The sequence below is a fragment of the Amycolatopsis dendrobii genome, from assembly GCF_014145675.1.
GTDB classification, from domain to species: Bacteria; Actinomycetota; Actinomycetes; order Mycobacteriales; family Pseudonocardiaceae; genus Amycolatopsis; species Amycolatopsis dendrobii.
The window spans coordinates 1-225,979 of record NZ_JACGZW010000011.1; the positions used below are offsets into that span (position 1 = coordinate 1).

Annotated in this window: 228 protein-coding genes (1 of these 228 cut by a window edge); 107 read left to right on the forward strand and 121 right to left on the reverse strand. The window is 68.8% G+C overall.

What is annotated here, in order from left to right; all coding sequences use genetic code 11:
- Positions 1–223: 223 nt before the first annotated feature.
- From moeZ to H4281_RS30440, 3 genes are all read right to left on the reverse strand, one after another.
- Positions 224–1,405: an adenylyltransferase/sulfurtransferase MoeZ gene (gene moeZ, locus H4281_RS30430; protein WP_182894351.1), complete on the reverse strand. Its 1,182-nt coding sequence runs from the start codon at positions 1,403–1,405 to the stop codon at positions 224–226.
- Between the two features lie 99 nt (positions 1,406–1,504).
- On the reverse strand, positions 1,505–2,668 hold the full coding sequence (locus tag H4281_RS30435; RefSeq protein ID WP_182894352.1) for a DUF3152 domain-containing protein: 1,164 nt from the start codon (positions 2,666–2,668) through the stop codon (positions 1,505–1,507).
- 80 nt (positions 2,669–2,748) lie between these two features.
- On the reverse strand, positions 2,749–3,762 hold the full coding sequence (locus H4281_RS30440) for an alpha/beta hydrolase (RefSeq protein ID WP_220508085.1): 1,014 nt from the start codon (positions 3,760–3,762) through the stop codon (positions 2,749–2,751).
- An 81-nt stretch (positions 3,763–3,843) separates the two neighbouring features.
- Here H4281_RS30440 and H4281_RS30445 point away from each other — a divergent pair, with 81 nt between their 5' ends.
- Complete coding sequence (locus H4281_RS30445) at positions 3,844–4,467, forward strand: TetR/AcrR family transcriptional regulator (RefSeq protein ID WP_009072985.1); 624 nt, start codon at positions 3,844–3,846, stop codon at positions 4,465–4,467.
- A gap of 4 nt (positions 4,468–4,471) precedes the next feature.
- Positions 4,472–5,146: an alpha/beta fold hydrolase gene (locus tag H4281_RS30450; RefSeq protein ID WP_182894354.1), complete on the forward strand. Its 675-nt coding sequence runs from the start codon at positions 4,472–4,474 to the stop codon at positions 5,144–5,146.
- On the opposite strand, the gene H4281_RS30455 is transcribed toward H4281_RS30450, so the two are convergent.
- From H4281_RS30455 to H4281_RS30465, 3 genes are all read right to left on the reverse strand, one after another.
- Positions 5,147–6,733, reverse strand: a complete 1,587-nt coding sequence (locus H4281_RS30455; RefSeq protein WP_220508086.1) for an ATP-binding protein — start codon at positions 6,731–6,733, stop codon at positions 5,147–5,149. It lies immediately after the preceding gene.
- 145 nt (positions 6,734–6,878) lie between these two features.
- Complete coding sequence (locus H4281_RS30460) at positions 6,879–7,787, reverse strand: alpha/beta fold hydrolase (RefSeq protein WP_182894356.1); 909 nt, start codon at positions 7,785–7,787, stop codon at positions 6,879–6,881.
- 34 nt (positions 7,788–7,821) lie between these two features.
- Entirely contained in the window at positions 7,822–8,730 is a 909-nt protein-coding gene (locus H4281_RS30465) for an AurF N-oxygenase family protein (protein ID WP_067586114.1), read from the reverse strand.
- Positions 8,731–8,846: 116 nt separating this feature from the next.
- Between H4281_RS30465 and H4281_RS30470 the strand changes: the two genes are divergently transcribed.
- Both H4281_RS30470 and H4281_RS30475 read left to right on the forward strand, forming a co-directional pair.
- Complete coding sequence (locus H4281_RS30470; protein ID WP_037815860.1) at positions 8,847–9,632, forward strand: TetR/AcrR family transcriptional regulator; 786 nt, start codon at positions 8,847–8,849, stop codon at positions 9,630–9,632.
- Positions 9,633–9,646: 14 nt separating this feature from the next.
- The gene (locus tag H4281_RS30475) at positions 9,647–9,967 is read left to right on the forward strand and encodes a DUF4873 domain-containing protein (RefSeq protein ID WP_182894357.1); all 321 of its coding nucleotides are present in this window, start codon (positions 9,647–9,649) and stop codon (positions 9,965–9,967) included.
- A gap of 86 nt (positions 9,968–10,053) precedes the next feature.
- Here H4281_RS30475 and H4281_RS30480 read toward each other — a convergent pair whose 3' ends face one another.
- The gene (locus H4281_RS30480) at positions 10,054–10,284 is read right to left on the reverse strand and encodes a DUF3107 domain-containing protein (protein ID WP_009072973.1); all 231 of its coding nucleotides are present in this window, start codon (positions 10,282–10,284) and stop codon (positions 10,054–10,056) included.
- Positions 10,285–10,387: 103 nt separating this feature from the next.
- On the reverse strand, positions 10,388–11,071 hold the full coding sequence (locus tag H4281_RS30485; RefSeq protein WP_182894358.1) for a ferritin-like fold-containing protein: 684 nt from the start codon (positions 11,069–11,071) through the stop codon (positions 10,388–10,390).
- 502 nt (positions 11,072–11,573) lie between these two features.
- On the opposite strand from H4281_RS30485, the gene H4281_RS30490 reads away from it, so the two are divergent.
- Positions 11,574–13,172, forward strand: coding sequence for a DEAD/DEAH box helicase (locus H4281_RS30490; RefSeq protein WP_182894658.1), 1,599 nt, complete (start codon positions 11,574–11,576; stop codon positions 13,170–13,172).
- 719 nt (positions 13,173–13,891) lie between these two features.
- The gene (locus H4281_RS30495; protein ID WP_182894659.1) at positions 13,892–15,223 is read left to right on the forward strand and encodes an Rv3212 family protein; all 1,332 of its coding nucleotides are present in this window, start codon (positions 13,892–13,894) and stop codon (positions 15,221–15,223) included.
- 6 nt (positions 15,224–15,229) lie between these two features.
- On the opposite strand, the gene H4281_RS45795 is transcribed toward H4281_RS30495, so the two are convergent.
- The 6 genes from H4281_RS45795 to H4281_RS30525 all read right to left on the reverse strand — a co-directional run bounded on the left by H4281_RS45795 (position 15,230) and on the right by H4281_RS30525 (position 19,307).
- Positions 15,230–15,697, reverse strand: coding sequence for a hypothetical protein (locus H4281_RS45795; protein WP_182894359.1), 468 nt, complete (start codon positions 15,695–15,697; stop codon positions 15,230–15,232).
- Positions 15,698–16,058: 361 nt separating this feature from the next.
- On the reverse strand, positions 16,059–16,907 hold the full coding sequence (locus H4281_RS30505; RefSeq protein ID WP_182894660.1) for a RecB family exonuclease: 849 nt from the start codon (positions 16,905–16,907) through the stop codon (positions 16,059–16,061).
- A gap of 71 nt (positions 16,908–16,978) precedes the next feature.
- A complete protein-coding gene (locus H4281_RS30510; RefSeq protein ID WP_182894360.1) occupies positions 16,979–17,608 on the reverse strand; it encodes a MarC family protein in 630 nt (209 codons plus the stop codon).
- A gap of 1 nt (position 17,609) precedes the next feature.
- Positions 17,610–18,473 (reverse strand): PHP domain-containing protein, encoded by an 864-nt coding sequence (locus H4281_RS30515; RefSeq protein ID WP_182894361.1) that lies wholly within the window; start codon positions 18,471–18,473, stop codon positions 17,610–17,612.
- Between the two features lie 65 nt (positions 18,474–18,538).
- Entirely contained in the window at positions 18,539–19,099 is a 561-nt protein-coding gene (locus tag H4281_RS30520; RefSeq protein WP_009072960.1) for a PH domain-containing protein, read from the reverse strand.
- A gap of 22 nt (positions 19,100–19,121) precedes the next feature.
- Complete coding sequence (locus H4281_RS30525) at positions 19,122–19,307, reverse strand: hypothetical protein (protein WP_037815868.1); 186 nt, start codon at positions 19,305–19,307, stop codon at positions 19,122–19,124.
- Between the two features lie 167 nt (positions 19,308–19,474).
- Here H4281_RS30525 and H4281_RS30530 point away from each other — a divergent pair, with 167 nt between their 5' ends.
- Entirely contained in the window at positions 19,475–19,876 is a 402-nt protein-coding gene (locus tag H4281_RS30530) for an NUDIX hydrolase (RefSeq protein ID WP_182894362.1), read from the forward strand.
- Positions 19,877–20,158: 282 nt separating this feature from the next.
- On the opposite strand, the gene H4281_RS30535 is transcribed toward H4281_RS30530, so the two are convergent.
- Both H4281_RS30535 and H4281_RS30540 read right to left on the reverse strand, forming a co-directional pair.
- Positions 20,159–21,271 (reverse strand): DUF2332 domain-containing protein, encoded by a 1,113-nt coding sequence (locus H4281_RS30535; protein WP_370648238.1) that lies wholly within the window; start codon positions 21,269–21,271, stop codon positions 20,159–20,161.
- 32 nt (positions 21,272–21,303) lie between these two features.
- The gene (locus H4281_RS30540) at positions 21,304–21,807 is read right to left on the reverse strand and encodes a MaoC family dehydratase (RefSeq protein WP_037815874.1); all 504 of its coding nucleotides are present in this window, start codon (positions 21,805–21,807) and stop codon (positions 21,304–21,306) included.
- A 329-nt stretch (positions 21,808–22,136) separates the two neighbouring features.
- Between H4281_RS30540 and corA the strand changes: the two genes are divergently transcribed.
- The 4 genes from corA (at position 22,137) to H4281_RS46355 (ending at position 25,314) form a co-directional block, all read left to right on the forward strand.
- A complete protein-coding gene (gene corA, locus H4281_RS30545) occupies positions 22,137–23,225 on the forward strand; it encodes a magnesium/cobalt transporter CorA (protein ID WP_037815877.1) in 1,089 nt (362 codons plus the stop codon).
- A 196-nt stretch (positions 23,226–23,421) separates the two neighbouring features.
- Positions 23,422–24,075 carry a metallophosphoesterase family protein gene (locus H4281_RS30550; RefSeq protein ID WP_182894364.1) on the forward strand — a complete coding sequence of 218 codons (654 nt, stop codon included), beginning with the start codon at positions 23,422–23,424 and terminating at the stop codon, positions 24,073–24,075.
- Complete coding sequence (locus tag H4281_RS30555; protein ID WP_182894365.1) at positions 24,072–24,911, forward strand: chromosome partitioning protein ParB; 840 nt, start codon at positions 24,072–24,074, stop codon at positions 24,909–24,911. Before H4281_RS30550 ends, H4281_RS30555 begins: the two co-directional genes overlap by 4 nt.
- Positions 24,912–24,966: 55 nt before the next feature.
- Positions 24,967–25,314, forward strand: a complete 348-nt coding sequence (locus H4281_RS46355; RefSeq protein WP_182894366.1) for a ClpX C4-type zinc finger protein — start codon at positions 24,967–24,969, stop codon at positions 25,312–25,314.
- A 61-nt stretch (positions 25,315–25,375) separates the two neighbouring features.
- Here H4281_RS46355 and H4281_RS30565 read toward each other — a convergent pair whose 3' ends face one another.
- A complete protein-coding gene (locus H4281_RS30565) occupies positions 25,376–25,570 on the reverse strand; it encodes a PspC domain-containing protein (protein WP_009072943.1) in 195 nt (64 codons plus the stop codon).
- A gap of 143 nt (positions 25,571–25,713) precedes the next feature.
- Complete coding sequence (locus tag H4281_RS46620; RefSeq protein ID WP_312872210.1) at positions 25,714–26,259, reverse strand: DUF4265 domain-containing protein; 546 nt, start codon at positions 26,257–26,259, stop codon at positions 25,714–25,716.
- A 3-nt stretch (positions 26,260–26,262) separates the two neighbouring features.
- Between H4281_RS46620 and H4281_RS46625 the strand changes: the two genes are divergently transcribed.
- Positions 26,263–27,171 carry a hypothetical protein gene (locus H4281_RS46625; RefSeq protein WP_237598082.1) on the forward strand — a complete coding sequence of 303 codons (909 nt, stop codon included), beginning with the start codon at positions 26,263–26,265 and terminating at the stop codon, positions 27,169–27,171.
- A gap of 63 nt (positions 27,172–27,234) precedes the next feature.
- On the opposite strand, the gene H4281_RS30580 is transcribed toward H4281_RS46625, so the two are convergent.
- The 6 genes from H4281_RS30580 to H4281_RS30605 form a co-directional block, all read right to left on the reverse strand.
- A complete protein-coding gene (locus H4281_RS30580) occupies positions 27,235–28,410 on the reverse strand; it encodes an ABC transporter ATP-binding protein (RefSeq protein ID WP_182894368.1) in 1,176 nt (391 codons plus the stop codon).
- A gap of 3 nt (positions 28,411–28,413) precedes the next feature.
- On the reverse strand, positions 28,414–29,256 hold the full coding sequence (locus tag H4281_RS30585; protein ID WP_182894369.1) for a carbohydrate ABC transporter permease: 843 nt from the start codon (positions 29,254–29,256) through the stop codon (positions 28,414–28,416).
- Positions 29,256–30,203: a carbohydrate ABC transporter permease gene (locus tag H4281_RS30590; protein ID WP_093576741.1), complete on the reverse strand. Its 948-nt coding sequence runs from the start codon at positions 30,201–30,203 to the stop codon at positions 29,256–29,258. The genes H4281_RS30585 and H4281_RS30590 overlap by 1 nt, the downstream gene beginning before the upstream one ends.
- The gene (locus H4281_RS30595) at positions 30,200–31,519 is read right to left on the reverse strand and encodes an ABC transporter substrate-binding protein (protein ID WP_182894370.1); all 1,320 of its coding nucleotides are present in this window, start codon (positions 31,517–31,519) and stop codon (positions 30,200–30,202) included. The genes H4281_RS30590 and H4281_RS30595 overlap by 4 nt, the downstream gene beginning before the upstream one ends.
- Before the next feature lie 320 nt (positions 31,520–31,839).
- Complete coding sequence (locus H4281_RS30600) at positions 31,840–32,367, reverse strand: YflT domain-containing protein (protein ID WP_182894371.1); 528 nt, start codon at positions 32,365–32,367, stop codon at positions 31,840–31,842.
- A 77-nt stretch (positions 32,368–32,444) separates the two neighbouring features.
- Complete coding sequence (locus H4281_RS30605; protein ID WP_182894372.1) at positions 32,445–33,635, reverse strand: acyl-CoA dehydrogenase family protein; 1,191 nt, start codon at positions 33,633–33,635, stop codon at positions 32,445–32,447.
- Positions 33,636–33,792: 157 nt separating this feature from the next.
- On the opposite strand from H4281_RS30605, the gene H4281_RS30610 reads away from it, so the two are divergent.
- On the forward strand, positions 33,793–34,128 hold the full coding sequence (locus H4281_RS30610; protein ID WP_182894373.1) for a DUF4190 domain-containing protein: 336 nt from the start codon (positions 33,793–33,795) through the stop codon (positions 34,126–34,128).
- A 58-nt stretch (positions 34,129–34,186) separates the two neighbouring features.
- Positions 34,187–34,780, forward strand: coding sequence for a DUF4190 domain-containing protein (locus H4281_RS46370; RefSeq protein WP_182894374.1), 594 nt, complete (start codon positions 34,187–34,189; stop codon positions 34,778–34,780).
- Here the strand turns inward: H4281_RS46370 and H4281_RS30620 are convergent.
- Positions 34,765–35,646 carry a slipin family protein gene (locus tag H4281_RS30620; RefSeq protein WP_182894375.1) on the reverse strand — a complete coding sequence of 294 codons (882 nt, stop codon included), beginning with the start codon at positions 35,644–35,646 and terminating at the stop codon, positions 34,765–34,767. The two genes, H4281_RS46370 and H4281_RS30620, sit on opposite strands and share 16 nt — an antisense overlap.
- Positions 35,647–35,740: 94 nt before the next feature.
- On the opposite strand from H4281_RS30620, the gene H4281_RS30625 reads away from it, so the two are divergent.
- From H4281_RS30625 to H4281_RS30640, 4 genes are read left to right on the forward strand one after another with little or no spacing between them, the layout of a single operon-like run.
- Entirely contained in the window at positions 35,741–36,646 is a 906-nt protein-coding gene (locus tag H4281_RS30625) for an aminoglycoside phosphotransferase family protein (RefSeq protein WP_182894376.1), read from the forward strand.
- Between the two features lie 57 nt (positions 36,647–36,703).
- Positions 36,704–38,014 (forward strand): magnesium transporter MgtE N-terminal domain-containing protein, encoded by a 1,311-nt coding sequence (locus H4281_RS30630; RefSeq protein WP_182894377.1) that lies wholly within the window; start codon positions 36,704–36,706, stop codon positions 38,012–38,014.
- A complete protein-coding gene (locus H4281_RS30635) occupies positions 38,007–38,504 on the forward strand; it encodes a DUF1003 domain-containing protein (RefSeq protein WP_182894378.1) in 498 nt (165 codons plus the stop codon). Before H4281_RS30630 ends, H4281_RS30635 begins: the two co-directional genes overlap by 8 nt.
- 25 nt (positions 38,505–38,529) lie before the next feature.
- Positions 38,530–39,675 carry an Mrp/NBP35 family ATP-binding protein gene (locus H4281_RS30640; RefSeq protein ID WP_182894379.1) on the forward strand — a complete coding sequence of 382 codons (1,146 nt, stop codon included), beginning with the start codon at positions 38,530–38,532 and terminating at the stop codon, positions 39,673–39,675.
- Between the two features lie 58 nt (positions 39,676–39,733).
- Here H4281_RS30640 and H4281_RS30645 read toward each other — a convergent pair whose 3' ends face one another.
- From H4281_RS30645 to sigE, 5 genes are all read right to left on the reverse strand, one after another.
- A complete protein-coding gene (locus H4281_RS30645) occupies positions 39,734–40,240 on the reverse strand; it encodes a hypothetical protein (RefSeq protein ID WP_182894380.1) in 507 nt (168 codons plus the stop codon).
- A 94-nt stretch (positions 40,241–40,334) separates the two neighbouring features.
- Positions 40,335–40,760 carry a Sec-independent protein translocase protein TatB gene (gene tatB, locus H4281_RS30650; RefSeq protein ID WP_182894381.1) on the reverse strand — a complete coding sequence of 142 codons (426 nt, stop codon included), beginning with the start codon at positions 40,758–40,760 and terminating at the stop codon, positions 40,335–40,337.
- A gap of 199 nt (positions 40,761–40,959) precedes the next feature.
- Positions 40,960–42,489 carry a S1C family serine protease gene (locus H4281_RS30655; protein WP_182894382.1) on the reverse strand — a complete coding sequence of 510 codons (1,530 nt, stop codon included), beginning with the start codon at positions 42,487–42,489 and terminating at the stop codon, positions 40,960–40,962.
- Positions 42,490–42,925: 436 nt separating this feature from the next.
- Complete coding sequence (locus H4281_RS30660) at positions 42,926–43,600, reverse strand: anti-sigma factor family protein (RefSeq protein ID WP_182894383.1); 675 nt, start codon at positions 43,598–43,600, stop codon at positions 42,926–42,928.
- Positions 43,597–44,211, reverse strand: coding sequence for an RNA polymerase sigma factor SigE (gene sigE, locus H4281_RS30665; protein ID WP_182894384.1), 615 nt, complete (start codon positions 44,209–44,211; stop codon positions 43,597–43,599). The genes H4281_RS30660 and sigE overlap by 4 nt, the downstream gene beginning before the upstream one ends.
- A 235-nt stretch (positions 44,212–44,446) precedes the next feature.
- On the opposite strand from sigE, the gene H4281_RS30670 reads away from it, so the two are divergent.
- Positions 44,447–45,103, forward strand: coding sequence for an O-methyltransferase (locus H4281_RS30670; protein ID WP_182894385.1), 657 nt, complete (start codon positions 44,447–44,449; stop codon positions 45,101–45,103).
- A 32-nt stretch (positions 45,104–45,135) separates the two neighbouring features.
- On the opposite strand, the gene H4281_RS30675 is transcribed toward H4281_RS30670, so the two are convergent.
- On the reverse strand, positions 45,136–46,326 hold the full coding sequence (locus tag H4281_RS30675) for an MFS transporter (RefSeq protein WP_182894386.1): 1,191 nt from the start codon (positions 46,324–46,326) through the stop codon (positions 45,136–45,138).
- A 63-nt stretch (positions 46,327–46,389) separates the two neighbouring features.
- On the opposite strand from H4281_RS30675, the gene H4281_RS30680 reads away from it, so the two are divergent.
- Together H4281_RS30680 and map are read left to right on the forward strand one after the other, a co-directional pair.
- Positions 46,390–47,286, forward strand: coding sequence for a LysR family transcriptional regulator (locus tag H4281_RS30680; RefSeq protein ID WP_182894387.1), 897 nt, complete (start codon positions 46,390–46,392; stop codon positions 47,284–47,286).
- Between the two features lie 82 nt (positions 47,287–47,368).
- A complete protein-coding gene (map, locus tag H4281_RS30685; RefSeq protein ID WP_182894388.1) occupies positions 47,369–48,157 on the forward strand; it encodes a type I methionyl aminopeptidase in 789 nt (262 codons plus the stop codon).
- On the opposite strand, the gene H4281_RS30690 is transcribed toward map, so the two are convergent.
- Positions 48,154–49,593 (reverse strand): leucyl aminopeptidase family protein, encoded by a 1,440-nt coding sequence (locus tag H4281_RS30690; RefSeq protein WP_182894389.1) that lies wholly within the window; start codon positions 49,591–49,593, stop codon positions 48,154–48,156. The two genes, map and H4281_RS30690, sit on opposite strands and share 4 nt — an antisense overlap.
- Before the next feature lie 88 nt (positions 49,594–49,681).
- A complete protein-coding gene (locus H4281_RS30695) occupies positions 49,682–49,849 on the reverse strand; it encodes a DUF3117 domain-containing protein (RefSeq protein ID WP_005155393.1) in 168 nt (55 codons plus the stop codon).
- 202 nt (positions 49,850–50,051) lie between these two features.
- Here H4281_RS30695 and H4281_RS30700 point away from each other — a divergent pair, with 202 nt between their 5' ends.
- On the forward strand, positions 50,052–50,846 hold the full coding sequence (locus H4281_RS30700; protein WP_182894390.1) for an enoyl-CoA hydratase-related protein: 795 nt from the start codon (positions 50,052–50,054) through the stop codon (positions 50,844–50,846).
- Positions 50,847–51,228: 382 nt separating this feature from the next.
- On the opposite strand, the gene H4281_RS30705 is transcribed toward H4281_RS30700, so the two are convergent.
- The 5 genes from H4281_RS30705 to H4281_RS30725 are packed head-to-tail and all read right to left on the reverse strand — an operon-like array spanning position 51,229 to position 53,575.
- A complete protein-coding gene (locus H4281_RS30705) occupies positions 51,229–51,792 on the reverse strand; it encodes a DNA-3-methyladenine glycosylase I (RefSeq protein ID WP_067585755.1) in 564 nt (187 codons plus the stop codon).
- Positions 51,789–52,244, reverse strand: coding sequence for an SRPBCC family protein (locus H4281_RS30710; protein ID WP_043831994.1), 456 nt, complete (start codon positions 52,242–52,244; stop codon positions 51,789–51,791). The genes H4281_RS30705 and H4281_RS30710 overlap by 4 nt, the downstream gene beginning before the upstream one ends.
- On the reverse strand, positions 52,237–52,566 hold the full coding sequence (locus H4281_RS30715) for a DivIVA domain-containing protein (RefSeq protein ID WP_182894391.1): 330 nt from the start codon (positions 52,564–52,566) through the stop codon (positions 52,237–52,239). The genes H4281_RS30710 and H4281_RS30715 overlap by 8 nt, the downstream gene beginning before the upstream one ends.
- Positions 52,563–53,261: a permease prefix domain 1-containing protein gene (locus H4281_RS30720; protein WP_182894392.1), complete on the reverse strand. Its 699-nt coding sequence runs from the start codon at positions 53,259–53,261 to the stop codon at positions 52,563–52,565. Before H4281_RS30720 ends, H4281_RS30715 begins: the two co-directional genes overlap by 4 nt.
- A complete protein-coding gene (locus tag H4281_RS30725; protein WP_037815937.1) occupies positions 53,258–53,575 on the reverse strand; it encodes a helix-turn-helix transcriptional regulator in 318 nt (105 codons plus the stop codon). The genes H4281_RS30720 and H4281_RS30725 overlap by 4 nt, the downstream gene beginning before the upstream one ends.
- A 140-nt stretch (positions 53,576–53,715) precedes the next feature.
- On the opposite strand from H4281_RS30725, the gene H4281_RS30730 reads away from it, so the two are divergent.
- From H4281_RS30730 to cydC, 4 genes are read left to right on the forward strand one after another with little or no spacing between them, the layout of a single operon-like run.
- Positions 53,716–54,879 (forward strand): cytochrome ubiquinol oxidase subunit I, encoded by a 1,164-nt coding sequence (locus H4281_RS30730; protein ID WP_182894393.1) that lies wholly within the window; start codon positions 53,716–53,718, stop codon positions 54,877–54,879.
- A 3-nt stretch (positions 54,880–54,882) separates the two neighbouring features.
- Positions 54,883–55,866: a cytochrome d ubiquinol oxidase subunit II gene (gene cydB, locus H4281_RS30735; RefSeq protein WP_182894394.1), complete on the forward strand. Its 984-nt coding sequence runs from the start codon at positions 54,883–54,885 to the stop codon at positions 55,864–55,866.
- Between the two features lie 12 nt (positions 55,867–55,878).
- Positions 55,879–57,369 (forward strand): thiol reductant ABC exporter subunit CydD, encoded by a 1,491-nt coding sequence (gene cydD, locus H4281_RS30740; RefSeq protein WP_182894395.1) that lies wholly within the window; start codon positions 55,879–55,881, stop codon positions 57,367–57,369.
- Positions 57,366–58,889: a thiol reductant ABC exporter subunit CydC gene (gene cydC, locus H4281_RS30745; RefSeq protein ID WP_182894396.1), complete on the forward strand. Its 1,524-nt coding sequence runs from the start codon at positions 57,366–57,368 to the stop codon at positions 58,887–58,889. The genes cydD and cydC overlap by 4 nt, the downstream gene beginning before the upstream one ends.
- Here the strand turns inward: cydC and H4281_RS30750 are convergent.
- Together H4281_RS30750 and H4281_RS30755 are read right to left on the reverse strand one after the other, a co-directional pair.
- A complete protein-coding gene (locus H4281_RS30750; RefSeq protein WP_182894397.1) occupies positions 58,873–59,466 on the reverse strand; it encodes a hypothetical protein in 594 nt (197 codons plus the stop codon). The genes cydC and H4281_RS30750 overlap by 17 nt on opposite strands.
- 97 nt (positions 59,467–59,563) lie before the next feature.
- Positions 59,564–60,466 carry a glucosyl-3-phosphoglycerate synthase gene (locus H4281_RS30755; protein WP_182894398.1) on the reverse strand — a complete coding sequence of 301 codons (903 nt, stop codon included), beginning with the start codon at positions 60,464–60,466 and terminating at the stop codon, positions 59,564–59,566.
- Positions 60,467–60,520: 54 nt separating this feature from the next.
- Here H4281_RS30755 and H4281_RS30760 point away from each other — a divergent pair, with 54 nt between their 5' ends.
- Complete coding sequence (locus tag H4281_RS30760) at positions 60,521–61,195, forward strand: lysophospholipid acyltransferase family protein (RefSeq protein ID WP_182894662.1); 675 nt, start codon at positions 60,521–60,523, stop codon at positions 61,193–61,195.
- Positions 61,196–61,201: 6 nt separating this feature from the next.
- Here H4281_RS30760 and H4281_RS30765 read toward each other — a convergent pair whose 3' ends face one another.
- Together H4281_RS30765 and H4281_RS30770 are read right to left on the reverse strand one after the other, a co-directional pair.
- Positions 61,202–61,744 carry an LOG family protein gene (locus H4281_RS30765; protein WP_182894399.1) on the reverse strand — a complete coding sequence of 181 codons (543 nt, stop codon included), beginning with the start codon at positions 61,742–61,744 and terminating at the stop codon, positions 61,202–61,204.
- Positions 61,744–62,529, reverse strand: a complete 786-nt coding sequence (locus H4281_RS30770; RefSeq protein WP_182894400.1) for an LOG family protein — start codon at positions 62,527–62,529, stop codon at positions 61,744–61,746. The genes H4281_RS30765 and H4281_RS30770 overlap by 1 nt, the downstream gene beginning before the upstream one ends.
- A 359-nt stretch (positions 62,530–62,888) precedes the next feature.
- Between H4281_RS30770 and H4281_RS30775 the strand changes: the two genes are divergently transcribed.
- Complete coding sequence (locus H4281_RS30775; protein WP_182894401.1) at positions 62,889–64,979, forward strand: M4 family metallopeptidase; 2,091 nt, start codon at positions 62,889–62,891, stop codon at positions 64,977–64,979.
- Between the two features lie 191 nt (positions 64,980–65,170).
- The gene (locus H4281_RS30780; RefSeq protein WP_182894402.1) at positions 65,171–66,229 is read left to right on the forward strand and encodes a chitinase; all 1,059 of its coding nucleotides are present in this window, start codon (positions 65,171–65,173) and stop codon (positions 66,227–66,229) included.
- 375 nt (positions 66,230–66,604) lie between these two features.
- Here H4281_RS30780 and dapE read toward each other — a convergent pair whose 3' ends face one another.
- Positions 66,605–67,678: a succinyl-diaminopimelate desuccinylase gene (dapE, locus tag H4281_RS30785; protein WP_182894403.1), complete on the reverse strand. Its 1,074-nt coding sequence runs from the start codon at positions 67,676–67,678 to the stop codon at positions 66,605–66,607.
- A gap of 42 nt (positions 67,679–67,720) precedes the next feature.
- Here dapE and H4281_RS30790 point away from each other — a divergent pair, with 42 nt between their 5' ends.
- The 3 genes from H4281_RS30790 to H4281_RS30800 all read left to right on the forward strand — a co-directional run bounded on the left by H4281_RS30790 (position 67,721) and on the right by H4281_RS30800 (position 70,229).
- Positions 67,721–68,161, forward strand: coding sequence for a hypothetical protein (locus tag H4281_RS30790; protein WP_182894404.1), 441 nt, complete (start codon positions 67,721–67,723; stop codon positions 68,159–68,161).
- Between the two features lie 29 nt (positions 68,162–68,190).
- The gene (gene dapD / locus H4281_RS30795; protein WP_182894405.1) at positions 68,191–69,171 is read left to right on the forward strand and encodes a 2,3,4,5-tetrahydropyridine-2,6-dicarboxylate N-succinyltransferase; all 981 of its coding nucleotides are present in this window, start codon (positions 68,191–68,193) and stop codon (positions 69,169–69,171) included.
- 98 nt (positions 69,172–69,269) lie between these two features.
- The gene (locus H4281_RS30800; protein WP_182894406.1) at positions 69,270–70,229 is read left to right on the forward strand and encodes a CHAD domain-containing protein; all 960 of its coding nucleotides are present in this window, start codon (positions 69,270–69,272) and stop codon (positions 70,227–70,229) included.
- On the opposite strand, the gene H4281_RS30805 is transcribed toward H4281_RS30800, so the two are convergent.
- Complete coding sequence (locus H4281_RS30805; protein WP_182894407.1) at positions 70,222–71,619, reverse strand: FAD-dependent monooxygenase; 1,398 nt, start codon at positions 71,617–71,619, stop codon at positions 70,222–70,224. The two genes, H4281_RS30800 and H4281_RS30805, sit on opposite strands and share 8 nt — an antisense overlap.
- Before the next feature lie 87 nt (positions 71,620–71,706).
- Here H4281_RS30805 and H4281_RS30810 point away from each other — a divergent pair, with 87 nt between their 5' ends.
- Positions 71,707–72,327: a TetR/AcrR family transcriptional regulator gene (locus tag H4281_RS30810; protein WP_182894408.1), complete on the forward strand. Its 621-nt coding sequence runs from the start codon at positions 71,707–71,709 to the stop codon at positions 72,325–72,327.
- A 102-nt stretch (positions 72,328–72,429) separates the two neighbouring features.
- Here the strand turns inward: H4281_RS30810 and dapC are convergent, their stop codons facing one another.
- From dapC to H4281_RS30825, 3 genes are all read right to left on the reverse strand, one after another.
- Entirely contained in the window at positions 72,430–73,518 is a 1,089-nt protein-coding gene (dapC, locus tag H4281_RS30815) for a succinyldiaminopimelate transaminase (RefSeq protein WP_182894409.1), read from the reverse strand.
- Positions 73,515–73,835 (reverse strand): ferredoxin, encoded by a 321-nt coding sequence (gene fdxA, locus H4281_RS30820; RefSeq protein ID WP_009072848.1) that lies wholly within the window; start codon positions 73,833–73,835, stop codon positions 73,515–73,517. The genes dapC and fdxA overlap by 4 nt, the downstream gene beginning before the upstream one ends.
- Positions 73,836–73,955: 120 nt before the next feature.
- Positions 73,956–74,129, reverse strand: coding sequence for a hypothetical protein (locus tag H4281_RS30825; protein WP_093575832.1), 174 nt, complete (start codon positions 74,127–74,129; stop codon positions 73,956–73,958).
- Positions 74,130–74,176: 47 nt separating this feature from the next.
- On the opposite strand from H4281_RS30825, the gene H4281_RS30830 reads away from it, so the two are divergent.
- The 7 genes from H4281_RS30830 (at position 74,177) to H4281_RS30860 (ending at position 78,880) form a co-directional block, all read left to right on the forward strand.
- Positions 74,177–74,926: a GNAT family N-acetyltransferase gene (locus H4281_RS30830; RefSeq protein WP_182894410.1), complete on the forward strand. Its 750-nt coding sequence runs from the start codon at positions 74,177–74,179 to the stop codon at positions 74,924–74,926.
- Positions 74,923–75,924, forward strand: coding sequence for a 2-phospho-L-lactate transferase (gene cofD, locus H4281_RS30835; RefSeq protein WP_182894411.1), 1,002 nt, complete (start codon positions 74,923–74,925; stop codon positions 75,922–75,924). The genes H4281_RS30830 and cofD overlap by 4 nt, the downstream gene beginning before the upstream one ends.
- The gene (locus H4281_RS30840; protein ID WP_370648149.1) at positions 75,860–77,254 is read left to right on the forward strand and encodes a coenzyme F420-0:L-glutamate ligase; all 1,395 of its coding nucleotides are present in this window, start codon (positions 75,860–75,862) and stop codon (positions 77,252–77,254) included. Before cofD ends, H4281_RS30840 begins: the two co-directional genes overlap by 65 nt.
- Entirely contained in the window at positions 77,251–77,778 is a 528-nt protein-coding gene (locus tag H4281_RS30845) for an NUDIX hydrolase (RefSeq protein WP_182894413.1), read from the forward strand. The genes H4281_RS30840 and H4281_RS30845 overlap by 4 nt, the downstream gene beginning before the upstream one ends.
- Before the next feature lie 44 nt (positions 77,779–77,822).
- Positions 77,823–78,176: a GntR family transcriptional regulator gene (locus H4281_RS30850; RefSeq protein WP_182894414.1), complete on the forward strand. Its 354-nt coding sequence runs from the start codon at positions 77,823–77,825 to the stop codon at positions 78,174–78,176.
- Between the two features lie 54 nt (positions 78,177–78,230).
- Entirely contained in the window at positions 78,231–78,485 is a 255-nt protein-coding gene (locus tag H4281_RS30855; protein ID WP_182894415.1) for a hypothetical protein, read from the forward strand.
- Positions 78,486–78,553: 68 nt separating this feature from the next.
- A complete protein-coding gene (locus tag H4281_RS30860) occupies positions 78,554–78,880 on the forward strand; it encodes a hypothetical protein (protein ID WP_182894416.1) in 327 nt (108 codons plus the stop codon).
- Position 78,881: 1 nt separating this feature from the next.
- Here H4281_RS30860 and H4281_RS30865 read toward each other — a convergent pair whose 3' ends face one another.
- Both H4281_RS30865 and manB read right to left on the reverse strand, forming a co-directional pair.
- Positions 78,882–79,775: a DNA-3-methyladenine glycosylase family protein gene (locus H4281_RS30865; RefSeq protein ID WP_182894417.1), complete on the reverse strand. Its 894-nt coding sequence runs from the start codon at positions 79,773–79,775 to the stop codon at positions 78,882–78,884.
- A complete protein-coding gene (gene manB, locus H4281_RS30870) occupies positions 79,775–80,854 on the reverse strand; it encodes a mannose-1-phosphate guanylyltransferase (protein ID WP_182894418.1) in 1,080 nt (359 codons plus the stop codon). Before manB ends, H4281_RS30865 begins: the two co-directional genes overlap by 1 nt.
- Before the next feature lie 140 nt (positions 80,855–80,994).
- Between manB and H4281_RS30875 the strand changes: the two genes are divergently transcribed.
- Complete coding sequence (locus H4281_RS30875; protein WP_182894419.1) at positions 80,995–81,477, forward strand: hypothetical protein; 483 nt, start codon at positions 80,995–80,997, stop codon at positions 81,475–81,477.
- Positions 81,478–81,734: 257 nt separating this feature from the next.
- Here H4281_RS30875 and H4281_RS30880 read toward each other — a convergent pair whose 3' ends face one another.
- The gene (locus tag H4281_RS30880) at positions 81,735–82,598 is read right to left on the reverse strand and encodes a glycosyltransferase family 2 protein (protein ID WP_182894420.1); all 864 of its coding nucleotides are present in this window, start codon (positions 82,596–82,598) and stop codon (positions 81,735–81,737) included.
- Between the two features lie 70 nt (positions 82,599–82,668).
- Positions 82,669–83,304 (reverse strand): TetR/AcrR family transcriptional regulator, encoded by a 636-nt coding sequence (locus H4281_RS30885; RefSeq protein WP_182894421.1) that lies wholly within the window; start codon positions 83,302–83,304, stop codon positions 82,669–82,671.
- A gap of 134 nt (positions 83,305–83,438) precedes the next feature.
- Between H4281_RS30885 and H4281_RS30890 the strand changes: the two genes are divergently transcribed.
- Genes H4281_RS30890 through H4281_RS30900 form a run of 3 tightly spaced genes read left to right on the forward strand, consistent with a single transcriptional unit; the run spans position 83,439 to position 85,425 of the window.
- Positions 83,439–84,050, forward strand: coding sequence for an SRPBCC family protein (locus H4281_RS30890; RefSeq protein WP_182894422.1), 612 nt, complete (start codon positions 83,439–83,441; stop codon positions 84,048–84,050).
- Between the two features lie 26 nt (positions 84,051–84,076).
- A complete protein-coding gene (locus H4281_RS30895; protein ID WP_182894423.1) occupies positions 84,077–84,418 on the forward strand; it encodes a hypothetical protein in 342 nt (113 codons plus the stop codon).
- A 32-nt stretch (positions 84,419–84,450) separates the two neighbouring features.
- The gene (locus H4281_RS30900) at positions 84,451–85,425 is read left to right on the forward strand and encodes an amidohydrolase family protein (protein ID WP_182894424.1); all 975 of its coding nucleotides are present in this window, start codon (positions 84,451–84,453) and stop codon (positions 85,423–85,425) included.
- Here H4281_RS30900 and H4281_RS30905 read toward each other — a convergent pair.
- On the reverse strand, positions 85,422–86,552 hold the full coding sequence (locus H4281_RS30905) for a glycosyltransferase family 4 protein (RefSeq protein ID WP_182894663.1): 1,131 nt from the start codon (positions 86,550–86,552) through the stop codon (positions 85,422–85,424). The genes H4281_RS30900 and H4281_RS30905 overlap by 4 nt on opposite strands.
- Before the next feature lie 219 nt (positions 86,553–86,771).
- A complete protein-coding gene (locus tag H4281_RS30910) occupies positions 86,772–87,857 on the reverse strand; it encodes a glycosyltransferase family 4 protein (protein WP_182894425.1) in 1,086 nt (361 codons plus the stop codon).
- A gap of 18 nt (positions 87,858–87,875) precedes the next feature.
- Between H4281_RS30910 and H4281_RS30915 the strand changes: the two genes are divergently transcribed.
- From H4281_RS30915 to H4281_RS30925, 3 genes are read left to right on the forward strand one after another with little or no spacing between them, the layout of a single operon-like run.
- Positions 87,876–88,805 (forward strand): glycosyltransferase family 2 protein, encoded by a 930-nt coding sequence (locus tag H4281_RS30915; protein WP_182894426.1) that lies wholly within the window; start codon positions 87,876–87,878, stop codon positions 88,803–88,805.
- Between the two features lie 31 nt (positions 88,806–88,836).
- Positions 88,837–91,350 carry a glycosyltransferase gene (locus H4281_RS30920; protein WP_182894427.1) on the forward strand — a complete coding sequence of 838 codons (2,514 nt, stop codon included), beginning with the start codon at positions 88,837–88,839 and terminating at the stop codon, positions 91,348–91,350.
- Entirely contained in the window at positions 91,343–92,428 is a 1,086-nt protein-coding gene (locus tag H4281_RS30925) for a glycosyltransferase family 4 protein (RefSeq protein ID WP_182894428.1), read from the forward strand. The genes H4281_RS30920 and H4281_RS30925 overlap by 8 nt, the downstream gene beginning before the upstream one ends.
- Positions 92,429–92,469: 41 nt before the next feature.
- On the opposite strand, the gene rfbD is transcribed toward H4281_RS30925, so the two are convergent.
- Positions 92,470–93,357, reverse strand: a complete 888-nt coding sequence (gene rfbD, locus H4281_RS30930) for a dTDP-4-dehydrorhamnose reductase (protein ID WP_182894429.1) — start codon at positions 93,355–93,357, stop codon at positions 92,470–92,472.
- Positions 93,358–93,385: 28 nt separating this feature from the next.
- The gene (gene rfbB / locus H4281_RS30935) at positions 93,386–94,378 is read right to left on the reverse strand and encodes a dTDP-glucose 4,6-dehydratase (RefSeq protein ID WP_182894430.1); all 993 of its coding nucleotides are present in this window, start codon (positions 94,376–94,378) and stop codon (positions 93,386–93,388) included.
- A 116-nt stretch (positions 94,379–94,494) separates the two neighbouring features.
- On the opposite strand from rfbB, the gene H4281_RS30940 reads away from it, so the two are divergent.
- The 3 genes from H4281_RS30940 (at position 94,495) to H4281_RS30950 (ending at position 98,275) form a co-directional block, all read left to right on the forward strand.
- Entirely contained in the window at positions 94,495–96,033 is a 1,539-nt protein-coding gene (locus H4281_RS30940; protein WP_182894431.1) for an LCP family protein, read from the forward strand.
- Between the two features lie 64 nt (positions 96,034–96,097).
- Complete coding sequence (locus tag H4281_RS30945; protein ID WP_376771971.1) at positions 96,098–97,549, forward strand: LCP family protein; 1,452 nt, start codon at positions 96,098–96,100, stop codon at positions 97,547–97,549.
- 21 nt (positions 97,550–97,570) lie between these two features.
- Positions 97,571–98,275 (forward strand): TIGR03089 family protein, encoded by a 705-nt coding sequence (locus tag H4281_RS30950; protein ID WP_182894433.1) that lies wholly within the window; start codon positions 97,571–97,573, stop codon positions 98,273–98,275.
- A gap of 13 nt (positions 98,276–98,288) precedes the next feature.
- Here H4281_RS30950 and H4281_RS30955 read toward each other — a convergent pair whose 3' ends face one another.
- Positions 98,289–98,717 (reverse strand): DoxX family protein, encoded by a 429-nt coding sequence (locus tag H4281_RS30955; protein WP_182894434.1) that lies wholly within the window; start codon positions 98,715–98,717, stop codon positions 98,289–98,291.
- Positions 98,718–98,999: 282 nt separating this feature from the next.
- Between H4281_RS30955 and H4281_RS30960 the strand changes: the two genes are divergently transcribed.
- Positions 99,000–100,904, forward strand: coding sequence for an elongation factor G (locus H4281_RS30960; RefSeq protein WP_182894435.1), 1,905 nt, complete (start codon positions 99,000–99,002; stop codon positions 100,902–100,904).
- Here H4281_RS30960 and H4281_RS30965 read toward each other — a convergent pair.
- From H4281_RS30965 to H4281_RS30995, 7 genes are all read right to left on the reverse strand, one after another.
- Positions 100,840–101,262, reverse strand: coding sequence for a hypothetical protein (locus H4281_RS30965; RefSeq protein WP_182894436.1), 423 nt, complete (start codon positions 101,260–101,262; stop codon positions 100,840–100,842). The genes H4281_RS30960 and H4281_RS30965 overlap by 65 nt on opposite strands.
- A gap of 84 nt (positions 101,263–101,346) precedes the next feature.
- The gene (locus H4281_RS30970) at positions 101,347–102,282 is read right to left on the reverse strand and encodes an esterase/lipase family protein (RefSeq protein WP_182894437.1); all 936 of its coding nucleotides are present in this window, start codon (positions 102,280–102,282) and stop codon (positions 101,347–101,349) included.
- Between the two features lie 75 nt (positions 102,283–102,357).
- Positions 102,358–103,095 (reverse strand): ESX secretion-associated protein EspG, encoded by a 738-nt coding sequence (locus H4281_RS30975; protein ID WP_182894438.1) that lies wholly within the window; start codon positions 103,093–103,095, stop codon positions 102,358–102,360.
- A gap of 8 nt (positions 103,096–103,103) precedes the next feature.
- A complete protein-coding gene (locus tag H4281_RS30980) occupies positions 103,104–104,558 on the reverse strand; it encodes a hypothetical protein (protein WP_182894439.1) in 1,455 nt (484 codons plus the stop codon).
- Positions 104,559–104,561: 3 nt separating this feature from the next.
- The gene (locus H4281_RS30985; protein WP_237598057.1) at positions 104,562–105,203 is read right to left on the reverse strand and encodes a DUF3558 domain-containing protein; all 642 of its coding nucleotides are present in this window, start codon (positions 105,201–105,203) and stop codon (positions 104,562–104,564) included.
- Entirely contained in the window at positions 105,200–105,673 is a 474-nt protein-coding gene (locus H4281_RS30990) for a hypothetical protein (RefSeq protein ID WP_182894440.1), read from the reverse strand. Before H4281_RS30990 ends, H4281_RS30985 begins: the two co-directional genes overlap by 4 nt.
- A gap of 730 nt (positions 105,674–106,403) precedes the next feature.
- Positions 106,404–107,561, reverse strand: coding sequence for an acyl-CoA dehydrogenase family protein (locus H4281_RS30995; protein ID WP_312872211.1), 1,158 nt, complete (start codon positions 107,559–107,561; stop codon positions 106,404–106,406).
- 119 nt (positions 107,562–107,680) lie between these two features.
- Between H4281_RS30995 and H4281_RS31000 the strand changes: the two genes are divergently transcribed.
- The gene (locus H4281_RS31000; protein ID WP_182894441.1) at positions 107,681–109,354 is read left to right on the forward strand and encodes a class I adenylate-forming enzyme family protein; all 1,674 of its coding nucleotides are present in this window, start codon (positions 107,681–107,683) and stop codon (positions 109,352–109,354) included.
- Positions 109,355–109,399: 45 nt separating this feature from the next.
- Here the strand turns inward: H4281_RS31000 and purE are convergent, their stop codons facing one another.
- Both purE and H4281_RS31010 read right to left on the reverse strand, forming a co-directional pair.
- The gene (purE, locus tag H4281_RS31005; RefSeq protein WP_037815998.1) at positions 109,400–109,897 is read right to left on the reverse strand and encodes a 5-(carboxyamino)imidazole ribonucleotide mutase; all 498 of its coding nucleotides are present in this window, start codon (positions 109,895–109,897) and stop codon (positions 109,400–109,402) included.
- An 11-nt stretch (positions 109,898–109,908) separates the two neighbouring features.
- The gene (locus H4281_RS31010) at positions 109,909–111,093 is read right to left on the reverse strand and encodes a 5-(carboxyamino)imidazole ribonucleotide synthase (protein ID WP_182894442.1); all 1,185 of its coding nucleotides are present in this window, start codon (positions 111,091–111,093) and stop codon (positions 109,909–109,911) included.
- Positions 111,094–111,486: 393 nt separating this feature from the next.
- On the opposite strand from H4281_RS31010, the gene H4281_RS31015 reads away from it, so the two are divergent.
- Complete coding sequence (locus H4281_RS31015) at positions 111,487–111,849, forward strand: hypothetical protein (protein ID WP_182894443.1); 363 nt, start codon at positions 111,487–111,489, stop codon at positions 111,847–111,849.
- Between the two features lie 167 nt (positions 111,850–112,016).
- Here H4281_RS31015 and H4281_RS31020 read toward each other — a convergent pair whose 3' ends face one another.
- Both H4281_RS31020 and H4281_RS31025 read right to left on the reverse strand, forming a co-directional pair.
- Positions 112,017–113,360 carry a glycosyltransferase 87 family protein gene (locus H4281_RS31020; RefSeq protein ID WP_182894444.1) on the reverse strand — a complete coding sequence of 448 codons (1,344 nt, stop codon included), beginning with the start codon at positions 113,358–113,360 and terminating at the stop codon, positions 112,017–112,019.
- Positions 113,361–113,412: 52 nt separating this feature from the next.
- Positions 113,413–114,264, reverse strand: coding sequence for a hypothetical protein (locus H4281_RS31025; protein WP_182894445.1), 852 nt, complete (start codon positions 114,262–114,264; stop codon positions 113,413–113,415).
- 256 nt (positions 114,265–114,520) lie between these two features.
- On the opposite strand from H4281_RS31025, the gene H4281_RS31030 reads away from it, so the two are divergent.
- Genes H4281_RS31030 through H4281_RS31045 form a run of 4 tightly spaced genes read left to right on the forward strand, consistent with a single transcriptional unit; the run spans position 114,521 to position 118,556 of the window.
- Positions 114,521–116,782: a sigma-70 family RNA polymerase sigma factor gene (locus tag H4281_RS31030; protein ID WP_182894446.1), complete on the forward strand. Its 2,262-nt coding sequence runs from the start codon at positions 114,521–114,523 to the stop codon at positions 116,780–116,782.
- 10 nt (positions 116,783–116,792) lie between these two features.
- On the forward strand, positions 116,793–117,293 hold the full coding sequence (locus H4281_RS31035; protein ID WP_182894447.1) for a GtrA family protein: 501 nt from the start codon (positions 116,793–116,795) through the stop codon (positions 117,291–117,293).
- A gap of 37 nt (positions 117,294–117,330) precedes the next feature.
- Complete coding sequence (locus tag H4281_RS31040) at positions 117,331–117,855, forward strand: GtrA family protein (RefSeq protein ID WP_182894448.1); 525 nt, start codon at positions 117,331–117,333, stop codon at positions 117,853–117,855.
- On the forward strand, positions 117,852–118,556 hold the full coding sequence (locus H4281_RS31045) for an HAD family hydrolase (RefSeq protein WP_182894449.1): 705 nt from the start codon (positions 117,852–117,854) through the stop codon (positions 118,554–118,556). Before H4281_RS31040 ends, H4281_RS31045 begins: the two co-directional genes overlap by 4 nt.
- Here H4281_RS31045 and H4281_RS31050 read toward each other — a convergent pair.
- Both H4281_RS31050 and H4281_RS31055 read right to left on the reverse strand, forming a co-directional pair.
- Positions 118,480–119,763: a sensor histidine kinase gene (locus H4281_RS31050; protein ID WP_182894666.1), complete on the reverse strand. Its 1,284-nt coding sequence runs from the start codon at positions 119,761–119,763 to the stop codon at positions 118,480–118,482. The two genes, H4281_RS31045 and H4281_RS31050, sit on opposite strands and share 77 nt — an antisense overlap.
- 12 nt (positions 119,764–119,775) lie before the next feature.
- Positions 119,776–120,477 carry a response regulator transcription factor gene (locus H4281_RS31055; protein WP_009072764.1) on the reverse strand — a complete coding sequence of 234 codons (702 nt, stop codon included), beginning with the start codon at positions 120,475–120,477 and terminating at the stop codon, positions 119,776–119,778.
- A gap of 42 nt (positions 120,478–120,519) precedes the next feature.
- Between H4281_RS31055 and hisN the strand changes: the two genes are divergently transcribed.
- Positions 120,520–121,311 (forward strand): histidinol-phosphatase, encoded by a 792-nt coding sequence (hisN, locus tag H4281_RS31060; protein ID WP_182894450.1) that lies wholly within the window; start codon positions 120,520–120,522, stop codon positions 121,309–121,311.
- Here hisN and H4281_RS31065 read toward each other — a convergent pair.
- From H4281_RS31065 to H4281_RS31090, 6 genes are all read right to left on the reverse strand, one after another.
- Positions 121,305–121,568: a hypothetical protein gene (locus H4281_RS31065; protein ID WP_037816012.1), complete on the reverse strand. Its 264-nt coding sequence runs from the start codon at positions 121,566–121,568 to the stop codon at positions 121,305–121,307. The two genes, hisN and H4281_RS31065, sit on opposite strands and share 7 nt — an antisense overlap.
- Positions 121,565–122,365 carry a TNT domain-containing protein gene (locus H4281_RS31070; protein WP_237598052.1) on the reverse strand — a complete coding sequence of 267 codons (801 nt, stop codon included), beginning with the start codon at positions 122,363–122,365 and terminating at the stop codon, positions 121,565–121,567. The genes H4281_RS31065 and H4281_RS31070 overlap by 4 nt, the downstream gene beginning before the upstream one ends.
- 82 nt (positions 122,366–122,447) lie before the next feature.
- Positions 122,448–123,026: a GNAT family N-acetyltransferase gene (locus tag H4281_RS31075; protein WP_182894452.1), complete on the reverse strand. Its 579-nt coding sequence runs from the start codon at positions 123,024–123,026 to the stop codon at positions 122,448–122,450.
- Positions 123,016–123,945 carry a hydroxymethylglutaryl-CoA lyase gene (locus H4281_RS31080; RefSeq protein WP_182894453.1) on the reverse strand — a complete coding sequence of 310 codons (930 nt, stop codon included), beginning with the start codon at positions 123,943–123,945 and terminating at the stop codon, positions 123,016–123,018. The genes H4281_RS31075 and H4281_RS31080 overlap by 11 nt, the downstream gene beginning before the upstream one ends.
- A gap of 1 nt (position 123,946) precedes the next feature.
- Positions 123,947–124,522, reverse strand: a complete 576-nt coding sequence (locus H4281_RS31085; RefSeq protein ID WP_182894454.1) for a PH domain-containing protein — start codon at positions 124,520–124,522, stop codon at positions 123,947–123,949.
- Between the two features lie 83 nt (positions 124,523–124,605).
- A complete protein-coding gene (locus tag H4281_RS31090) occupies positions 124,606–125,415 on the reverse strand; it encodes a biotin--[acetyl-CoA-carboxylase] ligase (RefSeq protein ID WP_182894455.1) in 810 nt (269 codons plus the stop codon).
- Positions 125,416–125,495: 80 nt separating this feature from the next.
- On the opposite strand from H4281_RS31090, the gene H4281_RS31095 reads away from it, so the two are divergent.
- Both H4281_RS31095 and H4281_RS31100 read left to right on the forward strand, forming a co-directional pair.
- On the forward strand, positions 125,496–126,605 hold the full coding sequence (locus H4281_RS31095) for a C40 family peptidase (RefSeq protein WP_312872212.1): 1,110 nt from the start codon (positions 125,496–125,498) through the stop codon (positions 126,603–126,605).
- A gap of 135 nt (positions 126,606–126,740) precedes the next feature.
- Positions 126,741–127,247 carry a hypothetical protein gene (locus H4281_RS31100; protein WP_312872213.1) on the forward strand — a complete coding sequence of 169 codons (507 nt, stop codon included), beginning with the start codon at positions 126,741–126,743 and terminating at the stop codon, positions 127,245–127,247.
- On the opposite strand, the gene H4281_RS31105 is transcribed toward H4281_RS31100, so the two are convergent.
- Positions 127,207–130,134, reverse strand: a complete 2,928-nt coding sequence (locus H4281_RS31105) for an ATP-binding protein (protein WP_182894458.1) — start codon at positions 130,132–130,134, stop codon at positions 127,207–127,209. The two genes, H4281_RS31100 and H4281_RS31105, sit on opposite strands and share 41 nt — an antisense overlap.
- A 70-nt stretch (positions 130,135–130,204) precedes the next feature.
- On the opposite strand from H4281_RS31105, the gene H4281_RS31110 reads away from it, so the two are divergent.
- From H4281_RS31110 to H4281_RS31120, 3 genes are all read left to right on the forward strand, one after another.
- A complete protein-coding gene (locus tag H4281_RS31110) occupies positions 130,205–131,065 on the forward strand; it encodes an alpha/beta fold hydrolase (protein ID WP_182894459.1) in 861 nt (286 codons plus the stop codon).
- Positions 131,066–131,199: 134 nt separating this feature from the next.
- On the forward strand, positions 131,200–132,036 hold the full coding sequence (locus H4281_RS31115) for an alkaline phosphatase family protein (RefSeq protein ID WP_182894460.1): 837 nt from the start codon (positions 131,200–131,202) through the stop codon (positions 132,034–132,036).
- 111 nt (positions 132,037–132,147) lie between these two features.
- Positions 132,148–132,975, forward strand: coding sequence for an NBR1-Ig-like domain-containing protein (locus tag H4281_RS31120; protein WP_182894461.1), 828 nt, complete (start codon positions 132,148–132,150; stop codon positions 132,973–132,975).
- A 125-nt stretch (positions 132,976–133,100) separates the two neighbouring features.
- Here the strand turns inward: H4281_RS31120 and H4281_RS31125 are convergent, their stop codons facing one another.
- Positions 133,101–134,084: a GlxA family transcriptional regulator gene (locus H4281_RS31125; RefSeq protein ID WP_246412435.1), complete on the reverse strand. Its 984-nt coding sequence runs from the start codon at positions 134,082–134,084 to the stop codon at positions 133,101–133,103.
- A 70-nt stretch (positions 134,085–134,154) separates the two neighbouring features.
- Here H4281_RS31125 and H4281_RS31130 point away from each other — a divergent pair, with 70 nt between their 5' ends.
- Both H4281_RS31130 and H4281_RS31135 read left to right on the forward strand, forming a co-directional pair.
- Positions 134,155–134,856: an NAD(P)H-dependent oxidoreductase gene (locus H4281_RS31130; RefSeq protein WP_182894463.1), complete on the forward strand. Its 702-nt coding sequence runs from the start codon at positions 134,155–134,157 to the stop codon at positions 134,854–134,856.
- A gap of 31 nt (positions 134,857–134,887) precedes the next feature.
- The gene (locus tag H4281_RS31135) at positions 134,888–135,766 is read left to right on the forward strand and encodes an SRPBCC family protein (protein WP_182894464.1); all 879 of its coding nucleotides are present in this window, start codon (positions 134,888–134,890) and stop codon (positions 135,764–135,766) included.
- A 44-nt stretch (positions 135,767–135,810) separates the two neighbouring features.
- Here H4281_RS31135 and H4281_RS31140 read toward each other — a convergent pair whose 3' ends face one another.
- Complete coding sequence (locus H4281_RS31140) at positions 135,811–136,629, reverse strand: GNAT family N-acetyltransferase (protein WP_237598045.1); 819 nt, start codon at positions 136,627–136,629, stop codon at positions 135,811–135,813.
- Positions 136,630–136,712: 83 nt separating this feature from the next.
- Here H4281_RS31140 and H4281_RS31145 point away from each other — a divergent pair, with 83 nt between their 5' ends.
- The 3 genes from H4281_RS31145 to H4281_RS31155 are packed head-to-tail and all read left to right on the forward strand — an operon-like array spanning position 136,713 to position 140,129.
- The gene (locus H4281_RS31145) at positions 136,713–138,257 is read left to right on the forward strand and encodes a hypothetical protein (protein WP_182894466.1); all 1,545 of its coding nucleotides are present in this window, start codon (positions 136,713–136,715) and stop codon (positions 138,255–138,257) included.
- Positions 138,258–138,271: 14 nt separating this feature from the next.
- Positions 138,272–139,909, forward strand: a complete 1,638-nt coding sequence (locus tag H4281_RS31150) for an acyl-CoA carboxylase subunit beta (RefSeq protein WP_182894467.1) — start codon at positions 138,272–138,274, stop codon at positions 139,907–139,909.
- 7 nt (positions 139,910–139,916) lie between these two features.
- A complete protein-coding gene (locus H4281_RS31155; protein WP_182894468.1) occupies positions 139,917–140,129 on the forward strand; it encodes an acyl-CoA carboxylase epsilon subunit in 213 nt (70 codons plus the stop codon).
- 63 nt (positions 140,130–140,192) lie between these two features.
- On the opposite strand, the gene H4281_RS31160 is transcribed toward H4281_RS31155, so the two are convergent.
- Positions 140,193–140,597 (reverse strand): hypothetical protein, encoded by a 405-nt coding sequence (locus H4281_RS31160; RefSeq protein WP_067589789.1) that lies wholly within the window; start codon positions 140,595–140,597, stop codon positions 140,193–140,195.
- Positions 140,598–140,609: 12 nt separating this feature from the next.
- Complete coding sequence (locus H4281_RS31165; protein ID WP_182894469.1) at positions 140,610–141,221, reverse strand: TetR/AcrR family transcriptional regulator; 612 nt, start codon at positions 141,219–141,221, stop codon at positions 140,610–140,612.
- A gap of 73 nt (positions 141,222–141,294) precedes the next feature.
- On the opposite strand from H4281_RS31165, the gene H4281_RS31170 reads away from it, so the two are divergent.
- Positions 141,295–142,596: an MFS transporter gene (locus H4281_RS31170; RefSeq protein WP_182894470.1), complete on the forward strand. Its 1,302-nt coding sequence runs from the start codon at positions 141,295–141,297 to the stop codon at positions 142,594–142,596.
- On the opposite strand, the gene H4281_RS31175 is transcribed toward H4281_RS31170, so the two are convergent.
- On the reverse strand, positions 142,586–143,302 hold the full coding sequence (locus H4281_RS31175) for a tyrosine-protein phosphatase (RefSeq protein WP_182894471.1): 717 nt from the start codon (positions 143,300–143,302) through the stop codon (positions 142,586–142,588). The two genes, H4281_RS31170 and H4281_RS31175, sit on opposite strands and share 11 nt — an antisense overlap.
- Positions 143,303–143,559: 257 nt before the next feature.
- On the opposite strand from H4281_RS31175, the gene H4281_RS31180 reads away from it, so the two are divergent.
- The 4 genes from H4281_RS31180 (at position 143,560) to H4281_RS31195 (ending at position 148,201) form a co-directional block, all read left to right on the forward strand.
- Positions 143,560–144,168 carry a PadR family transcriptional regulator gene (locus H4281_RS31180; RefSeq protein ID WP_182894472.1) on the forward strand — a complete coding sequence of 203 codons (609 nt, stop codon included), beginning with the start codon at positions 143,560–143,562 and terminating at the stop codon, positions 144,166–144,168.
- Positions 144,149–145,768: a DHA2 family efflux MFS transporter permease subunit gene (locus H4281_RS31185; RefSeq protein WP_182894473.1), complete on the forward strand. Its 1,620-nt coding sequence runs from the start codon at positions 144,149–144,151 to the stop codon at positions 145,766–145,768. Before H4281_RS31180 ends, H4281_RS31185 begins: the two co-directional genes overlap by 20 nt.
- A 371-nt stretch (positions 145,769–146,139) precedes the next feature.
- A complete protein-coding gene (locus tag H4281_RS31190) occupies positions 146,140–146,751 on the forward strand; it encodes a Maf family protein (RefSeq protein WP_182894474.1) in 612 nt (203 codons plus the stop codon).
- 103 nt (positions 146,752–146,854) lie between these two features.
- Entirely contained in the window at positions 146,855–148,201 is a 1,347-nt protein-coding gene (locus tag H4281_RS31195) for a dicarboxylate/amino acid:cation symporter (RefSeq protein WP_182894475.1), read from the forward strand.
- A gap of 42 nt (positions 148,202–148,243) precedes the next feature.
- On the opposite strand, the gene H4281_RS31200 is transcribed toward H4281_RS31195, so the two are convergent.
- Complete coding sequence (locus H4281_RS31200) at positions 148,244–148,963, reverse strand: hypothetical protein (protein ID WP_182894476.1); 720 nt, start codon at positions 148,961–148,963, stop codon at positions 148,244–148,246.
- Between the two features lie 50 nt (positions 148,964–149,013).
- Here H4281_RS31200 and H4281_RS31205 point away from each other — a divergent pair, with 50 nt between their 5' ends.
- From H4281_RS31205 to H4281_RS31225, 5 genes are all read left to right on the forward strand, one after another.
- Positions 149,014–149,313: an SAV_915 family protein gene (locus H4281_RS31205; RefSeq protein WP_182894477.1), complete on the forward strand. Its 300-nt coding sequence runs from the start codon at positions 149,014–149,016 to the stop codon at positions 149,311–149,313.
- A 101-nt stretch (positions 149,314–149,414) separates the two neighbouring features.
- The gene (locus tag H4281_RS31210; protein ID WP_182894478.1) at positions 149,415–151,208 is read left to right on the forward strand and encodes an acetyl/propionyl/methylcrotonyl-CoA carboxylase subunit alpha; all 1,794 of its coding nucleotides are present in this window, start codon (positions 149,415–149,417) and stop codon (positions 151,206–151,208) included.
- A 54-nt stretch (positions 151,209–151,262) separates the two neighbouring features.
- Positions 151,263–151,823 (forward strand): DUF1707 SHOCT-like domain-containing protein, encoded by a 561-nt coding sequence (locus H4281_RS31215; protein WP_182894479.1) that lies wholly within the window; start codon positions 151,263–151,265, stop codon positions 151,821–151,823.
- Positions 151,824–151,831: 8 nt separating this feature from the next.
- Positions 151,832–152,215 carry a DUF1707 SHOCT-like domain-containing protein gene (locus tag H4281_RS31220; protein WP_182894480.1) on the forward strand — a complete coding sequence of 128 codons (384 nt, stop codon included), beginning with the start codon at positions 151,832–151,834 and terminating at the stop codon, positions 152,213–152,215.
- Complete coding sequence (locus tag H4281_RS31225; RefSeq protein ID WP_182894481.1) at positions 152,200–153,480, forward strand: sensor histidine kinase; 1,281 nt, start codon at positions 152,200–152,202, stop codon at positions 153,478–153,480. Before H4281_RS31220 ends, H4281_RS31225 begins: the two co-directional genes overlap by 16 nt.
- Here H4281_RS31225 and H4281_RS31230 read toward each other — a convergent pair.
- Complete coding sequence (locus tag H4281_RS31230) at positions 153,468–154,928, reverse strand: class I adenylate-forming enzyme family protein (protein WP_182894482.1); 1,461 nt, start codon at positions 154,926–154,928, stop codon at positions 153,468–153,470. The genes H4281_RS31225 and H4281_RS31230 overlap by 13 nt on opposite strands.
- Positions 154,929–155,075: 147 nt before the next feature.
- Between H4281_RS31230 and H4281_RS31235 the strand changes: the two genes are divergently transcribed.
- On the forward strand, positions 155,076–155,609 hold the full coding sequence (locus H4281_RS31235; RefSeq protein WP_237598036.1) for a GNAT family N-acetyltransferase: 534 nt from the start codon (positions 155,076–155,078) through the stop codon (positions 155,607–155,609).
- A 33-nt stretch (positions 155,610–155,642) separates the two neighbouring features.
- On the opposite strand, the gene H4281_RS31240 is transcribed toward H4281_RS31235, so the two are convergent.
- Positions 155,643–157,412, reverse strand: coding sequence for a glycerol-3-phosphate dehydrogenase/oxidase (locus H4281_RS31240; protein WP_237598035.1), 1,770 nt, complete (start codon positions 157,410–157,412; stop codon positions 155,643–155,645).
- 207 nt (positions 157,413–157,619) lie between these two features.
- Between H4281_RS31240 and H4281_RS31245 the strand changes: the two genes are divergently transcribed.
- Entirely contained in the window at positions 157,620–158,369 is a 750-nt protein-coding gene (locus H4281_RS31245; protein WP_182894669.1) for an MIP/aquaporin family protein, read from the forward strand.
- A 22-nt stretch (positions 158,370–158,391) separates the two neighbouring features.
- Complete coding sequence (glpK, locus tag H4281_RS31250) at positions 158,392–159,900, forward strand: glycerol kinase GlpK (RefSeq protein ID WP_182894483.1); 1,509 nt, start codon at positions 158,392–158,394, stop codon at positions 159,898–159,900.
- Positions 159,901–160,651: 751 nt separating this feature from the next.
- Here glpK and H4281_RS31255 read toward each other — a convergent pair.
- The 5 genes from H4281_RS31255 to H4281_RS31275 form a co-directional block, all read right to left on the reverse strand.
- Positions 160,652–161,449 carry a VOC family protein gene (locus tag H4281_RS31255; RefSeq protein ID WP_182894484.1) on the reverse strand — a complete coding sequence of 266 codons (798 nt, stop codon included), beginning with the start codon at positions 161,447–161,449 and terminating at the stop codon, positions 160,652–160,654.
- 84 nt (positions 161,450–161,533) lie between these two features.
- A complete protein-coding gene (locus tag H4281_RS31260) occupies positions 161,534–162,127 on the reverse strand; it encodes a class F sortase (protein WP_182894485.1) in 594 nt (197 codons plus the stop codon).
- A 59-nt stretch (positions 162,128–162,186) separates the two neighbouring features.
- Positions 162,187–162,828 carry a hypothetical protein gene (locus tag H4281_RS31265; protein ID WP_182894486.1) on the reverse strand — a complete coding sequence of 214 codons (642 nt, stop codon included), beginning with the start codon at positions 162,826–162,828 and terminating at the stop codon, positions 162,187–162,189.
- A 195-nt stretch (positions 162,829–163,023) separates the two neighbouring features.
- Positions 163,024–163,476 (reverse strand): hypothetical protein, encoded by a 453-nt coding sequence (locus H4281_RS31270; RefSeq protein WP_182894487.1) that lies wholly within the window; start codon positions 163,474–163,476, stop codon positions 163,024–163,026.
- 78 nt (positions 163,477–163,554) lie between these two features.
- Positions 163,555–164,958, reverse strand: a complete 1,404-nt coding sequence (locus tag H4281_RS31275; RefSeq protein ID WP_182894488.1) for an NAD(P)H-quinone dehydrogenase — start codon at positions 164,956–164,958, stop codon at positions 163,555–163,557.
- A 132-nt stretch (positions 164,959–165,090) separates the two neighbouring features.
- On the opposite strand from H4281_RS31275, the gene H4281_RS31280 reads away from it, so the two are divergent.
- Positions 165,091–165,543 (forward strand): gamma-glutamylcyclotransferase family protein, encoded by a 453-nt coding sequence (locus tag H4281_RS31280; RefSeq protein WP_182894489.1) that lies wholly within the window; start codon positions 165,091–165,093, stop codon positions 165,541–165,543.
- 784 nt (positions 165,544–166,327) lie between these two features.
- Here H4281_RS31280 and H4281_RS31285 read toward each other — a convergent pair.
- The 5 genes from H4281_RS31285 to H4281_RS31305 form a co-directional block, all read right to left on the reverse strand.
- Positions 166,328–167,614 (reverse strand): amidohydrolase, encoded by a 1,287-nt coding sequence (locus tag H4281_RS31285; RefSeq protein WP_182894490.1) that lies wholly within the window; start codon positions 167,612–167,614, stop codon positions 166,328–166,330.
- A 190-nt stretch (positions 167,615–167,804) separates the two neighbouring features.
- Positions 167,805–168,119: a hypothetical protein gene (locus H4281_RS31290; protein ID WP_182894491.1), complete on the reverse strand. Its 315-nt coding sequence runs from the start codon at positions 168,117–168,119 to the stop codon at positions 167,805–167,807.
- A 175-nt stretch (positions 168,120–168,294) separates the two neighbouring features.
- Positions 168,295–169,287 carry a methylmalonyl Co-A mutase-associated GTPase MeaB gene (gene meaB, locus H4281_RS31295; protein ID WP_037816077.1) on the reverse strand — a complete coding sequence of 331 codons (993 nt, stop codon included), beginning with the start codon at positions 169,285–169,287 and terminating at the stop codon, positions 168,295–168,297.
- Between the two features lie 3 nt (positions 169,288–169,290).
- Positions 169,291–171,459: a methylmalonyl-CoA mutase gene (gene scpA, locus H4281_RS31300; RefSeq protein ID WP_182894492.1), complete on the reverse strand. Its 2,169-nt coding sequence runs from the start codon at positions 171,457–171,459 to the stop codon at positions 169,291–169,293.
- Positions 171,456–173,321: a methylmalonyl-CoA mutase family protein gene (locus tag H4281_RS31305; RefSeq protein WP_182894493.1), complete on the reverse strand. Its 1,866-nt coding sequence runs from the start codon at positions 173,319–173,321 to the stop codon at positions 171,456–171,458. Before H4281_RS31305 ends, scpA begins: the two co-directional genes overlap by 4 nt.
- A 124-nt stretch (positions 173,322–173,445) precedes the next feature.
- On the opposite strand from H4281_RS31305, the gene H4281_RS31310 reads away from it, so the two are divergent.
- Entirely contained in the window at positions 173,446–175,284 is a 1,839-nt protein-coding gene (locus H4281_RS31310; RefSeq protein ID WP_312872215.1) for a serine/threonine-protein kinase, read from the forward strand.
- Positions 175,285–175,308: 24 nt separating this feature from the next.
- Here the strand turns inward: H4281_RS31310 and H4281_RS31315 are convergent, their stop codons facing one another.
- On the reverse strand, positions 175,309–175,896 hold the full coding sequence (locus H4281_RS31315; RefSeq protein ID WP_312872216.1) for a MerR family transcriptional regulator: 588 nt from the start codon (positions 175,894–175,896) through the stop codon (positions 175,309–175,311).
- A 149-nt stretch (positions 175,897–176,045) separates the two neighbouring features.
- Between H4281_RS31315 and H4281_RS31320 the strand changes: the two genes are divergently transcribed.
- The 3 genes from H4281_RS31320 to H4281_RS31330 are packed head-to-tail and all read left to right on the forward strand — an operon-like array spanning position 176,046 to position 178,233.
- Entirely contained in the window at positions 176,046–177,026 is a 981-nt protein-coding gene (locus H4281_RS31320) for a hypothetical protein (RefSeq protein WP_182894494.1), read from the forward strand.
- A complete protein-coding gene (locus tag H4281_RS31325; protein WP_182894495.1) occupies positions 177,023–177,451 on the forward strand; it encodes an ABA4-like family protein in 429 nt (142 codons plus the stop codon). Before H4281_RS31320 ends, H4281_RS31325 begins: the two co-directional genes overlap by 4 nt.
- Positions 177,448–178,233: a purine-nucleoside phosphorylase gene (locus H4281_RS31330; RefSeq protein ID WP_182894496.1), complete on the forward strand. Its 786-nt coding sequence runs from the start codon at positions 177,448–177,450 to the stop codon at positions 178,231–178,233. Before H4281_RS31325 ends, H4281_RS31330 begins: the two co-directional genes overlap by 4 nt.
- A 48-nt stretch (positions 178,234–178,281) precedes the next feature.
- On the opposite strand, the gene H4281_RS31335 is transcribed toward H4281_RS31330, so the two are convergent.
- Entirely contained in the window at positions 178,282–179,433 is a 1,152-nt protein-coding gene (locus H4281_RS31335; protein ID WP_182894497.1) for a glycosyltransferase, read from the reverse strand.
- Between the two features lie 57 nt (positions 179,434–179,490).
- Here H4281_RS31335 and H4281_RS31340 point away from each other — a divergent pair, with 57 nt between their 5' ends.
- Positions 179,491–181,119, forward strand: coding sequence for a phospho-sugar mutase (locus tag H4281_RS31340; RefSeq protein ID WP_182894498.1), 1,629 nt, complete (start codon positions 179,491–179,493; stop codon positions 181,117–181,119).
- A 10-nt stretch (positions 181,120–181,129) separates the two neighbouring features.
- Positions 181,130–181,579: a flavodoxin family protein gene (locus tag H4281_RS31345; protein ID WP_009072659.1), complete on the forward strand. Its 450-nt coding sequence runs from the start codon at positions 181,130–181,132 to the stop codon at positions 181,577–181,579.
- A 448-nt stretch (positions 181,580–182,027) separates the two neighbouring features.
- Here H4281_RS31345 and hisS read toward each other — a convergent pair whose 3' ends face one another.
- A complete protein-coding gene (hisS, locus tag H4281_RS31350; RefSeq protein ID WP_182894499.1) occupies positions 182,028–183,323 on the reverse strand; it encodes a histidine--tRNA ligase in 1,296 nt (431 codons plus the stop codon).
- Positions 183,324–183,359: 36 nt separating this feature from the next.
- Positions 183,360–183,743 carry a hypothetical protein gene (locus H4281_RS31355; protein WP_182894500.1) on the reverse strand — a complete coding sequence of 128 codons (384 nt, stop codon included), beginning with the start codon at positions 183,741–183,743 and terminating at the stop codon, positions 183,360–183,362.
- 146 nt (positions 183,744–183,889) lie between these two features.
- Here H4281_RS31355 and H4281_RS31360 point away from each other — a divergent pair, with 146 nt between their 5' ends.
- Both H4281_RS31360 and H4281_RS31365 read left to right on the forward strand, forming a co-directional pair.
- Complete coding sequence (locus H4281_RS31360) at positions 183,890–184,330, forward strand: hypothetical protein (RefSeq protein WP_182894501.1); 441 nt, start codon at positions 183,890–183,892, stop codon at positions 184,328–184,330.
- Between the two features lie 40 nt (positions 184,331–184,370).
- Complete coding sequence (locus H4281_RS31365) at positions 184,371–184,724, forward strand: hypothetical protein (RefSeq protein WP_182894502.1); 354 nt, start codon at positions 184,371–184,373, stop codon at positions 184,722–184,724.
- 168 nt (positions 184,725–184,892) lie between these two features.
- Here H4281_RS31365 and H4281_RS31370 read toward each other — a convergent pair whose 3' ends face one another.
- On the reverse strand, positions 184,893–185,801 hold the full coding sequence (locus H4281_RS31370; RefSeq protein WP_182894503.1) for a LysR family transcriptional regulator: 909 nt from the start codon (positions 185,799–185,801) through the stop codon (positions 184,893–184,895).
- Between the two features lie 51 nt (positions 185,802–185,852).
- Here H4281_RS31370 and H4281_RS31375 point away from each other — a divergent pair, with 51 nt between their 5' ends.
- Together H4281_RS31375 and H4281_RS31380 are read left to right on the forward strand one after the other, a co-directional pair.
- Entirely contained in the window at positions 185,853–187,676 is a 1,824-nt protein-coding gene (locus tag H4281_RS31375; RefSeq protein ID WP_182894504.1) for an adenine deaminase C-terminal domain-containing protein, read from the forward strand.
- 23 nt (positions 187,677–187,699) lie between these two features.
- Positions 187,700–188,392 carry a YczE/YyaS/YitT family protein gene (locus H4281_RS31380; protein WP_182894505.1) on the forward strand — a complete coding sequence of 231 codons (693 nt, stop codon included), beginning with the start codon at positions 187,700–187,702 and terminating at the stop codon, positions 188,390–188,392.
- On the opposite strand, the gene H4281_RS31385 is transcribed toward H4281_RS31380, so the two are convergent.
- The 8 genes from H4281_RS31385 to H4281_RS31420 all read right to left on the reverse strand — a co-directional run bounded on the left by H4281_RS31385 (position 188,367) and on the right by H4281_RS31420 (position 196,955).
- Complete coding sequence (locus H4281_RS31385) at positions 188,367–189,548, reverse strand: sensor histidine kinase (RefSeq protein WP_182894506.1); 1,182 nt, start codon at positions 189,546–189,548, stop codon at positions 188,367–188,369. The two genes, H4281_RS31380 and H4281_RS31385, sit on opposite strands and share 26 nt — an antisense overlap.
- Positions 189,545–190,192, reverse strand: coding sequence for a response regulator transcription factor (locus H4281_RS31390; RefSeq protein ID WP_182894672.1), 648 nt, complete (start codon positions 190,190–190,192; stop codon positions 189,545–189,547). Before H4281_RS31390 ends, H4281_RS31385 begins: the two co-directional genes overlap by 4 nt.
- Before the next feature lie 92 nt (positions 190,193–190,284).
- The gene (locus H4281_RS31395; RefSeq protein WP_182894507.1) at positions 190,285–191,556 is read right to left on the reverse strand and encodes a cation:proton antiporter; all 1,272 of its coding nucleotides are present in this window, start codon (positions 191,554–191,556) and stop codon (positions 190,285–190,287) included.
- Positions 191,553–192,875, reverse strand: coding sequence for a cytochrome P450 (locus H4281_RS31400; protein ID WP_182894508.1), 1,323 nt, complete (start codon positions 192,873–192,875; stop codon positions 191,553–191,555). Before H4281_RS31400 ends, H4281_RS31395 begins: the two co-directional genes overlap by 4 nt.
- Entirely contained in the window at positions 192,872–193,897 is a 1,026-nt protein-coding gene (locus tag H4281_RS31405) for an alpha-hydroxy acid oxidase (protein WP_182894509.1), read from the reverse strand. The genes H4281_RS31400 and H4281_RS31405 overlap by 4 nt, the downstream gene beginning before the upstream one ends.
- 1 nt (position 193,898) lies before the next feature.
- Positions 193,899–195,443 (reverse strand): NAD(P)-binding domain-containing protein, encoded by a 1,545-nt coding sequence (locus H4281_RS31410; RefSeq protein WP_182894510.1) that lies wholly within the window; start codon positions 195,441–195,443, stop codon positions 193,899–193,901.
- Positions 195,444–195,576: 133 nt separating this feature from the next.
- A complete protein-coding gene (locus H4281_RS31415; protein ID WP_182894511.1) occupies positions 195,577–196,557 on the reverse strand; it encodes an aldo/keto reductase in 981 nt (326 codons plus the stop codon).
- Positions 196,554–196,955, reverse strand: a complete 402-nt coding sequence (locus H4281_RS31420; RefSeq protein ID WP_009072633.1) for a MerR family transcriptional regulator — start codon at positions 196,953–196,955, stop codon at positions 196,554–196,556. Before H4281_RS31420 ends, H4281_RS31415 begins: the two co-directional genes overlap by 4 nt.
- A 95-nt stretch (positions 196,956–197,050) precedes the next feature.
- Between H4281_RS31420 and H4281_RS31425 the strand changes: the two genes are divergently transcribed.
- Positions 197,051–197,641 (forward strand): TetR/AcrR family transcriptional regulator, encoded by a 591-nt coding sequence (locus H4281_RS31425; RefSeq protein ID WP_182894512.1) that lies wholly within the window; start codon positions 197,051–197,053, stop codon positions 197,639–197,641.
- Here H4281_RS31425 and upp read toward each other — a convergent pair.
- The 6 genes from upp to H4281_RS45810 form a co-directional block, all read right to left on the reverse strand.
- Positions 197,634–198,257: a uracil phosphoribosyltransferase gene (gene upp, locus H4281_RS31430; RefSeq protein ID WP_116205731.1), complete on the reverse strand. Its 624-nt coding sequence runs from the start codon at positions 198,255–198,257 to the stop codon at positions 197,634–197,636. The genes H4281_RS31425 and upp overlap by 8 nt on opposite strands.
- Positions 198,258–198,658: 401 nt before the next feature.
- Complete coding sequence (locus H4281_RS31435; protein WP_182894513.1) at positions 198,659–200,749, reverse strand: AbfB domain-containing protein; 2,091 nt, start codon at positions 200,747–200,749, stop codon at positions 198,659–198,661.
- Positions 200,750–200,845: 96 nt separating this feature from the next.
- Positions 200,846–201,421, reverse strand: coding sequence for a hypothetical protein (locus H4281_RS31440; RefSeq protein ID WP_182894514.1), 576 nt, complete (start codon positions 201,419–201,421; stop codon positions 200,846–200,848).
- On the reverse strand, positions 201,418–205,212 hold the full coding sequence (locus tag H4281_RS31445; protein ID WP_182894515.1) for a hypothetical protein: 3,795 nt from the start codon (positions 205,210–205,212) through the stop codon (positions 201,418–201,420). The genes H4281_RS31440 and H4281_RS31445 overlap by 4 nt, the downstream gene beginning before the upstream one ends.
- Positions 205,213–205,314: 102 nt before the next feature.
- Positions 205,315–206,376 (reverse strand): hypothetical protein, encoded by a 1,062-nt coding sequence (locus H4281_RS31450; RefSeq protein ID WP_182894516.1) that lies wholly within the window; start codon positions 206,374–206,376, stop codon positions 205,315–205,317.
- A 295-nt stretch (positions 206,377–206,671) separates the two neighbouring features.
- On the reverse strand, positions 206,672–207,133 hold the full coding sequence (locus H4281_RS45810) for a protein-tyrosine phosphatase family protein (protein WP_246412436.1): 462 nt from the start codon (positions 207,131–207,133) through the stop codon (positions 206,672–206,674).
- 105 nt (positions 207,134–207,238) lie between these two features.
- On the opposite strand from H4281_RS45810, the gene H4281_RS31455 reads away from it, so the two are divergent.
- The 10 genes from H4281_RS31455 (at position 207,239) to H4281_RS31500 (ending at position 216,123) form a co-directional block, all read left to right on the forward strand.
- A complete protein-coding gene (locus H4281_RS31455; RefSeq protein ID WP_182894673.1) occupies positions 207,239–207,871 on the forward strand; it encodes a DUF1707 SHOCT-like domain-containing protein in 633 nt (210 codons plus the stop codon).
- 136 nt (positions 207,872–208,007) lie between these two features.
- Positions 208,008–208,982 carry a deoxyribose-phosphate aldolase gene (deoC, locus tag H4281_RS31460; RefSeq protein ID WP_182894517.1) on the forward strand — a complete coding sequence of 325 codons (975 nt, stop codon included), beginning with the start codon at positions 208,008–208,010 and terminating at the stop codon, positions 208,980–208,982.
- A gap of 1 nt (position 208,983) precedes the next feature.
- Complete coding sequence (locus tag H4281_RS31465; RefSeq protein ID WP_182894518.1) at positions 208,984–210,417, forward strand: aldehyde dehydrogenase family protein; 1,434 nt, start codon at positions 208,984–208,986, stop codon at positions 210,415–210,417.
- Positions 210,410–211,276, forward strand: a complete 867-nt coding sequence (locus H4281_RS31470) for an aldehyde dehydrogenase family protein (protein ID WP_182894519.1) — start codon at positions 210,410–210,412, stop codon at positions 211,274–211,276. The genes H4281_RS31465 and H4281_RS31470 overlap by 8 nt, the downstream gene beginning before the upstream one ends.
- A 363-nt stretch (positions 211,277–211,639) precedes the next feature.
- Positions 211,640–212,071 carry a hypothetical protein gene (locus tag H4281_RS31475; RefSeq protein WP_182894520.1) on the forward strand — a complete coding sequence of 144 codons (432 nt, stop codon included), beginning with the start codon at positions 211,640–211,642 and terminating at the stop codon, positions 212,069–212,071.
- On the forward strand, positions 212,071–212,688 hold the full coding sequence (locus tag H4281_RS31480) for a DUF3558 domain-containing protein (RefSeq protein ID WP_246412465.1): 618 nt from the start codon (positions 212,071–212,073) through the stop codon (positions 212,686–212,688). The genes H4281_RS31475 and H4281_RS31480 overlap by 1 nt, the downstream gene beginning before the upstream one ends.
- Positions 212,688–213,992, forward strand: a complete 1,305-nt coding sequence (locus H4281_RS31485; protein ID WP_182894522.1) for a chromosomal replication initiator protein DnaA — start codon at positions 212,688–212,690, stop codon at positions 213,990–213,992. The genes H4281_RS31480 and H4281_RS31485 overlap by 1 nt, the downstream gene beginning before the upstream one ends.
- An 11-nt stretch (positions 213,993–214,003) precedes the next feature.
- A complete protein-coding gene (locus H4281_RS31490) occupies positions 214,004–214,756 on the forward strand; it encodes an ESX secretion-associated protein EspG (protein ID WP_182894523.1) in 753 nt (250 codons plus the stop codon).
- A 138-nt stretch (positions 214,757–214,894) separates the two neighbouring features.
- Positions 214,895–215,134, forward strand: coding sequence for a hypothetical protein (locus H4281_RS31495; RefSeq protein ID WP_182894524.1), 240 nt, complete (start codon positions 214,895–214,897; stop codon positions 215,132–215,134).
- A 140-nt stretch (positions 215,135–215,274) separates the two neighbouring features.
- Positions 215,275–216,123, forward strand: a complete 849-nt coding sequence (locus H4281_RS31500; RefSeq protein ID WP_182894525.1) for a helix-turn-helix domain-containing protein — start codon at positions 215,275–215,277, stop codon at positions 216,121–216,123.
- A 10-nt stretch (positions 216,124–216,133) separates the two neighbouring features.
- Here H4281_RS31500 and H4281_RS31505 read toward each other — a convergent pair whose 3' ends face one another.
- Both H4281_RS31505 and H4281_RS31510 read right to left on the reverse strand, forming a co-directional pair.
- Positions 216,134–216,670 carry a DUF4232 domain-containing protein gene (locus tag H4281_RS31505; protein WP_182894526.1) on the reverse strand — a complete coding sequence of 179 codons (537 nt, stop codon included), beginning with the start codon at positions 216,668–216,670 and terminating at the stop codon, positions 216,134–216,136.
- A gap of 141 nt (positions 216,671–216,811) precedes the next feature.
- Positions 216,812–217,444 (reverse strand): TetR/AcrR family transcriptional regulator, encoded by a 633-nt coding sequence (locus H4281_RS31510; protein WP_182894527.1) that lies wholly within the window; start codon positions 217,442–217,444, stop codon positions 216,812–216,814.
- Positions 217,445–217,649: 205 nt separating this feature from the next.
- On the opposite strand from H4281_RS31510, the gene H4281_RS31515 reads away from it, so the two are divergent.
- From H4281_RS31515 to H4281_RS31525, 3 genes are read left to right on the forward strand one after another with little or no spacing between them, the layout of a single operon-like run.
- A complete protein-coding gene (locus H4281_RS31515; RefSeq protein ID WP_182894528.1) occupies positions 217,650–218,876 on the forward strand; it encodes a cytochrome P450 in 1,227 nt (408 codons plus the stop codon).
- Positions 218,877–218,886: 10 nt separating this feature from the next.
- Positions 218,887–220,092: a cytochrome P450 gene (locus H4281_RS31520; protein WP_182894529.1), complete on the forward strand. Its 1,206-nt coding sequence runs from the start codon at positions 218,887–218,889 to the stop codon at positions 220,090–220,092.
- A gap of 40 nt (positions 220,093–220,132) precedes the next feature.
- Positions 220,133–220,327 (forward strand): ferredoxin, encoded by a 195-nt coding sequence (locus tag H4281_RS31525; RefSeq protein WP_037356317.1) that lies wholly within the window; start codon positions 220,133–220,135, stop codon positions 220,325–220,327.
- A gap of 44 nt (positions 220,328–220,371) precedes the next feature.
- On the opposite strand, the gene H4281_RS31530 is transcribed toward H4281_RS31525, so the two are convergent.
- Complete coding sequence (locus H4281_RS31530; protein ID WP_182894530.1) at positions 220,372–221,175, reverse strand: class I SAM-dependent methyltransferase; 804 nt, start codon at positions 221,173–221,175, stop codon at positions 220,372–220,374.
- Positions 221,176–221,226: 51 nt separating this feature from the next.
- On the opposite strand from H4281_RS31530, the gene H4281_RS31535 reads away from it, so the two are divergent.
- Positions 221,227–221,811 carry a TetR/AcrR family transcriptional regulator gene (locus H4281_RS31535; protein WP_182894531.1) on the forward strand — a complete coding sequence of 195 codons (585 nt, stop codon included), beginning with the start codon at positions 221,227–221,229 and terminating at the stop codon, positions 221,809–221,811.
- Position 221,812: 1 nt separating this feature from the next.
- Here the strand turns inward: H4281_RS31535 and H4281_RS31540 are convergent, their stop codons facing one another.
- The 5 genes from H4281_RS31540 to H4281_RS31560 all read right to left on the reverse strand — a co-directional run.
- Positions 221,813–222,382, reverse strand: coding sequence for a DUF3995 domain-containing protein (locus tag H4281_RS31540; protein ID WP_182894532.1), 570 nt, complete (start codon positions 222,380–222,382; stop codon positions 221,813–221,815).
- A 126-nt stretch (positions 222,383–222,508) separates the two neighbouring features.
- Positions 222,509–223,591 (reverse strand): ABC transporter ATP-binding protein, encoded by a 1,083-nt coding sequence (locus tag H4281_RS31545; protein WP_220508098.1) that lies wholly within the window; start codon positions 223,589–223,591, stop codon positions 222,509–222,511.
- A gap of 12 nt (positions 223,592–223,603) precedes the next feature.
- Positions 223,604–224,374 carry a carbohydrate ABC transporter permease gene (locus H4281_RS31550; protein ID WP_182894675.1) on the reverse strand — a complete coding sequence of 257 codons (771 nt, stop codon included), beginning with the start codon at positions 224,372–224,374 and terminating at the stop codon, positions 223,604–223,606.
- A gap of 107 nt (positions 224,375–224,481) precedes the next feature.
- Positions 224,482–225,414: a carbohydrate ABC transporter permease gene (locus H4281_RS31555; RefSeq protein WP_182894533.1), complete on the reverse strand. Its 933-nt coding sequence runs from the start codon at positions 225,412–225,414 to the stop codon at positions 224,482–224,484.
- Positions 225,411–225,979: the end of an ABC transporter substrate-binding protein gene (locus tag H4281_RS31560; protein WP_182894534.1), read on the reverse strand. 772 nt of this gene lie beyond the right edge of the window; only the last 569 of its 1,341 coding nucleotides appear in the window; its start codon lies off the right edge, out of view; it ends in the stop codon at positions 225,411–225,413. Before H4281_RS31560 ends, H4281_RS31555 begins: the two co-directional genes overlap by 4 nt.

The following is a 225,979-nucleotide window of genomic DNA, read 5'->3' on the forward strand; positions in this document are numbered from 1 at the left end:
GAAGGCGCCCCCCCAATGGGGGGGTGGGGCGCCCCGGCCGCACCAAGGGGCGGGGGGGGGGCCGGGGGGGGGGGGGGGGGGGGGGGGGGGGGGCGGGGCGGGGCGTGAGGGGAACCCTGGGTGAAACAGAGTCAGTGAGGGTGGCGCACGTACCGCGAAAAGCCGTGAAGGGCTCCTTGAGGGAATCTAAGTCCCTCAAGGAGCCCTTCACGGACAGACGTGCTCAGTAAGTCGGCAGGCTTGGGTCGATCTGCCGGGCCCAGGCCAGGACTCCGCCGCCCAGGTGGGTGGCGTCCTTGAAGCCTGCTGCATGCAGTGCTGCCAGTGCCTCAGCCGAGCGGGCGCCGGACTTGCAGTGCAGGACGATCGGCTTGTCCTGCGGCAGCTCCGCCAGTGCCTCGCCGGAAAGGATGCGGTCCTTCGGGATCAGCGTGGCGCCCTTGATGTTCACGATCTCGTACTCGTGCGGCTCGCGGACGTCGATCAGGGCGAAGTCCTCGCCCGCATCGAACTTGGCCTTCAGTTCCGCGGGGGTCAGGGTGCTGCCCGAGGCGGCCGAGGCGGCTTCGTCCGACACGACGCCGCAGAAGGCCTCGTAGTCGATCAGTTCGGTGATCTTCGGGGTCTCCGGGTCCTTGCGGATCTTGACCTCGCGGTACTTCATCTCCAGCGCGTCGTAGGAGATCAACCGCCCGAGGAGCGGCTCTCCGATGCCGGTGATGAGCTTGATCGCCTCGGTCACCATGATCGAGCCGATCGACGCGCACAGCACGCCGAGTACGCCGCCTTCGGCGCAGGACGGGACCATGCCGGGAGGCGGCGGCTCGGGGTACAGATCCCGGTAGTTGAGACCCTTGCCGTTCGGGGCGTCCTCCCAGAAGACGCTCACCTGGCCTTCGAACCGGAAGATCGAACCCCACACGTACGGCTTGCCGAGCAGCACCGCCGCGTCGTTGACCAGGTAGCGGGTCGCGAAATTGTCCGTGCCGTCGAGGATCAGGTCGTACTGCTCGAAGATCTCCAGCGCGTTCGCCGATTCGAGCCGCTCGGTGTGCAGGTGCACCTTGACCAGCGGGTTGATCTCGGCGATGGACTCCTGCGCCGACGCGGCCTTGAGCTTGCCGACGTCGGACTGGCCGTGGATCACCTGGCGCTGCAGGTTGGATTCGTCGACGACGTCGAAGTCGATGATGCCGAGCGTGCCCACGCCGGCGGCCGCCAGGTACAGCAGCGCCGGGCTTCCGAGCCCGCCCGCACCGATGACCAGGACCTTCGCGTTCTTCAACCGCTTCTGCCCGACCACCCCGACGTCCGGGATGATCAGGTGACGGCTGTACCGGGCCACCTCTTCCTTGGTGAGCTCGGCTGCCGGCTCGACGAGCGGCGGCAGTGCCGTGTCTGACATCGGGTCCTCCATACTCGCGCGGGTCGCGTAGTCGATCCCAGTATGTTCAACGCCCGCTCGCAAGGGACACTTCCCTGCTCTCAGATCGTGGGACGTTGTTTACTGGCCCGGCGGGGTCGGGTTCGGCCACGCGTTCGGCTTGCACACGCGGTGGTCCGCGGCGACCTTGCCCTTGTCGCCGCCGGGGATGTTGTTGAGCATCGCGACGTAGTCGTCGGCGACGCCGAACGACTGCTGCATCATCACCGGAGCCGGCTGGTCGTTTCCTGGGCAGCCCACGTGGTTGTTGCCCAGCGCGTGCCCGACCTCGTGGTTGATGGCGTACTGCCGGTACCCGGTCATATCGGACATGTAGACCTTCGCGCCGCGCACCCAGCGCGACAAGTTGATCAGCACCCGGCCCATGCTGCGCCGGTAGCAGGAGGCCTCGAATTTGATCTGGAACCCGCACGCGTCCGGCCGGTGCGTGGTGTCCGGCGTGGTGAGGCTCACCCGGAAACTCGGGTTCGGATAGCTCGAGTCGACCCGCTGCAACCGGATCTCGCCGTTCCAGGTCCAGCTGCGCGGATCGGACAAAATGCCCTGCACCGCGGTTCCGAAGCTGTCGTCGCCGGCGTAGCTCGCCGGATCGATGCCGTCCTCGACCTCGACGGTGTAGGTGTAGAGCTTCCCCGCTTTGCCCACGACGTCGCTGGACCCGGGCACGACGTGCCAGGTGCCCTTGCCCGTCTGCGTGAAATTGCCGCCGGCAGGCAGGTCGGCGGTGGGCACGTTGAGATTCACCGGCTGCGCGGGGTTCTCCGGGATGCCGCCGCCACCGTCGATCGCGCCCGAGGACGTGTCGCCGGACGCGACTTCGCCGCTGCTGCCGGCCGTGCCGGCCTCGGGCGAACTGGTGGCGGTGTTGACCGCGACCAGCACAGTGATCACGGCCAGGATCGGCAGCGCGTACACGCGCCAGCCGTAGGTCTTCACGAACCGGCCGAACGGCGACTGCTTCTTCTTCGGAGCCGGGCGCTTCTCGGAGCCGCCGTCCTTGGGCTTCCAGGCGGCGGCGAGCGGCTCGGCGCTGGTGCGCCTGCTGCCCGGCCGGTACCGGTCCTCGCCCACGCGCTGGGCGGGCTTGCGCGCGGGCCGGTACTGGCCGACGCGCGGAGAGTCGGCCTCCGCATCGCCGGATCCGGAGGACGCTGAACGCCGGGCCGACCCGGCGGTCGGGCCCCGCCGGTCCTTCGCTCGCGCGTCCTGCTTCAGCCGGTCCACCGACCCAGGGTGCCACACGGCGGCGACGTTCCCGGCAGCGACTGGCGGGCTCCCCGGCGATCCGCGGTCCCCCGTCCGGGCTACCAGGAGCCCTTGTCCGCGCCCTCCCAGAGACCCAGTACGGCCTTGGCCACTACCTGCGGGCGTTCCATCTGCGCAACGTGTCCGGTGCGCGGGAGGACCAGCATCCGGGCGCGGGGAATCGTCTGCGCCGTCCGCAGCGCGCGCTTGACCGAGATCACCCGGTCGTGGAGCCCCCAGACCACCAGCGTGGGGGCCTCGACCTGTTTGGCGACCGACCACAGCGACGCGGCGCCGAGCGCGGTCCAGCGCCGGAAGATGCCGAACGTGCTGCGCTCCATCGCGGCCAGCGCCCACGGGAACCCGGCACGCGCGGCGTGCTCCTCGACCAGTTCGTCCAGCCGGGCGTCCGGGAAGCGCGACGGATCGTGGAAGCACAGCTTGATGACCTGCGCGGCGCGTTCGCGGGCGGTCATCCCGGCCATCCGGCGGCGCACCCTCGCCCCGACCACCGGGAGATAGGCCAGCGCCATCAGCGGATCGGACAGCCTGCGCGGGTCCGGGCGGCGGTCCGGCATCGCCGGGGAAATCAGCGTGAGAGTTCTCACCAGCTCCGGCCGCCGTGCCGCGACCAGCAGCGAGATCGCGCCGCCCATCGAGTTGCCGAGCAGATGCACCGGTTTGCCGAGCCGCTCCAGCTTGCTCGCGATGACCTCGGCGTGGTCGTCGAGGCTGTAGGCGAATCCTTCCTCGGGTTCCGAATAGCCGAATCCGGGCAGGTCAACGGCTTGTCCGGAAGCAGTGGGGGCGAGCAGCGCGGCGAGGTCGGTCCAGTTCGTGGACGATCCGCCGAGCCCGTGCACGTAGACCGCGGGCGTGCCGTCCGGACCGGGCGTGTGCCGGATGTGCAGGCCGTCTTCGACCGTTCCCGGCCAGGCAGGCAGCGCCCCGTCGAGCGGCGGAAGGGGCGTAGTCGACAATGGCACCTGGGTCACCGGCGGGCGGACCGCCGCCGCGGTGGCGGGGCGGGAGGTCGTGGTCGTCACCAGTCCAGGATGCCTGACCCTTGGCATTTCGGGCGTACCCACGAGTAATGTCAGGTTCACTTCACGCGGTGGTGAACCCGCCCGGCGAAGGCTGCGGACGGAGGAAGAATGACGGAGATGGCGCGACTGCAACGAGGCGTCCGGTTGCCCCGGACCGAGCGCCGGGCCCAGTTGCTGACGGCCGCGCAGCGCGTCTTCGCCGAGCACGGCTACCACGCGGCGGCGATGGACGAGATCGCCGAGGAGGCCGGGGTCAGCAAACCGGTCCTCTACCAGCACTTCCCCGGCAAGCTCGACCTGTACATCGCGCTGCTGGAAAGCCACGTCGACGACCTTGTCGGCCGCGTGCAGGGCGCGCTGAACTCCACCACGGACAACCGCCAGCGCGTCCCGGCCACGGTCGGCGCGTTCTTCGACTTCGTGAACAACGACGCCGGCGCGTTCCGCATGGTCTTCGAATCCGATCTCCGCGGCGAACCCGCCGTGCAGGAGGCGGTGGACCGCGCGACCTCGGCCAGCGTCGAGGCCATCACCGAGACGATCACCTCCGACGCCGGGCTGGACGAGGAGAAGGCCCGCCTGCTCGCGGTCGGCCTGGTCGGGATGAGCCAGGTCAGCGCGCGTTACTGGCTGCAGCACAACCAGTCGATGAGCCGCGAGGACGCGGTGGCGCTCACCGCGAACCTCGCCTGGCGCGGCATCGGCGGCGGTTTCCCGCTCAAGGACAACTGAGTCCGTGCCCGTCGTGGCGGTGCCGGGCACGTTGTGCAGCCCACGGATATACGCACCGCTGGCGGCCGCGCTGCCCGACCGGCTGGACGCGGTCGACTGGATGACCGCACCGGGTCCGTGGCGGATCGAGGACATCGCGGCGCGAGTCGCCGACCGGATCGACCAGCACGGCGGCCCGGTCACTCTCATCGGACACTCCACTGGCGGCTGTATCGCGGCGATGGTCGCGGCCACCCGGCCGGAACTGGTGTCCGCGCTGCTGCTCGCGAACACCGGCGCGCACATGCGCGGGCACGGCGACGTCGACCGGATCCTCGCCACGATCGCCGCCGAATGGGGCCCCGACCTGCACGCGGCCGTCCTCGACCGGTCCTTCGCCACTCCGTTGCCGCCGGATCTGCGCACTGAACTGCTCGGCTACGCCGCCCGCGTCCCGGCCGAAGCCGCGCTGGAAGCCCTGACGAGCCAACGGGATCTGGACCTCACGCCGCGGCTCGCGTCGATCCGCTGCCGGGTCACGGTGCTGCACGGAATCCACGACCGCGCCCGCACGCTCGCGGACGCCCAGCACCTTGTCGACCACCTTCCGGACAGCGAACTCGTCACCGTCGGGACCGGGCACTCGCCGATCTGGGAAGACGTCCCGGCCACCGTCGCCGCGCTCGAACGGCTCCGCTAGTCATTCGCGCGGTTTTCGCTGGCGGGGCACCGATCTCGCCGTCCCGGGCAGCTCGACCAGCAGTTGCTCGAGGTGGCCGCTGTCTGGTGCCGCGCCGCGGGAATCGGTCAGCCAGGCGTCGGATTTGCTTCGCCGCGACGGTTGTTCGCTGTCGGACAACAAGGCGACGTAGCAGCCGTAGTCGATGGCGAACCCGTCGTAGAGCGTTCCCGGCCGCTTTCGGTTGACGATCCCGCGCCGTACCAAGTGAACGAGCCTGGCGTCGTACAGATCGCGCATGGTCTCGTCGTGCGCGCCGCTGGCGTGGTCGAGCAGGAAAGTACGCGAGCGTCGTCGGCCCACCACCTCGTCCACCAGCCAGCGAAGCGTCGTCAAGGCCGGTTCGTTCCCGGCGATGGCGGCGTATTTGTCGCGCAGATACCAATCCTGCGCGGCCTGCCGGACGTGCCGGATCCCGATCGTCGCCGTATTCGCGTGCTGCGCGGCCAACGCGGCGATGTTGATCGCGTCGCGGGGCACCCCCTCGGCCGCGCGCACGAGTTCGGGAAACGCGGTGCGGCTGAACGCCGTCGCCACGAATTCCGCGGCGTCGTCGGTCACCGGCATCCGCGGTCGTACGTGATTGAGGAAGAGCTCGGCGAAAAACTGTCTCGACTGGGTTCGGCCGTGGTCGAACAGGAGCACGTCGTCGAAGCTGACCGCGGAGGCCGCGTCCGCGCCGGCCTCGATGCCGACGTAATCGCCTGCGCAACCTGGTTCGCGGAACCGGGACCGGCGTTCGATCGCCGCGATCTTGACCGTCGTCCCGTGCGTCGGCAGCACGCTGCGGCGCAGCAGATCCGCCAGCAACGGTTGCAGCTCAAGGGGAATCGCACTCCACTCGTCCAGCAGCAACCACAGCCGGGCTGGCGCGAGTGCGGCCGTGATCCGCGCCAGTGCCCGGCTGAGCGGCCCGAAGATGACCTGATGATGCTCGGTTCCGGTGCGCCGCAAGCGATCCGAAGCTGTCACCGAATGCCGGCTGCTTCCCGACATCGTCACCTGACCACGCGGACCGCCCGGTCCCCAAGACGCCGAGGCCCCGGCGCTGGTCGACTGCTCCGCGGAACCCCCGACGGTCGTCTCCCGCTCGACGTTGCCGACGACCTCGACCGTCGTCGCCGCCTCGGTCAGCTCGTCCAGGCCCTGCAACAAGCCTTCCTGATCGGAAACCCTCGTCTCGATCGCCGTGGTCAGCAGCTGTTCGTGCACCGCTTCCAGCGTGTCGACCAGCAGCTGAGTCCCCCGGAGCGGCACCGGCAGCTGCTGATTCGCGTACAGGCCGCTGGTGGAGCCGATGGTGCGCAAATCCAGGTACACCGCGACGTCGTGGGTCTCCTCGACCAGATCGGCCAAGTACAGCAAGGCGTGCGTTTTCCCGGTGCCGCGGCGGCCGTAAAGGATCTGGTGGTCGGCGGAATGCAGCATCGCCGAAAACGACCCGGCCACCACGAAGGTTTTGGCCAGCGTGTGCCGGTCCACGCTTTCCGCCCGCCGGGAAATCGCCATCAGGCTCCGGTTGACGTGCGCGCTCAGCGGCTGCCCCATGCCCGTCCTGTCTGTCGGCGACATCCCAGCCACCCAGCGTGACAGCGCCGGGCGGCCGGGAACAGCCGACAGTCAGGTACGAGCGCGAAAGGGCTGAACGCGCACGGTTACGAGCAGGTGGCTCTCGTGAGTGTTCATGCCGGTTCTAACCGGCATGAACACTCACGAGCCCCCCGATCCGTTTCGCGACCTCAGCCGCCCGTTCCTGCGGCAACATATGCCCAGCACCGGGAAACCGGACAAACTCCGCGTCCGGCAGCTCGTCCGCGATCACTTTCGCGTGCGGCAGCGGGCAAAGCCGGTCCTTCTCCCCCGCCAGCACCACGGACGGGGTACCGCGCAAAGTCGCCAGCGCGACGCGCCGGTCATGCGTCGAGATCGCGTCCTGGAACGCGCCGAGGCTCGCCGGATGCGCGCACAGCAGCTGATCCGCCACCAGCCGGAGGTCCGCGCGGCGCGGGTGCTCCCCGAACACGAGGAACCGCGCCCCCGAACGCACCATCGCCGGGCTCAACGGCAGCCGCTCGCCCTTGCGGTGCGACAACGCTTTCGCCAGCCTGCGCTCGAACCGCGCGGAGAACTGGCCAGCCATTCCGGGCAGCCCCAGCGTGATCCGGTCCATCTGCCCCGAGGACGTCGCCACGAACGCCGCGCCGACCACCCGGTCCCGGACCAGGTCCGGATGCCGTTCGGCCAGCGCCATCATGGTCATGCCGCCCATCGAATGCCCGGCGAGCACCAGCGGACCCGACGGCACGCGCGCGGCGATCAGCTCGGCCAGATCGTCGGCCAGCCGCGGAATCGTCCCGGTTTCCTTGGTCGCGGGCGCGGAACCGCCGTGCCCGCGCAGGTCGTAGCGCAGGGTACGGACACCGGGACCGAGGTGGTCCATGACGCCGTCCCACGTGCGGTGGTCCTGCGTCCAGCCGTGCACCAGCACCAGCGTCACCGCGGCGTCGGCCGGGCCGCTCAGTTCGACGTGCAGCGCACAGCCGTCACTGGTCACGAACCGGTGCTCACGGGCGGGATTCCGCAACCGCTCTACGGTGGTCATTTCGCCTCCGCGGGAAAAAGTACGTCGGCGGTGGTCATTTGCCCTCCGGCAACAGGAAAGACTTGCGCCAGAACGGTTTCCCTGGCAACCCGACCAGACCGGACTCCTGCAGGAACGGCATGATCTTCTCCCCGGCCCACGCGATCGTCGCGCGCCAGTGCGGGTTGTTCAGCGCCGTCTCGACGCCCTCGCGCGGCCGGATCCCGACCGCCTTGTAGACGTTCGGGTTGATGAACGCCCGCGTCACGAAGTACGAGATCAGCGCGATGCTGAACTGCTGGTAGGCGACCTCCGCGCGACCGAGCTTCGCCATGCCGCGGGTGACTTCCTCGCGGGCGAAGGTGACGTGCCGCGCCTCCTCCAGCACGTGGATCCGGTTCACCATCCGGACCAGCGGCTGGATCTCCTCGTCGTTCATCTGCTCGCGCTGCAGCCGGTCGAGCACCTCCTCGGCGACCAGGATCGCCCCGTAGCGCGCCGGGCCGTAGGAAATGGTCGGCATCAGCTTCGCGAACTGCCGCAGCACCGGCACCGGACCGTAGGTCGGGCAGCCGATTCGCGCGGACATCCGCGCGAACATCGTGGAGTGCCTGCACTCGTCGGCGATCTCGGTGAGCGCGAACTGCGCGTGCGCCGTCGTCGGGTCCTGTTCGTAGACCTCCTTGAGCAGCATCTGCATGAGGAGGATTTCGAACCACAGCCCGGTGGTCGCGATGCTGGCCATCTCGTGTTTGCCCAGCTCGATCCGCTGCTCCGGGCTCAGCCGGTCCCACAGCGGGGTGCCGTAGAGCGACGAGCGCTCCGGCAGGATGTACCGCTTGCCCTCGACCAGCGGCGCGTCCCAGTCGATGTCGACGTCCGGGTCGTAGAACTTGTTCGCCGCCGACTTCAGCAACCGCTGTGCCGTCGCCTCCCGGTCGGTCACCTTGAGCGTCCGCGTCATCATCAGCCCCTTCCAGCGCCTGACTCGCCGTTGAATCGAGAAGCCGCGTCCCGCCTGTCGCCACGGGAACTGTGCTCCAGAACATGTAACCCGTGGTAACAGTTACCTCTGGTAGCATGACCGCCGTGATCGAACGTGTCAAGCGCTCCAGCAAGCAGTCCGGCAAGCAGGCAGCCGACACCGAAACGAGCACCGGGGACGCCCGCCGCGATCGCTGGCGCAAGCACCGCATCGCCCGTCGCGCGGAGTTCGTCGAAGCGGCCCTGCGCGCGCTCGACGCACACGGTCCGGATCTCGGCATGGAGGACGTCGCCGCGGAAGCGGGCGTCACGAAACCCGTGCTGTACCGGCATTTCGAGGACAAGGCCGACCTGTACGTCGCACTCGGCCAGCGCGGCACGGAGATCCTTTTCGAACGGCTGATCCCGGCGATCAACGCGGAACTCGCGCCGGTGCCGCGGATCCGGATGGCGCTCGACGCGTTCTTCGGCGTCATCGAAGAACATCCGAACCTGTACCGCTTGCTGGCACACGGCGGACTGCCGGGCAAAACCACCGATTCGGACGTCGTCGCGGAGGACAAGGAGGTCATCGCGACCGCGCTGACCGCCCTGCTCGGCGACTACATGCGGATGTTCAACATGGACTCCGGCGCGGCCGAACCGTGGGCGCACGGCATCGTCGGCATGGTCCAGAGCACCGGCGAATGGTGGCTGGACCGGCGCTCGATGGGCCGCGATTCGGTGGTCGAGTACCTCACCCAGATCATCTGGGCGGCGATCGACGGGCTCACCCGTCAGCAGGGCGTGGTGATCGACCCGAACCTGCCGCTCGAGGAGAACAAGGTCGTCCAGCTCGGACGGACCGAGAACGACACCGCCGCCGGCGACGAGGCCGGCTGACGAGAGGACCCCGGATGAGCGACGAAGACGGCTACACCGGCTCGGCGACGCTGGTCGTCGACGGCACGGAAATCGCCGCGGACGTCGATCTGCGCGGCTATTTCCAGCCGATCGACGGTTATTACCACTGGTACGGCCGCGTCGCCGCGAACCCGAAGCTGGCCGATGCGGTCGGCGGGCGCAAGAAGGCGTGCGAGGTGCGTATCGGCGAGCACACCGCCGAGGGCGAACTGTCCGATCCGGACCCGTGGGGCCGCTACCGGCTCACCGGCACGTCCACGCCGCCGTTCTCGGTCCCGAAAACACTGGCCGAGGTCGAAGAGGCCACCGCCTGACCGGTCCCCGGAAAGCCGTGAAGGGCCCCTTGAGGGAATCTGATTCCCTCAAGGGGCCCTTCGCGGACCTTTAAAGCTCGGCTCGATCAGTCGCCGACGCCGAACCCGACCTTGCGGACGTCGGACGGGGCGATCTCGACGTACGCGATGCGGTCGGACGGGACCAGGTACTTGCGGCCCTTCTCGTCGTTGAGGCGGAAGAGCCCGTCACCGGCCGTCAGCGCCTCGGCGACCAGCTTCTCCACCTCTTCGGGAGTCTGGCCACTGGACACCACCAGCTCGCGCGGCGTGTCCTTGATGCCGATCTTGACCTCCACGTGGGACCTCCGCTGGAAACTCGTTGTGACTACGCCCGGCAAGGCTAACCGAAGCGGGCCGACGCGGTGGCGTGCGACCAGAAGGTGACTCGCGACCACTCGCTCAGCCCAGCCCCAGCGCCTGCATGCGCTTGGTGTGCCCTTGCTGCAACCGGCGGAACAGCGCGCCGATTCCCGCGAGGTCACCGGACCCGGCGACGATCAGTTCGGCCAGGCCATCGCGCTCGGCCACCACGTATTGCGCCTGGGTGAGCGCCTCGCCGAGCAGCCGGCGGCCCCACAGCGCGAGCTTGTCGCGGGCCTTCGGATCGGCCTTGATCCCGGCCGCGACTTCGCGTTCGGCGAACGCCGAATGCCCGGTGTCGGCGAGCACGGTCAGCACCAGGTCCTTGGTCTCCGGGTCGAGCCAGCTGGCGATCTCGCGGTAGAGATCGGCCGCGAGCCCGTCCCCGACATACGCCTTGACCAGCGACTCCAGCCACGACTTCGGCCGGGTGGAGCCGTGCCAGGCGTCCACTTGCGACACGAACGGGGCCATCGCGTCCTCGACCGCGACGCCGTTCGCGGCCAGATGCTTCGTCAGCAGATCGAGGTGCCCGATCTCGGCGGCCGCCATCGAGGCGAGCGCGGCGCGGCCAGCGAGCGTCGGCGCGCTGCGGGCGTCCTCGGCCATCCGGTCGAACGCGGACAGCTCCAGGTAGGCGATCACGCCGAGCAGGTCGACGACGCCTTCGCTGATCGCAGGCGGGGAGGTGGGGGGCGCGGCAGCTTCGGCGGGGTCGGTCACGGCGACGAGGGTATCGCCGAACCGCAGGCCCGCGCCGTGAAGAGACCGATCCCACGCCGCGCCGCCGCTCCCGGTATTCCCCGGAAAACACCTGACCAGCTACACTGCGGACGGATAAACAGAAGCTTCGCCGCGCCGGACCGCCTTTTTCTTAAGGGTTCCAGGAGCGGCGGGAACCAGGCGAACGGCCGGTGCCACCAGGGCGACCGGGGTTCGCCGAAAGTGTGCGTGCACGCCTCCCAGCGGCATTCCCGGGAGGGCGGCTCCGGCGCCACTGGCCTCCGCAGAAGAGGCCGCGGTGCGAGTCAGGCCCCCGGTCGAGTGTCGAGTGACAACCGGCCTGTGCGCGCTGGTCACGAGAGAGGCGATCACCCTGACCGCAGAACAGTCCACAACCGAACAGACCGAAACCGTGCAGGCCACCGCCGCTGTCGCTCTCGAGCACAGCGAAAACGGACCGGCCGCGCTGGACACGTCGCACCCGCTGCAGGCCGGTGCCCCGGTGACCGAGGAGTCGCCGACGTTCGCGTCGTTCGGAGTGAAACCGGAAATCGTCAAGGCGCTCGGCGAAGCCGGAATCGAGCGCACCTTCGCCATCCAGGCGCTGACCCTGCCGCTCGCCATGGCCGGCGACGACCTCATCGGCCAGGCCCGCACCGGCATGGGCAAGACGCTCGGCTTCGGCGTCCCGCTGCTGCACCGCGTGCAGGTGCCCGGCGACGGCACCCCGCAGGTGCTGGTCGTGGTGCCCACGCGCGAGCTGTGCATCCAGGTCGCGAACGACCTGAAGGGCGCAGGCAAACACCTCGGCATCCGCACGCTGGCGATCTACGGCGGCCGGCCGTACGAGCCGCAGATCGAGGCGCTGCGCAAGGGCGTCGACGTCGTCATCGGCACCCCGGGCCGTCTCCTCGACCTGGCCGAACAGCAGCACCTGGTGCTCGGCAAGATCCGCGGGCTCGTCCTCGACGAGGCCGACGAGATGCTCGACCTCGGCTTCCTGCCGGACATCGAGCGGATCCTCCGGATGGTGCCGGACGAGCGGCAGACGATGCTGTTCTCCGCCACGATGCCGGGCCCGATCATCACGCTCGCGCGGACGTTCCTGAACCAGCCCACGCACATCCGCGCCGAGGAGAACGACGCGGGCGCGATCCACGAGCGCACGGCGCAGTTCGTCTACCGGGCGCACTCGATGGACAAGACGGAGCTGATCGCGCGGGCGCTGCAGGCCGAGGGCCGCGGGCTCACGATGATCTTCAGCCGGACCAAGCGCACCGCCCAGAAGGTGGCCGACGACCTGGTGGAACGCGGTTTCGCCGCGGCCGCGGTGCACGGCGACCTCGGGCAGGGCGCGCGTGAGCAGGCGCTGCGCGCGTTCCGCTCGGGCAAGGTCGACGTGCTGGTGGCGACCGACGTCGCGGCGCGCGGCATCGACATCGACGACGTCACGCACGTGATCAACTACCAGTGCCCGGAAGACGAGAAGACCTACGTGCACCGCATCGGCCGCACCGGCCGCGCGGGTCGCACCGGGGTCGCGATCACCCTGGTCGACTGGGACGAGGAACCGCGCTGGAAGCTGATCTCGGACACGCTGAGCCTCGACCTGGCGGAGCCGGTGGAGACGTACTCGTCGTCGCCGCACCTGTTCAGCGACCTGGGCATCCCGGAGGGCACGAAGGGCCGCCTGCCGCTGTCGAAGCGCACGCGGGCCGGCCTGTCGGCCGAGAAGGAAGAAGACCTGGGCGGCAAGCGCCGAGGCCGCCGCGGCTCTGCTTCGACGGGTTCGTCGTCAGCGGAGGAGGAAGCCCCGCGCAAACGCAACCGCGCCCCGCGCAAACGAACCCGCGGCGGTGCCCGCTCCGCCGCCGCGATCGAGGCCGCCGACGCCGCCTCGGCTGCCTCTGACCAGCAGGAAGACCGCCCCAGGGCCCGCCGCCGCACCCGCTCGGGAGCAGACGCGACCGGCCCGGCGACCTCCACCGGCAACGCCACCCCCGCGACGACGTCCGACTCCGGGGAGACCGGAGACCGTCCGGCACGCCGCCGCCGTCGCCGCCGCCCGTCCGCATCTGATACACCTGCGTCGGCAGACTGAGCGACACACCGGGAGTCAGTTACGTGAACGACCACGGGAACGGCACCGACGAAACGCCCCCCGAACCCGGATCGAACGTAGCGGGCACTCCCGCGAATCCCGACGAACGCCCCCGGCCGGACCTTCCGGCCGGGGAGCGGGCGTCGGATGAGAGTGCAGCTGAGATTGGTCCGGGCGAGTCGCTTTCCGGTGACCGGGGCGCGGTTTCGCCGTCTGCCGGCTCCGCTGTGGCTGGCTCTGCCGGGAACGCTTCGGGCTCGCAGGCTGGAGACTCGGCGATACCAGGTGCCGAAGAATCTTTCGCCGAAGCAAATGAGCCCTCCGCGGGCTCCGCTGCGCCCGCTCCCGGAAACGCTTCCGCGGGATCGGCCGCTTCCGGCTCGCAGGCCGGAGACTCCGCCGCGCACGCTGACGAAGACTCTTCCGTCGAACTCCACCGGCCCACCGCAGCTCCCAGCTCGGCCGGAAGCACTCCCGCCGCATCGACCGCGCCCGGCCCGCGAGCCGGAGACTCCGCCGCACACACTGGCGAAGAAGCCTCCGCTGAGCCCCACCGGCCCGCCGCGGCGGTCCCCGGTGCTGCCGGAAGCACTCCCGCCGCGCCGGCCGCTTCCGGCCCGCAAGCCGGAGACCCGGCCGGGCCAGCCACCGAAAAAACTTCCACCGCAGGCACCCACGCCGCGATCCCCCCGGTCACTCCCGAGGAACGCACCGGCCCGATCGCGCGCGTCACCGACGAACCCGCCGGGGTCAGCAGCTCCGCCGAGCCCTACGGTTCCGAGAATCTCCTCCCCCGCCAGCCCGCCGCCCCGGATTCCGTTGCGCAGCCGGGGAAAGCCCGCCGCTCACCGTGGAACCGGGGGCGGGATCGGCTGATCGCGGGGGCGATCGTCGTCGTGGTCGCGGTGGTCGCCGCGATCGTCGCCGCCACCAGCGACAATCTGCACACCAGCCGCGCGCTGGCCGAGCCGCCGCACGCTCTCCCCACACCGCCGACCTCCGTGCCCGGGTCGATGACGCAGCTGTGGCAGGCCCCGAGTTCCGCGACGCCGATCCCGATCGGCCAGTCCGACACCGTCACCACCGCGGACGGCAGCGAGGTCGCCGGTCGCGATCCGCTCACCGGGCAGATCCGCTGGCACTACACCCGCGAAAACCTGCAACTGTGCACTGTGGACGCCGCATGGGGCCGGGTGAACGCCGTGTACCACAAGACAATGGGCTGCAGCGAGGTCACGCAGCTCGACCCCGCCACCGGCCGCATCACCGCTCAGCGCAACGGCGACGCCGAACTGGGCACCCGTCTGGTCAACGACGGCAGCCACGTCACGACGACCGGCAAACATCTCCTCGACACGTGGCGCGACGATCTCGTGAAGAGCATGGAGTACGGCAAAGTCCCGTTCCTGCAAAACGCGAACAAGCAACCCCGCCCCAACTGCACCTACGGAACGGTAGCAGCGGCCGCCGACAAAATCGGCGTGATCGAACGCTGCCCCGGCGACCGCACGGACCGCCTGACCGTCTACAAGGCAACCGCCGAGCACGAGGACGAACCGAAGGTCACCTACACCGCCCTGCTGGCCGGCAAGCGGGCCAGGGTCATCGCGATGTCAGGCGATCTCACCGGCGTGCTGCTGCCCGACCAGAACCTGTACGTCGTCTACGGCGCGGACGGTTCGCAAAAAGCCGCCTACCCCATGGATCTCCCCGACGCGGACACCGCGAACGACCCAGTCGGCGGCACCGAGGCCACGACCCGCACCGCCGCGGGGATCTACTGGTACACCGGCTCCAAAACCGTTGCCCTGTCCCGAGACGACCTGTCCCCGCGGTGGACCCTGGACGGCACGCTCGGCCCAGGAATCACCTTCGCGACCCAGTTGGTAGTGCCCATCCGCGGCGGCCTGGCAGTGCTGAACGAAATGAACGGCGCGACGCTACGCACAGTCGGCATCGACCGCGGCGCCTACTCGGGCCCAGTCCGCCTCACCGCGCTGGGCCCAGTACTGCTGGAACAACGCGGCCCGACGCTCGCCGCCCTGCGCTGACCGTCCTCAGAACCACCACAACAAACTGAACGCCACACCCGCGACGACGAGCACCCCAACCCCCGCACCGACCGCCGCTTTCCCCGCGCGACGGTCGGCGACCCGTTGCAGCACAAGCGCGATCACCGCCGCGACGGGATGTCCGGCCAGTTTGAGCGGACCCGGCCCGGGTGCGCCGTTGACGAGGCACAGCACACCCACGACGAGCACCCCGATCGCCAGGACGGCCAGCCCCGCGGCGACCGATCCGGTGAACCCGCGCCACCAGCGCCCACGGGGCTTACGCCTGACAGACGATTCGTGGCGCTCGGGTGCCGCCTTGGCTTCTGCCGCATCGTCGTCGACCGCGCTTTCCAGCAGCGCCGAATCATGGACAACCGCATCCTCGCCGGGCACAAGGCCATCGGCGGCAGCGGAGTCATGGACAACCTCAACCGCGGCGCTGTCGTCCGTCGCAGAACTCCGCGATGCCATGGCAGTGCGCTTCGCCTCAGCACCAGTCAGAGCACGATCCTCCGCCGCGACACCACTGCCCACTGCCCCGCTATCGCGTCCACCGCCACCAGGCGACCCCGCGGCCCCGCGCATGTTCTGCCTCGCCGCACCGACAGCATGCGAGCCGGCGTCCTTGACACCACGGCCGTCACGGACCCCGCCATGCCCCGCAGCAAGTTCCGTCGCCACAGCGCCAGAATCCTTCCTCGCTACGCCGCGAACCCCCGACCCGTCACGGGCGACACCGCGATCCCGCGCAGCACCAGCCCCACCGCGGGCGGTTTTCTCGATGTCCGGTGACGCCACGATTCTCGGATCCAATCCACGTCTCGGGAAACCCCTACGGCGCAAGCAAATCCCACGGTTGCGCGGCAGGAGCGGTCTGCTGTCCCGCCACGCAGCTCGGGCGGAAGTCGCACCATGCGCAGCGGCGGTCGGGGCGGGCGGGAAACAACGTGTCTCCGTCGCCGCCTGCGTCAAGGGTATCTGCTGCCAACCGCAGATCTCCCGCGGTCTCCTCGGCGCGTTCCAGGTGGCGCTTCAAGGTTTCCGGCGTGTGTTCCGCCGCGGCGATCGTGCCGGACGGGAGATGGTGCAGTTCGACCTTCGTGCACGGCATGCGCAAAGTGCGCGTGGCGGCCACGGCGTACATCGCCAACGCTTGCGACGCGCGGGCCTCGTGTTCGTCCGGGGCTCGGCGGCCGGTTTTGTAGTCCACGATCACCAGTTCGCCGCCGCGTTGGTCGATGCGGTCGGCTCGGCCTTCGATGATCATCGTCGGGCGGCCGCCGGTCGTGCTGACCGGCGCGGAGACCCAGCGTTCCAAGCCGACCGGGTCGTCGCTGACGTCGTTGTCCTCGACGTACTCCGCGACCCAGCCCTTCGCGCGCGCACGGTAGCGCGCGGCCTGGTCGTCGTCGGCGAAACCGGCGTCCTTCCAGTGCTCGGACACCAGCGCGATCCCGCGCTGCGGCGTCCGTTTCGCTACCGGCAGGTCGAAAAGCGCCCGCAACGCGTTGTGCACCACCGCACCCAGCGTGCTGTGCGCCCACGGCCCGGTGCGCTGCGGTGTCGGCCGGTCGAGATAAGCCAGCCGGTACCGGCGCGGGCAATCGTCAAAGGTGCTCAGCCGCGCAGGCGACACCTTGGTGAGCCGTTGCGGTTGCTCGACGCCGAAGTCGAACCCCATCTGTTCTTTCACGCCGCCCCCTTCCGTCGACGCCCACGCTACGCACCCCCACCGACACTTTCCGGCGTGGGCTAGCCGCCCGCGATGAAGCCCTGCACGGAATTCGCGACCAGCTCGACGGCGATCGCGGCGAGCAGCAGGCCGGCGATCTTCGCCAGGAGCGTGATGCCGCTTTCCTTGATCAGCCGGATGACCACGCCGGAGAAGCGCATGCAGGTGTACAGCACGAAATGCACGGTCACGATCGCCAGCGCCAGCGCGATGTACGCGCCCAGATGACCGTCGGCCTGCCGGACGAACACGATGGTCGCCGCGATCGCGCCGGGACCGGCCAGCAGGGGTGTGCCGAGCGGGACGAGGGCGACGTTGACGTCCTCGGCCGCCTCGGGCTCGTTGCTGCCCGCGTTGCCGGTGAGCAGTTGCAGCGCGATCAGCAACAGCAGCAGGCCGCCCGCGCCCTGCAGCGCCGGGATGCCGATGCCGAGATACGCCAGGATCGCCTGCCCCGCCACCGCGAACAGCGAGATGACCAGCAGCGACACCAGCACCGCCTGCCGGGCCGCTTTCACCCGCGTCGCCATCGGTTTGCGGCCGACCAGGCTCAGGAACACCGGCACGGTGCCCGGCGGGTCCATGATGACGACGAGGGTGATCGTCGCGCTCATGAAGAGCTTCGCGTCGAAGAAATCCGAGACGGCCATCTCAGCCCTTCACCACTTGGAAGCCGGTCGCCCGCCCCACCAATTCCTCCAGCTGGTCCGGTTCGGTCGTTTCCTGGCCGAGCCCGATGGTCTTGTTCGTGCCGTGGTAGTCGCTGGACCCGGTGCGGACCAGGCCCAGCTCGTCGGCCAGTTCGCGGGTGCGCACCCGGGTGGCCGGATCGTGGTTGGGATGGTTGACCTCGACGCCGGTCAGCCCGCGCGCCGCCAGCTCACGCAGGGTGTCCTCGCTGATCGTCGCGCCGCGGCTGAACGCGAAGGGGTGCGCGATCACGGTAACCCCGCCGGCCGCGGTCACCATGTCGATCGCTTCCTCGACCGGAGTGTCGCGGCGCGCGACGTAGTAGCCGCGGCGGCTGTGCAGATAGTCGCCGAAAGCCTCGTCGACGGAGCTGACCAGACCGGCGCGGACGAGCGCCTGCGCGAGGTGCGGCCGTCCCGCGGGCGAGTCCTCGGGCAGCAAGCTCAGGATTTCGTCGGCGTCGACCGGGAGGCCGTCGGCCGCCATCCGCTCGGCCATCCGCCGCAACCGGGTGCGCCGTTCGATCCGCAGCCTCGTCTGTTCGGCGACGATCGCGGGCGCGGCCGGATCGAAGAGGTACGCGAGCAGGTGCACGCTGATTTCGTAGCCGGTGTCCGGGTCGATCGAGACCGTCGACAGTTCCGCGCCCGGCACCAGCGTGAGGCCGGCGGGAAGGGCCGCTGCGGCCGGTTCCCAGCCCGCGGTGGTGTCGTGGTCGGTGATCGCGACGACGTCGAGACCGGCACGCGCGGCAGCGCCGACGAGCTGGGCAGGGCTGTCGGTACCGTCGGAGGCCGTGGAGTGGGCGTGCAGGTCGATGCGCATCGGACCTATTCTCGACGATGCGCTGCGTCACCTCGGCGCCGGGACCAGTGCCGACGCGCCCGGGGTCAGCCGACCGGCTTCTTGCCCCGCGCCGCGCGCTGTGCCTTGATCATCGAGAACCGTTCGGCCTGCTTCTGCTTGTCGCCGAACACGAGCTCGGAGATCGTGTCGTAGAACTCCTCGGGCCGCGGCAGGTAGTCGATCCGGTTCAGCGCCTGGATCTGGCCCGCCGATTCGACGACCATCGTGCCGTAGCCCAGCATCCGGCCCCAGGCCGAACGCTGGTAGGTGAGGTCGGTGACCTTGCTGATCGGCATCATCAGCACCTTGGTGGTGAAGACGCCGGTGGTCATCACGAACCGTTTGTCGGTGACGACCAGCCGTTCGACCCACCATTCGATGATCACGTAGGCGAACCGCAGCACCACCGCCAGCGCGACGTACCAGAGGATGTTCTGCACCACCCACATCGAGGGCGGCAGCAGATACGACACCAGCACGCACACGATCAGCAGCGCGGCTGCCTCGAACGTGTCCCAGAGGAGCACCGCCCAGTGGCGGCGGATCCGGATGACCCGCCGCTCGGTGTCGAGGAGGTACTCGTCAGGGTCGCGTGGCGCGAACATGGTTCGAGGGTATCCCCTGTCGTCAGTGGAAGATGTTGCTGACGAACGTGATCACCGATTCGGCCGAGCTGCGGAGGAAGTCCACAATGTTGCTGACAAGACCAGCAGCATGGCCCGGCTGAGCGATCACGAAGAACAGCACCAACGCGATACCCACGAGTCCCGCAAGCTTCTTCGCGTTCACAGCGATCAATCCCGTCTCTTCCATGACACCCGGAAAACTGACTTTCTACGTTGTACCGCACTGACCACTCACGCGGGAGGAAAGTCCCGCGCATGGGTCAGCCAGGCGCTCGAAGTGTACCGTACGGCTACTCTCCGTGTACAGGTTCCCGAACGCTAGGGGGTGCGGCCGGGGTCGGCTACCGTCGCGGCATGGACGGCCTCGAGCGCTGCGTCGGCGGCATTGTGTTCGACGACCAGGGCAGACTCCTGCTCATCCGGCGCGCGAACGAGCCGGGGAAAGGCCAGTGGTCACTGCCCGGCGGGCGCGTGGAACCGGGCGAAACGGACTACGAAGCGGTGGTCCGGGAGCTTCGCGAGGAGACCGGACTCAACGTGAGACCGCACACACTGGCCGGCTCGGTCCGCCGCGGCCGCTACGACATCCACGACTACGAATGCACGTGGACCGGCGGAATCCTCACCGCGGGCGACGACGCCACCGACGCGCGGTGGGTGAACTCGGCCGAACTGGTCAATCTGGACGAAGCGGGCCACCTGGTGGACCAGCTGCTCGTAACCCTGCGTGACTGGAATGAGTTGCCCGCCGCGTAATCCGGAGCGGTTATTTCCCCATTGCCGACCGCGGCTCCCGCGATTCGGAACCGATTGCGGAGTTGTCGGAAAGTTTCCCCATCGTTCATGCATCCGCGATGAGCACCGAAAATGCGCGGAACGCGTATTCGATATCGCCGGACGCGCATCGGTCCGGCGGCCCCGGCGCGGGCAGAGCAGTGTGACTGATGGGGTGAATGTGACACAGGTTACTCACGGCGCCGAGGGGTGTCGTGAACGGCGATCACGGTTCTCACCGGGATCGCCGCTCACGAGACACCCTCACGCCAGCCAGGTCATCCGCTGCCCGTGCGGCGCCGTCCTGGCCAGCGCGCGGGCCTCGGGTTTCCCGTCTATCCAGGTCGTCAGCCCCAGCACCGCCATCGCGGGCTCACCCGCGTCCGAACCGTCCGGCGACAGGTCGTCCCGGCCAGGCAGCACGTTCTCCAGCCCAGCCCGGTAGAACTCCTGGCTCACCCACCACACCGGCCGGGCCGAGGACAGTCGCGCCAGCTCGGCCACGAAATCCGCCCGCCGATCCCAGACGTAGGCCAGCGCGTGGCTCGTCAGCACCACCAACGGCAGTTCCGAAGGCAACCGCGACGCCGCTGACGCCAGGTCGTCCACCGCGTCCCCGGCGATCAGCTCCGGCGCGTGCTTCCGCTGTTCCGCGGCAGCCGTGCGCAGCAGCCGGATCCGGTCGACCTGATCAGCCCAGACGCACGCCTCCAGCCACGCCAGCTCGTCCTCGTCCGAGAGGTCCACCGGTGCCCGGTCCAGGCCCGCTCGGGCCGCCACGGCGACCTTCTTGGGCAGTTTGGGCAGCTTCGCACCGGACGCGACGTCGATCGCGCAGTGCAGCCCGACCGCCGCCTTCGCCGGTCCGGCCGTGAGCTGCTCCCCGCCGTCGCATTGGTAGCGGTAGCCGAACCGGTCGAGCCCCAGCAGCAACCCCGCGCTGCAGCCGACCTCAAGCAGCGCGATCTTGCCGCCCGCTTCCTTCGCCGCCGCCGCGACCGCCGGGTACAGCAGCGCGGCGCGGCGCACCTCGTTCGTCTGCGTGTAGCGGGTCGAGATGATCTCGCGGGCCTGGTCCGCGCGCTCCAGCAGGAACGAGCGGAACAGCGGCCACGTCTCGCTGTCGACGCCGTCGAAACCGCCGACCGACGGGTAATACCGCGACAGCGGGTGGATCGGATCCGCCTGCACCAGCCGGTGCGCGGCGGCGAACAGCAAGGTCCCGCGCGCTTCGCCGCCGCGGGCGTCGGTCAGCAGCGCGGCGACGTCGTCGTCCTCGGCCGCGTGTGTGGCGAGGTGGTCATACAGCGGCGAAACCCCGCGCGCCTCCGTCTCGGCGAACCTGCGCAGCGTCTGCTTGATCTTCTCCAGGGCGATGGCCACCCGTGCTCCTCTTCGCGGCGGATCGATCACTCGTGCGGCGTCGGACGGCCGGGCTGTTCCCCGCCGCGGGTGTCGCCGTAGGACCGCTTCGGCACCATCACTTTGCGCCGGAAAATGCACACGATGGTGCCGTCCTGTTTGTACCCTCGAGTCTCGACGTACACCACTCCCCGGTCGTCCTTGGACTTCGACGGGGTCTTGTCGAGCACCTCGGTCTCGCCGTAGATCGTGTCGCCGTGGAACGTCGGCTTCACGTGCTTGAGCGATTCGACCTCGAGGTTCGCGATGGCCTTTCCGGACACGTCGGGCACCGACATGCCGAGCAGCAGCGAGTAGATGTAGTTGCCGACCACGACGTTCTTGCCGAAATCGGTCGTCTCGCCCGCGTAGTGCGCGTCGAGGTGCAGCGGGTGGTGGTTCATCGTGATCAGGCAGAACAGATGGTCGTCGTATTCGGTGACGGTCTTGCCGGGCCAGTGCTTGTAGACCGCGCCGACCTCGAACTCCTCGTAATACCGGCCGAATTGCACGCTTTCGCCTCCTGTCCGGGTAACACCTGCCGAACCAGGTGCGACACGTATCCGTGGTGAGGAGTACCCTCGACCATCGGTGATCGCGCGTCAACGCGACCCCTGCCACGTCGCACGCCCTGGCGTGCCCCGGCCGAAAGGAGGTGAGGAACCGCTCATGAGCAGTGGTGATAGTCCGCTCCCTAGTAGTACGTGCGTTCCCGCCTCGCCGGCCGGCCTTCTCCCTTCCTGGTAGGCCTGCGTCCGGGAACTCACGGTGCCGCCGGACGGACTCCGCAGTCCGCCTGGCCGTCGTCTTCGTGCTTCACGACGTCTGCCCAGGAGAACCCATGCCTGCCATTCCCTCGCTTGGCGGCCTTCGCGGCCGCGGCAACAACCGGGCCAAGGCCAATCTCGACCGGCCGATCCCGGTGCCGCTGTCGGCGTATGTCGTCGATTGCGCGGTGTATGTCGACGGCAAGCGGCTGCCAGGGCGCTGGACGCACGCCGAGGCGATTCGCGAGGTGCGCAAGCGGCACGCCGGTTTCGTCTGGATCGGCTTGCACGAGCCGGATTCCGACCAGATCCAGGGCATCGCGGACACCTTCGGCCTGCACGAACTGGCCGTCGAGGACGCGCTGGAGGCGCATCAGCGGCCGAAGCTGGAGCGCTACGACGACACGCTGTTCCTGGTGCTGAAGACAGTCCGTTACGTCGAGCACCAGTCGCCGACCACGGCGAACGAGATCGTGGAAACCGGCGAGCTGATGGTGTTCCTCGGCCGCGATTTCGTGATCACCGTGCGGCACGGCAACCACTCCGGGCTCGCCCGGCTGCGCCGTGATCTCGACGACGACCCGGAACGGCTCGCCCTCGGCGCGGCTGCGGTCGTGCACGCGATCGCCGACCACGTGGTCGACCACTACCTGGAGGTCACCAGCCGGATCGAGGCGGACATCGACGAGATCGAGGCGCAGGTGTTCGCGCCGCGTTCGTCGGTGAGCGCCGAGCAGATCTACCTGATGAAGCGGGAAGTGCTCGAACTGCGGCGCGCGGTGGTCCCGCTCGCCACGCCGGTGTCGCGGCTCGCCGAGGGCTACACGCGGCTGGTGCCCGACGAGGTCCGCTCATACTTCCGCGACGTCGCCGACCACCTCGCCACCGTGTCCGAACGCGTAGCGGCGTTCGACGAACTGCTCAGCACCCTGGTCGACGCGACCGTCGCGAAGATCTCGCTGCAGCAGAACACCGACATGCGCAAGATCACCGCGTGGGCGGCGATCATCACGGTGCCCACGATGGTCGCGGGCATCTACGGCATGAACTTCGACTACATGCCCGAACTGCACTGGCAGTTCGGCTATCCGATCGTGGTCACGATCATTCTCGCGATCTGTCTGCTGCTGTACCGAATATTCCGGAAGAACGGCTGGCTGTAGCCGCCCCTCGCAGTCCCCCTTTCTTCCCCCGGTTGCAGGAGGTTTGTCTCGTCATGTCCCGGTTGCTGTCCAACCTCAAGTTCTGGGCTCTGGCCCTCTGCCTCATGTGGATCGTCGGCATCGTCGCGATGATCGCGCTCAACCCCGGGTTCGCGCACGGCATGAAGTGACGCCGCGTGCGCCGTAACCTTGGCGCATGCCGAAAGCGCTGGTGGTGGCCGACGAGGCCGACGAGCGGCTGTGGACCTCGGCGGTCGGATCGCTGCGGGTCGACCTCGTCGTCGCCGCCGGCGATCTGCCGTTCGCGTATCTCGAGTTCCTCGCCGGCATGCTCGACGTGCCGTGCGTGTTCGTCCCCGGCAACCACGACCCGGACCTGAGCGGCTACACCCGCTACGGCGGACTGTCCATGAAGGACGGTTTCCCGACCGAATGGCCAGGCCCCGCGGGCGGAATCAACGCCGACGGCCGGATCGTCGACGTCGCCGGTCTCCGGATCGCCGGACTCGGCGGTTCGATCCGCTACCGCGACGGCCCGAATCAGTGGACGCAGCGGCAGCAGGCGCGCCGGGCCCGGCGGCTGGAGCGCCGGTTCCGCTGGCGGAAATGGCGCGACGGCAACGGAATCGACATCCTGCTGACGCATTCGCCGCCGCGGCATCTCGGCGACCGCGAAGACCCGCCGCACCAGGGTTTCACCTGTCTGCACCGCACCATCGACACCTTGCGGCCGCAGTGGCTGCTGCACGGACACATCCACCCGCACGGCGAACCGGTGCCCGACCGCATGGCAGGGCACACCCGGATCCGCAATGTGGTGGGCTATCAGGTGATGGAGTTCCCGCGATGACCCGACCGACCGGTTTCCCGCGTGCTGACGCCGAAAACGACTTCCTGCGAGCCCGCCGCCGGCAGGTGCTGTCGCGGCTTTCCACGTGGCTGCGCCGCGAGCCTGACGACGTCAACATCATGCTGCCGTTCCACGAAGTGGTGCAGGCGCTCGGTTACGTCAGCGAGGCTCGGATCGGGACCCGCGTGATCACTTTGGACTCGATCGTCGGCACCGTCGACCGTAGCCGCGATTTCGACCGCCGCTTCCGTCCGACGTCCGCGCGGGTCCGGCAACGCTGGGAAAGGCTCGCGCTCGCCGCCCGCCGCGGTGAGGCGATCCCGCCGATCGAGGTGTACCGGATCGGCGAACTGCACTTCATCATCGACGGCCACCACCGGGTTTCGGTCGCCTTGGCGCAGGGACTGTCCACAATAGAAGCTTCAGTGACGGTCGTGCGCACCAAGCTGAATCCGAGCGGCATCCGGTATCGCGGCGACTTGATCGTGAAGGACTACCGGCGGCTGTTCCTGGAACGAGTCCCCTTGTCCGGGCACGCCCGCGCTTCGGTGCTGGTGACGGATCCGTGGAATTACGCGCAACTGGGCGAGCACGTCGAAGCGTGGGGTTTCCGGCTCATGCAAGACGAAGGCCGCTTCACCGACCGCGCGACCGTCGCGCAACGCTGGTTCGACGAGGAATTCACGCCGGTCGTAGCGATGCTGAAGCAAGCGGATCTGATCGGCGACCGCACCGAGGCCGAGGCGTACCTGTGGGTCGCGTGCGAGCGGTACCGGCTGATCCGGACGCACCGCTGGGACGAGGAGGTCATCGAGACGCTGCGCTCGCGGCAGTGACTTGTCAGGCGACTCCTGACGTGTCAGGCTAGCCCTGACACCAGGGAGGTTGTTGATGACTTCGTACTGCTCGTTCTGCCTCAAACCGGCCGACGAGGTGGCCAAGCTGATCGCCGGCTCCGGCGTCTACATCTGCGACGGCTGCGTCGGATTGTGCGAACAGATCCTGGCCGGGGAACACGAACCGGGAACGCCCGAAGTGACGCTGTGGGAGCGGAAATCGGACGAGGAGATCCTGGAGAGCATCCCGCGGATGGCGAAGGTCAGCGCGCAGACGGACGCGCGGATCCAGGAACAGGTGGACCTGCTGCGGACGCGCGGCGTGGCGTGGGCGCGCATCGGCGAGGCGCTCGGGGTGACCCGGCAATCGGCCTGGGAGCGATTTTCCGCCGAGCGGAAATGAGAAGGGCCCCCTCCCGTGCGGTGGCGGGAGAGGGCCGATCGATCACAGTGGTCTGTTTGGCTCAGTCGCTGGGGATGATGGCCCACAGGATCAGGTACGCGACGAACTGCGGCCCCGGAAGCAGGCACGACAGCAGCGCGAGCACGCGGACCTTGCCCGGCGTGGTCCCGAAGCGACGGGCGAGCCCGGCGCAGACGCCGCCGATCATGCGCCCCTCCCGCGGCCGGCTCAGCCGGTGAGTGACAGGTGCGGTCATCGTGTTCCCCTCCCGTTTGGGTTCGTACCTCCATGTCACCACGTCCGGCGTCCGGGCACATCGCTCCGGGGGACGATCCGCACCCCTAAGGGGATGGGGTGCGACCCGGGGGCGGAATCGGGGTTGCCGCGGGAACTCGCAGGTCAGAGCCCGGCCGCTAGCCATTCCTCGCTGACGCAGCCCTCCTCGTAAGCCCACGAACCGTCTGCCCGGCCCGCGTCGAGCGCACGCTTCGCCTCGGCGAGGTCCGCTCCCGGCGGGACCGTGAACCCCACCATGCCGAACTGGCCGAACTGTTCGCCTTCGAGGCCGAACGGGGCGAAATGGTCGAGCACCCGGCCAAGGTCTCCGCCGAACGGTCCAGCCGCCCAGACGATCATCCGGATGGTGCAGTTCCCGGACCATTCCACCCGTTCGACCGGCCGGAGCACCCCCTCCTCGTCCCGTTCGACGCGGAAGACGTCGCCTTCGGCCGCGTTCCGGGCGAACCACGGGACGTTGTCCAGCCGCACGTGGTCAGGCCGGTCGAGCGGGACCGCCCACAGCCCTCGCCTTCGTGCGCGAACCGCGGCCCGGCTTTCGGACTCACCGCTTCCCACCGAAGCCGCCCGACCAGCGGTGATGACACAGCGAAGTGTGGGATTTCCCGGCGGGGGCTGGATTTTTCGCCACTCACGGTGATACTGCACCCCGTGCGTAACCCACTCGGAGTCCTCGCAGTCGGCTGTTCGGTGCTTCTCGTCGCGGCAGCCGGATGTTCCGCGGAGTCTGCCCCGACGACGCCGCAGGCGCAGTCCACGCCGGTGCCCTTGACCGCGATCGCGGCGCTCGGGGACTTCTCCACGCTCGACTACTGCAGCCTCCTCGACCCGAAGCGGCTCAAGAACACCACCGCCGATACGCCGGATTCGTCGTTCACCGCTTGCCAGGCGGACTTCGTGCAGTCCGGGCGGCCCCGGACGGTCACCATCGGGCCGCTTGCCGCCGATCGCGATCCCAATGTGCAGGCCTACGCGTACCCGGGCCAGGTGCCGGACGGGGTTTCCGTGCAGCAGGCCGGGTTCGTGCCCGAGCGGACGTGCGGGCGGGCCGTCACGTTCGCTGACGGGGTTCGGCTGGCCGTCTCGATCACCGACAAGGACGACCGCGGCAATGCGGAGGATCGGTGCACCGCGGCGGACGATGTGGTCGGCGGAGTGCTCGACGCGGTGACCGGCAAGCGGGTACGGCATCCGCAGTTGCCGGACCGCTCTTGGGGCCGCGTCGACTCCTGCGCGATTCTCAGCGCTGCCGGGGCGCAGGGCGCCGACGCGACCGCCGGGCTCGCCGGGCATTCCTGCATCCTCGACAAGGTGAGCCTGGAGTTCGCGGTGGTGCGGCAGGCTCCGGCCGGGCCGTCGGAAACGCTCGGCAACCGGACGGCGCGGGTGGCGGCCGACGGGGCGTTCTGCCGGGTCCGGACGGTGCAGCCTTCCCCGGCGACCGCAGGACGCGCGGAGCAGGCGACGGTGAGCGTGGTCGACACCAGCGGCGCGGGCGGGGAAGCGGCTTGCCCCGCCGCCCGCACCGCTGCTGCGACGATCTTTTCGCGGATCCCCTGACGTCCGTGAAGGGCTCCTTGAGGGAATCTGATTCCCTCAAGGAGCCCTTCACGGACCGGCAGTTCAGTCGGAGTAGGTGAGGTTTCGGCCGTCGGACGGGTCGAAGAGCTTCACCTTGTCCGCGTCGAACCAGATTTGCAGGTCCTGGTTCTCCGCGGCCGCCGATTCGGCCGACAGCCGGGCCACGATCAGCGATTCCGCACCGGGGACGTCGGCCGAACCGCTGTCCGCGGCCAGTTCCGCCAGTTCGGCCGAGGTCGCGGCCTCGCCGTCCACGGTGAAGTGCGCGAACTTCTCCGAGCCCATCGACTCCAGCACGTCCACGTGCGCGGTGAATGTCGCGCCCTCGCGGCCCGGTTCGACCAGGGCGGCGTCCTCGAAGTGCTCCGGGCGGATGCCCATGATCACCTCGCGCGGGGCGTTCGCCGATTCGGCCATCCGGCGGATCCGGTCGGTCAGCGGGGTCGTGCCCAGCGAACTGCGCAGCTGGCCGTCTTCGAGCGTCGCGGGGACGAAGTTCATCGACGGCGAGCCGATGAACCCGGCCACGAACAGGTTCGCCGGGTTGTCGTAGAGGAACTGCGGCGAACCGATCTGCTGCACGTACCCGGCCCGCAGCACCACGACGCGGTCGCCGAGGGTCATCGCCTCGGTCTGGTCGTGCGTGACGTACAGCGTGGTCGTGCCGAGCTGTTTCTGGATCTTCGACACCGACGTCCGCATCTGGCCGCGCAGTTTGGCGTCCAAATTGGACAGTGGTTCGTCCATCAGGAACGCCTTGGGGTTGCGGACGATCGCCCGGCCCATCGCGACCCGCTGCCGCTGCCCGCCGGACAGGTTGGCCGGTTTGCGGTCGAGATGCTGGGTCAGGTCGAGGATCTGTGCCGCTTCCTCCACTTTGGACCGGACGATCTTGTCGTCCACTTTAGCCAGCCGCAGCGGGAACGCCATGTTCTCCCGCACGCTCATGTGCGGGTACAGCGCATACGACTGGAACACCATCGCGATGTCCCGGTCCTTCGGCGCTTTCTCGTTGACCCGCTTGCCGTCGATGCGCAGTTCGCCCGAGGAGATGTCCTCCAGCCCGGCGACCATGTTGAGCGTGGTCGACTTCCCGCAGCCGGACGGGCCGACCAGGATGATGAACTCGCCGTCGGCGATCGTGATGTCCACCTCGGACACCGCGAGCGCGCCGTCGGGATAGCGCTTGGAAACCTTGTCGAGAACGATTTCAGCCATGGGTCAGCCCTTCACCGCACCGGACGTCAGCCCCGCCACGATGCGACGCTGGAAGAACAACACGAACAGGATGATCGGCACCGTGATGACGACCGCGGCCGCACACACCTGGCCGGTCGGGTCCTCGAACTGCGAGGACCCGGTGAAGAACGACAACGCCGCGGGCACCGTGCGCGACGACTCGGTGGACGTCAGCGAGATGGCGAACAGGAAGTCGTTCCAGCAGAGGATGAACACCAGGATCGCCGTGGTGAACACGCCCGGCGCGGCCAGCGGCGCGATCACCTTCCGGAACGCCTGGGCAGGAGTCGCGCCGTCCATTTTCGCCGCCTTTTCCAGTTCCCACGGGATTTCCCGGAAGAACGCGGACAGCGTGTAGATCGACAGCGGCAGCGCGAAGGTGATGTAGGGCAGGATCAGCCCCGGCCAGGTGTCGAAAAGGCCGAGCCCGCGTTCGATGTTGAACAGCGGGGTGACGAGCGAGACCTGCGGGAACATCGCGATCAGCAGGGAAAGCCCCACCAGCAGCTGTTTCCCGGGGAAATCCAGCCGGGCGATCGCGTACGCGGCCATCGTGCCCAGCACCACCGCGATGACCGTGGAGATCACCGCGATGCCGATCGAGTTCACCAGCGCGTGCAGGAACTCGGTGGTCTGGAAGATGTCCGCGTAGTTCTTGAGCGTCCATTCCACCGGGATGAAATTGCCGTCGGTGAGCGTCGCTTTCGTCTTGAACGACAGCGAAAGCACCCACAGCACCGGGACGATCGCGAACACCAGCACCAGGATGTCCAGCAGGCCCCAGCCGACCTTGCGGCCGGTGGTGGCCGCACCTCCGATAGCCATCAGCGCTTCCCCCCGTCGTCCGTGCCGGGCGCGGCGGTGCCGAACACCTTGATGAAGAGGAACGCGATGATCGCCACCGTGATGAAGATCAGCACCGCCATCGTGGAGCCGATCCCGAGGTTGAGCCCCTTGACCAGGTTGTCGTAGGTCTGCATGGACACCGATCCGGTGTCCTGCGCGCCGCCGGTCAGCACGTAAATGTTGTCGAAAATGCGGAACGCGTCGAGCGTGCGGAACAGCAGCGCGACGAGAATCGCCGGTTTCATCACCGGCAGCATCACCTTGGTGAACCGCTGCCACGCGGTCGCGCCGTCCATCGCCGCGGCCTTCAGCAGGTCGTCCGGCACCAGCGCCAGCCCGGCCATCAGCAGCAGCGCCATGAACGGCGTCGTCTTCCACACCTCGGCGAGAATGATGATGAACAGCGACGGCCACTGGTCGGTGAGCGGCGCGACCCCCTCGCCCAGCGCGTTCGCCAGGTACCCGGTTTTAGGCGTCCACGCGAAATACCACGAGAACGCGGCCACCACCGTGACGATGCCGTACGGGATCAGCGCGACGGTGCGCACCAGCCCGCGGCCGACGAGCGTGCGGTGCATGATCAGCGCGAGTCCCATGCCGAGCACGAACTCGATCGCCACCGACACGACGGTGAGGAACATCGTGGTGCCGAACGCGGTCCACCAGTAGGAATTCGTGAGCACCGCGGCGTAATTGTCGAAGCCGATGAACTCGTGTTTCGCCGGGAACCGCAGGTCGTAACGCTGCAGCGAAAGCCAGACCGAATAGATGATCGGGTATCCGGTCACCGCGATCATCACGAGGAACGCGGGCGCGCACAGCCACAGCCCGAGCCGCCGTTCCGCCTTCTTGCCCTCGGAAAGCGCGGGCTTTCCCTTGCGGTGCGCCGCTTCCTTCGTGGCGGCGGCGGGATCCTGGACGGTCACGGGATCACTCCCTTCGACTGGAGCGCGTCATCGAGCTGTTCCCGCATTTTCTGCGCGGTCGTCCGCGGATCGATCGCCGACGGCGGGGAGATGATTTTCGACATCACCGTGGACAGGTTCTGGTACACCGGAGTGAGCGGCCGTACCGCGGCGGTTTTCAGCGCCGACAGAATGGCGTCGCGCATCGGGTACTTCTCGGCCATGTTCGGGTTGTCCGCCGACGCGGGCTTCGCCGGATCCAGCGGCGTGTCGTCGTGGTACACCGACTCGATCGTCGGCGGCACCCCGTCGTTGATCGCGGACACCTTCTGGTTTTCCTTGCTGCGCAAGCACAACGCCGCTTCATACGCCTCCGGCTTGTGCTGCGAGTAGGCGCTCACCGCCAGGTCGAACCCGCCGATCGTGCTCTTCGACGGAATGCCCGCCTTCGCCTGCGGGTACACCGCCCACTTGAAGTGCGACAGGTCCTGCGGCTTTTCCTCGGCGTAGGAGGCGTACACGAACGGCCAGTTCAGCTCGAACGCGGCGCCGCCGCCCTGGAACGTCCGCCGGACGTCGTCCTCTTTCTGGTTCGTCAGCGAAGGGTCGGTGATCCCCGACGACGTGACCTTCTTCAGCAGCTCCAGCGCCTGCACCGCGCCCTCGTCCATCACGACGGATTTCCCATCGTCGGACAGGATGTGCCCGCCGAGCGATTCGACCAGCGTGTTGTAGATGACGACCAGGCCCTCGTACTGCGCGCCGGTGAACACGATCGAATACGGTTTTTTCTCGCCCTTGAGCTTCTGCGACATCTGCATCATCTCGTCCCACGTCTTCGGCGGGGTCGGGGTGATGCGGTCGTCGTACCAGAGCAGCTGCACGTTGGTGTTCTTCGGCGCGGCGTAGAGCTTTCCTTGATACGTCGCGGTTTCCAGCGGGCCTTTGAGCACGCCCTCGGACGCGGCTGTCTTGTTCTGCCCGGTCCACTCGTCGATCCAGCGGGCCTCGGCGAACTCCGAAACCCAGGTGACGTCGAGCCCGAGCACGTCCATCGACGTGTCGCCCGCGGCGAGCCTGCGCGCCATCTGGATCCGCTGGTCGTCCGAACCGCGCTGCAGCTTGTTGTAGACGATCCGGTACCGCCCGGCGGCGGTCTTGTTGCAGTTGTCGACGACGGTCTGGAAATGGTCCTCCGGGGAGTAGTAGACGTTGATCGTCGTCCCGGAAGCCGTTCCGCAGCCCGCCACCAGACCGCTGCTCACCAGGCCCGCGGCGAGCAGCGCCGCCGCGCGGGTAGGTCCTCGTTTCTTGCCGCTGGGCCGTTTCTTCCCCATTCAAGCCTCCTCGCGTGTGCACACGGCACCGTCCGGCACCGCCCCCAGACAGCACGCCGCGACGAGGCGGACCCGAGCCAGCACCCCGACGTGCCAGTTGCCGGCAGGCCGCGCTGGAGGACACGACCGGCCAACCGGTGTCGGTCAACCTATGCCCGGCGATCACCCGCCGCAAGCAGGGTCGGTAACGATTCAGCCAGGTGCGCGCGAACCATCGGAAGGACGGGTGAAAAAGTCCCGTGGGTACTTATGCGGTGGCAGGCGCGTCGCGCGCGGCAATCCCGGTTGGAACCGGCATAAACACTCACGAGGAGGTGGGTTCAGGCTGTGGCGGGCGGCGGGCGCAGTGCCAGCTTCGCGAGCAGCTCGCGTCCCTGCTCCGCGCTGCGCGGCTGGCACAGCACGTCGTACCGGCCGGCGACGAGCTGGCTCGCCGACGAGAAATCTCGGCGGCCGCGCGAGGTGCGGTAGCCGATCGCGGAAAACGCCAGCCCGGACAGCACGCCCAGCACCAGTCCGGTCAGCAGCTGCAGCGTGAATCCGCCCTGGTTGACGAACATCCCCAGCAGCAGCCCGGCGAACAGGCCGAACCACGCGCCCGACATCGCGCCCGCAGCGAGCACGCGGCCCCACGACAGCCGTCCGATGACCCGTTCGACCAGCATCAGGTCGACGCCGACGATCGTCACGTCGGTGACCGCGAACTCGCTTTCGGCCAGGAAATCGACCGCCTGCTGCGCCTCGCCGTAGGTCGAGTACGACCCGATCGGCCAGCCGGTGGGCGGCGTCGGGAGCCGCGGCAGCCCGGCCGGGCCTTGACCGCCACCAAAGGGACTGCTCACCATCATCACCTGCGCTCGTCCGGTCCGAGGGGTTCCATCTTGTCAAGAACCGGCGGAGCGCGCGAACTCCGGCGAAGCGCGGGTCAGGCTTTGTAATCCCGCAGAAGGCCGCGGCTGATGATGGTTTTCTGGATTTCGCTGGTGCCCTCGCCGATCAGCAGGAACGGGGCCTCCCGCATCAGGCGCTCGATCTCGTATTCCTTCGAGTAGCCGTAACCGCCGTGGATCCGGAACGCCTCCTGGGTCACCTCGGCGCAGTACTCGCTGGCGATCAGCTTCGCCATCCCGGCCTCGACGTCGTTGCGCGCACCGGAATCCTTCAACCGGGCGGCGTTGACCATCATCAGGTGCGCGGCCTCGACCTTCGTCGCCATCTCCGCGAGCTTGAACGCGATCGCCTGGTGCTGCGCGATCGGCTTGCCGAATGTCGAACGCTGCTGCGCATACGCGATCGCCAGCTCGAACGACCGGATCGCGATCCCGCACGCCCGCGCCGCGACATTGACGCGGCCGACCTCGACGCCGTCCATCATGTACGAGAAGCCCTTGCCCGGAGCCTCCCCCAGCACCTTGTCCGCACCGATCTTGAAGCCGTCGAACACCGCTTCCGTGGTGTCCACGCCCTTGTAACCCATTTTGTCGATCTTGCCCGGAATCGTCAGCCCGGGAAGAACCTCGCCGAACCCCGACGGCTTCTCCACCAGGAACGTCGTCAGGTTCTGGTGTGCCTTCTCCGCGCCCTCGTCCGTCTTCACCAGCAGCGCGATCAAGTTGGAGGAACCGCCGTTGGTCAGCCACATCTTCGCGCCGTCGATCACGTAGTCGTCGCCGTCACGGCGGGCGCGGGTCTTGATCGCCGCCACGTCGGAGCCAAGGTCCGGCTCGGACATCGAGAAGCTGCCGCGCACCTCGCCGGTCGCCATCCGAGGCAGGAAGTGCTGCTTCTGCTCAGGCGTCCCGTGACGGGTGATCATGTGCGCGACAATGAAGTGCGTGTTGATCACACCGGACACGCTCATCCAGCCCCGCGCGATCTCCTCCACCACCAACGCGTAGGTCAGCAGCGATTCGCCCAGGCCGCCGTACTCCTCCGGGATGGTGAGCCCGAACAGGCCCATCTCCTTCATGCCCTCGACGATCTCGGCCGGGTACTCGTCGGCGTGCTCCAGCGCCTGCGCGTGCGGGATGATCTCCTTGTCCACGAACGACCGCACCGTGGACAGAATCTCCTGCTGCACATCGGTCAGACCGGCGGTCCTGGCGAGACGGGCCATCGGTGGGCTCCCTTCGGCGGCGGCACCGGGGCTCCCGGCACTGGGTTACCGGGGAGTATGACTGCTCCCGGCCCAGGCTGCTATGAGGGTGCTCACGCCAGGGCGCGGTTTCCCCCGTTAGGCTGCTGATCCACCCGAAACCGCGAGAAGGATCCCGATGAGCGAGGGCAGCGAGGAGCCCGCTGACCGCGACGGCTACGTGCACCCGTCGTACGAGCACCAGCCCTATCCGCCGCAGGGTCCGCCGCCAGGAGCGGGGCTCGCGATCGGGTCGCTGGTCTGCTCGATCAGCGGGTTCATGCTGTGCGCGCCGATGGCCGTCGCGGGGATCGTGACGGGGCACATCGCGTTCCACCGGGCCCGCCGCGGCCGCGGCACCGGCGGTGCGCTGGCGCTCGCCGGGTTCGTGGTCGGGTACGCGGCGCTGATCTTCCAGGGCATCCTGCTCGCGCTGATCGTGCCCGCGCTGGTCCGGTCGGGAGTTTTCGGCTGATGCCGCCCCGGAACCCGGTAGCGTCTTCGGGTGAACCCGGCACCTCGAGGGAGCCCCGATGACCACTCCGTCCGACCGCGATCCGGCGCCGTACGAACCGCCGCCGACCGCGGACCCCGCTCCGTACGAGCCGCCGGCCACCTCCGACCCCACGCCGTACGAGGCTCCCGCGGACGCCGTCTCGTCCGCTGCGGAGACTGACTCGCCGGTTCCGCCGCCGGGCTGGACCGCGCCCGACCCCGGCCCGGTCGCCGTGCTGCCCGGCGAACCGCCGACCCCCGCCGCGCAACCGCCCGCGCCGCCGTATCCCGTTGCGGCGCAACCGGATCCGTTCGCGCCGCCGCCCGCGTACCAGAGCTTCCCGGCTCCGCCGCCGTACGGCGCGGCCTACCAGCCGTACCCGAACACCAGCGACAGCGGGCTCGCGACCGGCGCGCTGGTGTGCTCCGTGCTCGGCCTGGTGACCTGCGTTCTCGCGATCCCCGGCGTCGTGATGGGGCACGTCGCGCTGGCCAAGGCCAACCGCAACGAGGCGGGCGGGCGCTCCATGGCGCTGTCGGCCGTCGTGCTCGGCTACGTCACAGCCGCACTGTGGGGCAGTTTCTTCGTGACACTGCTGGTCCTCGGCCTGAACGGCTACCTCGACCGCTGATCCGGCACGTCGCTCGCCTCGCCCTCGCGCGGGGCGACCTGTCCGTTGCTGGTCTTTTCCGGCGACGACTCCGCGGCCGCCCGCGGCTCCGGCGGTTTCGCGGCCGGCGCCGCGGGGTCGGTCCGCGCGTCCAGGAACCGCAGCAACTCCACCGGGAACGGCAGCACCAGCGTCGAGTTCTTCTCCGCCGACACCTGCACCACCGTCTCCAGCAGCCGCAGTTGCAGTGCCGCCGGGGTGTCCGCCATCGTCGCGGCGGCCTGGGCGAGCTTGTGCGACGCCTGCAGTTCGCCGTCCGCCGAGATCACGCGTGCGCGGCGTTCGCGTTCGGCCTCCGCTTGCCGCGACATCGAGCGTTTCATCGACTCCGGCAGCGCGACGTCTTTGATCTCCACGCGGTCGATGTGGATGCCCCAGTCCAGCGCCGGGCTGTCGATCATCAGCTCAAGGCCCTCGTTGAGCCGTTCGCGGTTCGACAGCAGGTCGTCCAGGTCGCTCTTGCCGATGATGGACCGCAGCGACGTCTGCGCGACCTGGCCGATCGCCGACCGGTAGTCCTGCACGTGGACCGCGGCCAGCACCGGGTCGACCACCTTGAAGTACACGACCGCGTCGACCCGGACAGTGACGTTGTCGCGGGTGATCCCGTCCTGTGCGGGCACCGGCAGCGTCACGACCTGCATGTTCACCTTCTGCATGCGGTCGGCTATCGGCAGCAGCAGCGCGAGCCCGGGGTCGCGGACCTGCGAGCGCACCCGGCCGAAACGGAACACCAGCCCGCGTTCGTACTGTTTGACCACGCGCACCGCGGAGGCGAGCCAGACCCCGCCCACGACGGCCACTGCGCTGACAATCTCGACGATCATGGCAGCTCCCGGGTTCGCCAAACCCTTATCCGTTCACTGTACGCGCGCGGAACAACGCCGGAAACGGCTTGCGCGGCCGACCACGATGGGGGTTGTGACCGTTTTGGTAATCCCGCCTTTCTTCGCCGAACGCGCCCCGAAGGTGCTGGGCCCGGAAGCCGTCCCGTGGCTCGCGTCGCTGCCCGCTCTCGCGCAGCGGTACGCCCGGAAGTGGGAGCTGGAGTTCGAGGACACCGCCCGGCACGGCTACGTCGGCGTCGTCCAGCCCGCCCGGCGCGCGGACGGTTCCCGCGTCGTGCTGAAACTCGGCTGGGTGGAGGAGGAATCGCGCGACGAACCGCTCGCACTGTCCACATGGGCCGGTCGAGGTTCGGTGCTGCTGCACGAATCCGTGCCCGAGGACGGCGCGATGCTGCTGGAGCGCCTCGACGACAGCCGAACACTCGACGGAGAACCGCTGCTGCCCGCCGTCGAGATCATGAGCGAACTCGCCCGCCGGCTCGCCGTGCCCGCGCCGGCGGAGCTCACCCGCACGCTTCCCGGCATCGCGGAGGAACTGCTCGAAGAGCTGCCGAAATCGTGGCGGGAGCTGGGCGAACCGCTCCCCCGCCGGGAGCTGGACGCGGCGCTGGAAGTGTGCCGCGATCTCGGTCCGGAGGCCGGAAACGCGCTGGTGAACGAGGACCTGCACTACGAGAACGTGCTGTCGGGCACCCGCGAACCGTGGCTGGTGATCGACCCGAAGCCGCTCGCGGGCGACCTTGAATACGGCGCGCTTTCGTTGCTGTGGAACCGGTTCAGTGAATCCACACTGGACTCGAAGCTCGCCGCGAGCGGTCTGGACCGCGACCGCGCCAAGGCGTGGACGCTCGTCCGGGCGGTGCAGAACCGGCTATGGCACGCCCAGGATCTGGCCGACTTCGGCGGATTGCCCGAGGACGACGACGGCCCGTCCGCCGACGCGCTGCCCGTGCTCACCCGATGGGCCATGGCCGGCTGAGAATTCGCCGAGTCGCGGCCCGAGCGCGCTCGGGCGCCAGCCGATAGTGTCGGCGCCATGGCAGGCACAAACCGGGTTTACGCAGCACAGCTCGCGGGTCTGCCGGTGTTCGGGCCCGACGGGGAGTCGATCGGCAAGGTCCGCGACGTGGTCGCCGGGCTGCGGCTGGACCAGCAGCCGCCGCGGATCCTCGGCATGGTCGTGGAGCTGGCGACCCGGCGGCGGGTGTTCGTGCCGATGCTGCGGGTCACCTCGATCGAACCGAACGCCGTGACGCTGGCCACGGGTTCGGTCAACATGCGGCATTTCCACCAGCGGCCCAACGAGGTGCTGGTGTGCGGCCAGCTCCTCGACGCGCACGCGACGCTCACCGGCGCGGACACCCGGGTGACCGTGGTCGACGCGGGGATGGAGCCGACCCGCACGCGGGACTGGGTGCTGGCGAAACTCGCCGTCCGTGAGCGCTCGGCCCGGCTGGCGCTGGGCAGGCGGCGCACCGCGATGCAGGTGCTGCCGTGGAACGAGGTCGCCGGGCTCGGGCTCACCGACCTCGCGGGACAGCCGCAAGGCGCGGGCCAGCTGCTGATGCTGTTCGACACGATGCGCGCGGTCGACGTCGCCGCGACCCTGCGCGACCTGCCGATGAAGCGCAGGCACGAGGTCGCCGACGCGATGGACGACGAACGGCTCGCGGACGTCATCGAGGAGCTTCCCGAGGACGACCAGAAGGAACTGCTGTCCTATCTCGCCGAGGAACGCGCCGCGGACATCCTCGAGGCGATGAACCCGGACGACGCCGCGGACCTGCTCGCCGAACTCGCCCCCGCCGAGCAGAGCAGGCTGCTGGAACTGATGGAGCCGGAGGAATCCGCGCCGGTCAAACGGCTGCTGGCGTATTCGTCGGACACCGCGGGCGGCCTGATGACGCCGGAACCGGTGGTGCTGACGCCGGACGCGACGATCGCCGAGGCGCTGGCGCACATCCGCAACGCCGAACTCCCCGCCGCGCTCGCCAGCATGGTGTTCGTGTGCCGCCCGCCGACCGAAACGCCGACCGGCCGGTTCGTCGGCGTCGTGCACTTCCAGCGGCTGCTGCGCGAACCGCCCGCCGAACTGGTGGCCAGCGCGGTGGACACCGACCTCACCGCGTTGCGCCCGGAAGCGACGCTGTCCGAGGTCACCCGGTATTTCGCGGCGTACAACCTGGCCTGCGGCCCAGTCGTCGACGCCGAGGACCATCTGCTCGGCGCCGTCACCGTCGACGACGTGCTCGACCATCTGCTGCCCGACGACTGGCGCGAAACCGGACTGCACGACGTCACTGACGGCGCCGACGGCGCTGTTCTAGAGGAGGCCGACCGTGGCTGAGCTCAGGACCGGCCGCAGGCTCGACCAGCCGCGCAGCCAGGCCCGCCTGCGGCTGAACATCGACCCGGACACCTTCGGCCGGTTCACCGAACGGGTCGCGCGGTTCCTCGGCACCGGGAAGTACCTGTTCTGGCAGACGCTCATCGTGGTCGTCTGGATCACTCTGAACCTGGTCGCGGTGTCGCTGCGCTGGGACCCGTACCCGTTCATCCTGCTCAACCTGGCGTTCTCGACGCAGGCCGCGTACGCCGCGCCGCTGATCCTGCTCGCGCAGAACCGCCAGGACGACCGGGACCGGGTGTCGCTGGAAGAGGACCGCACGCGTGCCGCGCAGACCAAGGCGGACACCGAGTACCTCGCCCGCGAACTGGCGGCGCTGCGACTGGCCATCGGCGAGGTCGCGACCCGCGACTACCTGCGCAGCGAACTCGACCGGCTGCGCGACGATCTCGACGTGGACTCCAAGCCGCGCAAGGCCAAGCAAAGCTGAACTGGGCAGTACGTACGATGGAAGCGTGACTGGTACACAGCAGCTCCCCAGCGTCGACGACGTCCGCACCGCGCTGAAGGACGTGTACGACCCGGAAATCAAAAAACCGATCACCGACCTCGGCATGGTCAAGGACGTGGCGGTCGGCGACGACGGGGTGGTCGACGTCGGGATTTACCTGACGGTCGCGGGCTGTCCGCTGAAGGCGACACTGACCGCGGACACGAAGAAGGCCGTCTCGAAGCTCCCCGGCGTCGCCGACGTGCGGGTCGAGCTGGACGTGATGAGCGACGAGCAGCGCACCGAGCTGCGCAAATCGCTGCGCGGCGACGCGGCGGAGCCGGTGATCCCGTTCGCGCAGCCGGGTTCGATGACGCGGGTGTACTGCGTGGCGTCCGGCAAGGGCGGCGTCGGCAAATCGTCGGTGACGGTGAACCTGGCCGTGGCGATGGCCGAGCGCGGGCTGTCGGTCGGTGTGGTGGACGCGGACATCTACGGCCACTCGGTGCCGCGCATGCTTGGCGCGCGCGAGAAGCCGACCAAGGTCGACACGATGATCATGCCGCCGCAGGCGCACGGCGTGAAGGTGATCTCGATCGGCATGTTCACGCCGGGCAACACCCCGGTGGTGTGGCGCGGCCCGATGCTGCACCGCGCGCTGCAGCAGTTCCTCGCCGACGTGTTCTGGGGCGACCTGGACATCCTGCTGCTGGACCTGCCGCCGGGCACCGGCGACATCGCGATTTCGGTGGCGCAGCTGATCCCGAACGCGGAAATCCTGGTCGTGACGACGCCGCAGCAGGCCGCCGCCGAGGTGGCCGAGCGCGCGGGCGCGATCGCGATGCAGACGCGGCAGCGAGTCGCGGGCGTGATCGAGAACATGTCGTGGCTGGAAACCCCGGCCGGCGAGCGCATCGAGGTCTTCGGCGCGGGCGGCGGCCAGACGGTGGCGGATTCGCTGTCGAAGTCGGTGGGATCCACGGTGCCGCTGCTGGGTCAGGTCCCGCTGGACCCGCGCCTGCGCGAACAGGGCGACGAAGGCACGCCGATCGTGCTGTCCGATCCGGAGGCCCCGGCGGCGCTGGTGCTGAAGGACGCGGCGAAGCAGCTGTCGGTCCGGGCGCGCGGCTTGGCCGGGATGATGCTGAACGTCAGCCCCGCCGGGCGCTGATCCCCGCTCAGCGAAAGAGGCGTGCACCTGGTCCAGGTGCACGCCTCTTTTCGTGCGCTCAGGCCGCGTGGATCGTCACCAGGACGGCGCCGGACTCGCGGAGCGTCACCTTGGTGTCGCCCGGCTTGGTCACCGTCCAGTCGATGTCCTCGGGCTTCTTCGCGGACACGTCGCCCGACTTGTCGGGCAGATCCTGGACGTCGATGTTCTGCGGCTGGTCGGACGACACGAGGATCTTCACCTTGTTGCCGACCTTGACGTCGACGACCCCGGCCGGCGGCGTGACCTTCCCGCCCTGGTAGGCGACGGTGACCAGCACGTCGACGCCCGCCTCGCCGGTTTGCGCGCCGCGCTTGACGTTCGGCTGCTCACCGGTGGCACTGCCGTTCCCGGGAGCGCTCGACGGAGCGTTCGACGGCGCCGAAGAGGACGGCATCGCCGGGGCGGGCACCGAAGTGTAGGTGGCGGGCGCCTTGGTGCTGGGCTCGTCGTCGGCACTGCACCCGGCGACGGCGAAGGCGGCCGCAGCGATCGTTCCGGCCAGCGCAGCCGCACGGCGTGACATATCGGGAACCTCCAGGGTCGGTTGAGCTGATGCCCTGAGGCTACCCAGCCTGATCAGCGCGTCGCGCGTCGGCTTGGCTGGTCGTGAGCGGGAGTCAGGTGGCGTCCGGATCCACCGGCGGACGCTCCCCCGGCTTCAACGGCTCCGGCTGCGGCACCGCGGTCTGCGGCTTGATCGTCGGGGTGCCGTTCGACCCGTTCGACCCGTTCCCGTTGAGGTCGTTCTTGAACCCGTTCAGCCCCAGCGGGTCCGAATCCCCGTCGAACAGGTGCTGCGTGACGACCCGCTTCGGGTCGAGGTTGCGCAATCCGCGCAGGTCTTCGAGGGGTTTGCGCAGCTGGTCGAACTCGGGGCCCATTTCCTCGCGCAGTTGCTCGCGCGCGCCGGTCGCGAAGTCGCGGGCCTTGCGGACGCTCCTCGCCATCCAGGCCGCCGCTTCCGGCAGCCGTTCGGGTCCGAGGATGAAAAGCCCCGCGATGATGATCACGAGGATCTCGCCCCAGCCGACACTGTCGAACACCCGTGAAACCTCCGCTCGGTGCTGCCCCGCCCAAGACTACCCGGGCCGTTTCTCGTCCCGGCAGGCCCGAACGTCGCACTGCACCTGCTGTGCCGATCGTTACCAACCCGACCACAGCCACGGCCGAATGGCTTCGCAGCGACGGTTGCCTGCCGCGCGGGGGCCGGCCTGCTTTTGGCCGGGTTAGCAAGAGCGGGTGTCAGTCCGACCCGAGCGTGACGTCCACCACGAGCAGCGCGCCGTCGCGGGCCAGTTGCACCGGGACGACCTGGCCGGGGTCGTGGCTGCGCACCGCGACGGTCAGCTCGGCGGAGTCGCGCACGACGTGGTCGCCGACCTTGGTGATCACGTCGCCTTCCTTGATCCCCGCGCCCGCCGCCGGTCCGCCCGGAGCGACGTTGCGCACCTGCGCGCCCATCGTGGACGAGCCGGCGACCGTCGAGGCCGCGTTGATCCCGATGTCGGCGTGCTTGACCTTGCCGTCCTTGATCAGCGCCTTGGCGATCTTGATGGCGTAGTCGCTGGGAATGGCGAACCCGATGCCGATGCTGCCGCCGTCGGAGCTCGACGAGCGGATCGCGGAGTTGATCCCGACCAGCGCCCCGGTCGAGTCGACGAGCGCACCGCCCGAGTTGCCGTGGTTGATCGCCGCGTCGGTCTGGATGGCCGAATAGGTGACCGGAGCCGCCCCGTTGTCGCCGCCCGCGGTGACCGGCCGATCGAGCGCGCTGACGATGCCCGCGGTGATCGAGTTCTGCAGCGCGAGCGGCGAACCGACCGCGATCACCGCGTCCCCGACCTGCAGATTGGACGACTTCCCGACCTGCATCACGACCGGATTGGTCACGTTGACCTTCACCACGGCGAGGTCGGTCTTCTGATCCGCGCCGACGATCTTGGCCTCGGTGCGCGTCCCGTCGTTGAACACCGCGGTGATTTTGGTGGCCGCGTCGCCGACCGCGGTCGCGACCACGTGCTCGTTGGTCAGCACGTACCCCTGCGGATCGATGACCACGCCGGAACCCTGCTCGCCGCTGTCCGCACCGGGCTTGACGACTTCCAGCGAAACCACCGCGGGCGCCACCCGCCGCGCGATGTCCGCCAGCGACCCCGGCGGCCGCTCCTTGGCCGCCTCCGCCTCGGAAATCGTGGCACTGCCGGTCAACGCGGACCCCGTGTCCGCGACCCACCAGCCGACCAGCCCGCCCACCGCGCCGATCACCAACGCGACAACCCCGAGCAGAGCCAACGCCTTCGGCTGCACCCGCCGCCCGAACAACACCTCAGGCAAGCTCAACTGCGCACCGCTGGGCAGCTTCGGCTTCTCGGCCTCGTCCTCCTCCGGAACGACCGCGGGCCCGGCCAGCACCGCCCCAGCCGCCGGATCACGCCACGGATCGCTGGTGTCCGTCCACAACGGATCCTCGGAACTGCCGCTCTCCCCGGAAGCCTCGAGCGGCCGCTGCAACCGCACGCCCTCAGCCCCCGCGGGGCGGCTGAACGCCTCCGCCAGCGACTCCGGCGTAGGCGGCGCGAGATTGAGCTTCTGCCCGTTCCCGTTGGGCGCCGGGGTGTAAAGCTTGTCGAACGCCCCCTCGACCCCGTGCGGACGCCCGAAGACAGCAGCCTGCTGCTGGTCGACCGCGGGCCGCTCAAGCGGCCGAGGCCCCAACCGGTCCGTTCCGACGGCACCGGACTGATCAGAATTAGCGTTCGGCTGGTCGGTCATCATTCCCCGGGATGCGGTTCAGTTCGGCTGGGAGTCGACGATACCCAAGCCTAGGAAGAAGTGTGCCCAGACCGCAGTGAAATGCCTGTTGCCTGCACTCCCGCTCCCCGCCCCTCCCGCCACCCGGATGCCGCCCCAATGTGGCATTGGGTGCGTCCCGCGCACCGAACGCCACATTGGGTGCATCCAACGCACCCAATGCCACATTGGGGCGCAAGCCCTCACTACCAACCAACCCGCAGCCGATGCACCGACTGTCGGTGCACCCACACCGCCCCCGCACCCCGATACGAAGCCCAAATGCGGACGGCGGGTGCTTGTCAAGGCATCTTTCCCGCCTTGACAAGCACCCGCCGTCCGTCATGACAATCAGCTTCGGGTGCCCCACCGCACGACCGGGCGCAATGTCGCCGCCAGGCAACGAGCCGCCCGAGACCTACCGAGCCGCGACAGCAGCCCCAGCCCGCACCACGTCGGGCACCTCGGACTCAGGCTCCCCAGCCGAAGCCCCGTCCTCCGCAGTCTTGGGCACAGTCATATGCGCCGGCAGCAAATTCGCATTAGGCACCCGCACCGGACCAGTCCCGCCGGACCCTTCCCCGCTATCCGCCGCGGTCCCGACGAGCGCGAGCGCGCTCAGCACGAGCCCCGACACCACGACTCCGGCCCCTTGCGCCGCCCGCTTCCGGCTGAAAGCGAACCTTCCGCCGCCGAGCACGTTCGCCGACTGCCCGAGCGGCGCGGTTGTTCCCAACGGCGCGGCACCCCCGAGCACGCCCGCGTCACGCAGCCCGGCCACCCGGTCCGGCCGCTGGATCGCCACCAGCTGACCGTCCGCGGTGACCGCGAGATTGTCCGGCGAACCAGGCAGATCAGTATGTTCCGGAATGGACCGCAGACTGGCCAGGAATCCCGCGGACATCGACGGCGCACCGGCGTCCTTCACCGCCGCGACCGCCTGCCGCTGCGAGGTCACTTCCGCCGCGCAGTCCGGGCAGCGCGCGAGGTGCGCGAGAGCCCGGTCGTGCGCGACCGGCGTCAGCTCGCCGTCGACCAGTGCGACTACCGCGTCGGGCATGAGGTGGGATTCGGCGAAACGCCAGCCGGTCATACAGCCACCTTCGCAGATTCCTCCCGGGTCGCGCGACGGCGCTCAAGCGACGCGCGCAGCGCCGAGCGGCCGCGGTGGATGCGGCTGCGCACGGTGCCGAGCTTGACGCCCAGCGTCGCGCCGATCTCCTCGTACGACAGTCCTTCCACGTCGCACAGCACGACCGCGGCCCGGAACTCCGGGGGCAGCTCGTCGAGCGCCTCCTGCAAGTCGGGGTCGAGGTGGGTGTCGCTGTAGTGCTGCTCGGGGCTCGGGTCGTCGCCGACGATCCGGTCGGTGTCCTCGGGCAGACCCTCCATGCGCACGCGCGAGCGGCGGCGCGCCATGTCGAGGAACAGGTTCGTGGTGATCCGGTGCAGCCAGCCCTCGAAGGTGCCGGGCTTGTAGGACGCGAGCGACCGGAAGACGCGGATGAACGTCTCCTGGGTCAGGTCCTCGGCGTCGTGCGTGTTGCCGGTGAGGCGGTAGGCGAGCCGGTACACGCGGTCGGCGTGTTCGCGCACGACCTCGTCCCACGAGGGCGGCGTCCAAGCCGCCTCGGCTGCGTCCACGGTCACCGGAGCGGCTTCCGGCAGTTCGGCGTTCTGCATCAGGGGAGCAGGCACCTCCATCTGGGTCAACTCCTCTTCACCTCTGCCAACGCGGGCCGGGCACACGGTGTTCCCGTGTGGTTGAGACTCAGTCTGTCGGCCTTCCTTATGGAACTCATGAGACCGATCTGAGAGCAGCCTGAGAAGTTGGCCGGCGAGGGCCTTTCCAGGGTTTTCGCGGGCTTTGCCCCGGGCCGGAGCGCGCTTACCAGGGAGCCTTCGCTGATTTATCGACAACCAGCGCTAACCTTCGCGCGTGAGTTCGGGGACAGAGGCGGCGGCCGAGACCGGGGCGGTCGGCGCCGAGCAGGTCGACGGGTACCTGCCCGACGACGACGTGCTGGCCGCCGCGCGGCTGCGCGCGGTCGACCTCGGTTGCGCTCCGCTGGCCCCCGGAGCAGGCACGACGCTGCGGTTTCTCGCCGCGACGGTCGCCGCGCGGGCGGTCGTGGAGGTGGGCACCGGATCCGGCGTGAGCGGGCTGTACCTGCTGCGCGGGATGGCTGCCGACGGCGTGCTGACCTCGATCGACGTCGAGCCGGAGTACCAGCGGGCGGCGCGCAAGACCTTCCTCGAAGCGGGCTATCCGCCGGGCCGGATGCGGCTCATCGTCGGCCGCGCGCTGGACGTCCTGCCGCGGCTCACGCCGGGCGGCTACGACCTGGTGTTCGTCGACGCCGCGCGGATCGAGTACCCGGGCTACTACGAGCAGGGCGTCGCGCTGCTGCGCCGCGGCGGGGTGATCGTGTTCCACCAGGTCCTGGCGGGCGGCAGGCTCACCGACCCGGCCCGGCGCGACCCGGAGACGATGGCGTTGCGCGAGGTCGCGCGGGCCGTGCGGGAGGACGAGCGGCTGATCCCGGCGCTGCTGCCGGTCGGCGGAGGACTGCTGGTGGCCACGGCCTGCTCGTGAGTGGCAATCACGGTTAGAACCGCGATTAGCACTCACGACCCCACCAGCACCCGCGCCTCCCGCCGCGCCCGCGTCCCCACCGCCACCACCGTCACGGCCAGCCCCAGCCACACCACGACGGCCACGATCAGCCAGCTCCACCCGGCCCGCCCGTAGACCACGCTGCCGACCCCGCCGCCGACACTGCTGCCCAGGTAGTACATGAGCATGTACAGCCCGCCGACCTGGCCGCGCGCGTTCTCCGGGGCGTCGGCCGCGGCCCAGCTGTTCGCGATCGAATGCGCCGCGAAGAACGCCGTCGTCAGCACAAGGAAGCCGACGACGATCAGCGGCAGCGAGTCCGGAATCGTCAGCAACGCGCCAACGGCGGTCAGCACCAGCACGCCGACCAGCGCCTGTCGACGGCCGATCCGCGCGGACAACCGGTTGGCTGTGGCTGAGGAAACCGAGCCCAGCGCGTACGACACGAACACCAGCGACGCGATCGCTGGCGACAGGTTCAGCGGCTCGCCGGTCAGCCGGAACCCCGCCGCGTTGTACAGCGCGACGAACGCGCCCATGGCCAGCAGCGCGACGGCGTACTGCGCGAGCAACACCGGCCGGCGCACCGCGGAAAGCAGGCCAATGCCGATGTCGCGAAGGCCCTGCCGCTCCCCTGTCCGGGCCGGCGAAGGCGGCAGCGTCACCACCGTCACGACCGCGCAGACCAGCGAAATCCCGGCCACCACGTACAGCGCGCCGCGCCAGCCGAACGGGCCGGCGGTGAACCCGGTGGCCAGCCGTCCGGTCATGCCGCCGACGGTGTTGCCCGCGATCATCGCGCCGACCGCGGCCGCGACGCCGGTCTTCCCGAGCCGTTCCACGAGATAAGCCGTGGCCACGCCAGGGAATCCGGCGATCGCGACGCCTTGCACCGCGCGCAGCACCAGCAGCAGCGAGTAGTTCGGCATCAGCGGCAGCAGAAGCCCGAGCACCGAGGAGAGCACGACGGACGCGATGATCACCGGCCGCCGTCCGATCGCCTCCGACAGCGCGGCGATGGGCAGCACGGAGATCGCCAGCGCACCGGTCGCCACGCTGACCGCGAGCGCCGCGCCGCCGGGATCGAGGCGGTACTGCCCGGCGAGCTGTGGCAGGACCGCCTGCGGGGCGTAGAGCAGGGCGAACGACGTGAAGCCCGCGGCGGCGACCGCGACCTTGGCCCGACGGGCGGAGGAGAGCATGACCTTGAAAGTAAGCTTGGCTAATCAATACGTCTAATACGTTCATCTGCCAAGATTCATACTGTGCCGAATGAGAGCCTTACCGCGCAGCTCGTCCCGCACCTGTGTTTGCTGGCCACGCTGCGAAGCACCGGAAACGTCACTCGCACGGCCGAGATCCTCGGCGTGCCGCAACCCACAGTCAGCAGGCGGCTGGCCGCGCTCGGACAGGCCCTCGGCGCGCCGCTGACCGTGCCCGACGGCCGGGGTGTCCGGCTCACCCGCGCCGCCGAACTTCTGGCCGACGCGGCGGAGCGCGCACTGCCCGCGGTCGACGCGGGAGTCCGCCTCGCGCGCGAGGAAATCGAACCGGCGAGCGGCCGCGTCGTGCTCGGATTTCTGCACCTGCTCGGCCGGTCTCTAGTGCCGGAACTGCTGCGCACTTATCGCGAACAAGCCCCGACCGCGCGGTTTTCCCTCGTGCAGGGTTCATTGCAGGACATGGTCGACCGGCTCGTGTCCGGGGACCTCGATCTCGCCCTGCTCGCCCCGGTCGTCGAGGACGAACGGCTGGAGACCGTCGTCCTCGACCGGCAGCCGATCCACCTGTCGGTCCCGGCCGGGCACCGGCTGGCCGGACGGCGCGGCGTGCGCGTCGCGGAGCTGGCCGACGAGCCGTTCGTCCTCCTCGAACCCGGCTACGGCCTGCGCCGGATCACCGACGACCTCTGCGCCGCCGCCGGTTTCACCCCGAAGGTCGCCTTCGAGGGACAGGAATCCGACACCGTCCGCGGACTCGTCGGGGCCGGCCTTGGCGTCGCGCTCCTGCCGCGCTTCGAACCCGGCTCCCCTGCTGGGGTCGCGGAGGTGCCGCTGCACCCGCCGGTCCACCGGACGATCGGGCTCGCCTGGCGTGCCGGGGAACCGCTTTCGCCCGCGGTCCAAGCGTTCCGGGACCACGTGCTCGGCAGGACGGACTAGCGACCGGAGTGGTATTTGTATCCCGGTACCGTGCTACCGTTTCCGGTATAGAAATACCGGAACTTGAGGACGCGAGGTAGTCGTGATCGAGCTGAAGACGCCTGCGGAGATCGACCGCATGCACGTGACCGGGCGGTTCATCGCCGAGGTGCTGACCGAGGTCGGCAAGCTCGCCGACGTCGGCGTCAACCTGATGGACCTGGAGCACCACGTGCGCGGCATGATCAAGCGGCGCGGGGCCGTCTCGTGCTACTGGGATTACGCGCCGTCGTTCGGCGAGGGCCCGTTCCGCAACGTCATCTGTCTGTCGGTCAACGACGCCGTCCTGCACGGCCTGCCGCACGACTACACCCTGCGCGACGGCGACGTGCTCACCGCGGACATCGCGGTCACCATCGACGGCTGGGCAGCAGATTCCGCGCGCACGGTCATCGTCGGCACGCCCGCTGAGGAGGACCAGCGGATCATCCGGGCCACCGAAGAGGCGCTGGAAGCCGCCATCGAGGCGGCGCGGGCGGGCAACCGGCTCGGCGACATCTCGGCCGCGATCGAGGCGGTCGCGACCGGCTACGGCTACCCGGTCAACACCGAATTCGGCGGGCACGGCATCGGCCGCACCATGCACGGCGAACCGCACGTGTCCAACCGCGGCAAGGCAGGCCGCGGCATGAAACTCCGGCCCGGCCTGACCCTCGCGCTGGAGCCGTGGCTCGCGCGCACGACCGACAAGATCGTCTACGACCCGGACGGCTGGACCATCCGTTCCGCCGACGGCTCCCGCACCGCGCACTCGGAGCACACGGTGGCGATCACCGACGGCGACCCCATCGTGCTGACCCGCCGCGAAGAAGAACTCGCGGCGAAGAACTAGCCCTCGTAAGACGCCGCGAACTCCACCAACGTCCGAGCCGCGAACCCGGACGCGCCGGGCACCACGTCGTCGTACGTCTTGTCCGCGCGCGCCGGGCCCGCGATGTCCAGATGCGCCCACGGCAGCCCCGCAGTGAACTCGCGCAGGAACAGCGCCGCCATGATCCCGCCCGGGCCGCCGGGGGCCTGCCGGACGTCGCCGAGTTCGCCCTCGATGCCGGTCGCGTAGTCCTCGACCAGCGGCATCCGCCACCACGCCTCTCCGGCGCGAGCGCCCGCCTCGATCACGCGGGCGGCGAGGTCGTCCTCCGTCGCGAAGACACCGCCGGTGCGCAGGCCAAGCGACACCTTCATCGCGCCGGTCAGCGTGGCCGCGTCGACGATCAGGTCCGGCTTGAACTGGGCGATTCCGTAGGCGAGCGCGTCGGCCATCACCATCCGGCCTTCGGCGTCGGTGTTGCCGATCTCGGTGGTCCGGCCGCCGTAGTGGCGCACGATGTCGCCTGGCCGGTACGAGCCGCCGGAGACGTGGTTTTCCGCCGCGGGCACCAGCGCGGTGACGCGCACCGGCAGCTTCAGTTCCCCGATCGCGCGCATCGCGGCGATCACGGCCGCGCCGCCCGCCATGTCGGTGCGCATCAGGTGCATGCCGTCGGCGGGCTTCAGCGAAAGACCGCCGGTGTCGAAGGTGATCCCCTTGCCCACGAACAGCAGGTGCTTCGTCGCGCCGCGCGGACGGTGCGTCATTTCGATCAGACGCGGCGGCGAAGCCGACCCGCCGCCGACCGCCAGGACTCCGCCGAACCCCTTGTCAGCGAGCCACTTCTCGTCCCGCACCGTCACGTCGACCGTGCCGCCCAGCACCTTCGCCGCGGTGTTCGCCAGCCACGCCGGGTTCTTGATGTTCGACGGCGTGTTCGCGAGGTCGCGCGTAAAGGCAGCAGCCGCCGCAAGAACGCGTACGCGGGCGACAGCGTTTGCGTACGCGGGCACAGCGCGCTCGTGCGCGACAACGAGGCGTACAGCGGGTACAGGCGGCTTCGGCTCTGTGGCGGTGACCACAAACCGATACCCGCCCAGCGACAGTCCAATCGCTAACTCGGCCGCGTGCTCGGCAGTCGCGTCTTCGGGCAGTACGACCTGGACTGTCCGGATCGGACGGTTCCCGGCCGCTTCGCGGAACGCGCGCGCCAACGCGGCACCGGTCTGTCGAAAGTCCTTCGGCGCGCCTTCGCCGATACCGGCGGCCCAGCGCGGAGCGTCGCCGTCTTCGGGCACTTCGCGTACTTCGGCGGTACGTCCGCTCGTCCCGTACGCCGCGCCTTCCTCCGCCTCGGCCGGCGCGACCAGCACTGCTCGCGGGATTCCGCGGCGCGTCGCGGCGACGACCTCGATTTCGGGCAGCTTCGTGGGAACGGGTGGTAGCGAGTTACGCACAGCGAGCAACCTTAGGGCGCAGACGAACCGACCCCGGCCTCCATCAGGAGACCGGGGTGCACAGTGGACAGAGCGGGGAGAGCGCAGGTCAGCCAGTGACCTCCTGCAATGCGGCTCCGAGGTCCTTCGCTTCCTCCGCGGAGAGCTCGACGACCAGCCGGCCGCCACCCTCCAGTGGCACCCGCATGACGAGGCCCCGCCCCTCCTTGGTCACTTCGAGGGGACCATCTCCGGTCCGGGGCTTCATGGCCGCCATAGCGTGCTCCCTCCGTCTCAACCGGCGCGCCCGGGTCGCGCACTCCCATGCCAGCCGGGTCTCGTCCCCCATTGTCCCTCATCAGCGCCCGGGCGCGAACGCGGACCGATCATTTGCCGCCGCATCGGTGCTGGTATGCCGCCCGCCGAGGGTGCGAGACTCAGTCCCGAGAACCCGAGCCGCCGCTTCAGAGGAGCAATTCGTGACCACATCCGACGTCCTGTTGACCGCCGACGCCGACGGCGTGCGCACCCTGCGGCTGAACCGGCCGGAGGCGTACAACTCGCTGACCGTCGAGCTCAAGGAGCGCCTGATCGCCGAGCTGCGCGCGGCCGCCGAGGACCCGGACGTCCGCGCGGTGGTGCTCACCGGCACCGGCAAGGCGTTCTGCGCCGGACAGGACCTCAAGGAGCACGTCGGCCTGCTGCAGGCGAACGACCCGGCCCCGCTGCACACGGTGAGCGACCACTACAACCCGATCGTCAAGGCGATCACCGGGATGCCGAAGCCGGTCATCGCGGCGGTGAACGGCACCGCGGCGGGGGCAGGGGCGGCCTTCGCGTACGCGAGTGACCTGCGGATCGCGGCTGAGTCGTCTTCGTTCTTGATGGCGTTCGCGAATGTGGGCCTCGGGCCGGACTCGGGCGCGTCGTGGACGCTGCAGCGGCTGATCGGATACGGGCGGGCTGCCGAGCTGATGCTGATGGCGCGGACGGTGGACTCGGCGGAGGCGTTGCGGATCGGGCTCGTCGGGGAGGTCGTGCCGGACGAGGAGCTGGCGGCCCGGGCGCAGAAGGTGGCGGCGAAGCTCGCGGCTGGGCCGACGGTGGCTTACGCGAAGATCAAGGGGGTTCTGGCGGTGGCGGCGGAGTCTTCGCTGGAGGAGGCGTTGGCTGCTGAGGACGCTGCGCAGACTGCTCTGGGGGCTACTGCGGATCACACTGAGGCGGTGGAGGCCTTCGTGGGGAAGCGGAAGCCGAACTTTCAGGGGAAGTAGGCGGCTGCGCCGCTGAAAAAGGGGGTTGCGTGGGGCACCCCGAAGCTTGATTGTGCTGACGGTCTGGGGTGGCTTGTCTAGGCGGGAAAGATGCCTTGACAAGCACCCCCGAACCGCGGGGCGGCTTCGTATCGGGGTTGGGGAAGGGCTGGGCGCCTCGATGGTTGAGTGCACCGGCTGCGGTGTCGTAGGTGGTGGGGGCTAACGCCCCAATGTGGCATTGGGTGCATGCGACGCACCCAATGTGGCGTTCGGTGCGCCTGACGCACCCAATGCCACATTGGGGCGCATTCCGGCGGGTGGGCGGGGCGGAGCGGGGCGGGGCGGGGCGTGAGGGGAACCCTGGGTGAAACAGAGTCAGTGAGGGTGGGCCTTACGGACTTCACGCGGCGCGGAAGCAGCCTTTTACGTGGTCGTCGACCATGCCGGTGGCTTGCATCAGGGCATAGCAGGTGGTGGGGCCGAGGAAGGCGAAGCCGCGCTTCTTCAGGTCTTTCGCCATGGCCTTTGACTCGTCGGTGATGGCTGGGACGTCGGCCATGGTGCGGGGGCGGCGGTGCTTCGCGGGGGCGAAGGACCACAGCAGTTTGTCCAGCGGGATGTCCAGGTCTGCGACTGCGCGGGCGTTCTTCACAGCCGCCTCGATCTTCGCGCGGTTGCGGACGATTCCGGCGTCTTGCATCAGGCGCTCGACGTCCTTCTCGCCGAAGCGGGCGACCTTCTCCGGCGCGAAGCCTCGGAATGCTTTTCGGAAGTTCTCGCGTTTGCGCAGGATGGTGATCCAGGACAGTCCGGACTGGAACGATTCGAGGCACAAGCGTTCGTACAACTCAGCTTCGCCGTGGAGCGGGACACCCCACTCTTCGTCGTGGTACGTCGCGTAGTCCGGGGCTGAGTTGCCCCAGCTGCAGCGGGCGATGCCGTCTTCGCCCAGCAGTTCCGTCATTGTTCCCCCATTGAATAGTTCTCCGCGAACCTCGCGAACTGGCGCAGCGAGTGGCGCACTCCGAGGGCGAACGCGGGGCGCGCCAAGGGCCAGCCTGCGCGGCCTAGCAGGCCGAAGGGCAGTTTGAGGTGTTCGGCCCACACGAAGGTGCAGTGGCCGGCTCCCTTGGACAGGACCTGGAACACACCGGTTCCCTGCACGAGGCTGCCCAGGTGACGCACTGTGCAGCGCAAGGGGGGTTCCCAGGTCGTGATCTCCATGGTGTCGGTGAAACCGATGCCGCCGAAGCCGGTGAAGGCCGCGAGTTTCGAGCCGACGCTGCGGCCGTTGCCTTCGATGACCCGCACCTGCGTGCCGAGCATCCACTCGCCTTGGCGGGCCCAGTCGGTGAGCGCGAGCCAGGTCGTGCCAGCCGGTGCCGCGACGTCTACCGACAGCACCAGGTCACTCACCTGCCGGCCTCCGGTGCGCTGCTTCGCGCGGCTGCTGCGCCGCCTCGAGGCGGGCGACCCGTTCGCGCAGTTCGTCCAGTTCCACGCCGGTCCTGCGCAGCACCCAGTCCACTTCGGACATCTTGTAGCCGCGGAACACGAGCTGGAAGCGCACCTGGCGGACGTCCTCGCCGGTGATGTCCTCGGCGGGCAGACGGGTGGGCGAACTGCCCGGCGGCAGCGGCGCCAGTTCCTCGCCCCGGCCGAACACCACAGCGGCCAGGAGGAACACCACGGCGGCCACCAGCAGCATGACTACGAGGTAGATCAGCGCGGTCGTCACGCGACGATCGTGGCACACCCCCGCCAGGAACGTCGCGCTAGCACGGCAAGCCGGAACGACAGGACCACCCACGCGACCATCAGCAGCCCGCACGGACCGCTCAGGAACAGCCGCGCCGCGTCGACTACACCGGTCGCTCCGATCAGCAGCAGCACGGAGAACAGGTTGAGGCCCACCGCGATCGCGCCGAGCGTCCGGCAGGCCCGGGCCGTGCGCACGCCGTCGAACCGGCGGCTGAGGAACCGCGTGCCCAGCAGCGCGAGAAGGCCGAGGAAGGGCACGGCGTAGATCGCGGCGTGGGTGAACTGCGTGACGTACGGGTACCAGCCGGGGTTCGGCGTGGTCAGTCGCGACCAAGAGCCGTAGGTGAAGATGCGCGCCACCTCCCACGACGTCTGCATCGCGGGCACGCCGAGCACGAGCAGCCACAGCGTCCGTACGCCGTTGTGCATGCTCAGTTCCGCTTGGTAGTCACCGGCGATCTCGCGGATCTGGCCGAAATCCGCTACCGCGCGGCGTTGTGCTTCGGTCTCGCTCCAGCCGCCTTCGCGGTACGCCTCAGCGGCGTCGCGCAGGCCGTCGCGTGCTTCGGCGAGCAGGTCCGCCTTCGTGCCGCGGCGGCCGATCAGCGCGCGGTCCAGCTCGGCCAGGTAGGCCTCGATGGGACTCAACGCGGTCTGGCTTGTCGTGGTCATGGTTCCAGCACTCCACCGATCACCGTGGTGAACTCCCGCCACTGCACCCGTTCCGCGGCCAGCGCCTGCTGCCCGGCGCGAGTGAGCCGGTAGGTGCGCCGTTTGCGGCCGGACACCACGTCCCACTCACTGGCAAGCCAGCCTGCGCGCTCGAGCCGGCGCAACGCCGGGTACACCGTGCCGGTGGGCAGGTCGAGCGCTCCGTCGCTGCGCAGCGCCAATGCCTCGATGATCGCGTAGCCGTGCAGCTTGCGGCCGTCGAGGACGGCGAGCAGCAACGCGTCGAGGTGTCCGCGCAACGTGTCCGCTTTCATAGGTCGGCAGTCTACTCATCTTGACCTTGGCAGGCTAATCTCCGCGCCCGCCGGAACCGTCCGGGAAAAACCCTGAGATCACCCCGATCTCATGGGTTTTACCGCTACATGTAGCCGCGCTACGTATAGGCTCCGTCGGCATGGACCCACTGCCGATAGCGCGACTCCAGTTCGCGACCACGACCTCGTTCCATTTCCTGTTTGTGCTGCTCACCCTGGGCTTGGTGACCATGGTGGCGATCATGCAGACCCGCGCGACGCGGCGCGGAGGCGAGCAGCTGCACCGGATGACCGCGTTCTGGGGCCGCCTGTACGTGGTCAACTACGCGCTCGGAATCGTCACCGGAATCGTGATGGAATTCCAGTTCGGGATGACCTGGACCGGGCTGTCCGCGTTCGCCGGGGACGTTTTCGGCGCACCGCTCGCGATCGAGACGCTGGTGGCGTTCTTCCTGGAATCGACGTTCCTCGGCGTGTGGATCTTCGGCCGCGGCCGGATGAACAAGTGGCTGCACCTCGTGGTGCTGTGGCTGGTCACGCTGACCGCGTACGCGTCGGCGCTGTTCATCATGGTCGCCAACTCGTTCCTGCAGAACCCGGTCGGCTCGCGGATGGAGAACGGCGTGCTGCGACTGGACGACTTCGGTGCGTTGTTCGCCAACCCGGCGCTCGTCGCGTCGCTGCCGCACGTCATCGGGGCCGCGCTGCTGACCGGCGGTTTCTTCGTGACCGGTGTCAGCGCGTACCACTTTCTCAAGCGCACCAGCGAGATCGACTTCTTCCGCCGGTCGCTGCGGATCGGTGTCGTGACGTCGCTGATCGGCAGTGTGCTGGTGGTCCAGGCCGGGTTCGCGCAGTTCGCCGAGGTCGCCGGGTATCAGCCGGACAAGTTCAAGGGTTCGGTGGCCGTCGGGCTGCCGCTCGGGATGATGATCAATGTCGGTTTCTTCGCGTTCTTCGCGGCGCTGATCGGCACGCTGCTGTTGTTCCGCGACCGGCTGCTGCGGGCTCGGCTGGTGCTCTTCCTGATGGTTCCGGGGATCGCCGTGCCGTTCATCGCGGCGATCCTGGGCTGGCTGGTCCGCGAGATCGGCCGTCAGCCGTGGCTGGTGTGGGGCAAGCTGCGCACCGCGGACGCCGTCGCCGACGTCAGCGGCGGGCAGATCCTGTTCTCCTTCATTGCTTTCACGCTGTTGTTCGCCGCACTGGCCATCGCCGACTGGGTGCTGCTCGCCCGGATCGCCAAACGCGGTCCGGCCGTCGCCGCGGCGGAGACCGAACTTCCCGTCCTGAGTGGAGTGTGACCCGTGGTGACGATCTGGTGGGGTGTGCTCGGTTTGCTGCTGGGCGGTTACTTCGCGCTGGCAGGCTACGACTACGGCGTCGGGATGCTGCTGCCCGCGCTCTCTCGCGACGAAGCCGGACAGCGGCGGGTACTCGGCGCGGTCGGCCCGTTCTTCCTGGCCAACGAGGTGTGGCTGATTGCTGCGGTCGGCGTGTTGTTCGGCGCGTTCCCGCATCTGGAGGGACGCGTGTTCGCCGGGGCTTACGTGCTGGTTGTGCTGTTGCTGCTGGGCTTGGTCACGTTCACCGCGGCGGTGCAGCTGCGAAGTCGGCATCCGGAGGGCAACCGGCGCGCGTGGACGTTCGCCATTACCGCGGGTGCGCTGGTCACGGCGGTTTCGTGGGGATTGTTCCTCGGCAACCTCGTGCGCGGGCTCCCGCTCGACGCGGGGGGACGTCCGGTCGACGACATTCTGGCGTTGTTCAATCCGTACGCGGTGTTATGGGGGCTCGGGTTTGTCGCGCTGTTCTGCTTGCAGGGGCTGATCTTCCTCGCAGTGCGCGGTCCGGCGGAGATCGCCGGGCGGGTTCGGCGCCTGGCGCGGTCGTTCCTGCTGCCGGCCGGAGTTTTCCTGGTTGGAGCGACGATTTGGGGCGCGTTCTCGGTTTCCGGCGGTTCCTGGGCTGCGTTAGCGGTTGTCGCCGTGGCCTTCGCAGCCTACTTTGTGGTCCTCTTTGGACTCAATCGACCGCAGTCGGCCCTGCCCGCCGTCATGCTGCTGAGCGCGTGCCCGGCACTGCTGGTCGGTGTGCTGCGATTCCCGGTCGTCCTGTCCTCCGGCACCGGTTACCAGCTGACTGTCGACCAGGCTGCCACCACGCCGGACATGGCCGCGGTGATCGGCTGGTTCGCCGCGCCCACGCTGCTCGTGCTGGTCATCGTGCAATGGCTGACCTGGCGGGCACATCGACGTCCGATCGACGAGAAGTCATTGCTGCACTTCTAAAGGAGTCTTGCCATGCCTGGTCTTCGCGGTTACCTCGCGGCGCTCGCCGTGCTGGGCGTCGGCGCCGCGGTCACCGTGCTCGTCCAGGCGGACGGGCTGGCGACCCTGCTCACCGGCGGCGGCGTTTCGATCGCCCTGTTCGTCGCCGTCGGGGCGCGGCTTCTGCTCACCGTCGCGCAGGGCTCGCTCACCAGTCGATTCGCGGCATCGGCGCAAGCAGCCATGCGTCGCCGGTTGCTGGACGCGACTGGCGACCCCGGCGTGACCGCCACACGAATCACCAAAGGCGTCGACGCGACCGCCACCTACCTTACGGGCTACCTGCCCGCAATGGTGTTTTCGGTACTGGTGCCGATCGCAGTACTGGCAAGGCTTTTCACCGCCGACCTGACCTCCGCATTGATCGTCACCGCGACTGTCCCGTTGATCCCGCTCTTCGGCGCGTTAATCGGCGCACATACGAGGGCACGTACACAGTGGACACTGCTGACTCGACTGGGCGGGCACTTCCTCGACGTCGTTCGAGGTTTGCCGACGCTCAAGCTGTTCGGCCGCGCGCAAGCCCAGACCCGAATCGTCCGCGAGATGGCCGACGCACACGCCGACGCCACCATCCGGACGTTGAAGGTCGCCTTCCTGTCCGCGCTGGTACTGGAACTCGTCGCCACCCTGTCGATCGCGCTCGTCGCAGTACCAATCGGGTTCCGCCTGCTGTCCGGCTCGATGACCGCGCACACCGCGATGCTGGTCCTGGTCCTCGCTCCCGAGGCGTACCTGCCGCTGCGCGCCGCCGGAGCGAAGTTCCACGCCGCAGCCGAAGGACTCACCGCGTTGAAGGAGATCCTCAGCGCGCCAACGGCAACGCGCCGATCTGGCACGCAAACACGCCGCCTCGGCCCGCCGAAAGTGGTGTTCGACCGCGTTTCCGTGCACTACGGCGAGACCCGCGCACTGTCCGAAGTAGACTTAACGATTCATCCCGGCGAGCACCTCGCCTTGGCAGGGCCGAGCGGTTCCGGCAAATCCACTCTGCTCGCCGTACTGCTGGGCTTCGTCGAGCCGACCTCCGGGCGGGTGCTCGTGGACGGCGTCGACCTGCGCGACCTCGACCACTCGTCCTGGCTGCGCGACACCGCGTGGCTGCCCCAACGTCCGACCCTGTTTCGCGGCAGCCTCAAGGAAAACACCGGCGGACGGCGCGTCGACGACATCGTTGCCGACCTCCCCGACGGCTACGCGACCCAGATCGGCGAACTAGGCGCCGGATTGTCCGCCGGGCAACGCCAACGCGTCGGACTGGCCCGAGCCTTGTCCCGTACCGAAGCCGGACTCGTCCTGCTGGACGAACCCACCGCCCGCCTCGACGCCCGTACGGAAGCGACCGTGCTGGCCGGCGCCAAGGAACTGCTGCCCGGCCGTACCGCCGTCCTGGTCGCGCATCGACCGGCGCTGGCGGCACTCGCGTCGCGGACGGTCGAACTGAAACATGGGGTGACCGCATGAAACTCGTCCGCGCGACCCTGCTCGCCGTCGGCGCCGAACTCGCCGGACTCGGCCTGACCGGCACCGCGGCCTGGCTGCTCATGCGCGCCGCCGAGCAACCTCCGCTCGCCGCGCTCACCCTCGCGATCGTCGCCGTGCGCGTCTTCGCCTTGGCACGCGGCGGGCTCCGTTACGCCGAACGCCTTGCCGGACACGACGTTGTCCTCCGCTACCTCGGCTCCCTCCGGGCCCGGATGTACCAGGCCCTTCTCCCCCGTCGCGTCGCCGAACACTCCGGCGCGGACCTGGTCACCCGCCTGGTGTCCGATGTGGACGCCGTACAGGACGCCATTCTCCGGCTCGCGCTGCCGGCCGTGGTCGCGGGCGCCGTCGGTCTCGCGGTGGTGATCTTCGCCGGACTGGTAAGCCTTCCGCTCGCCGGAGTCGTCCTCATTGGACTGCTCACGACAGGACTGCTGTTGATCCCGAGAAGCAAAGCACCCGAGCCACGGCAGGAACTCGCCGAACACACCGTAGAACTCGTCCTCGGCCGCGACGAACTCATCGCCTACGGCTGGGAACAACGAGAAAAAGCCCGCGCCACCGCGATCATTCACAACCTGGCCGCGGAATCCCGTCGCACCGGCCGCCGCCTTGCCCTGACCACTGCCGCCGGAGTGGCCGGGCAATTCGCGACCACCGCCGCGGTCGCACTGCTCAGCCCAGCGAGCATTCCGGTCACCGCCGCCCTCACCCTGACCACGATGGCACTGTTCGAGCTGATCCTGCCGCTGCTCCCCGCCGTCGAACGAATCCCCGAAATCCGCGCCTCGCTGAGCCGGGTGCGCGCCGTCCTCTCCGCACCGGAATCAGCCCCCGAACCCATCCCCGGGCCAGGGCATTTCCGGCTGGCCAACGTCGGCGTTCAGCATCCCGGCCGCCGAGCCGCACTCGAAGGCGTCGACCTCGATCTGCCTCCCGGCACCCGGCTAGGCATCCTCGGCCCGTCCGGAGCCGGGAAGACAACCCTGCTGCACGTCCTGCTCGGCTTCGTCTCCCCCACGTCCGGCTCGATCACCGTCGACGGCCGTCCCGTGGCCGGACCGCACCCCGCCGTCGTCTCCGGCGCCCTCGCCGACGCGCACGTCTTCGCCACGACCGTCCGCGAAAACCTGCTGCTCGCCAACCCGGAGGCCACCGACGACGACCTGCGCGCTGCCTGCGAAACCGCCGGCTTCGACCTCCCGCTGGACCGAGACACCGGCCAGGACGGCGACGCCCTCTCCGGCGGTCAACGGCAACGGCTGATCCTTGCCCGCGCGGTACTGGCCGCACCGCCGGTCCTGGTCCTCGACGAGCCGGTGGAAGGCCTCGATCCCGCGCACGGCGACGAGGTCCTGGCGCGGGTTCTCGCCCAGGCGAAGGGGACCGTCGTGCTGGTGACGCACCGGCCGGAGCACGTCGCCGGGTTCGACCAGGTACTCACCCTGGAAGACGGGCGGCCAGCGCTTCGGCGCGAGGCGCTCACCGTTCGCGGATGAGCTGGATCGGCGAATCCATCGGGTCGAGGTGGAACAGGTCGTTGACGTCGACGTGCGGCTGCGACTCCGGCGAACCCCGGAAGAGCGCGACGACGACATTCGTGAGCCGGACCCGCCCGCCGCCGAGGTGGGTGATCCCCTTCGGCTCGTCGAGACCGGCCAGCCACTCGGCCTGCACCGGGTCCATCGTGGCGGTGTAGGTCCCGGTCCGGCCGGCCCGGGTTTCGCGGTCGGCCAGGACGTCGCCCCAGCGGGCGAGCGTGAGGATCTCGTCGATCGCCAAGCGGATCTCGTCGCTTCCCCCGTAATCCATTGCCGTGTAATGAGCCCGGCGGGCAGTTCCGCCGCGCCAGTAGCTGTAGTCGTCGCCCGGAACGCTTCGGTAGACCGTCTGCCACGCGGGACGCCCGTGAAAAGGATGCGGAGCCAGCTCGGCCCAGCCGACCAGGAACCCGTCCCGGCTGCCGTCGTCGGCGAAGACCCGCACGGTCTTCCGGTCCGGCTGCCGCACGACCAGATCGCGCAGTTTCAGCCGCTGCGCACTGCCGGGATCCAGCTGGTGTTCGGCCACGTCCATCGCCCCCGCTGCTCGAATCGGATCGGCTGCGGAACGTAGCGTGCGGCGATGACATCTCGATGAAAGACCGCGCTCTAGTCCGATGTGGACAGACCGGTCACTGCCGGGCGGCCAGCACCTCCCGCATCGGCGGCCGGTCCGCCACCGGCACCTCCGTCACGTCCGGCACCCACTCCCCGGACACCTGCACGAACTGCGTGAACCGCGCCGCCTCCGCGCTCGGCATCCCGCAGCGGGCCAGCGCGGTGCCGAGGATCTGCCGGGCCATCACGCCGAGTTGCAGGAGCGACCGGTTGCGGTGTTTGCGCACGCCGAGGTTGACCTGCGCCAGCCCGTCGAGGCCGTAGCGCTCCTCGGCGTCCAGCAGCAGGCCGATCTCCACGCCGTATCCCCCGGCGAACGGCACCGACTCCAGGAACTCGCGCGTGCCCGCGTACTCGCCGCCCAGCGGCTGCACCAGCTCGCCAAGAGCCGGGCGCAGCGCGGACAGCACCGGGCGCGCCAGCAGCTCGGTGACGCGGCCGCCGCCGGTGCTCTCCAGCCGCAGCGGGCGGCGGTAGAAGCCCTTGACCAGGTGCACCCCGTCCTCGGTGAGCAGCGGGCCGAGCAGCGACGGCACGAACGCCGGGTCCGGGTCGACCAGGTCGGAGTCGAGGAAGACCACGACGTCGCCGGTCGTCGCGGCGAGCGAGCGCCACAGCACCTCGCCCTTGCCGGGACGCGGCGGCAGCTCCGGCACGACGTCCTCGCGGCGCACCACGCGAGCCCCGGCGGCCGCGGCGACCTCGACCGTCGCGTCGGTGGAGCCGGAGTCGACGACCACCAGCTCGTCGACCACCCCGCCGAGCAGCGGGCGCACCGACGCGACCACCGCGGCGACCGTTTCCTCCTCGTCCAGCGCCGGCAGCACGACCGACACGGTCCGGCCGCGTTTGGCGGCGAGGATGTCCGCGGCGCTCCACCCGGGCTCCTGCCAGGTGCGACGGTGAAACCAGCTCATGGAGGCGATCGTGCCATGCTGGAGCCGGTGCCCGATCCTCCGGAGGGAGAACCCTTGCTGCCGCTGCTCGTCCGTTTCGTGCTCGGACCGCTGGTCCGCGCGCTCTACCGGCCTCAGGTCGAGGGCGTCGAGAACATCCCCGAGGACGGTCCGGTGCTGCTCGCCTCCAACCACCGGGCGGCGCTGGACACCGGTGTGATCACGTTCACCACCCCGCGGCAGGTCCGGTTCCTCGGCAAGGCCGAGTACTTCACCGGCAAGGGCATCAAGGGCCGGTTCATCGCGAAATCGCTCGACGCGCTCGGCTACGTCCCGGTCGAACGCGGCAACGCACAAGCCGGGCTCGCCGCGCTCGAAGCGGGCCGCAAGGTGCTCACCGACGGCGGCGTCTTCGCGATCTACCCCGAAGGCACCCGCTCGCTCGACGGACGGCTGCACCGCGGGCACACCGGCGTCGCCGCGCTCGCGCTGTCCACCGGGGCGAAGGTGGTTCCGGTCGCGTTGTACGGCACCGAGGGCATCCAGCCGAACGGCGCGCGGATCCCGCGGCTCGCCAAGATCCGGGTCCGGTTCGGCGAGCCGCTGGACTTCGCGCGCTACGAGGGCCAGGACTCGTCCTCGGCGATCCGCCGGTCGGTGACCGACGAGATCATGTACGCGATTCTGGAACTGTCCGGGCAGGAATACGTCGACACCTACCACAAACGGCCGGACGAAAAAGCGTCGTAGGCCGCGTTATCCGACCGAGCGGCTCATGATGTCGACGAGCTTCTCCGCATCGGACGCGACACTGATCAACTCCCGCGTCTCCGGCCGCAGGAAGCCCTTCTCCAGCATCTGATCGGCGAACTCGACCAGCGGCGAGTAATACCCGGCCACGTCGAGCAGTCCGATCGGCTTGCGGTGAATGCCGAGCTGCGCCCACGTCCACACCTCGAACAATTCCTCGAGGGTGCCGACACCGCCGGGCAACGCCACGAACGCGTCCGACAGCGCGGCCATTTTCGCTTTGCGCTGGTGCATGTCGGCGACCACGTGCAGTTCGGTGAGCCCGCCGTGCGCGATTTCCACGTTCGACAGCACTTCCGGGATCACGCCGATCACTTCGCCGCCCGCGGCGAGCGCGGCATTGGCCACCACGCCCATCGTGCCGACGCTCGCGCCGCCGTAAACGAGGCCGATTCCCCGCTGTGCCAGCAGTTTCCCGACACCGGCCGCCGCTTCGGCGTACTCCGGCGAAAAGCCCTGCGCCGAACCGCAGAACACACAGATCCGCATCAGTGCGTGTCCTCCCAAGCCTGATAAGACTCCTGCACGACGCGCACCGCGTCGTCGATGTCGTCGGTCAGATGCAGCAGAGCGAGGTCCTTCTCACCAATTTTCCCGCTGCCCAGAACAGATTTCTCGATCCAGTCGTACAGCCCGCCCCAGTATTCGGTGCCGAACAGGACCACCGGGAACTTCGTGACCTTCTTGGTCTGGACCAGGGTGAGCGCCTCGAACAGTTCGTCGAGCGTCCCGAATCCGCCGGGAAGGCAGATGAACGCCTGCGAGTACTTGACGAACATGGTCTTGCGCGCGAAGAAATAGCGGAAGTTCACGCCGAGGTCGACCCACGGGTTCAAGCCCTGTTCGAACGGCAGCTCGATGCCGAGCCCCACAGAGAACCCGCCCGCTTCGTTCGCGCCGCGGTTCACCGCTTCCATCGCGCCCGGACCGCCGCCGGTCATCACCGCGAACCCGGCGTCGGCGAGCGCGGCCCCGATCTTGCGGCCCAGTTCGTACTCCGGGTTGTCGCGTTTGGTGCGGGCCGAACCGAACACGGTCACCGCGCGCGGAACCTCGGCCAGCGCGCCGAATCCCTCGACGAACTCGGCCTGGATCCGCAGCACCCGCCACGGGTCGGTGTGCACCCAGTCGCTCGGCCCCCGCGAGTCGAGCAGCCGCTGGTCGGTGGTGCTGCCCTGGTCGCGCCGATCGCGCCGGAGCACCACCGGGCCCTTGTGCCGCTCCACCGGACGTTCGGGGTACTGGCCGTCGGGAAACTCAGACTGTTCGCTCACCAGCCAAGCCTACGGGCCGTTCGGCCGCGGCGGGCGCCCGCGTCGGCACCAGAGCGTGACGGCTCGGTTGCCCGCGGCTGAACGCGGGAAAGCGGACCACCAGCGGGTTCCGGTCCTCCTACCAACGGCCGGTTGTCAGGAACTACCTACGAAAGTCGCCCGACCCGTCCCAAACCGGCGTTTTCCCTGCTACGAGGCCACCTGCGGGGAATAGTCCTGATCGCCCCCGGGGTCCCGCTGGTCCGTTCAGCGCATTGACCACCCCCGTGAGCGCTTTTTTACTCACGGTGTCCGCGGCCTGATCAGCCCAGCTCAACGCGTTGCGCTTTTCCCCATCGTGTACCCCGAAAGGACTGTCGATGACGTCCAGAAGAGGGCTCGCCACCGGCATCGCAAGTGTCGCCGGTCTCGCCCTTTCCCTGCTCGCGCTGCCGGTGACCCCGGCATCCGCGGCCCCCGCCCAACCCTCCGCAGACCCGCAGGCCACCGCGATCGCGGCCGCCGACCGGGTCGCCGCCGCAGGCGCGGTCGGGCTCCGCAAGAGCTCGGCCGAAAGCCTGCACCGCGTCAGCACCACCCTGGGCGACGCCGGGCTGTATTACAACTCCTACGAGCGCACCTACGACGGCCTCCGGGTCGTCGGCGGGGATGCGGTGATCGTCGCCGACGGAACGGGCCGCGTGCGCGGCACCGACTCCGCCGAGGGCGCGGCCATCACCGTGGGCACCAAGCCCACTGTCGACGCGGCGCGCGCGGCCTCGGTCGCCCGCGGCCAGTTGCCGACCGTGAGCACGGTGAGCAAGCCTGATCTGGTCGTCCTCGGCGGCGCACAGCCGAAACTGGCCTACGAGGTCGTCGTCAAGGGACGCACCGCGAAGGCTCCGAGCAACCTGCACGTCTTCGTCGACGCCGCCACCGGCAAGGTCCTCGACCAGCGCGACGACGTGAAGGCCGAAAGCCCGGCGAAGTCCGCTTCGAACGCCGCGGCCCCCGCCGCGGCGGGCAACGGCAACAGCTACTACGCCGGCCAGGTCAGCATCGACACCAGCGGCTCCGGCAGCTCGTACTCGATGCGCGACTCGACCCGGCCCGGCATCAGCTGCGGCCGCGAGGGCGGCTCGGTGTTCACGAAGTCCAGCAACAACTGGGGCAACGGACAGGGCACCGACCTCGAAACCGGGTGCGTCGACGTGCTCTACACGGTGCAGACCGAGTGGAACATGCTCAAGGATTGGCTGGGCCGCAGCGGCATCGACGGCAACGGCAACGGTTTCCCGGCGTCGGTCGGCCTGAACGACGTCAACGCCTACTGGGACGGCTCGTCCACCCACTTCGGGCACTCGCAGGACAACCAGCGCCAGGCGACGTCGATGGACGTGGCGGGCCACGAGTTCGGGCACGGCATCTTCCAGAACACGCCGGGCGGCGCGGGTTCGGGCAACGAGAACGGCGGACTCAACGAGTCCACCGGCGACGTGTTCGGCGCGCTGACCGAGTTCTACGCGAACAACCCGGTCGACACCCCGGACTTCACCGTTGGCGAGGGCGTGAACCTGGTCGGCAACGGCCCGATCCGCTACATGTACGACCCGAGCCGCGAGGGCGACCCGAACTGCTACTCGTCGTCGATCCCGAACACCGAGGTGCACGCGGCGGCGGGCCCGCAGAACCACTGGTTCTACCTGCTGTCCGAAGGCTCTTCGCCGACCGACGGCCAGCCCTCCAGCCCGACCTGCAACAACAGCAGCGTCACCGGCATCGGCATCCAGAAGGCAGGCAAGATCTTCTACAACGGCCTGCTGCACAAGACCTCGTCCTGGAACCACAAGGCGGCCCGCAAGGCCACCCTTCAGGCGGCGGTCGACCTGTTCCCGGGCAGCTGCACCGAGTTCAACGCCACCAAGGCGGCGTGGGACGCGGTTTCGGTCGGCGCGGTCTCCGGTGAGGCCACCTGCACCGGCAACCCGCCCGCGGGCAACGACTTCTCGGTCAGCCTGTCGCCCTCGACCGCGACTGTCCAGCCTGGACAGTCGGCCACGTCGACGGTGACCACCAAGATCACCAACGGCAACGCGCAGTCGGTGAAGCTGACCGCGAGCGGCCTGCCCTCGGGCGCGACCGCGACGTTCAACCCGGCGACCGTCCAGTCCGGCGCCACCGCGACTGTCACGATCGCCACGACGGCCAGCACGCCGAACGGCACCGGCAAGGTCACGATCACCGCGACCGGCGCCAACGCCACCCACACCGCCGACTTCACGCTCACCGTGGGCAGCGGCAATCCCGGCGGCTGCGGCGGCGTGACGGCATGGGACTCGAACACGTTCTACGGTCCGGGCGACGTCGTCTCGTACAAGAGCCACAAGTGGACCTCGTCGTGGTACTCCGTCGGCGCTGAGCCGGGTGCGCCCGGTTCCTGGGCCGTCTGGACCGACAGCGGGGCCTGCTGACGCGGTAATCGCACCCTGGTTTCCGACCCCTTGGACCAGCCGGGCACGGCGCCTCGTGCCCGGCTGGTCCGCGTTTGTACTTGTCCAGACCACCTGCCGTGAATTTGTCTAGACCATACGATCGGGGGTAGGCATCCCCCAGCGCGCCGCTTACCGTTGCGGCAACACCGTTACCGGGGACGGGAGCCGTGATGAACGGACGGAAGTCACGCTGGTTCGGGACCGCAGTAGCGGCCCTGCTCGCACTGCCGCTCGCGGGAATCGTCCCCGCCTCCGCGGCCGTCGCACCGCAGTCGGACACCTGCGCGGTCAAGCCGAGACCCTCCGGCCCGGTGCTGCAGGGCTACTGGGAAAACTGGGACGGAGCCTCGAACGGCGTCCACCCCGGCATGGGCTGGGTGCCGATCAACGACCCCAGCATGGCCGCACACGGCTACAACGTCATCAACGCCGCCTTCCCGGTGATCCTTTCCGACGGCACCGTGCAGTGGGAAGACGGCATGGACTCGACGGTCAAGGTGTCGACGCCCGCTGAAATGTGCGCGGCGAAAGACGCCGGAGCCACCATCCTGATGTCCATCGGCGGCGCGGCGGCAGGCATTGATTTGTCGTCCAGCTCGGTCGCCGACAAGTTCGTCAGCACCATCGTGCCGATCCTGAAAAAGTACAATTTCGACGGAATCGACATCGACATCGAAACCGGATTGTCGAGCAGCGGCGACATCAATTCGCTGTCCGCCTCGCAAGCCAACCTGGAACGCATCATCGACGGCGTACTGTCGCAGATGCCCTCCGGCTTCGGCCTGACCATGGCCCCGGAAACAGCGTACGTAACCGGCGGCTCGGTCACCTACGGATCGATCTGGGGCGCATACCTGCCGATCATCAAGAAGTACGCCGACAACGGCCAGCTGTGGTGGCTGAACATGCAGTACTACAACGGCTCCATGTACGGCTGCTCCGGCGACAGCTACGAAGCCGGCACCGTGCAAGGCTTCACCGTGCAGACCCAGTGCCTGGACAAGGGCCTCACTGTCCAAGGCACGACAATCCGCGTCCCGGTGGACAAGCAGGTCCCCGGCCTCCCCGCCCAGCCCGGTGCGGGCGGCGGCTACATGGATCCCGGCTCGGTTTCGCAGGCCTACCAAAGCGTCCCAGGCCTCAAGGGATTGATGGACTGGTCGATCAACTGGGACGGCTCACGAGGCTGGACCTTCGGCGACAACGTGAAGTCCCTGCAAGGCAGGTAAAAGCCGCTGTGGGCCGGGGTGCTGCGCACGGCGCCGCCCCGGCCTCAGCTCAACGCACAGGCCCGCCGGAATGCGCCCCAATGTGGCATTGGGTGCGTCAGACGCACCGAACGCCACATTGGGTGCGTCGCACGCACCCAATGCCACATTGGGGCGCTAGCCCCACTCACCAAACCGCAGCCGGTGCACCCAACCATCGAGGCACCCAGCCCCTCCCCCGCACCCCGATACGAAGCGTCCCTGCGGTCTGGGGGTGCTTGTCAAGGCATCTTTCCCGCCTTGACAAGCACCCCCAGACCGTCAGCACAATCAAGCTTCGGGGTGCCCCACGCAACCACCGAGGGCAATGTCGCCGCCAGGCGACAAGCCGCACACTCAGCTAAGAAACTTCCTCAACACAGCAGCAACCCCCCGGATCTCCCCCACCCGAACATTCTCCTGCCGCGTATGCGCCAAAGTCGGATCCCCAGGCCCGAAATTCACCGCAGGCATCCCCAACGCGGCAAACCGGGCCACATCAGTCCACCCCAGCTTAGCCGCAGCAGACCCCCCAGCCGCGGCCACGAGTTCCGCAGCAGCAGGCGCGGACAACCCAGGCAACGCCCCAGGCGACATATCCACCAACGTCACCTCGAACCCGTCAAACACCTCACGCACATGCGCCTCGGCCTGCTCCGCACTGCGATCCGGCGCAAACCGATGATTAACCGTCAACACAGCAGCATCAGGCACCACATTCCCAGCCACCCCGCCAGAAATAGCAGTAGCCTGCAGCCCTTCCCGATAAGTCAGCCCGTCAATATCCACCACCCGAGCCGAATATGCAGCCAATCGCCGCAACGGCTCCGCCAGCGCATGAATCGCATTGGACCCCATCCAAGCCCGCGCCGTATGCGCCCGAGCCCCAGAAGTCCGCACCTCAACCCGCAACGTCCCCTGGCACCCGGCTTCGATCACGCCATTGGACGGCTCCCCGACAATCGCGAGATCCCCGGCCAGCCACTCCGGCAGTTCCCGCTCGATCCGGCCAAGACCGTTCTTGACCGCCTCGACCTCTTCATTGTCGTAAAAGACAAACGTCACATCATGCCGAGGCTCCGGCAAAGTAGCGGCGAGATGCAAAAAGACCGCATCCCCGCCCTTCATGTCCACCGACCCGAGCCCGTGCAACACCTCGTCGTCCCCAGCACCAGTACGCCGGGAAGGCAGGTTGGAATTCTCCGGCACCGTATCCAGGTGCCCAGCGAGAATCACCCGCGAAGGACGGCCGAGATCGGTCCGCGCCAACACCGCGTCCCCATTGCGCACGACCTCCAGATGCGGAGCCTGCTCGCTCAGCGCGGCCTGCACCAAGTCCGCGAGCTTGCCCTCCTCCCCGGAGACGCTGAACACATCCACAAGGGCGGCGGTGAGCTCGGCCGGATCGGCGCGCAGGTCAAGGGAGGTCATACCGGCACCGTACCCAGCCAGCGCGGGGGCTAACGTGAGGACGTGCGCACGCGAAGCTCTCTGGTCGCTCTCGGCGTCCTCGCCCTCGTCCTCACCGGCTGCAGCAACGAGGCCGGGCCCAAGGCCCGTCCCGGAGCCGGCGATCCGGGTCCGGACGCCCTGCCGACCAAGCTCGAAGCGCTCTCGGCCGACGCCTGTTTCACCGGCCCGCAGACCCAGCTGCCCAAGGGCTGTGAGAAATACGTCACCGAGGTCGGCAACACCGCCGGTTCGGTGCACAAGCTGGCGAAAGCGGGCAAGACGGTCAACCAGCCGCTCGACCGCGACGCGACCGCGATCGACCAGGCGGTCGGCGCGTTCCGCCAGGCGGGCTGCACCACCGTGCCGACCGCGGGCGGGGCGTGCACGCAGGCGCTCGTGTCCATCTCGACCGCGCTGACCGAGGTCAAGCAAAAGGTGAACCAGCTGGCCGCCACGGGTTGATCCGGTCCGCTTCGGCTACCGTGACCAGCGTGAGCGAGCAGACCCCTGACCCCGAAACGACCGGCGCCGTCGGCGTCGGGCTGGCCACCGTCACGTCCGACGGAACCGTGCTGGACACCTGGTACCCGCACCCCAAGCTGGTCGACGCAGGCACCAGCGGCACCGAGCGGCTGACCGCGGAGCAGACCGCCGAGTTGCTCGGCGAGTCCGCGGCCGCGCTGCTCGGCCCGGACACCGACCGCGGTGTCGAGGTCGTCGCGGTGCGCGTCACGATCGGCAGCCTTGCCACCGCGCCCGCCGACGCCCATGACGTCTACCTGCGGTTGCACCTGCTGTCGCACCGGCTGGTCCGGCCGCACGGGCAGAGCCTCGACGGTATCTTCGGCCTGCTGGCCAACGTCGTGTGGACGAGCCACGGCCCGTGCCCGGTCGAGGGCTTCGAGCAGACCCGGCTGCGGCTGCGGTCGCGCGGCGCGGTCGCGGTGTACGGCGTGGACAAGTTCCCGCGCATGGTCGACTACGTGCTGCCGACCGGCGTCCGCATCGCCGACGCCGACCGCGTGCGGCTCGGCGCGCACCTCGCGTCCGGCACGACCGTGATGCACGAGGGCTTCGTGAACTTCAACGCGGGCACGCTCGGCGCGTCGATGGTCGAGGGCCGCATCTCGGCGGGTGTGCTGGTCGGCGACGGCAGCGACGTCGGCGGCGGCGCGTCGATCATGGGCACGCTGTCCGGCGGCGGCACCGAGGTCATCTCGGTCGGCGAACGCTGCCTGATCGGCGCGAACGGCGGCGCGGGCATCTCCCTCGGCGACGATTCGGTGATCGAGGCCGGGCTGTACATCACCGCGGGCACCAAGGTCGAGGTCGACGGCAAGACGGTCAAGGCACGCGAGCTGTCCGGCATCTCCGGCGCGGTCTTCCGGCGCAACTCCGCGACCGGCGCGGTCGAGGTCGTGCCGCGCGGCGGCGTCGGCATCCAGCTGAACGAAGCACTGCACGCCAACTGATCCAGCCTTCGAGAGGGTGCGCTTCCCGCCGCGGGAGCGCACCCTCTCGCTGTTTCGGCGGACTCCGATCCGATCGTCGTTCACCTACCATTAACCAGGTGACTTCCGAAGCGACCAGCCGCCGCCGTACTCCGGAACCGACGACGCCGGCCGCTCTCGGGCTCCCCGCCGAACCGGCCAAGGCGGACCCCGAGGCGCCGGCGGCCGCACACGTCCGCGCCAAACTCGACCACGAACTGCGCGAATTGTTGTCTCGCGAACCGGGCACCCGGGCCGGGACCGATCCGGAAGAACTGCACCAGATGCGCGTCGCGCAGCGGCGGATGCGCAGCGTGCTGAAATCCTCGAGCGCGCTGGTCGGCCCCACCGCGGAACCGGTGCGCGCCGACCTCGGCTGGCTGGGCCAGGTCCTCGGCGAGGTCCGCGACTACGACGTCCTGATCGGACACCTGCGCGACGTGATCGCCGATTTCGACGTCCGAGACCAGCCCGCCGGACGACGGCTGGTGTCCCGCTTCGTCTCCGAACGCACCACCGCCCGCCGCCGGTTGAACCGGGCGTTGTCGAGCCCCCGGTACGCGACCCTGCTGCAGGGCATCGCCCAGTTGTCCCGCACCGCCGAGCACGAGATCGACGAGACACCGTCCGAAAAGCCCAGTCTGGCCGCCGACGTGCGCAAGCCGTACCGCAAGCTGGCCCGCGCAGTCGCCGCCCTGCCCCCGAATCCCCCGGACGACGACCTGCACGCGCTGCGCATCCACGGCAAGAAACTCCGCTACACCGCCGAATTGGCCCGGTCAGCGGCGAAGAAGAAGCAGGCCGAGAAGCTGTCCGAACTGATCAAGGCGACTCGCAAATTCCAGACTGTGCTGGGCGATCATCAGGACGCGGTCTTCGCTGCGGAGAAGGTGCGCGGCGTCCTCCCCAACGCGGACGCCGAGATCGGCTTCGTCGCGGGCCGGATCGTCGAACACGAACTCGCCAAACGCGCCCACGCCCGCGCCGTCTGGCGCGACGTATGGCACCGCATCGAAGCCGCCGAGCACGCGGTCAGCTAACCGACCACACGTACCCGTCCGGTCGCACCAGCACTCGTTTCCCCGGCGCTCCCTCATACGCCGCATACGCATGCCCGCCCGCGTCCACGAGTTCCCCCGCAGCCCCTTGCGGCAGGATCCGATACGCCGGATGCTCCGTTCCGAGCGGCCCGTCCCCGAAGACGAGCTCTGTCGCATGTGGACCCTGGAACAACTCGAACAACCGCACGCTCTTGCCATTCGCGTCCACGAGCGGCGCGTCCGGCGCGCGATCCCCCGGCCGCAGCGCCCCCACTCCGACCGGCGACAGCGGACCACCCCGATAAGTCAGATCGAGCTGCTGCGTCTCCGGCCCGCGTTCGTGCGCGTCCTCCGCACCTTCCTTGTACTTCTCCAGCAACGCAGTGCTCACCCCCAGGACCCGCGCCGCGACCGCACGCCGTTCTGCCTCGTAGCTGTCCAGCAGCTCGGGCGATCCGTCGGCGAGCTTCCAGCCGAGGTTGTACGCGTCCTGGATGCCGGTGTTCAGGCCCTGCCCGCCAGTCGGCGGGTGGACGTGCGCGGCGTCCCCGGCGAGGAACACCCGGCCCTTCCGGAATGCCGCTGCCAACCGGATATTCGGCCGCCACACGGTTGACCACGCCAGGTCGAGCAGCCGGATCCCGCCGCCCGACACCGCGTCCAAGTGCTCCTGCAACGCGCTCAGCGAGGTGCCCGCGTCGCCGTCGCCGAGCGGGGAGGCGAACTGGAAATACGGCGTCCCCGGGAGCGGCGTGAACGCCACGCCGGACATCGGCTCGTCCGCCTTCGCGAACCAGTACGCCGAGCCGTGGTCGAGCCCCTCCGCCGAGACGTCACCCAGCAGCATCCGGATCGACTCGTCAGTGGTCCCCTCGAACGCGATCCCCAGCGCCTTGCGCACGAAGCTCTTCCCGCCGTCCGCGCCGACCAGGTACTCCACGCGCACCGTCTCCCCCGTCGACAGCTCCGCGGTGACGCCCTCCTCGTCCTGAGTGAAACCGGTCAACGCGGTGTTCAGCTCCACCCGCACGCCGAGCTCGGCCAGCCGGTCCCGGAGGATCCCCTCGGTCTGCGACTGGCCGAGGAACCAGGCGTTCGGATACGGCACCGCGGGCGTCGGCTCGACCGGTTCGGCCATCCGCCGCACCATCGTGAACTCCCCGTCGAGGTACACGCGCATCTCATGCGGCGGCGCGCCCGCGGCGAGCACCGCGTCCAGCACGCCCAGATCCTCGAACACCTCCATCGTGCGCGGCTGCAGCCCGTCCCCGCGCGAGCCGACGAAGTACTGCTCCGCCTTGTCCACCACCCGCACGCCGACCCCGCGCCGCGCCAGCTCGATCGCCAATGTGAGCCCGGTCGGGCCCGCCCCTGCCACCAGCACCGTCATGACCTTCTCCCATCAAACTGAATCTTGATTCACTGAATCTAGATTCAGAGTGCCCGCTGATAGCGTTCGCGTCAAGGGAGGTGCCGGATGACAGCGACGAGCCGCCGGGACAAAGCCGCCGAAACGGAAGCGGCGCTCAAGGACGCGGCCAAGCGCGTGTTCGCGGCCAAGGGCTACCTGAACACGAAGATCACCGACATCACCAAGGAAGCCGGCCGCGCCGCGGGGTCGTTCTACAACCACTTCGCGAGCAAGGAGGAACTGCTGATCGCGCTGCTGGCCGACCTGGCCGAGGACAGCGACCAGCAGGCCACGTCCGAGGGCCATCTGTCCGATTTCAGCGATCCCGCCGCGGTCCGCTGGCACGTGCGGCAGTACTGGGATTTCTACCGCGCCAACGCGCCCACGATGCTCGCGCTGCGCCAGGCGGCGATGGTGAACGAGGACTTCGCCGCCACGTACGCGAACTTCGGCGCCACCCAGGCCTCAGACGTCGAGAGCCACCTCGAACACGTCACCGCGGCCGGCTTGCGGCTCCCGGCGAACACCCAGCTCACCATCGCGATGATGTACCAGCTGATCGACAACTTCGCGCAGATGTGGCTGGTGACCCCGCCGCCCGCGGGCTGGAGCCAGCCCTCCGACGAGGAAGCGATCGAGGCGCTCACACGGTTCGTCTACCGCGGCTTCACCGGCCGCGACTACTAGCCCGGCCGACGGGCTTGGTACGCGATACGAAGGTCGGTGAAGGGCTCCTTGAAGGAATCTGATTCCCTCAAGGAGCCCTTCACGGACGTCTGCAAAGGGGGGTTAGCCCTGCGCCAGCCGCTCCGCGGCAGCCTCGATGCGCTCGTCCGTCGAGGTCAGCGCGACCCGCACGTGATCGCGACCCGCGGGCCCGTAGAACGTGCCCGGAGCGACCAGGATCCCGCGCTCGGCCAGCCATTCCACCGTGGCCTGCGCGGATTCCCCGCGCGTGGCCCAGAGATACAGTCCAGCCTCGGAATACGTGATCTCGAAGCCGTTGTCCTGCAACGCCTTCCGCAGCACGACCCGGCGCGCACGATAGCGTTCGCGTTGCTCGGCAAGGGCTTCGTCGTCGGTGAGCGCGGCCACCATCGCCTGCTGCACCGGGCGCGGCACGATCATGCCGGCGTGCTTGCGCACCTCCAGCAGGGTCTTCACCAGCTTCGGGTCACCCGCCACGAATCCCGCGCGGTAGCTCGCGAGGTTCGCTGACTTGGACAGCGAATGCACCGCGAGCAGGCCGTCGGTCTGTCCACCGTGGACGGACGGATGCAGCACCGACAGCGGCTCCGCCTCCCAGCCGAGCGAGAGGTAGCACTCGTCGGACACCACGACGGTGCCGCGGTCGCGCGCCCATTCGACCACCTTGCGCAGGTGGTCGACGCCGAGCACGCGGCCGGTCGGGTTCGACGGCGAGTTCAGCCAGATCATCGCCGGGCGGCGCGGGCCGAGCTGGGTCAGCCCGTCCGCGCGCACCACCTCGGCGCCCGCGAGCAGCGCACCGACCTCGTACGTCGGATACGCCAGCTCCGGGATGACCACCACGTCGCCCGGCCCGAAGCCGAGCAGCCGCGGCAGCCAGGCCACGGCCTCTTTCGAACCGATCGTCGGCAGCACCGCGTCCGGTTCGACGCCGGTGATCCCGTACCGCCGCCGCAACGCCGTCACGGCCGCTTCGCGCAGCTCAGGCGTGCCGTGCGTGGTCGGGTAGCCGGGGATCTCCGACACCGACGCGAGCGCGGCGCGGATCGAGTCCGGCACCGGGTCGACGGGCGTGCCGACGGAGAGGTCGACGATGCCCCCGGGATGCGCCTGCGCGCGGGCCTTGACCTCGGCGAGCGAATCCCAGGGGAAGTCGGGCAGCCGGGTCATTCGCCCTGCGGGGGCAGAGCCTTGATGAACCCCGGGTCGTGCGCGGTCTTGCCGACCTTGGAGGCGCCGCCGGGCGAGCCCAGCTCGTTGAAGAAGTCGACGTTCGCCTTGGTGTAGTCGGACCAGTTGTCCGGGACGTCGTCCTCGTAGTAAATGGCCTCGACCGGGCAGACCGGCTCGCAGGCGCCGCAGTCGACGCACTCGTCCGGGTGGATGTACAACATCCGCTCGCCCTCGTAGATGCAGTCCACGGGGCACTCGTCGATACACGCCTTGTCGAGCACGTCGACGCAGGGCTCGGCGATCACGTAGGTCACTGCGTACTCCTGGCTTCTCCTGCTGGGCCGGTCGGTGCGGACATTACGCGCTTCCCTGGCCCCCGGTGGTGGTTAGGCGACCCTTATCCCACCCCTGGAAACGGGGCGGATCCGCGCCGCTCAGCGGTCCCGGCGACGCGGTTTCGGCGCGTTCCGGGCATCGCCGGTAATGGTGAAAGCGGGTCCGGCGGGCTTGCCGTCCTCGCGTTTCTCTTCGAGAGTCCGCTTGAACCCGTCGGCGATCTCGTCGACAAGCTCATCGTTGTGCCGGTCGTCCTTGCGCGCGTAGCTCATGGGGTTCTCCTGCGGAACGGGACAGCTCTCTCCGTCACAATCTAACCGTGAACTCCCGGGAAAAGCTCGAAATCGTGTGCGCGAAAGCATGGCCCGCGGTGGTCGAGGAGCCGCTCGGAGAATGGACTCTGCGCTGGGCGGACGGCTTCACCGGGCGCGCGAACAGCGCACTCGCCGTCGGCGACCCCGGCCGTCCGGTCCCGGACGCGCTCGCGGCGGTATGTGACTTCGCCCACGCTCGCGGCATTCCGCCCGCGGTCCAGGTGCTGGAAGACAGCGAACTGGAGCGAGCGGTGGCCGCGGCGGGCTGGCGCGAGCAGGTCGAGCACGCCGCTGGGCACCGGGTGTCGGTACTGACCGGTCCGCTGCCGTCCGGGCCCTCGCGCGGTGCCGAGGTCCTCGACCAGGCGACGCCGGAATGGTGGGAGTTGGCCGAGAACACCACCGCGCCGAGTTCCGCCCAGTGGCACGTGGTGACCACCGGAAAGGTCGGCTACGGCGTGGTGCTGGCCGACGGAATCACCGCCGGCGCGGTGCGCGGAGCCGTCGTCGACGACTGGCTGCACGTCGCCCGTCTCGCGGTCGCGCCGGAGTTTCGCCGCCGCGGCCTGGCCACCACGGTGCTGCACGCGCTGGCGGACTGGGGCCGCGCGCACGGTGCCGGCCAGTGGGTCCTGCAAGTGGCGGTGGGCAACGCCGGCGCGCTCGCGTTGTATTCCGCGCTGGGCTGTTCGGAGCACCACAGGTACCGGTACTGGGGCCCGGCGCCGCGGACGTGCGAGGATCGCCAGTCGTGAAGATCGTCGTACTGGTTGGCGGGGTGGGCGGCGCCCGCTTCCTGCTCGGGGTCAAAACCGCACTCGGACTGCCCGCGATCGGCTCGGAGGGGTCGGCCGAGTCCCCGCACGAGATCACCGCGCTGGTGAACACCGGCGACGACGTGTGGATGCACGGCCTGCGCATCTGCCCGGATCTCGACACCTGCATGTACACCCTCGGCGGCGGCATCGACACCGAACGCGGCTGGGGCCACGCGGGCGAGACCTGGACGGTCAAGGAGGAACTCGCCGCCTACGGCGCGGAGCCGACCTGGTTCGGGCTCGGCGACAAGGACATCGCGACCCACCTCATCCGGTCGCGGATGCTGCGCGCGGGCTATCCGCTGTCCCAGGTCACCGAGGCGCTGTGCGACCGCTGGCAGCCCGGCGTGCGGTTGCTGCCGATGTCGGACGACCGGGTCGAGACGCACGTCGTGATCGACGATCCGGAGCAGCCGGACCAGCAGAAGGCCGTGCACTTCCAGGAGTGGTGGGTGCGGTACCGGGCAGGCGTGCCCGCGCATTCGATCGTCGCGGTCGGCAACGACGAGGCCAAGCCCGGCCCCGGCGTGCTGGCGGCGCTGGCCGAGGCGGACGTCGTGCTGTTCGCGCCGTCGAACCCGGTCGTGTCGGTCGGCACGACGCTCGGGGTGCCCGGGGTGCGCGACGCGCTGCGGAAATCGCGGGCGAAGGTCGTCGGGGTGTCGCCGATCATCGGCGGGAAAGCGTTGCGCGGCATGGCCGACGCCTGCCTGACCGCGATCGGCGTGGAGACCTCCGCGGAGGCGGTCGGCCGCCACTACGGAGCGCGTTCGGAGGGCGGCGTGCTCGACGGCTGGCTCGTCGCGCCGGAGGATCACGAGGTCAAGGTGCCCGGCGTCGACGTGCGCGCGGTGCCGCTGCTGATGTCCGATGTGGACGCGACGGCGGACATGGTCCGCGCGGCGCTCGACGTGGCTGGAGTCTCTCTTGGCTGACCACGCTTCCCAGAAGATCGAGATCCTGCCGGTCCCCGGCTTGCCGGAGTTCCGTCCCGGCGACGATCTGACCGGCGCGATCGTGTCCGCCGCGCCGTGGCTGCGCTCCGGCGACGTGGTCGTGGTGACCAGCAAGGCGTTCTCGAAAATCGAGGGACGGCTCGTGCGCGTGCCGAGCGACCCCGAGGCGCGCGACGCGGCCCGGCGCAAGCTGGTCGAGGAAGAGTCGGTGCGGGTGGTCGCCCGGATCGCGCGCACGATGATCACCGAGAACCAGCTCGGCATCGTCCAGGCGGCGTCCGGGATCGACGCGTCGAACGTGCGCGGCGACGAGGTGGCGTTGCTGCCCGCGGACCCGGACGCGTCGGCTTTGGCGCTGCGCAACGGTTTGCGGGAACGACTGGGCGTCGAGGTGGCCGTGGTGGTCACCGACACCATGGGCCGCGCCTGGCGAGTCGGCCAGACGGACGCCGCGATCGGCGCGTCCGGCCTGCGCGTGCTGCACGGGTACGCCGGACAGGTCGATTCGCAGGGAAACGAGCTGGCTGTTACGGAAATCGCGGTCGCGGACGAGATCGCCGCCGCGGCTGATCTGGTGAAAGGCAAACTCGGCGGACTGCCGGTGGCGGTCGTGCGCGGCCTGCGAATCCACGACGACGGATCCACCGCGCGGAGCCTGATCCGCCCGAGCGAGACCGATCTCTTTCGCTTGGGCACCAACGAATCCATCGCGCAGGGCCGCCGGGAAGCGGTCCCGCATCGACGTTCCGTCCGGCAGTTCAGCGACGAGCCCGTCGACCCCGAGGCCTTGCGTCGCGCCGTCGCGTCCGCGCTGACCGCGCCCGCGCCGCACCACACGCACCCCGTGCGGTTCATCTGGTTGCGCGACGAAGGCTTGCGCCGCAAGCTCCTCGACGCGATGCGCGCGTCCTGGGAAGCCGATCTGACCAGCGACGGCTTCACCCCCGAGCAGATCGCGAAGCGCCTGTCCCGCGGCGACATTCTTTATCGCGCACCAGAACTGGTCATCCCGTTCCTGCTGCCCGAGGGCGCGCACACCTACCGCGACGACCGGCGAAACCGGCACGAGCGCACCATGTTCACCGTCGCCGCCGGCGCCGCCGTGCAGGGCCTGCTGGTCGCGCTGGCCGCCGAAGACCTCGGCTCGTGCTGGATCGGCTCGACCATCTTCGCCGCCGACCTGGTGCGGTCCGCTTTGGATCTGGACGACCAATGGCACCCGCTCGGCGCGGTCGCCATCGGGCACCCGGCCGAACCCGCTCCCCCGCGCGGACCGCTCACCACCGGCGATTGGCTGATCGAACGATGACCCTGCACGAATCCGCCGTCGCCACGCTGGCCGGCTGGAAGCCGGAGGCAGCGGCACAAGAGTCGCTGCGGCAAGCGTTTCTCGGCTTCCTGGCGTCGCGTTCGGACACTTGCCAGCGCTCCTGCGAGGCCGGGCACCTGACCGCGTCCGCGGTAGTCCTCGACTCCACGGGCACGCGAGTCCTGCTGACCCTGCACCCCCGCGTCGGCCGCTGGCTGCAACTCGGCGGCCACTGCGAACCGTCCGACGCGTCGCTGTCCGAAGCCGCCCTGCGCGAGGCCACCGAGGAATCCGGCATGAGCGGCCTGGTCATCGGGGAAACGCCAGTGCACCTGGACGTCCACCCGATCACCTGCTCGCTCGGCGTCCCCACCCGGCATTTCGACGTCCGGTATGCCGTGCACGCCCCGCCCGGCGCGGAACCCGTGCGCAGCGAGGAATCCGACGACCTGCGCTGGTGGCCGGTCGACGCGCTGCCCGCGGGTTCGGAAGATCTGGCCGAGCTGATCGCCGCGGCCCGTTAACCTGGGCGCATGGACCTGGGCATCGCGGAGAAACGGCGGCGACGATGAGCATCACCTACGACCCGGCGTCGTCCGTTCCGCCGTTCGAACAGGTCCGGACGTCGCTGGCCAACCAGATCAACGACGGCACCCTCGCCGTCGGCACGAAACTCCCGACGGTGCGCGGACTGGCTGCGGAGCTGGGCATCGCTCCAAACACCGTGGCCCGCGCCTACCGCGAACTCGAGGAAGCCGGTCTGCTGGAAACCCGAGGCAGAGCAGGCACTTTCGTCAGCGCGACCGGCGACGAGACGCTGTCGCGCGCGCAAGCCGCCGCGGCCGCCTACGCCGAGGTGATCCGGGGCTTGGGACTGTCGACCGAACAAGGCGTGGCCATCGCGGCGGCTGCCCTGCGCTGACCGCGGCGAGGTTTTAGCATTCGTTGCGTCCGTGCCCGATCCGATGGGAACCCCATGCTGAAACTCGTCCTGCCGGTCGCGCTGATCGTGCTGCTGGTAGTGGTGCTGATCCTGAAATTCACCCTGGGACGGCCGAAGCAGCCGCCGCAGGCCGGGCCGGGACAGTATCCGGGACAGCCACCGTACGGGCAGCAGCCGCAGGGCCAGTACCCGCCGCAGGGGCAATACCCGCCGCAGCCGGGTGCGCAACAGCAGTATCCGCAGCAGCCGGGGCAGCAGTATCCGCAGCAGCAGCCCCCGCCGGGCTGACGCGTTTCACCGCTCCGCCCGGACTGAGCGGACTACGATGAAGCCTCGCTCAAGGGAGGACCTTCATCGTGGCTGTGCAGCCTTGGCACCTCATCATCCTGCTGCTCCTGGTGGTCGCGATCGTGGTCGCGGTGCGCGCTTCGGCCAAGCGGAAACAAGGGCCTCCGCCGGGCTACTTCCCGCCGCAGCAGGGTTACCCGCCACTGCCCGGCCAGGGATACCCGGGCCAGCAGGACTATCCCGCGCAGAACTACCCCGGCTATCCGCCGTCCGGTCCGCAGTACCCGAACGTCCCGCAGCAGCAGTACTCACCGCAGGGCCAGTACCCGCAGCAGCCGGGTGTGCAGCAGCAATACCCGCCGCAGGGTCCGCAGAACCCGTACCCGCCGCGCTGATTCACATCGCCCGGTAATCCCGCAGTTCAATCCGCGGCCCGAACCTCGGCCGCCGAGCCCCGGCCGCACCCAAATACCGGATCGCCCGCTGCCGCTGCGGCGCGTAGGGCGCGAGCACCCGCGCCATCTCCTCGTCGTCGATCTCCCGCCCGAGCAGCGTGTGCCCGACCACCGCCGGAATGTTGTAGTCGCCAAAGCTCACCGCGTCCGGATCGCCCCACGCGCGCTGAGCGATCTCCGCCGCCGTCCACACCCCGATGCCCCGCACCTTGCGCAGCCACGCCCGCCCCTCGGCCCCGCGCAGCCGCACCGCTTCCTCCAGCCGCGGAGCGACACGGGCGGCCTCGATCAACGCCGTGCGGCGCTTCACGTCCACGCCGATCTTGTGCCAGTTCCAGTCCACAATGGACCGAATGGCGACCGGATCCGGCGGCACCCGCAGGAAGTCCGGTCCCGGCCCGGGGGCGCGCGTGCCGAACCACCGGCACAGCTCCGCCCACGACCGGATCGCTTCCTTGCCGCTCACCTTCTGTTCGAGGATCGCCAGCACCAGCGCGTCCCACACCCGGCCGGTCGAGCCGAGCCGCAGGCCGGGCGTGTCGCGACGGGCCGCGGCGATCACGTCGTGGTGCGCGACGAATCCGGTGTCGTCATCGTCCGCGCCGAGCAGCGCGGGCACGCCGTCGAGCAGGAAGTCCGCGCCCTCGCCCCAAGCTTCGGCCTCGACGACGCCGTCCGGCCGGTGCAGCAGCGCCAGCGTTCCCTTGCCGCCGGGCGTGTTCGCGGCCAGCCACCAGACACCGCGGTCGCGCCGGAAGTTCAGCGACCCGCGCCCACGGCTCAGCGGACCCAGCACCTGTGCCAGGTCCACCGGAAACCCCGGACGCCACTCCATCACGCGTCGCTCGAAAACCGGATGCCGCCGTCCGGCACCGCGACGCCGGGCCAGATCCGCACGCCGTCGAGCAGTTCGCAGCCAGCCCCCACGGACGCGCCGTCGCCGAGCACCACGCCGCGCAGCACCGCGCCTTCGCCGACCTGTGCTCCGCGGCCCAGCACCGAATTCTCCACAATCGCGTCCGGGCCGATCACCGCGTCGTCGAACACAACCGAGCCGGAGACCGTCGCACCCTTGCCGACGACGGCCCGCGCACCGATCGTCGTGCCGTCGGTGAGCTTCGCGCCAGTGAAGACGGAAGCCTCGTCCAGCGCCAGAAAATCACCGGTCGGCCCGGCCAGCGCGGAGGTGGGCGCGACGCCGCGGACCAGATCGGCACTGCCGCGGACGAACGCTTCCGGGGTGCCGACGTCGAGCCAGTACGAAGAATCGACAAATCCATGCAGATGCGCGCCATTTTCGAGGAGCCCGGGGAACGTCTCGCGTTCGACCGACACCCGCCGCCCGGCCGGGATGGTCTCGATCACCGGACGGCGGAAGACGTAGCAGCCGGCGTTGATCTGATCCGTCGGCGGGTTCGGCGTCTTCTCCAGGAAGGCGGTGACGCGCCCGTCGCCATCGGTCGGCACCGAACCGAACCGGCTCGGGTCGGGGACGCGCTGAAGGTGCAGCGTCACGTCCGCGCCGGAGTCGAGGTGGGTGCGCAGCTGGGCGTGCAGGTCGGCCCCGGAGAGAATGTCGCCGTTGAAGACGATCGCGTGGTCGGCGCGCAGCCGGTCGTAGACGTTGCGGATGGCGCCGCCGGTGTCGAGCGGCTCCTCCTCCACCACGTACTCGAGCTCAAGGCCGTGCGCGGACCCGTCGCCGAAGTACTCCTCGAACACCTCGGCCCGATACGACGTGCCGAGCACCACATGCCGGATCCCGGCCGCGCGGATGCGGGAGAACAGGTGGCTCAGGTAGGGCGTTCCCGCCGTCGGCAGCATCGGCTTCGGCGCGGACAGCGTGAGCGGGCGCAGCCGCGTGCCCTGGCCGCCGACCAGTACGACGGCGTCGACCTCGACCTCGGACGTCACAGAAATCTCCTTTGTATCACGCACCGCTGAGCGACAAGCCGCGGGAAACGTGGGCGGCGCGGGCCCCGAGGGCCTACCCTAGACAGGAAACAGGCGGGCCTTTCCCTAGAGGCCCCGGGTCAGTCGGGAGGCCGAGGGGAATGGACCCCCGCGATCGCGCGGACGCTTTGCTCGCACGCGCACGATCCCGCGGCGCCTTCGTGGTGACGCCGGACAACATGACGTCTCCGATGGATTCCTCCAGCACCCAGCAGATCTCCGCCTCGGTGGTCTCCGGGCTGGACCCCGACACGACGACGCAACTGCCCGCGTCGCTGATCGAAGAGAACGATCATCCGCTGGCCAGCGGCACGCGAACGCAGCCGTCGCCGCATCCGCTGGCCCAGCCGACGCCGACGCGGCCGCTCGAAATCCCTGGTGCGCAGCAGAACACCGCGCCGCAGCCGACGGTGCCGAGCCCGGCCGGTCCGCAGACGACGACGCCGCTGGTCCCGCGCCCGCAGGCGAAGCCGGTGGCGAGCCCGCTGAAGGAACCGGCCGAAGAGGAAATGACCGGCCTGGTCCCGACGATCAAGCAGAACAGCGGACGGTCCAATCTGTCCCGGCGGCTCGACGGGCTGTGATCCTCGCGGGGTCTGCCTCGGCCCGGGTTGCCCGGATTGCCCAGGGAGACTTCCCGTGCGGGAGGCCGCGTCTCCCGCGAGCGATCTTTACGACCGCAAAGTGTTGCGGCGGCTGAGCATCCGGACGTCCGCGAAGGCACAGCGGGTGCCCTCCCGTCCTTTGCGGACCGCCGCCGCTGTTGCCCGGAGACCGGGTTTCCCGCACGCACCTACGGGCACGGGCGGCACCGGGCACGAGTCCCGGCATCGCGGACTGCTCAGCCCTTGCGCGTCTCCAGCTTCACCCGCAGCGCCAGCCCGAGCTTCACCGCGGCCAGCACCGGCTTCCACAGCAGCCCCTGGTGCCGGTCGGCGAGGTAGCGGTAGGCGCTCGCGTGGTGTGCGCGCAGCATCTTCGCCGAGGCGCGCGCCGTCGAGTGGCCGCCGATGTGCATCACGCTCGACGACGGGGCGTAGACGTTCTGCCAGCCCGCCTTCGCGAGCCGGTCGCCGAGGTCGACATCCTCGAAGTACATGAAGTAGCGGGTGTCGAAGCCGCCGACGGAGTCGAACGCCTCGCGCCGGAAGAGCTGGCAGGAGCCGGACAGCCAGCCGGACGTGCGCTCGGTCGGCGCGGCGTTTTCCTGGCGGTATTCGCGGGTCCACGGGTTGCTCGGCCAGATCTTGCCGAAGACGGCGTGCCCGATCCCGCGCCCGAACGACGGCAGCAGCCGCGCGGACGGGTAGACGGTGCCGTCGAGGTCGTGGATCAGCGGCCCGAACGCGGCCCCTCGCGGCCAGCGCCCGGCGACCTCGATCAGCGCGTCGAGCGAGCCCGGCTCCCATTCGAGGTCCGGGTTGACCACGACAACCCAGCCGTAGCTGTCGTCGAGCGCCGCGACACCGCGGTTGGCGGCCGTTCCGTAGCCGACGTTCTCGCCGATGCTGACCAGCGTCACGTTCTCGCGTTCGGCGGCCTTCTCCGGAGCGCCGTCGGTGGACGCGTTGTCGGCGACGACGACGTGCACGTCGCGGTCAGTCGCCTTGTCGAGCGTGTCGAGGAACTTCTCGAGTGTTTCGCCCGGGAAGTAGGTCACGGTCACGACGCCGACGCGGTCACCATACGTGCGCTGCTCAGTCACCGCGCCATTGTCCACTGCTCACCGACGGCTACGTCAGCCCACCGACCCGGTCACCCGCAGTCACTTCCGCTTACGCTTTCAGCTCTGCCAACTCGTCGTCGATCAGCAGCGCCGGGTCGAACTTCATCCCGGTGAAGTGGCCGGCGAGTTCAAGCGACAGGACCCCGTGCAGGCGGGTCCAGAAGGACAGCGCGCGCCGCACCGCGCCGGTGCCGACGGTGTCGCTGTCCACCCACTCGCGATGGGTTTCCAGGTGCACGTGGAACGTCGTCGCCGGCTCCGGTTCGCCCAGTGCCGCGTTCGCCTCGATCAGGACTTCCATGACCTCGTTGGAGATCGCCGTCGTGTCCGGCAGCGCATGGTAGCCGGGCACCGGCGTGCCGTAGATGAGGAAGTAGCGCTGCGGATCGGCCTTGGCCCAGTCCCGGATGACGTGCGCCAGTGCCAGCAGGTCCGCCCCGGAATCCGCCGCTGCCCGGACGGTGTCGGCGAGACTCCGGAACGCGTCCCGGATCAGCGCGGTGATCAGCTCGTCCCGGCCGCGGTAGTACCGGTACAGCGCGGGCACGGTCATGCTCATCTGCTTGGCGATCGCGGTCAGCGACAGCGCGGGCAGCCCCGCCTCGGCGATCTGCTGCCGAGCGTGCTGCTTGATCTCCTCGCGCACCTGCTCGCGGTAGCGCTCCCGCGGTGCCTGTTCGGTCATCGGCCGTTCCCCTTCGTTCCTCTCCGCCCAGTGTAGTTAAGCCCCTTCACTTCCGCTATTGACGTTCACAGTCGGGAGCTTGTACGGTCTTCGCCAGAGTTAAGCCTATTAACTATCACTAATGGAGTTCACTAATGCCGAACATCAAGCCGCGGCTGCGCGCCGCACTGCTGGCCCTTCCGGTCGCCGCCGGACTGCTCGGCGCCGCGCCCGCCCAAGCCGCCACCACGCACCCGGGTTCCCTGACCTGCCAAGGAAAAGGCATCAACCCGGCCGCGCGGCTCCACCACCGCGCGGAGACCTTCATCAAGGCTCCGCTGAGCACTGTGTGGCGGCTGCACACCAACGTCGAAAGCTGGCCGCGCTGGCAAAAGCCGGTCACAAGCGTGCAGCGCCTCGACCCCGGTCGCCTGCACCCCGGTTCGCAGTTCCGCTGGACCACGCCCGCTCCGGCCACCCCCTCGACGCCGGCCACCACGCTGGTCATCACGTCGACCGTCCACCAGGTCAAACCCGGCCAGTGCGTCCGGTGGTCCGGCCCGGCGATCGGCAACGGCCTGCGGATCGACAAGGGAACGCACGTGTGGAACTTCGTCCCGGTGCGCGGCGGGGTCGTCGTCCGCACCGAAGAAAGCTGGACCGGTCAGCAGATCGAGGCCGACCCGGCCACCGCGATCAAATACCTGGCCCCGGGCCTGGACCTCTGGCTCGCCGATCTGAAGACCGCCGCCGAAGCTCGCTGCTGAACACACCTCGGAGAAGGAGAATCGTCATGACCGCGTCCCGCGCCTCGCTGCCCATCCTGATCACTGCCTGGTCCGTCCCGGCTCTCGTCCTCGGACAGTTCGCATTGCTCTCCGGCATTCCGCTGATCGCGCTTCTCATCTCCAGCCTGCGCGATTCCCAGCCGCGCGCGCTGCGCTGGTGGTCCGCCGGACTGGCCGCCGTCTATCTCGGAGTGCTCGCACTGTGGGCGTTAAGTCCGGAAAGCGCGCCGAGTTTGTCCAAATCCATGAATCCGGCGGTCACCGCATTCTTCGTCGCGAGCGGAGTAGCGGTCGCGGTCGCCCATCACGTCCGCAAACGTCCCAGTCCCGTTAACCGACGCTGGTAATCTCGAAACCACCAGCCGTAAAGAGGGGGCCGATGAAAACCGTCGCCATCGAGGAGCACTGGACCACCCCCGGCATCGACCGGATGCTGCGCACCGAATCCGGCGACCCGAGCATCGCGCACAACGACCGGGGCGATCTTCCCGAGCGGCTGCTCGACATCGGCGACCAGCGCGTCGCGTGGATGGACGAGGCGGGCATCGACGTCCAGATCCTCTCGATCGCGCCGCCGGGAACGCACGGATGCCCGGTCCCGCAAGGCATCGAACTGAGCCGCGAGGCGAACGACCTGGTCAGCGAGGCGGTCGCGAAGCACCCCGACCGCTTCCGCGCCATGACAACCCTGCCGATGTCCGATCCGGACGCGGCGCTCGCCGAACTGCAACGGACCGCGAAGGATCCGGCGCACGTCGGGGTCATGTCCTATGGCCGCAGCGGCGACCGTCCGCTCGACGATCCCGCGTACGACGAACTGCTCGGCGCGGCCGCCGCGCTCGGCCGGCCGGTCTTCGTCCACCCGCAGATCCCGGTGGAATCCGTCCGCCAGGCTTCCTACCGCGGTTTCAGTCCCGAGCTCGATCTCGGGCTGGCCACGTACGGCCTCGGCTGGCACTACGAGGCCGGGCTCGCCGTCATCCGGCTGATCCTGCGCGGAACGTTCGACCGCCACCCCGGACTGCAGGTCGTCCTGGGCCACTGGGGCGAGGTCGTCCTCTTCGCACTGGACCGGATCGACAGCCTGTCGCACACGGCCACGCATCTCGAACGTCGCGTCTCCGAGTATTTCCGCACGAACATTCACCTGGCGACCAGCGGAATGCTCGTCCCGCGAATGCTGCGCAACGCGCTCGAATACACTACCACCGATCGGATCCTGCTGTCCGGTGATTACCCGTTCCATCAGGTCCAGGCCGCGGCCATCACGGAATTCCTGGAGAAATTGCCCAACGAGGAAGACCGGGAAAAGATCGCGCACGCCAACGCGGAAACCCTTTACGGCCTCCGTTAGCGGTTGCGCAAATGCTGATGCCAGGCTTTTCCGTAAGCCTCGCGGTGCCGATCCGCCGTTGTCGTCCACGAGAATTCCTTGGCGCGCCGCTGCGCCGCGGAAGCCAAAACTGAGCGACGCGACGGATCGGCGAGCAATTCCGTCAACGCCGCGGCGACATCGCCCGCGCCGACACCGCAGTACGCGACCGCGTCGCCGCCGACTTCCGGCAGGGAGAGGCGGCGCGTGGTCAGTACCGCGGCACCGCAGGCCATCGCCTCGAGCACTGGCAGCCCGAAGCCTTCGCCGAGGCTCGGGTATGCCACGAGTTCGGCGCCGCCCAAGAACCCGGCGAGCGTCCCGAACGGCAGATACCCCGCGCGAATCACCCGAAGCCGGTGCGGCACCGCGTCCAGCGCGCGCTCCACCTGGGTGTCCCAGCCAGGCTGCCCAGCGAGCACGAGCGCCGGCGCGTCCCGCTGCCCAGCGACCGCGCGGGCATAACCGCGGATCAGCGCGGGCACGTTCTTCCGCGGCTCAAGCGCCCCGAGGAACGCGATATACGGCGTCGAGCCGAGCCCGACCGCATTCCGCGCCGCCGCGATCTCCTCCGGGGACGGCGGATGGAAGCGTTCGCTGTCGACGCCGTGATGGATGATCTCCAACTCCGCGTGCCGCACCGGGCTCACCCGGGCCAACTCTACCGCTGTCGCGTGACTGGGAACTACGCAGAGTGTCGCCCGCCGCAGCGCGGTGGCGGTCCACGCGCGGAAGAACCGGGCCTTGACCGACGAGTGCAGGACCGCGTCGGTGAAGAACGTCGCGTCGTGCAGCGTGACCACCGAAGCGGCCCCGCTGGCGAGCGGCATCGTGTAGTGCGGGGAGTGCACGACGTCGGCGGCGAGCCGGCGCACGAGCCGGGGCAAGGTGGCTTGCTCCCAGGTCAGCCGGGCGGTGCGGGTCGAGGTCGCGGGCGATGCGGCGACGATCCGGGAACTGGGCGCGAGCTGACTGTAAAGCGGCAGGTCACGCGGCTGGCAGACCACCGTCAGCCGGGCCCCGTCCTGGTCGAGCGCGCCGACGAGCGAGTCCACGTATCGGCCGACCCCGCCCCGATCCGCGGGCACCGCGGTCGCGTCGATCAGCACACGGGGATCACCGGTCACGAGTGCAGCGTACGGCGATCACCCACCGCACAGGTCAGGAACCGGCAAACTGCCGCCGACTCCGGGCGCCACCACCCTCGCCCACCTGCGCTCACCCGTCTGGGTTCACCCGACCGTGTCACCCCGATCGCAGCCCGGACCGGCGCTCGACCGCCGACGCCCAGCCCGCCAGACCGGCGCCGCAGCTGCCAGCCGGACCCGTCAGCCAGACCGCCGATGCGCGGCCCAAACCGCCTCAGCCGCCGCCCGCCAGGTAAACGTCCGAGCCCGCTCACGCCCCAGCTTCGACAACTCCGCGGCCTTGTCCGGCGACAGCAGCACCTCTTTGAGCGCCCAAGCCAGCGCGTCCGCATCCCCGCGCGGCACCACCACCCCCGCCCCGCCGGAGACCTCTACCAGGGCCGGGACGTCCGTGTGCACCACCGGCACCCCGATCGCCATCGCTTCCAGCAGCGGCAGTCCGAAGCCTTCGGCGAGGCTCGGCATCGCCAGCACGCTCGCGCCGCGCATCGCGGTCGCCAGCTGGGCATCGGTCACCTTGCCCAGGACCCGCACCGATTTCAGGCCGCGGTCGGCCGCCAGCCGCACCGGGTCGATGCCGCCCCAGCCGGGCTGGCCGGCGAGCACCAGGCCGACGTCGCCGACCTCGTCCGTGCCGTCGAGCTGCGCCACCGCGTCGACCAGCACGTCCATGCCCTTGCGCGGTTCGATCGTCCCGACCGCCAGCACGTACCGCGACGGCAGATCCAGCTTCGCGGACCCCTCGGGCACGGTCACGCCGTGCGGCACGACCCGCACCGGGACGTCCACGTCCAGCAGCACCGCCAGCTCGTCGGCGACCGCTCGGGTCGGCACGATCAGCCCGGACGACCGCCGCGCCGCCCTCGCGATCATCGACCGGTGCCAGCTGACGCCGCGGGCGGTCAGGGTCTCCGGATGCGTCCACGGCACGGTGTCATGCACCGTGACGGTCAGTGTTCGCCCAGCCGGGGCGCGGGGCGGCGCGAACGGGGTCGGCGCGTGCACCGCGTCACCGCCCGGCCACCAGCGCAGGCCCAGTTGCCACAGCGCGACCAGCGCCCTCGGCGGCAACGGCAGCACGCGCGGCCCCTCGACCCCTTCGATCCGCGCCGCGGAGACGTCCGCGTGCCGCGCGACCACGCTGGACACGGTCCAGCCGGGCGGCGCGGTGCGGGCGAGCGCGGGCAGCAGTTCGGCGGTGTACCGGCCGGTGCCACCCGGAACGGGGGCGAGCAGTTGCTCGGCGATCACGACCAGTTCGGGCACGCCGCTATTGTCTCCCAGGTGACCAGCGCGGAATCCGGCACCACCGTCGTCGTGGTGACCTGGCGTGGGGCGGACCACCTCGCCGCGTGCCTCGACGCGCTCGCCGCCCAAGACCGTCCACATCGGACACTCGTGGTGGACAACGCCTCAACCGACGGCACCGCAACGATTCTGGCCGCGCATCCCAGCCGTCCGGAGGTCCTCCGGCTGCGTCGCAACACCGGTTACGCCGGTGCGATGGCCCACGCGCTCGACCGCGTCCGCACCCCGCGTGTCGCCTGGCTCAACGACGACGCCGCCCCCGAACCGGACTGGCTCGCCAACCTCGAAGACGCCCTCGACAGCCAGCCGCTGGCCGCCGCCGTCACCTCGCGGCTCGAACTGCCCGACGGCAGCACCCAGTCGACCGGCGTCCGGCTCACCGCCGACGGCCACGGCGCCGACCTCACCGAACCCAGCGACGAGGTCTTCGGCTTCTGCGGCGGTGCCGCGCTGCTGCGCACGGACGCCGTGCGCGCGGTCGGCGGCGTCCCGGCGAGCTTCTTCTGTTACTACGAGGACACCGACACCGCGTGGCGGCTGCGGCTGGCCGGATGGCACGTCGCCGCCGCGCCCAAAGCGCGGGTCCAGCACCTGCACGGAGCCAGCACGAACCCCGGTTCACCGCAATTTCACCGCTGGAACGAACGCAACCGCCTGCTCATGCTGCTGCGCTGCGCACCTGCGAAAGCAGCGATTCGCGAACTGGCCCGCTTCGCCGCGATCACCGCGTTGCTTCCGCTGCGCCGGCACCGTCCCGACGCGGCGAACTTCGACCCCGCGCTGCGTACGCGGGTGCTGGCGGAGGTCGTCCTCCGGCTCCCCCGCACGCTGCGGGAACGCGGTCGCGTGAGCCGGATCTCGGCGCTGGGCCGAGGCGCGATCTGGGATGCCTGGGCTGGCCTTTAAGCTGGGCGGAAATTCGACGGAGGAGCTCGTCTTGGCAGTGGGGGACCCGCAACCGCTCGTCTCGGTGATCGTGGTGAATTACCGCGGCGCCGACGACACCATCACCTGCCTGCGGGCGCTGCGGACCGACCTGGATTACGCGAATGTCGAGCTGATCTGCGTCGACAACGCTTCCGGCGGCGACGACGCGGCCCGCATCCGCGCCGCGGCGCCCGACGTGCAGCTCATCGAATCGCCGGTCAACACCGGGTTCGCGGGCGGCTGCAACCTCGGCGCGCAGCACGCGAACGGCACCGTCCTCGGCTTTCTCAACAACGACGCCCGCCCCGCTCCGGCGTGGGTCTCCGCGGCTGTCGCCGAACTGCGCGCACAGCCGACCGTCGCCGCGGTGGCGAGCAAGGTCGTCGACTGGGAGGGCACCGGCACCGACTTCGTGGACGCGGGTCTGACTTGGTTCGGCATGGGCTACAAGCGCCACGCCGGCAGCCCGCTCGCGGATGTGCCCGAGGCTGAGCACGACGTCGCCAAGGACGTCCTCTTCGGCACCGGCTCCGCGCTGTTCGTGCGCGCGTCAGTGTTCGCCGAACTCGGCGGTTTCGACGAGCGCTTCTTCATGTTCTACGAGGACGTCGACCTCGGCTGGCGGCTCAACCTGCGCGGCTGGCGCGTGCGCTACGTGCCGGAATCGCTCACCTACCACCGCCACCACGGCACCATGGCCGCCGTCGACGCGCCCGACACCGGCCGCGAGACCTTCCTGCTGGAACGCAACGCACTGGCCGCGCTGTACAAGAACCTCTCCGACGAATCCCTGGCCCGCGCCCTCCCCGCGGCCCTCGCACTGGCCGTCCGCCGGGCGACCGCACGCGGCGGCATCGACCCGGATCAGCTGGACCTGGAGAAGGGCGTCGGCCCCGTCGACACCTCGGAAGTCCCGGTCCCGCGCACCACGCTCGCCGGAGTGCTGGCGGTGGACCGATTCGTCGAGATGATGCCGGCACTGGCTGAATCCCGCGCAGTCGAGCAAGCCGCGCGCGTACGTACCGACGCCGACCTGCTTCCGTTGCTGCGCAAGGCACTTGAGCCCGCGTACCCGCTGCCGGATTACCTCCGCGCACACGAAATCCTCGTCGAAGCGTTCGGCATCAAGGACGTGTTCGGCCAGCGCCGCAAGATCCTCGTCCTGACCGGCGATTCGATCACCGAGCGGATGGCGGGCCCGGCGATCCGGGCGTGGAACATCGCCTCGACGCTGTCCGCCGAGCACGACGTACACCTCATGACCACGAACCCGCTGGTCTCGCCCCCGCCCGCGGCCTTCCAGGTCAGCTCGGGCAAACACCGCGACCTCGACGGCCCGATCGAATGGGCGGACGTCGTGATCCTTCAGGGGCACGTGCTGGAGCTGGCGCCGTCGCTGAAGAAGCAGCACGAGCACAAGATCGTGGTCGCCGATGTGTACGACCCGATGCACCTGGAGCTGCTGGAACAGGGCAAGGACGCCCCCGACGACCAGCGCGCGCTCGACCTGGCCGGCGTCACCCGCGTCCTCGACGCCCAGCTCGAACGCGCCGACTTCTTCCTCTGTGCCTCCGAACGCCAGCGCCATTTCTGGCTGGGCCACCTCGCCGCGCTCGGCCGCCTGTCCCCGCGCCTCTACGACGCCGACCCGACCACCCAGTCGCTGCTCGCCGTCGTCCCGTTCGGCCTCTCCCCGCAGGCCCCGGCGCGCACCGGCCCCGGCCTGCGTTCCGCTCTGGGCATCGGCGAATCCGACCGTGTCGTCCTGTGGGCAGGCGGTGTCTACAGCTGGTTCGACCCGCTGACCCTGATCCGCGCCTTCGACCTCCTGCGCCACCGCCGCGACGACGCCCGTCTGGTGTTCCTCGGCATGAAGCACCCGAACCCCGAGGTCGCCGAAATGGACATCGGCGCCCGGACTGTTCGGTTGGCGGATTCGCTGGGCCTCACGGACAAGAACGTCTTCTTCAACGAACAATGGGTCCCCTATTCGGACCGGCAGAACTGGCTTCTCGACGCCGATTGCGGTGTCACCACGCACTACGAACACGTCGAGACGACTTTCGCTTTCCGCACCCGGGTTCTCGACTACCTGTGGGCCGGCTTGCCGATCGTGACGACCGACGGGGACGCGTTCGCCGACCTCGTCCGGGCGGAAGGCCTGGGCGTCGTCGTCCCCGCCGAAGACGCGGGCGCGCTGGCAGACGCGCTGGAAAAGTCCTTGTACGACCGGGAATTCGCCGACGCCTGCGTCGAACGAATCCGCGTGGTCGCGCAGCGGTACGCCTGGCCGGAGGCGCTGAAGCCGCTAGTGGAGTTCTGCCGCAACCCACGCCCCGCCGCGGACCGGTTGCCCGGTGGCGCCGACCTCACCGTCAGCGACCCCGTACGCGGCACCGCGATGGTACGGCGCGATTTGGCTCTGGTACGGGAATATCTCGCCGCTGGCGGCCCAGGCGAGCTGGCGAAGCGAGCAGCCGGACGGGTCACGAAGGTAGCGCGGGAGCGGTTGCGCCGTGGCTGACCGTCCGCTGCGCGTCCTGCTAGACGGCACCCCTCTGCTCGGTTCCCGGACGGGCATCGGCCGGTACACCGCCGCGTTGAGCGAAGAACTCGCTTCCATGTCCGAAGTGGACCTTCGCGCCGTCGCCTTCACCCTGCGAGGCTGGCGGAAACTGCGGCATGTCTTGCCCCACGGCGTTCAAGCACGGGGAATGCCAGTCTCCGCAAGGCTTCTCCGCGCCACCTGGCTACGCACCCAGTTGCCGCCGGTCGAACTTTTCGCCGGGCCGACCGACGTCGTGCACGGCACGAACTTCGTCCTCCCCGGCCGCCTCCGCGCCGCCGGAGTCCTGACGATTCACGATCTGGCTTTCATCGACGCCCCCCAGGAATTGGCGCACTCCGACCGGACTCTCCCGGAATTGGTCCGACGTGGCGCGCATCGGGCGAATGTCATCTGCACCCCCACCGAGGCGGTCGCGGATTCCGTCGCGGAAAAGCTGGACGTCGACCGAGCCAAAATCATCGCCACCCCGCTCGGAGTGAACCCAGCCTGGTTCACCGCCCGGCCGCCCGATGACGGAGTGCGGGCGAAACTCCGCTTGCCGGAGAAGTACCTGCTGTTCGCCGGTGCCGCCGGTCCGCGCAAGGGCCTGGACTGGCTGGCCGCTGCCCATGCCGCCGCTCCAGACCTGCCGCCGCTCGTTTTCGCCGGCCCCGGCCCGTTTCCGAGGCTGCCACGGTCCGGACAGACCGGTTATCTGTCCGATGTGGACCTTCGCACGGTGGTGGCCGGCGCGGCCGCCCTGGTTCTCCCTTCACGGGACGAGGGCTTCGGCCTCCCCGTCCTGGAAGCAATGGCCTCGGATGTTCCCGTCGTGTGCACCGACATCCCAGCCCTGCGCGAGGTAGCGGGCGACTGCGCGACCCTGGTTCCCTACGACGACGTGGACGGCCTCGCAGAAGCCTTAAGGCAAGCCGTGACAGACCCGCACGGCCTGGCCACCTCCACCGCCCGCAGAACCCACGCAGCAAGCTTCACCTGGCACAACACCGCACTGCGGACTCTCGACGCCTACCGCCAGGCCGTAGCGCGCTGACCCTCGTGAGTGCCGATCCCGGTTAGAACCGGGATCGCCGCTCACGAGGCCGTGACGTAGGCGTGCAGCGCTTCCCGCCAGTTTCGCAGCGGAGTCAGGCCCGCGTCTTGCCAGGAGGCGTTGGACAGCAGGGAGTACGCCGGGCGGGGAGCTGGTCGAGGGAATTCTTCGGTAGTGCAGGGCTTGACCCGTTCAGGATCCGCTCCGATCTCCTCGAAGATCGCCCGCGCGAACCCGTACCAGGAAGTCTCGCCGCCGCCGGTGCAATGCAGGACCTTCCCGGCAGGCCCCCGGCCGGAAGCGACCGCCTCGGCCAGCTCCCACAGGCCGCGAGCCAAATCAGCCGACCAGGTAGGCGCGCCCACCTGATCGTCCACCACAGACAACTGATCCCGCTCCGACTCCAACCGCCGGATCGTCTCTACGAAATTCGCCCCGGTCTTCCCATAGACCCAACTAGTCCGCACCACCCAGGCCGACGCCCCCGACCCGAGTACCGCATCCTCCCCGGCAGCCTTAGTCCGCCCGTAGGCATTCCGCGGCCCCAAAGCATCATCAACCGCATAAGGCCGATCCCCGTCCCCCGGAAAAACATAATCCGTAGAGATGTGAATCAACGGCACCCGCCGCGAAGTGCAAGCCGCGGCCAACACCCGAGGTCCGTCAACATTCACCGCGAACGCCCGGGCCTCATCCGACTCCGCGGCATCGACCGCCGTATAAGCCGCGGCGTTGATCACCACCGGCACCGCACCAGCAGCCGCGGCCCGTTCGGCCAGCTCGCCGACCGCGGCGATCACCTGGCCGGTAGCCGTGACATCCAGCTCCGCCGACGAAGGCGCGATCACCTCCGTTTCCGGGCCCGCGGTATTCACCAGGTCCCGGCCCAGCTGACCAGAACCGCCGGGCACGAGCACTGCCAGCCGCACCGGCGTACCTCCTACTGCGAAAAGGGTTTCAGGACGTGCCGAGCGCGGCGCGGGCCTTCAGCGGCTCCCACCACGCGCGGTTGTCGGCATACCAGCGCACCGTCTCCGCCAAACCGTCCTCGAACGACACCCGCGGAGCGTAACCGAGTTCGGCGCTGATCTTCGCGATGTCGACCGAGTACCGCCGGTCGTGACCCTTGCGGTCGGCCACTGGTTCGACCATTTCCCAGCCGACGCCGACCGCGTCGAGCAGGCGTTCGGTCAGTTCCCGGTTGGTCAGTTCGGTGCCGCCGCCGATGTTGTAGATCTCGCCGGGACGGCCGCCGTCGGCGACCAGCTGGATTCCGTGGCAATGGTCGTCCACGTGCAGCCAGTCCCGGATGTTCAGACCATCGCCGTACAGCGGGACCTTCTTGCCGTCCAGCAGGTTCGTCGCGAAGAGCGGGATGACCTTTTCCGGGAACTGGTACGGGCCGTAGTTGTTCGAGCACCGCGTGACGCACACCGGCAATCCGTGCGTCCGGAAGTACGAGCGGGCGATCAGATCCGACGAGGCCTTCGAGGCGGAGTACGGCGAATTCGGCTCCAGTACGTGCTCTTCCGACCACGAACCGTCCTGGATGGACCCGTACACCTCGTCCGTCGAGACGTGCACGAACTTCCCGACCTGCGCCTCCAGCGCGGCCTGCAGCAACGTCTGCGTGCCGAGCACGTTGGTGAGCACGAAGTCCGCCGAGCCGAGGATCGAGCGGTCCACATGGGACTCCGCGGCGAAGTGCACGACCAGACCGACGCCGCTCATCAGCTCGGTGACCTGCGCGGTGTCGCAGATGTCGCCTTGCACGAAGCGCAGCCGCGGGCTGTCGGCGACCGGGGCGAGATTCGCCTCGTTGCCCGCGTAGGTGAGCTTGTCGAGCACCACGACCTCGGCGTCGGCCAGCGTCGGATACGCCCCCGACAGCACCTGCCGCACGTAGTGCGAACCGATGAACCCGGCACCGCCTGTGACCAGGACCCGCATCCTCATCCACCCTTCCGCCCGACCGGGCATTCTCGCCACCAGCCTACGGGTGGCTCACTCAAGGGTCGGTAGAGTTCGACAAAGCGCGAAAAGCGCGAGCATCCTGGGGAGGAACAGTGGCCGAATGGCCGGGGACACCGCTGCCGGTGCACCGCGGTCGCGGCGTGGTCGTCGTGCTGCGGCGAGGCGGGAAGATCCTGCTGTCCGTCGTGTCCGTGGTCGTGCTCGCGGTGACCTGGTACGGCTGGCAGTTCATCGGCGACCCGCAGTCCGGCTTCTCCACCACGGCGATTTTCGGCGAACAGCAGCCGCACGCGAAACCGCTCGACGGCGCGATCGACATCCTCCTGGTCGGCCAGGACAGCCGCACCGACGCGCAGGGCAATCCGCTGCCCCGCGAGGTGCTCGACATGCTGCACGCGGGCGAGTCCGACGGCGAAAAGCAGACCGACACGATGATCCTCGTGCACATCCCGCAGAACGGGGAGCACGCGATCGCCATCTCCTTCCCGCGCGACTCCTACGTCGAGATCACCGGCGGCTTCGGCAAGCACAAGCTGAACAGCGCGTACGTCTACGCCTACAACGACACCGCCAAGACACTGCAGGCCAAGGGCAACGCCGACCTCAAGGACGTCGACGAGAAAGCCAAGCTCGCCGGACGCAAGAACCTCGTCGCGACGCTCGAGAAGTTCATCGGCAAACCGGGCATGATCGACCGCTACGCCGAGGTGAACCTGGCCAGCTTCTACGAGGTCACGAAGGCCATCGGCGGCGTGCAGGTGTGCCTCAAGAACCCGGTGAAGGAAAAGAAGTCGGGTGTCGACCTGCCCGCGGGCAAGCAGACCATCGAGGGCGTCCAGGCGCTCGCGTTCGTCCGCCAGCGCTACGGCCTGCAGAACGGCGACCTCGACCGGATCGGGCGCCAGCAGGCGTTCCTGTCCGGACTGGCGAGCAAGGTGCTCTCGTCCGAGGTCCTGGCCAACCCGGTGCGGATCGCGCAGCTCATCGACGCGGTCAAGAAGTCCGTGGTGCTGTCCGCGGGATGGGACCTGTCCGAGTTCGTCGACCAGATGCGCGGGCTGACCGGCGGAAACGTCGAATTCCACACCATCCCCACCGAGGGCAACGCGGTCATGGGCGGCGCTGACGTGCTGCGCGTCGACCCGGCGAAGGTCCGCGCCGAGATCGACCGGCTGACCTCCGACGGCAGCGCCCCGACCTCCAGCAACGCGCCGTTGCCCGGAGCCGCGCAGACCACCGTCGAACTGTTCGACGGCTCCGGCTCGGGTGCCGCCGACCAGATGCAGAGCCTGTTGCAGGGCAAGGGTTTCCAGATCGGCGCCAGCACGAAGCTGTCCACCCGGGCGACGACCGTGCTGCGCTACCACCCGTCGGACGAGGCCGCCGCCGATCTGGTCCGCCAAGCCCTCGGCAGCACCGCACAGGCCGAGCCGGACGCCGACGTCGCCGCCGGGCACGTCCGGGTGATCCTCGGCAAGGACGCGCGCGACACCGCCGGCGCGTCGGCCACGACGTCCTCGGCTCCTCCTGCGGCACCGCCCGCGTCCTCGCCGTCCGGGACCCCTCCGTCCAGTTCCTCGAACTCACCCGCGCCGCTCATCACGGCGGGCGATGTTCCCTGCGTCAACTAGAGTCGAGCACCCAGCGTGGCGGCGCGCCGCAGGCCGTACGCTGGTGAGCGGGGAGGTAGCCGGGGTGAGCGAAAATCAGGACAAACCGGACCGGACGGCGGATTCCGCCGACAGTCCGGCGGTTTCCGACGCCTCGGACCGTGAATCCGACGGAACGCCGGAGCCGAAGCACGCTGCCGCTGAGCCTGCCGCCGAAGAAACCGAACCGGTCACCGAGGCGGCGGCCGACGACGACGCCAAGCCAGTCACCGAGGGCGCCGCAGCCGAGACGGCGGCCACTTCCGAGTGGAAACCCTCGCCGCACCCGCGCGTCGAACTCCCCCAGCCGTCGAACCCGGCACCGCCGCCGGAACCGCAGCGCCGCCCGGGCCGGGCCGCCCGGATCACCCGCCGCGTGGCGATCGGCCTGGTCTCCCTGCTCGCGCTGAGCGGCACGGGCTACGCGTACGTCACCAAGGACAAACTGCAGGACAACGTCGCGACCGCCGACGTCCTCACCCCGCGCGCGGGCGAACCCCCGGCCCCGCCCGCCGACGACGGCGGCACCGACATCCTGCTCGTCGGCAGCGACGCGCGCACCGACCAGCAGGGCAACCCGCTGCCGCTGAGCATGCTGAAGTCGTTGCGCACCGAGGACAAAGCCGGCATCAACACCGACACCGTCATCCTGCTGCGGATCCCGAAGAACGGCGGCAAGGCGTCCGCGGTGTCGATCCCGCGCGACAGCTGGGTCGACATTCCGGGCCGAGGCAAGGCGAAGATCAACTCCGCGTACGGCGTCGCCAAGGCGCGCGCCGAGCAGGAGGAACGCGCGCAGGGCGAGCACGACCAGGCGAAGATCGCCCGCGATTCGGACGCCGCCGGGCGGCGGGCGCTGGTCCAGACCGTGCAGGACCTCACCCAGGCGCGCATCGACCACTACGCCGAGGTCAACCTGCTCGGGTTCTACCTGATCACCGAGGCCGTCGGCGGCGTGCCGGTGTGCCTCAACCACGCGACGTCGGACAAGGACTCCGGGGCGAATTTCCGCCGCGGCGTGCAGACGGTGAGCGGCGGCGAGGCGCTGTCCTTCGTGCGCCAGCGCAAGAACCTGCCCAACGGCGACCTCGACCGGATCAAACGGCAGCAGGCGTTCCTGTCCTCGGCGATGCGCAAGGTGCTGTCCGCGGGCACGCTCACCAATCCGAGCACGCTGAACAGCCTGATGGACGCGGTGCACCGGTCGTTCGTCCTCGACGACAGCCTCGACGTGCTCGAATTCGCCCAGCAGGTCAAGGGCGTCGCGTCCGGCGATCTGACCTTCGCGACGATTCCGGTGATCACCACGAACGGCCGCAGCGAGGACGGGCAGAGCATCGTCGAGGTCGACCCGGCCGCGGTGCGGAAGTTCGTCGCGGGACTGGCCGGACGCAGCAGCACCGGTGGCACAGGAGGCACCGCGGGCGGCGGCGCGGCGGCCGGCGCGGTGTCGCAGAGCCTCGACTCCGGAATCCCGGGCGTGCCCTGCGTCGACTGACGCCGCGACTAGCCTGAGAACATGAGCCTCACCGAGCAGCTGCTGCGCCCGCTTCTTGCCTCGCCGGCGAAACCGCTGATCACGCACTACGACGACCGGGTCGGCAGCCGGGTCGAGCTGTCCGTGGCGACGATGCAGAACTGGGCCGCGAAAACGGCGAACTGGCTGGTCGACGAGTTCGACGTGGAACAGGGCGACGCCGTCGCGGTGCGGCTGCCCGCGCACTGGCAGACCGCGGGCGTGCTGCTCGGCGCGTGGTGGTGCGGAGCCCGCGTGGTCGCGGAGCCCGAGGGCGCGCGGGTCGTTTTCACCACCCCGGACGAGGAGATCGACGCACCGGCCGTCGCGGTCGTGTCGCTCGACCCGATGGGCCGCGGCCTGTCGACCCCGCCGTCCGGCGGAGCGCTCGACTACCTCAGCGAGGCCCGGATGTCCGGCGACCAGTTCTTCCCGATGCAGCCGACGCCAGGCGACACTCCCGCACTCGGTTCCTCCACAGTGGACGAAGTGTGGGCGGAAGCCACCGCACGCGCGGCAAAACTCGGCCTGACCGCGTCAGACCGAGTTTTGTCCACGATGGACTGGACGGTGCCGGACGGCGTGCTCGACGGCCTGCTCGTCCCGCTCGCCGCCAGTGCGCACCTGGTCCAGGTGACGAACGCCGACCCGGCGAAGCTGTCCGCCCGCCGCGAGGCCGAACGCACCACCGCCGACCTGACCGCGTGAGCGCTGGCGGAGGTCAGGCCGTCTGCAGCTCGTTCGCGCCCTCGCGGCGACGCCGGAACAGCACGTGGTCCAGGGACAGCCGTCCGCCGTTGAAGCCCAGCGCCAGCGCGGTGAGGCCGAGCACCAGCACGAGTTCGTAGCCGCCCTCGCCGGTGAGACCGTGCGCCGCGTGGACCGAGATCAGCGCGCCTGCCATGTTGATCGCGTAGCCGATGGCGACCACCGGCAGCAGGAAACCGACGACGAACGCGATCGAGCCGAGCAGTTCGAGCACGATCACGAGGAACGCGGAGACGCTCGGCAGCGGGATGCCGATCTGGCTGAACATGTCGGCGGTCGCCCCGACGCCGCTGTCCCATTTCTGCAGGCCGTGGGCGAAGAACACCACCGCGATGCCGATCCGGCCGAGCAGCAGCGCGACGTCCTTGACTCGAGTCAACATGGAGACAGCTCCCCCGATAGGTGAAAGTTCAACTGACCGGGCCCACGGTAGGGCACTGAACACCGTCGCGGGGGTGTCAGCCAGTGATCGACAGGAAACCGACAGGCACCCGAAAACTCGCTGTACACCGCGCCCGGCCCGGCGGTACGGTGCCGCTGACCGCGAGTGTGCGCTGCTCGCGGCCGTGTTTTCGTGTTCCCGACCCGCGAGGAGTCCCGATGCGCCGACAGTCCGATCGACCCCAGTTCGGCCTGTCTCCCGCATCTGAGGACTTCTGCCCGCATGAAAGCACTGACCATCGGCATCCTGGCGCACATCGACGCAGGTAAAACCAGCCTCACCGAACGACTGCTGTTCGAGACCGGCGTGATCGACCACGCCGGCCGGGTCGACGACGGCGACACCCAGACCGATTCGCTCGACCTCGAACGCAGGCGCGGCATCACCATCAAGTCCGCCGTCGTGGCGGTCAGCACGCCCGGCCACCGGCTCAGCCTTGTGGACACCCCCGGCCACCCCGATTTCATCGCGGAGGTCGAACGCGCCGTCGGCGTGCTCGACGGCGCAGTGCTCGTGGTGTCCGCGGTGGAAGGAGTGCAAGCCCAGACCCGCGTGCTGATGCGCACACTCGTCCGGCTCAGCATTCCGGTGCTGGTGTTCGTGAACAAGATCGACCGCACCGGCGCGCGTGCAGCGTCGCTGCTGGATTCCTTGCGTACCAAGCTTTCCCCGCAATGTGTCGCGGTGAGCACCGTAACGGGGATCGGCACCGCCAGCGCACACCCGACGCCGCTCCCCTTCGATGAACGACTCGCTGACGCACTGGCCGGAGACGACGCCTTCGTCGAGTCCTATGTGGCCGGTACAGCGTCCTCAATGGATTACCGCAAAGCGTTGGTCCGCCAGGTCGCCGCCGCCTCGGTGTACCCGGTCTTCTTCGGTTCCGCAGTCACCGGCGCAGGCGTTCGCGACCTCATCGCCGGGGTTTACGAACTGCTGCCATCCCGCGAACGGCGCGGCGACGGTCCGCTCGACGCCACCGTCTTCAAAATCGAACGCGGCCGTTCCGGCGAGAAAATCGCTTACGTGCGAATGTTTTCCGGCTCCCTTGCCGCACGCCGGCCGGTTCCTTTCCGACGCTCAGGCACGGAAGGCATCGGCCGCCCCACCGCAGTACGGGTATTCGAACACGGCGCGACCCCCGTGTCCGGCGAGGCACTGGCCGGAGATGTCGCGCGAGTCTGGGGTTTGCCGGAAATCCGGATCGGCGACCGACTGGGCGAACGCGCCGACCTTTCCCAGGACCGATTCTTCGCCCCGCCGAGCCTGGAAACGCTCGTCTACCCGGTCGATCCAGACCAGACCAGCGCCCTGTACACCGCTCTGACTCGGCTGTCCGAACAGGACCCGTTGATCAGCATCCGCCGGCAGGACCGGGAAATCACCGTCCGCTTGTACGGCGAAGTGCAGAAAGAAGTCATCCGGGCAACCCTCGCCGAAGAGTTCGGCATCGCCGCCGAATTCGAGGAATCGCGACCACTGCTGGTCGAACGTCTACACGGGACTGGACACCGCGTGCGCCGCCCCGCTCCAGACGAACGCGTGTTCTTCTGGGCCACCGTCGGACTCCGCGTCGAACCCGGCCCGCCCGGCTCCGGCACCGACTACCGGCTGGAAGTCGAACTCGGCTCACTGCCGCTTTCCTTCCACACTGCCATCGAGGACACCGTCCACGAGATCCTGCACGAGGGTTTGCACGGCCGGGAAGTGATCGACTGCGTAGTCACCCTCACCGACACCGCGTTCTATCCACCGGCCAGCACCGCCGGTGATTTCCGCGGTATGACCCGGTTGGTACTGCAGGAAGCCCTTGGTGAGGCCGGAACCCGCGTGTACGAACCGGTTCACGCGTTTGAATTGGAAGCCCCGGCGTCCGCGATCAGCGCCGTGCTGCGCAAGCTGATCGAACTGCGCGCAGTCCCCGGCGAACCAGTGATCACCGGCGATCGATGCACTGTGGACGGTCATCTCCCCGCCGCCTCCGCACACGAACTGGAACAAGCACTGCCCGCCCTCACCCAAGGCGAGGGCACGCTCGTCACCAATTTCGCCGAATACCGGCTCAAGCCGGGTGGCGGCGGGCCACGTCGAGTTCCGTCCAGCCGCCGTGGGCGGACAACAGCGTGAGAACGCGCTCCGCGAGGGCCGAAAACCGGCGCAGGTCCTCGTGGAGCGCCTTCGCGCGGGCGGAATCGAGCGGGGCGTGGTCATCCCACCACAGGCAGATGACCGCGCTCGCGCACAACACCAGTGGCTGAACGATGTCCGTGAACTCCGCGGACGGTTCGGCCGTTTCCCGGCACGTGCTCTCGATTTCGTCGCACGCGTCGAGCAGTTCGCGCAACGGACCCACCGCGCCGGACGGGGTGCCGTCCCACGACGCGGTGGGCCACGCGCGGTCGCTCAGCTCGAGCCAGAGCCGCCATCCGGCGACCAGCTCGGCCTCGTCGTGCGGCGTCCAGGTGTCGGGGAGCAGCCAGAACATGTCACCGACTGTGACATCGGCACCGGAGTCCGCACAACCAAGTCGGCGAAAGTGTTCGCGTTTTTACCCCGGGGCGGGGGTATCTCAGCTGATCACCGGGGGCACGAACGTGCAGTTGGGCTTTTTCGCATGCTGCGGGTCGAGCGCGTTGAGCACCTCGCGCTGCGCGATCGGGTCGTAGGTGATGCCGAGGTGGTCGGTGTAGTCAAGCCCGCAGACGTCCTGGAGGACAAGGTTCTTCACGTTGGGCGCGGGCTTGAGGAAGGCATTGGTGTACGGGGTGACAACGTCGTCATACATGGTCTGGATCACGGTGTAGTCGACGCCCGGAACAGTGTCGCCGCCCGCGTTGAGGTCGTTGAGGAACGCCGATCCGGTCGACTGCTCGTTGCAAGCCGCACAAGCCACGCCGACGAGATCGCGCGCGGGCGGGATCGCCTGGATCGCGGTGAGCAGACCGAACAGGTTGGTGCCGTAATTGGACGGAGACAGCCCGATCAGCTTGCCGATCTTGCTCGCGCCGCCGAGGTACTTGATCCAGTAGCGCGGGTTCATCCCGCCCTGCGAATGCCCGACGACATCAAGCTTCGAGGCCCCCGTGGCCTGGAGAATCTTGTCCCCGAATGTCGCGAGCTGGCCAGCGGTCCCCGCCACCGGCCCCACCGTCTGCAGGAACGCGCCCGGCGACCCGCCGAAGTTCCCCGCGAACACGCAGTACCCCTCGTCGGCGAGCCGCTGGGACAGATTCGCCCAGTTCTCGTACGCGTTGGCCGTGGTGCCATTGGACAGCAGCACCGGGTTCGGATGCTCCGCGGAAGGTTTGCAATCCCAGTCGTTGGCCCCCGGCGGCGCGATCGTCGGCTGCCCGACCGAGTAGATCGCCGCGGCGATGATGTTCGGCTGCACCGGACCGGTCGGTTCTTTCCCGGTTGCCCCCGATGCCACCGCAGTGCCGCCGCCGAGCGCGACCACCGCCGCCGCCAGGAGGACCATGCCCCGTCCGAACGCGCGTACGCCCATTCCGTTTCACCTCTCTGTGAACCCGACGCCTTGGTTAACGCGGAACACGAGAAAGGGAAACGCGGTTACTAGTTTTTATCGCAGACTGGTGAGCGTACGGTTCACCGCATCGATCAAGGAGGCCCGGTTTCCCGGGTAGACACTGATCTGGGCCTCGCCGTCCCGGGCGCTCTGGAAGCTCAACACCCGCCCTCGCCCGCTCAGATCGATGACCGACAACGGCGAGCTGTACCTCCGCTCGCCCCGCCCGTCCCGGATCGCGGCATGCAACTGATGCACCGCAGCACGCGGTGCCCGCATCAGATACCGCAACTCGTCGGCGTCGCCACCTTCCTCCGCGAGCGGGTCCGCACTGCCGCCCCCGTCGTAGTACTCCCGGCTGACCCGCATCGCCCGAACCGCCGCCGGAGGACATTCCGGCATCGCCATGACCAGACAAGCCGCGAGCTCATCCGGCGACACCGGATCCAGCTGAACGAACTCCGAGTCCGTAATCAACCGAACGGCGTCCGGCTTGGTCGCCGCGACGAGAATCGCGCCGTTGTCCTCCTGGTGAGTGCCGAAGTCAGTCCACCCGTACACCTCATGCCGCGCAGTAGCGAGCAGCCTCAACGTGCTCCGCAACGCATCCGCCGTGTCGCCAAGCTCGTTGAGCAGCTCCCGCGTTCGCTTCGCCCGCTCAGCCGCGCCTTCCTCGGTGAGATACATCGGTGTGTCCTCGACCACCACCGGTGCTTTCCCGAGATCCTCCCCGTGCCACAGCGCCAAAAACACCGACCGCGGCATCCGCAGCGGTCTGTCGATGATCGTCATCGAGCCCCTCAACCACCAATCGTCGGGGGTGTAGGGGGCAGCCCCGTGCGGGGGTCGAGGGTCCGCTCGCCGTTCTCGTCGACGAGCGAGAACGCCGAGTCGTCGTCGATTCCGTACTTGCGCTGGTGTTCTTTGTCTTCCTCGCCTTTGCCTTTTCCGGCACCGGCCATGCCGCCCATTCCCGGACTCCCCTTGGCTCCGGCTTTCCCCGCCGCCCCGGCTCCCCCGCCGCGGGCCGCGCCTTCCTCCCCCGCGCCGACACCGGCCCCGGCACCTACGCCCGCGCCACCGCCAAGCCGCGCCGCAATTCCTCCACTGCGGCCTGCGGCTTCGCCTCCTCCGCCGCCGAGCGGCCCAAACCCGCCGGGCGAGGGTGTCCAGCCGCTGTTGCTGTTACTGCTCCCGCCGCCCCAGGAGGTCAGCGTCGGCGTCGGCGGAGTCCAGTTCGCCCCGCCAGCCCGATCAACCGACGGCGGTGTCCACCCAGCCGTCGAAGTCCCGTCGTTGTCGCCCGGCCGATACCCTCCGCCGCCCGGTGGGACCGTGACACCTCCCGGCGGGAACGACACCCCACCAGGTCCGCCAGTAACCCCAGACCCGATGCCTCCCGGCCCGCTGGTTCCCAGCCCGCTACCTCCCGGCCCGTTAGTTCCCGGCCCGCCGACTCCTGGACCGTTGGCTCCCGGCCCACTCGCGAACCCGCCACTGGCCCCCGGCCCGCTCCCGGGCCCGCCAGAATCCTGCCCAGGCCCCCGATAAGCCCTCTCGTGCGGTCCGGTCTTGCTCTTGGCGTGATCGCCGCCGGAGTCGATCTTGAGATTCTGCCCGTCGAACCCGGACACCTGACCGTAGTTGCTGTTCAGCCCCTGGCCGTTGGCCTTGGCCTGGTCAGCGTACTTCTGATACCGCTCGACGTTGTGGTTGGCGGCGGCGTTGTACTCGTTGATCTGCTTCTCGGTGTCGGTATCCCAAGGAGTCCCCTGGTCCCAAAGATTCTTGTGCGGAGGCACCGGAGGCATCGCCTGCAACGCGATCTTCATGTCGTTATAGCCGTGCGTGGTGTCGACCAGCTTCTGCCCATTGACGACGTAAGCCTGCGCAGAGGTCGAAGACGCGTCGGATAACGGCCTCAGCCGCGCCCGAGCCGCGTCCGCACCGTCGCCAGTCCAGACAGATTCCAGCATGGTGGTGATCTGCTGCGCGTCGTCGCTATTCTGGTTGTGTTCCTGAATCATCTTCTGAACCGTGGAACTACCGTTGTCCCACGACGAAGTCCCCGGCCCCTGCTGAACCTGCTGCACAATCGCCGGTGCCGGAAGGGCTTGATCACCGAGGTTTCCGTGGTAAAAGTCGGAAAACCAGTTCCCCGCATCCTTGAGCCGGTCGTTGACCCAGTCGTCCGCGTCGCTGATCCGGTCGCCGATCCACTGAGCACCCTCGCCGATGAAGTCGAAGAACCCCATCGGTCACGCACCCGCCTTCTGCTTCAGATTGGTGACCACCATGTCCGCAAGGATCGCGGCCGCATCGCACGGGTCTTTCTTGCCGACCTGCGAATCGCCAAGCGAGACTGATGCGTCGACTGTCTTCTGGTCACTGATCCCAACACTGACCTGACAGAAAGACTTCACCACCGATTCTTGCTTGAAGGTCGAGTGAGCCACGGCCGGAAACCCTTGCACAAGAGGAAGCGGTCGCCACAAAGTTGCCTGCGGTTTACTGTTCGCAAAAACCGCGCTGAGTCCGTCAGAAAGCTTAGTAGCGTACAAGACCGTTGCCAGCGCACCAGTCTCGTCGTTCGACCACTGGCATTCCGTACCGAGCGAAGGGTCATCCCTGTGTGCGCCTTGCCGCTTCTGCCCAAGGAGGCTCGCCACTTGGTCTGGAGTAAGCGCGCTATCGCATGGATGCGTCGACAACACCGATGCGGGCAATGGATGTTCCACCTTCGGCGCACCCCCGTACGGCAACGTCTTCCCCGGCGCGGGCGACTGCGCCGGGGAAGACCCGGAACCAACTGGCTGCACAGGCGTTGATCCTCCAGAACATCCCGCCGCGAGCATGACCACCGCCACGCCAGCAACCGACATCGAGAACCGCGCCTTCATCCGAGAATCCCCTTACCCTGATCGCTGTTAGCCGCAGTCTTCACATCCGCAGCCGCCTGGCTATCCGATTCGCCGACAATGCCCAACGCCTTCTCAAGGCGGTCAATCAGTTCCGCCATGTACTGATGCATTGCCTCCAGCGACTCTTTGCCGCTCCCGAAGGCCTTTACCGCCTGCTGATTGAATCCTGTACTGCCCGGATCCGCCGCCGGCGGAGTAAGTCGCGTCAACACCTCCGCGTCCGGGATCATCATCCGCGTATTGTGCTGAAGTCGCTTCGCCCGTTCGAGCAGCGACTGCGCCTCGTCGCGATTCAAGGTGAACCCGGCCCCCGCCTTCGTGGCGGATGCCACCGCGGCAGCGTCCGACACCCCTTTGGCCACGTTCATCGCCGCACCCACGACAGTGATCGGCAACCCGGTCAGCCAGCCGGTCGTTTCGATTGCTGACTCTGGATCGTTCTCAGCCATGCCCGCCCTCCCCTGCATCGCACGCCTCTCGACCAGGCATCCAGTCCTGAGGCTCCTCCCGCGGTTACTGTAGCCAACCGCTCACAGCGGGGTGACAGAAACGAGCAAACTCACCCCACTGTGCACTACGCCGAACGGAGCAACCGCACCATCAACGACGCGAGGCCGGGTCACACGCCCCCCTTTGTTTCAGTTTCGCGACTACCATGCCCGCAACTCGTACCGCAGCGTCACACGGATCCTTCTGTGCGTCGACCTCTGCCAGACCAAGGTTAACTGAAACGCCGAAAGTATATTTTTCTCCGATACCGAAACTCATTTGACAGAATGACCTCGCCCTTTGGGCACTGTATGTTGAGTGAACAACTGCCGGAATTCCGATGACACTGCGCGCCGAGTTCAGTCTTATCGTCATGCCCCCGCGGGGTTTTGCACCGGAGCCTCGCCCACCTGGTCAGGCGTGAGAGCGCTATAGCATGGATGTGCTGGCAACACCGACTCCGACGGTGGATGCTCTATCGGCGGAGCACGCTGTCGCGAACATGGTTCCTCCAGTGCAACAGCGGTCAGGCTCGCGAACCGCACCTTCATACGACAGTCTCTCCCCTGTGACACAGTCTCCGCGGCGCAACAGTAGCCAAGTCGCGCACCAGGCGGCGGCAGGTTCAGGCACGAAAAGAGCCCCACCACCCGATCCGGGCAGTGGGGCTCTTCAAGTGATGCCGGAAGCTCAGCCCTTCAGCAGGGCCCGCGCCATGACGACCTTTTGGATCTGGTTCGTGCCTTCATAAATCTGCGTAATCTTCGCGTCGCGCATCATGCGCTCTACTGGGAAGTCGCGGGTGTAGCCTGCGCCGCCGAACAGTTGCACGGCGTCTGTGGTCACCGACATTGCCACGTCGGAGGCGTAGGCCTTGGCCGCTGATGCGGTGAAACCGGCGCGTTTGTCGCCGCGTTCGGAGGAGGCTGCGGAGGCGTACACGAGGTGGCGGGCGGCTTCGATTTTTGTTCCCATGTCGGCCAGCATGAACTGGATTCCTTGGAAATCTGCGATTGCTTTGCCGAACTGCTTGCGTTCCTTGACGTACGCGACGGCGGCGTCCAGGGCGCCCTGGGCGATTCCCAGGGCTTGCGCGCCGATCGTCGGGCGGGTGTGGTCGAGGGTGCGCAGGGCGGTTTTCAGGCCGGTGCCCGGTTCGCCGATGATGCGGTCCGCGGGGATGGCGCAGTTTTCGAAGTAGATTTCGCGGGTCGGGGAGCCCTTGATGCCCAGCTTCTTTTCTTTCGGGCCTACCGAGAAACCTGGGTCGTCCTTGTGCACGACGAAGGCGGAAATGCCGTTTGCTTTCTTTTCCGCGTTCGGGTCGGTTACGGCCATCACCGTGTACCACGAGGATTCGCCGGCGTTGGTGATCCAGCACTTGGTTCCGTTGAGGACCCAGTGGTCGCCGTCCAGTCGGGCTCGGGTTCGCATGGACGCGGTGTCCGAACCGGCCTCTCGCTCGGACAGTGCGTACGACGCTGAAGCTTCGCCCGAGGCGATCGACGGCAGGACCAGCTTCTTCAGTTCCTCCGAAGCGGACAGAATGATCGGCTGCGTGCCCAGTTTGTTGACTGCCGGGATCAGGGACGCGGACGCGTCGACGCGCGCGACTTCCTCGATCACGATGCATGCGCCGATGGCGTCGGCACCCTGGCCGTCGTACTCCTCGCCGATGTGGACGGCGTTGAAACCTGCCTTGATGAGCGCTTCGTTGGCCTCGACCGGGTAGCGCTCCTGCTCGTCGACCTCCGCCGCGTAGGGCGCGATCTCCTTTTCGGCTAGAGCCCGGACCGCGGCCCGCAGTTCCTCGTGCTCTTCGGCCAGCTGATACAGGCCCTCGGCCACCTTCAGTCACCTCTTCTGCAGCGAAACGGGAGAAAGTCCCTCGATGTTAGCCCGCGTTCACTCCGAACGCGGCCGCTCGCTTCTTGTGTCCTCGGCCTCACCGTTCGTATGGTCAAGCGATGGCTGCCACTGCGTCGACCCCGCCGCCCGGATTGCCCGCTTCTCTTGACTACCCCGAGGTGCCGATCAGTTCGGTGCTCGCGGGCGCCGCGACACGCTACGGCGACCGGGTCGCGTTCGCCATGGGCGACGACCAGCTCACGTTCGCTCAGACCTGGCAGGCCGCCTGCCGGTTCGCGCAGGCGCTGCTCGCCCGCGGCATCGGGCGGGGCGACGTGGTCGCCGTGCACCTGCCGAACTGTCTCGCGTATCCGATTGCTTACCACGGCATTCTGCTGGCTGGAGCGACGTTCAGCCCGACGAATCCGCTCCTTCCGCCGGACGACCTCGCCTTTCAGCTCGCTGACTGCGGTGCGGCCGCGGTGGTGACGTTTGGACCGGTCTCGGGCACGCTCGCGGCGGTCGCCGACCGGATTCCGGCGCGGCTCACGATCGTCGTCTCGCCTGCTGGCGAGCTCGACGAGGGGAGTGTGGAGTTCCGCGAATTCTTCGCTGGCCAGCCTGCGGACAGGCCAGAGGCAGCGATCGACGTCGATACCGACCTCGCTCATCTCGCCTACACGGGTGGCACGACGGGGCGTTCCAAGGGCGTTGAGCTCACGCATCGCAACGTCGTCACGAACACGCTGCAGCACACCTGCTGGTCGACCGGGTCGGTACCGGCGCTCGACGCGAACGGCGACGTGACGATCGACCAGATCGGCAGCCCGGACGAATGGCCGACCCGGCTTGGCACCGGCACCGCGATCAACCTGACGCCGTGGTTCCACGCGATGGGCGTGATCGCGGGGCTCAACGGTCCGCTGCTCGGCGGCGGGACGACCGTGCTGCACGCCCGCTTCGATCCAGCCGCCTACGTCGCGGATGCGGAACGGCTGCAGGTCACGACCATCGGCGGCGCACCCGCGCTGTTCGCGGCACTGCTGGCCACGCCTGCGTTCCACACTGCCGACCTGTCGTCGGTGCGCAACATCGGCTCCGGTGCGGCGCCGATGAGCCACGAGATGATCCGCGCGCTGCACCAGCGGTTCCCGGACGTCGTGATCGCCGAGGGATACGGGCTCACCGAGGTGACGATGGGCGCGGTGATCTCGCCGAGCTACCGGTCCGGTGTGCGCAAGGTGGGGTCGGTCGGCAGGCCGATCTTCGACACCGAGGTCAAGCTCGTCGCGGACGGCAGCGAGGAGCCACTGCCGCCTGGGCAGGAGGGCGAGGTGTGTTTGCGCGGGCCGCAGGTGATGCGCGGGTACCGGAACCGTCCGGAGGAAACCGCCGCCGCGCTGGTCGACGGATGGCTGCACACCGGCGATATCGGCGTGCTCGACGAGGACGGCTATCTGTCCATTGTGGATCGCAAGAAGGACATGCTGCTGTACAAGGGATACAACGTCTTTCCGCGCGAGCTCGAGGAACTGTTGAGCGCGTCGCCGGGCGTGCTGTCCGCGGCGGTGGTCGGACGGCCGAGTCCGGAGGTCGGCGAGCTGCCGGTGGCGTTCGTGGTGCGGAAGCCGGATTCCTCAGTGGACGCCGAGCAGTTGATGGCGGCGGTGAACGAGAAGGTGCTGCCGTACAAACGCCTGCGAGAACTGCATTTCGTGGCGGAGATCCCGGTGTCGGCGGCGGGCAAGGTGCTGAAGCGGGAACTGCGGAAGCAGCTGCCTGACCCGGCCTGAACCGACAGGGTGCGCGGATGCCGGACCGGCATCCGCGTGCCCGGCTTACTTGCCCGCTTTTTCGCGGAGCTTGGCGTCCTTGTCGAGGACGAGCTGCTCCAGGTCCTCCTGGAACTGCGTCAGCTTCGCCTGCAACTGCAGGTCGGCGGCGGCGAGGATGCGGACCGCGAGGAGACCGGCGTTGCGGGCCCCGCCGACGGACACGGTCGCGACCGGGATGCCGGCGGGCATCTGCACGATCGACAGCAGCGAGTCCATGCCGTCCAGGTACTTCAGCGGAACTGGCACGCCGATCACCGGCAGCACGGTCGCCGACGCGACCATGCCCGGCAGGTGCGCGGCACCGCCCGCACCCGCGATGATCGCCCGGATCCCCCGGTCAGCCGCGGATTTCGCGTAGTCCAGCATCCGCTGCGGGGTGCGGTGCGCCGAGTAGACACCGACCTCGTACTCGACGCCGAACTCGTCCAGCGCTTGTCCCGCGGCCTCCATCACCGGCCAGTCGGAGTCGCTGCCCATGATCACGCCCACCTGCGGCGCCATTGTGTTCCCCTTCAGTGGATCTCGTAGCCGTCGAGCCAGACGGCGTGGGACAGCCAGTGCGCGGACAGCAGCGCGCGATCGCGCAGGTCGTCCATGCGGTCGCCGACGAAGTTGACGTGCCCGAGTTTGCGGCCGGGCCGGTCCTGTTTGCCGTAGAGGTGGATCTTCACCTCGGGGAACCGCGCGAACAGGTGGTGCACGCGCTCGTCCGGGCTCATCTGCGGCGAGACGTCCGCGCCGAGCACGTTCGCCATCACGCACGCGGGCGCGATCAGGTCGGTGCGGCCGAGCGGGTAGTCCAGGACGCCGCGCAGATGCTGCTCGAACTGCGACGTGCGCGACCCGTCCATGGTCCAGTGGCCGGAGTTGTGCGGGCGCATCGCCAGCTCGTTGACCAGCAGACCGGTTTCGGTCTCGAACAGCTCGACCGCGAGCAGCCCGGTGACGTCGAGTGTCGACGCGATGCGCAGGGCCAGCTCCTGCGCTTCGTGCACGCGCGACTCGGACAGCCCCGGCGCCGGGGCGAGAACCTCGGTGTTGATGCCGTTCGTCTGCACGGTCTCGACTACCGGATACGCCGCGCCCTGGCCGAACGGGGAGCGCGCGACCAGCGCGGACAGCTCGCGCTTCATCGCGACCTTCTCCTCGACCAGCAGCTCGGTGCCGGCTTCGAGGAGTTCGGGAACGGTCTCGCGGGCTTGCTGTGCGGTGTCGAGCATCCAGACGCCCCGGCCGTCGTACCCGCCGCGCGACGCCTTCAGCACCACCGGCCAGCCGTGCTCGTCGCCGAACGCCACCACATCGTCCACAGTGGACACTTCGGCGAAGGCGGGGCCGGGCACGCCGAGGCCGGCCATCATCTCGCGCATCACGAGCTTGTTCTGCGCGAACCCGAGCGCGGTCGGCGCGGGACGGACGACGAAGCCCTCGGTGGCGAGAGTGAGCAGGTGCTCGCCGGGCACGTGCTCATGGTCGAAGGTGACCACGTCGACCTGGCGGGCGAAGTCGACCAGCGCGTCGAGGTCGGTGTGGTGGCCGATGACGACGTCGCTCGCCACGAGAGCCGCCGCGTCGCCCTCGTCAGCAGCCAGCACCTTCAGCGACTGGCCGAGGGAAATCGCCGCCTGCTGCGTCATGCGGGCGAGCTGCCCGCCGCCCACCATGCCGACGATGGGAAGACCGGTTCGTTTGTCCATAACGCCGCCCAGGTTACTGGGCGGGAGCTGGCGGACCACCGGCGACCTGCGGCGGAGGTGATGGCTGACGGGGTGCGGGCTGATGCCGGGGACCGGGGGCGGCGTGCACCGGCTGTCGCGGCAAGCGGGGTGCGCTTGGGCCGGGACGGCTGGGGGCGCGGATTAGCGCCGGGAACCCGGCCGCAGCGCGCACCGACCATGGCGGGAACCCAGCCGCAGCGCGCACCGACCGCGGCGGCAACCCGGCCGTGGCGCGCCCACAGACAACCGACCCGACTGGACGCCAGGCGTATCGACCTGACGAAACCAGCCCAGCAGCACCCAGAACCGCCAGCAGGCAACACCCGCGCGCCGAACCCACCCCAGACGGTCCCGCTGCAGCAGGATGGCCGGATGGAATCCGTCACTCTCCCGCGTCCGGTTCTTCACGCCCTCCGGCAAGCCAGCCTCCCCGGCGTGGCCACCGGGATGCTCACCGGCGCGACCCGGCCGCTGACCTTCCCCAAGGGATTCGGCGACGTGCTCGCCTGGCTCTGGAGCACCGACTCCAACTCGGCCGTGATCTACCTCGCCGAACTGATGAAGCAGCTCCGCGAACGGCACCCGCTCGCCAAGACCGTCACGCCACCGTTCCGGTTCGACGAGTTGCTCACCGCGGCGCGCGACTGTCTTCCGGACGACTTCGCGCACGCCGAACTGCTGATCCAGTACACCCGCACCGCGCTGGGCGACTTCTACGGCGGTCAAGCGGAGTAAAAGAGCTCACTATTCGGTTGATCTGCCCGGGCAAACGCCGGATCAGAACGAATGGCCGTGCCCGTCCGCGAGCGAGGCTCCGGACGGCCGCGTAACCACCGCGATCCAGACAGTAACCGCCACCACCGACAAAAACCGCAAACAAGCCTCTGACCAGCGCAAAGAGGCTATGGAGAACCCACGGGTTCCCGCTGAGCCCGGTTGCGGGCACGCCGCTGCAGCCCCCACCGCAAGACCAACGCCACAGCCAGCACTACCGGCATGAGGATGTACGCGTCGCCGAGGATGTTCTGCCACACCTTCCAATGCAGCTCGACATTCCGGCCGTTCGGCAAGATCAGCAGCACGCAGCTGACGAAAACGAACGCCACGAGGAACGTTCCCAGCCACCGTTTCCAGGCGGTCGCGGGAGTGGTTTTCGGCAGTCTGGACACGAGGAGCACGACCAGCGGCGCGACCCAGACCCAGTGGTGCGACCAGGAAATCGGCGAGATCAGCAGGATCCAGAACGCGGTGACGAGCAGCGCGGCCAGCGCTTGGCCGCGGCGGTGGAAGCGGAACATCAGCCACAGGGCCGGGACGGCCAGGACCAGGCCGATCGCGGTCGCGGCGGTCGAGGCCCACGGGGCCAGGTCCGTGGCGCGGTTCATCAGTGCGTTCAGCGACTGGTTGCCCGCCCAGTGCACCGGGCCGATCCGGCCGGTGTCGGGCAGCGTTTTGGTCCAGTATTTCCACGAATCGTGCGGATTGATCAGGAACAGCAGCGCCTGCATGCCGACGAAGGTCGCCAGGCCGCGCAGGGCGTCTTTCCAGCGGCCGGTGACCAGCAGATGGCCGAGGAACACGATGGGGGTCAGCTTGATCGCCGCCGCGAGGCCCACCAGCACGCCGCCCCAGCGGCTGCCGCGGGCGCCGATGACGAGCATGTCCAGCAGGACCATCGCCATCAGGATCAGGTTGATCTGGCCGAGGAAGATCGTTCGCCACACCGGTTCGAAACCGAGGAAGACCAGGAAGAACACGATGGTCGACCGGGCGGGCGAGGCCCACCAGCGGGGGCCGTCGGCGGCCGGGCGGGGCAGCGCGCCGATCGCGATCCGGACCGACAGGGCGAGCGCGGCCAGCGAGACGACGGTCAGGAAACCCCAGGCCACCTGCACCGGCACGAGCGCGAGCGGCGCGAACAGCAGGGCCGCGGTCGGCGGGTAGGTGAACGGGAGCAGCGCCCAGCCCGGTTCGGTGGGCAGCGTGTTCGCGTCGTACAGGTTGTCGCCGCGCAGCAGCTGCAGCGCGCCCGCCCGGTAGACCGCGCTGTCCACGCCGAGGTTCCAGTCGTGCGTCCAGCCCCAGAACCCGATCGCGATCGCGAGCAGCGGGAACACCGCGAGGATGAGCATCGACCGCGGGCGCACGGACAGCCGTGCCAGAGATCGGCGCAGAGCCAGCCGGGGTTGCCCGGATCGATTCACCGGAGCTTCGCCGTCGGCAGCGGAGGGTACGGTCCTGGTCACCACACCAGGAAAGCACGAGTGCGGGAATGCTGGTCAGGAAGGGGGACCGGGGTCAGCTATGCGCCAATTCCGTCAGCAGCTCGCACGCCCGGTCGTGCGTCCCGGGCAACCGCACGGCTGACACGAGCGGACGGGCGACGTCGCGCAGTTGCGGATCCACGGAGAGCCGCTCGTTGAGCGCCCTTCGCAGCGCGACCCCGCGCGTGGCCAGGCGTTCGTTGCGTTCGGCCAGCACCGCGACCGCGGACGGGCCGATCGTCGCGTAGCACTCGCCGGTGTCGAACACGGCTCGGACGGCGTCCGCGGCGAGGATCATCGCGGTCAACCGGGGCCAGCCGGACACCGACGTCAGGTCCAGCGACACGGTCAGCAGCACATTCGCCTCGTTGACCCCGCCGCGGTAGATCTCGCCGAGCCGGGTCCGCAGGTACGCCGCGGACGGCAGGCCAGTGAGCGGATCGGTGACTTCGGTGTGCACGAGCTGGTCGGTGGCGACGTCTGCCCAGGCCAGCGCGGTCACGCGAAGCAGCCGGGCCGGGGTGGCGTCGACATCCGGAGCGACGAATCCGTCGACCGCGTCCGGATCGGCGAGCACCGCGTGCAGAGCGGCCAGGTCGGACAGCGTCTCCGACAACCCCGCGCCTGCCGCGGCCCGCGCCCTGCCCAGTCCGGCCAGCGCGTTCTCCGCGCCTGTCGAACCGTGCCGGACGACAGCCGCGCACACCGCGTCCACTTCGGGCAGTGCCCAGTCGCTCGGGAAACGCCAGCCGGCCGCGAGACTGGCTGTTCGCCAGCGAGCTCGCAATGCCCGCAAATGGCGGTCCCGCTCGAACCGCGCACGCGTCTCGTCCCCCGACGAGTCGCCTGCGGAGCCGAACCGCGCCCCGGTCGCCGGTACGTCCACCGAACCCCCAGCTCCTTCCGGTACCTGTCGATCTTGTTCCCCAATCACGGAGGGGACGCGGCGGTACTCCCCTCGTGACGCGTTTTCCCCGATCTTTTTCGCCTAATCCCCAGACGAGGAGGTGAACTTGCTGCGCCTACTGAGGTACGTGTCGGACCACGGCGTGACGAGTGTCGCCGCATCCGTCACACTTGGTGTGCGTTGTAGGGAGTAAAGCGCGTGGAGTCCGCCGCGCGCGCAGCATTAAAGGAGCCCCGTGTCCACCGTTCCCGCCGATCTCTCCGGTAAGAGTGACGCCGAGCTGATCGCAGAGGTGCGCGCGGGAAAGATCGCGTCCTACGGTCCGCTCTACGAGCGGCACAGCGGTGCCGCGCACAACCTCGCCCGCCAGCTCGCGCGGTCCAGCTCGGAGGCCGACGACCTCGTGTCGGAGGCGTTCTCGAAGGTTCTGGACACGCTGCGTGGCGGGAAGGGCCCGGACAGCGCCTTCCGTGCGTACTTGCTTACCGCGCTGCGTCACACCGCTTACGACAAGACGCGTCGTGACCGCCGGATCGACCTCAACGAGGACATGAGCGACGTCGGCGGTGCCGCCGGCGAGGCGCTCACCGTGCCGTTCTCCGACACCGCCGTCGCGGGCCTTGAGCGCACGATGGCCGCGAAGGCGTTCGCGCGGCTTCCGGAACGCTGGCAGGCAGTCCTGTGGCACACCGAAATCGAGCAGCAGAGCCCGGCTGAGGTCGCGCCGCTGCTCGGGTTGACCGCGAACGGCGTGTCCGCGCTCGCGTACCGCGCCCGGGAAGGGCTGCGCCAGGCGTATCTGCAGGTCCACCTCCAGGAAACCGGTGCGGACCGCTGCCGCGCGACGGCCGAGCGGCTCGGTGCCTGGACGCGCGACGGACTGTCCAAACGCGAGCGCTCGCAGGTGGAGAACCACCTCGACGAATGCGACAAGTGCCGGGTGCTGGCGGCCGAACTGGCCGACGTCAACGGCAGCCTGCGCGCGATCATCGCCCCGATCGTCCTGGGCGGCGCCGCTCTCGGCTACCTGGCGACGATCGGCGCGGCCAAGGCGAGCGCGGCTACCGCCGGTGCCGCCGCGGTCGGTGCCGGAGCCGCCGCGGCAGGCGGGGCCAAGGCGGGTGCGGCGGCAGCCGCGTCCGCGCCGCGGCAGTTCGCCGGGGTCGCCATGTCCGGGGCCGCGATGGTGGCCGCTGTCGCGGTCGCATTGGCCGCTGGCGGCGGGACACAGACCATTCCTGCTGCTCAGCAGGCACCCGCACCGCCGCCGGCTGCTGCGCCGGCACCTGCGCCGAAGCCTGCTCCCCCAGCTCCGCCGGCCGCGCCGCCCGCTCCCCCGGCCCCGCCGCCCGCGCAGCCCGCGCCTCCGGCTGTGCCGCCGCCCGCGGCACCCCCGGCCGCCCCGCCGGCGCAGCCGCCGGCCCAGAACCCGCCTGCCGCGCCGCCGCAGCTGTCCGCGTCCCTGCCGCCGAGCGGGGTCGAACTCCAGCCTGGCGGCGGGCCGGTCGCGCTGCCGATCACCGTGCGCAACAACGGCGGTTCCGTGTCCGATCCGGTCCAGGCGACGCTGAACCTGCCGCCGGGAGTCCGGGCCGTTCAGGCGAACGGCGGCGGCGCGGTCGGCTCGTACTCCAGTGAGGCGGCCGCGCAGTCCGGGCCGATGCAGGTCGCGTGTCCAGGCGGCACGGGCACGGTCACGTGCAAGACCGGCAGCGGATTGCAGCCTGGCCAGTCGGCGGTGCTGATGTTCCGGCTGCAGGCGGACGAGAACGCGAAGGGCGGCGAGGTGACCGGTTCGGTCACTGCGGGTGCTTCGGTCAAGGTCGACGTCAACGTCCAGGTGAAGGTCAATCCTCCGAAGGATGCTCTGTCGCTGTCCGCCAAGGCGATCGGAGCGACATGGCGGCTGAAGCCGCTCATCGACGCTGACGTGCAGAACACCGGAGAGAGCACGAAGCCGGTGACCATCACCTTTGACCATCAGGTCGAGGGGCAAGTCAGCTTCAAGCAGTTCAAGTGCACGTCCAGCGACGCGAGCACGAGCTGCACCAGCGCCAAACCGCTGGCTCCCGGCGAGCGGGCGTCGCTGTGGGTGATGGTGGACCGCCAGCCGTTCGAGGGCCCGCTCACCGTCACGGTCAACGCCTCGCTCGGCAGCGCCTCGGCGAAACCGGTCTCGGTGGATCTCGGCTGCTGGTGGAACATGTGCCACGATCCGACGATCGGACCGCTGTCGTCCACGTCGGTGCCGCTGCCGCCGACGTCGTCGACCTCGAAGAGCCACGCGCCGAATTCGACGAAGCACCCGAAGCCGACGCCGCCCTCCACGCCGTCCACTGACGAAGAGACGCCGGATCCGACGTCGAGCAGCCCGGCCGCCACCACGAGCGCGCCGCCGAACCCCGGTTCGGACAGCAAGCCCGGCAAACCCGATAACCACGACAAACGCCCGCCGTCAGTCGAACCCCGGGGGTTCTTCGGCTGGTTCACGGAGTAGCGTCCGCTAGGTGCGCGAATTGCTGGCGAAGCACCGTGAATTGGTCCGTTTCGCCCTGGTCGGCGGCACGAGCTTCGTCATCACGCTGACGATCACGTACGTCCTGAAGTTCACCGTGCTGCGGACGCATCCGGTCACGGCGCTGATCGTCGGTGTGCTGATCGCCACGATCTTCTCCTACGTCGCGAACCGCGAATGGGCGTTCCGCACTCGCGGCGGGCGGGAACGCGCCCACGAGGCCGCGCTGTTCTTCCTGATCAGCGGGGTCGCGTTGGGGCTGAACGCGTTGCCGCAGTGGATTTCGCGCTACGTGCTGCAACTGCAGGTGCCGCACGTGAGCCTGGTCGGGCAGGAGACGGCCGACTTCGTCAGCGGGATGCTCCTCGGCACTCTGCTCGGGACGTTGTTCCGCTGGTGGGCGTTCAAAAAGTGGGTGTTCCCCACGGAGGGCGCCCGGACGGAACCCGCACGGAACGACAATCCGGATATTCCGGACCGTAAGGCCGCCTGAGACCTGCCGTGACCTCGAATTCTCTAGACTGCGATACGTGACCGTCGTCGAAACCGTGCTCGCCCGCACGCCCGAGCCGTTGCGCTCCGTGCTCGTGAGGCACCGGGAGCTGCTGAAGTTCGCGATCGTGGGCGGCACGACCTTCCTGGTCGACAACGGCGTCTGGTACCTGCTGAAGCTCAGCGTGCTGGAGTCGAAACCGACCACGGCGAAGGCGATCGCGATCATCGTCGCGACGATCGTGTCGTACGTGCTCAACCGCGAATGGTCGTTCCGCACCCGCGGCGGCCGCGAACGCGCCCACGAGGCGACGCTGTTCTTCCTGATCAGCGGCGTCGCGGTGGTCGTGAACCTGATTCCGCTGCTGATCTCGCGCTACTGGCTGCACCTGGAAGTGCCGCACGTGTCGCGGTTCGTGCAAGAGGTCGCGGACTTCGCGAGCGGATCGATCATCGGCATGCTGCTGGCGATGGTGTTCCGGTTCTGGGGCTTCAAGAAGTGGGTGTTCCCCGATGAGCTCGGGGAACGGCGGAAGGACGGGGTCACCCGGCTTCCCCGGTGACCCGGCTGGCGCTGTTCGACCTCGATGACACGCTGACCGATCTCAGCGGGGCGTTTTCCCGCTGGGCGGCGGAATTCGCTGCGGCCTACCGGCTTCCCGAGGACGCGGCCGCCTGGCTGATCTCGGCGCGATGCGGTGGACCAACGGACCGGTTCTTCGCGCAGGTCCGGCAGAAGTTCGAGTTGGTTGAGCCTGTTGAACAACTGTGGGCGAGTTACCGCGCGAGGATTCCGCAGCTAGTGCGGCTCTATCCCGGCGCGCTGCACGATCTCGGCGCCCTTCGTGCCGCTGGATGGCGAATCGGCATTGTCACCAACGGGATGCCCGACAACCAGCTGGCGAAACTCCGCCGCACCGGTCTCGTCAATGCGGTCGACGGTTACTGCGTTTCCGCCGCCGTCGGCCTGCGCAAACCCGATCCGCGCATCTTCCGTCTCGCCGCGCGAAATTGCGGAACCACGCTGTCCCCCGACGATTGGATCATCGGCGACAGCCCCGGCCTCGACATCGCGGGCGGGCACAACGCCGGATCGCGCACGCTTTGGATCAGCCACGACCGCATGTGGCCACAAGGTCAACCGCCGCATCGCACTGCGGCAAATCTGCGGGAAGCCGTTCAGATCCTCAGCGAGGAACCGGCTCCGCAGGCCACCGCAATTCCCCCACCTCATCCGGCCGAGGCACCTTCAGAAACAGGCTGAAAATCGCCGGACGCTTATTCGACAGTTCCAACCGCCCGCCGTCCGCCTCGACCAGTGCTCGGGCGAGAGCCAACCCGACCCCGGTCGAACCCCCGCCAGAAAAACCGCGTTCGAAAATGTGCGGCGCGATTTCATCCGGCACCCCGGACCCGGTATCCGCGACCTCGATCACCACGGTCCCCTCGGCATCGCCGCGGCGAGCGGACAGCGTGACGGTCCCCGCGCCGTGGCGGAGGGCGTTGTCCAGCAGCACTCCGATCACCTCGCGCAGCCGCGCCGGGGTCACGCGCACCATCAGGCCGTCCGCGACCTTCAGCCGCAAGTTCCGGCCCTCGACCCGCAGCAGCTGACGCCATTCCTCCGCGACAGCGGGCAGCGTCACCGGCAGATCGACCGGCTCGGCGTCTACCTCACGGGCAGCGCGGGCGGCGGCCAACAGCTCGTCCAGGGCCTGCGCGAGGCGGTCCGCTTGCTCCTGCGCGGCTCGGGACTCCTCGACGACGTCCGGGTCTTCATGGCCGGTCAGCGGCTCCAGCCGGAGCTGCAGCGCGGTCAACCGGCTGCGCAGCTGGTGCGAGACGTCCCCCACCAGCTGCCGTTCCCGCTGCACGAGCTGTGCCAAGGCGGACCCCGACGTGTCCAGGGCTTCCGCGACCATGTCCAGTTCGGCCACGCGGTAGCGGCTGGGATCGGGGCGGAAATCGCCGCCGCCCAGGCGGGAGGCGCGGTCTGCGACGTGCCGGAGCGGTTTCGCCAGGCGGCGCGCGGTCACGGTCGCCACCACGGTCCCGGTGCCGACCGACAGGACCACCAGCAGCACGACCAGCAGCGTCACCTGCGTCTGCTTCGTGCGCACCGGACCGCTGGGGATCGCCAGCATCACGGTGCCGCTGCGTGCGGTCGGGACCGATTCGACCACGGGGTCCGGGCCGGGGTTCGCGCCGAGGTGTTTTTCGCTGAAGCCCTCGGCGCGCACGATCAGCATGCCGCCCTCGGGAACGCCGACGCGAAACTGCTCCAGGTCGATCTCCTGGCCGTTCGCGACCTGCGTGTCGACCGTCGCGGCGATGTTGCGCGCCCGTTCGGCCAGGCTTTCCCGGTTGAGGTTCTCCACCAGCCGCCACGCGGTGACGCCGAGCGGGATGCCCAGAACGGCCGCGGTGACCAGCACGGCGAGGAGGATCGCCAGCAGGATCCGGCGGCGCATGCTCATCGGCGGCTACTCGACATTGAACCGGAACCCGACGCCGCGCACGGTCGCGATGCGCCGTTCGGCGTCGGAGTGCGCCGGCTTCGCCTGCCTGCCCGCCGCCTCGTCGGCGGCGACCGCGAGTTTGCGGCGCAGCCAGGACATGTGCATGTCGAGCGTCTTCGACGTCTTGGACTCGAGGTCGTTCCACACCTCGGCGAGGATCTCGTCGCGGCTGACGACCTGCCCGGCCCGGCTCATCAGCACGCGCAGCAGCTCGAACTCCTTGTTCGCCAGCTGTACCTCGTGCGAGTCCACAGTGACCAGTCGCGCGCCGAGGTCCATCCGGACGCCGCCCGCTTCGAGCACCTCCGGCACCCGGCGGCGCAGCAGCGCGCGGATCCGCGCGAGCAGTTCGGCGAGCCGGAACGGCTTGGCCACGTAATCGTCCGCGCCCGCGTCGAGGCCGACGACGAAATCGACCTCGTCGGTGCGCGCGGTGAGCATCAGCACCGGCAGTTCGGTGCCGCTCGCGCGCAGTCTGCGGCACACTTCCAGCCCGTCCATCCCGGGCAGCCCGAGATCGAGCACGAGCAGGTCGACCCGGTGCGCGGCGGTCGCGGCGAGCACCGCCGGGCCGTCGGTGACGACCTCGATCTCGTACCCCTCCCGGTGCAGCGCGCGGGACAGCGGCTCGGCGATGGCCGGATCGTCTTCGGCAAGTAGGACCATGCTCACCTGGCCAACCTTACGGCGAACGGGCGTGAAACCATCGTGACCGTGCCTGCCTACTCGGATGACCTCGTTCTCGCCACCCGGCTGGCGGACGCCGCCGACGCGCTGACCACTGCCCGTTTCCGTGCGCTCGACCTCGCGGTGTCCGCGAAACCGGACCGCACGCCGGTGACCGACGCCGACACGGCCGTCGAGGACGCGATCCGCGAAATCCTCGCCGCGCAGCGGCCCGGCGACACGGTCGCGGGCGAGGAACGCGGCGGTTCGGCGGGCAGCGAGGGCCGGGCGTGGGTGATCGACCCGATCGACGGGACCAAGAACTTCCTCCGCGGCGTCCCGGTGTGGGCGACGCTGATCGCACTCGTCGAGGACGGCACGCCGGTGGTCGGCATGATCAGCGCGCCGTTGCTGGGCCGGCGCTGGTGGGCGGCTCGCGGCGAGGGCGCGCACTTGCGCGACGCGGCCGGCGAACGGCGCATGTCGGTGTCGAAGGTGGCGACGCTCGGCGACGCCTATCTGTCCACGACGGACTTGAACAGCTGGACCGAATACCACTCCCGCGAGAAGTACCTCGCGCTCACCGAGGCGTGCTGGGAGTCCCGCGCGTTCGGCGATTTCTGGAGCCACTGCCTCGTCGCCGAGGGCGCGATGGACGTCGCCGCCGAGTGCATCGTGAACCCGTGGGACGTCGCGGCCGCGCAGGTGATCGTCACCGAGGCGGGCGGCCGGTTCACCGATCTTTCCGGTGCCGAGACCTACGAGGGCGGCTCAGCACTGTCCACGAACGGCCTCCTGCACGACGAGGCGCTGGCGGTCCTGCGCCGTCAGTGAGCGCCGGGCAGCACGCCGACCGCGCCGCGCGCCACCTGTGACCAGGTCAGCCTGCCGAAGAGGTAGTGGCAGGCGACCTGTTCGGAGGTGAACGCGGCCCAGTCGTAGCGGTTGCCCTGCTCGCGCCAGAACACTTCCCAGCCGCCGTCGGCGGTCGGCAGCAGGCACCACGTGTTGTCCGCTTCCCTGCCGATCGACACGACTTCCCCGGGCACTCCGATGACGTCCAGCCATTTGCGAATCGACTGGGTGTTCATCGTGCCTCCCGCGTGACGTCGACCAGGAATCCCAGCGTGACCAGTTCGTCCGCGGAGAGCACCGCACGGTAGCGGATCCCGCCGCCCGGCCCGTCGAACCACTCCGCCGACGTGGCTTGCCACACCGGCATCGGCTTCAGCACGCGGTAACGGCGGTAGCCGGAACGCAGCGCGGCGGGCGGCAACGCGCGTTCCGCGAACGGCGTGCCGTCCGGTGCGAACACCCGGCCGTGGTCGCTGCCGAAGCGGTCCAGCACCGTGTTTTCCGGCAGTACCACCGGATTCGGCTCTTCGACGCCGCCTTCCGCGGGCGGCCACACGTACTCGGCGCCGGCTACGAACCGGCGCTCCCACTCGGGACCTTCCGGCGGCACATAGCCTTCGACGACCGACTCGGGCGGCTCCGGATCCACCGGCGGCGCGGGCGAACGACGGAAACCCTGCTTGACGTACCCGAGCACCGCGGTGTCGTCGAGCAATGCCGATTCCGGATGGTCGAACAGCGGACGCCGGGCGACCCCGTCCGAGGGCAGCGGCAACTGCCGGTCCGGACGGTCCGCCGCCACCGGCAAATGCCCGAGCGGGAACATGTGGACCGCGAACAGCGCCAGCACGCTTTCCCGGTCCGTGCGCGGAGAACCGACCGGCGGACGGCTGTGCGCGGGCAGCACGCCGGTGCCCGAAGGCGGGGTGGGCACCTCGTCGAAGCCGCGGTGCAGCAGCCCGCCGTATTGGGCGGGCACGCGCACCGGGCCGGTGGCGACGTCGGTGTCTGCCGGTTCGGGCTGGTCGGACACTGGCACCCTCTTCTCGGTCGTGCCGGCACCGGATCGGACGCTCGCCCGTACCGGAAGGTTCCGGGCGAGCGGGAAACCCACCTTATCGGGCGATCGCGATGCGCCGACGCACCAACGCGCGGGCCGTGCCGCGCTTCTCGACCACCTCGAACCCCGCGTCGGTGAACATGCCGGTGCTGCCGTGATAGAGGTCCGACGAGGTCGACCGGGGCCCGATCTCGACCGGGTACCCCTCGACGCTTTCCGCGCCCTGTTCGGCGGCGTAGTCCACGGCGGCCCGCAGCAACGCCGTCGCCAGCCCGCGCCGACGGCCGCGGCGGTGGATGTAGAAGCAGGTCACCGACCAGACCGCACCGGGTTCGTCCGACGCCATCACGCGCGAGGTGGCCAGCCGCGGATTGTCCTTCCGCGGCGACACGGCCACCCAGCCCAGCGGTTCACCGTCGACAATGCCCAAGAGCCCCAACGATTTCCCGTCCTGAGCCTCGCCTCGGACATGCTCCTTGCGGCCGTCGCGACCGGCGGCCTTGTAGTCCGGGCCGCTGAGCCGGAAGAACGAACACCAGCAGCCGCCCTGCACCCCGCCGGGGCCGAAGAGCTGCTCGAACAACGGCCACGTCTCCGCGCTGAGCGGGACGAACTCGGGAGTGCTATCCGGCAAGCGCGTTCACAACCCGCGACGGCGACGGACGGCCCAGCTGCCCGGCCATCCACACGCTGGTCTCCACCAGCTTGCCGAGATCGACCCCGTGCTCCACGCCGAGCCCCTCCAGCAGCCAGACCAGATCCTCGGTCGCCAGGTTGCCGGTCGCCGACTCGGCGTACGGGCAGCCGCCGAGCCCGCCTGCCGAGGAGTCCACAGTGGACACCCCGGCGCGGAGCGCGGCCTCGGTGTTGGCCAGCGCCTGGCCGTAGGTGTCGTGGAAGTGCACGGCCAGGGCCGACGTGTCGCCGAACGCCTCGATCAGCCGGGTGACCTGGTTCGTGGTGGCGACGCCGATGGTGTCGCCGAGCGAGAGCTGCGAGCAGCCGAAGTCGAGCAGCCGCTTGCCCGCCCGCACGACCTGCTCCACGTCGACCACGCCCTCCCACGGGTCGCCGAAGCACATCGACAGGTAGCCGCGGACCTCCAGGCCCTCCTTGCGGGCCCGCGTGACGACCGGTTCGAACATGCCGAACTGGTCGTCGAAGGTCGAGTTCAGATTGCGCTGGGCGAAGGTCTCGGTGGCGCTGGCGAAGATCGCGATGTGGTCGACACCCGCTTCGAGCGCGCGGTTGAGGCCGCGGTCGTTCGGGACCAGCACCGGGTAGCGGACGCCGTCGTGGCGGTCGAGCCCGGCGAGCAGTTGTTCGGCGTCGGCGAGCTGCGGGACCCACTTCGGATGCACGAAGCTGGTCGCCTCGAGGGTGGTGAGCCCGGAGCCGGCGAGCCGGTCCAGGAATTCGAGCTTGACCTCGACCGGCACGACCGAGCTCTCGTTCTGCAGCCCGTCGCGCGCCCCGACCTCCCAGATCTCGACCCGCGGCGGCAACCCGCCCGCGGGGACCCGTTCCGGCAGGCCGACCTCTCGAGCACCCACGTCAGCGTCTCCTTCCGCGCGGTTCCCGGCCGCGCGGGGGCAGAGGTTCGGTGTCCTGCGGACCGGGCGCGCCGTGGTAGTCGTCGTAGGGATTGTCGTTGACTTCGCGGTAAATGACCGTATGCACGTGCTCGACGTGGGGAATGTCATCGAAGCGCAGCGGCTCGTCCGAGGCCGACTCGATGATGAGCGTGCCGCAGCCGAAGATCCGGTCGAGCAGGCCGTGCTCGAACTGCACGCTGTTGATCCGCGACAGCGGGATGTCGATGCCGGTGCGCTTGAGCACGCCTTCGCGCGCGATCAGCCGGTCGGTGGTCACGATGAAGTGCGTCGTGCGCCAGCGGACCAGCGGCGCGAGGAACAGCCATACCACGAAGATCAGCGCCACCGCGGCGACCGCGATCATCGTGATGTTGTTCCACGGCCCAGCGAAGTCCTTGGCGACCACGAGCAGCCACACCGCCGCCCCGACGGTGATCACGAACGCCAGGAACGGGAAGATCAGCATCTTGAAATGCGGGTGGCTGTGCACCACCACGCGTTCGTTCTGGCTGAGCAAATCGTCCGGATAGGCCACGGCGGGCGCTCCCCTGCGAATGTGTGCCGATGTGGTGGATCCACCGTACCGGCGCTGGCCTCGCGCGGGCGCGCCCGTTCCGGTCAAGCGGGGCGGACGTGCACCACATCACCGGCGAAAACCGTCAGCCGCCGCCCGTCGGGGACGTCGACCTGCAACTGGCCGGACGCGTCGAGGTCCGCGGCGCGGCCGGTGAGCGTCGACCCGTCCGGCAGCTGCACCTGCACGTCCTGGCCGAGCGTCGCGCAGCGGGCGCGGTAGTCGCCGAGCAGACCGGCCTCGGTGAGGTCGCCGCCCGCCGTCCGCCAGCGGCGTTCGAGGTCGTCGAGCCTGGTCAGCAGGCCGAGCGCGACCTCGGTGCGGTCGGTGGTCGTCGCGCCCTGCTCGGCGAGCGAGGTCGCGGGCAGCCCGCCCGGGCCGGCCGGGACGTCGTCGCCCAGAGGCAGGACGTTCAGTCCGATGCCGAGCACCACGGCCGCGTTGCCGGTGCCGACGGCCTCGGCGAGGATGCCCGCGCACTTGGCCCGCTCGGGCCCGGCGAGCACGTCGTTAGGCCATTTGAGGGCGGCGTCGACGCCCAAATCGGTGGCGAGCGCGTGCACTGCGAGACCGGCGACCACAGACAGTGAGCCGAGCGCGGAGAACGGCACGCCCGCCGGGCGCAGCGCGATGCTCAGGTACAGCCCGGCGCCCTTCGGCGAACTCCACGACCGAGCCCGTCGTCCTACCCCGGCCGTCTGGTGTTCGGCCAGCAAAACGGTCCGGTCCTCCGCGCCCGCGACAAGGGCTTCCCGCAGGTCAGCGTTGGTGGAACCGGTCGTCTCCACGACGTCGAGGCGGGTGTAGCGGCCGCCGAGTCCGTCCCGCAGCCGCGCCGCGTCGAGTTCAGCCATGTGCCCACAATATGAGAGTCCCCCTAACGTGCAAGCCGTTCGCTCGTTACCCAGAGGTGCGCTCTTCTAGATTGGACGCCGTGACGCCGGAGACCCCCACCGCCGACGCGCCGCCGAAGCCCACTTGGGCTCGCGGCGCGCTGTATCGCGGACTCGTGGCGTTGCCGCTGGTCGCCGGCCTCGCCACCGCGGGCTGGCTGGTTGCCGGACGCGACCAGCCCGCTCCTGTTCCGGCGCAGGCCGCGCTCACCGCGCCGGCACCCGCGCAGACGGTCAGCGGTCCGTCGGTGCTGCAGGCGAGCGCGCCGGTGCAAGCGCAGGAACCGGCACAGGGCGCGGCTGGCGGAGGCGGCGGTCCGGCCCCGCTGCAGAAGTGGGCGGATTCGCTCGCCGGACCGCTGGACATCCCGGCCCCCGCGTTGCTCGGGTACGCCAACGGCGAGCTGACCATGCGCAAGGAGCGCCCGGACTGCCACCTGTCGTGGGTCACGCTGGCGGGCCTCGGCGTCGCCGGCAACAACCACGGCCGTGGCGACGGCGAGCCGATGGGGCTCTCGACGCAGCAGTGGAAGAAGTACGGCGCACAGATCCCCGGCATCGCGAACCCCGCGCTGTCCGACCCGTCGGCCGCGTCCGTCGCCGCGGGACGCGCGTTGTGCGCGAGCGGTGTCGACCTGTCCGCGGGCAATGGCTGGTGGAAGGCGGTCGCCGGTTACGAGAACGGCAGCGGCATGGAGCTGTTCCGGCAGCGAGTGCTCGGCTACGCCCAGCTGTACGCGACGCTTTCGCTGGACCCGGCGAAGGCGAACGCGCCTTCCCTGCACGCCACGCGATTCGCGCTCGGACAACTCGGCCTGCCGTACGTGTGGGGCGGCAACGGCCCGGACGCGGGCGCGGCGGGATTCGACTGCTCTGGTCTCACCAAGGCGTCTTACGACAGCGCCGGGGTCTCCCTGCCGCGCACGGCGGACAGCCAGTTCCGCTCGGTGCCGCCGGTTCCGGGCGGGCAGGAACCGCAGCTGGGCGACCTCGTCTTCTACGGCAGCCCGGCGACGCGCATCCACCACGTGGGGCTGTACCTGGGGAACGGACTGATGATCAACGCGCCGACCGAGGGACAGGCGATTCAGATCCACACGTTCCACCGGCCCGGGGACGACTACGCCGGTGCGGGGCATCCGGCGAACTGACCGCCGGATTCGGCGGAGATCCGTATCCAAGATTCCCGTTTTCGCACGCCGCACCCGTCTGTCGCTTATGCTCCGGAGCATTCTTCCTGACGGGAAAGGCACGCCATGTCCGCTCGCATCCTCCCCTTTCTTGCCGTGGGCGCTGCCCTCCTGATCAGCAGTTGCTCCGGCGAAAGCGGCGGCACCGCCTCTCCCGCGCCCTCGACCGCGCCCGCGTCCTCCTCGGCCGCAACGCAGCCGTCGCCGTCGCCGTCCACCTCCGCGGCACCGTCGTCGTCAGCTGCGGCGGAGTCGGAATCGACTGGCGGGGACGCGGTCGAGCGGTATGAGGCCTTCATGCACGCGGCAGGCAGGCAGGATCTCGCGACGGTGTGCGAGATCGCCGGTCCGGCCGCCAAGAAGGCGGAGGACGAGGGCATGGGACCGTGCGAGAAGACGATGCCGATGGCGTTCCAGCTGATCTCCCCGGCGCAGAAGAAGGCACTCCAGACGGCCACGGTGGACCGGTCCAAGATCAAGGAAGGGGCCAAGCGGGTCGAGATTCCGGCGCGCGCGGTGAAGGCGTCCGTCAAGTTCACCGACAGCGACCTCGGCGACGCGGTTATGGAGAATCGCGGCGGCACATGGTACGTAGTCGACTGACCCACTGCGCCGCACCGGCCCGGCGGGCTACTTCGGCAGCCTTGCGGTAGTGCTCGCCGGGCGGCAATCCCAACCGGACAGCGAGTTCGCCCAGGTAATAGGCGACCGGGCCGAGGGTCACCATGCCGGAACCGGCACCGGCCAGTTCGTTCTCCGCGGGGGCCAAGCGCGCGTACAACTCGCGTGCGTCTCCGGTCGATGCGGTGAGGCAAGCGCGCAGTTCCAGGAACAGGTCCGGCCGATCCGGCGGCAGCGTGAAGTCCACTGTGGATTCCAGACCGTGTTGGACGTAAAGGCAATGCCTGGCCAGCGGAAGCAGGCCACGGTCCACTCCGGACATTCCGCTGCCGGGCAACCGGGCCGCGGCGCCGCGGTAGGCGGCTTCCGCGGCAGCGACCGGACCGGTGACGGCCAGGCGGAGCGCGCGGTACCACTCGGTGAACACGCTGACGAGCGGGAGGTCGTACTGCTCCCCCAGCCGATCCGCCGCGGCCGCGTGGGTGTCGGCGGCCACGAAGTCGGCTAGCGCGGAACGAGCCTGCATCAGTATCAGGTGACCGAGCACTTCGAAGGTCACCAGACGGTGCCGAGCAGCCAGTTCGACCAGTTCCTCGCCGATCCGGGCGCGTTCTGGAGCCAGACCAGCGCGGGTGAAGGTCTGCGTCCAGCGTGCGTTCAACGCCAACGCCAGCAACGCCGGATCCTCGGCGGACCGCGCCAGTTTCTCCGCTTCGACAGCGGCGTCGTGGGCGCATTGACCGCCTTCGTTGCGCAGTTCCAACGCGACGGTCGCCAGCAGCCGGGCGCGGACGAGCGGATCGGTGGTGTGCACGCGTTCGGCGGCGCCGGCGATGCGGCGGGCCAGCGCGGGGTCGTCGTTTTCAGTCCAGATTCCCGGCACGTCGAAGGCAGTCAAAACCCGGATGGTCAAAGCGGAATCGTCGCCAGCCAGGTCCAACGCCTCGGCGCGGTAGCGGCGTGCGGCGGCGAGTGATCCGGTGAACGCGGATGTCCGGGCGAGGCCCATCAGCAATTCCACCGTACGCGGGCCTTGCGCCAAAGCCGCTTGCCAGAGCCGAAGTGCTTCGTGCGGCGCGAAATCTCGTTCGGCGCGTTCTGCGGCTGCTTGCGCGTAGGCAGTGCCACGGTCGTCTCCGGCGAGCAGGAAATGGTGGGCCAGTAAGGAAATCTCGGACGGTCGGCGGCTTGCCAAAGCCTCGCCGACTTCGCGGTGCAGCTGTGCGCGTCGAGCGAGCGAAAGATCGTTATAGACAGCATCACGGACGAGCGCATGCGCGAACCGGAACGCGCGCGGTCCGCTTTCGCAGAGAAACCCTGCCTGCACAGCAGTTTCCAGTTCGTCGAGGACATCGCCGAGCAGGCCGAGGTCGACGTCCGCGCCGATCACCGCAGCCTTGCCGAGCACCGCGCGCACGTGGTCGGGCAACGCGGCGATCCGGTTCCGGACAACGTCGCGCACTCCGTCCGGCAGGTCGCCTTCGGCATCCAGCGCGCGGGCGAGTTCCTTGACGAAGAACGGGTTTCCGCCAGATCGCCGGTGAATCACCGCGGCGGACTCGGGACCCACCAATTCGGCCACCGCCTCGACCGAAAGCCCGCCCAGATACAGCCGGACCGGGTCGGCGCGCGCGAGTCTGCCCAACGCCGCGGTCAGTTCCGCGGAGACTTCGGTGGTCCGATACGTCGCGATCAACAGCACCGGAGCCGCGGTCATCGACGTCAACAGCGCCAGGGTTTCCTCGCCCGCCCACTGCACATCGTCCAGCACGAGCAGCAGCGGACCCCGGCGAGCCACCTCCGCGATCCGCGCGGTCACCGCCTGATGCCACTCGAAGCGCGCCACCGCTGGATCGCCGTCCGCAGAGCGCGGCGGGACCGGTTCGCCGAGCGCGGCGAGGATCCGCGTCCAGGGCCAGGCGGGCGGCACCCCGGCACCGTCCGGATTCACGCCCCACGCCGTGGTCCAGCCCAGCCGCGCGGCGAATTCCTCGACCAGCGCCGTCTTGCCCGCGCCTGCCTCGCCGGACACCAGCACGAGCCGGAATCGCTTGCGGTCAGCCACTTCCGCGGCGACCTCAGCGAGCCGGGCCAGCTCCGGATCTCGCCCGGCGAGCCGCCCGGGTACGGACGGCGCCAACTGCGGAGCCTGCGCCAGGATGTCCTGCTCCACCTGCCGCAACGCCGGACCAGGGTCAACTCCAAGCTCCGCCGCCAGCCCGGCCCGCGCCCGGCGCAAAGCGGCAAGCGCGTCACCCTGACGTCCAGCGCGGTACAGCGCGAGCGCCAGCAATCGCCACGCCTCCTCGCGCAGCGGATGAGCGTCCACAAGGGACTCCAGATCCGGCACGGCTTCGGCAGCCCGGCCGAGATCCAGCAAACCAGCCGCCCGACGCTCCAGCGCGAGCAACCGCAGTTCGTCCAGTCGCGACCGTTCGGCACGCGCCCACGGCTCGTCGGCGAACTCCGCGTACGGCTCGCCCCGCCACCAGCCGAGCGCCTCGTCCAACTGCGCGACCGACGGTGTACCGCGCAGCAATGCCTCGAACCGCCACGCGTCGACCTGCTCAGGTTCAGCACGCAGCGCATACCCCGGTCCAGCGGTGACCAGCAGCTTCGCGGGCGTCCGCGGCGGACGGTCCGGTTCGAGCGAACGCCGTAACGCGCCGACGAACGTCTGCACCGCACCGACCGCGCCCGCCCGAGGCTCGGCCCACAACGCGTCGACCAGCGCGTCCGTCGACACCACCTGCCCGCGGGCGACAAGCAGGCGCGCGAGCACCGCACGATGCCGCGGCCCGGGCAACGCCACCGGCCCGCGCGCGTCATGGGCCGCCAACGGGCCCAGCACCGAGAACGAGATGGTCATCAGTTCCGTACTGTAATCAGCTCGCTCGTTGCTGATCGGTTGCTGATCGGCCCGGCGCACGCTGGGTCGCATGAACTTCGATTACCAGCGGGTGCCCGTCGCCGACGGCGTGTCCCTCAACGTGGCGGTCGCGGGCTCCGGCTCGCCGGTCGTCCTTCTGCACGGCTTCCCGCAGACCCATCTGATGTGGCGCCACGTCGCCGCCGACCTCGCCGCCGACCACACCGTGCTGTGCCCTGACCTGCGCGGATACGGCGACAGCGACAAGCCGGCCGACGAGGGCGAGACCTACTCGAAGCGCACCATGGCCGCCGACGTCGTCGCCCTCGCGCGCGCCTTCGGCCACGAGAAGTTCGCGCTCGCCGGACATGACCGCGGCGCGCTCGTCGCGATCCGGGCCGGCCTCGACCACCCGGGCCACGTGTCCCACCTGGCCATCCTCGACGTGCTGCCGACGCTGGACATGTGGGACGTGCTACACGGCGTCACCGCGTCCGTCGCCTTCCACCTCTACCTGATGGCGCAGCCGCCCGGTCTGCCCGAGCAGCTGATCAGCGGCGCGCCGGACGCGTTCTTCAGCTACTTCCTCGACCAGTGGGGCGCGGACCCGGAGTCCATTCCGGCCGACATCCGCGCCCGGTACCTCGAAGCGAGCCGGAACGCCGTCCCATCGATCGTCGCCGACTACCGCGCTTCCGCGGGCATCGACATCGAACACGACCGCGCCGACCGCGCCGCGGGCAATCAGCTGAAGATGCCGGCCACGGTGATTCAGCAGGATTGGGGTGTCGCACTGGGCTACGACGCCGCCGCGCTCTGGCGCGCGTGGGCACCGGACCTTGTGCACGAAACCGTACACAGTGGACATTTCATGGCCGAGACTTCCCCTGCCAGCGTTACGAAATCGCTGCGGGACCTGCTCGCGCGCTGACCCGCCGAAAGTCGTGCCCCGGACGAGTGGTCGCCAGTTATTCACCCACCGATCGCTCTCCGGGACACCTTCGCCGTGGCACGGTCTATGCCGCTCCCACCTGAGCGCGTTTCCCGACCGATCTTGGAGGACCTGTGTTCGGCAAGCGGATCGTGGCCGCCGTCGCGACGGCAATTCTCGGTGCGGCGACCGCCGCCCAACCCGCCTCAGCAGCGGCGTCCGTGCCCACCTTCGACCACGTCGTGCTCGTGATGTTCGAGAACGAATCGTCGACGTCGATCGACTCGACAACCGCGCCCTATTTCGCGTCACTCGCCGCGCAAGGCGCGAACTTCACCGACTCGCACGCCCTGACGCACCCAAGCCAGCCGAACTACGTCGCACTGTTCTCGGGCGACACCCAGGGCGTCACCGACGACACCTGCCCGCAAAACCTCGGCGCAGTGGACAACCTCGATTCGCAGCTCGCCGGCGCGGGGAAAACCTTCACCGGCTACTCGGAGTCCATGCCGTCCGACGGCTACACCGGCTGCTCGTCCGGCGAGTACCGGCGCAAGCACAACAGCTGGGTCGACTTCTCGAACGTGCCCGCGTCGAGCAACCTGCGCTACTCCCGGTTCCCGACGGATTACTCGCAGCTGCCCAGCGTCGCGTTCGTGACCCCGAACATGTGCAACGACATGCACGACTGCTCGGTCGGCACCGGCGACACCTGGCTGAAGAACAACCTCGACGGCTACGCACAGTGGGCCAAGACGCACAACAGCCTGCTGATCGTGACGTTCGACGAGGACGAAGGCACCTCGACGAACCAGATCTACACGTCGTTCACCGGCGCGCACGTGAAGCAGGGGGACTACGCGGAGACGATCAACCACTACACCGTCCTGCGCACTATGGAGGCCGCCAACGGTCTCCCCGGCCTCGGCAACGCGGCGAACGAGACGCCGATCACCGACGCCTGGCAGTGACGCGCACCGGTCGCGACCGCCACGCCGCGGCCGCGGCCGGGGTGCGCCCAGCTGTGCCGAACTGGAATGTCAGACTGGTCCGACCAGCGGATCTGACAACCAGGGAGAGCAATGGGCGACGGGCAATCTGCCGCCGAGGTGCTCTCCGCGGAACTGGCCGCACTGCGCGCGCGGGCCGGGAATCCGTCGTTCCGCAAGATGGCCGACCGCTCCGGGCGGATCTCGCACACCACGCTGCACGAGGCGGTCCGCGGCACCCGGTTCCCGTCGTGGGACACCACGCGCGAGTTCGTCCGGGCCTGCGACGCGGACGAACAGCAGTGGCGGCGACGCTGGGAAGAGCTGAAGGGCGTCCCTCCGGAACCCGCCGTGCCCGTCGTCGATGCGGCCGAGGCCGCCATCGTCAATACGGCGGCGGAACCGGTGCTGATCAGCGCGGAACCGGACGTCCCGGACAAGCCCCGGCGCCGTCGTAAGTACGCACTGGCCGCGGTCGCGTCCGTCGTCGTGCTGGTCGCCGCGGTCGGCGCGATCGTGGTGCCGAAGCTGAAGAGCGGCAGCCTGGTCGACGTCGGCGCGCGCGTTCCCGGCGACAACTCCCTGTTCGTCGGCGACGTGACCGTGCCCGACGGCACAGTGCTCCACGTCGGCGAGACCGTCCAGAAGGTATGGGAACTGCAGAACACCGGCTCGGTGGCCTGGCACCAGCGCTACCTCCAGCGGATGGACCTGCCGCCGAGCCCGGGAACGTGTCGCACCCCGGACCGGGTGCTGATCGGCGACACCCCGCCGGGCGATCACGTGATGGTGAGCGTTCCGCTGACCGCCTCGCCCGCGCCGGGGCGCTGCTGGATCGGCTGGAAGATGGTCGACGCGAACGGCGCGGAGTTCTTCTCCACGCGCCGTCCGGTGTACGTACTGGTGACGGTCGTCTCCTGACCCGTGTCAGATTCTGTAAGACCTGGTCACCGGGGTACCGAACACCCTGGTCCGCTGGCAAGGATGAGTCCCGCTGGGGGTCGGTCCGTGGCAGCTGCGGTCAGCGCTGCCACGGACCGCCGCGTTCAGGCCGGACGCCGGAAGGTGGTCCGGTAGGCGCTCGGCGACACCCCGAGCGCGGCTTGCAGGTGCTGGCGCAGCGACGCCGCCGTCCCGAATCCGCACGCCGCGGCGACCCGGTCGACCGGCAGCTCCGACTCCTCCAGCAACTGCCGCGCACGCTCCACTCGCTGCTGGGTCAGCCACTGCAACGCCGACATCCCGACCTCGTCCCGGAACCGGCGAGTGAACGTCCGCGTGCTCATCGACTCGCGCACCGCCAGGTCGCGCAGCGTGATCGGCTGGTCGAGATGTTCCAGCGCCCACGCCCGCGCAGCCGCGGTGGACGACGACCGCGGTTCCGGCACCGGGCGGCGGATGAACTGGGCCTGCCCGCCCTCGCGATGCGGTGAGACGACCGTGCCGCGAGCGACCTCGTTGGCGACCGCCGCGCCGAAATCGCGCCGGATCATGTGCAGGCAGAGGTCGATGCCGGACGCGACGCCCGCCGAGGTGAAGACGTTGCCGTCCTCGGTGTAGAGCACGTCCGGGTCGAGTTGCACGCGCGGGTATTCGAGCTGGAACTCGCACGCCGAACGCCAGTGCGTGGTCGCGCGGCGGCCGTCGAGCAGGCCCATCGCGGCGAGCACGTACGCGCCGGTGCAGATCGAGGCGATCCGGCTGTCCGGGCACACCAGGCTCATCGCGTGCTTGAGCTGCGGGGTCAGCTGCCGTCCGGTGGGCTCGTACTCGAGCGACGACGCGGGCACGATCACCGTGTCGGCCTCGGCTACTGCCTCCGGGCCCTGCGCGACCGGGATGGCGAAGTCCGAATCAGTGCGGATGTCGCCGGGCTCCGGCGTGCAGGTGATGACCTCGTACAACCGCTCCCCATCAGCGGATTTGGCCTGGCCGAACAGCCGGTGGACGATGCCGAGCTCCATCACGAGCATGCCGTGCCGCACCAGCACCGCGACCTTGTGCCGCTCCGGATGACGAAAAACAGCCATGGCCCGATTCTTGCACAAGGTGGCCATCGGGCCACTGTTTTGGCCGTTTCGCCGGTTGCACCCTGGCCTCATGAACGTCTTGTGGATCTACGCCCACCCCGACCCCGCCTCGCTCAACGGCGCGCTTCGCGACGAGGGCGTCTCGACGCTGCGCGATCTCGGCCACGACGTGCGCGAATCCGATCTCTACGCGATGCACTGGAACCCGGTCGTCGACGAGATCGCGACTGTGCCCGAGGACGTCCGGATCGAGCACGAAAAACTCGGCTGGGCGGACACTGTCGTCGTCCAGTTCCCGCTCTGGTGGGCGGACACCCCGGCCATCCTGAAGGGCTGGTTCGACCGCGTTTTCGTGCAGGGATTCGGCTACGACTACCGCGACGAAACCGGCCACACCCTGCGCTACGGCAACGGCGTCCTGGCAGGCAAACGCGCGATGGTCATCGTCACCGCCGGCGCGCACGAGGACAGCCTCGGCCCGCGCGGCGCGCACGGTTCGCTGGACGATCTGCTGTTCAACGTCCAGCACGCCACGCTCTTCTACACCGGCATGACGGTTCTGCCGCCGCTCAAGGTGACCGGCACGAACCGGATGACACTGGAGAAGTACGACTGCGTCGTCGAGCGGCTGCGCAAACGTTTGCACTCCCTGGAAACGACCGATCCGCTGCCGTACCGCACCCAGGACGGCGGCGACTACGACCGGCGGCTCGTCCTGCTTCCCGAGGTCGCCCCAGGTCAGACCGGGTACGGCGTGCATCTGACGGCTTGACCCGTATATACCTCCATGGTTATATACGGGCATGGCGATCCTGCGAACCACTCCTGCCGGGCGACCGAGCGTCACCCTCGAACGGACCTTGGCCCATCCGCCGGAGAAGGTGTGGCGCGCGGTCACCTCGCCGGAAGAACTGGCGCACTGGTTCCCCGCCGCGGTCACGCTGCCGGACGCCCCCGCGCCGGGCGGGAAAATCACGTTCACCTTCACCGAAACCGGGGACGTCAGCGAGGGCGAGATCGTCGGCTACCAGCCGCCGGAGGTCTTCGAGTTCACCTGGAACTCGGACCTGATCCGGATCGAGGTGTCCGCCGAGGGCACGGGCAGCAAGCTCGCCTTCACGCACGTCTTCAACCGCGGCGAACCGGACATCGCCTTGCTCGGCGCGGGACGGCACGTCACCGGCTGGGTCGCCTGCCTGGATTCCCTCGAAGCCACGCTGGACGGCCGGACGCCGGAGCTGCCGACCGACTGGCACGCGCGGATGGTGCGCTACGTCGAGGAATTCGGCCTGGAAAACGGCGAAGTCCTGGACGACGGGACGATCCGCTTCCGCCGCGACCTGGTCTGGCCGCCTGCCGAGGATGTCTGGAATCGGTTGCCGCAGCCGGAAGACGGGGCGGAGGTGCTGGAGTCGCGATCGCCGGAAGTGCTCGCCTACACCTGGCTGCACGACGGGAAACCGGCCGGGCGCGTGCAGTGGGAAGTGACCGCGGATCCGCTGGACGGCGTGCGGGTGGAGCTGACGCAGACCGTTCCGGCGGAGCTTGCCGATCAGCTGCCGGACTTGCTGACCGCACGGCATGAGCAGCTGAACGCGTTGTTCGCCGGGACGTTCAAGGTGGAGCTGGAGCCGTGGGGCGAGAAGGGGCGGGCAGCGGTTCGGCGGCGGTACAGCTCGTGAGTGTCTATGCCGGTTCTAACCGGGATTAGCACTCACGACACCCCCTACCCCAGCGCAGTGTTGTACGGCGAAAACCGCACCTCCGCAGGTCCCGGCAATGCTTTCCCTCCCAGCACCAGCCGCGGCGCCGGACCGTGCACCGCCAGCCCGCGCGCCTCGCACCACGCCGACAGCTCCGGAAAGCGGTGGTCGACCGCGAGCCGGAGATCGCCGGACGTGGTGCGAGCGATGCCGCGGATCAGCGCACGGGCCTGGTCCTCGTCCGCCGCCACCACCGGACCGATCACCAGCACCCCGGCTTGCGCGGTGCCGAGCGCGTAACCGTCGTCGGTCACGTGGACGTGCTCGGCCTCGAACAGCATGCGGTTCAACAACTCCCGCCGCGCGAAGCCTTGCGACGCACTGTCCAATTCGTACACTCGCGCCACGTCCGCCGGACCGATCGGCCGCGACGCCGGGCCGCCGTCGTCAGTGAACCGGCCGCGATGGTCGTTGCAGCCGCCGTCGAACTCGAAGCCCATCGATTCGTACAGCGGACGCGCGTTTTCCGTGGTGTGCAAGGACACCACCGCGTCACCGGCCTCGCCGAGCGCCTCCGCCATCACCCGACGGCCGAGCCCCTGCCGCGCGAACCGTTCCGCCACGACGACCATCGACACCGACGCGGTCGGCCCGGTCCGGGTCAGCACCGCCGCCGCGGCGAGACCGCCGTCCGGGGCGTCGATGCCGAATCCGCGGCCGACCTCCAGCAGCATCGCCCATTTCCGATCCTCGCGCGGCCACCCGCGATCGGTTCCGAGGTCGAGGCAAGCGGACAGATCGGCGGGCCCGAGCGAGCGGACCGAGGCGTCGGCGAGCAGCACGCTGCCCACCCTAGGCCCGAGAACGCCGCCGATGGCCAGGCCGACGCCGAAAATTCAACTGACGCCCGGCATAGGCTTTGCTGGTGACCGACTCCGAAGTGCTGACCGTCCAGCAGGTTCTCGGCGACGGCCGGTTCGCCGAAGTCGGCGAGATGCGGCTGACCGAAACCGATCCCAGCGGAACTTACGTAGCCGTCGGGGGTTCGCTGGGATCTCCGCAGTGGGCCGGGCACAGCGTGATGAGTTCGTCCGAGCCGACCGCCTGGAACCGCGTCGGCGTCTACCGTGCCGACACGCTCGAATGCGTTCACCTCGTGAGCCTGCATTGGCCGGTCAATGCGCTGGCGTTCCATCCGGAGCTGCCAATCCTGGCCATCGGCTCCGGGTCCTACGACGGCGGTTACTTCTATGAGGGCGAGCTGACCATCCTCGACCTCGAATCCGGCCGCGCGACCTCTTTGCTGCACGACCGTCGTGAGGTCACCGAACTTCGCTGGCGGAATCACCACACTCTCGAAGCGAAAATTTCGGTGCTCAACGAGGACGACGAGGAAGACCTCGGGTCCCCCACCATGGCCGCCACGATCACCGTGCCGGACTGGCGAGCCGTGAAGGCGCGTTCGCTGCGGGTCGACGGCCCCGCGACGACACCGGCCGTAACACCAGTCTCGAGGGAAAGGACCCGGCGGCAGGTATGGGCGGTCGCCGCACTGAGCGACGGACGGATTCTCGCCAGTCTCGAGCACGTCGCCGCGGAGTGCTGGTCGGCCGACGGCGAACGCGAATGGTCCGTGCCCGCCTCGGGCGTCGGCTGCCAGCTCTTCGTCGACCGAGAGGAGGACACCGCCGTCCTCGCCACCTGGTCTGGCTGGAACGAATCCACCTCGATCGTCGAACGCGTCCGGCTGGCCGATGGGCAGGTCGAACCGCTCCGGACCTTCGACCATCCTGTTGTGCTCACCACCGACGCGACCGGACAGCTCGCGATCCGTCCCCATTCCGGCCCCACCGAGGTTCTGTCCCCGGAAAGCCGCTTCGACCTCGGCGACTACGACCTGTTCAACCATTTCTTCGACATCCGCCGAGCCCCGGCGCTGGTGTTCCTGCAAGGCATGGGCCCGCGAGCGCATGAAGACAAATGGGTCGTCGCCTTCGATCCGGCACGGCGGCGAACCGAGCGTTTGTTCCCGCTGGAATGGGACGCCGCCCAAGGCAGGCACCTCTTCGGCGGCCCCGGCATGTTCGTCGACGGCGCGCTCGTCCACGCCACCGCGATCCACCACGGAGCAGGGCTCCTGCCTGGCAACTCCTGCGTCGTCCGCCGCTCGTACCCGGACGGAAAAGCCAGCTGGGTGCACCACGCCGACCACCAGGTCACCGCGATGGACACCATCGGGTACACCGTCTACGTCGCGTACAACTCCGGCGAGATCGTCGCGCTCGACGCCACGGACGGCCACGAACTCGGACGGCAACACCTGCAGGTCAACGGCCACTCCGTCGTCCCGCTTTCGCTCAGCGCGGCTGGCCCGGATCGACTCGTCATCGGCACGCTGGACGGCCGCGTGCTGGTCTGCGAAACAGCAAGGAGAGAGTCCTACGCCACACGCGCGGCAACCGCGCAGTAGCTAAGCTCCGCCACATGAGCAGTGCGACGCAGCCGCTCGGGACGCCGCCCGAGGGAGAACCGGACATCCACACCACGGCCGGCAAGCTCGCGGATCTCTATCGCCGCTACGACGAGGCCGTGCACGCCGGTTCGGCGCGCGCGATCGAAAAACAGCACGCCAAGGGCAAGAAAACTGCCCGCGAGCGGATCGATCTGCTGCTCGACGAGGGCTCGTTCGTCGAACTGGACGAGCTGGCGCGGCACCGCTCCACGAACTTCGGGCTGGAGAAGAACCGCCCGTACGGCGACGGCGTCGTCACCGGCTACGGCACCGTCGACGGGCGTCCGGTGTGCGTGTTCAGCCAAGACGTCACGGTGTTCGGCGGCGCGCTCGGCGAGGTCTACGGCGAGAAGATCGTCAAGGTGATGGACCTGGCGATCAAGACCGGCCGTCCGATCATCGGCATCAACGAGGGCGGCGGCGCGCGGATCCAGGAGGGCGTCGTCTCGCTCGGCCTGTACGGCGAGATCTTCCGCCGCAACACCATGGCCTCCGGCGTAATCCCGCAGATCTCGCTGATCATGGGCGCGAACGCGGGCGGGCACGTCTACTCCCCCGCGCTCACCGATTTCGTCGTGATGGTGGACGAGACGTCGCAGATGTTCATCACCGGACCGGACGTCGTGAAGACGGTGACCGGCGAGGACGTCACCTTCGAGGAACTCGGCGGCGGGCGCACGCACAACACCAAGTCGGGCGTCGCGCACTACCTCGGTTCCGACGACGAGGACGCCATCGCCTACGTCAAGGAACTGCTCTCCTACCTGCCGCAGAACAACCTGTCCGAGCCGCCGGAGTTCGACGCGAACCAGCCGCCGGCCGGGTTCTTCGAGAACGTCACCGACACCGACCGCGAACTCGACACGCTCATCCCGGACTCGCCGAACACGCCCTACGACATGCACGAGGTCGTCACCCGTGTGCTCGACGACGGCGAATTCCTCGAAGTGCACGAACTGTTCGCGCCCAACATCCTGGTCGGGTTCGGCCGGGTCGACGGGCAGAGCGTCGGCGTCGTCGCGAACCAGCCGACGCAGTTCGCCGGCTGCCTCGACATCGACGCGTCCGAGAAGGCCGCCCGGTTCGTGCGGACCTGCGACGCGTTCAACATCCCGGTTCTGACCTTTGTGGACGTTCCCGGCTTCCTCCCCGGCACCGACCAGGAGTGGAACGGCATCATCCGCCGCGGCGCGAAGCTGATCTACGCGTACGCGGAAGCGACCGTCCCGCTGATCACGGTGATCACGCGCAAGGCGTACGGCGGCGCGTACGACGTGATGGGCTCCAAGCACCTCGGCGCGGACGTCAACCTTGCCTGGCCCACCGCGCAGGTCGCGGTGATGGGCGCGCAGGGCGCGGCGAACATCGTGCACCGCAAGACGCTGGCCAACGCGGCCGCCGAGGGCAAGGACGTCGACGCACTGCGCGCCGATCTGATCCAGGAGTACGAGGACACGCTGCTCAACCCGTACGCGGCGGCCGAACGCGGCTACGTCGACTCGGTGATCGTGCCCGCGCACACGCGCGGCCACATCGCCAAGGCGCTGAACCTGCTGCGTACCAAGCGCGAATCGCTGCCGCCCAAGAAGCACGGCAACATCCCCCTGTGAGGCCGCGATGACGGACACTCCCCTGCTCCGCGTAGTCCGCGGCAACCCGGACGACGCCGAACTCGCCGCGCTCACCGCGGTGGTCGCCACTGCCGCGGCCGCGTCGGCACCCGCTCCTCCACGGCGCCGTACGTCGTGGTGGGGCGACCGGGCGGCCGCGGTGCACGCGCCGGTGGCAGCTGGCGACGGAGCTTGGCGCGCTTCGTCGTTGCCTCGCTGAAGTTCTCGTGAGTGTTGGCGCCGGTTCTAACCGGTGCCGGCACTCACGACCACCTACGCGGCTTCAACGCCCGCGCTGAGCCCAATCCGGCGCGTCCGCACCCGCGTGCGCCAGCAGTTCCTCCCGGGTGATCGACCCCAACGGCCCAACGCCCCGTAGCAGCAGGTAATCGCCCGCGTCGGCCTGATCGTGCTCGATCTCGACGTCCTCGGCGTGGTAGCTGTCCGTCCAGACGATCCGGACCTGGCAGCCGCCGTTCTGGGTGAGCGCGTGCACCTGCTGGACGGTCGCGAGCCGCGCCATCGGTTCCGATTCCCATTGCTGCTGCAGGAATCGCCAGCGCGAGGCCTGTTCGGCCGCGCGCAACCGCTGATCGAGCCCGCCGGCCCGGTCCCGGAAAACCCAGAGAATCCCGGCCACGACCGCGGCGGCGACAGCCAGCCCGACCAGCCACAAGACCGTTCCCATGTCTCCAGGAGCCTACCCGGGCGGATGCTCCCGGAGGAATCGCTCGACCAGGCCATCTGTGAACTCCGGCGGCACCGGCGCGCCGGTGACCAGCACGCGGTAGTGGATCGGCCCGACCAGCTGCTCGACCGCGCTGTCCAGGTCGACGTCCGACGGCAGTTCGCCACGGGCGACGGCACGTTCGAGCGGCAATCGGTCGCGCACGTGCTGGGCTCGAAGATGCACCTCGCGCAGATGCCGCGCCAGGTCCGGGTCGTGCTGGGCCTGACCGAGCAGCGTGCGGAAGACCGCGCCGGCGTCGGCCGTGGTCAAGAAGGACGCGATCGCGGCGAGGTGCGCGCAGAGGTCCTTGCGCAGATCGCCGGAGTCGGGCGGGGAGAGTTCCTCGACGAGGTCGTCGCCGAGCGCTTCGAGCAGGATGTCCACTTTGGACGGCCACCAGCGGTAGACGGTCTGCTTCCCTACTCCTGCCTTGGCCGCAATGCCCTCCATCGTCAGCCGGGCGAAACCGACCTCCACCAGCAGGTCGTCGACCGCGTGCAGCACCGCGCGGCGCGCGTTCTCGCTGCGGCCGTATCGGTTCCCGTGATGCCGGCGCTGGCCGGGCTCAGTGACGTCGCCCACGTGCGGAAGTCTAGCCAAGACGCAACGTCTCGTCTAGCGTTACGAGCACCAGCTCACTAGGGGGTTCTCAGTCATGTGTTCCGCGTGCGGGGTGCCGACGCACCAACCCGAATCCGGGGTCGCCGCAGCCCCGCGCAAATTCGCGGCGCTGTACAACAAGGATTGCCGTCCGTATCTCATCGGCACCGGCCTGGCGATGATGGCCGACAACATCGAACACGTCATCACCTACTGGGTGCTGTGGGAGAAGTTCCAGTCGCCCGCGCTGACCGGGTTCGAGGTGATCAGCCACTGGGTGCCGTTCCTGCTGTTCTCGGTCTACTTCGGCGGCCTCGCCGACCGGCACGACTGCCGCCGGATCATCCAGGCCGCGCAGGCGCTGTTCATGGCGGTGTCCGTGGCGTGGGGCGTCCTGATCGTCACCGACACGCTCGAGGTGTGGAATGCCTGCGTACTGCTGATTTTGCACGGCTGCGCGGGCGCGATCTGGGGCCCGGGCGAACAGCTGATGCTGCACGATTTCGTCGGCCCAGCCGAATTGCCGAGCGCGGTCCGGCTCAACGCCACCTTCCGCAGCCTGGGCATTCTCTTCGGCCCGGTCGTCGGTTCGGCACTGCTGCTCGGGCTCGGTCCGGTGGCGGGCATTTTCGCGAACGTCGCGTTCTACCTGCCGCTGACCGTGTTCCTGTTCCGCACCAAGTTCACCGGACACACCCGAGACGGCGGAATCGTCCGCAGGCCACGGGTCGGGCTGATGGATTCGGTGCGGATCCTGAAGGAAATCAGCGGGAATCCGACGATGGTCGGGATGATCATCCTCGCCGGGCTCGGCGCGTTCTTCGTCGGCGCTTCAATGCAGAGTTCGATGCCGATCTTCGCCCAGGACCTCGGCGCGGGCAGCGCCGGAACCGCGTACGGCGTGCTGCTGTTCGCCAACGGCGCGGGCGGCGTGATCGGCGGGATCCTGCTGGAAGCGACCGGAAAGATCAAACCGAACGTGCCCGCGGCGGTGATCAGCACAGCGATCTACGGGCTCTCGAGCCTGTTCTTCGCGCTGACCGCCAGCTACCCGATCGCCGTGGCACTGCTGGTGATCGGCGGCGTGGCGAACCTGGCGTCGATGTCGATCGGCCAGACCGTCGTGCAGCTGCTGGCGAAACCCGAGGAACGCGGCCGGGTGATCGGCGTGTACAGCGTGTCCGCCAACGGCCTTCGCGCCGGCAGCGGATTCACCGTGGGGCTGCTCGGATCCGCGGTCGGGGTGCACTGGTCGCTGGGCATCAGCGCGGCCGCGCTCACCGTCGGGACCGGCATCGCCGGGTGGTATTCGCTGGGCAGCCGCCGGGCCCGGCAGCTGCACCAGGTCACCGACTGAGCCGGGCCCGAAGCCGGTCTACCTCGTCCGCGGCCATTCCGGCGCGGACGAGGTAATCGCGGACGTCGAAGCCGTCAAGGGTAGCCAGGACGGCTTCGCGAAGGGTGGTCTGACGGCGGGCCAAAGCTGCTTCGAGCAGTGCGGTTTGATCTTCGACGCCTAGCGCCCGGTACAGCGGCAGCACGGCTTCGGTCGAGAGGGCGTAGTCGGCGGCGATGGTTTCCGGGTCGACGTCGGCGAGGGCGAGCAGGAGGAGGGAGATGAGGCCGGTGCGGTCTCGTCCGGACGTGCAGTGGAAGAGCACGCCGCCTTCCGCTCGGGCCAGCGTCTTCAGGACGGTTGCGCAGCGTTCTGCTTTGCGGTCAAGGAAAACGCGGTAGTACAGCGGGGTGCCATCGAGTTGCTCGTCGGCGATGTACTGCCAGAACTCGGTGTCTCCGACGTCGTCCAGCGGGACTTCGAGGCGCGTCATTCCGGACGGCACGACGGCGGCGTAGGTGCTGACCTCGGCGGGGTTTCGCAGGTCGACAATGGTGCGGAGGCCGGATTCTCGCGCGCTGGCCCAGCCCGCGCCGGTGACGAAGCGGAGGCTGGCGGACCGGTAGAACCGCGCCGGATCGGTGCGGCCGCCGGATCGGGTCGGGAGACCGCCGAGGTCTCTGGTGTTGAAGAAGCCTTCCCACGCCACTGCCCGGTTCTCGCCCATCAGCCGATCCTGGCCCGGGTCTCCCGCTGCGGGCAACCAGCCCGCTGAGGGCCGCGAAAGGGCCGTCGAACAGGCGATCGCCGGTTTTTGTCGGTGGCCGTGGTTACGCTCTCCCCATCTCGCAGCACCCATCACCGTCAGCGACAAGCTGCTCACCAGCGCAGATCACACTGGACCGCCGCTTGTTCCACACCGTATAGTCCATGTGGAATAACCCACGTGGGGTCACTCGATCGGATCTTCTGGAGGAGTACGTCATGGTCGCGGCCAAGCTCACGGCACTGGGCGTCGCCGTGCTCGAGCTGCTGCACGAGCGGCCGATGCACCCGTACGAAATGGCCCAGCTCATGCGGGAACGGCACGTCGAGAACCGCGTGAAGCTCAAGGCAGGCTCGCTCTATCACACGGTGGACCGGTTGCAGCGCAACGGTTTCGTCGACGTGGTCGAGACGCAGCGAGACGGCAAACGGCCGGAGCGCACGGTGTACGCCATGACGGCCGCGGGCAAAGACGCCTTCCAGGAACGAGCCCGGCAAATGCTGGGCGACGTGGTGCCGGACTACAGCGACGTGCTCAGCGGGCTCGCCGTGATCGACGATCTCGGACGCGATGTGGCGCTGCTCGAACTGGAGCACCGGATCACCCGGCTGCGCGCGGCCGTGGCCTCCGATGAAGTGATCATCGAGCGGCTGGAATCCGACGGCACCCCCGAAATCTACTGGCTCGACTTCCGGTTCAGCGTGGCGCAGCGGAAGTTCGAGCTCGCATGGATCGAGCAGCTGTTCGCGGACCTCGACAGCGGCCGGATCCCTTTCCAGGACAACAAACTCAAGCTCAAGGAAAACCATGAACGCAAGACCGGTTAACCCGTGGGCCGCGCTCAGCGCGCTCTGCATCGGGTTCTTCATGATCCTGCTGGACACCACGATCGTGTCCATCGCGGTGCCCGCCATGCTGCAGCATCTCGGCGCCGGGCTGAACTCCGTGGTGTGGGTAATCAGCGTCTACCTGCTCACCTACGCCGTGCCGATGCTGTTCACCAGCCGCCTCGGCGACCGCTTCGGCCCGAAGCGCGTGTTCGTCGCCGGGCTTGTCGTGTTCACCGCTTCGTCGCTGTGGTGCGGGCTGTCCGGCAACGTCGAAATGCTGATCGCCGCCCGTGCGGTGCAAGGCATCGGCGCCGCACTGATGACGCCGCAGACGCTGGCGTTCATCAGCCACCTGTTCCCGCCCGCGAAGCGCGGCGCGGCGATGGGCGCGTGGGGCGGCGTGGCCGGCCTGGCCACGATCACCGGCCCGCTGCTGGGCGGCGTGCTGGTGCAGCACCTCGGCTGGGAGTGGATCTTCTACGTGAACGTGCCGATCGGCGTGGTCGCCATCGCACTGACGCTGTGGCTGGTGCCGGACTGGCAGCCCAAGCACTCGCACTCGTTCGATCTGATCGGCATCCTGCTGTCCGCGGCCGGATTGTTCTGCGTCGTCTTCGGTGTCCAAAATGGACAGCAGTACGACTGGGGCACGGTATTCGGCGGCATCACCGTCTTCGAAATCATCGGGGCTGGCGTGGTGCTGCTGATCGCCTTCGTGCTGTGGCAGCACTACAACCGCCGTGAACCGCTGGTCCCGCTTCAGGTGTTCGCGAACCGCAACTTCTCCGCGGGCACCCTCACCGCGACGACTGTCGGCTTCACGATGACCGGCATGTTCCTGCCGCTGATCATCTACATCCAGACGGTGCTCGGCCTGTCCCCCACGATGGCCGGCCTGCTCACCGCCCCGATGTCGTTGCTGTCCGGCGTGATCGCACCCTTCGTCGGCCGAGCTTCGGACAAAATCAACGGCAAGTACCTGGTGATGGGCGGCCTGGCCCTGCTGGCCGCGGGCGTCGGCATCATCGCGCTGCAAGCCCGCCCGGACACGAGCCCGTGGGCATTGATCCCGGCTCTGCTGGTGTGCGGCCTTGGCGTCGGCTGCATCTTCTCGCCGATGAGCAACCTGACGATGGCGTCGGTGGAACCGCGGCTCACCGGTACCGCCTCGGGCATCTTCAATACCGCCCGCCAGGTAGGCGGTGTCCTGGGCAGCGCCGCGATCGGCGTGCTCCTGCAAGCGAGGATCAGCGCCTCGATCACGAGCGAGGCGGCCACCGCCGCCGCGCAACTGCCGGAGCAGTACCGCGCCCCTTTCACCGAGGGCATCGCCCACGCCGCGGCGTCCACCGGCGAATTCGGCTCCTCCGGCGGCCCAGCGGCGATCCCGGGGCTCCCGGCGGACCTCGCCGCACAAGCGGGCCGCCTCGCCGGCGAGGTCGTCCACAATGGACTCACCGACGCCGCCCGCGCGACCCTGATCCTGCCGATCGCGGTGCTGATCCTGGGAGTCCTGTCAGCAGCGGCTTTGCGCCGGGTGTCGCCCCGGCCGCACACGCCCGCGCCGACCGCCCCTACGCCTGAGCCAGCCCGATGAACGACTGATCGCGACGGCCCCGGCTGACAGCGACCCAGCCGGGGCACGGCAGGCGACGAGAGCCGAGCGACTCGCCTCCCGTCACAGCAATGTTGCGACGGGAGGCGAATCCGCCGCGGCGGTCTCCGCATCCGCGAGGCCTCCCGGCGCAGAAATCCCGGCCCGCCAGGCATCTTCCTCGCTTTGAAGCCACCGAGCCGGCCTCCCGGCGCAAGCCTGCGCCGGGAGTCTGACTCGATGCCAGACCTCGCCCACGGCTCGCAGACCCTGGCCGCGACGCCCACTCCGCCCGCATCACCGTCTCAACGCGCCGCCCAACCTTCCCGGGGCACAACCGCGCGCCGCACCCAACCCAGGTAGCGTTCGAGACCGTGCGTCTAGTCCTCGCGTCCCAGTCCCCCGCCCGCCTCGCCGTCCTGCGCAGTGCCGGTCTAGACCCGGCCGTCGTCGTGTCCGGTGTCGACGAGGACGCTGTCGCCGCGGCCCTCACCGACCCCGAACCCGCCGAGCTCGTCTCAGCTCTCGCCAAGGCCAAGGCCAACGCCGTCGTCGAGATGGTTTCCGAGCCTGATGCCGTCATCGTCGCGTGCGATTCCATGCTTTCCATCGGCGGCGAGATGGTCGGCAAGCCCGCTACCGCCGAGGTCGCGAAGCAGCGGTGGGCTCGGATGGCGGGCGGGTCCGGCGTCCTGCTCACCGGGCACGCTGTGGTCCGGCTCGACGGCGGGCAGCGCACCAAGGAAGCCTCCGGCACCCGCTCCACCACCGTGCACTTCGCCAACCCCAGCCAGGCCGAGATCGACGCCTACGTCGCCACCGGCGAACCGCTGCACGTCGCGGGGGCCTTCACGCTCGACGCGCTCGGCGGGTGGTTCGTCGAGGGCGTCGAAGGGGACCCGTCGAGCGTCATCGGGATCAGTCTTCCGCTGCTGCGCCAGCTGCTCGCCGAGGTGGGCGTCAGCGTGACCGAAATGTGGAACTAGTTCACATATTGGGACGATGTGTCACTCGGACGAGTGATCGGGGAAAGTCGACGCTGGCCCGCACCCGGGTCAGCGGAAACTCTCGACCTCTCTGGGGTGGCACATGTCCTTCGTCAGGACGTACACCAAGCCGCGCGTGTTCGCCGCGGCCGTGCTCGGCTCGCTTGTCGTGGGCGCCGGCCTCGGCGTCATCGCACGGACGACTGAAGCCGGCTGGCTGACCGACACCCTCGACCACATCGGCACGATCTTCACCACGCTGCTGCAGATCGCGGTGATCCCGCTGGTCTTCACCGCGATCGTGGTCGGCATCAACAGCCTCCGCGGCCTCGGCGGCGGCCGCACCGCCGCGCGGCTCGGCGGCAAGACCGTGCTGTGGTTCGCGATCACCTCGTTCATCGCCTCGCTGATCGGGATCGCGATCGGCAAACTGTTCAACCCCGGCTCCGGCGGACTCGGCGAGGGCGTCGCGGCCACCGCGAAGAACGCCGACAAAGCCGCGAAGAGCATGAGCCACTGGGGTTCCTGGGACGCCTTCATCAAGGGCCTGCTCCCGGAGAACTTCTTCTCCGCCTTCGCCGAGGGCAGCACGCTCCAGGTGCTGTTCCTCGCCGTCGTGATCGGCGCCGCCGCCTACAGCCTCGGCGACAAGGCGAAGCCGTTCGTCGACTTCACCACGAGCGTCTTCGAAATCATCCAGCGCTACCTCGGCTGGATCGTGCGCCTCGCGCCCATCGGCATCATCGGGCTGATCGGCGCCGCCGTCTCCAACTACGGCGACGCGCTGTTCCGCCCGCTGCTCTCGACCACGATCGCGGTCTACGTCGGCTGCCTGCTGATCCTGTTCGTCGTCTACCCGATCCTGCTGCAGTTCGTCGCGAAGGTGAACCCGCTGACGTTCTTCGCCAAGGCGGGCACCGCGATCCAGTTCGCGTTCGCTTCGCAGTCGAGTTCGGCCACGCTGCCGCTGACCCGGCAGTCCGCGGTCAATCTCGGCGTCGACCCCGGGTACGCCGCGTTTGCCACCCCGCTCGCCAGTGCGACCAAAATGGACGGTTGCGCCGCCGTGTTCCCCGCGATCGGCGCGATCTTCATCGCCAACCTCGCCGGGGTGCCGCTGAGCTTCGGCCAGTACGTCGGCATCGTGGTCGTCGCCGTGGTCGGCGCGCTGGCCACCGCGGGAACCACCGGCTGGCTGACCGCGCTGACCCTGACCACCGCGTTCATCGGGCTCGACGCCAAGCAGGTCGCACTCGGCATCGCGCTGATCTACTCGGTGAACCCGATCATGGACATGATGCGCACCGCCACGAACGTCGCGGGCCAGATCGTGGTCCCGACGATCGTCGCGCGCAGCGAAGGCCTGCTCGACGAAGAAATCCTCCACACCCAGACCGTTCGGCCGGACCACCGCGACGAGGGCGCCGCCGCCCGGCCCGCCACGGCCTGAGGCCTGGCGAGTGGCGATGCCGGTTCTCACCGGCATCGCCACTCACGAGTTGCCGGAACAGCGCCGCAGCTGGGATTTCTTCAGTTCGACGTCCGGCCAGCCCCGGAAATCCGACGGCGCGGTGACGGTGCTCGTGCAGCCCATCACTTCGCCGTCGAGTTCGTACACCTCCGCCACCACCGGAGCCGCCTGGCAACGTGGCGTGCCGGACACCGCCTTCGGGCATTCGTGCCGGACGACGATCACGTCCGCACGGCCGTCCTGGCTCACGTCGTAGAGCGACAGCGAACCGGCGTCAGAGAAATACGGCTTGCCGTAGTCGCGCCACACGCCGCCGGACTCGGTGAGCAGTTCGCCGTACGAACCGCCAGCCGCGTCGCCGCGGATCAGGCACGCGGCGGTCGACCCGTCGATGCAGCGCAGGGAATTCGCCGTCAGCTTCGCACCCAGGTTCGTGATCGCCAGTTCGAACGGCTGCTGCCCGACCTGGACCCGGCCCGATCCGCCCGCGGCGTCTGTCAGCAACACGACCGGGGTACCGCCGACGCTCACCGCGGCCAGTTGCTGGCACGGACCGTTTCCGCAGGTCGAGGACGGCGCTTCCACCGGAGCCGCGGCGGGCTCGCGCGGCGTCATGGTCACCGCGCCGTCCGGCTTCGGGCGCAACGCGACGACCACGACGAGCGCCGCCGCCGTGACCACCGCCGCGAGAACGGCGGTGAGCAGCGCGGATCGCGGGACGCGCTTCGGCCAAGTCCGCATATCCGAGACTGTAAGCGACCTTGCGCACCGTGTCCGTCTATGTTGTCGGAGTGACGAACCCCAATTTGCCCCCGGCCCTTTATCTGCCGACCGGCCCCACCGGCCCGACCACCGACGGCCAGACCGGAGCCAACGTCGAACTGCGCCGCACCCCGGACGGCCGCACCGCGCTGGTCGCGTTCACCGCGCTGGACCGGCTCGTCGACTGCTGCGGCGAACACCAGCCGTGGATCCTGGTCAACACCGAAAACCTGGCGCTGGTGCACCAGGTCAACCCCTACGACGTCATCGTGCTCGACTCCGAACTACCGGCACAACTGCGGCATCAGGCTCCCGCCGGACGGGTATAAACAGGACCGAACCGGGTGGTCCACCTCTCAATCCAGGCCCGATCCTGGTCCGTAGACTCCCGGTTGACCAGCAGCGCGGCGACGGGCACGGGAGGTATGTGGTGAGCGAGCAGGACACCGCGAGCACAGGCGGTCCGGTGACCAAGGTCCTGGTCGCGAACCGGGGCGAGATCGCGGTTCGCGTGATCCGGGCCGCGAAGGACGCCGGCTTGCAGAGCGTGGCCGTGTACGCGGACCCGGACCGCGACGCTCCGCACGTGCGTCTCGCCGACGAGGCGTTCGCCCTCGGCGGGAACACCGCGGCCGAGAGCTACCTCGCGATCGACAAGATCCTCGACGCCGCCAAGCGGTCCGGCGCCGATTCGGTCCACCCCGGTTACGGCTTCCTCTCCGAGAACGCCGAGTTCGCCCAGGCCGTCCTCGACGCGGGCCTGACCTGGATCGGGCCGAGCCCGCAGTCGATCCGCGACCTCGGCGACAAGGTGACCGCGCGGCACATCGCGATGCGCGCGGGCGCGCCGCTGGTGCCCGGCACCAAGGAGCCGGTGAAGGACGCCGACGAGATCATCGCGTTCGCCGACGAGCACGGCCTGCCGGTCGCGATCAAGGCGGCGTTCGGCGGCGGCGGCCGCGGCCTGAAGGTCGCCCGTACGCGTGAGGAAATCCCCGAACTGTTCGAGTCCGCGACGCGCGAGGCGGTGGCCGCGTTCGGCCGCGGCGAATGCTTCGTGGAGCGCTACCTGGACAAGCCGCGGCACGTCGAGGCGCAGGTGCTGGCCGACCAGCACGGCAACGCGATCGTCGTCGGCACCCGCGACTGCTCGCTGCAGCGCCGCCACCAGAAGCTGGTGGAAGAGGCCCCCGCGCCGTACCTGTCCGACGACCAGCGCGCCCGGATCCACGAGTCGGCCAAGGCCATCTGCAAGGAGGCCGGCTACTACGGCGCGGGCACCGTCGAGTACCTCGTCGCGGTCGACGGCACCATTTCCTTCCTCGAGGTGAACACCCGGCTGCAGGTCGAGCACCCGGTCTCGGAGGAGACCACCGGCCTCGACCTGGTCCGCGAGATGTTCCGCATCGCGCGCGGCGAGAAGCTCCGGATCACCGAGGACCCGACGCCGCGCGGCCACTCGATCGAGTTCCGCATCAACGGCGAGGACGCCGGCCGCGGCTTCCTGCCCGCGCCGGGCACGGTCACCAAGTTCGTCGCCCCGTCCGGTCCGGGCGTGCGCGTCGATTCCGGCGTCGAATCCGGCAGCGTGATCGGCGGCCAGTTCGACTCGATGCTCGCCAAGCTGATCGTCACCGGTTCGGACCGGGCGAACGCGCTGGAGCGCAGCCGTCGCGCGCTGGCCGAGTTCGAGGTCGAGGGCATGGCGACGGTGCTGCCGTTCGATCGCGTGATCGTGAACGACCCGGCCTTCATCGGCGACGAGAACGGGTTCAGCGTGCACACCCGCTGGATCGAGACCGAATTCGACAACCAGATCGAGCCGTTCGTCGCGCCGGACATCGAGGCCGAGGAAGAGGCACCGCGGCAGAACGTCGTGGTCGAGGTCGGCGGACGCCGGCTCGAGGTGTCGCTGCCGGGCGGGTTCGCCCTCGAAGGCGGCGGCGCGCCCGCGGCGACGAAAGCCAAGCCGCGCAAGCGAGCGGGCGGCGCGAAGGCAGCGGTGAGCGGCGACGCGGTCACCGCGCCGATGCAGGGCACCATCGTCAAGATCGCGGTCGAGGAAGGCCAGCACGTCGAGGCGGGCGAGCTGATCGTGGTGCTCGAGGCGATGAAGATGGAAAACCCGGTAACCGCACACAAAGCGGGCACCGTCACCGGGCTTTCGGTCGAGATCGGCTCCGCGGTCACGCAGGGAACGCAACTCTTGGAGCTCAAGGACTGAAGTTGTGCTGAATGTCGTGGGTGCCGCGCGCTCGCGCGGCCTACCATCGACTACGTGACTGAGGTTCCGTCTCCGCAGCTGCGGATCAGCGACCAGGAGCGAGAGTCCGCGCTGCATGCGCTCGGCGAGCACATGAGCGCGGGGCGGATCGACATCGACGAGTTCGGCGAACGTTCCGCCCGGATCACCGCGGCCAAGACGCGGGGCGAACTGGGCGAGTTGTTCACCGACCTTCCGGTGCCGCATCCGGTGTTCGGCGCGGGCGCGACCGCCGCGCCGGAACCGGCCGCGGTGCCACCGCCGATGCCCGTGCCGCAGCCCGCGGCGTCCGGCGAGGTCGCCGCGCGGCAGCCGGAGTGGTCGGCAGGGCAACGCGCCGTCGCCGCGCTGGTCCCGCTGGTGTGGATCGCGGCGATCGCCCTGATCGCCACCGGCACCGCGGGATGGCCGGTGATCTTCGCGCCGATCGCGCTCACCGCGGTCGGCCGCGCGCTCTGGGGCAAGGGTTTCGAGCACCACGACCATCACCACCACCACGACCGGCACCGGGAACGCCGCGAGGAGTTCCGCGCGATGCGCGACGAGCACCGGCGGCAGCGCCGGCTGGACCGCTGAGGCGGACCATGGCTGACCTGCGGCTGAGCGACGCCGAACGACAGGACGCGCTCGACGTCCTTTCCGAGCACGTCCGCACCGGACGCCTCGACATCGACGAGTACGGCAGCCGTTCGGCGAAGGTCACGTCAGCCAAGCTGGTCAGCGAACTCGTGCCGCTGTTCGACGACCTGCCCTCGCCGCGGCCGAGCGCGCTGCTGGCCACGGCCCGGCCGGAACCGGTCGTCCCGGCCGCGGGCAACGGCAAGCTGAGCGCGTTCGTGTGGCGGTATTCGGTGCCGCTTTCCATCGCCTTGGCGGTCGTCGTGCTCATCGTGACGCGCGGACGGCTGCTGATCGTGTTCGCGCTGCCGTTGCTGCTGATCCTGTTCAGCGGATGGCGGCGGCGCTGAGCCCGCCGGAACGCGCGTCGCGGCCGAGTCCGATGATGGGGCTGCGGCCGGGTTCGATCGACCCGAAGGCCGAGCGATGGGCGGGCCCGGTGTTCGCCGGGGTCGGGATTCTGGCGCTCGCGGTGTGCACCATCATCGCCGCTGGTCAGCCGCACGGCGATCCCGCGCAATGGCGCACCACACTGCTTCTGGCCGCAGCGAGCGGACTGTGGCTGCTGGTGCTGATCCCGGTCTTCCCGCAGCGCACCCGGAAACCGTGGCTGGCCATCGGATTCTTCGTTGTGTTGCTGGCCGCCGCGACCGTGCTCACGTCAAGGCTGGATCCGTTCACCGCCTTCGCTTCGATCGGCTACCCGATCGCGTTCATCTTGTTCCCCACCCGCTGGAGTATCTTCGCGGCGGCCGCGACGGCGGTGGTTCCGTTGCTGGCCAAGGGAATTTGGCAACCTTCGCCGCCATGGATCACCGCGGTTTCAATCGTCGGGCCGATTCTGTACGTGGCGTGGTTCGTCGGCGCGGAAAACGAGCAACGCCGTCGTACCAATGAAAAACTCGCCCGATCGAACGCGCAGCTGGAAACGGCGCTAACGGAAAACGCGGCATTGCACGCACAACTGCTCACCCAAGCCCGCGAGGCAGGCGTGCTCGACGAGCGACAGCGCATGGCCCGCGAAATTCACGACACTGTCGCCCAGGGATTGACCGGCATCGTCACCCAGTTGCAGGCCGCCGACCGGGCGACCGAAGCCGCGGATCGGCAACGGCATCTCGACCACGTCCACACGCTGGCGAAGGACAGTCTCACCGAGGCGCGCCGAGCGGTTCAAGCGTTGCGCCCGGAGCCGTTGGCGGACTCGCATTTGCCGGAAGCTTTGGCAGGATTAGCGAATCGCGCGTCCGGCACCTCCGGTGCCAAGGTGACCGCCGACGTAGAAGGCGACGCGCGGCCGTTGCTGCCGGAGCTGGAAGTGGCGCTGTACCGGGTGGCTCAGGAAGCCCTGGCCAACGCGGAAAAACACGCGCACGCCAACCGGATCGGCATCACGCTCACCTACACCAGCGACCTGGTCATGCTCGACATCCGGGACGACGGCAGAGGTTTCGCCCCCGGCGACCGCGGCGACGGCACCGGCTTCGGCCTGGAAGCCATGCGTCAGCGGGTGCAACGGGTGGCGGGCTCGCTGACTATCGAATCCGCGCGTGGGGAAGGGACCGCCGTGCACGCGGAGTTCCCGGCGATCCCTTCCCCGGCTCAAGCCAGCTGACCGCCCGCGGCACGCAGCTGCCGTCGCAGCACCTTGCCATTCCCGTTGCGCGGCAACGCTTCCAGCCACGTCACGTCCTGCGGCACCTTGTACCACGACAGATGTTCGCGAGTCAGCGCGACCAGCTCCGCGCCCAAGTCGTCGTCACCCGCACCCGCCGACGCCACCACGTAGGCTCGCAACGTCGTGTCCCCTGCGTCGCGCCGCACCGCGCTGACCGCCGCTTCCCGCACCTTCGGGTGGCTTTCGAGGAGCCGTTCGACCTCGCCGGGAACCACATTCTGCCCGCCGATCACCTCGACGTCGTCCAGCCGTCCGTAGACGTGGATGACACCCTGCTCGTCGATCGACGCGAGGTCGCCGGTCGACCACCAGATGTCGGTCACCTGATCCGGGCCGAGGCTGCCGCGAGCGACACCGCGCGTGGCGAACGGGACCAGAACCTGCAGTTCGCCCTGCACACCGGCCGCCACTTCCTGACCGTCGGCCACAACGCGTGCCGAACGGCCCTCGTAAGCCGGCCCGACCGCGGACGGGTCGAGGTAGTCCGCCGGACGGCCCATCGCGTACCCGCCGGCCTCGGTAGCGCCGTAAAGGTTGACCAACCGGTCCTCGAAGATCGGCATCAGCTTCTCCCGCAGCTGCGCGGAAAGCACCTCGCCGGCGCACATCGCGCCGCGGAGCTTGCCGAGAATCTCGGCATGCCCCGGCTCCAGCAGCAGACGCGCGTAGAAACTCGGCTGCGCGAAAAGCGTCGCGACGTTGTGGCGACGGATCAACTCCAGCGCGGCGGCCGGAGTCGCACGCGGCCGCGAGAGCACCGACGTCTGGCCGGTGCAGATCGTGGCCATCGCCGAGGAGTACAGGCCGCCGGCGAAATACATGCGCGACACCGAGAACGCCACCGTGCCGACGCCGTCCGTGCGAAGCATCGACGGGCCGAAGTTGCTGTGGAGGAAGAAGCACAGCTTGGGAGCGCCGGTGGTGCCGGACGTGAACATCGCGTGCGAGGGATGGTCGCCGCCCGGCGCGAACTCCGTCTCCGGCTCCGCTGCCGCCAGCCGTTCCGCACCGGTGGCCGGAGCGAGCCCGGCGTCGTCGAGCCAGCCCGCCGTTTCCGGGTCCGCGACGATCAGCGCGGGTTCGGCGGTGCGGATGTCGCGGGTCAGATCGTCGTGGCTCATCTGGACATTCACCGGAATCGCGACGATTCCGGCCTGCCACGCGCCGAGCAGGCACCAGACCATTTCGATGCTGTCCGGAAGCGCGAGCAGAACGCGGTCGCCGCGGTGCAGCCCGGCGGCGCGGTAACCGCCCGCGACGCGGGCGGCCCCGGCGTAGACCTCGGCGAACGTCCAGGTCCGGTCGTCGGCGAGGAAGGCGGGAAGGTCGTCCCATCCGTGCAGACGGGCGTGGTCGGCGGCAAACTGGGTCAGATTGTCCGGCATACCGGCAACGCTGCCAGGACGATCATGCCGCCGGGGCGGTCTTTCCGCGGTACTGCCCGAACCGGCAAGGATTTTTCACCCCGCGTCCTCCCCGGTCGTGACGCGGCACGCAGCCGTTTTCCGGTTCCAGGCGGTTAGGCTCGGCTTGTGGAACCCGTGGAAATCAACGCGGGCGCGTACTACCTGCGTCAGCTGCGCGCGGACCGGCATCTCGACGACCGGCCCGCGCTGATGGAGGCGTTCGCGGACCCGCGGCACCGGCGGTACGTGCTGAACTACCGGTTGCGCACCCCCGACGAAGCCACCGAGTACGTGACGCTGCGCGCCGCGCAGTGGGCGTGCGACGAACGCTGCTCGTGGGCGGTCGCGGAACCGGCGACCGGCCGCCTGCTCGGCGAGGTCGGGCTGCGCGATCTGGACCTCGCCTTCGGCACCGCCGAGGCGTCGGTGTGGACGCATCCGGCCGAACGGGGCAAAGGCATCGCGGCAGTAGCGCTTTCGGCCGCGATCCAGTTCGGATTCGCCCGCTTGGGGCTGCACGAAATCGCTTACCGGCACGACGAAAGCAACACCGCGTCCGCGATTGTCGCCGGGCGCGCCGGGTTCAGCCGGGTCGGGCCCGAGGAGCGGCCCTCGCCCAGCGGGGAGACGCTCATCCGCTGGGTGCTCAAGCCCTCGTGAGTGCCGGTTCTTCCCGGCACCCACGAGGAAACCTCAGCTGACCGGCTCGATCAATCCGGCGCGAGCCTCCGGCGCGGCCGCCCGCAACGCGTCCGCCGACTCGTCCGTCGGCTGCAACTGCGAATCCCGCTCCGCCTCGACCCGCGCCCGGTAGACCTCGACCTCGCGCTTGGTCGTTTCCTCCGACCAGCCCAGCACGCCGGCCACCAGCTGGGCGACCTGCTCGGCGCAGTCGACGCCGCGGTGGGCGTACTCGATGGAGATCCGCGTGCGCCGGGCGAGGACGTCCTCCAGGTGCAGCGCACCCTCGTGGCTGGCCGCGTACACGACCTCCACGCCGAGGTAATCCGGCGCCGACTCGATCGGCTTGAGCAATTCCGGCCGGTCCGCCGCGAGCGCCAGCACTTCGTGCACCAGCGAGCCGTAGCGGTCGAGCAGGTGCCGCACGCGGTACGGGTGCAGCCCGTGCTCCGCGGCCAGGTGATCGGCCTGGTTGACCAGCGCGTGGTAGCCGTCCGCGCCGAGCAGCGGGACCTTGTCGGTGATCGACGACGGCGGGCGGCCCGGCAGGTCGACCACCGCGGCGTCGACGGCGTCGGCCGCCATCACCCGGTACGTCGTGTACTTGCCGCCCGCGATCGCGACCAAGCCCGGCGCGACCCGCGCGACCGCGTGCTCGCGCGACAGCTTCGACGTCTCTTCGCTCTCGCCGGCCAGCAGCGGACGCAGGCCCGCGTACACGCCTTCGATGTCGTCGTGCGTCAGCGGCGTCGCGAGCACCGAGTTCACGTGTTCGAGCAGGTAGTCGATGTCGTGCTTGGTGGCCGCCGGATGCGCGAGGTCGAGATTCCAATCGGTGTCGGTGGTGCCGACGATCCAGTGGTTGCGCCACGGGATGACGAACAGCACCGACTTCTCGGTGCGCAGGATCATCCCCGACTCCGACACGATCCGATCGCGCGGAACGACGATGTGCACGCCCTTGCTGGCGCGCACGCGGAACCGGCCGCGGCCGCCGGACAGCCGCTGCAGTTCGTCGGTCCACACGCCGGTGCAGTTGACCACCGCCCCGGCGTGGATCTCGGTCTCGCGGCCGTCCTCGACGTCGCGCACGCGCACGCCGGAAATCCGGTCCGCCTCGCGCAGGAAGCCGACGACCTGGGTGGAGGTCCGGACCACCGCGCCGTAATGCGCGGCGGTGCGCGCGACGGTCATCGTGTGCCGGGCATCGTCTGACTGCGCGTCGTAATACCGGATGCCGCCGATCAGCGCCGACCGTTTGAGCGCGGGGACCATTCGGAGGGCACCCGCGCGGGTGAGATGTTTCTGGCCCGGCACCGAGCGGGCGCCGCCCATCGTGTCGTACATCAGCAGCCCGGCGGCGGTGTACGGACGCTCCCAGATCCGGTGCGTCAGCGGGTACAGGAAGCTCACCGGCTTCACCAGGTGCGGCGCGATCTTCGTCAGCATCAGCTCGCGCTCGTGCAGCGCTTCGCGCACCAAGCCGAACTCAAGCTGTTCGAGATACCGCAGGCCGCCGTGGAAGAGCTTGCTCGACCGGCTCGACGTGCCGGACGCCAGGTCGCGGGCCTCGACGAGAGCCACCCGCAGGCCGCGGGTCGCCGCGTCGAGCGCGGTGCCCGCGCCGACGACGCCGCCGCCGATCACGACCAGGTCGAAGGTCTCGTCGCCGAAGCGCCGCCAGGATTCCTCCCGGCCCGCCGGACCCAGCCGGGCCGGGTCGCTGCCGTTCTGCGGGTTCGTCACCACTCGTTCCTCCTCGTGCTCCACCTTCCCCAGCATCGCACGCTTGCGTGATCGTCTGCTGACCCCGAGGTGACACGTGTGGCGGAACCCATGACGATCATGGTCACATTGGTTCGCCCGGCTTATGGATTGCGCGCGTACGCGGCGGTAACGTGCCGCGAACTGGGGTCGGCTACGGGGCTGTGGCCGGACGTGATCGGCCCTGCACAGACTGTCCAGTGTGGAGGTGCGGGAAGCGTGAGTTTGAGTCCGGGCGCGATCATCGTCTGGGAGCTGCTGGGTACAGCGGTGCTCCTGTTGCTGGGCAACGGCGTGGTCGCCAACGTCGTGCTGCGCAAGAACAACGGCTTCCAAGCCGGAACCCTGTTCATCACTTTCGGGTGGGCTTTCGGCGTGTTCGCCGGCGCCAGCCTCGCCGCGCCGACCGGCGCGCACCTGAACCCGGCGGTCACGCTCGGCCTGGCCATTTCGGGCAAGGTTTCGTGGGCGGACGTGCCGTTCTACCTGATCGGCGAAATGCTCGGCGCGATTCTCGGCGCCGTGCTGTGCTGGCTGACCTACAAACTGCAGTTCGACGACCATCCGAATCCGGAGGAGACGCTGGGCATTTTCTCCACCGCCCCGCAGATCCGGAACAAGGCGTGGAACCTGGTGACCGAGATCATCGGCACCTTCGTGCTGGTCGGCTGGATCCTGCTGACCCCGGCGTTCAAGACGGCCGCGGACGGGACGCCGACCTTCGGCAACACCGCGCTCGGCTACGCCGGGGTGTCGTTCGTCGTGCTGGTGATCGGCATTTCCCTCGGCGGGCCGACCGGCTACGCCATCAACCCGGCCCGCGACCTCGGCCCGCGCATCGCGTACGCGTTCCTGCTGCCGATCAAGGGCAAGCGCGACCCGGACTGGAACTACTCGTGGGTGCCGGTCCTCGGTCCGCTCGTCGGCGCCGCGCTGGCGGCGCTGGTGTACCTGGCCGTGCACAACCTGACCTGATCCAGCTTTCCGGAGGGAATCCATGACTTCGTATGTCGCCGCGATCGACCAGGGCACCACGTCGACGCGTTGCATGATCTTCGACCACTCCGGCCGTGTCGTCGCGGTCGACCAGCGCGAGCACGAGCAGATCTTCCCGAAAGCGGGCTGGGTCGAGCACAACGCCGAGGAGATCTGGGAAAACACCCGCGCGGTCGCGGCGGGCGCGCTCGCCAAGGCCGACCTGCGGCCGACCGACATCGCCGCGGTGGGCATCACCAACCAGCGCGAGACGGCGCTCGTGTGGGACCGCAACACCGGAAAGCCGGTGTACAACGCGATTGTCTGGCAGGACACCCGCACCGACAAGATCGCGGGCGAACTGGGAGCGCTCGGCGGCGGCCAGGAGCGCTACCGCTCGAAGACCGGTCTCCCGCTCGCGACGTACTTCTCCGGCCCGAAAATCAAGTGGATCCTCGACAACGTCGAGGGCGCGCGGGCCAGGGCCGAGGCGGGCGATCTGGTGTTCGGCAACATGGACACCTGGGTGCTGTGGAACATGACCGGCGGCACCGACGGCGGCGTGCACGTGACGGACCCGACGAACGCGTCGCGCACGCTGCTGATGGACCTCGACACCCTGCAGTGGGACGAGGACATCGCGGCGGAGATGGGGATCCCGCTGTCGATGCTGCCGGAGATCCGGTCGTCGTCGGAGGTGTATGGCAAGGTCCGCCCGCGCGGGGCTCTCGCGGAAGTGCCGATCGCGGGCATCCTGGGCGACCAGCAGGCGGCGACGTTCGGCCAGGCGTGCCTTTCGCCGGGCGAGGCCAAGAACACCTACGGCACCGGCAACTTCGTGCTGCTGAACACCGGCACGGAGAAGGTGTTGTCGGAGAACGGCCTGCTCACGACGGTCTGCTACAAGATCGGCTCGAACGACACGGTGTACGCGCTGGAGGGCTCGGTCGCGGTCACCGGTTCGCTGGTGCAGTGGCTGCGCGACAACCTCGGGTTGATTTCGTCGGCGGCCCAGATCGAGGAATTCGCCCGAACGGTCGACGACAACGGCGGCGCGTACTTCGTGCCCGCGTTCTCGGGCCTGTTCGCCCCGTACTGGCGCTCCGACGCCCGAGGCGCGATCGTCGGCCTGACCCGGTTCGTGAACAAGGGCCACATCTCGCGAGCGGTGCTGGAGGCGACGGCGTTCCAGTCGCGAGAGGTGATCGACGCGATGAACGCCGACTCGGGCGTCCCGCTGAAGTCGCTGAAGGTCGACGGCGGGATGGTCGTGAACGAACTGCTGATGCAGTTCCAGGCGGACATCCTCGGCGTGCCGGTGATCCGCCCGGTCGTGAACGAAACGACCGCACTGGGCGCGGCTTACGCGGCCGGGCTGGCGGTGGGGTTCTGGGAGTCGGAGGACGACATCCGGACCAACTGGGCGAAGGACAAGCAGTGGGACCCGTCGATGGACGAGTCGCGGCGGGAGAAGGAATACCGGAACTGGAAGAAGGCGGTGACGAAGACCTTCGACTGGGTGGAGGACTGATCCTTCCGGTCGCCGCTGCCTGACCGGCGGTTCAACGACGGCTTACCGCCTGCCTGAGTGACAGGTCGTGAGGGGAACCTTGAGGGAATCGGATTCCCTCAAGGTTCCGCTCACGTACTTCTGGGCAGCGCTGCCCAGCCCGCCGCCACGTCGGTACGACACCAGCTCAGCTCGGCAGGACTGCGGCAGAGTCGGCTTGCTCCGCTCAGCACCGCATGACCGCCGCACGGCCCCGCTCAGCAACGCGTGGCCACCGCGCCATCACCCAGCACGGCGTGACTGCCGCACGCCCCTGCTCAACACCGCATGGCTGCCACGCGGCTCAGCTCAGCACCGCACAACCACCGCGCGGCCTCGCTTAGCAACGCGCGGCCCCCACCCAGCACCGCTCAGCAACGCATGACCGCCCGCGCCCCCACCCAGCACCGCACGACCACCGCACGGCCCCGCTCAACACCGCGTGGCCACCGCACGGCCCCGCTCAACACCGCGTGGCCACCGCACGGCCCCGCTCAACACCGCGTGGCCACCGCACGGCCCCGCTCAACACCGCGTGGCCACCGCACGGCCCCCGCTCAACACCGCGTGGCCACCGCACGGCCCCCGCTCAACACCGCGTGGCCGCCGCACGGCCCCCGCTCAACACCGCGTGGCTGCCGCGCGGCCCCGCTCAGCACCGATGGCGTGCTCGCCCACCGCCTCGTCTTTCAGCCAGCTCGCCCGAGCCGGTTTCGCGAGGTCCGAATCAACCTCACCCCCACCCGTCCTGAGTTCCGGACTGGGCGTTGGGGGCCATCAGCGAAAAGCCAGCCCCCTGGTCGTCCACCGCGATCACCATCCGGCCGTGCGGCGTGTCCGCCGGCGGGCTCACCACCGTGCCACCCAAGTCCGGGATTCGCGCTGCTGACTCGTCCGCGTCGGCGGTCCAGAAGTACGTCACCCACCCCGGCGATGCCGGGCTGTCCGCGGGCAACTCGCCGAGGCCGCCAACCGGCCTGCCGTCGACGTCCAGCGTCGCGTACGTGAAGCCCGGCCCGGACATGTCCCCGAAGCCGTACCCGAACACATCGCCATAGAACTGCTTGGCCGCGGTGAAATCCCGGGTCATGCATTCGTTCCACGCGGGAGCCCCGGGCGTCAGCGTCGCCTGCGTGCCGGAGTGCCTGCCCGGCTGCCACAGGCCGAACGTCGCTCCGGTCGGGTCGGTCGCGATGGCCATCCGGCCTTCGGTCAGCACGTCCATCGGCGGTGCGATGACCTGTCCGCCCGCTTCGGCGATCGCGGCTACGGTTTTGTCTACATCGGACACTGACAGGTACGTCGTCCACATCGGCGGCATGCCCGCTTGCTCCGGCGGGATCTGCCCGATGCCCGCGACCGGCTTGCCGGCGATCTGCGCCATTCCGTAATAGCCGGTCTCCGTCCCGCCGGATTCGACTGTCCAGCCGAGCAGCGACTCGTAGAACGTGACCGCCTTGTCGCGATCAGGCACCATCAAGTCGCCCCAGCACGGTGTGCCCGCGGGCCACGGTTCTGTCCTGGTGATCATGCGTGCCTCCCAGAATTGTGCCAACCGCCACAGTGTCGCACCGGGGACCGACAAAATCGGGGGCGTCTTGTTCAATGCGCGGGGTCAGCGCCCGCCCTTCACCAGATGGGCGTACACGATGATGTTGTCCACATAGCTGTGCTCGGTCCGGTCGAAGGCGCCGCCGCAGGTGATCAACCGCAACTCCGGATCCGAAGTGTCCCCGTAGACCTCCTCGGTCGGGAAGACGTCCTTGGGCACCTGGTCCACTTTGGTCACCTCGAAGTGCGCGGTGGTGCCGTCGCGGCGGGCGATGTCGACGTCGTCTCCCGGCTTCATTTCCTTGAGCCGGTAGAAGATCCCTTTGTGCTTGTTTCCGTCGACGTGTCCGAGCACGACCGCGGGGCCGACTTCGCCGGGCGTCGGGCCGTTTTCGTACCACCCGGCCTGCAATGGGGTGCTGACCGGCGGGACCTGGACCGAATTGTCGGGGTTGAGGCCGAGCGGCACCAGGCTGGAATGCGCGTCGATGCTCGGGATGTCCAGCGAGACCGGCTCCGATTTCGGCAGGGCTGCCGACGAAACCGACGAAACCGGCGGAACGCTGGAAGCGGGTGCCGCGGTCGTCGAACCGGCCGAGCATCCGGCCAGCAGCGCGACGAGCGCGACGGACGCCGCGGCGAGTGTCGTTCTGATCATCTTTCCCCCCGATCCGCCCAGGCCTGGCCGCGCGAAAGCGGCCAGGCCCAGGAGACTAGTCAGCCACGCTGGCGCCGACGCGCCACCACGAGCCCGGTGCCGCCGAGGGCGAGCACGCCCATCGCGCCGGCCGCGATCGGGAGTCCGAGGTTCGACTGGTCGTCCGCGACCGGACCGTCCGTGCCGCCGGTCTGCGGCGCGCCGGACGGGACCTTGCTGACCTGCTTGGGCGCGGGGGTGGGCGTCGGCTTCGGGGCGGGCTTCGCGCCCAGCACGGTGAACTTCGTGGTGAGGTCGGCACTGCCGCAGGAGAACGAAACCTGGTACGTGCCGGGCTTCACGCCGCTGCGAACGGTCGCGGCGCCCTGCGAGATCGGCGCCTTCGACGGGTCGTTCTGCGGACCGACCGGGTGCAGCTTGCCGAACTGCAGCGCCGCCGAGTTCAGGTTCTGGATCTCCGAGGCCTCGCAGCCGACGCGCACGGTGACGCGGTCCCCGGCGTGGCCGGAGGACGGCAGCACCCGGATGAATGCCTTGGGCACGCCGCCGCTGTCGCCAGGCGGTTCCTCCGGCGAGGAGGACGGCGGAGCGGTGGCGGTGCTCGACGGAGGCGGCGTGGCGGACGTTTCAGCGGCGAAAGCCGGTGCGGCCGAAAGCATTCCGGCGGCGACGAGGGCGGAGAAAACAACGGTACGCTTCATGACACTCCCCTTGATGAAAATGCGATTCCCGCCGCATACAACGGCGGCGAATCCGCGCCCGGCCGACAGTTCCCCCTGCGGCCCGGGCGTTTTCGCTCCGACAACAACAAGACGTCTCCGCCCGCCGCGGGGTTGCCCCGGGAACGAAAAAACCGCCGGAAACAATTTCCGGCGGTTTTTGGCGAGCCTGGATGATTACCCGGCGAGGCTCCCGTCGCCCGCTTTCGCGGCGCCCTGGGGCACCCGGGACACCTGCGCGGCGGGCACGGTGAATGTCGCGTTGTACTGCTTCCCGGCGCACGTGACGGTGAGCGGGTAACTACCGGGTTTGGTGCCAGGCACCAGGTTCGCGTGCGCGCTCATCGTGGCCTTCACCCCGACCATCTCGCCGTAGAAGTACTGAGAGAACTTCAACGCGGGCGAACTGAACGCCGCTGTGCCCGCGTTGGCTCCAGGGCAGTAGGCGAGCGCCAGGTTCGGGCCGGAGCCGCGTTGGTAGACGTTCACCTGGCCGTGCAGCACCGCGGTGTCCTGGTTCAGCTGCACAGTCACTGGATCGGGCGCCGGACCGTCCGCCGCCACCGCCGGGACCGCTGTCCCGGCCAATCCGATCGCCGCCGCCACCGCGAAAATCGCGCTCTTGCGCACCCTCGTTCCTTCCCCGTGCCACCCGTCTTCACCCCGCAAGACGCGGTGTGCGGCACGGGGTTGCCCGGACGCGGAAAATCAGTCCAGATCGTCGTGCCGCATGAGCTGGCGGCCCGCTTCGGTGATCGATCCGGACAGCGACGGGTACACCGAGAACGTCAGCGCGAGGTGGTCCACCGTCAGCTGGTTCTGCACCGCCAGCGCGATCGGCAGGATCAGCTCGCTCGCCGACGGCGCGACCACGACACCGCCGACCACCACGCCGGTGGCGGGACGGCAGAACAGCTTCACGAAACCGCGGCGCAGGCCTTCCATCTTCGCGCGCGCGTTGGTCGCCAGCGGCAGCATGATCGTGCGCGCGGGCACCTCGCCGGAGTCGATCGCCTGCTGGCTGATGCCGACGGTCGCGATTTCCGGGTGGGTGAACACGTTCGCCGCGACGGTCTTGAGCTTGATCGGCGCGACACCCTCGCCCAGCGCGTGCCACATCGCGATGCGGCCCTGCATGCTCGCCACGGACGCGAGCATCAGCACGCCGGTGCAGTCGCCCGCCGCGTACACGCCGGGGACGCTCGTGCGCGACACCCGGTCCACCGCGATGAAGCCGCCGGGGCCGGGCTCGATGCCGACGCGATCGAGGCCGATGTCGGCGGTGTTCGGGATGGATCCGACGGTCATCAGCGCGTGGCTTGCCTCGATCACGCGACCGTCGGCCAGGTGAACTTCGACGCCCTTCTCGGTGCGCTCGACGCGTTCCGCGCGGGCCTGTTTGGCCACCGTGGTGCCGCGCTGGGTGAAGACTTCTTCGAGCACCGCGGCGGCGTCGGCGTCCTCGTGCGGCAGCACGCGGTCGCGGCTGGACACGACGGTGACCTTCACGCCCATCTCGGTGTACGCGGACGCGAACTCGGCGCCGGTGACGCCGGAACCGATCACCGCGAGGTGTTCGGGCAGCTCAGTGAGGTCGTACAGCTGCCGCCAGTCCAGGATCCGCTCGCCGTCCGGCACCGCGCCGGGCAGCACGCGCGGGGTGGCCCCGGTGGCGATCAGCACGACGTCCGCGGACAGTGATTCGACCGTGCCGTCGGCGTGTGTGACTTCAACCGTGTGGGTGGCGAGACCGGGCTCGTCGTCGGCGAAGCGGGCCTGGGCGGTGATCACGCGAACACCTTCACGCTGCACGCGGGCGCGGATGTCGGCCGACTGCGCGAGCGCCAGGCCCTTCACCCGGCCGTGCACGGTCGGCAGGTCGACGGTGGTGTCCGCGAGGTCGGTGTTGATGCCGAGTTCGCCGAGGTCGTGCATCTTCGCGAGCGCGCCGGACGACGCGATGAACGTCTTCGAGGGCACGCAGTCGTAGAGGACACAGGCGCCGCCCAGGCCGTCCCGCTCGACGATCGTCACGTCGGCGCCGTGCTGCGCCGCGACCAAGGCGGCTTCGTAGCCCGCCGGGCCGCCACCCATGATCACGATCCTGGTCACCTGGGTCCTCCTATGTCACGCGTGCTTGGCGGTGGCCCTGACCCTACGCGGCGAACCTGACCGGCAAGCGAAGTGCCCGGACACGGCATGTGCATCCGGTCGCGGCGAACAGAGGTCGCTAGGCTGTGCCGCGTGCCGTTGTATGCCGCTTACGGATCCAACATGGAGCCCGCCCAGATGCTGGAGCGCGCCCCGCACTCGCCCATGGCGGGCACCGGCTGGCTGGAAGGCTGGCGGCTGACCTTCGGCGGCGAGGACATCGGGTGGGAAGGCGCGCTGGCCACCATCGTCGAGGACCCGTCGTCGCGGGTGTTCGTCGTGTTGTACGACGTGACCGGGCTCGACGAGGACCGGCTCGACCGCTGGGAAGGCGGCGAGCTGGGAATGCACACGAAGATCCGGCTGCGGGTCCAGACGATGGACGGCTCGGTGCTGGCCTGGCTGTACGTGCTGGACGCCTACGAGGGCGGACTGCCCTCGGCGCGCTATCTCGGGGTGCTGGCGGACGCCGCGGAGGCGGCCGGGGCCCCGGCGGATTACGTCGACGATCTGCGCACCCGGCCGTGCACCGGGATCAGCGGCTGACGCTTTCTCCTTGACGGTCCGCGAGGGGAACTCTCACGGACTCTGCGTCTCCATGCCAGGAACTTAAGGCGAGGCTGCGGGCGCGGTTGAGGCGTGGTTGCCCAGACCGCAGGAGCTGGCGGGACCGCGGTGGCTCGGCGAAGAGGCCAGCGTCCCCATGCAGGTTTCTCAGTAGCCGCGGCGGGCTGCATGGTCCCGGTGAAGTACGTGACGGGAACCCTGAGTCCGCGAGGGTGCCCCCTCACGGACGTTCAGCCGTTCGAGAGGCGAACCACCCCGGCGGCCTCGACCTCGCGGCGGGCGGCCCGGAACGCTCGTTTCCGGAGTCATCCACACCCGCCGTAGCAGAGGGCCGGAAGTTGTCCCCAACGGCACCGCCCTGTGGATAACTCCGTGCGACGAGGTGCTCCACAAGCTTGTCGGACAGCTGCCCAATACCACACGGCAGAGGCTCACCCACACGGGCATCCAACACCTCAGAGCGCAGGAAAAATAGCAGCGCGTCACCAAAAATGACGGCAGAAATCAGGTCAGCGGATCGCTGCGGTCAGCCTCGGATTCCGCCAAAGCCGTTGCCGCACAACACGAAATCCGTCACCGACAGCCACCGGCCCACCGCCGCACTCGGGCAGCACAAAAGTCCGAAATGACTCTCGGTAAACGGGTCGCGGCAGGGTACCCTACGGTCTAGACCACGCCGGGTAATCCCCCGCTGACACCCCCGCACGAGGGGTACCTCTCACCCGCCTGAGTTATCCACATCGGCGCGGCGCCTGTGGATAACTCAGGCCAGTGAGGCCAGTGCGGTGTGCACCAAAGTGCGCACTCCGACGAGCAGCGCGCGCTCGTCGAGAACGAACGTCGGGCGGTGGATGTCGGCCTGCGGAGCGGGCGGACCGGACCACACGCCGAGCCGGGCGAAGGCCCCGCCGACGTGCTCCAGGTACCAGCCGAAGTCCTCGCCGCCGGACGACTGTTCCGTCCCGGCGAGCCCTGTTTCGCCGACCGCCGCCTCGACCCCGGCGCGCATCAGCGCGGTCGACTCAGCGTCGGACACGACGGGCGGCACGCCGCGCCGGTAGTCGAGCGAGAAGCCGACCCCGGTCGGGGCCAGCAGGGATTCCACCGAAGACGCGACGAGCGGCTCCAGCGACTTCCACACCTCGTGGTCGGCCGTCCGCAGCGTGCCGCGCAGGACGCCGTCCTGCGGGACCGCGTTCGCGGCCTGTCCGGCGTGCACCGCGCCCCACACCAGCACCGTGCCGGAGCGCGGGTCGACGCGCCGGGACAGCACCGACGGCAGCGACGTGATGACCGTGCCCAGCGCGTACACCAGATCAGCGGTGAGATGCGGCCGCGACGTGTGTCCGCCGGGCGAGGTCAGGCGCAGTTCGATCAGGTCGGCGGCGGACGTCAGCGCGCCGACCCGGGTGCCGACCTTGCCCGCTTCGAGCCGAGGGTCGCAGTGCAGGCCGTAGATCCGTTCGACGCCCTCCAGCGCTCCCGCGGCGATCATGTCCAGCGCGCCGCCGGGCATGACCTCCTCCGCGGGCTGGAAGATCAGCCGCACGCGGCCGGGCAGCTCGGGCGCTCCGGCGAGGGCGCGGCCGGCGCCGAGCAGGATCGCGGTGTGCGCGTCGTGGCCGCACATGTGCGCCGCGCCCTCGGTGGTGGAGGAGTACGGCAGGCCGGTGTCCTCGGTCAGCGGCAGCGCGTCGATGTCCGCGCGCAGCGCGACGCAGCGCTCGCCCTTGCCGATGTCGCACACCACGCCGGTGCCGCCGGGCAGCACCCACGGCTTGAGCCCGACCCGGCGCAGCAGCGAGACGATCAGCTCGGTCGTCGCGAACTCGTTGCGCGACAGCTCGGGGTGGGCGTGGATGTGCCGCCGCCACGCGAGCACGTCGGTCGCGTTCGCGCGCAGCCAGTCGTCCAGCCAGAACGGGCCGCGGCCCGCGCCAAGGTCTTCCACCGGAGCCATGCTGACGCCGGCTTCGGTCAGCAGCGCGCCGGGCGCCGCGATCGGGTTGTGGTCACCTGGAACGTCCGGCCGTGAGTCCAGCACCGTCACGCCGCACCTCCTCCCGCAACACGAGCGCAGGGGAACACGCAACGTGCCGATCGATCTGTCTTACGCATTGCAGTCGATCGTGCACCATGCAGGTGGCAAGCGGCGGCGCGCTGCCGTTCGACCAAGACGGCCGGTAGCGGATCTGCGGCGAACGGCTGACGAAGTTCGGCGTGGGTGAACGCCGGAAAGCTCAGCCGCCTTGGGCCTTGCGGCGCTTGATGCGGTGGCGGCGGCCGAAGAACACGATGGCGAGCAGCACCACCGCGGCCCCGCCCGCGATGAGGTTCTTCTTCGTCTTGTCGGCGTTGGCCTTGTCGGTCTGGGACGGGTCCAGCACCGGTCCCGGCGGGGCTTGGCGGAGCGCGTTCACCTGCGTGATCGCCGTCTCGGCCGCCACGGAGACCGAGGCCGGAGCCGGGGTCGCCGCGGACGCCGCGACCGGCAGCACTCCGGTGAGCAGCACGCCGAGCAGACCGGCCAGCAGCAGTCCCCGCACCTTCGCCATGACTTCCCTTCTACGCCGTCACCGTGCATTGTGCCCGTCGAAGCGCGGGCGCGTCAGCCGCCACGCGGTGGAGGCGCGTCCGCTCGCCCCGTGCTGACGACCGTCGAGCGCAATAAGCCCCTGAGACGGTCAAAAGACACTTGTGCGGACAGCGCTTTTTCTTCTTGGACAACGTTCAAGAAGAGGGTTCGGCGAACGCCGCCAAGATCCGCTGCGCGGCCAGCGTGGCGGTGAGTTCTCCGTCGCGCACCGCTCGTTCCACGTCGGCTACCTGCGCGCGGACGGCCGGATGCGCGGTGAGCCGGTCGAGCAGCTGTTCGCGGACCATCGACCACGTCCAGTCGACCTGCTGGCGTTTGCGCCGCTCGCCAAGATCACCCGATTCGGTGAGCACCTCGCGGTGCTTGCCGATCGCCGCCCACACTTCGTCGAGGCCGCTGCCTTCGAGCCCGCTGCACGTGAGCACCGGCGGCGTCCACAACGCGTCCTTGCCGTAGATCATCCGCAGCGCGCCCTGCAGTTCGCGCGCGGCGCGCTTGGCGTCGCGTTCGTGCGGGCCGTCTGCCTTGTTCACGGCGATGACGTCGGCGAGTTCCAGTACGCCCTTCTTGATGCCCTGCAACTGGTCGCCGGTGCGCGCCAGCGTCAGGAAGAGAAAGCAGTCGACCATGTTCGCCACGGTCACCTCGGACTGCCCGACCCCGACCGTCTCCACGAGCACGACGTCGAAGCCGGCCGCCTCCATCAGCACGATCGTCTCGCGGGTGGCGCGGGCGACGCCGCCGAGCGTGCCGGACGTCGGCGACGGCCGGATGAACGCCTTCGGATCGACCGCCAGCCGCGCCATCCGGGTCTTGTCGCCGAGGATCGAGCCGCCGGTGCGGGTCGAGGACGGGTCGACGGCCAGCACCGCGACCCGGTGCCCGGCGGTGGTGAGGTCAGTGCCGAGCTGGTCGATAAATGTCGACTTGCCGACTCCGGGTACGCCGGTGATGCCGACGCGTTTCGCGCCGCCCGCGTGCGGGAGCAGCTCGACGAGCAGCTCCTGCGCTTGCCGCCGGTGGTCCTCCCGGTGCGATTCGACCAGCGTGATGGCCTTGGACAGGGTCCCCCGGTCGCCCGCGAGCACGCCCTTGGCGTATTCGCCGACGTCGATCCGCCGCGGCAAGGTTCAGGACTCCTGCGCGGCCAGCTGCTGGAGCAGGTCGATCGCCGCGTCCGCGAGCACCGTGCCCGGGCCGAAGATCGCCGCCGCTCCCGCTTCGCGCAGCTCGGGGTAGTCCTGCGGCGGGATCACGCCGCCGACCACGACCATGATGTCCTCGCGGCCCAGTTCGGCCAGCTCGTGGCGCAGCGCGGGCACCAGCGAGAGGTGCCCGGCGGCCAGCGAGGACACGCCGATCACGTGCACGTCGGCCTCGGACGCCTGGCGGGCGACCTCGGCCGGGGTGGAGAACAGCGGGCCGACGTCGACGTCGAAGCCGAGGTCGGCGAAGCCGGTGGCGATCACCTTCTGGCCGCGGTCGTGGCCGTCCTGGCCCATTTTCGCGACGAGGATGCGCGGGCGGCGGCCTTCCTCTTCAGCGAATTTGTCGACCAGCTCGCGGGCCTTCTCGACGTTGTCCGACTTCCCCACCTCTTCCCGGTACACGCCGGAGATCGTGCGGATCTGGCCGGAGTGGCGGCCCCAGTTCTTCTCCAAGGCGTCGGAGATCTCGCCGACGGTCGCCTTCGCGCGCGCGGCGTTGATGGCCAACTCAAGCAGGTTGCCGTTGTTCTGCGCACCTTCGGTGAGACGGCGCAGCGCGTCCTCGGTGGCCTGCGGGTCGCGTTCTTCGCGCAGCCGACGCAGCTTCTCGAGCTGCTGTGCGCGTACGCCCGCGTTGTCGACCTTCAGCACATCGATCTGCTCGTCGTCAGTGACCTGGTACTTGTTCACGCCGATGACCGGCTGTCGTCCCGAGTCGATGCGCGCCTGCGTACGCGCGGCCGCCTCTTCGATGCGCAGCTTCGGGATGCCTTCGTCGATCGCGCGCGCCATGCCGCCTGCGCCCTCGACCTCGGTGATGTGGCCCCACGCCTTGCGCGCGAGGTCGTAGGTGAGCTTCTCGACGAACGCGCTGCCGCCCCACGGGTCGATGACGCGTGTGGTGCCGGATTCCTGCTGCAGCAACAGCTGTGTGTTGCGCGCGATCCTCGCGGAGAAGTCGGTGGGCAGCGCGAGCGCTTCGTCGAGAGCGTTGGTGTGCAACGACTGCGTGTGCCCCTGGGTGGCAGCCATCGCTTCGACGCACGTACGCGTGACGTTGTTGAAGACGTCCTGCGCGGTGAGCGACCAGCCTGACGTCTGAGAGTGCGTACGCAGCGACAGCGACTTCTGCGACTTCGGATCGAACTGCTTCACCAGCTTCGCCCACAGAAGGCGTGCGGCGCGCAGCTTCGCGACCTCCATGAAGAAGTTCATGCCGATGGCCCAGAAGAACGACAGCCGCGGCGCGAACTTGTCGACGTCCAGCCCGGCTTCGACGCCCGCGCGGATGTACTCGACGCCGTCCGCGAGCGTGTACGCCAGCTCCAGATCAGCGGTCGCTCCGGCCTCCTGCATGTGGTACCCGGAGATGGAGATCGAGTTGTACTTCGGCATGTGCTGCGAGGTGTAGCCGAAGATGTCGGAGATGATCCGCATCGAGGGCTGCGGCGGGTAGATGTAGGTGTTGCGGACCATGAACTCCTTGAGGATGTCGTTCTGGATGGTCCCCGCGAGCTGCTCCGGCTTCACCCCCTGCTCCTCGGCCGCGACCACATACAGCGCGAGCACCGGCAGCACCGCGCCGTTCATCGTCATCGAGACGGACATCTTGTCCAGCGGGATGCCGTCGAACAGCTGGCGCATGTCGTAGATCGAGTCGATCGCCACGCCCGCCATGCCGACGTCGCCGGACACGCGCGGGTGGTCGGAGTCGTAGCCGCGGTGGGTCGCGAGGTCGAACGCGACCGACAGGCCCTTCTGCCCGGCCGCGAGGTTGCGGCGGTAGAAGGCGTTGGACTCCTGCGCGGTGGAGAACCCGGCGTACTGGCGGATCGTCCACGGCTGGTTGACGTACATCGTCGGGTACGGCCCGCGCAGGTACGGAGCGATGCCCGGGTACGTGCCGAGAAAGTCCACATCGGACAGATCGGCGGCGGTGTAGACCGGCTTCACGCCGATGCCCTCTGGCGTTTCCCAGGCGAGCGCGTCCGGGCCCTTGCCGGTGGCGTCCTGCACGGCCTGTGCCCACGCGGCGCGGTCGCCCGGTTCCGGCGTGCCGAGCGGGATGCCGGCGAAATTCGGGATGCTCATGCGGAGACTCCCAGTTGTGCGTGGAGGCTGGTCAGGATTTCGAGCGCGTCGCACCCGGCGTAGAGATTGCCGCTGATTCCGTCGTAGGTTCCCTTGCCCGCCAGCAGCACGCTGTCCGCGCCGAGGGACGCCGCGACGGACGCGGCCTGTTCCTCGTACGCCGCGTCGGTGCCGCAGACGCAAGCGATCTTCGCGCCGCTCTCGCGGAACGCGCCGGGCAGGTCGTCGGTCGCGCCGGGGTTCACTGCCTCGATGCCGCCCGCCTGCAGCAGGTTCGTCGCGAAGGACGCGCGGGCGGTGTGCGCGGCGACCGGACCCAGCGTCGCCAGGAAAACCTTCGGCCGCTCGCCGTGTTCAGCGAGGCAGGCGTCGGACGCGTCGCGCAGCTTCTCGTACTCCTCGGCGTACCGGTGCCGCGGCAGCCCTCCGTCCATAGTGGACGGAACCGGGTCGCGGGTGACCGGCTTTTCTTCCAGGTTCGGGAACTCGCTGACGCCGGTGAGCGGGTCGCGCCGGGTGGCGAGGCGGCTCGCGCGTTTCTCCCAGGTCTCGGCCAGCCGTCCGGCCAAAGCGCCGGAGGCCAGTTCGGCTTCGATGCCGCCCGCCGCTTCGATCGCGGTGAACTCGCGCCACGCGGCTTCGGCGAGTTCGTCGGTGAGCTTCTCGACGTACCAGGAGCCGCCCGCCGGGTCGATCACGCTGCCCAGCTTCGACTCTTCGATGAGGATCGCGTTGGTGTTGCGGGCGATCCGCGAGGAAAACGCGTCCGGCAGGCCGATCGCCGCGTCGAACGGCAGCACGGTGACCGCGTCCGCGCCGCCGACACCGGCCGCGAAACAGGCGACGGTGGTGCGCAGCATGTTCACCCACGGGTCGCGCTGGGTGAACATCGACGGCGACGTGACCGCGTGCTGATGCATCCCACGTGCTTCCGCGGCCGCACCGGAAACTTCGAGGACCCGGTCCCACAGCCGGCGCGCGGCGCGGAACTTGGCGATGGTGAGGAACTGGTCCGCAGTCGCGGCGAGCCGGAACTCGATCTGCGCCGCCGCCGCGGCGACGTCCAGGCCCGCCTCGGTGAGCGCGCGCAGATAAGCGACGCCGGCCGCGATCGTCGCGCCGAGTTCCTGCGCGTCGGAGCCGCCTGCCTCGTGAAAGGGCAGTCCGTCGGCGACGATCGTGCGGACCTTGGGGTACTTGCGGGCAACCTTCGCGGCCAATTCGGCGGCCGGGCCGAGCGGCAGCGCCTGCCCGGTGCGCGCCGTGGTGCCGAGCGGATCCGCACCCAGCGTGCCGACGGCTTCGCTGGCCGGGACCTCGCGCTCGGCGAAGAGGTCGAGAAGTGCCTGAGCAGCGGTTTCGTACTCCGCACCGGCGTCGAGGACCACCGGCGCGAGGCCGACGTACACCTCGTTCAGCGCGTCCGCGAGCGCGGAAATCGGGAGCGAACCCTCGCCGAGCCGCAGCCAGACCGAGGACGCGCCGCCTTCGAGGTCGGCGAGGATCGCCGCGTTGGCCGCGCGGACGTCTTCCCGCTGGTGACGGACCCGGATGTCCCATCCGGTGTCGACGACGCCCTCCGGCCGAGCGCCGCGCACGAACGGCGGCAGCCCCGGGAAGCCGAGGTCGCCGCCCGCGTCGTCAGACGTGTACAGCGGCTGGATTTCGATGCCGTCGTAGGTGCGGGAGACGAGCTTGCTCTCCGGCGCACCCGCGAAATCCTCGGGAAGCCTGCCGCTCTTGCGCAGCACTCCCGCCACCAGCTCCTGCCACTGGGCGCGGTCCGCGGTCGGGAACTCCGCCGCGAGCGCGAGCCCGGGCTCGGAAGTCGGCGCCGACTCCGGACCAGCCACGTTCGTCATACCCAGTGATGGTAGAGGCAGGCCACCAGCCGCACCTGTGACTCTGCTCGCCCCCCGTACGGGTGAACTCAGGGGTAGCGGTGCTGAGTCGAAGAGTGTCGGCGGCTTGGGCCACAATCATGGGGTGCCCTCGGAGAACAGCGACCTGGACCAGCCCGGCAACACCGACAGCACCGGCTCTGCGAAAGCCGAGCCGTCGACCGGCGGCGACCAGCAGCGGGTAGTCGCCGGGCGCTACCGGCTGCGGTCGGTTCTGGGGTCGGGGTCGATGGGCACGGTCTGGTCGGCCTACGACGAGTTCCTGCACCGCCCGGTCGCGGTCAAGGAAATGAAAGTGCCGCCGGGCATCCCGGCCGAACAAGCGGACGAACTGCGCGAGCGCACGCTCCGCGAGGCACGCGCGATCGCGGTCCTGTCGCATCCGAACGTCATCACGCTGCACGACGTCGCGCGCGAGGGCGACGCCCCGTTCGTCGTGATGGAGTTGCTGCCGTCGCGCAGCCTCGCGCACCTGCTTCGCGACCACGGTCCGCTGACGGTGGAACAGGCCGCCGCAGTCGGCATCGCGGTAGCCGCCGCCCTCGAAGCGGCCCACGAAGCAGGCATCACGCACCGCGACGTCAAACCGGGCAACGTGCTGGTCGCCAGCGACGGCCGGATCAAGCTCACCGACTTCGGCATCGCCCGCAACGTCTCCGAAGCCACCATGACCAGGACCGGCATCATGCTCGGTTCACCCGCCTACATCTCGCCGGAAGTCGCGTCCGGCGGCGCAGTCACCCCGAACGCCGACCTGTGGGGCCTCGGCGCGACGCTGTTCGCCGCCGTCGAAGGAGCGCCCCCGTACGACGCGGACGGCGACCCGCTGGAAACCGTGGGCAAGGTCGTGAACGGCAAGGTCCCGCGCCCGAAGCCGGGCCCGCTTGCCGACGTCATCGCCGCGCTGATGAAGAAGGAGCCGGAGAAGCGGATCTCCCTGCGCGAGGTGCGCCACCGGCTGTACCCGAAGCAAACCAAGGCCACCGTGGACCTGTTCGGCCCCGAACTGTTCCGCACGCCGGACGGCAAGAAAACCGCCGCCCACCTGGACGCCACCGACACCCAGGTCATCAAGACGGTCGCCCCGAAGCCGGAGACCCCCGAGCAGCCCGCCGCGCTGGCAGCGGATCCAGGCCCTCTCCCGTTCATGCGCTCGGGAAACACCGGCTCCGCCCCCGCCTTCACTCCCGCACCCCCGCTGCCAGCTCCCCCGCCGCTGCCCGCCCCGCTACCGCCGCCACCCCCACGCCGCAGCGGCAAGGCCACGGCAATGCTGGCGGTCGCCTCAATGGTCCTGTTCGCCCTGGCCTGCGGCGGCGGTTTCGCACTGGCCCGCGTGGTGAGCGGGCAGAACCTGCTGCCGCCGCAAAGCCCGGAGACCGGAACGCTGGCCACCCTGGGCACGGTCGCGGGCTCCTCGCAGCCGCTGAAGCTGATCCCTCAGCACGCCAACGCAAGCGCAACAGCAAACGTCTCCCGCGACAGCGAATACACCCTCTCAGTCCCCGAGGGATGGCAACGCTTCATCGCGTCCCGAAAGTCGGTATTCGGCACCTCAACGGTGGTCCAGTACATCTCCCCGGACGGCCGCCAATCCCTGCGCCTGGAACGAATCCCGAACTTCTACGAAAAATATTCCCTCGGCGACGCGATGACCGCACTGCGCTCCTCGGGCTCGCAGGATTCTTTCAACTTCACCCGGGAACCCACGAAAACGCCCAACGGCACCGAAGTCATGTTCCGCGCGGTAGAACGAGCGCAAAGCAACTCCGCCGCGATCACCCGAGCAACCTTCGCGCTGATCAAGCAATCCGACAACACCCTGTGGCTGCTGTCCTTGACCGTCCCCGCGGAACAAGAAGACACAGCCTCCGCCACCTTCGACCAAATCGCCCCAACCCTGTCTTTCCCGGCAGCTTCGTAATCGCCGCCAGGCGACGAGCCGAATTCACCCCTCCGAGTACCGCCGCGCGGTCTCAGCCGCCTGAGCCAACCTCCGCAACCCCTCAAACAACCGATCCCCCAAAACGGTCCCCACCACCGCCGCCTCAACAATCCGATCCATCGACCCAATAGCGTCAATGGTATCCAAATCAGCCACCGCGATCCGATCGGCGACCTCCGCATACCGCCCGATCTGATCCAGCAATGCCTGATGCCCCAGCGACCGAATAGTGCACACAGTCCCCACCAGAAATTCCACCGCCGGATTGTCCGGCCCGAACTTCCACCCGTGCGCCCGAGCGATCGGCCCCAGCAATCCCATGGCCCATTCCCGGTCGGCATCCGAAACATCCACCGCGGACCGGGTCAGCGCCCCCTGCATCACCCCGAGCACGTTGTAAGCGGCCCGATCCGAATCGACCGCCGCCACCACCTCCCGCACGGTCGCCACGGACAGCCCGCCGACCTCGACCAGCGCCCGGATCAGCTTCAGCCGCCGCACGTGCTCCTCGCCGTAGCGCGCCTGGTTGGGACTGGTCCGTTCCCCGGCCGGGAGCAGCCCCTCCCGCAGGTAGTACTTGATCGTCGCCACCGGGATCCCGGACTCGGCGCTCAGCTCTGCCATCCGCACCCGCTCGACCCTAACTTCCGGACTTCCGGGAAAAACCCTGAGGACATCTCAGGATGGATAGTTTAACTTCCCATAGTGGAGAGCATCACTATCCATACTGGGAGGACCTCATGACCACCACCGTCGACCCGCCCGCGGCGACGTTGCCCACCGCCCGGATGCGCACCTGGCACCGTCCGTCGCTGTGGTTCGCCGCGGCGATGGGCGTCGCGACCGTGCTGACCGTCGCGGCGATGCTGATCGACCACCGGACCCTGCTCGGCTCGCCGGTGTGGGCGAAACCGTTCAAGTTCGCCGTGTCCGGCGGGCTCTACTACTTCACCTGGAGCTGGCTCGTCTCGCTGCTGAACGGACGGTTGCGCAAGGTCGCGAACGTCGCCTCGACCGTCTCCGTCGTGCTGTTCGCCGCCGAGTACGTGGCGATGGCCTTCCAAGCGGCCCGCGCCCGGCCGAGCCACTTCGCGAACACGTCCCCGTTCGACTCCGCGCTGTTCCAGGCCATGGGGGTCATGGTCGCGGGGCTCTGGCTCGCCATGCTCGTGGTCACCGTGCTGCTCATGTTCACCCGGATCGAAGACCGCGCGGTGCACTGGGCGGTGCGCACCAGCGCGGTCCTCGCGCTGATCGGTGCCGGCCTCGGCGCGACCATGACCCAGCCGACCCCGATCGAACGGGCCGAGATCAAAGCCACTGGGCATTCCGACCTCATCGGCGCGCACAGCGTCGGCGTCGCGGACGGCGGCCCCGGTCTTCCGCTGCTCGGCTGGAGCACCACCGGCGGCGACCTGCGCATCGCGCACTTCATCGGCCTCCACGCACTGCAAGCGTTGCCGCTCTTGGCGTTCGGGCTCGCCGTGCTCGCGACACGGCTGCCCCGGCTGCGCGAGAGCGCGGTGCGCGTGCGGCTGGTGTGGACGGGTTCGGCCGGCTACGCGGGGCTCGTCGGCCTGATCCTGTGGCAGGCCGAACGCGGCGAACCCCTCATCCACCCGAGCGGCACGACGCTGGCCGCCGCCGGGCTGCTCGTCGGCGTCATCGCGGCGGCTGCCGCGGCGTCGGTCCTGGTGCCGGCCCGGAAGACGGTCCGGTGAGCGACCCGACCGTCTTCGCCTGGACGTTCCCCGTCGCGGTTCCGTTCTGGGCGCTGATGATCTTCCTGCCCGGCTGGCGCGGCACCCGCCGGGTCCTGGCCTCGCCGTGGGTGCCGCTGCTGCCGCTGGTCTGGTACTTCGTGCTGGCGATCCCGCACTTCGGGGAACTGTGGCACGCGATGCAGCGGCCGGATCTCGGTGTCCTGCAAGGGTTCCTGAGCACGTCGTACGGGGCCGCGCTGGTCTGGGCGCATCTCATCGCGTTCGACCTGTTCATCGCGCGCTGGATGTTCTTCGAGGCGCGCACGCACCGGATCCCGTGGTGGGTGCTCAGCCCGCTGCTCCTGCTGACGATCTTCCTGTCGCCGTTCGGCCTGGTCGCGTTCCTCGTGGCCCGCAGCGCCCGGATACGCTCGGCGGCATGAGCAACCTGGAGGAGGCGGCCGCGGCCGTCATCGCCGAGCGCACCGGCGTCGAGAAGCACGACATCGCCGTGGTGCTGGGTTCGGGCTGGCGTCCGGCCGCGGACGTGATCGGAACCGCCGACGCGGAGATCCCGTTCGGCGAACTGCCGGGCTTCACCCCGCCCGGAGCGGTCGGCCACGGCGGCACGGTGCGGTCATTGCGGGTCGGCGAGAAGCGCGCGCTGGTCCTGCTCGGCCGTACGCATTTCTACGAGGGCAAGGGCATCGAGCCGGTCGTGCAGAACGTGCGCACGGCCGCGGCGGCGGGCGCGCGGACGGTGCTGCTCACCAACGCGGCCGGCGGGCTGCGCGCGGGCATGAACGTCGGGCAGCCGGTGCTGATCTCCGACCACCTCAACCTGACCGCGCGCTCCCCGATCGTCGGCGCGAACTTCGTCGACCTGACCGATCTCTACGCCAAGCGGCTGCGCGATCTGGCGCGGGAGATCGACGGTTCGCTCGAGGAGGGCGTGTACGCGGGCCTGCCCGGGCCGCACTTCGAGACGCCCGCCGAGATCCGGATGCTGCGCACCATGGGTGCCGATCTGGTCGGCATGTCGACCGTGCTGGAGGCGATCGCCGCTCGCGCGGCCGGGCTCGAGGTGTTCGGGCTGTCGCTGGTCACGAACCTGGCCGCGGGCATGACCGGCGAGCCGCTCAACCACGAGGAAGTCCTCGAGGCCGGACGGCAGTCGGCGACGCGGATGGGTTCGCTGCTGAAGGAACTCGTCACCCGCGCATGACCCTCGTGGGTGCTGGCACCGGTTGGAACCGGTGCCAGCACTCACGACTCAGACATACTGCGGCAGCTGCGCCGCCACCTCCTCCGGCGAAGGCATCCCCGCGACCTCTGCCGCTAGCCCGCGCACGGCGTCCGCCACCGAGCTGTCCGCCAGCAACCGTCCGGCCGTCTCGCGGACCGCGTCCGTCGTCAGTTCATCGCCGACCAGTTTCGCTCCCACACCGGCTTCGACCACCGCGTCCGCGTTGGTGAACTGGTCCGCGCCCTGCGGCAGCAGCAGCTGCGGCACCCCCGCGGCAAACGCGCCCAGCGTGGTCCCGCTGCCGCCGTGATGCGCCACCAGATCGACGTGCGGCAGCAGTGCCGACTGCGGCACCCATGCCTCCAGACGCACATTCGACGGCACCTCGCCGAGCGCCGCGACGTCAACTGCCGGACCCGTAGCCACCAGCACGTCCACGTCGAGCGAAGCCAGTCCCTGCAACGCCGAGGTCAGCAGATGCGCCTGGCTGGCTGGGGTGGTGCCGAGCGTCAGGTACACCAGCGGGCGGCCGCGGTCACGGCCTTCGATGCCGGACGGCAGATCTCCCGGTTCGCTCCAGCCGACCGGTCGCAGCGGCACACGCCGGGCCCCGGCGACGAACTCCGGCGCCTGCACCGACGGCGGGCAGATGTCCACGAAGGGGTGCCCCCAGAAGAGCCTGCTGCTGCCGGTGAGTCCGGCTTCGGCGGCGAAGGCGTCGATCTGACCGCTGATGTGGTCCATCGGACCGCCGGAGGACACCCGGCCGAAACCGTGCCCGACCGCGGCGATACCGGCCTGATTCGCGGCGAACGCACCGCCTGGATTGCCCATTTCGTACACGACCAGGTCCGGTTTCCGTTCGGCGAGCACCGGAGCGAGGTCGGTCATGAACCGGGTGGGCATCAGCTTGCCGAAGGCCTTGCCGATTGCCTCGTTCAGTTCGGCTTCCGGGATCTCCTTGCGGCTGCGGGCGTCTCCGGCGAAGAGATTGGCGAACGCCTCCTGCATCGTCAACCCGGCAGCGACGGGTTCGAGACCGGCCTTCTCCAGGGTCGGGTGGAATTCGGACGAGGTCGCGTAAACCACGTCGTGGCCCGCGTCGCGCGCCGCGACGGCGAGCGGCAGCAACGGATAAAGGTGCCCGTAAGAGGCGAGGGAAGTGAATAGAATGCGCACTAGCCCAGGGTATCGGCGAAGACCACCTGGTTTCCGGATCCGCGTAAGCTGGCCCGGGTGTCCGACAGCCTCGATTCCCGCCTCCGCGATTCCGTCTACCGCTGGATCACCGACGACCCGGATCCGGCCTCGCGCGAAGAGCTGACCGCCGCCCTCGCCCGCGCGATGGGCAAGGAGCCCGGCGCGATCGAGGAGATCGCCGACCGGATGGCCGGGCCGCTGGAGTTCGGGACCGCGGGTCTGCGCGGACCGGTGCGCGCGGGCCCGAACGGGATGAACGTCGCGGTCGTCACGCGGACCACCGCGGGGGTCGCGGCCTGGCTCGCCGCGCAGGGGCACGCGGGCGGCGCGGTCGTGGTCGGCCGCGACGCGCGGCACGGTTCGGAAGCGTTCGCCACCGCCGCCGCCGAAGTGCTGAGCGCCGCCGGGTTCGCGGTGAAGGTGCTGCCGCAGCCGTTGCCGACGCCGTTGCTGGCGTTCTCGGTGCTGCACTACGGCGCGGTCGCCGGAATCCAGATCACCGCGTCGCACAACCCGCCCGCGGACAACGGATACAAGCTTTACGACGCCACCGGCGGGCAGATCGTGCCGCCCTCCGACGGCGAAATCGAGCGCGCGATCCAGTCCGCCCCGGCCACCCGGAGCATTCCGCGCGCGCCCGGCGCGGAGGTCGTCGACCCGCGCGAGGCGTACCTTTCCGCGGTCGGCGCGCTGCCGCGGGGCACGACGCGCGAGCTGCGGATCGCCGCGACGGCGCTGCACGGCGTCGGCGCGGAGACCTTGCGGGCCGCGCTGTCCCGAGCCGGATTCGCTGACGTGCACCTGGTTTCCGCCCAGTCCGAACCGGACGCGGACTTCCCCACCGTCTCGTTCCCGAACCCCGAGGAACCCGGCGCGACCGACCTCCTGCTGGCGCTGGCGTCCGAAGTGGACGCTGATCTCGCGGTGGCGCTCGACCCGGACGCCGACCGGTGCGCGCTCGGCGTCCGCGGCCCCGAAGGCTGGCGGATGCTGCGCGGCGACGAGACCGGCGTCCTGCTCGGGTCGCACCTTCTGTCCACAACGGACAATCCAGACCCGTTGGTGGCCACCACGATCGTGTCCTCGTCGCTGCTCGGCGAAATCGCGAAGGAAAAGGGCGCGCGCTACGCGGAAACGCTCACCGGGTTCAAGTGGCTGGTCCGCGCGGGCGAGGGCTTGGTGTTCGCGTACGAGGAAGCGCTCGGCCTGTGCGTGAACCCGAGCTTTGTTCGCGACAAGGACGGCATCGCCGCCGCGGTCGCGGGCGCGGACCTGGCCGCCACGCTCAAGGCCGAGGGCCGCACGCTGCTGGACGTCCTCGACGACATCGCGACCCGGCACGGCGTGCACCTCACCGATCAAGTGTCGTTGCGGGTCACCGATCTTTCCGTGCGCGGACGCCTCATGGCCGCGTTGCGCTCGAACCCGCCCGCCACGCTCGGCGGGGTGCCGGTGACGCTCGAAGACCTCCTGCCGGACGCCGACGTGCTCCGGCTGAGCGGCGACGGCGTGCGTGTCGTAGTGCGGCCGTCCGGCACGGAACCGAAACTGAAGGCGTACCTGCAAGTGGTGGCTCCGGTGACCGACGGACTCGCCGACGCGCGGCGCAGCGCGACGGAAGTGCTCGACGCGGTCCGGGAGGAGATCACCGCGCTGCTGCGCTGACGGGAGAACCATGCCAACGTTGCTGATCGTGCACCACACGCCGTCGCCGTCGATGCAGGCGATGTTCGAGGCCGCGCTCGCCGGCGCGAAGCATCCGGACATCGAAGGCGTCGACGTCGTCCGCCGTCCCGCGCTCGGCGCGACGGTGGCCGACGTGCTCGCCGCGGACGGCTACCTCCTCGGCACGCCGGCGAACCTCGGCAGCATGAGCGGCGCGTTGAAGCATTTCTTCGACACCGTGTACTACCCGTGCCTGGACGCGACGAAGGGCCGTCCGTTCGGGGCGTACGTGCACGGCAACAACGACACGTCCGGGACCGTGCGGCAACTCGACGCGATCACGACCGGGCTCGGCTGGACCCGGGTGGCCGAGCCCGTGCTCGTGACGGGCGAACCGGATAAAGCCGCGCTGGAAGCGGTGACCGAACTCGGCGGAACCCTTGCCGCGACGCTCATGTGAGCGGCGTGCAGTCCGGCGAGCGGACCGGAAAGCCTTACCCGGGAAAGTAAAGAGGCCTGTCACCGGAAGCCCTGGGGGTCGACCTCCGGCAACAGGCCAGGTCAAGGGTTCGCAACGAAGGCGATCAACCTCGACTACGCAAGGGTACTACAAAGAACCGATCATGACGACCCTGCAATGGCAACCAAGCGTGCTCGATTCAACTCCGAGGGCGCCGACCAGGCCCGCGAAGCCGGGGAAACATGGATCCGGCACCGGTCCGTGTCCCAGTCAGCGGACCACCGGCACCCCGACCGGCCCAACGGTTATGTCCATTGTGGAGGGTCGAGGACGGCAGCTGATTCATCGGCAGCCGACTGCGGTGAGTGACGAAAACGCACCGGATCCGCCACTCGGCGGATAAAGAAGGCGGGCGCCAGTCCGGAGACCGGCACCCGCCCCGGGAAAATCAGGCAGGCGAGACCATCGCGCGCACCGCGGCCGGGACATCGGCCACCGCGACCTGCTGCTGTTCGCGCGTGGCCAGGCTCCGGACCGTCACCCGGCCCGCCGCCCAGTCCTCCTCGCCCACGATGACGACCGCGACCGCGCCCGCCTTGTCCGCGCGAGTGAGCTCCTTGCCCAGTTTGCGCAGTTCCAGCGGGGTCGAGGTGCGCAGGCCCGCCTTGCGCAGCACCGTCGCGACATCGCGAGCCGGGTCCGCCAGCTCCTCGGTGACCGGGATGACCGCGACGTCGACCTCGCTGCGCGGCTGCGGCGTGAGACCGTGCGTGTCGAGGAAGTCCATCAACGTCACGTCGCCCATGCCGAACCCGATGCCGGAGATCTGCTCCTTGGTGAACATCGAGGCGAGGTTGCTGTACCGGCCGCCGCCGAACAGCGCCCGGCGGTTCTGCGGCGAAGTGTCGAAGACCTCGAACACGGTCGACGTGTAGTACGCCAGCCCGCGCACGATCAGCGGCTCGTACCGGACCAGGCTCGCCGCACTGCTGGAGAGCACCTTGACCAGGTTCGACTCGGCCTTGACCTCCGCGGGCAGCTCGTCGAGCAGCGCCGGACCGGCGCCGAGGGTCTCGGCGAGCTTCTCGTACTGCTTGTCCGACAACCCGATCTCGGCGGCGCTGGCCGCGTGCTCCTCGGCCGAGGTCTTCTCCCACCGGTCGACGAGCGCGAACACCTGCGGCAGGTGGTCCGGCGAGATCCCGACGACGTCGGTCAGCGCCGACGACAGCAGGTTCCGGTCGTTGACCCGCACCGCGAACATGTCCGGCGTCGCGCCGACCGCGCCCATCAGGTCGTGGATGAGCTCGAACATCTCGATCTCGCAGTTCGCGCTTTCCGAACCGAAGATGTCGGCGTTGATCTGCCAGTGCTCGCGCACGCGGCCGCGCTGCGGGCGCTCGTAGCGGTGGCAGTTCGGGTGGCTGTACCAGCGCACCGGGAACGACAGCGATTTCGCGTGGCCGGCGATCATCCGGGCCACCGACGGCGTCATCTCCGGGCGCAGCGCGAGCCGTTCGCCGCCGCGCGTGGTGAGCGTGTACAGCTGCTGGTCGGCGATCTCCTGGCCGGACTTCCGCTCGTAGACCTCCGCCTGCTCCAGGATCGGGCCGTCGTAGCGGAGGTAGCCGTAGCGCTCCAGCACGTCGTAGAGATGGCCGAACACCTGCGTGCGGACGGACATTTCGGCGGGGAGGAAGTCTCGGGTCCCCTTGACAGGCGCAGTTGACAGGTATTCAGGCACGTCATCCAGCTTAACGACCCGGCGCCAGCGATTTCGTCAGGGGAACGCGACGCCGTAAGCGGTAAGCAGCATGGCCGCGCCGAGCAGCACCGCGCCGCCGGTCGTGACGCTCATGCCGACGCGGGTGCGCAGCATCGCGACGAAGAACCCGCCGGACTGCGCGAGCACGCCGAACAGCAGCAGGAAGCAGACGATCCAGCGCGCGGGGTCGCCGAGCCCGCCGTGCTCGACCAGCTGCAATGCGGCGAGCGTGAGGACGAGCAGCACGCCGGCGTGTGCGTGCCCGGCGCGGAAGAACCCGCGCTGCTTCTCGGTGAGGTCGCCGCGGCGCAGGACGCCGCTCAGCGCGTAGCCGCCGTACATGACGGTGGGCAGCGATACGAGCGCGATGACGGTGAACAACTGGACTGGGCCGTGCATGGTCGCCTCCTTGGGGTGCGGAAGCGACCATAACACTGTTTTAAAACAGTGTCACGAAACTGTCGGGTCCCTCTTGTCGGTGCTGTCACCCGACAGTCGAGGGAATCGAGCGGCGGAGCGGACGACGGTGGACTGCGCTGAAGTCCATGACTACGACCTCGATGCGGCGCCGCGCCCGATGGGCCGGTCTCGCTTTGTCCCTCGCCCTCGCCGGCCTTTGCTCGACCGCCCTGCCCGCCCAGGCCGCGATTCCGGCGGCGCACCAGCCGGCCAAGAAGAAGCCGGTGCACATCAAGGCCGGACCGGTCAAGGCCAAAGTGCACAAGGGCGAGCAAATCCGGATCCACGGACATTTCGCGACCGGCCCGGCGGGCCGCGGCGACGACGACGGGATCCTGTACCTCCAGGAACAAACCCAGGCCGGGGTCTGGGTGAACCTCGCCTCCGCCTCGTGCTCGCCGGACAACGACTTCGACCTCGGCATCCGGCTGAACGTGTCCGGGAGCGTGACGCTGCGGGTCTTCCACCCCGAATCCACCCTGTTCACCGCCGCCGTCTCCGCCGTGTTCACGGTCGTCGTGTTCTAGGAACCGATCCAGTAGGTGTCCGCGGCGGAGAACGGGCATCATGTCGGGCGTGAGCCAGCCCGGGGATGCCGCTTCGCCGCAGTTGGCTTATGCCGACCAGCTCCGCCAGCAATCGGCGACCTGCCGGTTGCTGGCGGAGAAGCAGCGCGAGAACACCGTCGTCTTCGAGGGGTTCGCCGAGCGGGGTCTGCCGGGTTCCGCCGAGATGGCGATCCGCTCCGAACGCTCGGCTCGGTTTCTGGTGCAACTCGCCTCGGTGATCGCGGAGCAGGCGATCGCGCACGACGAACTGATGGCCGCCGGCGGGCCGGAGAATTCGCGCGCGTACGTCGAGTACGAGGCGACGACGCGGCGGCTGCGGGCGTTGTTGCCGACGGACAGTCTCACCGACTGAGCCGGCTGCTGCCCCCTCTCCCGCTTCGGTCCGTGAGCGAGGGGCAGCGAGCGCAGTGCGTGAAGCCGCCCCGGCTCGAGCGGCGCGATTCGGCCAGTGCGAAAGCCCCGATGCGGCATTGTGGCGCTTCGGGCGAGCCACGCAGCCCGGCACCGGGACACCATGCGGTCACGGACGCGGAGCCTGCGCGTGAGTCAGCGCGCTCACGATGTCCTCCGCCAGCAAAAGGCTCGCCAGCCCGTGGCCGTGTTTTTCCCGGCGCACCAACGAAACCACGTTGTTGCTGAACGCATCCCGCACTGGCCGGAAGACGAGCCGTCCGTCCCGGATCTCCTCGGCGATGTCGAATTCGCTGAGGAACGCGATCGCGTCGCCGGAGGCCGCGAGCCGTTTCATCGTCTCGATCGAGTTCGTGTGGAAAGCCGGTTCGATGTCGAGACCGGCTTTGGCGAAAGCTTCCGCGACGATGCCGTGGATGACCATCGACCGGTCGGCGAAGATCAGCGGATAGGGCGGGCACTGCGCGAGCGGGATCGGGTCTGCGCCGGCGAGCGGATGGTGGGGCGCGACGACCACGCCGAGCCGCGTGTTCATCTGCCAGCAGACCTCGAGGTGCGCGGACGGCGGGACGTTGAAGCCGAGCCCGAGGTCGGCTTCGCTGGCCTCGACGGCGCGGAGGATGTCCTGCGTCGTCATCGTGCGGATCGAAATCCGGACTCGCGGGTGCCTGGTCCGGAACGCCGCCGCGGCGGTGGCGACGACGCTGCTGGCCAGGCCGGTCATCGTCGCGATCACGACCTCGCCGCTGCCGAGCGCGTGCAGGTCGCGGATGTCCGCGACGGTCTCGCGGTACTGCTGCAGGGTGCGCCGGACGTGCGCGAGAAGCGCCTCCCCGGCCGGCGTCGGACGCATCCCGCGCGGCAGGCGGTCGAACAGCGGCTGACCGAGTTCCGCTTCCAGGAGCAGGATCTGCCGGTTGATCGCCGACGGCGCGACGTGCAGCTTCGCCCCGGCCGCGCGGATGGAGCCGAGGCGCGCCACTTCGTCGATGTACTGCAGCAACCGGGAGTGGAGCACGGGCGGACCTCCTAAGCGTACGAAAAAAGAGTACACGTCGTACGAAAATGAATGCTTGTCAGCAACGGTGTGCGGCGGGTTCTATCAGTGCACCAACGACACCGAAGTGAGGACACCGTGCCGGAATCGCCGACCTATCCCCCGCTCGCGGCGGAAGACGTTGCCGCGCAAGAAGATCACGTACGCACGATCTTCGACATTCTCGCCGGCGAGCGGGAAGCGGACCTGCTGCTGCGCAATCTCCACATCGTCGACGTGCACACGGAAAGTGTCTGTCCCGGCTCGCTTCTCGTTTACCGGCAGCGGATCATCGCACTGAACCCCGACGAGTCGATCGTGCGGGTGCGCGAGGTTTTCGACGGCGAGGGGCTTTACGCGATCCCCGGGTTGATCGACGCGCATCTGCATTTCGAGTCGCAGCTCGCGCATCCGGCGGCGTTCGGGGAGGCGATCGTCCCGAGTGGAACGACGACGGTCTTCGGGGAAACCCTGGACTTCGCCAGCGCGGCCGGGAACGAGGCGGTGGAAGCCGTCCAGACCTTGTTCGCCGACCACGAAAAGCTGCCGTACCGGCTTTACGCTTTCGCGCCGGGGAAGAAGACCTCGACGGACGTCACCGAGGCCATGCTGAAGATGGACCCGGTGATCGGGCTGGGCGAGCTGGCGCACCTGTCCTACATGACCGGGGACGCCGACGACTTCCGCAAATCCGCGCTGGGCCGCGCGAATTCCGGATTCGTGAACTGCCATTGGGGGGTCACGGCGCTGTCGGACATGCTGCTGAACTACATGCCCGCGATCGGCGTCGACAACAACCACGACGTCTGGAACGAAGACGACATCGAAAAGAGCGTCCGCTACGGCCTGAACACGCAGATCAAGTTCGGTGTCGGAAGTCCCGAGGTCATCCGGACCATGTTGCGCGCCATCGTGAAACGGCGCTGGCCCGCGGAGAACTTCCAGCTCTGCGCCGACAACATCTCGGTGGACCGCGTCCTGCGGCAGGGCCATATCGACTGGGTGATCTCGCTCGCGATCGAAATGGGCATGCCACCGATCAAGGCGATCAAAATGGGCACCCTGTACGCCGCCCGTTCGTTCCGCAAGGACCGGGATCTCGGTTCGCTCAGCCCGGGTCGCTTCGCGGACATCGTCCTCACGGACAGTCTCGCGAAAATCAACCCGCGGTATGTGTTCAAGGGCGGCGAACTGGTGGCTCGCGACCGCAAACTGCTCAACCGCGTCGGCATCGATTACTCAAGCCTGGCCAGGAAACCGAAGCCGGGACTCGCCGATCTGGTGCCCGAGCAGCTCGACCTGACGCCGATCGAGGTCTCCGCAGAAGGCGATCAGGCGAAGGTGCTGCTCTTCGACGTCTACGGCCGCGGGCATCTCAAGTTCGCCCAGGAGATCTGGGTACCGTTCCGCGACGGCGCGGTCGTGCCCGAGCACGAAGGCGAGCGGCTCAACCGCATTTCGGTCGTTCAACGCTATGCCGACGGAGAGCGGCACATCGTCACCGGGTTGTTCAAGGGCGTGTCGATCGACCGCGGTGCGGTGTCGACGTTCTGGCCCGCCCCGTCGGCGTACTTCGTGAGCGTCGGCAGGGAGAGCGCGGAGATGTGCGCCAACCTCAAGCAGTTGGACACGCTGGTCGGCGGCTGCCTCGTGACCGAGGACGGCGAGACGACAGCGTGCCTGCCGCTGGAATTCTACGGCGTGATGGCCGACATGAACCTCGCCGAGCTCGTCGACGCGACCCGCTCGGTCGACACCGCGCTCGAAAAACTGGGCAACCGCAACGAAGGCGAGCCCGTCGTCAACAAACTCCTGACCCTGTTCATCTCGCTCGACCGTTTCGGATTCATGAAGTAACCCTCAACGAGGAGGTCGCGGTCGTGCCTTACGACAAAGACGCGGGAGTAATCGACAACGGAAACGTGGTCCGGCGCTGGATCACCTACATCGCAGGCATCTACCTGCTGACGCTCGGTCTCGGCCTGGCCATCCGGGCCGGGATCGGCATCTCCCCGCAAAGCAGCCTGACCCGCACGATGACGCTCGTGCTCCCGCCGCTCAGCCAGGGCACGTTCAATCTCCTGCTCGAAGTGCTCATGCTCATCCTGACTTTCTTGGTGCTGCCAAGAGCATTCAAGCTCCAAAACCTATTCTCGCTCGTCCCGGCGCTGATCCTGGCCGCGCTGCTCGACTTCAACCTGATGGCGGCGAAATGGATCTCCCTGGCACCGTACGCGGCTAACCTCGCGTTGCTGTTCCTCGCCGACGCGATGCTGGCGTTCGGGCTCTTCCTGATGATCCGCGCCAATCTGGTGCTGATGCCGATCGACCTGTTCGTCAACACGCTGCAGAAGAAGACCGGCCGCAAATGGGGAAACATCAAGACTGTCTTCGACTGCACACTGCTCGCCGTCTCGGCGGGCATCGGACTGCTCTTCCTGGGCGGACCGCATTTCATCCGCGAGGGCACGATCATCAACGCCGTACTGGTCGGCCAGTACATCAAGCTCTATTTCTTCCTGTACAAGAAGTTCCAGGCCCGCAAGCTCAAGCCCGTTGAAAGCGCAACGTGAACGTCGCGCCGACCCCGGGTTTTCCGAACGCGGCGATCGTCCCGCCGTGTCCCGCGACGACCTCCTGCACCAACGCCAGCCCCAGCCCGAACCGCCGACCCTCGCCGTGTGCCCCGTGAGCGAACCGCTCGAAAAGCCGTTCCGCCTCGTGCTGCGGGAAGCCCGTCCCGGTGTCGCACACGCGCAGTTCGACGTGCCGCGCGTCCGGGTTGGCGAGAATCACCTCGATCGACCCGCCCGGCGGGGTGTGCCCGATCGCGTTGTCCAGCAAGGCGGACAGCACGCGCCGCAACGCGGTCGGCACCCCCGGCACCACGTCCTCCAGCCCGGGCGAACGGCTCAGCCGGAGGTCCACCTGCCGGTCGTTCGCGCGGACCGATTCCGCCGCCACGGCCTGTTCCGCCAGCACCGCGAGCTGCACCGGCTCCAGCTGCGGCCGCTCGGAACAGGCCTGCGCGGACAACAGCAAATCGTCGACCACCGCGCCCAATTCCCGGGTTCCCGACACCAGGGTTTCCAGCTCGGCCGGTCCCGCGCCGCCGCGCCGGGCCAGGAGCTGCGTGCGGGTGTGCAACCGGGTCAACGGCGCCCGCAGCTCGTGGGACGCGTCGGCGACGAACGTCCGCTGCCGGCGCAGCGCCTCGCCCAACGGCCGGATCGCCCGCCCGGCCAGCAGGTACCCGCTGAGCACCGACGCGATCAGCACCACCAGCTCGGCCGCCCCGAGCCCTAGCAGCAGCTGTTCCCGGTCCGAGATCAGATAATGCTCGTTGAAGTACGCCTGCCAGACTTCGCCACCGCGGTTGACCGTGCGGATGGTGTACGTCGCGCCGTCGAGCACGCGTTCTTCGGTCACCACGTCGCCGTCGTTCGGCACCGGGGGCATCGGCGGGAGCGTGAACGGGAGCCGCCCGGCAGGCGCGTGCCCCTGCGGCGTCACCAGGTAGGTGCATCCGGGCGGGGTCGCGGAAAGCCCGTGTCCCAGCGCGAATTCCAGCTGCCGTTCGGTTTCCGCTGCCTGTCCGCGCAGCAGCACCCAGTACGCGATCACGCCCGCGGCGAGCACGACCATCGTGATCACCACGGCGATCTGGCCCGCGATGGTCCGCCGCGCGCGCCGCAGCGCACGCGCCTCCGGGGCGACGACGGTGGTCACACCGCCCCGATCTGGTAGCCGAGGCCGTGCACCGTCTTCACTACGCCGCGGCCCAGCTTGCGCCGCAGGTAGTACACATAGGTGTCCACAATGGACTCAGCAGCGGACTCGGCGAACACTCCCGCGCGCAGCGACGCACGCGGATGGATGGCTTTGGGCCGCTGGGCGAGCGTGCGCAGCAGCTCGAACTCGCGTCCGGACAGCGTCACCCGCTCCCCTCGCGGCAGCACGACCTCGTGCCGCTGGAGGTCGAGCGCCGCCGCGCCGAGCGGGAGGGATTCGGCGTGCTCCGCGTCGCGGCGGCACAACGCGCGCACCCTCGCGAGCAGTTCGTCGGTCTCGAACGGTTTCACCAGGTAGTCGTCGGCCCCGGTGTCGAGGCCGTGCACCCGGTCGGCCAGCTCGCCCAGCGCGGACAGCACCAGCACCCGCGCGGGCACCGCCCGGCGGCGCAGCTGGGCCAGCACCGAAAGGCCGTCGACCACCGGCAGCCGCCGGTCGAGAATCACCACCGCGTGCCTTCCGGTGAGCCCGAGGTGTAGGCCGCGCTGTCCGTCGTGGGCCACTTCGGTCTCGTAGCCTTCTCCGGCGAGCAATTCGACGAGCATCCCGGCGAGGTCGCGATCGTCCTCGACCAGGAGCACCCGGGAAGCCGCCGGGGTCTCTGCCTCATCGTGCACAGGTCCATACTCGCAGTGATCCGGCCATCCGACCCTCGACTTTCGTAGGCAATCGCTCAGCTTCGTCCACTCAGGAGAAATTCGGGCATTTCCCCGTCCGCGTACCGGCGGGCGTCGCGTTTGTCCAGCCAGCCGAGCACTGGCGAGGTCATGATCGTGGTGACGAGCGCGACGAGCACCAGCACGGTGAACAACGCGGGCGAAACGATTCCGGCGGACAGCCCAACGTTCAACGCCACCAATTGCATCAGTCCGCGCGCGTTCACCAGCACGCCGATCCGCAGCGCGACCGGTTGCGGTTCGCCGGTCATCCGTGCCGCGCCCCACGAGGCACCGAGTTTGCCGACCACTGCGACCGCGATGCAGACCAGCGCGAACAGCAGCAGCTTCGGGTCGGCGAGCAGCGCGAATCGCGTGTTGAGGCCGGAGTAGGTGAAGAACAGCGGCAGGAACACGACCCGGCCGACCGGCATGATCCGCGCGAGCACCGTGTCGGCCGCCTCGCCACGCGGGAACACCAGCCCGAGCACGAACGCGCCGAACACCGCGTACAGCCCGATGACGTCGGTGAACCACGCGGCACCGAACAGGAACATGGCGGTCACGAGCATCCGCTGATCCACCGAGACGCGCGGGTTGGCCATCACCTTCGCGACGATCCGGCGGACCACCAGCCACACCAGCAACACGAACAGCACTCCGCCGCCGATGGCCGTCGCGATCGGACCGGCGGTACCGGCGTGCATGCCGAGCACCAAGGCCAGCAGGATCCAGGCGAGGACGTCGTCGAGGGCACCGCACGCCAGTGCGAGGGAACCGAACCTCGTGTTGCCCAGGCCGCGTTCGGTGATGATCCGGGCCATCATCGGGAACGCCGTGATGGCGAGCGCCACCGCGACGAACGCCGCCGAAACCACCGGCGACACCCCGGGTTTCAAGATTCCGGCCCAGTTCGCGCCGAGCACGCTCACCCCCACGCCGAGCGCGAGCGGCACGACTGTGCCCGCGGCGGAGACCGCCGCGACCGTTTTCCGCCCTTCCTTCAGCGCGCTCAGCCGGAATTCGCAGCCCGCCCCGAACATGTAGACGACCAGCCCGATCTGGCCGCCGAGGTACAGCAGGGTCCGCACCGAGTCCGGGAACAGCCATTCCTGGACACCCGGCGCCACGAGCCCGAGCAGCGACGGGCCCAGCAGCACGCCGGTGACCATCTCGCCGACCACCGGCGGCTGCCCGAGCCGCACGGCGAGCGCGTTCACCGCCCGGCAGGCCGCCAGGATCACCACGGCCGCCAGGAAGAACGCGGGTGCGGCTTCTACGGCACTCATCGGGCTCCTCCTTGGAAGTGTTTGGTGCACAACCGGAGCCGGCGCGCGTCGAGCACCATGTAGGTGCCGAACACCAACTGCGCGAGGCTGCGCCACACGTCTTCCCAGCGATCGCGCACCGCCAAATAGGCCAGCGCGGTCCGCGGATTGCTCCGTGCTCCGCGCGGCGTGACGAAAACCGGTCCGCGATTGGGAATCGACCGGGTGTGCGCGGCGCTCGTGGCGAGGGTGAACCGGCGCAGGAATTCCCTGGCGACCACCCGCATGGTCACCGGGGCGAGGCCGCGCGCGGGGCACGGCCGGTTCTGTGCGACGCCGAACGGCAAGAAATTTCTCTGCTCGTGCGCGGGGCATCCGGCCCAGCGCTCCGGATCGAACTCGTCCGCGCGGTCCACTCCGGCGTGGTGGAATTCCGGGTAGCTGAACAGCAGTACGGTGCCCGCTTCGATCGTCCGGTCGGCCAGTTCGATTTCGCCGGTGGTGATGCGGTGCGCGATGCCGAACAGCGGGTAGGTACGCAGGCATTCGTCCAGCACGCGGTCGAAGTACTCGTCGTCGTCCGGGTTTTCCGCGAGCCGCCGCTGCACTCGCGGATGTTCGGCGAGCACCATCAGCAGGTGCGCCATCGCCTCGGACATCTGCACGACCGCGGTGTTGAAGAACGTCCCTTGCAGATAGAACACCTGCTCCTCACGGGTGAGCTGGGACGGCAGCGGATGCGGTACGTCGTCAAGGCGGCGGCGCAGGTAAGCGGTGAGCCGGGCGCGACGGCGCATGTTGCGCGGGCGCACGCACTTCAGCGCGGAAACGACGTCGTCTGCGTGCCCGACGATCAGGTCCCGTGCTTCCGGCGGACACGACTCCCCGAATACCAGCTCGTAGTACAGCTCGGCCCAGACCGGCATCATCTCGTCGCGCAGGCGGATCAGCCGTCCCGGCCCGGTTTCGATCCGGTCGAGCACGCGCGCGGCGACCCGTTCGGTCAGCGCCTGCGATTCGGCCTTCGACTTGACCAGGATGTTCCGGGTGGTTTTGGCGACCTCGTCGTAGCGCGGGCCCGGTTCCAGATGTTCCTGGTGCACCTGGGGTCCGGGCGCGAGCCAGTACCAGAACAGGTCGGACAGCGCGGCGCCCTCGCTGCGCCCGTCGGCGGCCGGATCGGCGTACACCCGGCGGAAGTCCTCGACCGGCACCTGGTAGCCCTCGTCCCCGTTGACCAGCGCGAAAATCCGGTTCCGCAGCGCGACGACCCGGCTGGGCAGCCACTTCGGCGCGGTCGCGATCAGCCCGGCCGCTCCGGCGAGCACAAGCCGTTTCATCGGACCAGGTCCGCGGTCAGCTCGCCGGGGGTCCGCGCCCCGCACAGCCCGAGTGCGGTGTCCGTTTCCTCGCGCAGCCGTTCCAGCACTTCGGCGACACCTTCCTGCCCCGCCGCGGCGAGCCCCCACAGCACCGGCCTGCCGACGCCGACCGCGTCCGCGCCGAGGGCGAGTGCCTTGACCACGTCCGCGCCGCTTCGCACGCCACCGTCGAGAATCAGCGGCACTTGACCGTCCACAACGGACACGATGGCGGGCAGTGCGGCCAAGCTCGAAATCGCGCCGTCGAGTTGCCGACCACCGTGGTTGGACACGAAGATCCCGTCGATTCCGGCCTCCACCGCGCGTCGGGCATCTTCGGGATGCACCACGCCTTTGAGCAGCACCGGCATTTTCGTGGTGTTACGCAACCAGATGAGGTCGTCCCAGGTCAGGCCGGCGGGCATCTCGATGTCGCGCACGCGGCCGGTGCTGTCGCGCATGTTCTCGGCGGCCAGCCCCGGAGGGAGATCGTGGAACGCGTGCCGGTGCTCGCGTTCCCGTCGTCCGCGCACCGCGGAATCGGCCGTGACCACCAATGCCCGCGCACCCGCGTTCTCCGCCCGGCTGATCACCGATTCGGTGAACTCCCGATCCGACTGCACATACAGCTGGAACCACAGCACGTCCGCGACCTTGGCGACGTCCTCGACCGCCGTCGTCGAGGCCATGCTGCACACGAAAACCGTGCCTGCCTCCGCGGTGGCTTGCGCGGTCGCGAGTTCTCCGTCCGAATGCGCGAGCCGATGGAAGGCCGTCGGACACACCAAAACCGGCATCGACAACGGTGATCCGGCGATTTCCACCGCCAGGTCGCGTTTGCCTACTCCGCGCAGTACTCGCGGCACGAGCACCCGGCGGCGGAATTCTTCTTCGTTGGCCCGCAGAGTGGCTTCGTCGCCTGACCCGCCAGCGTAATAGTCGTAGTGCGCTGGTTCCATCCGCTCCCGCGCGATGGCTTCCAGCTCCGCGATCGTGCGCATGTCAGAGCTGCTTCGTGAAGAAGGCGGTCAACGCGTCCACGTGCACCGGGCGGTTCCACTCGTTTTCGAGGTTCTCGGTGACGTGATGGGTCGCGACCAATTCGCCGCCCTGGTAATGCCGGACGATCGGATGCAGGTAATGCCCTTCACCGGAATCGTTCGCGACGTCCTGGCTCGCGCGGGTGACGGTGAAATCGAACGGGTCGATCTTGTCGTGGTCCGGCCCGTAGTCGAGGGTGATCACGAACGCGTTGGCGCTGTCGCCCAGCGGGGTGTCCTTGAACCGGTCGACCGGGACTTCCTCGTAGTAGCGGGCCTGGTCGCCGTCGACCACGAGGACGTCGGCCAGGAAGCCGAACTGCTGGTACAGCGCGGAAGTACGGTTGATCCGGCGGATGACCGCGTCGACCAGTTCGCTGGTCTTGCCTGCCACGGCCGTGCTCGGCCACTCGATGTCGTGGTAACGCTCGTCGAGCACCTTGGAAAGCGCTCGGACGCCGTAGCGATAGCCGTGGATGAACGCACTGGTGGCCTTCTTGAAATCGCGGACCTGAGTGATCGTCCCGGCGAAGTAAAGCCCTGGCACGTTTACCGATTCCCACGACGAGGTCTGCGCTGGGAACCGGTCGTCGATGGTCATCTCCGGACGGCAGTCCTCGTCGAACATCGAGGCGTCGAACCGGAATCCGGTCGCCGCGATGACCCGGTCGTAACGGATCTCCTTGACCAGTTCGTCGGCACGGGCGAAGGCGAATTTGACGTGGTAGCCGTCGTCGTCCTTGGTGATCTCGCGGACGTCGCCGTCGAGAATCGCGTGCTGCAGTTTCAGCTGGTACATATCGAGCACGCCGGCGTTGTACGCGCGGAGATGTCCGACGAAGTGCGTCCGCCAGGCGAGCTTGACCGGCCGCGGACCCGCGACGTGCAGCACCGCAGCGTACGCATTGATGCTGTCAGCGGTCTCGAACGCGGAGTTTCCCTTGCCCAGCACGAGAACGCGCTGGTTGATGAACTGCTCCGGCTCGGTGTCGTAATCGGCGTACTGGTCGACCAGTTCCATGCCCGGCACGTCCGGGACATACGGTTTGGTCACGCCGGTCGCCATGATCAGCCGCCGCGCGCTGAACGTTTCCCCGTCCGCGGCGGTGACCGTGAAGACTTCGTCCGCGCGGGAAATCCGCGTGACCTCGGTGTCGTAGCGGATCTTGATTTCGTGTTTCGCCGCGTAATCAGCGGTGTAGCGGAGGAACGCTTCCGCGGGCGGGAACATCTCGGCGCTGTAGTCGGTGAAGACGAGCGGATCGGGCCCGTCGTCGAGCAGCGAGTTCCAGTCGACCCGGAGGTTCAGCTCGGGGTCGGTCCATCCGGTGTACTTCTTGTTGACCGAGATGAGCGTGCGGTGCCGGGGAAATCGCGTGAAGAACGCGGCGGGCACGGACCCGCGCTCCAGGACCAGGTAGCTGCGCCCGGCCCCGCCCAGCTGCCGCCCGAGCTGCAATCCCGCCGGCCCGGCTCCGACCACCAGGTAGTCCAGCACGTCCGCCATGACACCGACCTCCCGCGTCGCCTTGATCTGACGGCGATCAGAGTGGTCGGAAGATCTCAGAAATCCCTCAGAACGTACCCGGTCTTCGGGACACCGGCGCCCCGCGTCGCTCGCGGGGCGCCGGCTTCAGCCGCTACTTGCCGGTGACGCGCGCGAGCGCCTCCGGGTACCGCTCGCCCGCGACCGCCTCGGCCGGAGCGGCCTTCTCGATCGCCGCGATGTCCTCTTCGGACAATTCCAGCTCGGCCGCGCCCACGTTCTCTTCCAGGTACTTCCGCCGCTTCGTGCCCGGGATCGGCACAACGTCAGCCCCCTTGGCCTGCACCCAGGCGAGCGCCAGCTGCCCCGCGGTGACGCCCTTGTCCGCGGCCAGCGCGCGCAGCGCCTCGACAATCGCCATGTTGCGCGCGAAGTTGTCCTCGGCGAACCGCGGCAGGCCGCGCCGCATGTCGCCCTCGGGCAGCTCCTGCACCGAGGTGACCGCGCCAGTCAGGAATCCGCGACCCAGCGGCGAGAACGGCACGATTCCGATCCCCAGCTCCCGGCAGGTGCCGAGAATTTCGTCCTCGATGCCGCGCGTCCACAGCGACCATTCGCTCTGCAGCGCGGTCACCGGATGCACCGCGTGCGCCCGCCGGATGGTCTCCGCGCCTGCCTCGGAGATCCCGGCGAAGCGGATCTTCCCGGCCTCGACCAGCTCGGCGAGCGCGCCCCAGGTCTCCTCGATCGGGACGTTCGGGTCGACGCGGTGCTGATAGTAGAGGTCGATGTGGTCGACCCCGAGCCGCTGGAGCGATTCGTCGCAGCACTGCTTCACGTACGCGGCGTCCCCGCGCGCGGTCATGCCCTCGTCGGTGTGCACGATGCCGAACTTCGTCGCGAGAACCACCTGGTCGCGACGGTCGGCGATCGCCTTGCCGACGAGCTTCTCGTTCTCCCCCGCGCCGTACACGTTGGCCGTGTCGAGCAGGGTCACCCCCAGTTCCAGCGCCCGGTGCACGGTGGCGACGGACTCGCCGTCGTTGTCGCGCACGCCGTAGGCCGAGCTCATCCCCATGCAGCCGAGCCCCTGTGCCCCGACCTCCAGTGCGCCGAGCTTCCTCGTACCGATCACGCGGAAATTCCCTCCATCTCGGGCGCGACGCCGAAGGCCTTGCGCTCGATCTGCTCGTAGTTGGCGATCTTGTAGTCCAGAATGTCCAGGCACCCCTGCAACTCGGCGATCCGGTCGGCGACCGACTGCCGCTGCTCCACGAGGATCGCCTTGCGGCGCCCCGCGCTGGCCACCCCGTGCCTGCGCAGCGAGGCGTACTCGCGCATGCTCTTGATCGGCATCCCGGTGAGCCGCAGCTTCGTGAGGAAGCCGAGCCAGTTCAGGTCCTCGTCGGAGTAGGCGCGCCGCCCCGCCGAATCGCGGGCGGGCGGTTCGAGAAGCTTGATCCGTTCGTAGTACCGGAGGGTGTCGATCGACAGGCCGCTACGTCGTGCGGCTTCCGCTATCGAGTAGCTCATGCGCTCGACAGTACGACCTGGAGTGCGCTCCAGGTCAAATCTTAAACCGGCGGTTACGCTCGCGTTTTATAACGTTGTTGCGTTACGCTGGGTACATGCCTCGCCCCCGTACCCACGACGAAACCCTCCGGCTGAAGCTCCTGGACCGGGCAGGCGAACTGATCTCCGCGGACGGCCCCAAGGCCCTGTCGCTGCGCAAACTGGCCGCCGACTCCGGCACGTCGACCACCGCGGTGTACTCGCTGTTCGGCAGCAAACCGGACCTGGTGAACGCACTGTACGTGGAAGGCTTCCGCCGCTTCGGCGCCCGCCTGGCGACGGTCCCCCTGTCCGGCGACGCGGTGCCCGACCTCGTGCGCCTGGGCATCGCGTACCGCGAAAGCGCCCTCGCCGACCCGCACCTGTACGCGATCATGTTCAGCCGCTCCGTCCCCGGCTTCGAACCGAACGCCGAGGCCGACGAGGTCGCCCAAGCCACCCTCGCCCCGCTGATGGGCGTAGTCCGCGCCGCAGTGTCGTCCGGCCAGTTCCAGGACGTCGCGCCGGAACTGATCACCGTCAGCCTGTGGGGCTTCGTGCACGGCCTGGTGTCACTGGAACTGTCCGGCCGCCTGCCCGACGGCTTCAGCGTTTCCGACGCGTACGAGAAAGCCTTGCACGCCAACGCTTCCGGCTGGCTTACCTAGCCCCGTACTGCCGATCCCCCGCGTCGCCGAGCCCCGGCACGATGAACCCGGAGTCGTTGAGCCGCTCGTCGATGCTCGACGTGACCACCCGGACCGGCAGCCCCGTCTGCTCCAGATGAGCCAGCCCCTCCGGCGCGGCGAGCGCGCAGATGGCGGTGACGTCAGTAGCGCCACGGTCGGTCAGCAGGCGGATCGTGTACTCCATCGAACCGCCGGTGGCGAGCATCGGATCCAGCACCAGCACAGGCCGGTCCGCGAGCGACTCGGGCAACGACTCGAGGTACGGGGTCGGCTTGAGCGTCTCCTCGTCGCGAGCGAGACCGACGAACCCCATCTGCGCGTCCGGGATCAGCTTGTGCGCCTGGTCAGCCATCCCAAGCCCAGCCCGCAACACAGGCACCAGCAACGGCGGACTGGCCAGCCGATACGCGTCAGTGCGCGCGACCGGAGTATGGATGCGCTCGGTCCGCACCGGCGCGTCCCGCGTGGCTTCATAAACGAGCATGACAGTCAACTCATGCAGCGCGGCCCGGAACGCGGCACTGTCCGTCCGAGCGTCCCGCATGGTCGAGAGACGAGCCTTGGCCAGCGGGTGATCGACTACATGCACATCCATGCCGCACAACTTAGCTGCCCAGTTCGAGGACGCCACTCTTTCCCCGCGCGTTCGTGGGCCCGATTACTTCCGGCGGGTCGCCGCGGCATCGCCACACTCGCCACACGAACGGAGCAAGGACAGGCTCGGCGAGATCGGCCGGCAACGACTGCGGCTGACCGAGCGCTCGACCTTCCCGAGGTGAACCGTCAGCAGACCGTCGACCACCATGAACCGAACCTCTCCTCCAGTTCGTCCCGCTGGCCCCCGCCCAAGCGAGTAGCCCTTTGCTGTCTCGCCGACGCGCCCTGCCCTTCCCTCCAGCCGTCTGCCGGCCGCGTCGACGCGGCCGGGGTTTGAACCTGACAGAGAACGAGGTTCGGCGGGCTCGACGAGTGCCCGTAGAGCCCGCCGAACAAGTATCAGGCAGGCGGTCGGCAGGACGCTGACTGCCCAGGCGATCCCGCGCAGACCATGATCTTGCCGGTGGCCGCGATCCAGTCGATCCAACCACCCTGGAAGGTGCTCCGCCTGCCCTCCGGGATCGCGTACTCGTCACTGGTCGGATAGCCCAGGAACGAGCGTTCCCAGCCCATTTCCGCCCATTTTGTCCGAATCGCGCCCCAGACTCCGTACGCACCGGTTGCCTGGGTCCAGTAGATCGATCCACCGTTGACGAAATGGTTGTACCGGCCAATTCCATCCGGCGTGACGCTTTGGTCAGTAACCGGCGGCCCGAAGTTCGCGAACTGGTGGCCGCCGAAACGCTTCAGGTACGCATCCAGGATATTCTCGCGCACCTCATGCACACCGGTGTCCTGTCGCCAGTAGAGGCGGGCGTGCTGGTAGTCGCGCCATCGCACCGACCCATCGGCTTGCTCGGCATCCACCGGCTCGCCTGCCCGAGCCCGGAGTGCGTCGTCGTTCAGCCACCGCTGAGTGATCTCCGAGGACGTATCCGGCGGATTCGGCACTGCGATGCGCCAAGCGGTCTCCGCCGCGAAATTGTCAGGATTCCACATAGGCAGGCAGATCTCCGGCGGGATCTGACCTGGCCTCGACGGTTCAGTGGCTTCACACCTCGGCCCGCTCCGGCCGAGACCGACCGACGAATCCTGCTGCTGGCGAAGATAATAATTGGGGTAAGCCGCTGACTTGAAGGCCAGGGTATCCGCCGAACGCTTCTCGACGCACCAGGTCGCCTTCCTTCGGAAAGCATCGCTGTCGTCGCTTGGCGAAACGGACACCGACGAGGACAACGGGTTGCCGTTCGGGCTCAGCGAACCCCCGTCAGGGACCAGGAAGAAATTCAGGCTCCCGGACATCTCGAAGGAGTGACAGTCAGGATTGGCCAGGCCTGGCCGGATGGTCCACGTCACATTCCCCGCAGATCCCGGCTTGTTCGGACCGAGCCAAACGCCGGAGCCGTTGCCGTTGAGATAACGCCCGCGTTTCCCTTGCTTGCCCGACTCGAAGGACTGAGACAGAGACTGGAACTGCCCGTACAGCAAGAAGTTGCCAACCTCGGCGGGGCCGCCGGCCAGCGCACTGTCCGCGGCTGCGACCAATGCCGGATGGACCAGGCTCTGCGCGGCTTTAGTCCTGATCTCCAGCACTCGACGACGATCCGCTTCGGCGCGCTGCTGCGCATCCCTTCGCAGATCAGCATCCCGTGCACGGTAGATCCCGGCGTTGATGAACTCCTTCCATACAGCCGCGTCCTCGCTGAGCACCGCGGTCAAAGCCGTAGCGTATACGTTGGTGTCCCGTTCGGCCCTCCGGACGATTTCCGAAATGAACTGCTGATCGGGCAGGTTGGCCAATTCGTCAGTAGGCTGGGCTCGAACGACCGTCAGCGCGTTCCGTTTCGCGGCCCGAGACTTTTCTAACGCCTTCTGTTCCTGGTCTTTCTGATCGTCCTGGTCGATCTTGTCCTGCACGTCTTGGTTGTGCGCCTCGACAACACCGACATCAAGGAAGGTCAACTGGTCTGCACTGGCGCCCCGGTAGGCAGTCAACGCGGCCGCCTTGACTCTGGACTGCCCCGACGACACCGCCCAGTTGTATACCTCGAAGACGAAGTTCTTCACGCCCAGCGCGAGCATCTGCGGGGTGGCATTCAGCCCCACCACCTCCGCGGCGTGTTGCTTCAGCGTGAGCGTCCCCCATTCGTTTTCTTGATCCGATCTCAGGGCGTGAAAGAACAACTCTTGGATCCATCGCGTGCATGCGCTTTCCCCGTCCGCCCATGCCAGTCTTGCGGTTTCGGAAACCGCTTTCTTCCCAACAGCCAGTGCTCGTTGCCCCACCTCGGTCACGAAACTGCAGTCGCTCAAGGGAAGCAGTCTGCTGGCATCGCCCAGCATTCCCATCTCGCCGAGCACCTTCAGCTTCTCCGCTGAATCCGCGCCGCCGAGCGCGCGCGCGTTCGCGACGGGCCCCAACACCGCTGGAGCACCTTCAGCGGCCGCAACTGAAGGCGTAACCAGCCCTGCCGTCAGCAGCACGACCACTGCTGGAAGTACGGCTATCGACACCCATCTTCGCGCCCTCCGCCCGCCAGCCGAGTTCTCGTTCGCAGTCATCCGCACCCCTCAGTCTCCCCGATCTCAGATTGGCGGTTCCGGCCACACATCTTTCCACTTTCGATACTCATCCAGCTCGGGTGATTCCGAAAAAAGATGGTCCACGAACTTTATTTGCGACATCAGCCACCTGGTTTCCCATAATTTTCTCTCATCAACCTTATTCAGAAGGTCTCGCCTCGATTTCATTTCCTTCGCTTCTTCCGGAGATATCGAGAGCTCCGACAGATACCCCTTAAGCAGTTGAGCCGGGTTCAGCAACGGGATATCGGACCGCGGCGGCACCCTCCTCAGCAATGCCGAGGACAGATGGAACCGATCATAAACCAATTGTGTTCGATCCAAGTCGCTGAACTCTTTCGCCGCCCAGAGAAGGTTGTCCGCCAGCTTGGCATAACGAGGCCATTCAGCTTCGGTCAGTTCGCGGCAGGTCTCGACGAACTTCTCCTTGAACCACCTGACAGCGAGGTACCAGTCGTAGTAATAGGCATCCTGGTCGGCGGGCTCAGCTTGAGGACGCTCCGTTATCCGAGCGGCTTCCAGCCTTGCGGCTAGGTCACGAAAGCCGAGCCCGTGCAGTTCCTGCCGAGGGGGAATCATCGGAAAAACACCCCGAACTCGGCGAACGCGTCTTTCCCGATGCGCAGGTAAGCCCGCCCCAAGGAGCCGCTACGCGGCGGGATGTAGTGCCCGCTCTGCAGGTTGATCTCCACGCCGACGTAGCCGGTACGGGATGACCCCGTCACCCGCGCCTCTCCGGCCGACGCGACGTCGTGCCCGCGGCTGATCACCGTGTGTTTGATTTCCTCGCCATTTTTGCTCTTCGGCACCACGCTGAGAGTCCCGTCCTGCATCACTGCCCATTTCATCACTTCCCCCGTCTCGACCAGTGCATCGAACTCAGCGGTACCCACTCGGATCGGAGTAACGCCCAGCCGCTCGGCTACCGCGAGTTCCTTGACCAGTTCGTCGTAGGTTCCCAGGTTCGGGAGCGGATCACATAACCAACTCGGTACCGCGTGCGGTCCGGAGGCGGTAGCGCTTCCCCCAGCGCTGGCCATCGCCGGAACGCGAGGACGAACCGGGCATATCTTGTTGACCCGCTGGATAATGGACTCGACCTTCGCCGCGATCTTCTGGATGCGCTCGGATTTGGCGAGGTACTTCCCGATATTGGTGACTGCGGAGACGATCGCTTTTCCGATGGGGACCAGCTTGGTGAAGATCGTCGCCAAGGACAGCACGTTGACGACGGTCCACAGGCACGATGCGATGTTCCCGTCGCCGAAACACCGGATGGCATCGTTCACACCGATGACTTCGAGCAATACGTCGGCACCCACCTCGGCGAGGTAAGCCAGCACATCGCCGCCGCCGGAACATTCCTGCCGGATTTTCCGGTGGTCCACTAGCGCGGCACTGCCTTCGTCGAAGCTGGCCAGGTCGTCTGCCTGCTCTGTGGTCAACTCGGCGAGACAGTCACCGACCTGCTGAGCCTGCCGTCGACGAAGTTCTTCCTCGTCTCGTCGGCGCTGCTCCTCGGCTCGGTCCGCCGACTGCTGCGCCTCGGTGGCGTGGCTGACGGCGTTACGAGCCATCTCGGCGGCGCGTTCGGCGTCTTTACGCGCATTTTCAGCGGCTTGCCGGGCAGCGGAGGCATCGGCTTCGGCCCGGTCCGCAGCCCGTCTTGCCGCGTCCGCGTCGGCTTCGGCCCGGCCAGCCGCCTGGTCCGCAGCCGCGGCCTCTCTCGCGGCGTCGTCGGCCGCGCGGCCAGCGATAGTAGCGTCGGCCCAAGCGGCGTTGGCCGCATCCCTGGCCAGTCTGGCATCGTCCTGTGCCTGCCGGTCCGCGTCATTGGCGCTCGCCGCTGCTGCCCGCGCCAGTACCCCTTGAGCCGCGGCATCGGCGGCGGCTCGTTGCGCTTCAGCGGCAGAATGGGCTGCCGCCGCGGCGGACCGGGCGGAGGCAGCCGCCGCATCATAGGCAGGCTTGACCTCGGCCGAGGCCCGGTCCGCAGCCTCCTGCGCCAGCCGGACGGCCTCTTTCGCCTCGGTCGCGCGGGATTCGGCCTGCCTTGCCTGCTCTTCGCCGACGAGCCCGGCCTGCCGGGCCACCTCGGCCGCGAAGTCGGCGCCAAGGTCCTCACCGGTGAACGGAGCCACGATAGTGATCGCCGTGTTCGCGGGCTGAGCTATCCCGTTCGAAGACGCCCTCGCCGCCGCTGCAGCACGGATCGAGACCTCAGCCTGTGTTGCCGCGGACACCGCCTCCTGCGCGGCCGCGTCCGCCTCGGCCTTGGTTCGGCCGGCTGCGAACAACGCCTGCTGCGCTTCCACCGCCGCCTGCTGAGACAACTGCACCGCTGCGTTGGCGTGCTCCGCGGCCTGCACCTCGTTCGAGGTAGCCTCGGCCGCCTTTTGGTCGGTGCGCATCGCCAGTGCATGGGCGTTCGCAGCGTGCACTTCAGCCTTGCTAGCAGCGGCATCAGCTCGGGCATACGCAGCCCAGGCCTCATTGGCAGCAGCACGCGCTCTGGCAGCAGCCCGACTCGCCTCAGTAGCGTGAGTGCGTGCCTGCACGGCCGCGTATGTGGCGGTATTGGCTTCGTTACGGGCCTGGGTGGCCGCGTTCGTCGCGGTTACCGCTTCCTGACGGGCTTGTTCGGCCGCGGCCTTGGCCTGCGGCTCGTACGGCTTGCCCCGTGCCGCTGCCGCGCCCGCGTCCAACGCCTGCTGCTTGGCCTCGGCGGCTTGCCGTGCCTGCTCCGCGACGAAACTCCGATCACGGGCCGCGGCGGCCTTGCGTTCCTCCGTCTCCGCCGAATCAGCCGCCTTCTTGGCGTCACCCTCCTGACCTTCCGCGCGCAGGCGAGCATCGTGGGCTACGTCGGCCTGCCGCTCGGCGTTGCCGCGGGCAGTCTTCGCCACGGCGGCCTGCTTCTCCGCTTCAGCTCTTTGCTGAGCGGCGGTGCCTCGTTCCTGCTCGGCGCGTTTCCTCGCCTCGGCGGCCTTGCCCGCCTCCTGCTGCGCAATGTTTCGTTGTTCCCGTGCTTTGGCGGCCTCGGCCCATGCCTGCCGAGCTGTCTGTTCTGCCGAGATCCTGGCGTCACGTGCTCGCGTCGCGGCGTCCTTCGCTGCGTTCGCTTCCGACTGCGCAGACTCGGCGACTCGCGCGGCGGCCGCCGCGTGCTGTTCGGCTTGTTGGCGCCACTTCGCGGCCTGCTCCGCGCTCCGTTGCGCTTTCTCCTGCGCGTCCCGTGCGGCATCCGTCGAGGCCGTAGCTTCGATTGTGTGCTGGGCCGTCTCTGCCGCACCGCCGGCGGCCTGCGCGGCCAGGTGCATCCCTTGCGCCATCCGTGCCCATTGCGCGCCATAGGGTAAGTCGATCCCGACGAGGATGTCCGCCTGCGCCTGTGCAGTGACCGCGGCCTGCTCCGCGTCCGTCGCGGCCTGCCGGGTGTTATCGACCTGGCGTGCGACTTCACGTTTGACCTCGTTGAACGCCTCTGGCGGATGCGCCCCGCCCGCTTCATGGGCAGCCAGGATCTGCGCAGCTGTGCGCGACTCATTCGCGGCCAGGGTCATCGCGTTCGCCGCCCGCCGCAGCGCGTTAACGCCGTTGCCATGCGCGATCAGCAGATTCCGGCGGGCATCCCAGGCTTGTTTCGCTCGCTTCGCCAACGCGGAAAGCTTCTCAGCCGCCTCGCGCTGCTGCCGCTGCTGTTCCAGCAATGCTTCCCGAGCTTGCACGTCGCGGTCGACGGCGGCTTCGTAACCGCCCGTTGCGAAGAATGCCGCGATCGCGGCGTCCCCCGCATCCAGCGCGGCCTGCGCGGCCTTGCGCAGTTCGAGACCGCCGGTCGCCACCAGCAACCTCACCCGGTCACGCAACTGCTTCGCCCGAGCTTCGGCGTTCAGCTGAGTCTGCTCGTCTCGCTTCCGGGCGATTTCTGCTCCGAACGCGAGGAAGTCGGCGCGATCCCCGTCGGTTCCGGCGAGAACGCGCACTACCTCGGCGTTGAAGATCGCACCGCCTGTTCCAGCCATGGCCTCGATCTGCTCGCGGTGCTGCCGGGCGACCCCCGCTTTGCGGGTGCTCGCGCGGGCCTTGGCTTGGTCGATGCCCGTCGCCATAAACGCTTCGAGCGCTTCGGTGCTGAATGCGTCAAGCGCGGCTTGTGCGGCCTCACGCACCTCATGGTCTTCATCTAGTTCGGCGTAGTCGGCGACCACGTCCCTCAGGAACGGATCGACCGGAACACCTATCGACTGCCAGCCCTGCCACACCGAGGCTGGAGCCGCCCGCGCCGGCCCCGATGCCGGGGCTCGCTCCGCCGCGGCCGGAACGGACCGAACCAGCCCAGCCAGCAACAACACCGCGAGAAATGCCACGACCGATCTTCGTAACCGAGACATGACGAGTACTCCCGTCGAAGAATTCGAGAAAACCGGATAGTTCGAAGAAGGAGAGCCAGCGTGCCTGCAAGCGAGCAGCTATTTCGTCATTCGCTGCTCGCCAGCCTGCGCCAGCTCCCACAGCGCAGTCCAGTTCGCGACCTGGCTATCGGCGGCTTGCCGCTCCGTCGCCCACCGTTGCTCGTTGTCGTGTGCCGGAGCGAGGATCGCTGCCCAGTTCGGCCCTGCCGCGCCCTCCGCAGCCGCAGCGACCCTCCGCCAGGTCTCCGCCTGGGTGCGGGCAGCGTCCTCAGCACCTTGCCACTCGGTACGTGCGGGAGTCGCTTGATCGGCCGCTGTCCGCCACGCGCGCGCCGCGTTTTGCCTGGCTTGCTCGCGGAACTCCTCAGCAGCCTTGTTCGCCGCCTGTTCAGCTTCCTGCGCGTCGACGAACAGCCGCCGGATGCTGGCCCGCCACCTCGCCTCGTTATCGGCCGCGCGGAGCAGGAAGCCCTCCAGATCGATCCTCGCCGCGCTGGCCCAGCCGTAGGCGAAAAACTCCACCAGCGCGCCGTTGCCTGCTCCCTCTCGGATCGCCCACTGTGCCCGCAGCCGGACCTGCTTGCCAGGGTCGTTCTTGGCGAGCACCTCGATGAACTTGCGGTCAGCTTCGCGCAGCGCCTCTTCCTGCTTGCCTGATTCTTCTCGCGCGGCCTTGTCCCGAGCTAACGCCGCGGCATATCCGGAATCAACGAACTGCTGCCGGTCCGACTGCGAGCCAGCTATCACCCGCACCGCCGCCGCATTGACCTCAGGGGAGAACTCGGGCGACGTGGTGTCTCGAATCCGCTTCGCGAAATCCATATTCTGCGCGTCATTCTGCTTCGCGAGCTCCATCGCCTCGTAATAGCCGTGCGCGCGGAACTCAGCGATGGACTGATCCTGCGGTTTGCCGAGCAACGCGACCCAAGCGTAAGTGCGCACCATCTCGTACGGGTGGGTCTGGGCGATCTTCAAGACCAAATCCGCGGGATCCAGCAACTTCAGATCGTCTGCCAGACCCGCCGAACGGGGGGACGCCACCGGCCGCTCGACCCCCACCGCCGTACCCGCCGACAAAACACTTGTCAATAGCACCACCGCGCACACCATGATGCGCACGCGTCTTCGACGCATAGAAACCTTCCCCCTCCGGCATTAGGCCGAAATACCCCAATACGGCACGCTACGACATGATCAGGTCGCGCACCAGACGAAAGCGGAGCAATCCGGCTAGGACAATCGTCCTACTGTCCGACAGCGACCTGAGCAGCGAATGCGCTGTCACTCGCGATTCCAGCTGGTCTCGAAGAAGCCACGAAAAGACTGGTCCGCTCTCGAGCACAGATCCGTGAAGCGCTATCAGGGGCAAAGCGAGCATCAACTTGGTTTAATCGGATTCGGATGAGCCGAATATCTACGTTTCTCGCAAGCCCCTACCCTGTTCAGCAAACCACCGAACCCACCGCCGCTGCCAAGGCGTCTCCACCGCCCGCGCGTGATGGTTCTCCCGAACCCAAGACACGGCTTCCTCCGCCCCCATCCCGCCCAACGTCACCAAACAAGCCAGCACAGTCCCAGTCCGCCCCACTCCGCCAAGGCAAGCCACCTCCACCGCCTCCCCGGCAACAGCCCGAGCATGCAACCCCAGAATCTCCCGCCGAGCCCCCTCCCGGTCCCGCGGCAGGAGGAAGTCCGGCCACCGAATCCACCGGTGCTCCCAGGTCAGCGAGGCGTCGTACTTGGCCCGCATCCGCGGCGACCCCAGGTACAGCCCGAATTCCGGCTCCGGCCCGTCCGGCTTCGGCTTCCCCAGCCCGCGCGCCCGCAACCTAGCCCCGTCCGGAAGCACGAGAGTCCCCATCAACGCAGCATCCATCACGCCATGATCCCCCTATCCACCGTTCGATGGACCCGAGCCGGACCTGACAGGGCTAGGCTGCCCCAGGTGAGTGAAGACCCAGCCACGCCGGGCCCGGACCAGATGCGCGTGTCGGACGCCGATCGGGAGCAGGTCGCGCAGGTGCTGCACCAGGCCCTGTCCGAAGGCCGCATCACGATCAACGAGCTGGAAGAGCGGCTCTCCAGCGTCTACTCCGCGAAAACGTTCGCCGACCTCAAACCGGTGACCGCCGATCTGCCGGGCAGCGCCGCGGTCGCCACCACCGCGTCGGCGTCGCTGCAGCCCGCCCCTTCGCGCGCGCTCGGGCTGCCGGACAACCGCGTCGGCGGGCATCCCGGTTCCGCCGTGTCGATCGGCGTGATGTCCGGGGCCGTGCGCAAGGGCAGCTGGGTCCTGCCGCAGCAGCACACGACTTTCGCGTTCTGGGGCGGTGCCGAAATCGACCTGCGCAGCGCTCGGTTCGCCGAGAAATCGTGCACGATCACCGCGGTCGCGATCATGGGCGGGATCGAGATCACCGTCCCCGACGACATCAACGTGAACGTCACCGGCATCGGCTTCATGGGCGCGTTCATGCTGGAGGACAAGTCCGGCGCGCCGCCGGCGCCGCCGACCGCCCCGACGGTGACGATCAACGGCCTCGGCTTCTGGGGCGGCGTCGTCGTGTACCGCAAGCCGGCCAAGGATCTGAACGCACCGCAGATCGAGTCCTGAACCCGGCTGCACACGACACCGACAAGAACTGCCGCCCGCGCCGCGGCGCTGTGGACAACCGCGAGGCTGTGACCAGCTGTCCACAGATTCCGGTGAGCGCTCCGGCGCCTGCTGTCGCGCACCTACACTCAGCGGTATGACAGCTACCACCAGCCCGGCAGCGGCGCCGGAAACCCCGTCGCCGCTGACGGACGTCACTCGCGACGAAGCGAGCCTGCGGCGGTTCCTGCACGGGCTGCCCGGTGTCGACCAGGTCGGCGTCGAGCAGCGCGCGGCAGGGCTCGCGACCCGGAGCATCAAGAAGGAAGCCAAGCGGTGGGCGATTGACACCGCGGTGTCGATGGTCGACCTGACCACGCTCGAAGGAGCCGACACGCGCGGCAAAGTCCGCGGTCTCGCCGCCAAGGCGATGCGGCCGGACCCCGAGCGACAGGACTGCCCGCGCGTCGCGGCCGTGTGCGTGTACCCGGACCTGGTGGAGACGGCCGTCGAAGCGCTCGCGGGCAGCGGGGTGCGGGTGGCGAGCGTCGCCACCGGTTTCCCGGCGGGCCGCACGAGCCGCGCGGTGAAGCTGGCTGACACCCGGCTCGCGGTCGAGGCGGGCGCGGACGAGGTCGACATGGTGATCGACCGCGGTGCGTTCCTCGAGGGCCGCTACCTGGAGGTGTTCGACGAGATCCGCGCCGTGAAAGCGGCCTGCGGCTCGGCGCACCTCAAGGTGATCCTCGAAACGGGCGAGCTGGCGACGTACGACAACGTCCGCCGCGCGTCCTGGCTCGCGCTGCTGGCGGGCGGGGACTTCATCAAGACGTCCACCGGCAAGGTGTCGCCCGCCGCGACGCTGCCGGTCACGCACGTGATGCTGCAGGCAGTGCACGACTGGCACGAGCGCACCGGCGAGCTGCGCGGCGTCAAGCCCGCGGGCGGGATCCGGACGACGAAGGACGCGATCAAGTACCTCGTCGCCGTGCACGAGGTAGCGGGCGAGCAGTGGCTCACGCCGGAGCTGTTCCGGTTCGGCGCGTCGAGCCTGCTCAACGACCTGCTGCTGCAGCGGCGCACCCAGGTGGACGGCCACTACAGCGGCCCCGACTACGTGACGGTGGACTGACATGGGCATCTTCGAATACGCGCCCGCGCCGGAATCGCGCGCACTGGCCAATCTGAAGGAGCAGTACAAGCCGTTCGTCAACGGCGAGTTCGTCGACGGTTCCGGCGAGCCGCTCAAGACGGTCAACCCGGCTACCGAGGAGATCCTCGCCGAGGTCGGCACCGCGTCGGCTTCCGATGTGGACACCGCGGTGAAGGCCGCGCGCAAGGCGTACACGTCGGTCTGGTCGAAAATGCCGGGCAGCGAGCGGGCGAAGTACCTGTTCCGCATCGCGCGGCTGATCCAGGAACGCTCGCGCGAACTGGCGGTGCTGGAAACGCTGGACAACGGGAAGCCGATCAAGGAGTCGCGCGATTCCGACGTGCCCACCGCGGCCGCGCATTTCTTCTACCACGCGGGCTGGGCGGACAAGCTCGGCTACGCGGGCTACGGCCCGGACCCGAAGCCGCTCGGCGTCGCGGGCCAGGTGATCCCGTGGAACTTCCCGCTGCTGATGCTGGCGTGGAAGATCGCGCCGGCGCTGGCCACCGGCAACACCGTCGTGCTGAAGCCCGCCGAGACCACTCCGCTGACCGCGCTGGTGTTCGCCGAGATCTGCCAGCAGGCCGAGCTGCCGCCGGGCGTGGTGAACATCCTGCCGGGAGCCGGCGACATCGGAGCGTCCATTGTGGAGCATCCGGACATCGACAAGATCGCGTTCACCGGCTCCACCGAGGTCGGCAAGCTGATCCAGCGGACCGTCGCGGGCACCCGCAAGAAGCTGACCCTGGAACTCGGCGGCAAGGCCGCGAACGTCGTGTTCGACGACGCTCCCCTGGACCAGGCGGTGGAGGGGATCGTCAACGGGATCTTCTTCAACCAAGGCCACGTCTGCTGCGCGGGCTCGCGGCTGCTGGTACAGGAATCGGTGGCCGAGGAGGTGCTGGAGAAGCTCCGGTACCGGGTGTCGACGCTGCGCCTGGGCGACCCGCTGGACAAGAACACTGACCTCGGCGCGATCAACTCCGCCGAGCAGCTGGCGAAAATCCGCGGCCTGGTCGAATCCGGCGACGCGGAAGGCGCGCAGCGCTGGACCAGCCCGTGCCCGGTGCCGGACCGCGGGTTCTTCTTCGCGCCGACGGTTTTCTCCGAAGTCCACCAGTCGATGCGGATCGCCCGCGAGGAGATCTTCGGCCCGGTGCTGTCGGTCCTCACCTTCCGCACGCCGGAAGAGGCCGTGGCGAAGGCGAACAACACGCCGTACGGCTTGTCCGCGGGCATCTGGACCGAAAAGGGTTCGCGCATTCTGTGGATGGCGAACCAGCTCCGGGCAGGCGTTGTGTGGGCCAATACGTTCAACCGTTTCGACCCGGCCGCTCCCTTCGGCGGCTACCAGGAGTCCGGTTTCGGCCGCGAAGGCGGGCGCACCGGTTTGGAGGCCTACCTCAATGTCTGACCGGATTTCCGTCGCCAAAACCTACAAGCTCTATCTCGGCGGCAAATTCCCGCGCTCGGAATCGGGCCGGGTCTACCCCGTTACCGACGCCAAAGGCGCTTTCCTGGCCAACGCGGCCCACGCGTCACGCAAAGACCTGCGCGACGCGGTGTCCGCCGCGCGCAAGGCGTTCCCCGGTTGGTCGTCGGCAACTGCTTACAACCGAGGCCAGGTGCTCTACCGCGTCGCCGAGGTGATGGAGGGCCGCCGCGCCCAGTTCGCCGCCGAGGTAGCCGCCTGCGAGGGCATCCCCGCGAAGAAGGCTGAGTCCCTTGTGGACGCCGCCATCGACCGCTGGGTGTGGTACGCGGGCTGGACCGACAAGATCGCCTCGGTCCTCGGCGCCGCCAACCCCGTCGCCGGCCCGTACTTCTCCTTCACCACACCCGAGCCCACCGGCGTCGTCGGCGTCCTTGCCCCGCAAGAGTCTTCCCTGCTGGGCCTGGTGACAGTCCTGGCCCCCGTCCTGGCCACCGGCTCGACGGCGGTCCTGGTCTCCAGCGCGGACCGCCCCCTGCCCGCCATCACCCTGTCCGAGGTACTGGCCACCTCCGACGTTCCCGGCGGCGTCGCCAACATCCTGACCGGCCACGCCGCGGAACTGGGCCCCTGGCTGGCCTCGCACGGAGACGTCAACGCCCTCGACCCGACCGGCGCCACCCCCGAAGACCGCGTCACCCTGGCCCAGGAAGCCGCCGGGACAGTGAAACGAGTCCTGTCCGTCCCCGACTCCGAACCGGACTGGACGGCAGAACCAGACCTGTCCCGCCTCCGGCGGTACCTGGAGGCGAAAACCGTCTGGCACCCCATGGGTGTCTGACATTCGAGTGCACCCAGACCGCCGTTCCGGTTAACCCGGAACGGCGGTTTTGTCTGCGGCCATTCGAAAAATTGCGCGCCGGGCAGGATTGGACTTGGGTTGGGCGGCCAACCAAGAAGGAGTAGAGTGAGCCGCCCTGCACCCAGGAAGCCGTACCGCCGCTTTTCCGGACAAAGATTTCCGCAGCTGCATTCCCTCGTCGCAGTCACATTCGACCAATTGCGCGAATCCCTTGCCGATTTCCTGCGAATGCACTCGACCCCCACGACTTGTCGTGCTCGGTCGACTACGGTGAATAGCGCCGCGAGGCACCGAACCGACCGTTGCGCGAAATGTCCGCCGTGTCTTGGGGAGGGCGAGGACATGGACCAGCCTGCCGCTGACGCAGGTAAGAACTGGTTGCCGGACTTCGCCTTCACCATCGCCGACACCCGAGCCGCACCGCCCGGCCCCGGCTTCACCATGAGCCGCGACGACGCCCGGAGCATGCTCAACCTGGCCAAACAGGCCCGCGAACAGTTCAACGAGATGCGGCAGATAGCGAACAGCCTGACCCGGCTCGCTCCCCCTGCCGACGAGTTCGCGAGCAACTCTTACAACTCGAATCTGGTCGGAGACGGGCAATCAACCGGCGCGTTCGGAGCCGGTCTCGCGAACGTCGAGCGGATGCACCGTTACGCCGACGAGCTGGTGCGAAAGCTGGAGAAGGCACTCGGAATCACCGAAAGTTCCGACGAAGCCGCGGCCAAGGACGTCAAAACCGCGGGCACGCGGCCTGAAGGGCTTGCCGGATGATGCGCCGCCTCCCGCCCGCGCTTCTGGTCGCAGCTGTGATCGTCGCCCTCGGCACCGCCTGTGGCGGCCGCCCAGCACCCGCTCCCCCCGCTTCACCGGCGCCCGCGACCTCAGCAGCCAATGCACTGCCGCACAGCGGTGCGCCCAAAGTCGAGCATCCGCTGCCCGCGAGCGCCCTTTCCGGAAATCCGTGCGAGACCGCGTTGACCGCGGATCAGGTGGAACGCATCATCTCGGTCGCGCCGGCAGGCAAGCTCAGGAATATCGCCGGGCTCGGACCGAGTTGCTGGTGGAGCAACATCGATTCCGGCTCCGCGGTCAGCACGGGTTACGTCACCGAGGATCGCCAGGGGCTCAGCGCCGTCTACCACAACAGCAAACCGAAGTCGAAACTCTGGCGGCCGCTTCCTCCCGTCCAAGGTTTTCCCGCGGTCGCGTTCAGGGCCGATCTCGGAGACGACCTGTGCCAGGTCAGCGTCGGCACCGCGGACGACCTGTCCGTCGACGTGACGATCACCCTCGGCGAGAGCAAGAAAGGCAACACCGACTCCTGCACCGTGGCGGGGCAGGCGGCCGACATGGTCATCGCCAATCTTCGGCGGCGGGCGGGTTCGTGATGGGTTTCCTGGAGATGATCGAGGACGTCGGCCATGGGGTCGGCGAGCGCGTCGACGATCTCGGCAAGTTCTATTCCGCGGCGCTCTGCGGCAGCACCGGCGCCGAAGCCGTGCCCGCGCCTGAGCTGGCACAGAAGGTGCTCGGCGGGCCGGGAACGTCCGGGTGGCACGACGGGGCCAGCCAGGCCGCGCAGCTCAGCAGCCAGCATCACGACGCCAGCGATCTCGTCTCCCGCATGAGCACCGGGCTCGAATCGGCCTGGACCGGGCGGGCCGCGGATGCCGCGCGGACTCGGATCCGCGCCCTGGCGGAGATCGCGTCCGTGTCCGCGGCGATTTACACCACCAACAGCGCCAATTTGTCCGACGTCGCGCACGGGTTCGACGCGATGAAAACCTCCCTGCAGCCGATGCCGGACAAGCCGCCGCAGTTGACCTTCCTCGATCGGATTTCTCCGTGGGACACCGACGCGGAGAAGGAGATCAACCATTACAACGCGATGGCCCAGCAGAACGTCGATCGCTATCAGGCTTACGTCCAGCACGCCCGTACGGGGAGCCGGCAACTGCAAACCGACTACGGGCGGCTCGACGATTTCGGCGGGCGGAGCAACACCGCCGGATCGCGGATGAAGGCGCGGCGAAGACCTGACGAGGCACCGCATTTCCCGGAACCGCGAAACTCAGGGCATCCGCCGACCGCTGCGCCGCCGGTGAGCGGGGCTGCTGTACCGCAAGGCCCCAGCGCGAAACCCGGACCGGGCAGGGCACCGGGACCCGACGAGCGCACGACGGTCTCCGGATGGTCGCCGGATCCGGCGACGGCCACGGGTTCGCCCAGCGGTGCGCCCTACACCGGCGGATCCGGGAGTGGCAGCAGCACGGGGACGCCGGGGATTCCCGCGCAAGGAACCGTGGGCCACGACGGTGGACGGGGCGCAGGCAAGCGGGCTGAAAGGGAAAACAAGCTCCCGGGCGAACCCCGCAGCCGAACGAGCGCCCCGTCGCCAAGACCGGGCACGGGCACAGGAAAAGGCGCTGGTGCGGGCACCGGCGCGGGAAAAGGCACCGGCGAAGAACCACGCCCAACAACCACCCCAACCCGCGGCACACCCGGTTCCCGAGGCGCCCCAGGCGTGAGCGGCCCAACCCCGAACCGCCGCAAAGACGAAGACCCCCAAGACCACCACCGCAAATACGGCCTGGAATCCGACTCGGCCTTCTCCCTCACCGACGACGACGGCGACCGCGCCGTAGATCCGCGCACCGGTCTGCCTCCGACGCCACCGACCATCGGCGGCTAAGGGGACGCGCGATGCCGATCCTCGAGAGACCGGTCCGGATGCCCCGGTTGGCGTTTCTCGCCGTGTGGGGGCACGAGAAACTCGGCGACCCGCCCGTCGTGGTCGAGCACGCGCCGATGTTCATGACCGACGAGTTCGCGGACAAGCTCCGGGTCCAGTCGTACGGGTTGCTGGCCCGGTTCGGGCTCGCGGCGAGCGGTGCGCCCAGTCCGCGGTTGCGCGACACTCTCGAACTTCTCGCCGAGGCCCGGCGCGAGGTGTACTCCTGGAGCGATTTCGGCGCCCGGCGCGGGGACAACGGGGCGATTCTCGTCGCGGCGGCCGGGCGGGAGGCGGTGCGGCTCGTGACGGACAACCGGTCCGTGCAACTCGAACCTGTTTCCCCGCGCGACATCGGCGGCAGCCTGGTCGATCTGTTGCCTGGCTGCGATCCGGCGAAGCTGCGGCCGCTCAAGGTGCCCAAGGACTACTACGACAGTGCCTCCGCCGATCCGCTCGCCGAATCGTCGGCCAGCGCGGACGAATTGCGGCATCTGATGCGAGCCCGGCGCGACGCGGTGCACCTGATGCACGTCGCCGTCCGCGGGCAGGACGGCAGCCGGACGCACAGCACCCCGCTGTCCGCGATCGACCTCACCGGACGCGGGCGCGTGCTCAGTTTCGTCAGCCCGGACGGCGCGGGCGGGCTGCAGATCAACGTCTACTCCGGCACCCGCGCCCACCTCGTCGACGCGCTCACGCTGACGCTCGCCGAACTTGCCTGAACGAAGATCACCGGCCCTCAACATTTCGCGCCACACCTCTATCCTTTCGCGAAATTCTCTGCCAACATGAGCCATTGGGGAAATTTCGACTACCCCGTGTCCGGTACAGGCGCCGTCAGCACGTCAGGAGGACTCCGCATGACCCCGCATCCCGCTCAGCCCGAAGCAGCACTCGCCCTCGAGTTCCTCGGCACCACCAGCGCGGGCGGCAACTGCCCCAACGCTTATCGCACCAACCGCGGCACGTACGTCGTCCAGGGATACCGGGTCACCGACGAGCAGGCGCTGCGGCAACTGCGCGAACGCGGCATGCCGGACACCGAGACGGCCGTCGAAATCCCCGTTGGCCTGCTCAAGTTCTTCCCGCAGGAAGCCTGAGCGCGACGACCGGCGCAGGCGAGGCAAGGGCAGCCCGGCGATTCAGACGCACTAGTCGCCCAGGATTTCTCGAAACTCGACCCCAGGTGTGGGAAGATGCCATCGGGTTCGAGGAATTCCGCATGCGATAGCGAGGGCGAGTGCCTACCAGTTTCGAGAAACGCCGGGCAGAGCTTGGCGATCGCCTGCGCCGGCTCCGGGTCGACGCGGGCTACGAGACCGGAAAGGATTTCGCCAAGGCCATCGGCTGGAACGCGCCCAAGGTCAGCAAAATCGAAAACGGCAGGCAGACCGTCGGCGACGACGACCTCGACGCTTGGGTCGCCGCCGTCGGCGGGCCGCCGGAACTGGCCGCGCAGTTGCGGGAGCAACTGGTCGAGGTCCGCGACGCACACGCCAGCTGGAAAGACAAAGTCCGCGAAGGACACCGGGCCAGACAAGAGGAATCCATTGCCCGGGAGGCCAGAGCTCTACGAATTCGTGCAGTAGACCTCCGAATTGTCTCCGGATTACTGCAAACCCCGGAGTACGCGCGGCATACCCTGCTCGCCCACGCCCGGATCCACGGCGGCGGACAGGACATCACCGAGGCGGTCCGGGCGCGGATGCAGCGCCAGCAGATCCTCTACGAACCCGGCCGGACCATCGAACTGCTCACCTCCGAGGCCGCGCTGCGCTATCCGAACGCGCCGCGGGAGGTGATGATCGGGCAGGTGCACAAGCTGCTCGCACTGCTCGGCACCCCCAACATCCGCTTCGGCATCATCCCCGCGGACGTCGTCGTGCCCTACCCGGTCACCTCGGACTTCTGGGTCGTCGACGACGTCGCGATGGTCGAAACCCCCGAGGGCGAGCACATCGCGAGCGACGTCGACCCGTACCACGAGGTCGCGGATCTACTGTGGACAGTCGCGGCCGAGGGCGACGCCGCCAGGGCGGTGCTGCTGCGGGTGCTCGATTCGCTCACCCGCGCAGCCCCGCCCGGCTGACCGGAATCCCTTACGCGGCAGGCGCTTGGCCCGCCGTCACCGCGCCGACGTCGATGGTGTGGCTGTCGGCCCCGGCGTCCACCGCGCCGAAGGTCCAGTCAACCGTCACGTTCGGGTCGATCGGGTCCCCGTGCGGGTTGGAGTCGGCCGGAGCGGTCATGGTCATCGCGTTCGGCGTCTGCTGCTCGTCGTCGGATCCGATCGCGGTCCAGTGCAGCGGCACGTACGCCGACGAACCGTTCGCGATCAGCACCGGCGGCGCGTCGGCCGGAGCTTCGTTGTTGACCAGGACGTTGTGCGCGCCGACCAGGTTGACGTCAGCCCGGCCGGACAGCACGCACCGTTCGCCCTCGTTCGCGGTGAACTGCAGCGCGGCGTTGCGCTGGCCAGCGCCTGCCCCGCCGTAGACGAGCTTGGTGCTGAACTGGTTCGCCGTGCACGGAAGCGCCGACGAGTCCGCGGTCGTGGCGCCGGCCGTCCCGGCGAAGACCGCGGCCGCGCCTCCGGCGACCGCGACAGCAACGGCAATGCGGCGGATGTTCTTCATGTTTCGTCCCCTCTCGCGTTTTCCGGCGGCTCCGCACCGGCTTTCACGAGATAAGACGTCCGCACCCGGAAGGCGATGGCCCGTTGTGAGATCACCCCCGCCGGAGCAACCCCAAGCGGCCCGTCGCGTCTGAAGAAACGGTCAGAGCAAGTCTTCCTTGTGGATCGGCCGCCCCGGCAGCGTGGTGGCCGGACCGGCACGCAGACCGTCGATCATGATCGCGATATTGCGGGCCGTCGCGATCTCCGGCGATTTCAACCGGTGCGCGGGCAACTGGCGGATCAGCCGGGCGAACAGCACCGCGACGTCTCCCGCGCCCACGTCCTTGCGCAGCGTCCCCTCGGCTTGCGCCCGGTCGACCAGCCCTTCGACCTCAAGCAGCACCGCTTCGCGCAGGTGCGCCACGTCGGGATCGTCCTTGAGAATGTCGTGCGCCCGCTGCGACAGCATCGACAACTGCATCGACAACTGCAGTTCCGCGCCGTGGTAGAGCAGCTGCACCAACGCTTCCCATGCCGTCGGCGCTTCCACCGACAGCCGCCGCGCGTTGTCCAGCACGCCCGCGAAATTGTCCACCGCCACCGCGCGGATGAGCGCGTCGCGGTCCGGGAATCGCCGGTAGAGGGTGCCTACGCCGACGCCTGCCGCGCGCGCGATCTCCTCCATCGGGACCTCGGGACCATGGCTGGCGAAGATGACGCGAGCCGCGGCGATGATCTGGTCGCGGTTGCGTTGCGCGTCCGCCCGCAGCGGCGTCTCGGGGTCTGCACTCATACCCGGCCTTCCCTCTTCCCGGTTGGCGCGCATTCTCGCACGCCGGGCCAGCTGCGCAAACGTGCCGGCGACCGGGGGCGGACAGCAATTGTCACCCCGTTGCTAGTGGACGACGATCCTCCACTTCGGTACCTTGGGCAGTGAACCGGAATGTAATCCTCCACATTCATTCCGTAACGGGGCAAACCCACCACAGGGGGTTCTGATGACCGAAGTCGCCCAGCCCAGCCGCACCCAGCCTGAGCAGGCCGCATTCCCGATGAAGCGCACCTGCCCGTTCGCGCCGCCGCCGGAGTACGACCGGTTCCGCGACGCTCGCGCGCACTATGTCGAGCTCGAGCACACCGGCCAGCGCGCCTGGGTGCTCAACCGGCACGAGGACCTGCGGGCGATGCTGAACGACCCGCGGTTCAGCTCGAACCGCTTCAATCCCGGCTTCCCGGTCCTGTTCAAGGACGGCCAGCAGCGCCGGCCGAGGCTGCGCCCGTCGCTGATCGCGATGGACGCGCCGGAACACGGTCCGGCCCGGCGCAGCGTCGTCGGCGAGTTCACCGTCAAGCGGATGAAAGCGCTGCAGCCGCGCATCCAGGAGATCGTGGACCAGCACATCGACGCGATGCTGGCCGGCGACCAGCCCGCCGACCTGGTGTCCGCGCTTTCGCTTCCGGTGCCTTCGCTGGTGATCTGCGAGCAGCTCGGCGTCCCGTACGCCGACCACGACTTCTTCCAGACGCACAGCTCACGGCTTCTCAACCGCGAAACGGGCTTCGAAGAGCGCAGCAAGTCAGTCGAAGCGATGCAGAACTACCTGTCCGATCTGGTTTCCGCGAAGGAAACCGCGCCGGCGGACGATCTCCTCAGCCGCCAGATCGCGAAGAAACGCGAGGAGGGCGACTACGACCACGACGATCTCGTGTCGCTGGCCTTCCTGCTGCTCATCGCCGGGCACGAGACCACCGCGAACATGATTTCGCTCGGCACCGTCGCGTTGCTGGAGAACCCGGACGCGCTCGCCGCCATCAAGGAGGATCCGGGCAAAACCCTCGACGCCGTCGAGGAATTGCTGCGCTACTTCACCATCGCCGAATTCGCCACCACCCGCGTCGCCCTCGAAGACGTGGACATCGCGGGCGTCACCATCAAGGCCGGAGAGGGCGTCCTCGGCCTGAGCTACGCGGCCAACTTCGACCCCGAGGTCTTCCCCGAGCCCGAGCGGCTCGACATCACCCGCGGCGGCCGCCACCACGTCGCGTTCGGCTTCGGCGCGCACCAATGCCTCGGCCAGAACCTCGCCCGGATGGAACTGCAGATCGTGTTCGACACGTTGTTCCGCCGCATTCCGACGCTGCGTCTCGCCGCGCCGGTCGACCAGTTGCCGTTCAAACACGACTCCGGCGTCTTCGGGCTGTACTGCCTCCCGGTGACCTGGTGAAGGGGAAACGATGACTGCCACTGAAGAACTCCGCATGCCGGTCGCCCGCACCTGCCCGTTCTCGCAGCCGGAGCAGTACGTCCGGATGCGCGAGCAGAGCGCGCTCACCCGCGTGGGGATACCCGGCGGCAAAGAGGCCTGGGTGGCCTCGCGGCACGAGGAAGCGCGGCAGATCCTCGGCGACCGCCGGTTCTCGTCCGACCGGTTCCTGCCCAATTTCCCGTTCCTGGCCGAGGGCGGGGCCGCGATCCTCACCAACACCAAGCAGAAAGCCATGATCGGGATGGACGCGCCCGAGCACGGCCAGGCCCGCCGGGAGGTGCTCGGCGAGTTCACCGTGAAGCGCGTCGAGGCGATGCGGCCGCGGATCCAGGAGATCGTCGACGGTCTCATCGACGAGTTGCTCGCCGGGCCGAAACCGGCTGACCTGGTGGAAAAGCTCTCGCTGCCGGTGCCGTCGCTGGTGATCTGCGAATTGCTCGGGGTCCCGTACGCCGATCACGACTACTTCCAAGAGCGCACCATGGCGCTCATCCGGCGCAGCACCAGCATCGAGGATCGCAAGAAGGCCTCCGAGGAACTGCGCGCGTACCTCAGCGACCTCGTCGCGGCGAAGGAGAAGGACCCGACCGACGACCTGCTCGGCAGGCAGATCGTCAAGCGTCGCGAGGAAGGCACTTACGACCACGACGCGATGATCGGGCTGTCGTTCCTGCTGCTGGTCGCCGGGCACGAGACCACCGCGAACATGATCTCGCTCGGCACCATCGGGCTGCTGGAGAACCCGGGGCAGCGCGCGACGATCGAGGCCGATCCGGGCAAGACGCTGCTCGCGGTCGAGGAACTGCTGCGCTACTTCACGATCGTCGAAGGCGCGACCGCGCGGGTCGCGACCGAGGACGTGGAGATCGGCGGCGTCACGATCAAGGCGGGCGAGGGCGTGCTCGTACTGGGCTACGCCGCGAACTGGGACCCGGAGGTGTTCGAGAGCCCGGAAAAGCTCGACCTCGAACGCGGCGCGCGCCACCACGTCGCGTTCGGGTTCGGACCGCACCAGTGCCTCGGCCAGAACCTGGCGCGGATGGAGCTGCAAATCGTGTTCGACACGCTGTTCCGCCGGGTCCCGACGCTCACGTGCACGCTCCCGGCCGACCAGCTGCCGGTGAAGAAGGACGCCACGATCTTCGGCCTGTACCAGTTGCCGGTGACCTGGTAGAGATCAGAGTGCTCCCACCACAAGCCAGGAAGAGGCCATCATGAAGATCATCGCGGACACCGGCAAGTGCGTCGGCGCGGGCCAGTGCGTGCTCACCGAGCCCGCGCTGTTCGACCAGAGCGAGGACGACGGCACGGTCATCGTCCTCAACGACACTCCGGACGGCGAACTGGTCGAGAAGGCGCGCGAGGCCGTGAACATCTGCCCGAGCCAAGCGCTTTCGCTCGAGGAGTGACGCACCTCGTGAGTGCTTATGCCGGTTCTAACCGGGGTAAGCACTCACGAGGCAACGCGGACGGCGGTCACCGCGGCGGTCGAGTAGTTCGTCGTCAGCCGTCCGCCGCGGGCGTCGATCGCCGCGCCGACCTCGGCCAGAATCTGGTCGCGCTGCTCCGGCGTCGCCACGGTGACGCCGCCCTGCGTGGCGAGCAGGTCCAGCCATTCGTCGCGGCTGTAGTCCTGCGTCCACGCGTAATGCCAGTTCTCCGCCGTGCCGAACGCGCCGGTCCCGGCCAATCCGTCCGCGGCTTTGTCGAGCATCGGCTGATAGGCGTCGGGGCTGGGGCTTTTCAGGTAGTTGCCGCTGAACGGCGAATCCGGCATCGCCCTGCGCAACGCGTCCGCCAGCGCCAGCGAAATTTCTTCCGGCGGCATGAAGACGTGCCAGAACGCGACGAACCGGCCGCCCGGGCGGAGCACCTGCGCGGCCTTCGCGGCTCCCGCGGCCGGATCGACCCAGTGCCACGCCTGCCCGGACACGAGGGCGTCGAACGTCCGCCCGGCTGGGTCCCAATCCTCGAATTTCGCGACCTCGACCGGGAAAACGCGCCGGGCGAACTCCGCCATCCGCGCGTCCGGCTCGACGCCGAGCACCACGGCGCCGCGGGCGTGGAATTGCCGCCCTTCGATGCCGGTTCCACAGCCGACGTTGAGCAGTTCGCTTCCCGGACTGGCCGCGAGGACAGCGGTCACCAGTTCTTCCGGGTAACGCGGGCGGGCCCGGTCGTAGCGCTCGGGATCGACGCCGAACGACTCCGCCATGGTCCGGTGCTGATGCGGTTCGGGACGAGGTAAAGTGGGCATGCGCCCACCATAGTGGGCAAGCGCCCACCATGGCCAGGAAGGACCGTCGAGTTGCCCACCGGGATCCATCTCCGCGACGTTCGCGCTCAGCTTTTCGACGCCGCGGAACGGGTTTTGCTGCGCGCGGGACCCAGCGGACTCACCAGCCGCGCCGTCACCACCGAGGCGGATTGCGCGAAGGGCGTGCTGCACCGGCATTTCGAGGATTTCGACGCTTTCCTCGCCGCATTGGTGCTCGACCGGATCCATCGTCTCGAAGCCCGCGCGGACGACCTGCACGCCGGGACCGGCGACCTGGTCGAAACCGTGGCCGAGGTGCTCACCGAGGTCTTCTCGTCGGTCGCGGTGTCGATCGTCGCCCTGATCACCTTCCGCGACGAACTGCGGCACCGGCTCCGTGCCGCGCGGCCAGGTCCGGGGATCCCGTTGGCGACCGACGCGGCGCACGTGCTGGCGAATTACCTTGCCGCAGAACAAGAACTCGGCCGGATCGCCCCGGGTGCGGATGTGCAGACACTGGCCCCGACGCTCATCGGAGCCGGTCACCTGCTCTTCGCGGATCGCACCGGGGAACCACCCAGCGAGGAAGCCGTTCGCCAGATGGCGAGCACTGTCCTCGCCGGTTCCCTCCGCTGACTCACCCGATTCCCGTCGCGACCGCGGCCACCGACAACGCCAACGCACCGAGCGCGCCGACCACTCCGTACCGAGTCAGCGTGCGTCGGTCGTCGCGGTCCAGGACATACCGCGCGGCAGCCACCGCGAACGCGATACCGCCGACGATGAACCATGGGCCCCAGAGATAGAGATACCAGCCGACCAGCTCGCTCAGCGCTGGATCGACGGTCACGGCTCCGGTCTTCACCATCACGCCCTGCACGACGAACAGCCCGCCGTGCCAGGTAAGCAGGATCGCGGCGCCACCGCCGCAGAACACCATCGTCTGGCTGAGCCACCGGCCGCGCGGCCGCGTCAGACTGACGCCGACCACTGCGCCGAAAACCTTCAGCAGCCCGGTGATCACCAGGACGGCCACAAACCACGGCACCCGGTCCTGGGCGAGCTTCACCAGCGACGGCGACACAGTCGACTGCGCGCCGAACGTACTGCCGGTCGCCCAGACGAAGCTGGGGATCGCGAACAAGAGACCCCAGGCCGCGGCCGCGTAACCCGGCCATCTGCGCAACTCGGCTTGCTTCAACGACATGCGTCCAGCGTCGTCTGGCGCGCGGCAGAAGGGATCAGGCGCAAGGGGGAGGCGCATCCCTCGCGAGAGGTAGGGGGTCGTGAGTGTTCATCCCGGTTCTAACCGGCATGAACACTCACGACACACTCAGCCCAGCCGCAGCGTCGTCTTCGGATCGAACGCGTGCGTCTCGCCCTCGCCGCGCAACGCCACCCGGACGTTGTCGCCGATCCGCGGCGGCGTCCGTCCGTCGACCCGGACCACGAACCGGTCGTCGCCGACCTTGCCGTGCAGGTACGCGTCCGCGCCCAGTTCCTCGACGAGCTCCACCACCAGCTCGAAGCCGTCGTCGGCCTCGCCGACCAGGCGCAGCGACTCCGGCCGGATGCCGAAGACGATCTCCGACAGCCCAGCCGCCGCGGTCCGCACCTCGGTGGGCAGCGGCACGACCAGGTCGCCCAGCTGCACGCCGCCGTCGGACAGCGGCAGCGTCGCCAGGTTCATCGCAGGCGACCCGATGAAACCGGCCACGAACGAGTTCTCCGGCTTCTCGTACAGCGACCGCGGCGAAGCGCATTGCTGCAGCACGCCGTCCTTCAGCACGGCCACCCGGTCGCCCATCGTCATGGCCTCGACCTGGTCGTGGGTCACGTAGATGGTCGTCGTGCCGAGCCGTTGCTGGAGTTTCGCGATGTTGGCGCGGGTTTCCACCCGCAATTTCGCATCCAAATTGGACAGTGGCTCGTCCATCAGGAACACGCTCGGCTCGCGCACGATCGCCCGGCCCATCGCGACCCGCTGCCGCTGCCCGCCGGACAACGCCTTCGGCTTGCGGTCGAGAAACCGCGACAGGTCCAGCATCTTGGCGGCCTCGTCGACCCGCTTCTTGATGTCGGCCGCCGGGAAACCGCGCAGTTTCAACGCGAAACCCATGTTGTCGGCAACCGTCATGTGCGGGTAGAGCGCGTAGGACTGGAACACCATCGCGATGTCCCGGTCCTTCGGCGGCAGATCGGTGACGTCCCGGTCGCCGATCCGGATCGCACCTTCGTTGACGTCCTCCAGCCCGGCGAGCATCCGCAGCGCGGTGGACTTGCCCGATCCGGACGGGCCGACGAGCACGAGAAATTCGCCGTCCGGCACTTCGAGGCTCAACTGGTCGACCGCGCGGACGCCCGGGTTGCCGGGGTAGATACGCGACGCCTGGTCGTAAATCACTTCAGCGGACATCTGCGTTCTCCCTTACTTCACAGCGCCCATGGACAGCCCGCGCACCAGGTGGTTCTGCGCGATCCAGCCGACGATCATCACCGGCAACGAGGCCAGCAGCGCGGCGGCGGACAGCTGAGCCCAGTACAGGCCCTCGCTGGTGATGAAGCCGACCAGGAAGACCGGCACGGTGCCTGCCCTGGCGGCGGTGAGGTTGACCGCGTAGAAGAACTCCGTCCAGGAGAAGATCACGCAGATCAGCGCGGTCGCCGCGATCCCGGGCGCGACCACCGGCATGATGATCTTGCGCAGCAACGTCGGCAGGTTCGCCCCGTCGATCCGCGCCGCCTCGATCATTTCGCCGGGCACTTCCAGGAAGAACGACCGCATCATCCAGATCGCGAGCGGCAGGTTCATCGCGGTGTACAGGATGATCAGCGCCCACACCGTGTCCAGCAGGTTGGTGTTCTGCGAGATCACGTACAGCGGGATGATCGCGGCCACGATCGGCAGCATCTTGGTCGACAGGAAGAAGCCCAGCGCGTTCTTCGTGCCCTTGACCGGGGCCAGCGACAGCGCGTACGCGGCCGGGATTCCCAGCAGCAGCACGAGCAGCGTCGAAATCACCGTGACGAACGCCGAATTTCCCAGGTACGGCAGGAAACCGCTGGTGAGAACGTTCGAGATCTGGTCGAACGTCGGGGTGAAGAACAGCTTCGGCGGATCGGTGTAGGCGTCGTTCTCCTGTTTGAACGCGGTGAGGATCATCCACAGCAACGGGAAAACGAAGAGGATCGCGATGATCCAGGTCGCGACGGTGAGCGTGCCCGGACCGTAGCGGCGTTTGGTCCGGCGGCGCGGAGGCGGCGCGGTGCCGGTAGCGGCGGGCGCGGCGGTGGCGGTTGCGGTGCTCACTTGACTCCTCCGTCCACGGAGAACGCGCGGAACATCAGCCGCAGCGCGAACGTCGCGACGATCATCGTCAGGATGACCACCACCACGCCCATCGCGGACGACTGTCCGATGTCGAAGCCCTCGAACGCGCGCTGGTAGATGTAGAACGGCAGGTTCGTGCTGGCCGTGCCCGGACCGCCTTGCGTCATCAGGAAAATCGCGTCGAAACTGTTCACGATGTAAATCGCGCCGAGCAGCGTGGCCAGCTGCAGGAACCGCGAAAGGTGCGGCAGCGTGATCGACACGAAGGTGCGCCAGCGGCTCGCGCCGTCCACCGACGCCGCCTCCAGCACCTCCTTCGACTGGCTCTGCAGCCCGGCGAGGATCAGCAGCGTCATGAACGGCGTCCACTGCCAGACGATCTGCGCCATCACCGCGGCCAGCGGGAACTGCGAAAGCCAGTCGGTGTCCGTGCCGAACACGAAGTGCAGCAACCCGTACGTCGGGTCGAACACCGTGGTCTTCCACAGCAGCGCGCCTGCCGCCGGGAGGATCAGGAAGGGCGTGATCAGCAGCGTGCGGACGAAGCCGCGGCCGAGGAACTTCCGGTCCAGCAGCACTGCGAGCCCGAGTCCGAGCAGCAGCGAAAGGAACACGCAGACCACGGTGAGCACCACGGTGTTCAGCAGCGCGCCGAGGAACGTCGTGTCGGTGAAGACGTCGATGTAGTTGCGGAAACCGACGAAATGCCGCGAGCCAGGACGCACCAGGTTCCACGACTGGAACGAGTAGAACAAGGTGAGCAGGAACGGAATCTGCGTCACCGCGATCACGAAGATCAACGCGGGCAGCAGCGGCAGCCGCCGTTTCCCGGCCGAACCGGTCACCTTCTTCGCAGCGGGCTTGGCGGTCGCCGGCGCGGTTCCGGCGGGGACGGAGAGGGTGCTCATCGCTGCACCTCCTGATACGACTTTCCGACGGTTTCCGCGTATTTCTGCGATTGCGCGAGCGCGTCGGCGACGGAGGTCTGACCGGCGATCGCGGCGGACAACTGCTGGCTCACCCGGGTGCCGAGATCCTGGAACTCCGGGATCCCGACGAACTGGATGCCGGGGTAGGGCACCGGGTTCACCATCGTCTTCTGCTGGTTGGCCGCCGCGATGCCGTCCAGCGTCGGCTGGGCGTAGGCCTTGGCGGCTTCCTTGTACTGCGGGATCTCATAGGTCGACTTGCGCGTGCCGGGCGGCACCCGGTTCCAGCCGTAGGTCTGGCCGACCTTCTTCGCGTACTCCTTGTTGGTCATCCACGCCATGAACTTCCAGGCGTCGTCCTTGTTCTTGCCGACCTTCGGAATGCCCAGCGCCCAGGTGTAAAGCCAGCCGCTCGCCTGGGTCTTCTCCACCGGCGCGGCGGCGTAGCCGTTCTTGCCGACGACGTGGCTGGTCTTCGGGTCTTCCGTGGTGCCGGTCATCGACGTGGCGTCATACCACATCGCGGCGTTGCCCTGGGCGTACT

What these genes read in the sequence shown, in the direction of transcription:
- H4281_RS30805 (WP_182894407.1), bottom strand. Translation starts at nt 71,619, where the DNA reads ATGACGGTGCTGGTGGCAGGGGCGGGCCCGACCGGGCTCACATTGGCG.
- H4281_RS30970 (WP_182894437.1), bottom strand. Translation starts at nt 102,282, where the DNA reads ATGGGCGTACGCGCGTTCGGACGGGGCATGGTCCTCCTGGCGGCGGCG.
- H4281_RS31265 (WP_182894486.1), bottom strand. Translation starts at nt 162,828, where the DNA reads ATGAAGCGTACCGTTGTTTTCTCCGCCCTCGTCGCCGCCGGAATGCTT.
- H4281_RS30985 (WP_237598057.1), bottom strand. Translation starts at nt 105,203, where the DNA reads ATGAAGGCGCGGTTCTCGATGTCGGTTGCTGGCGTGGCGGTGGTCATG.
- H4281_RS30565 (WP_009072943.1), bottom strand. Translation starts at nt 25,570, where the DNA reads ATGACCGCACCTGTCACTCACCGGCTGAGCCGGCCGCGGGAGGGGCGC.
- H4281_RS30965 (WP_182894436.1), bottom strand. Translation starts at nt 101,262, where the DNA reads ATGTTCTGGCTGCTCCCCGACACCTGGACGCCGCACGACGAGGCCGAG.
- H4281_RS31110 (WP_182894459.1), top strand. Translation starts at nt 130,205, where the DNA reads ATGAACTTCGATTACCAGCGGGTGCCCGTCGCCGACGGCGTGTCCCTC.
- H4281_RS31330 (WP_182894496.1), top strand. Translation starts at nt 177,448, where the DNA reads ATGAGCAACCTGGAGGAGGCGGCCGCGGCCGTCATCGCCGAGCGCACC.
- moeZ (WP_182894351.1), bottom strand. Translation starts at nt 1,405, where the DNA reads ATGTCAGACACGGCACTGCCGCCGCTCGTCGAGCCGGCAGCCGAGCTC.
- cydC (WP_182894396.1), top strand. Translation starts at nt 57,366, where the DNA reads ATGAAACTCGTCCGCGCGACCCTGCTCGCCGTCGGCGCCGAACTCGCC.
- corA (WP_037815877.1), top strand. Translation starts at nt 22,137, where the DNA reads ATGCCTGCCATTCCCTCGCTTGGCGGCCTTCGCGGCCGCGGCAACAAC.
- H4281_RS30515 (WP_182894361.1), bottom strand. Translation starts at nt 18,473, where the DNA reads ATGCGCATCGACCTGCACGCCCACTCCACGGCCTCCGACGGTACCGAC.
- H4281_RS31180 (WP_182894472.1), top strand. Translation starts at nt 143,560, where the DNA reads ATGGTCGCGGCCAAGCTCACGGCACTGGGCGTCGCCGTGCTCGAGCTG.
- H4281_RS31010 (WP_182894442.1), bottom strand. Translation starts at nt 111,093, where the DNA reads ATGGACAAACGAACCGGTCTTCCCATCGTCGGCATGGTGGGCGGCGGG.
- H4281_RS31400 (WP_182894508.1), bottom strand. Translation starts at nt 192,875, where the DNA reads ATGAAACGGCTTGTGCTCGCCGGAGCGGCCGGGCTGATCGCGACCGCG.
- sigE (WP_182894384.1), bottom strand. Translation starts at nt 44,211, where the DNA reads ATGGAGGTGCCTGCTCCCCTGATGCAGAACGCCGAACTGCCGGAAGCC.
- H4281_RS30990 (WP_182894440.1), bottom strand. Translation starts at nt 105,673, where the DNA reads ATGGCTGAGAACGATCCAGAGTCAGCAATCGAAACGACCGGCTGGCTG.
- H4281_RS30730 (WP_182894393.1), top strand. Translation starts at nt 53,716, where the DNA reads ATGGACCCACTGCCGATAGCGCGACTCCAGTTCGCGACCACGACCTCG.
- H4281_RS31475 (WP_182894520.1), top strand. Translation starts at nt 211,640, where the DNA reads ATGGACCAGCCTGCCGCTGACGCAGGTAAGAACTGGTTGCCGGACTTC.
- H4281_RS30890 (WP_182894422.1), top strand. Translation starts at nt 83,439, where the DNA reads ATGCCGAACATCAAGCCGCGGCTGCGCGCCGCACTGCTGGCCCTTCCG.
- H4281_RS30955 (WP_182894434.1), bottom strand. Translation starts at nt 98,717, where the DNA reads ATGTTGACTCGAGTCAAGGACGTCGCGCTGCTGCTCGGCCGGATCGGC.
- H4281_RS31120 (WP_182894461.1), top strand. Translation starts at nt 132,148, where the DNA reads ATGGGCGACGGGCAATCTGCCGCCGAGGTGCTCTCCGCGGAACTGGCC.
- rfbB (WP_182894430.1), bottom strand. Translation starts at nt 94,378, where the DNA reads ATGCGGGTCCTGGTCACAGGCGGTGCCGGGTTCATCGGTTCGCACTAC.
- H4281_RS30475 (WP_182894357.1), top strand. Translation starts at nt 9,647, where the DNA reads ATGAGCGACGAAGACGGCTACACCGGCTCGGCGACGCTGGTCGTCGAC.
- H4281_RS30675 (WP_182894386.1), bottom strand. Translation starts at nt 46,326, where the DNA reads ATGCTCTCCTCCGCCCGTCGGGCCAAGGTCGCGGTCGCCGCCGCGGGC.
- H4281_RS31130 (WP_182894463.1), top strand. Translation starts at nt 134,155, where the DNA reads ATGAACGTCTTGTGGATCTACGCCCACCCCGACCCCGCCTCGCTCAAC.
- H4281_RS30765 (WP_182894399.1), bottom strand. Translation starts at nt 61,744, where the DNA reads ATGCGGATCTGTGTGTTCTGCGGTTCGGCGCAGGGCTTTTCGCCGGAG.
- H4281_RS45795 (WP_182894359.1), bottom strand. Translation starts at nt 15,697, where the DNA reads ATGGCATCGCGGAGTTCTGCGACGGACGACAGCGCCGCGGTTGAGGTT.
- H4281_RS31185 (WP_182894473.1), top strand. Translation starts at nt 144,149, where the DNA reads ATGAACGCAAGACCGGTTAACCCGTGGGCCGCGCTCAGCGCGCTCTGC.
- H4281_RS30980 (WP_182894439.1), bottom strand. Translation starts at nt 104,558, where the DNA reads ATGGGGTTCTTCGACTTCATCGGCGAGGGTGCTCAGTGGATCGGCGAC.
- H4281_RS31195 (WP_182894475.1), top strand. Translation starts at nt 146,855, where the DNA reads ATGTCCTTCGTCAGGACGTACACCAAGCCGCGCGTGTTCGCCGCGGCC.
- H4281_RS30595 (WP_182894370.1), bottom strand. Translation starts at nt 31,519, where the DNA reads ATGGGGAAGAAACGGCCCAGCGGCAAGAAACGAGGACCTACCCGCGCG.
- upp (WP_116205731.1), bottom strand. Translation starts at nt 198,257, where the DNA reads ATGGATGTGCATGTAGTCGATCACCCGCTGGCCAAGGCTCGTCTCTCG.
- H4281_RS31355 (WP_182894500.1), bottom strand. Translation starts at nt 183,743, where the DNA reads ATGCACGGCCCAGTCCAGTTGTTCACCGTCATCGCGCTCGTATCGCTG.
- H4281_RS30705 (WP_067585755.1), bottom strand. Translation starts at nt 51,792, where the DNA reads ATGACGGAACTGCTGGGCGAAGACGGCATCGCCCGCTGCAGCTGGGGC.
- H4281_RS30895 (WP_182894423.1), top strand. Translation starts at nt 84,077, where the DNA reads ATGACCGCGTCCCGCGCCTCGCTGCCCATCCTGATCACTGCCTGGTCC.
- H4281_RS31225 (WP_182894481.1), top strand. Translation starts at nt 152,200, where the DNA reads ATGGCGGCGGCGCTGAGCCCGCCGGAACGCGCGTCGCGGCCGAGTCCG.
- H4281_RS30720 (WP_182894392.1), bottom strand. Translation starts at nt 53,261, where the DNA reads ATGACCACGACAAGCCAGACCGCGTTGAGTCCCATCGAGGCCTACCTG.
- H4281_RS31470 (WP_182894519.1), top strand. Translation starts at nt 210,410, where the DNA reads ATGTCTGACCGGATTTCCGTCGCCAAAACCTACAAGCTCTATCTCGGC.
- H4281_RS31255 (WP_182894484.1), bottom strand. Translation starts at nt 161,449, where the DNA reads ATGATCACCAGGACAGAACCGTGGCCCGCGGGCACACCGTGCTGGGGC.
- H4281_RS31405 (WP_182894509.1), bottom strand. Translation starts at nt 193,897, where the DNA reads ATGCGCACGATCGCGGAGCTGGAAGCCATCGCGCGGGAGCGGATGGAA.
- H4281_RS31555 (WP_182894533.1), bottom strand. Translation starts at nt 225,414, where the DNA reads ATGAGCACCCTCTCCGTCCCCGCCGGAACCGCGCCGGCGACCGCCAAG.
- H4281_RS46370 (WP_182894374.1), top strand. Translation starts at nt 34,187, where the DNA reads ATGACCACTCCGTCCGACCGCGATCCGGCGCCGTACGAACCGCCGCCG.
- H4281_RS31525 (WP_037356317.1), top strand. Translation starts at nt 220,133, where the DNA reads ATGAAGATCATCGCGGACACCGGCAAGTGCGTCGGCGCGGGCCAGTGC.
- H4281_RS30725 (WP_037815937.1), bottom strand. Translation starts at nt 53,575, where the DNA reads ATGAAAGCGGACACGTTGCGCGGACACCTCGACGCGTTGCTGCTCGCC.
- H4281_RS30840 (WP_370648149.1), top strand. Translation starts at nt 75,860, where the DNA reads ATGTGGACGCGACGGCGGACATGGTCCGCGCGGCGCTCGACGTGGCTG.
- H4281_RS30755 (WP_182894398.1), bottom strand. Translation starts at nt 60,466, where the DNA reads ATGAGCTGGTTTCACCGTCGCACCTGGCAGGAGCCCGGGTGGAGCGCC.
- H4281_RS30445 (WP_009072985.1), top strand. Translation starts at nt 3,844, where the DNA reads ATGACGGAGATGGCGCGACTGCAACGAGGCGTCCGGTTGCCCCGGACC.
- H4281_RS31360 (WP_182894501.1), top strand. Translation starts at nt 183,890, where the DNA reads ATGACTACGACCTCGATGCGGCGCCGCGCCCGATGGGCCGGTCTCGCT.
- H4281_RS31150 (WP_182894467.1), top strand. Translation starts at nt 138,272, where the DNA reads ATGAGCAGTGCGACGCAGCCGCTCGGGACGCCGCCCGAGGGAGAACCG.
- H4281_RS31065 (WP_037816012.1), bottom strand. Translation starts at nt 121,568, where the DNA reads ATGAACACCCAGTCGATTCGCAAATGGCTGGACGTCATCGGAGTGCCC.
- H4281_RS31540 (WP_182894532.1), bottom strand. Translation starts at nt 222,382, where the DNA reads ATGTCGTTGAAGCAAGCCGAGTTGCGCAGATGGCCGGGTTACGCGGCC.
- H4281_RS31015 (WP_182894443.1), top strand. Translation starts at nt 111,487, where the DNA reads ATGGAATCCGTCACTCTCCCGCGTCCGGTTCTTCACGCCCTCCGGCAA.
- H4281_RS30585 (WP_182894369.1), bottom strand. Translation starts at nt 29,256, where the DNA reads ATGGCTATCGGAGGTGCGGCCACCACCGGCCGCAAGGTCGGCTGGGGC.
- H4281_RS30505 (WP_182894660.1), bottom strand. Translation starts at nt 16,907, where the DNA reads ATGGGGTTCGACTTCGGCGTCGAGCAACCGCAACGGCTCACCAAGGTG.
- H4281_RS31230 (WP_182894482.1), bottom strand. Translation starts at nt 154,928, where the DNA reads ATGCCGGACAATCTGACCCAGTTTGCCGCCGACCACGCCCGTCTGCAC.
- H4281_RS30850 (WP_182894414.1), top strand. Translation starts at nt 77,823, where the DNA reads ATGAGCATCACCTACGACCCGGCGTCGTCCGTTCCGCCGTTCGAACAG.
- H4281_RS31505 (WP_182894526.1), bottom strand. Translation starts at nt 216,670, where the DNA reads ATGAAGAACATCCGCCGCATTGCCGTTGCTGTCGCGGTCGCCGGAGGC.
- H4281_RS30810 (WP_182894408.1), top strand. Translation starts at nt 71,707, where the DNA reads ATGACAGCGACGAGCCGCCGGGACAAAGCCGCCGAAACGGAAGCGGCG.
- H4281_RS30825 (WP_093575832.1), bottom strand. Translation starts at nt 74,129, where the DNA reads ATGAGCTACGCGCGCAAGGACGACCGGCACAACGATGAGCTTGTCGAC.
- H4281_RS31545 (WP_220508098.1), bottom strand. Translation starts at nt 223,591, where the DNA reads ATGTCCGCTGAAGTGATTTACGACCAGGCGTCGCGTATCTACCCCGGC.
- H4281_RS31455 (WP_182894673.1), top strand. Translation starts at nt 207,239, where the DNA reads ATGCGCGTGTCGGACGCCGATCGGGAGCAGGTCGCGCAGGTGCTGCAC.
- H4281_RS30900 (WP_182894424.1), top strand. Translation starts at nt 84,451, where the DNA reads ATGAAAACCGTCGCCATCGAGGAGCACTGGACCACCCCCGGCATCGAC.
- glpK (WP_182894483.1), top strand. Translation starts at nt 158,392, where the DNA reads ATGACTTCGTATGTCGCCGCGATCGACCAGGGCACCACGTCGACGCGT.
- H4281_RS30855 (WP_182894415.1), top strand. Translation starts at nt 78,231, where the DNA reads ATGCTGAAACTCGTCCTGCCGGTCGCGCTGATCGTGCTGCTGGTAGTG.
- H4281_RS30455 (WP_220508086.1), bottom strand. Translation starts at nt 6,733, where the DNA reads ATGGGGCAGCCGCTGAGCGCGCACGTCAACCGGAGCCTGATGGCGATT.
- H4281_RS31345 (WP_009072659.1), top strand. Translation starts at nt 181,130, where the DNA reads ATGCCAACGTTGCTGATCGTGCACCACACGCCGTCGCCGTCGATGCAG.
- H4281_RS31160 (WP_067589789.1), bottom strand. Translation starts at nt 140,597, where the DNA reads ATGGGAACGGTCTTGTGGCTGGTCGGGCTGGCTGTCGCCGCCGCGGTC.
- H4281_RS30600 (WP_182894371.1), bottom strand. Translation starts at nt 32,367, where the DNA reads ATGATGGTGAGCAGTCCCTTTGGTGGCGGTCAAGGCCCGGCCGGGCTG.
- H4281_RS31365 (WP_182894502.1), top strand. Translation starts at nt 184,371, where the DNA reads ATGTCGGGCGTGAGCCAGCCCGGGGATGCCGCTTCGCCGCAGTTGGCT.
- H4281_RS30630 (WP_182894377.1), top strand. Translation starts at nt 36,704, where the DNA reads ATGGCAGGCACAAACCGGGTTTACGCAGCACAGCTCGCGGGTCTGCCG.
- H4281_RS31480 (WP_246412465.1), top strand. Translation starts at nt 212,071, where the DNA reads ATGCGCCGCCTCCCGCCCGCGCTTCTGGTCGCAGCTGTGATCGTCGCC.
- H4281_RS31135 (WP_182894464.1), top strand. Translation starts at nt 134,888, where the DNA reads ATGGCGATCCTGCGAACCACTCCTGCCGGGCGACCGAGCGTCACCCTC.
- H4281_RS30780 (WP_182894402.1), top strand. Translation starts at nt 65,171, where the DNA reads ATGAACGGACGGAAGTCACGCTGGTTCGGGACCGCAGTAGCGGCCCTG.
- H4281_RS31420 (WP_009072633.1), bottom strand. Translation starts at nt 196,955, where the DNA reads ATGAGCTACTCGATAGCGGAAGCCGCACGACGTAGCGGCCTGTCGATC.
- H4281_RS46355 (WP_182894366.1), top strand. Translation starts at nt 24,967, where the DNA reads ATGACTTCGTACTGCTCGTTCTGCCTCAAACCGGCCGACGAGGTGGCC.
- H4281_RS30580 (WP_182894368.1), bottom strand. Translation starts at nt 28,410, where the DNA reads ATGGCTGAAATCGTTCTCGACAAGGTTTCCAAGCGCTATCCCGACGGC.
- H4281_RS30620 (WP_182894375.1), bottom strand. Translation starts at nt 35,646, where the DNA reads ATGATCGTCGAGATTGTCAGCGCAGTGGCCGTCGTGGGCGGGGTCTGG.
- H4281_RS31175 (WP_182894471.1), bottom strand. Translation starts at nt 143,302, where the DNA reads ATGGGCGAGAACCGGGCAGTGGCGTGGGAAGGCTTCTTCAACACCAGA.
- H4281_RS30520 (WP_009072960.1), bottom strand. Translation starts at nt 19,099, where the DNA reads ATGTTCGCGCCACGCGACCCTGACGAGTACCTCCTCGACACCGAGCGG.
- H4281_RS31490 (WP_182894523.1), top strand. Translation starts at nt 214,004, where the DNA reads ATGCCGATCCTCGAGAGACCGGTCCGGATGCCCCGGTTGGCGTTTCTC.
- cydD (WP_182894395.1), top strand. Translation starts at nt 55,879, where the DNA reads ATGCCTGGTCTTCGCGGTTACCTCGCGGCGCTCGCCGTGCTGGGCGTC.
- H4281_RS30470 (WP_037815860.1), top strand. Translation starts at nt 8,847, where the DNA reads ATGACCGCCGTGATCGAACGTGTCAAGCGCTCCAGCAAGCAGTCCGGC.
- H4281_RS30695 (WP_005155393.1), bottom strand. Translation starts at nt 49,849, where the DNA reads ATGGCGGCCATGAAGCCCCGGACCGGAGATGGTCCCCTCGAAGTGACC.
- H4281_RS31395 (WP_182894507.1), bottom strand. Translation starts at nt 191,556, where the DNA reads ATGAGTGCCGTAGAAGCCGCACCCGCGTTCTTCCTGGCGGCCGTGGTG.
- H4281_RS30645 (WP_182894380.1), bottom strand. Translation starts at nt 40,240, where the DNA reads ATGTCACGCCGTGCGGCTGCGCTGGCCGGAACGATCGCTGCGGCCGCC.
- dapE (WP_182894403.1), bottom strand. Translation starts at nt 67,678, where the DNA reads ATGACCTCCCTTGACCTGCGCGCCGATCCGGCCGAGCTCACCGCCGCC.
- H4281_RS31425 (WP_182894512.1), top strand. Translation starts at nt 197,051, where the DNA reads ATGCCTCGCCCCCGTACCCACGACGAAACCCTCCGGCTGAAGCTCCTG.
- H4281_RS31240 (WP_237598035.1), bottom strand. Translation starts at nt 157,412, where the DNA reads ATGCTGGGGAAGGTGGAGCACGAGGAGGAACGAGTGGTGACGAACCCG.
- H4281_RS31305 (WP_182894493.1), bottom strand. Translation starts at nt 173,321, where the DNA reads ATGACGAACGTGGCTGGTCCGGAGTCGGCGCCGACTTCCGAGCCCGGG.
- H4281_RS30875 (WP_182894419.1), top strand. Translation starts at nt 80,995, where the DNA reads ATGGACCCCCGCGATCGCGCGGACGCTTTGCTCGCACGCGCACGATCC.
- H4281_RS30885 (WP_182894421.1), bottom strand. Translation starts at nt 83,304, where the DNA reads ATGACCGAACAGGCACCGCGGGAGCGCTACCGCGAGCAGGTGCGCGAG.
- H4281_RS31170 (WP_182894470.1), top strand. Translation starts at nt 141,295, where the DNA reads ATGTGTTCCGCGTGCGGGGTGCCGACGCACCAACCCGAATCCGGGGTC.
- H4281_RS30610 (WP_182894373.1), top strand. Translation starts at nt 33,793, where the DNA reads ATGAGCGAGGGCAGCGAGGAGCCCGCTGACCGCGACGGCTACGTGCAC.
- H4281_RS31200 (WP_182894476.1), bottom strand. Translation starts at nt 148,963, where the DNA reads ATGCGGACTTGGCCGAAGCGCGTCCCGCGATCCGCGCTGCTCACCGCC.
- scpA (WP_182894492.1), bottom strand. Translation starts at nt 171,459, where the DNA reads ATGAGCATCCCGAATTTCGCCGGCATCCCGCTCGGCACGCCGGAACCG.
- H4281_RS30530 (WP_182894362.1), top strand. Translation starts at nt 19,475, where the DNA reads ATGGACGGCCTCGAGCGCTGCGTCGGCGGCATTGTGTTCGACGACCAG.
- H4281_RS31320 (WP_182894494.1), top strand. Translation starts at nt 176,046, where the DNA reads ATGACCACCACCGTCGACCCGCCCGCGGCGACGTTGCCCACCGCCCGG.
- H4281_RS30950 (WP_182894433.1), top strand. Translation starts at nt 97,571, where the DNA reads ATGAGCCTCACCGAGCAGCTGCTGCGCCCGCTTCTTGCCTCGCCGGCG.
- H4281_RS31485 (WP_182894522.1), top strand. Translation starts at nt 212,688, where the DNA reads ATGGGTTTCCTGGAGATGATCGAGGACGTCGGCCATGGGGTCGGCGAG.
- H4281_RS31090 (WP_182894455.1), bottom strand. Translation starts at nt 125,415, where the DNA reads ATGGCTGAACTCGACGCGGCGCGGCTGCGGGACGGACTCGGCGGCCGC.
- H4281_RS31510 (WP_182894527.1), bottom strand. Translation starts at nt 217,444, where the DNA reads ATGAGTGCAGACCCCGAGACGCCGCTGCGGGCGGACGCGCAACGCAAC.
- H4281_RS31000 (WP_182894441.1), top strand. Translation starts at nt 107,681, where the DNA reads ATGGCTGCCACTGCGTCGACCCCGCCGCCCGGATTGCCCGCTTCTCTT.
- H4281_RS31465 (WP_182894518.1), top strand. Translation starts at nt 208,984, where the DNA reads ATGGGCATCTTCGAATACGCGCCCGCGCCGGAATCGCGCGCACTGGCC.
- H4281_RS30865 (WP_182894417.1), bottom strand. Translation starts at nt 79,775, where the DNA reads ATGGAGTGGCGTCCGGGGTTTCCGGTGGACCTGGCACAGGTGCTGGGT.
- H4281_RS30510 (WP_182894360.1), bottom strand. Translation starts at nt 17,608, where the DNA reads ATGGCCGTCTCGGATTTCTTCGACGCGAAGCTCTTCATGAGCGCGACG.
- H4281_RS45810 (WP_246412436.1), bottom strand. Translation starts at nt 207,133, where the DNA reads ATGGATGCTGCGTTGATGGGGACTCTCGTGCTTCCGGACGGGGCTAGG.
- H4281_RS30655 (WP_182894382.1), bottom strand. Translation starts at nt 42,489, where the DNA reads ATGACCGACCAGCCGAACGCTAATTCTGATCAGTCCGGTGCCGTCGGA.
- H4281_RS31410 (WP_182894510.1), bottom strand. Translation starts at nt 195,443, where the DNA reads ATGGCGGACGTGCTGGACTACCTGGTGGTCGGAGCCGGGCCGGCGGGA.
- H4281_RS30605 (WP_182894372.1), bottom strand. Translation starts at nt 33,635, where the DNA reads ATGGCCCGTCTCGCCAGGACCGCCGGTCTGACCGATGTGCAGCAGGAG.
- H4281_RS31440 (WP_182894514.1), bottom strand. Translation starts at nt 201,421, where the DNA reads ATGATTCCCCCTCGGCAGGAACTGCACGGGCTCGGCTTTCGTGACCTA.
- H4281_RS31290 (WP_182894491.1), bottom strand. Translation starts at nt 168,119, where the DNA reads ATGGCGAAGGTGCGGGGACTGCTGCTGGCCGGTCTGCTCGGCGTGCTG.
- H4281_RS31495 (WP_182894524.1), top strand. Translation starts at nt 214,895, where the DNA reads ATGACCCCGCATCCCGCTCAGCCCGAAGCAGCACTCGCCCTCGAGTTC.
- H4281_RS31055 (WP_009072764.1), bottom strand. Translation starts at nt 120,477, where the DNA reads ATGGTCCTACTTGCCGAAGACGATCCGGCCATCGCCGAGCCGCTGTCC.
- H4281_RS30460 (WP_182894356.1), bottom strand. Translation starts at nt 7,787, where the DNA reads ATGACCACCGTAGAGCGGTTGCGGAATCCCGCCCGTGAGCACCGGTTC.
- H4281_RS31260 (WP_182894485.1), bottom strand. Translation starts at nt 162,127, where the DNA reads ATGATCAGAACGACACTCGCCGCGGCGTCCGTCGCGCTCGTCGCGCTG.
- H4281_RS31375 (WP_182894504.1), top strand. Translation starts at nt 185,853, where the DNA reads ATGCTTGTCAGCAACGGTGTGCGGCGGGTTCTATCAGTGCACCAACGA.
- H4281_RS30550 (WP_182894364.1), top strand. Translation starts at nt 23,422, where the DNA reads ATGCCGAAAGCGCTGGTGGTGGCCGACGAGGCCGACGAGCGGCTGTGG.
- H4281_RS30845 (WP_182894413.1), top strand. Translation starts at nt 77,251, where the DNA reads ATGACCCTGCACGAATCCGCCGTCGCCACGCTGGCCGGCTGGAAGCCG.
- H4281_RS30750 (WP_182894397.1), bottom strand. Translation starts at nt 59,466, where the DNA reads ATGGACGTGGCCGAACACCAGCTGGATCCCGGCAGTGCGCAGCGGCTG.
- dapC (WP_182894409.1), bottom strand. Translation starts at nt 73,518, where the DNA reads ATGACCCGGCTGCCCGACTTCCCCTGGGATTCGCTCGCCGAGGTCAAG.
- H4281_RS30555 (WP_182894365.1), top strand. Translation starts at nt 24,072, where the DNA reads ATGACCCGACCGACCGGTTTCCCGCGTGCTGACGCCGAAAACGACTTC.
- H4281_RS30440 (WP_220508085.1), bottom strand. Translation starts at nt 3,762, where the DNA reads ATGCCAAGGGTCAGGCATCCTGGACTGGTGACGACCACGACCTCCCGC.
- H4281_RS31125 (WP_246412435.1), bottom strand. Translation starts at nt 134,084, where the DNA reads ATGGCTGTTTTTCGTCATCCGGAGCGGCACAAGGTCGCGGTGCTGGTG.
- H4281_RS30960 (WP_182894435.1), top strand. Translation starts at nt 99,000, where the DNA reads ATGAAAGCACTGACCATCGGCATCCTGGCGCACATCGACGCAGGTAAA.
- H4281_RS31220 (WP_182894480.1), top strand. Translation starts at nt 151,832, where the DNA reads ATGGCTGACCTGCGGCTGAGCGACGCCGAACGACAGGACGCGCTCGAC.
- H4281_RS30775 (WP_182894401.1), top strand. Translation starts at nt 62,889, where the DNA reads ATGACGTCCAGAAGAGGGCTCGCCACCGGCATCGCAAGTGTCGCCGGT.
- H4281_RS30975 (WP_182894438.1), bottom strand. Translation starts at nt 103,095, where the DNA reads ATGACGATCATCGACAGACCGCTGCGGATGCCGCGGTCGGTGTTTTTG.
- H4281_RS31520 (WP_182894529.1), top strand. Translation starts at nt 218,887, where the DNA reads ATGACTGCCACTGAAGAACTCCGCATGCCGGTCGCCCGCACCTGCCCG.
- purE (WP_037815998.1), bottom strand. Translation starts at nt 109,897, where the DNA reads ATGGCGCCGCAGGTGGGCGTGATCATGGGCAGCGACTCCGACTGGCCG.
- H4281_RS31105 (WP_182894458.1), bottom strand. Translation starts at nt 130,134, where the DNA reads ATGACCATCTCGTTCTCGGTGCTGGGCCCGTTGGCGGCCCATGACGCG.
- deoC (WP_182894517.1), top strand. Translation starts at nt 208,008, where the DNA reads ATGACAGCTACCACCAGCCCGGCAGCGGCGCCGGAAACCCCGTCGCCG.
- H4281_RS31515 (WP_182894528.1), top strand. Translation starts at nt 217,650, where the DNA reads ATGACCGAAGTCGCCCAGCCCAGCCGCACCCAGCCTGAGCAGGCCGCA.
- H4281_RS31050 (WP_182894666.1), bottom strand. Translation starts at nt 119,763, where the DNA reads ATGCGCCGCCGGATCCTGCTGGCGATCCTCCTCGCCGTGCTGGTCACC.
- H4281_RS31155 (WP_182894468.1), top strand. Translation starts at nt 139,917, where the DNA reads ATGACGGACACTCCCCTGCTCCGCGTAGTCCGCGGCAACCCGGACGAC.
- H4281_RS30660 (WP_182894383.1), bottom strand. Translation starts at nt 43,600, where the DNA reads ATGACCGGCTGGCGTTTCGCCGAATCCCACCTCATGCCCGACGCGGTA.
- H4281_RS31530 (WP_182894530.1), bottom strand. Translation starts at nt 221,175, where the DNA reads ATGCCCACTTTACCTCGTCCCGAACCGCATCAGCACCGGACCATGGCG.
- H4281_RS30465 (WP_067586114.1), bottom strand. Translation starts at nt 8,730, where the DNA reads ATGACGCGGACGCTCAAGGTGACCGACCGGGAGGCGACGGCACAGCGG.
- H4281_RS30525 (WP_037815868.1), bottom strand. Translation starts at nt 19,307, where the DNA reads ATGGAAGAGACGGGATTGATCGCTGTGAACGCGAAGAAGCTTGCGGGA.